This is a genomic window from Algiphilus sp. (genome assembly GCF_023145115.1).
GTDB lineage: Bacteria > Pseudomonadota > Gammaproteobacteria > Nevskiales > Nevskiaceae > Algiphilus.
The window spans coordinates 1-174,227 of sequence record NZ_JAGLEJ010000010.1; the positions used below are offsets into that span (position 1 = coordinate 1).

The following is a 174,227-nucleotide window of genomic DNA, read 5'->3' on the forward strand; positions in this document are numbered from 1 at the left end:
TTGCACTTGATTCTTGAGACCAGCTGGCCAAGCGGAGCTGAAGTTCGACGAATGCGACATCGATGTTGCCAAGCTGGAAACGAAGCAAATCTGGGAGCGACTACGATCTTACCTGCCTCTATATACGTTGTTCCGATCGGATCGAGAAAATACCGAGAGCGATAGCGAAGTGCAGGATCCAATGCGGCTCGCGGTCCGTCAGATAATGGAGGATCCAGAGATCCAGAGAGATCTGGATGGAATTGCAGGACGCGTGCGGGATCGACTCTCCGAGGTCGCAGATGGGACCTTAGAAAAACTCAATGAGATGAATCCGGAACTTGCCAAGTCCCTCAGCCCGCGGATTCCGCCTACGGAAGAGCTAAAGTGGGCCGACGTATTCAAAAACGTTTCGGTAACCGGTGATGAAGAGATTCCGCTAAACAAGCGCGGTAGCGGAGTAAAGCGATTGGTTCTCCTCAACTTCTTCAGAGCCGAAGCAGACCGCCGCCAGCGTGAGGCTGGCGGGCAATATGTCGTCTATGCAATCGAAGAGCCGGAGACGTCCCAGCATCCCGACCACCAACGACTTCTTACGAATGCGCTGGCCAAAGTGGCGGAATCTGAGGGCAGCCAGGTAATACTCACAACTCATAGCCCGGAAATCGTGAAGCAACTCCGTTTCGACGATCTGCTTTTAATATCTGGGCAAGAGCAGCGGTGCGTGAATCCTGTCAAGGAAAAGGATCTTCCGTACCCAAGCTTGAACGAAGTTAATTATGTGGCGTTCGGGGAAGCTTCGGCCGAGTATCACAATGAGCTGTACGGGCATATCGAAGAATGTGGGCGGCTGACTGAGTATAACCGAGACAAGCCAACGATCACTTACCGGCGAGAGCGGAGAGGCGCGGTAGTCGAAGAGCAGAAGACGCTGACGGAGTATATTCGGCATCAGATACACCATCCAGAAAACACGCACAACGACCGCTACTCGAGTGAGGCTCTCGAGGAATCTATCGGCACGATGCGGGAGTTTATTCGAACGCAAGTTGGTGCTGGTGCGGAGATATAACTAGCGGCTTCAGCCGACCGCTCAACCGCTATGCGGTTTCGCAGAGACTGAGCCATGTCGTTGGATTGTTTTTCGGGGCAGTAGGGAGTCGCGCAGATGAATAAAATAACGGAAGGAAGGATTGACACATATCCAGGCCCAGTGCCTACACGAGATATATCCTACTTTTTGTACTTGTTCCGTGCGGTTTATGTCGCTGGAGTAGAGGCTGGTTACGATAGGATTCCCGATGAGCAATTGACTGACGATCTTATCAAGAGTGCTGTTTCGAAAATCGCCGCATCGATCAAGAACATACCAAGGGAAGAACTTTCGCGCCTCGCCACTAGGCGCCTGCCAGATGAACTCGAACTCGCGCTCGATGATATTGTTCGGGAGAACCCGATCCGAGTGACTTTCTGTGCAGCCACACTGGCGCTTACTGCCGCCGTGATATTGTCTGGTGGGAGTTTCGAATTCGGGCCATTGAAGGTTGAACTTCCCCCGCTTGGCGAAGGTGTCCAAGAGCTCCGGCAGGCTTTTGGGCGACCAGAAAACGACCCGAAACCCCGAGGTAATGATGATGGCCCTCCCTCATTGGGAATGTAAAATCCAATAACGCACGTCATCCGACGCCGTGACCGCCACGCGGTTCCGGCGCGGCTGAGCGCCACGTTAAACAGAAGTCCGCTATTGGCACAAAGCGGACATCACCGCGAGCAACGCGTCGGGGGCCTCCTCTACCCGTGAAGGCAACAGGCCACTTTCGCGGCCCTCGCGCACCCGTGTCGCGCCAACCGCCCGCTACTCGAGTGACGCCCTGACCTCTTCTGCAGCGCGAATGCCGGACTGCAGCGCGCCGTCGAGGTAGCCGGTCCATTCCGTGGCGGTTTCGGTGCCGGCCCAGTGAATCAGGCCGCAGGGTTCGCGGATGGCGCTGCCGTAGAGGGTCATGACGCCGGGCGGGGTGTGGGCCACGTAGCCACCCAGGCTCCAGGGTTCCTGGATCCAGTCCTGGTCGATGTAGCCGATGGGGTTGGCGGCGTCGGGGCCGAAGTAGGCTTCGAGGTCGGCCACGGCCTGGCGGCGGCGCGCGGCCTCGCCTTCCGCGCTCATCGCCACGGCGTGGGCGCCGTCCATGAAGCCGACAAGCATGCCGATGCTTTCGTCGGGCGGGGTCTGGTCGAAGACGACGTTGAAGTGGTGCCGGTTGCTGACGGCGGTGCCGTTGAAGCCCTGGCCGCGCCAGAACGGGGTTTCGTAGGCCACGTGCACCTTGATGACCGCGCCCATCGGCATGCGCTGCAGCAGGCCCAGCCGGCGCGCGGGCAGCGGCACGGCGTAGTCCACGCCGGCGGCCAGCGCGGGCGGGACGGCCATGATCAGGCGCCGGCCGACGAAGGTGCCCCGGGGCGTGGTCACGCGGACGCGGTCCTGCTCCTGCTGCACCGCCTGCACGGGGGCTTCGAGGACGAGCCGGTCGCCGAGGCGCTCGGCCATGATGCGCGGGATCTGCCACGCGCCGCCCACGAACTTGTCCTGCTGGGCGCCGCCCTCGATGCCGATCAGCGCTTCGAGACCATGGCCCTGCCGCATGTATTCCAGGAGGCAGAGATAGGACACCTGCCCGGGCTCGGCGCAGAGCAGCGCACGGGTGACGATGCGCAGGAACTCGCGGGCGGCGTGTGTGCGCACGTGCTTGCAGATCCAGCTCTCGACGGATTCGGCGTCCCACGCGGCGGCTCGGTCGGCGGACCAGGGCGCGCCGGGCGGCAGGGTGCGGACTTCGCGCTGCCAGCGGCGCTCCAGCAGCCCGAGCTCGAGCAGCGAGCGCCAGGGCAGCTTCGGGATGTCCGACGCGTAGGCCTGTCGCTTGCCGTCGAACCACAGGATGCTGCGGCCTTCCTGGTACTGCGGATACGTGCGGACGCCGAGCGCTTCGGCTTCCTTCAACAGCAGCTTCTGATCCGGGCCGACCCACTGCCCGCCCAGATCGATGGTCTGGCCGCAGAGAGTGCCGGGCTTCGAGCGACCGCCGACGCGGTCGCGCGCTTCCAGCAGCACGACGTCGCGGCCGGCAGCAGTGAGCTCGCCGGCGGCCTTCAGGCCGGCGAAGCCGGCGCCCACCACGATGGCGTCCCGGGTGATGTCGGTGTCCTGCATGGCGTTACCTGCTCTGCGCGATCGCGGTTTGAGTTTATTGAACGCGTTTATTAAAATCAACGCGATGAGCACGGGGCGCAGCCAACCATCGCGGCGGGGCCGGCCGGCGCGCAGCACCGAGCAGGCGGAAGCCGACCGCAGCCGCATCATCGCCTCGGCACGGGCGCTGTTCGCCGCCGAGGGCTACGCCGGGGTGTCGGTGCGCAAGATCGCCGCCGGCGCCGGCTGCTCGCCGGCCGCGGTCTACACGGTGTTCCCGAGCAAGCGCCGGATCCTGCACTCGATCTGGGAGCAGATATTCGCGTCCCTGATGACGGCGCTCGAACGCACGCACGCGCAGACGACCGGTCCGGACCGGCTGGAAGCGCTGTGCCTGAGCTTCATCGATTTCTGGCTGCAGCGCCCGGACGACTACCGCGCCATCTTCCTCATCGAGGACCGGCCGCAGGGGACGCAGGACGGCTTCTTCGTGGACAGCTCCGCCGCCCTGCCGCGCATGGCCATCCTGCGGCAGAGCATCGAGGACGCGCAGCGCCGCGGCGAGATCCGGGCGGATGACCCGGACCACATCGGCAATGTCCTGCTCTGCGGGCTGCAGGGCATCGCCCTCAACCTCATCACGATTCCGGAGTACCCCTGGGGCGATCCGGAGCGGCTCAAGCGCGACACCATCCGCACGCTGCTCGCCGGCCTGCGCTGACGGCGGACCGGCCGCGGGGGCCGGCCCGCCCTCGCCCTACCAGCCATATTCGGCCAGCTTCATCTTCACCATCAGCCGCAGGAAGTCCCAAACGGCCGCCACCTGATCCCACGCCGAGGGCTCGGCCTCGGCGCGCTGGCGGATGTAGTGCCGCAGGGCGGCGGTCTCCGCGTCGCTCAGCTCCGGGAAGTCGGGCATGCCGCGGCCGAGCAGCGCGCCGTCGCGGACGATGGCATCGAAGCTTTCGGCGGACAGCGGGACCGCGGAGGCGCGCAGGTCGGGCGCGTAGCCGCCGGCGATGGCGGCGGTGCCGTGGCAGATGACGCACAGGCGCCCGAACACCTTCTTGCCCTGCTCGGCCTTGGCGGCGTCGACCACGAAGTCGCTGCCCGGCAGCGGCTCGGGCCGCCCCGGCGCGGGGGACTCGGGCAGCTCGGCGTCGCCGTCCAGCGCGAACACCAGCAGGCGCCGCGGATGCTCGCGCCCGACCCAGCCGTGCTGCGCGCCGAGCGAGCCCAGCAGCATCTGGCTGCCGCCCCAGCCGGCGAGGATGGCAACGTACTGGCGGCCGTCGACGCTGAAGGTCATGGGCGCGGCCTGGGTGCCCACGCCCATGTCGTAGGCCCACAGCGCCTCGCCTGTGCCGGCGTCGTGCGCCTGGAGCTGGCCGTCGGCGCGGCCCTGGAACACCAGGCCGCCGGCCGTGACGATGACGCCGCCGTTGACCACGCCGGGGGTCTCGACCTCCCAGGTTCGGGTCTGGGTCACCGGATTCCACGCTTCCAGCTTGCTGCTGCCGGCGCTGGCCGGGATGTCGTCGTAGAACCCCTTGAGACCCATGGGATCCTTGCTGGTCAGCTTCCAGGTCTTGGGCTCGCGTCCCTCGTCGTTGTAGTAGCCCGGCATCTCGCGGGTGGGGATGTAGGTCAGCCCGGTGTCGGGGCTGAAGGCCATCGGGTGCCAGTTGTGCACGCCGCCGGAGCCGGGCCAGATCAGCGCCTCGCCGTCCTCGTAGCGCGCGCCCGGCACCTCGACGGGACGGCCGGTATCGGGGTCGATGCCCTCGGCCCAGGTGACCTTGCCGAGCTTCTCGGCGGAGATGAGCGCGCCGTCCTCGCGGTCCAGCACATAGAAGAAGCCGTTCTTGGGCGCGTGCAGCAGGGCCTTGCGCGGCTCGCCGTCGATGGTCAGATCGGCCAGCACCATGTCCATGGCGGAGTTGAAGTCCCAGCTCTCGCCGGGCGTGGTCTGGTAGTGCCAGACGTATTCGCCGGTGTCGGCGTCCAGCGCCACCACCGAGCACAGGAAGAGGTTGTCGCCGCCGTCGGGCGAGCGCAGCTTGTGGTTCCAGGGCGAGCCGTTGCCGGTGCCGATGTAGATGCGGTTGAACTCGGGGTCGTAGGTCATGGCGTTCCAGACCGTGCCGCCGCCGCCGAATTGCCACCACTCGCCGGTCCAGGTCTCGGCCGCCATGGCCATGGCTTCGTTCTCGAAGCCGTCCGCGGGGTTGCCGGGCACGGTGTGCCAGCGCCAGCGCTGCTCGCCGGTCTCGGTGTCGTAGGCGGTGACGTAGCCGCGCACGTGGCCGAAGTCGGCGCCGCCGTGGCCGATGATGACGGTGTCGTTGAAGACCCGGGGCGCGCCGGTGATGTAGCGATTGTCGCCGGGCTCGGTGGTCAGCACCGACCACTCCGGCTTCCCGGTTTCGGCGTCGATGGCGATGAGGCGGCCGTCCTGCACGCCGACGTAGACGCGCCCCTTCCAGAAGGCCAGCCCGCGGATGCCCCACGCCATGCGCATCTTCTTCGGGTCGACCTCGGGGTCGTAGGTCCAGAGCAGCTCGCCGCTGACGGCGTCGAGGGCGTAGACCTCGCTGTAGCCGACGGCGGCGTAGATCACCCCGTCCACGGCCAGCGGCTGCGAGGACATGTTCCAGACATCGTTCAGCTCGCGGCTCCAGGCCAGCCCGAGGCGGCCGACCGAGTCGCGGTCGATCTGGTCGAGCGGGCTGTAGCGCTGCTCGTCGAAGGTGCGGCCCCAGGCCGCCCAGTTGCTGCCGTCGGCGGTATCGGCCAGCGCCGCCTGGTCCACCGCGGCCTGCGCCGCGCCGCAGCACAGCATGGCCGCGCCCATCATCAGCCGGATGCTCATGGTCGTCTCCCCTTGTCGTTGTCCGCCAACCTAGCCGCGAAGCAGCGGCGCGGCCTCCTGCAAAAGCGGTAGCCCGTCGTCGGGGCGCTAATCCACCGGTACCGCGCCCGCGCGCCGTCGCCGTTGCTGCGGGGCCTCGCCCGCCCAGCGCTTGTAGGCGTGCGAGAACGCCACCGCATCGCCGAACCCGAGCTCGGCGGCGATGCTGTCCATGCCGCGCGTGGTCTCGGTGAGCAGCTGTTCGGCGCGCTGCTCGCGGACCCGCCTGAGCAGGTCGGTGAAGGACACGCCCTCCGCCGCCAGCCGCCGCTGCAAGGTGCGGGGCGTCATGTAGAAGGCGGCGGCGAGCGCGCCCAGATCCGGCACGACGGCGCTGCGCTCCAGACGGGAGCGCACCGCGTCAGCGAAGCGGAAGGGCTGTTCGAGATCGCGCGACATGCGCGCGCACTGGGCCTCGTAGAAGGTGCGCAGCGCAGTGTTGGCATGCGGCATCGGCTGGTTCAGCACTTCGGCCGGGATCACCACGCGGTTGCACTCGGCGCCGAAGCTCACGGCGCAGCCGAAGAAGGCATCGTAGGTGTCGGGGTCCCCGCGGCAGTCGTGCCGGAACTGCACGTGGCGCACGCGCAGCGGGGCGGTCTGCACTTCCTCGATGATGACGAAGGCGCAGGCGAGGTCGCGCTCGGCGAGGAAGGGCTCCGCCGCGCCCACCCGCGGCGGCGCACGCAGGTCGATCTCGATGTCGCCGCGTCGCTGGCGGATCTCGCAGTCGACGACGCCCCAGGCCAGGCGCGGATAGCGCAGCATGAGACGCAGGATCTGCAGCGGGGTGTCGCAGGCGAGCATGGCCAGACCCAGAACCGAGAACCCGGTGACGCGGTACTCGCGCGCGAGATCGAGGCTCGCTTCCGGATCGCCCAGTGCCCGGATGACGCCGTGCATCAGGTCGAGCTCGCGATCGATGGCAATGGTGTAGGACGGATCCATCAGGCCGAAGCGGTCTATGCCGGCCGCCGCCAGCAGCGGCGCCACCTCGATGCCGCGCCTTTCGAGCAGGGTGACCACCGGCAGCAGTCCGTACGCGAGGCGGATGTCGGACCAGAAGGACCCGCTCAGCGGGAGTGTCCCGGGTGGTGCCGATGCCATGAGCGCCTCCGATCGTGTGTCGCGAAATATCAAGCATATGACTTGATGCATCATTCCGGAAGGCGGCCGGCACGGGCAGCATGGCTACCGTCGCGAAATAATCAGACAGCGAGGAGCACGCAATGACCGGAAACCCGCCCATCGGATCGCACTGGGCCCGCAACGGCGGCCAGCCGCGCATCGCCGTGATCGGCGCCGGCATGTCCGGCATCGGCGCGGTGATCAAGCTGGAGAAGGCCGGCTACACCGATGTCACGGTCTTCGAGAAGACCGGCGAGATCGGCGGCACCTGGCGCGAGAACCGCTATCCCGGCCTGTCGTGCGACGTGCCGTCGTACTTCTATCAGTACACCTTCGCCCCCAACCCGGACTGGTCGCACCGCTTCTCGTACGGCCCGGAGATCCAGGCGTACCTGAAGCGCACGGCCGAGCGGTTCGGCGTGATGCCGCGCATCCGCTTCAACGCACCGGTGACCGAGCTGCGCTACGAGGCGCCGCGCTGGCACCTGCGCGCCGGAGACGGCGAGGCCGAGGTCTTCGACATCGTCATTGCCGCCACCGGCGTGCTGCATCACCCGTCGGTGCCGGACTTCCCGGGGCTGGACGATTTCCGGGGAACGGCATTCCACACCGCACGCTGGCCCGAGAACCTCGACCTCACCGGCAAGAAGGTCGGCATCATCGGCACCGGCTCGACCTCGGCACAGATCGTCGGCGCCATCACCGACCAGGTGGCGCGCGTGAGCCTGTTCCAGCGCACCGCGCAGTGGATCCATCCGCTGCCGCAGAAGCGCTACGGGGAACGCTGGAAGGGGCTGCTCAGGCGCATTCCGGCGCTCAACAGGGCGGCCTATCGCGGCGTGTCCTTCACCATCGACCAGACCTTCGTGCGCGCCACGCTGGGCAGCCCGGTGATGCTGCGCTACCTGGCATGGATGTGCCGGCGCAACCTGCGCAGGAACGTGCCGGACCCCGAGCTGCGCGCGAAGCTGACCCCCGACTACCGGGCCGGCTGCAAGCGCATGATCTTCTGCTCGACCTTCTATCCGGCGATATCGAAGGACAACGCCGAGCTGGTGACCGCCGGCATCGACCGCATCGAGGCCGACGGCGTGCGCACCGCCGACGGCACGCTGCACGAGCTGGACGTGCTGGTGCTCGCCACCGGCTTCAAGGCCAGCAACTTCATCCTGCCGACGCGCGTGATCGGCGAGAACGGCGTCGAGCTGGGCAGCCAGTGGGACGGCATCCCGCGCGCCCACCGCGCCACCACCATGCCCGGCTTCCCCAACTTCTGGATGCTGGAGGGACCGACCGGCCCGGTGGGCAACATCTCGCTGTTCATGATCAGCGAGCAGCAGATCGACAACCTCATCCTGAGCCTGGACGAGATGCGCGCCCGGGAAGCGGTGGCAATGGCACCGCGACAGGATGCCTTCGAGCGCTACAACGCCGATATGGCCCGAGCCGTGCGCGGCACCATCTGGTTCACCGGCGGCTGCAACAGCTGGTACCTCGATCGCAACGGCGTGCCCAACATCTATCCCTGGGCGCCGCGCCGCTTCCGCCGCGAAATGCAGAACCCCGACTTCAGCGAGTTCCGCTTCATGCGCGACGAGGCCGAGGCGATCGCCGCCGATCGCGCCGCCGCCGTCACGGCCTGACGCAGGCTTCCGCCGCCGGCCGCCCGATGCGGCCGCGGCGCGGCATCAGCGCGCGTCGGCCGTTGCCGACGCGGTCTCGGGCCGCGCCTCGGCCAGTACGGCACCGAGGCGCTCGACCTCGTCCGAGATGATGCCGTCCACGCCGAAGCCGACCAGCTCGCGCATGCGGTCGGCGTCGTTGACGGTGTAGACACTGATGTCGAAGCCGCGGTCGTGGATCTCCTCGACCACCGCGGCATCGACGCGCGCGTGACCCGGATTCACCGAATCGGTGAAGGACGCGAGGAAGCGCCATTCATCCTCGTTGCCGGGCGGGCCGCCGAGCACCGCGTTGGGGACATCCGGATGCAGATTGGCGTACTCGGCCATGAAGTCCCAATCGAAGGACTGCACGATCAGCGGCTGCACCGCCCGGCCGTCCACCACCCAGCCGGCGTCGCTCAGCGTGTCGGCCACGGCCGGCGCCATGCCCGGATACAGCGACGGACTCTTGACCTCCAGCAGCAGACCGGCGCGCCCGTCGAGCGCGGCGAGCACTTCGGCCAGCGTCGGCACCGGCTCGCCGCGATAGTCCGGGCCACCCGGATGGCGCCGCGTGAACCAGGTACCGGCGTCCAGCGCGGTGATCGCCCCGGCGGTGAAGGCCCCCACGCGCCAGGGCGGGCGCAGCGGATGCTGCACCTCGACGTTGGTCGTGCGGGCCAGGGAGGTGTCGTGCATGACGACGATCACGCCGTCCGAGGCCATCTGCACGTCGACCTCGATGTAGTCCGCGCCGGCGGCAATGGCGCGCTCGACCGCGATCAGCGTGTTCTCGGGCGCCACCGCCGAGTAGCCGCGGTGGGCGATGTTGAGCACGCCGGACGGATTGTCCCCCGGCGCCGGCTCGGGTCCGGGTGCATGCATGACCGGCGCCGAGTCGCCGCACGCGGCAAGGCACGCCGTCACCCCCAGCATCACGAATGCCCGCATCGATGCGGCCTCCCCCTCGTTCTTCTGGCGCCAGCCTAGCCGGAATCGGTGACAGGGTGGTGATGGAAGGGCAGGCGCGCCGCCACCTGCCGGTTCCGGCGACGACCGGCCGTCGCGCCGCCGTGGCAAGGGAACTGCAACGCGGGTGCCGTATTCTGTTCATGTTCCGCGCGGTGCCGCGCATCCCAGGGAGTCCGCCGCATGGCGCCGCCACTGACCCGACGCCACTTCGTCCATTCCGTGGGCGCGCTCGCCGCCGTGCCCCTGCTGCCCGGCTGCGACGATTCCGCAGCGCCGGGCGGGCAGCCCGGCACCCCGCAGGCGCGGCCCGAGACCGCCGCCTTCGCGCACGGCGTCGCCTCCGGCGACCCGCTTCCGGACGCGGTGATCCTGTGGACGCGCGTGACCGTGCCCGAGGCCACCGCGCCCTTCGCGGTGCGGTGGACGGTGGCGCACGACGAGGGACTGGTCGATGTCGTCGCCGAGGGCGAGGCCGCCACCGCCGCCGGGCGCGACTACACGATGAAGGTGGATGCGGGCGGCCTCGCGCCCGACCGCTTCTACTGGTACGGATTCACGGTCGAGACCGCGTCCGGCCGCGTGCACTCGCCGGTGGGCCGCACGCGCACCGCGCCGGCGGCGGATGCCGACCCGGATGCGCTGCGCTTCGCGGTGGTCACCTGCGCCGACTACACGCGCGGGTTGTACAACGCCTATGCCCGGGTCGCGGAGCTGGACGACATCGCCGCGGTCATCCACCTCGGCGACTACATCTACGAGAACGACCGCAAGAACGCGGTACGCCGGCACGAGCCGCCGGTGGAGCTGGTCGCCCTGCCCGAGTACCGGCGCCGATACGCCTGCTACCGCGAGACCGCCGAGCTGCAGGCGGTGCACGCGCGCCACCCGATGATCTGGGTGTGGGACGACCACGAGACCTGCGACGGCACCTGGCGCGAAGGCGCCGATCCGTCGAACCACGACGACGCCGAGCACGGCCCCTTCGCGGACCGCAAGGCCGCCGCGCTGCAGGCCGCGCTGGAGTGGATGCCCATCCGCAGCCCGGACCCCGCGGTTCCGGAGCGCATATACCGCTCCTTCCGCTTCGGCAATCTCGCCGACCTGGCGATGCTGGATACCCGTCGCATCGGTCGCGACCGGCAGGGCGAGCCCAACGCCGGCCCGCTGTTCACGCAGAGCGGCGATTTCGCCGACCCCGAGCGCCACATCCTGGGCGCCGAGCAGGAAGCGTGGCTGTCCGATCACTTCGCGAACGGCAGCAGCGCCTGGCGGTTGATCGGCAACCAGGTGGTGTTCGCGCCGCTGCTGGCGGTGGGCACGCCGGATGCGCTGGGTCTGAGCCTCTACGCCAACCCGGACCAGTGGGACGGCTACGCACCGGCCCGCGAGCGCGTGCTGGCGATGATGGAGGGGCTGGACAACGTCGTCTTCCTGACCGGCGACGTGCACGCCAGCATGGCCTTCGACATCGCCGCGGACCCGGCCAATCCGCTGGTCTACGACGGCCTGAGCGGGCGCGGCAGCCACGGGGTCGAGTTCGTGACGCCGAGCATCTCCTCCGGCGGCGAGGCCGAGGCCCGCCCGGACGACCTCGAGGAATGGCTGGAACAGCTGCTGCTGCGCGGCGCCGGCGTGCTGCGCCTGACCAACCCGCACCTCAAGCTGTTCGAGGCCACGCGCTGCGGCTACATCACGCTGGACGTGCGCCGCGAGGCGCTGCGCGCGGAGTACTGGCTGATCCCGACCGTCATGGAGGAAACCACCGAGCAGACCCTGCGCTTCGCCTTCGACGTGGCCGCCGGCGTGCCGCGGGCGGTGGAGGATCTGTCAGTGCGGCTGGGCGGCGGGTAGCCGCCGTCAGGCCGCCATGCCCTCCACCGTCAGGCGGTGCACATCGGTGCGCTGGCTGGCGTGCTCGACCGTGATCGCGCAGACATTTCCGCGGCCATCGAGATCCAGAAGCGTATCCTCATCAAGGTCCCGCGTATCGACAATTGCGCCGGTACGGAACTCGATGTAGAGGGTGTCCGTGTCTTCGAAGTACTGGACCTTCATGGCGTAAATCCGCGGTCGAAGAATGCATTGTGGACGGTCTCGCCATCTGCCAGCAATACCACCCGCAGGTATCGCCCCTCCATTTCGGGAATCGCGGCCCAGCGTCGAATGCGGCCGTCGCCCTGTACCTGCTCGCGCTGCGGTGACGCCACGACGCGGCGAATCCATTCGTCGCGAATCACCAGGCGGTCCGGCCGCAGGCGCACTGACTCGAAGTAGCGCGTGCACTTGAGCACCACGGCAAAGCTCGGGACCGCCTAGTGCAGACCGGCCGGCGGCGGCGGCTGGTCGTCGGCGCTGGCGTTCTCGGCCGCGAACAGCGCCTGCACCTGCGCGGCATCGTAGTGATAGCCGGCGCCGCAGAAGTCGCAGTGCACGGTGACGCTGCCCTGCTCGGCGACGATGTCGCGCACTTCCTTTTCGCCCAGGGACAGCAGCATGCGCGAGATGCGCGCCTGCGAGCAGGAGCAGGCCACTTCCATGGGGAGCGGCCCGTAGAGCTGCAGCGCCTCGGCATGGAAGAGCCGGTGCAGCATGGTGGCGGGGCTCTGCGCGAGGATCTCGGTGTCCTCGACCGTATCGATCAGCGCGCCGACATGCTCCCAGCCGGCGTCGGCCTGCGTCTCCGGCAGGCGCTGCAGCAGCAGCCCGGCGATGGTGTCGCCCTCGCAGGCCAGCACGAAGCGCGTCGGCAGCTGCTCGCTTTGCGCGAAGTACCCTTCCAGCGCCTCGGCGGCGCGGTGCGCCTCCAGCGGCACCAGGGCCTGATAGCTGCGTCCCGAGCGCGGCTCGATGGTGACGGCGAACACGCCGCCCCGGGTCAGCTCGGCGAAGTCGCCGCTCGCCTCGCCGCGGGTCCGGGCCATGCCGCGGGTGCGCAGGGTGTCCTCGGTCTGCACGACCATCAGCGCCAGCTGATCGCTGCTCTGGATCTGCAGGCTCATGCGCCCCTCGAACTTCAGATGCGCGGCCATCAACGGTGCCGCCGCGCAGAGCTGCCCGAGCAGACGGCGCACGTCCGGCGGCTGCCCCTGGCTGTCGAGCATCGATGCCACGCCGGCGGATACGCGCAGGATGGCGCCGCGCACGCCGTGTTCCGGCAGCAGGAACGGCGTCACGTGCTCGTCGGGGGCCTGTTCGGGAGAGATGGGCATGGCGTGATCATCGACAACGAAATGGCGCTGCGCCGCGACCGAGGGCGGTACAGCCGTGGCTCCCTTCTCCCCGGCGGGGAGAAGGGCCGGGGATGAGGGGGCCACACGCGACGCGATGCCGCAAGCGACCGGCCGGCTCGCGCCGGCACCCCCTCCCCCAATCCTCTCCCCCGACGTCGGGGGAGAGGGCAACGTGGTGTCAGCCCGCCGGCCCCAGCTTCTCCTTGAGCAGCCGATTCACCGCATCCGGATTCGCCTTGCCGCCGGTGGCCTTCATGACCTGACCGACGAAGAAGCCCAGCAGCTTCTCCTTGCCGCCCTTGTACTGCGCGTACTGGTTGGGATTGTCGGCGATGACCTGGTCGATGATCCCGGCGATGGCGCCGTCGTCGGTGATCTGGCGAAGGCCCTTGGCCTCGATGATGGCGTCGGCATCGCCCTCGCCGGCCATCATGGCCTCGAAGACCTCCTTGGCGATCTTGCCGGAGATGGTCTCGTCGGTGATGCGCGCCACCAGCCCGGCCATCTGCGGCGCCGACACCGGCGACTCGGTGATGCCGAGGCCGGCCTTGTTGAGCGCGCCCAGCAGGTCGGTGATGACCCAGTTGGCGCACAGCTTGGCCTCGCCGCCGGCGGCATCGACCATGGCTTCGTAGAAGTCGGCCAGCGGCTTCTCGCCGGTGAGCACGGTGGCGTCGTACTTCGACAGGCCGTACTGCTCCTGGAAGCGGGCGCGCTTGTCGACTGGCAGCTCGGGCAGCGATGCGCGCGCCTCGTCGATGAAGGCGGCGTCACAGTGCACCGGCAGCAGGTCGGGATCCGGGAAGTAGCGGTAGTCGTGCGCGTCCTCCTTGCTCCGCATGGCGCGCGTGGTGCCGCTGCCGGGATCGAAGAGGCGGGTCTCCTGCTGGATGCTGCCGCCGCCCTCGAGCACGTCGACCTGGCGGTTGATCTCGTGGGCGATGGCCTTCTCGACGTAGCGGAAGGAATTGACGTTCTTGGTCTCGGTCCGCGTGCCGAACTGCTCCGTGCCGACCCGGCGCACCGAGACGTTGGCGTCGCAGCGGAAGGAGCCTTCCTGCATGTTGCCGTCGCAGATGCCCAGGTAGACCACGATCTGGTGCAGCTTCTTGAGGTAGGCGACGGCCTCGGCGGGCGTGCGGATGTCCGGCTCGGAGACGATCTCGATGAGCGGCGTGCCGGCACGGTTGAGGTCGATGCCGGAGGCGCCCACGAAGCCCTCGTGCAGAGACTTGCCGGCATCCTCCTCCATGTGCGCGCGGGTGATGCCGATGCGCTTGGTGGCCTCGCCCAGCTCGACATCGAGGTGGCCGTTGGCGACCACCGGCAGCTCGTACTGCGAGATCTGGTAGCCCTTGGGGAGGTCCGGGTAGAAGTAGTGCTTGCGCGCGAACACGCACACCGGCGCGATGTCGGCATCGACCGACAGGCCGAACATCACGGCCATGCGCAGCGCCTCGCGGTTGAGCACCGGCAGCACGCCCGGCATGCCGAGGTCGATGGCCGAGGCCTGGGCATTGGGCGACGCGCCGTAGGCGGTCGAGGCGCCCGAGAAGATCTTGGATCGGGTGGAGAGCTGACAGTGGACTTCGAGGCCGATGACGGCCTCCCAGCCCTCCGGCATCGCAAAGGCGGTGTCGTTCATGCGAAAGCCCCGGGGAAACGCGTGTGCCAGTCCGTCGCCTGCTGGTAGGCGTGTGCCGAGGCCAGCAGACGCCCCTCGTCGAAGTGCTTGCCGATGAGCTGCGCGCCCACCGGCAGTCCGTCGAGCATGCCGCACGGCATCGACAGCGCCGGCAGGCCGGCCAGATTCGCGGCGATGGTGTAGATGTCGTTGAGGTACATGGTCACCGGATCATCGGTCTGCTCGCCGATGCCGAAGGCGGTGCCCTGCGTGGTCGGCCCGAGGATGACGTCGACCTGCTCGAAGGCCTTGCGGAAGTCGTCGGCGATCAGCTGCCGCACCTTCTGCGCCTGCAGGTAGTAGGCATCGTAGTAGCCGTGCGACAGCACGTAGGTGCCGATCATGATGCGGCGCTGCACCTCGTCGCCGAAGCCCTCGCCGCGCGAGCGCTTGTAGAGGTCCTCGAGATTGGCCGGGTCCGCGCAGCGATAGCCGTAGCGCACGCCGTCGTAGCGCGACAGGTTGCTGGAGGCCTCGGCGGGCGCGACCACGTAGTAGGTCGGCACCGACAGCGGCGAATTGGGCAGCTGGATGGGCACCAGCGTGGCGCCGAGCTTCTCCAGCTCGGCGGCGGCGGCCTCCACGGCCGCGCGCACGGCCGGGTCGAGGCCCTCCGCGAAGTACTCCGCTGGCAGGCCCACGCGCAGCCCCGCCACCGGCTGGTCCAGCGCGCCGGCGTAGTCGTCCACCGGCCGCTCGACGCAGGTCGAGTCGCGCGGGTCGAAGCCGGACATGGCCTGCAGCACCAGCGCCGCATCGGCGGCCGAATGCGCCACCACGCCGGCCTGGTCCAGTGAGGACGCGAACGCCACCATGCCGTAGCGCGAGACGCGGCCGTAGGTCGGCTTGATGCCGGTCAGGCCGGTGAGCGCGGCGGGCTGGCGGATGGAACCGCCGGTGTCGGTGGCGGTGGCCACCGGCGCCAGACCGGCCGCCACTGCGGCCACGCTGCCGCCCGAGGAGCCGCCGGGCACGCGCGCGGTGTCCCACGGGTTCTTAGTGGGGCCGTAGAAGCTGGTCTCGGTGGACGAGCCCATGGCGAACTCGTCCATGTTCACCTTGCCCAGCGTCACCATGCCGGCGGCATCGAGCAGCTCGACGATGTGGGCGTCGTAGGGCGCGATGAAGTTGTCGAGCATCCTCGAGCCGCAGGCGGTGCGCACGCCCTGGGTGCAGAACAGGTCCTTGTGGGCCAGCGGGATGCCGGTCAGCGGCCCGCCCTCGCCCTTGTCCAGGCGCGCATCGGCGGCCGCGGCCTGCTCGAGGGCGCGCTCGGCGGTGACGGTGACGTAGCTGTTGAGCTCGCCGTCGAGCTTGTCGATGCGGCCGAGGAAGTGCTCGGTCAGCTCGCGGCTGGAAAAGTCGCGGCGGCGCAGGCCTTCGGCGAGCGCGGCCAGGGATTGCGTATGCATGGGGACCCCGGGGTTTATTCGATGACGCGCGGCACGCGGTAGAGGCCGTCGACGGCCTCGGGAGCGATCGCCTGATAGCGCTCGCGCTGGTCGCTCTCGGTGACCGCGTCCTCGCGGCCGCGCTGGGGCATGTCGACGGGATGCGCCATGGGCGTCACGCCGTCGGTGTCGGCGGCGCGCAGCGCGTCCACCATGCCGATGATGGCGTCGAGCTCGGTGCCCAGCCCCTCCAGGCGCGATTCGTCGATGCCCAGGCGCGCGAGATGCGCGACGTGGCGGATCTGATCGGTGGTCAGACTCATGCTGCCTCGTATGCGTGCAGGCCCGTGCACCGGCAGGGTGCCGGGATGGCGCCGGCGCAGCGGGCGGAAGCGGGAAAATACATTATGATGATCGGCATATCTTAGCTCTTGTGCAGGCGGACCGCCGCCCGGGGGACGGCCCGGGGAACGGCTCGAGATGGCCGTCGCGGCCTACCTGTCCACCACCATTCCTCATTCGTGCCACGTAACTGATGCTCGACGCATTTCGCCGCCTCTTCATCAACGACCTGTCCATCGACCTGGGCACGGCAAATACGCTGGTCTATGCCCGGGATGAGGGCATTGTCCTCAACGAGCCCTCGGTGGTGGCCATCCGCACCGAGGCCGGCGGGCGCAAGCGCGTCGAGGCCGTCGGCACGGACGCCAAGGAAATGCTCGGCCGCACGCCCGGGAACATCTCCACCGTGCGCCCGCTGCGCGACGGCGTCATCGCCGACTTCACCGTCACGGAGAAGATGCTGCAGCACTTCATCCGCAAGGTGCAGCGCGGCCGCATGCTGCGGCCGATGACGCGCGTCGTGGTGTGCGTGCCGCACGGCTCGACGCAGGTCGAGCGCCGCGCCATCCGCGAGTCGGTGGAGAATGCCGGCGCGCGCAAGGTGTTCGTCATCGAGGAACCGGTGGCGGCGGCGCTGGGCGCCGGCATCCCCATCGGCGAGGCACGCGGCTCGATGGTGCTGGACATCGGCGGCGGCACCTCCGAGGTCGGCATCATCAGCCTCAACGGCATCGTCTTCGCCGAAAGCGTGCGCATCGGCGGCGACAAGTTCGACGAGGCGATCATGAATTACGTCCGGCGGCAGTACAACATGCACGTCGCCGAGCCCACCGCCGAGCGCATCAAGATCAAGATCGGCACCGCCTTCCCGGGCCACGAGGTGCAGGAGATCGAGATCGTCGGCCGCCACGCCGCCGCCGGCGTGCCGCGCACCTTCACGATGAACTCCAACGAGGTCCTCGACGCGCTGCAGGAGCCGCTCACCGGCATCGTCGCGGCGGTCAAGAAGGCGCTGGAGAAGACGCCGCCCGAGCTGGGCGCCGACATCGCCGAGCGCGGCATCGTCCTGACCGGCGGCGGCGCGCTGCTGCGCGATCTGGACAAGCTGCTCTCCGAGGAAACCGGCCTGCCGGTGATCGTCGCCGACGATCCGCTCACCTGCGTGGCGCGCGGCGGCGGCCTGCTGCTCGACATGCTCGACCGTCAGGGCGAATTCCTGACGCCCGAGTAACTGCATCCGGCTCGCTGCGGCGGCCGTGTTGACGACCGGCGCTGCCGCCGTATGCTCGTGGCACCCGGCGGCCCGCCGCCCGCTGTAGCCCACTCGATGCCTTGAACACGCTCAGTCGACCGCGACGCCCGCTCTTTCAACGCAACGGAACGGGGAGCCGACGCGCTCTCGCGTTGCTGATGCTGAGCGCGGCCATGCTCGCCTTCGACGCCCGCACCGACCGCCTCGCGCCGCTGCGCAGCGCGGCCATGACCGCCGCGGAACCGCTGCTGTGGGCAGCCGAGCAGCCCGCCCGCCTGCACCGCTTCGTGACCTTCCTGAACCTGCGCGCCGAGGAGATGGGCGCCCTCGAGCAGCTCCAGCGCACCCACCTGCGCCTGCTGGCGCGGGTTCAGCGCATCGAGGCCCTGGAGGCCGAGAACCGCCGCCTGCGCGCGCTGCTGTCGTCCACCGAGGTGCTGGAAGCGCGCGCGCTGGTCGCCGAGGTCCTGGCCGCCAGCCAGGACCCGTACCAGCAGCGCCTGACGCTCAATCGCGGCAGCGAGCACGGCGTCTACCGCGGTCAGGCGGTGATCGACGCCAACGGCGTGCTCGGCCAGATCATGCGCGTGCACCCGCGCTCGGCGAGCGCGCTGCTGGTGACCGACCCCGACCACGGCATTCCGGTGGAGGTCAACCGCACCGGTCTGCAGACCATCGCGGTGGGACGCGGCGACGGCCAGTCGCTGTCGCTGCCGTATCTGCCGGGCAACGCCGACATCCGCGTCGACGATCTGCTGGTCTCGTCCTCGCTGGGCGGGCGCTTCCCGTCCGGCTACCCGGTGGCGCGCGTCAAGGAAGTGCGCTACGAGCCGGGCGACAGCTTCATGGAGGCCATCGCGCTGCCCGAGGCGCGCGTCAACCAGAGCCGGCAGGTGCTGCTGCTGTGGAACGAGCAGGCAGCCGCCGATGCCGCCGCGGATGCGGCGCCGGCGACCGCCGGTGCCGACGGCGCGGCGTCGCCGGACGACGGCGACCCCGATGGCGGCACCGCTGCCGATGCCGCGACCGGCACGGATGACACGGCGGCCGAATCGGCGGAGGCCACCGAATGACGCTCCTGCGCGACAGCCTGCTGATGCTCGGCCTGATGGCCGCCGCGCTGCTGCTCATGCTGCTGCCACTGCCCGAGCCGCTGCTGCCGTTCCGTCCGGCCTGGCTGCTGCTGGTGCTGTCGGCATGGACCCTGCAGCGTGGCCACGAAGTGGCACTGCCGGGGGCGTTCCTCGCCGCCCTGCTGCTGGACGCCGCGCGCGGCGTGACCCTGGGGCTGCACGGCGTCGCGCTGCTGATCCCGCTGGCCATCGTCGTCCAGTGGCGCGCGCCGCTGCGCGCCCTGCCGCTGTGGCAGTCGGCCCTGGCGGCGATCGGCCTGTTCGTGCTCCACGCGGCGCTGCTGACGCTGCTCGACGGCATCACCGGCGAGCACAGCGACGCATCGGCGCACTGGTGGCCGATCCTGCTTTCGACCCTGCTCTGGCCGCTGGCGGTGCTGCTGCTGCAGCCGCGCCCGGACAGCAACCGACCGGGCTGACGTGGGGAATTTCGATCGCATTCGCGATCTCTACGCGGAACGGCGCACCTTCTTCGCGCGCGTCTTCGTCGCGATCCTGGGCTGCACCGCGCTGAGTCTGCTCCTGATATGGCGCGCCTTCGATCTGCAGGTGCTGCAGCACGAGCAGCTATCGACCCGCTCCAACGACAACCGCATGCGGCTGGTCACGGTACCGCCGGTGCGCGGCCTCATCTTCGACCGCAACGGCGTGGTGCTGGCGCAGAACAGTCCGGCCTACGTGCTCGAACTGGTTCCCGAGCAGGTCCGGGACATCGACGCCACCCTCGACCGCCTCGGCGAGATCGTGAGCATCTCGCAGGCCGACATCGACCGCTTCCGCGAGCGCCTGGCACGCACGCCGCGCTACCGCGGCGTGCCCATCCGGACCCGGCTGAGCTTCGAGGAGGTGGCACGCTTCCAGGTCAACCGGCACGAGTTCCCGGGCGTGGACGTACGCGCCGGCCTCACCCGCGAGTACCCGCTGGGCGCGTCCATGGCCCATCTCGTGGGCTACGTCGGCGGCGTCACCGAGCGCGACCTGCAGACCTTCAATGCCGCCGACTATCGCGGCACCACGCACATCGGCAAGACCGGCGTCGAGCGCGAATACGAGGAACTGCTGCACGGCAGCACCGGCGCCAAGATCGTCGAGACCAACGCCACCGGGCGGCCGCTGCGCGATCTCGAGTACCGCCCCGGCGAACCCGGCGCCAACCTGCATCTGACCGTGGACGCGCGCCTGCAGAAGGTCGCCGAGGCGGCGCTGGAAGGGCTCGAGGGTGCGATCGTGGCCATGGATCCGCGCAACGGCGAGGTGCTGGCGCTGGTCTCGCGCCCGGCCTTCGAGCCGCGCTACTTCGTGGACGGCATCTCGCACGAACGCTACAACGCGCTCAACAGCGACCCGCGGCGTCCGCTGTTCAACCGCGCGCTCGCCGGCACCTACCCACCGGGCTCGACCATCAAGCCCATGATGGGCCTGATCGGCCTGGAGGAGCACGTCGTGGGGGCGCATCAGCGGGTCTACTGTCCCGGCCACTACGAGCTGCCCAACGTCACCCGCCGCTTCCGCGACTGGAAGCGCCAGGGCCACGGCTGGGTGGACCTCGAACGCGCCATCGCGGAATCCTGCGACGTGTACTACTACCATCTGGCGCACGAGCTCGGCATCGACCGCATCGAGCGCATGCTGGGCTGGTTCGGGCTCGGGCAGGACACCGGCATCGATCTGCCCGGAGAGCGCGCGGGCATCGCGCCGTCGCGGGCGTGGAAGCGCGCCGCGCGGGGCGAGGTCTGGTTCCCGGGCGAAACGCTCAACATCGGCATCGGTCAGGGCTACATGACGATGACCCCGCTGCAGATCGCGGCCATGACCGCGCGCGTCGCCACCCGCGGCGGCGGCATGCGGCCGCACGTGCTGAAGGCGGTGGAACGCGTCGCCGAGGGCCGCACGGTGGCGCAGCCGCAGGAAGCGCTCCCCGAGGTGCCGGTGGCGGACGAGGGGCACTGGCAGGCGGTGGAGGACGGCATGGTGGCGACCATGCACAGCGTCGGCGGTACCGCCCACCGCAGCGGCCGCGACGCCGCCTACACCATCGCCGGCAAGACCGGCACGTCGCAGGTCGCCGGCCTGGCGCAGGAGGAGGCCGCACCCGACGCCGAGGATGTGCCGAAGCGCCTGCGCGACCACGCGCTGTTCACGGCCTACGCGCCGGCGGACGATCCGCGCATCGTCATCGCGGTGCTGGTCGAGCACGGCGGCAGCGGCAGCTCGGCGGCAGCCCCCATCGGCCGGGAGGTGCTCGATGCCTGGCTCATCGACCAGGCGGCAGTGGTGGCCCCCGAGCTGCCCCCGCAGGAGACGACGCCATGAACCCGCTGAGCGCCGAGAGCGGCCGCGAGGGCAGTTCGGTACCGGGCTTCTTCCCGCGCCAGCATCTCGACGGCCCGCTGCTGGGCCTGATCCTGCTGCTCATGGCGGTCAGTCTGGCGACGCTGTACAGCGCCACCGGCCAGGATGCCGGTGCAGTCTGGAGCCAGACCAAGCGCCTGGGACTGGGCCTGGTGGTGCTGGTGGTGTGCGCCCGCATCCCGCCCGACGGCTATCGCGCCGCTGCACCTGCGTTCTATACGGTGACCGTCCTGCTGCTCGCGCTGGTGCTGCTGCTCGGCGATGCCTCGAAGGGGGCCCAGCGCTGGCTGGATCTCGGCGTGGTGCGCTTCCAGCCATCCGAGCTCATGAAGCTCGCCATGCCGATGGCGGTGGCCACCTACCTGCACACCACCGGCGTGGCGCCGGGCGTGCGCCGGTTGCCGGTGGTGCTGCTCATCATCGCGCTGCCGGTGGGCATGGTGATGGTGCAGCCCGACCTGGGCACCTCGCTGATGATCGGCATGACCGGCCTCATCACGCTCTATCTGGGCGGTCTGCGCTGGCGCTGGATCGGCGGCTTCGCGGCGACGGTGGCCGCGGCGCTGCCGATCCTGTGGTTCAACATGCACGACTACCAGCGCTCGCGCGTCCTCACCTTCCTCAGTCCGGAACGCGACCCGCTGGGTGCCGGCTATCACATCACCCAGTCGAAGATCGCCATCGGCTCGGGCGGCGTGGTCGGCAAGGGCTGGGGCGAAGGCACCCAGGCCAGCCTGGATTTCCTGCCCGAATCGCATACCGACTTCATCTTCGCGGCCTTCGCGGAGGAGACCGGGCTGCTCGGCGCCATGCTGCTGATCCTGCTGTATCTGGCCGTGACAAGCCGCTGCCTGGTGATCGCGCTGCGCGGCCAGGAGACCTTCCAGCGCCTGCTCGGCGGCAGCCTCGGCATCATCTTCTTCCTCTATGTCTTCATCAACGTCGGCATGGTGTGCGGTCTGCTGCCGGTGGTGGGTGTGCCGCTGCCGTTGATGAGCTTCGGTGGCACCTCGGTGGTCAGTCTGCTCGCCGGCTTCGGCATACTCATGTCCATCCAGACGCACCGCAAGCTCGTCCCCAGCTGATCGCATGATCCGAATCGCCCGCGTTCTCGTCGCCCTCGCCGTGGCCGGTTGCACGGTCGGCGCCGCCGCACCCGCCGGAAGCGGCTACGCCGAGCACGCCCGACTGCCAGCGCTGCTGGAGACCCTGCGCGACGACTACGGCTTCGACGCCACCGATCTGGCCGTGGTGCGCCGGACGCTCGCCGATGCCGAGCGCCTGCCGGAACTGATCCGCCAGGAGCGCAACGCGCCCGAGCGCACCCGCACCTGGAGCGAGTACCGCGGCCTGCACGTGACCGACAGCATGGTCGCGCGCGGCGTCGCCTTCATGCGCGATCACGCCGGGACGCTGGCGCGCGCCGAGGCCGAGTACGGCGTACCGCCCGAGCTGATCACCGCGATCCTGGGCGTGGAGACCCGCTACGGCGGCTTCGTCGGCACCACGCGCGTGCTCGATGCCCTCGCCACGCAGGGCTTCGATCACCCCACCCGATCGCGCTTCTTCCTCTCCGAGCTGGCCGCCTTCTTCGCGCTGACGCGCGAGACCGGCATGGACCCCACCGAGCCGGTAGGCTCCTATGCCGGCGCCATGGGCTGGGCCCAGTTCATGCCCAGCAACTATCGCCGTCTGGCGGTCGACTTCGACGGCGACGGCGACACCGACCTCTGGTCCGCGGCCGATGCCATCGGCTCGGTGGCGCGCTATCTGGTGGCCTACGACCCGGATACCGCCTGGCGCCGCGGCGAACCCATGGTGCTGGCGCCGCGCGAGTTCCGCGTGCGCGCGGACGCCACCGACTTCAACACGCGCAGCCCGAACAGCTCGATCGGCGCGCTCGCCGCTCTCGGCGCGAAACCCACGGCGAGTGTCGCCGACACGACACCGGCCGGTCTGCTCGCGCTCCAGCTCGACGCCGGTCGCGCCTTCCGCATCGCGCTGACCAACTTCTACGCCGTGATGCGCTACAACCCGCGCGTCTACTACGCGATGGCGGTCGGCGAGCTGGCCGAGGGCATCTCGCGCGCCACCGATCATGCCGCCGGGCGGTTCACGCCATGAGCGCACGCCTCTCCGCCGCCATCGCCGCCGCGCTGCTCGCCGCCGGGTGCGCCACCACCGCGCCCACGCCCGAGGACCGCTACGGCACGCCGGCACCGGCCCACGAGCAGGATCGCGCGCCATCCGCCGGCGAGATCCCGCCCGATGTCGCCAGCACCCCCGACGCCCGCGTTCGCGACGAGCCGCGCAGCCGCTACGGCAATCCCGACAGCTACGAGGTGCGCGGCAAGCGCTACTACGTGCTCGAGACCGCCGCGGGCTACCGCGAGCGCGGCCGCGCATCCTGGTACGGCAAGAAGTTCCACGGGCGGCGCACCTCCAGCGGCGAGGCCTACGACATGTTCGCCATGACCGCCGCGCACAAGACCCTGCCGCTGCCCAGCTTCGCGCGCGTGACCAACCTGGAGAACGGGCGCTCGGCGGTAGTGCGGGTCAACGATCGCGGCCCCTTCCACGACCACCGCATCATCGACCTCTCCTACGCCGCCGCGGCGCGCCTCGGCGTGATCCAGCACGGCAGCGCGGAAGTCGAGGTCGAGGCGCTCGTTCCGGACGGAACGACGCCCGGCGCGCCCGGCGGCGCGGGGCCCTTCGTCGCGGCGTGGTCGCCCACCGGCGACCCGGTGCACGCAGTGGAGCGGCGCGAACGGCTGCTCGAGATGGGGCTCAACGACGTCTCCATCCATCTGCTCTCCGACGGTCCCGAAACCCGGCACGAGGTCCGCGTCGGCCCGCTGCAGGACGCGGCGGCAGCCGAGGCCGTGCGCCAGTGGCTGCTGGCGCGCGACATCCCGGCCCGCCACCTGGACCGCTGAGCCGAGACCGCTGCCCTGTTCCGGGGCGCGGAATCGCTATCATGGTTCACTGATCCGACCACGACGATTCGATGCATTCAATCCGCCTGCTGCTCGTTCTCCTGATCGCCCTGCCCGCGATCGGCAATGCCCGCTCGGTGCCCGAGGCGCCGCCGCTGGAGGCGGACGCCTACATTCTCATGGATGCCGCAACCGGCCAGGTGATCGCGGAGCACGACGCCGACCAGCGCCGCAGCCCGGCCTCCATCACCAAGGTGATGACCAGCTACGTGGCCTTCGAGGAGATCGCCGCCGGCCGCGCCGCCATGGACGACGAGGTCCTGATCTCGGAGAAGGCCTGGCGCCAGGGCATCGATTCGAGCCAGTCGCGGATGTTCATCGAGGTGGGTTCCAGGGTGCCGCTGGAGGCGCTGCTGCACGGCATGATCGTGCAGTCGGGCAACGACGCCAGCGTGGCCATCGCCGAGCATCTGGCGGGCAGCGAGGCCGGCTTCGCGAGCATGATGAACGCCACCGCCAAGCGCCTCGGGATGACCAACTCGCGCTTCCAGAACGCCTCGGGCATGCCGGTGGAGCAGCACTACAGCACCGCCCGCGACATCGCCAAGCTGATCCACGCCCACATCAAGGACTTTCCGGACGGCTACGCGATCTACTCCGAGAAGGAATTCACCTACAACGAGATCCGGCAGTTCAACCGCAACCGCCTGCTCTGGCGCGACGATACCGTCGACGGCGTGAAGACCGGCTACACCAGCGAGAGCGGCTACTGCCTGGCATCGAGCGCGGTGCGCGACGGCCGCCGCCTGATCTCGGTGGTGCTGGGCACACCGAGCCCCTCGCAGCGCACCCAGGACAGCCTCGCGCTGCTCAACTACGGCTATCGGTTCTTCGACACGGTGACGCTCTTCGGCGCCGGTGAGGAGGTCCAGAAGCGGCCCATCTATGGCGGTGCCCAGCCGGAGATCGCCATCGGTGTCGCCGAAGCGCTCAGCGTGACGGTGCCCCGCGATGCCGCCGACGCCATCAAGCTGGATGCCGAGATCCGCTCGCCGCTGCGCGCGCCGATCGCCGCCGGCGAGCGCCTGGGCACGCTCACGGTCACGCTCGACGACGAGACCCTGCTGGTGGAGCCGCTGGTGGCCACCGGCGACGTGCCCGAGGGCGGCATCTTCAAGCGACTCTTCGACGCGGTGCGGCTCCGTCTTGGCGTCTGATCACGACAGGAAGCGCAGCGACCTGCAGCGCGAGGTCGCCGACGAGGAGGTCTACGAGCTGCCCTGCAGCGTGCCCTTCAAGGTGTTCCTGCGCCCCGATCCGGACGCCGAGCAGCGCGTCATCGACGCCTGCAGTCGCGCCGCCGGCGTGCACCTCGACACCGAGCGGCAGCCATCCAGCAAGGGCAACTTCGTGTGCCTGCGACTGACCCTGCACGCGAGCCGCATGGCGCAGATCAGCGCCGTACGTGACGCGATCAATGCTGATTCCGCAGTGATCATGGCGCTATGAACGAGTCCGCGGAGGCGCCGGCGCCGATCGTGCGCCGCTTCGGCTTCGTCACCTACGAGGCCAGCTTCGCGGCCATGCGCGACTTCACCGATGCACGCGACGCGACCACCGCGGACGAGATCTGGCTGCTGCAGCATCCGCCGGTGTTCACCCAGGGCCAGGCCGGCCGCCCCGAGCATCTGCTCGATCTCGGCGACATCCCGCTGGTGCAGAGCGACCGTGGCGGTCAGGTCACCTACCACGGCCCCGGCCAGATCGTCGGCTACCTGATGGTCGACCTGCCGCGGCTGGGCATCGGCATCCGCACGCTGGTGCGCGCCATCGAGGCCGCCATCGTCGACACGCTGGCGACGCACGGCGTGCCCGGCGCGCGACCGCGCGAGGACGCCCCCGGAGTGTACTGCGCCGACGGCGCCAAGATCGCGTCGCTGGGACTGCGCGTGCGGCGCGGCTGCACCTTCCACGGCCTGGCGCTGAACGTCGACATGGACCTCTCGCCCTTCGCGCGCATCAATCCCTGCGGCATGCAGGGACAGGCCATGACCGCGATGCGCGCCCGGGGCGGCGCCACCGACCTGGACGCCATCGGGGCGACGCTGGCCGGACGCCTGCTGGCGCGCTGCCTTGGCCGCGACGCGGCCGGCGGCAGGGTTTCACCCCCGGTTCAGCCCGCCACGGCAGACTCTGCGTGACTCCGGAGCCCGCCCGATGACCGCAACCGACGACAGCCTCGTCCGCATCCGCGGCCTGCGCCACGCGCAGCCGGGGCGCGTGCTGTTCGACGATGTCGACATCGACATCCCGCGCGGCAAGGTCACCGCGGTCATGGGACCGTCGGGAACCGGCAAGACCACCCTGCTGCGCATCATCGGCGGCCAGATCCGCGCCCAGGGCGGCAGCGTCACCTTCGACGGCACCGACGTCGGACGCGCCGGCCGGCGCAGCCTGTACGCGATGCGCAAGCGCATGGGCATGCTGTTCCAGCACGGCGCGCTGCTCACCGACCTCAGCGTGTTCGAGAATGTCGCCTTCCCGCTGCGCGAGCACACGCGCCTGCCCGAGCGACTGATCCGCGATCAGGTGCTGCTCAAGCTCGAGGCGGTGGGGCTGCGTGGCGCGGCGGGGCTGTTCCCGGCCGAGCTGTCCGGCGGCATGGCGCGGCGCGTGGCACTGGCCCGCGCCATCGCGCTGGACCCGGAGCTGGTGCTCTACGACGAGCCCTTCACAGGCCAGGACCCCATCTCCATGGGCGTGCTGCTGCGGCTGATCCGCCGTCTCAACGACGCCCTCGGCACCACCTCGGTGGTGGTGTCGCACGATGTCGGCGAGACGCTGTCCATTGCCGATCATGCCTATGTCATCTCCGACGGCCGGCTGCGCGCGGCGGGCAGCGCGGAAACCCTCCGTGACAGCACCGACCCGCGAGTGCGCCAGTTCCTCGACGGCCAGCCGGACGGTCCCGAGCCCTTCCACTACCCGGCGCCGACGCTGGCCGAGGCGCTACTGGGAGCGGAGCGGTGAACGCGCTGCTGCGCTGGCCGCTGGATCTGCTCGCCGGACAGGGCCGGGCCGTGCTGTTCCTGCTGCGCACGCTGGTGGCCGTGCCCGGCACGCTGCTCCGGCCGCGACAGCTGGCGCTGCAGCTGCACAGCAGCGGCGTGATGTCATTGGCCATCGTGGTCATCGCCGGCGCCTTCGTGGGCATGGTGCTCGCGCTGCAGGGCTACCGGCTGCTGGTGCAGTTCTCGGCCGAGAGCGCGCTCGGCGTGTCGGTGGCGCTGGTCATCATCCGCGAGCTCGGGCCGGTGCTCACCGCGCTGCTGCTGGCCGGCCGCGCCGGCTCGGCGGTGACCGCCGAGCTCGGGCTGATGCGCGCAACCGATCAGCTCCCGGGCATGGAGATGATGGCGGTCGACCCGGTGAAGCGGGTGGTGGCGCCGCGCTTCCTGTCGCTGCTGCTGGCGGTGCCGATGCTCAACGTCATCTTCATCGTCATGGCGCTGGGCGTGGCCGGCGGTCATCTGGTCGGCGTCGAGGTGCTGGGCGTGGACGCCGGCAGCTACTGGAGCCAGATCCGCTCCAGCGTCGACGCCGCCGACCTGATCGACAGCACCATCAAGGCGGTGGTGTTCGGCGCCGTCATCGCCTGGATCGCCGTGCATCAGGGCTACCATGCCCACGCCACCGCCGAGGGCGTGTCGCGCGCGACCACCACCACGGTGGTGCTGTCCTCGCTGGCCGTTCTCGGCCTCGACTTCATCCTGACCGCGGTCATGTTCGCCGCCTGAGGTAGACGCAATGCCATCCCGCGCAATCGAGATCATGGTCGGACTCTTCTTCGTGCTCGCCGTGGCGGCCGTGTTCCTGCTGACCTTCCGCGTGGCGGGTCTTGACGGCGGCGACCCCGAGGGCGGCTACGAGATCACCGCGGACTTCGACAACATCGGCGGGCTCCGGACGGGCTCGGCGGTCACCCTGTCGGGCGTGCGCATCGGCCGCGTCAGCGCCATCCGCATCGACCCGCAGACCTTCCGGGCACGCGTGCACATGAACATTTCGCCCGACTACGACAACCTGCCCGCCGACAGCGGTGCCAGCATCCTGACCAGCGGCCTGCTCGGCGAGCAGTACGTCGGCATCGAACCCGGCGGCGCGATGGAATCGCTCGCCGACGGCGACCGACTGCCGCTGACCCAGGATGCCCTGGTGCTGGAGAATCTGGTCGGCCGGGTCCTCGAATCCATGACCCAGAAGGATTGATCATCATGTTCCGGAACAACCCGCTTTCCATCCGTGCGCTGGCGCTGCTGCTCGCCGCCGCCGTACCGTTCGGCATGAGCACCGGGGCCGCCGCGCAGGACGCCGATGCGGCCGGCGACCAGAGCGCGACCAAGGCGCCCGATGTCGTCATCAAGGACGCGGTCTCCACGGTGCGCTCGCTGATCAGCGAGAACGCCGAGACCTACCGCTCCGACAGCGAAGCGTTCTACGCCATGATCGAGCGCGAGATCGTCCCGCACTTCGACATGCCGTACATCGCGCGGCTGACGCTGGGCCGGCACGCCCGCGGGGCGAGCCCGGACCAGCGCCGCCGTTTCGCGACCGCGTTCAAGGACACGCTCATGCGCACCTACGCGGACGCGATGCTGGAGTACAACAGTGCCGTCGAGACCGAGTTCCTGCCGCTGCGGGCGGCCGACGACGCCGAGCGCGTCACCGTCGAGACCCGGCTCGTGGTCGAGGAAGGCGACCCCATCCCGGTGGGCTTCGTCATGCACCAGGTGGACAGCGACTGGCTGATCTACGACATCAGCGTCGAGGGCATCAGCCTGATCACCAACTTCCGCGCGCAGTTCAATCAGCGCATCCGCGAGAACGGGCTCGACAAGCTGATCGAGCGGCTCGAAGCCGGCCAGATCAGCACCGATGCGCCCGGCGCATCCGGCGGCGACTGACCGGCGATGGCGGAGCTCTCCGGCGCGCTGACGCACGACACGGTACCCGACCTGGCGACACGCGCCGAGGCGCTCGGCGCCGACGATGTGCTGGATCTGTCCGGCGTCGAGCGCGTCGACAGCTCGGCAGTGGCACTATTGCTGGAGATCCGCCGCCGGAAGGGTCAGCCGCTGCGCCTGCAGGGTGTGCCCGCGCACCTGCAGAGCCTGATCGCGTGCTTCGGCGTCGGCGAGCTCCTCACCGCCACTTCCGAGACATGATCGCTGCTCTCAGTCGCACGCTTGCCGCATCGTTGCTGGTCGCGCTGGTCGGCGGCTGCGCGCACACGCCCGCCTACGAGCCGGCCGACCCGCTGGAGCCGCTCAACCGCGGCATCTACAGCTTCAACCGCACCGCCGACCGCTACGTGCTGCGCCCCGTCGCGAAGGGCTATGACACGGTCACGCCGGCTCCGGTGCAGGCCGGCATCGGCAACTTCCTCTCCAACCTCGGCTATCCGGTCACCATCGTCAACGCGCTGCTGCAGGGCAAGTTCCTGCAGGCGGGGCGCGACACCGGCCGTTTCCTGATCAACACCACGGCCGGGCTGGTGGGCTTCATCGACGTCGCCACGCCGGTGGGCCTGCGGCAGAACGACGAGGACTTCGGCCAGACGCTGGGCTACTGGGGCGTCGGTCAGGGCTGGTACATCATGCTGCCGCTGCTCGGGCCGAGCACCAACCGCGACCTGCTGGGGCGCGGCGCCGACAGCTTCAGCACGCCGGAACGCCTGCTGGACACCGATGCACAGCTGGTCATCACAGGCGTCGGCGCCGTACACACCCGCGCGCGGCTGCTCTCCGCCGACCGTCTGCTGGAGCAGCAGGTCGACGAGTACGTGGCGCTGCGAACGATCTATCTCGAGCGACGGCTCAACAAGGTCTACGACGGCGTGCCGCCGCTGGACTACGGCGAGCAGGCCTACGACGAAGCCGACGACGGCGGCGGCGACGACAGCTGGCGGGACGACTACGAGACCGGCGGCGACGACGACAGCTGGCGCGACGACTACGAGACCGGCGGCGACGGCGACAGCTGGCGCGATGACTACGAGACCGGCGACGACGACGACAGCTGGCGCGACGATTACACCGGCGAGAGCTGACCGCTTGCCGCCCGGCGGATGACGCCGCCGCGGCGCGCACATCGTTACACTTGCGCGTCTTCAAGAGCCCGCGACCGGACCCGATGAGCCAGTACGTCTACACCATGAACCGGGTTGGCAAGACCATCCCGCCGCGCAAGGAGATCCTGCGCGACATCTCGCTGTCCTTCTTCCCCGGCGCCAAGATCGGCGTGCTGGGCTACAACGGCGCCGGCAAGTCGACCCTGCTGCGCATCATGGCCGGCATCGACAAGGAGTACCACGGCGAAGCGCGGCCGCAGCCCGGCATCAAGATCGGCTATCTGCCGCAGGAGCCGCAGCTCGACGCCGACAAGGACGTGCGCGGCAATGTCATGGACGGCGTCGGCGAGCTGGCGCAGTGGCTGGCCGAGTTCGATGCCGTCACGAAGGAGTTCGAGAACCCGGACGCCGACTTCGACGCGCTGCTCGAGAAGCAGTCCGCGCTGCAGGAGAAGATCGACGCGGCCAACGGATGGGAGCTCAACGTCATCCTCGACAAGGCTGCCGAAGCGCTCAACCTGCCGCCTTGGGACGCCACCGTCGACACGCTGTCCGGCGGCGAGCGCCGCCGTGTCGCGCTCTGCCGCCTGCTGCTGTCGAAGCCGGACATGCTGCTGCTGGACGAGCCCACCAACCATCTCGATGCCGAGTCGGTGGCGTGGCTGGAGAAGTTCCTGCACGACTTCGACGGCACCGTGGTGGCGGTCACCCACGACCGCTACTTCCTCGACAATGTCGCCGGCTGGATCCTGGAGCTGGACCGCGGCCACGGCATTCCCTGGCAGGGCAACTACTCGAGCTGGCTGGAGCAGAAGGAGAAGCGCCTGGCCAACGAGGAGAAACAGGCCGATGCGCGCCGCAAGGCGATGGCGCAGGAGCTCGAATGGGTGCGCTCCAACGCCAAGGGCCGGCAGAGCAAGTCGAAGGCGCGCCTCAAGGCCTTCGAGGAGATGCAGAGCCAGGAATTCCAGAAGCGCGCCGAAACCCAGGAGATCTACATCCCGCCGGGCCCGCGCCTGGGCGATGTCGTGGTCGAGGCCACCGACGTGGCCAAGCGCTACGGCGATCGCACGCTCTACGAGGGGCTCTCCTTCCGCGTGCCCCCCGGCGGCATCGTCGGCATCATCGGTGCCAACGGACGCGGCAAGACCACGCTGTTCCGCATGATCACCGGCGAGGAGCAGCCGGACGGCGGCACCGTCCGGGTCGGCGAGACCGTGCGGCTGGCCTACGTCAACCAGTCGCGCGACACGCTGGACGGCGACAAGACCGTGTTCGAGGAGATCTCGGGCGGCAACGACATCATCAAGGCCGGCACCTTCGAGATGCCCGCGCGCGCCTATCTCGGCCGCTTCAACTTCAAGGGCGGCGACCAGCAGAAGCGGGTCAAGGACCTCTCCGGCGGCGAGCGCAACCGCGTGCACCTCGCCAAGCTGCTGCTCGCCGGCGGCAACCTCCTGATGCTCGACGAGCCCACCAACGACCTCGACGTGGAGACGCTGCGCGCGCTGGAGGAGGCCGTGCTCGCCTTCCCGGGCAGCGTCATGGTGATCTCGCACGATCGCTGGTTCCTGGACCGCGTCAGCACGCACATCCTGGCCTTCGAGGACTCCGGCGAGATCGTCTTCCACGAGGGCAACTATCAGGACTACGAGGCCGACTTCCGGCGCCGCAACGGCAGCGAGCCCGGCGTCAACCGGCGCGCACAGCACCGCAAGCTGGCCTGAAGCCGTGGTGCCGCGCGCTCGACCGCGCGGCAAGCGTTGCAGCCGGCCCGATGCGGGCTAGTATCACGGTGGGCAACGGGAGTAACACGCCATGAGCTGGATGCAGGCCGAGACGCCGGAGTGCGCGCGGCGCGACGACGCGGTCGAGCTGGTCATTGCCGCGCGGCAGCGCGACCTCGGCGGATTCTGCGTGCGGCGCGTGCTGCCGTCGCCGCAGCGCCGCATGGTCGGACCGTTCATCTTCTTCGACGAGATGGGCCCGGCCGACTTCGCCGCCGGCACCGGCCTCGATGTGCGGCCGCATCCGCACATCGGCCTGTCGACCGTGACCTGGCTGTTCGAGGGCGAGATCCTGCACCGCGACTCGCTGGGCGTCGTGCAGCCCGTCCAGCCCGGCGCGATGAACCTGATGACGGCCGGGCGCGGCATCGTGCACTCCGAGCGTTCACCTGACGCCGCACGGGCGGCGGGCAGCCGCCTGCACGGCATCCAGACCTGGATGGCACTGCCCGACGGCCTGCAGGAATGCGAGCCGGCCTTCCAGCACGTCGCCGCCACGGAGCTGCCCGACTTCGCGGCCGACGGCATCACCGGCACCGTGCTCATGGGCGCGGCCTACGGCCGGCACAGCCCGGTCGAGACGCCCATCGCCACGCTCTACGTCGCCGCGCGCATGGCCGCCGGGGCGCGCGCCGAGCTGCCGCCGGCGGACGAAGTCGCGGTCTTCGTCGTCGACGGCGAGGCCCGCATCGGCGGCTGCACGCTGGCGGCCGGCAGCATGGGGGTCCTGCGCACCGGAGCGCACGCGACCATCGAGGCCGTCGCCGCGACACGTCTCATGATCATCGGCGGTGCTAGCCCGGGCCAACGCGAGGTCTGGTGGAACTTCGTCGCCAGCGACGCCGCGCGCATCGAGCGCGCCCGGGCCGACTGGACCGCGGACCGCTTCCCGCGGGTGCCGGGCGAGCACGAGCGCATTCCGCTGCCCGGAGCGTAGGCGCTTCGTGAGCATCCTGACCGCCGCTCTCGTGTTCCTCGCCGCTGCGGTGGTCGTGGTGCCGCTGTGCAAGCGGCTCGGCATGAGCTCGGTGCTGGGCTATCTGGTCGCGGGGCTGCTGCTCGGCCAGCTCGAGCCACTGGCGCGCTGGGACGCCGAGGGCGTGCTGCACTTCGCCGAGATCGGCGTCGTCCTGCTGCTCTTCATCATCGGTCTGGAGCTGCAGCCGCGCCGCCTCTGGGTCATGCGCCGGCTGGTGTTCGGCCTGGGCTCGCTGCAGGTCGTGCTGACGACACTGGTGATCGCCGGGGGCCTGATGCTGGCGGGCATCGAAGGCGGCAGCGCACTGCTGCTGGGCTTTGCGCTGGCGCTGTCGAGTACCGCCTTCGTGCTGCAGCTGCTGGGCGAGAACCGGCGCCTGCACCATCCGCACGGCCGCGCCGCGTTCGGGACGCTGCTGCTGCAGGACATCGCGGTCATTCCCGGCCTGGTGCTGATCTCGCTGCTCGGCAACGGTGCCGGTGCCACGCCGCAGTGGGAGTGGCTGCTCGCGGTGGTGATCGGCGCGACCGCGGCGCGCTTCCTGCTGCGGCCGCTGCTGCGCTTCATCGCCGGCACCGGCATCCACGAGCTGTTCACGGCGGCGGCTCTGACGCTGGTGATGGGCGCCGCGGTGGCATTCGACCGGGCCGGCCTCTCGATGGGCCTGGGCGCCTTCGTGGCCGGCATGATGGTCGCCGACTCGGAGTACCGGCACCAGCTCGAGGCCGACGTCAACCCCTTCAAGGGGCTGCTGCTGGGTCTGTTCTTCATGGCCGTTGGCATGACCGTGAACCTGCCGCTGCTGGCCGCGGAACCACTCGTGATCGTGGCCCTGACACTGGCGCTGGTGGCGGTCAAGGCATTGATCCTGCTGCCCCTCTCGCGGCTGCACGGCCTCTCGGGCCGGGAGGCCGTGCGCACGGCGCTGGTGCTGTCACAGGGCGGCGAGTTCGCCTTCGTGCTGCTCACCGCGGGAGTGGCCGGCGGCATCACCGACGCCGCGCTCGCCGAGCGCGCCGTGCTGGTGGTCAGCCTGTCGATGGCGCTGACCCCGCTGCTGGTGGCGCTGGGCGAGCGGCTGATCCACGACGAGCCCGGCGGCCGGCCCTTTGACCCCATCGACCAGGAAGACCCGCCCGTCATCGTTGCCGGCTTCGGGCGGGTCGGCCAGATCATCGCGCGCGTGCTCGCCATGCGCCGGATCCCCTTCACGGCGCTGGAGATCAACCCCGACCACGTCGACTTCGTGCGCCAGTTCGGCAATCGCATCTACTACGGCGACGCCTCCCGCCCCGAGGTGCTGCGCGCGGCCGGCGTCGCCAAGGCGCGCGCCATCGTGGTCGCCACCGGCGATGTCGAGACCTCGCTCCGGATCGTCGAGCAGGTGCGCGCGATGGCGCCCGACCTGCCCATCATCGCGCGCGCCACCAATCGCCATCACGAACTCTGGCTGCGCGAGCGCGGTGTCACCTTCGTGCTGCGCGACACCCTCTACTCGAGCCTGCGCATGGCGCGTGCGCTGCTGCGCGAGCTCGGTCTCGACGAGGAAGAGGCGGCCCGCTCGGTGACGCGCTTCCGCGAGCACGACGCCCACACGCTTCAGCGCCAGGCCGCGGTATGGCGCGACGCCGAGGCCTACCGCCGCACCACCATCGATGCCGCCGAGGAACTGCAACGCCTGTTCGCCGAGGACGTGCGCAGCAGCCACGACGCCGCCCAGCGGCACACCGATCGCCCCGAGGACGCCGAGGCCTGAGCCGAGACGCATCGCCCGGCAGCGCGCGATAATCGTGGGCTCACCATCCGCGAAGCCGCCCGATGCTTGAAGACAGCGCCCCGCAGGCCATGCCCGACACTCCTGCCTACCGCTGGCGCGGTGGGCGACTCGAGCCGGTCACCGACGTCCACGACGTGCAGCTGGACGGCCTGCTGGGCATCGACCGCCAGAAGGCCGCGCTGACGCAGAACACGCGCCAGTTCGTCGAGGGCCGTCCGGCCAATCACGCCCTGCTCACCGGCGCCCGCGGCACCGGCAAGTCCTCGCTGGTGAAGGCGCTGCTGCCCGCATTCGGCGAGCAGGGCCTGCGGCTGGTGGCGGTGTCGCCGCACGACCTCGTGGAACTGCCGGACATCGTGACGCCGCTGCGTGGCAGGCCCCAGCGCTTCCTGATCTACGTCGACGACTTCTCGGTAACGCCGGGCGACCGCGCGCTGACCGCGCTCAAGACGGCGCTGGACGGCGGCATCGAGGCGCCGCCCGACAACGTGCTGATCGTCGCCACCTCCAACCGCCGGCACCTGATGCCCGAGTTCCAGTCCGAGAACGCGGAGTATCACTGGGAGGACGGCGAGCTGCATCCCGGCGAGACGGTCGAGGAGAAGATCTCGCTGTCGGAGCGCTTCGGGCTGTGGCTGTCCTTCCCGCCCTTCGACCAGCGGCGCTACCTGGAGCTGGTCGGCCACCACCTGGAAGCGCTGGGGAGCGCCATGAGCGCCGACGCCGAAGCCGCCGCGCTTCGCTGGGCGCTGCAGCGCGCCTCGCGCTCGGGCCGCGTCGCCGCCCAGTTCGCGCGCGACTGGGTCGGGCGCCAGGCCACTGCCGGTTAGGAGGGGGCGTCCGCCGCCGGACGCAGACGGCGCGCGACCTCCCGGGAATCGGGACGGCGTCGCGAACGATGACGCGCTCATCGGGCGACGCTCAAGCCGCTCCGGAAAGGAGGCGCCACCCCACCCGGAAAAGGGGACAGTATACTTATTTCCGCGATGCGGAGAAGTGATCGGGTGCGTAACGCCGGAAATAAGTATACTGTCCCCTATCACCCAGCAGAGCCGCGACTGCCGGGGAGAGTTGCGATGCGGGTCAGCGTCCGAGCAGCTCGTTCACCTTGGCGATGTACTTCTGCATGGCGTCCTCGGAACTCATGCCCTTGAGGCCGGCCCAGGCGTCGTACTTGGCGCGGCCGACCATGTCCAGCATGCCGGGGCGCTTGCCGGAAACGTCGCCATCGGTGCCCTGCTTGAAGTGCGCGTACAGCGTCAGCAGGTCATCGTTGCTCGGACGCTCGGTCAGCGTCTTGACGTCTTTCTGGGCCTGCTCGAAGGCGGTCTTCGTATCGCTCATGAAGGCTGGGTCCGTATGATTGAGAAGCTCGCAGTTGTACCACGGGGACGCACCGGCGGGTGAGGCGGACGCATCCGCGCTAGCTGCTGCCGCCGAAGAAGCCGCGCGCGCCGTCTCCGTCGAGCAGCGGATAGGCCACCCCGATCTCGACCTCGGCGTCGACGAACCAGGTGAGGCGCATGCGGAGGCCGACGCCGAGGCTCAGCATGAGGTCCTTCTCGCGCTCCGGAAAGTTGGCACGATGCACCTGACCGGCCTCGAGTACCACGAGACCGCGCAGCCAGTCCCAGTACAGCGGGCGCAGATACTCGGCGGCTGCATACCAGTAGGTGTCGCCCTCGGCGAACTCGTCCTCGTAGCCACGCAGATTGCCGGCCCCTCCCAGTTCGTAGGCGTCGCTGCGCCGCCCCTGCGGACCGCCGTGATAGGTAGCGCCCTGTGCGTGGAGGTGCACACTCTGATGCGCACGCTCTCCGACCGGCAGATAGCGCGCGATGCGCCCGCTCAGCGCCGACTGGTTGTAGTCCGATACGCCGGGCACCTGGGCGCTGACCGCCACGCTGGCGGAGATGCCGCGCTCGCTGTAGACCGACGAGTGCACGTCGCGATAGCCCAGGCCGACGCTGGCCAGTGTGAGCACGCCCTCGTCGGGTGGTGCCTCGACGCCCTCGTTGCGACCGTGCTGCCAGTAGAGCGAGGTGCTCAGCGACCACCCCTGCCCGGTCTGACGGCGGGTGAGCTGGCGTGACAATCCGATGCCGAGCGATGTCGAGAGATCCTCGTAGCGGCGCTCGCCGGCGACCGCGGCCTCGTTGCTGTTTCGGGCGGTCAGGCTCAGGTTGTTGCGGCTGCCCAGGAAGCGGCGCCAGTCGTAGCGCGCGTCGATGATGGTCTCGTTGTCGAGCGTGCGCTCCTCCAGCTCGCGCCGCACACCGCTGACGCTGAGGCGGTGATTGAGTCCGCCGATGTTGTTCCAGAACAGGCTGACGCCGTAGCCGAAGTCGGCATCGCTGCTGGCGTCGACCCGCGGGATGGGAAGCAGGTACCAGCGCTCGCGCACGGTGTAGGTCACGACGATGCTGCCGGAGGGCAGCGTGGCAACGTCGCTGGTCACGGAGCGGAACAGCCGCAGGTCGAGGATGGCCTGGCGCGCCAGTTCGATGTCCCGCGGGCACACCAGGTCCCCCTCGCCGAACTCGAGCTCGCGCAGGAAGGTGATGCGCTGCGTGACCTCGTTGCCCTCGAACGCGATGCGCTCGATGCGGACCGGTTCGCCGTCCCCGTCGCATGCCGCTGTCGCGCCCGCCGGCGGCCAGCCCAGCCCGAACAGCAGCAGCCAGCAGGGCAGGCGCCGGATCACCGGCGCACCAGACTCATGAAGGTATAGGGATGGCGGTGGCGCTCGTCCGGCTGATGCGGCGCCATGGTCACCGCCTGCCAGTCGGCCAGCTCCGGGTCGGGGAAGCGGGTATCGCCGTCGAGCCGCGCATGCACGCGCGTCAGCTCGATCCGTGTGGCGTGCGGGAGGAACTGCTCGTAGACGCGCGCGCCGCCGATGACGGCGAGGCCCGTGTCCGGCGCTGCCGCGCGCAAGGCATCGAAGTTGTCGAACACCCGCGCACCGTCGGGAGCGAAGGCCGGATCGCGGCTCAGCACCCAGTTGTCGCGCCCGTCGAGCGGTCGCCCGATCGAATCCCAGGTGGTTCGGCCCATGACGATGGTGCGCCCCATCGTCAGTCCGCGGAAGTGCTTCAGGTCGGCCGGAAGTCGCCAGGGGAGACCACCGTTCGCGCCGATGAGCCCGCCTTCATCCATGGCCAGCACGAGTGTGATTTCCATGGACCCAGTGTAAAAGACGGCGGCGCCCCGAGGGGCACCGCCAACGGGAGAACCACGCTTGCAGTCGTGTCAGGCGCCGAGAATGCCGAGGAGCGGTGCGAGCAGCGCCGCGAGACCGCCGCCACCGCCCGTGAGGGCCGCGAAGAGCTGCTCCAGCGCGGTTGCCAGCGCGTTGTCGCCGGCCAGGCTCTCGAGCAGCGTCGCCAATCCGGCGGCGTCCGTGGGGAAGGCCACATCGCCGGAGCCGGCGGCGCCCTCCAGCTGCGCGGCGGCGAGCTGCAGCGCCTCCAGCAGGCTCGGCAGGCCGCCCTCGCCACCCGCCAGCAGCTCGGCGATCAGCGGCGCGCCCTCGAGCCCGCCGGTATCGAAACCGCCGCCGCCCAGCACCTGGGCGAGCACGTCGCCGAGCACCGGAATGCCGGACAGCAGGGTCTCGAGCGACGGGCGATCCGCGCCGTCGGGGCTGGCTGCCCCGCCCGCGATGATGCCCTGCAGGAAGCCGGTGTCGGCGCCGGTGAAGCCGCCGGCGATGAAGTCGGAGAAGCTCGATGCCGGCATGCCGCCCGCCGCGAACTGGCCCGATATGGCGTCGAACAGCGGCACCAGCAGCTGCGCGAGGCCCTCGCTGATGGCGGCCTCGGCCTGTGCCAGCGGCGCGACCGCAGCGTCTCCGGGCGCCAGCGACGCGATGCCGCCCAGGACACCGGTAATGGCCGCGGACAGGTTGTCGGCGGAGGCCTGACCGTCGAGCTGGCCAACCGAGATCAGCGCGGCTGCGATGTCGTCGAGCAGTACGGCGGGCACCATGACCAGCGCCTGTAGTTCCTCCGGAACGCCGTACTGCGGATTGGCCGCGGCCGTCGCGATCATGTCCGACAGGGTCGTCCCGAGCCCGGCGAGCTGGGCGGTGAGCGCCTCGAGCCCTTCGGTGCCGACGAAGCCCGGATCCTGCGGGTCGAAGCTCAGTGCCAGGTCGGCGAGCTGCTCGAGCAGCACGTCGACGCCGGGAACCTGCGCCAGCGGACTGGCCTGCGCGGCATCGGCGAGCGCCACCAGCGCGCACTGCACGGCGTCGCTGGCACCGGCCAGATCCGCCGCGGCCGCCTCCGGATCCTGCTCGGCGGCGAGCGTGCTGCCGCTGGCGGCGAGCGCATCGACGAGGTCGAGCAGCCGCGACACCGCAACGACGAAGGCCTCGCCGGACGCGCCGATCTGGGCGTTGCTGCCCAGATTCTCCGCGGTCTGGGCGACGAGCGCGGCCTGCGCCTGATCGAGCGGACCCGCCACCGGGCCTTCGGCCGCGGCGTTGCAGTTGATGCGGCTGAGAATCTGAACCGGGGTCTCGTCGGCCGGATCGGGCGTGCCGCCGCCGTCGGGCGGCGATGCCGAACCTCCGCCACCGCCGCCGCCGCAGGCGGAAAGCAGCAGGACGAACGGGGCGAGATAACGTATGGGAGATGTCAGGGGCATGGTCTCACTCCTTTGTGTGATCCTTTGCCCTCCTCCCGAATTCGCACCCTACGCGGTACGCATCCCCCGCGCTGCCGGTATCGGACGACCGGTGCTGTCCGACTGAGGGACAGCACTCGTAGGTCGAGTGCCGACACGCGCAGGAAGCGCCCGATTCTGCTCCAATCGGGTCTCGTGCCGAACGTTCCTCCTGCCGGTCCCTGCATGCGACAAGCGCTATCGCCCATCACCACTGGCATCGCCCTCTGCGCGTGGCTGTGCGCGCACGCCCAGCCCGCCGCGGCGGAGACGCGCTACGTCATGCCGCCGGACGGCGACGATCTCGTCGGCGCCATCGAGACGGTTCCGGCCAGCGCCGAGGAGACCCTGCTCGACGTCGCCCGCCGCCACGATCTCGGCCAGACCGAGATCGTCCTCGCCAATCCCGATGTCGACCGCTGGCTGCCCGCCGAGAGCGCGCCGATCCTGCTGCCGTCGCGCTACATCCTGCCCGCCGCGGAGCGCCGCGGGGTCGTGCTCAACCTCCCGGAGTTCCGGCTCTACCACTTCGTGCCTGCACAGGACGGGCAGCCGGCAATGGTCGAGACCTATCCGGTCAGCGTCGGTCGCATGGACTGGAAGACGCCGCTGGGAACCACCGAGATCATCCGCAAGCAGGAGGACCCCGCCTGGCACCCGCCGGCATCGATCCGCGAGGAAGCGGCGGCGCGCGGCGAATCGCTGCCCGCCTACGTGCCGCCGGGTCCGGACAACCCGCTCGGGCGTCACGCGCTGCGTCTCGGCATTCCCGGCTACCTGCTGCACGGAACCAACAAGCCCTGGGGCGTGGGCATGCAGGTGACGCACGGCTGCGTCCGACTCTACCCGGAGCACATCGCGCGCCTGTTCGGCTCGGTGGCGGTCGGAACGCCGGTGCAGATCGTCGACCAGCCGCTGAAGGCGGGCTGGTGGTCGGGGGAACTCTATCTGGAAGTGCATCCGCCGCTGGGCGACGCGCCGACACCGGATGCCGTGCTCATGGAGCGGGCGCTCGACGCGGTCGAAGCCGCGGTGGCAGGACGTGACATCCGCATCAGCGGCCGTGCCCTGCGCGACGCGGTGCGCCGACGGGCCGGCTATCCGGTCCAAATATCCCGGACCGACAGCGCCGGCGCGTAGTCGACGGCGCGGCCGCCCGGTCGAGCGGCCGCGCCGATCGCCACTACTTGTACATCGACTTCTTGAACATGCGGTCGATCTTGGCGTCGGTGTCCTCCGACTTCTTCATCGCCTTGTCGGCGGTGGCGTTGGCCTGCTCGGCCGTGCTCATCGCGCGGTCGGCGGTCTGCTCCGCGCTGTCGGCCTTGGCTCGGGCGGCTTCGGCCGTCTGCTGCGCGGTATCGGCCCTGGACGCCGCGCTGTCGGCCGTCGACTGCGCCTGACGCACCTCTTCGCGGAGGGCGTCGAGATCACCGGTGCTGGCACAGCCGGCCACGAGCAGGACGGAGGTAACGGCGAAAAGCGGTAGAACGCGTTGCATGACGAACTTCTCCCTGTCTATGGACAACACGCGGCAGCGTGCACCGCATGCGCTGAAAGCACGGTGAACGCGGCCGCGCGGTCACCACCGGGTCCAGCGTGCCCCGCGCCGGGTGCCGTTGCATTGACGTGGATCAGTCCCCTTCAGCGGATCTCGACCGCGGTCCCGACCGTGATGTGACGCAGCAGGGCATCGATCTGGGCGTCGGTGAGCGCGACGCAGCCCTCGGTCCAGTTGAAGTCCTCGTGCACGGCCGGATCACCCGCTCCGACACCGTGGATGCCGATGTATCCGCCCAGCGCGGTGTCCTGCGGCGGCGGCCTGCCGCCGTCATCGGCATGCTCGATGGCCCGTCGCGCCGCGACCGGCAGGTCGCCGCGGGCATGCGCGCGCCGCGCCTCAACGGCCGTCGGGTAGCTCAGCCAGACGAAGCGGTGGAAGCGGGTCGACTCGCGAATCGCCAGTACCCGGTACTGCCCGATCGGCGTCCGCCCGTCGCCGGCACGCTTGTCTGCGGTCGTGCCGTTGCGCCCGATGGCGATGTCGTCGAAGGTCCGCAGACGCTCCGCGCCGCGCAGGACGTGGAGCACCTGTGCCGAGGTATCGACCACCACCCGCACCGGCTCCGCGCCGCGGAGGTGGGACGGCAGGGCGAGACCAATCGCCAGCGCGATCGCGGCGATGCAGCGGGGCACGGCGTCACCGCGGGAGCGGAAGCGGATCCGGGTTCCGGTCAGACCGCCACCGCCGCCGGAATATGGGGGTGCGGGTCGTACCCCTCCAGCCGGAAATCGTCGTAGCCGAAGGCGAAGAGGTCGCGAACCCCGGCGTTCAGGTGCATGACGGGCAGCGGCCGCGGATCGCGGTCGAGCTGGGTGCGCGCCTGCTCCAGATGGTTGTGGTAGAGGTGGCAGTCGCCGCCGGTCCAGACGAAATCGCCCGGCGCCAGATCGCTGACCTGCGCCACCATCATGGTCAGCAGCGCGTAGCTCGCGATGTTGAAGGGCACGCCCAGGAAGATGTCGGCGCTGCGCTGGTAGAGCTGGCAGGACAGGCGACCGTCGGCAACGTAGAACTGGAACAGCAGGTGGCACGGCGGCAGCGCCATCTCGGGCAGCGCCGCCACGTTCCAGGCCGAGACGATGATGCGGCGTGAATCGGGTGTCTCGCGCAGCTGGCGCAGGACTTCCGCCATCTGGTCGATGTGGCCGCCGTCCGGTGTCGGCCAGCTGCGCCACTGCGCTCCGTAGACCGGGCCGAGCTCGCCGTCGGGACCCGCCCATTCGTTCCAGATGCGCACGCCGTTGTCCTGCAGGAAGCGGGCATTGGTATCACCGCGCAGGAACCAGAGCAGCTCGTAGATGATGCTCTTGAGGTGCAGCTTCTTGGTGGTGAGCAGCGGGAATCCCGCCGCCAGGTCGAAGCGCATCTGGTGACCGAACACGGAGCGCGTGCCGGTACCGGTGCGATCCGCCTTGTCGGTGCCCTCGTCCAGGGCACGGCGCATCAGGTCGAGATAGGGCGTCATCGGGTCGGTCGGACGGGCGGCGGACGGACGCCGGTCACGCGCTAGTCGGCGGCGTGAACGACGGCCGCCATGATAGCGCCTCCGTCCAGCCGACCGCCCTGGCACCACCAGGAGCGCCCGTCGGCGCCGCGAATACCCCCAGATAGAGGGAGTTGTAACGCAAATGCGGTACGCGTCACATCCGGCGCTTCCGCGTCCGGGGGTTAGTTGCTAGTCTGCTTCGCACCGCCATCGCGGCGATCAGCACCATCTTGGGGGCGTTTCCATGAACACTTTTCGTATCCTCGGCCTGACTCTCGGCATCTTCATGCTGCACGCCTGCGGCGGTGGTGGTGGCGGCGGCGGTGGCGGCGGCGGCGCGCCCGATCCGGACAACCCGAATTCCGTCATGCAGGCGATCGGCGCCAAGGTCGGCAACGCCACCGGCAATCTCGTGGAAGGCAACCTGCCCGACGCGACGCCGGAAGCGGAGAACCCGCCCACGGTTGCCACTACACGAACGACCCAGACCGCGTCGAACGGGTCGGCTGCCCAGCTCCCACTGAACTTCAGTTCCAGCTCGGCGATCGCGCGCATCTTCGCCAAGGTGACCGGATCGGACAGCTATCTGGATATCGACGTCAGCGGCAGCGAAACGCAGAGCATCATGGCCGAGCAGGCCGGCACGCGCTTCGACTCATCGACCGGTCTGAAGCTCGATCCGGGTGACGGTGCCAATCTCGAGATCAATCTGCCGCCGGATATCCTCGAGGGCACCTTCGAGCTCCAGTTCTCGGTCGAGAACGAGGATGGGCAGGTTTCCCAGCCCGGAACCGCGTCCATCACCATTGCGCGCCTCGGAACCGGCGACCTGCAGTTCTCGCTGACCTGGGATACCAACGCCGACCTCGATCTGCGTGTCATAGAGCCCAACGGCAACGAGATATTCTTTGGTGCGGACAGCTCGGAGAGCGGTGGTGAACTCGACAACGACGACATCAACGGCATTGACCCGGATGGTGACCCCGGTCCCGAAGCCGTCGAGAACATCTTCTGGGCAACCAACCCGCCGCTGGGTCTCTACACAGTGAGTGTCGATTACTTCGCCGGTAGCCCGGCGACGAACTTCACCGTGACGATCTCCGCGAACGGCCAGATCGTCGACACCATCTCGCGCTCGAACTTCGTGCAAGGCAGCGGCATCGAGGCCGAGAACCTCGCCACCTACGAGGTCACGGAGTAGCGCTGCACGGGTCGGCCCGGCCGACCGCCGGCAGATGCGAAAGCGCCGCCCCCGGGCGGCGCTTTCATTTGGGCGGCGTACTAGCGCAACCGCAGCGCCGCCACCGGCTCGCTGGCCGGCAGGATTTCGCCCTCGGCGTAGGGATCACCCGCATTGCCACCGGGCTGACCGCTGGTCGACAGGCGCGCGCCGACGGTGAGGCGCTGGTAGCTGCGCAGCGACTCGCCGCCCATCAGCCGGTCGTCATCGGTCAGGCGCACCTCGACCGGGAAGGTCGGATTCACCATGCGCTTCGCTGCAATCGGCATGGGCGGACCGTCCGGGCGACGCACGAAGACGAAGAGCAGCCCCGAGATGTCGCGGGCCTCGGCACCGGCATCGACGGTGATCACCAGCGCGCCGTCATCGGCCACCGGCTGGCTGCCGGCTTCCGGCGGGCTGCCGCCCCACTCGACGATGCGCTGACGCAGCAGTTCCGCGGCATCGGGCTCGAGGATCCCCGAGGCCAGCACGATCTCGAAATGCGGAATGGCGCGCTCGAACTCACCCGCCTGTACGGCCATGGCACCGGTGTAGTAGTTGGCACCGGGATGCTGGGGCTCGGCGGCAAGCGCCTGTTCGAGGCGCTCGCTGGCGGTCTCGACGCCGCTGCCGCCGGCGTGCGGCGCGTTCAGCCGCGCCTCGGCCTCGGCCACCAGCAGGTCTGCATGGCCGTAGTCGGTCTTCGCGTTGGCCCGCGCATAGGCCTCGGCGGCCTTGCCGTAATCGCGCGCGGCCTCGTGGGTACGGCCGAGCAGCACGAGCTGGTCGACGGTGACATCGTCCCCCGCCTCGGCCAGACGCGCCTCGTAGCTGGCGGCAAGGTCATTCATGCCCGCGCCGGGATTCTCGGCATGCTGCGCAAGACGATCCGCCGAGGCGGCGTTGTCGCTGGTGCCGTACTGCCACCAGCTCCACGCCCCGACCACCGCCACCACGGCCACCAGGGCGACGACCGGTACGCGCAGGCCCGGTCGCTGGCGAAGCAGCACGAAGGCGACCGGGATCGCGGCGAAGAGCCCGATGCCGAGCGCGATGAGGAAAGTGGTCATGTCGATGCCCTCAGTTGAGACGGGAGCGGAACGAATGGTCGGCGACGCGTCGCGGACGGCCTGACCGGATCATGTCGGTGCATCGGTCATGCACGCACAAACAGTACACGTGGCACGCCTCCCGCACGGCCCTGTCCCCCGCACTCCGGGGGGGGGGAGCGTTGGGTGAGGGGGAGCCGGCGCCGGTCGGCCCGTTGCACGAAGCGTCGCGCGCTGCGTGCGCCCCCTCAACCCCGGTCCGTCTCCCCGAAGGGGAGAAGGGAGACAACGGGACTGCCCGGACGCGCAGCCCGATACGCAAGCCGTGTGCCTCAAGCCGTGCCCTCCACCCCGTCCCGCGCGCGCTGCCGGTAACGCCGGTCGCTGGCAGCGAGCAGACCACCCAGCACCATCAGCGCGGGGCCGATCCACACCAGTCGCATCATGGGCTTGTACTGGATGCGCAGCGACCAGGCGCCGTCGCCCGCAGTGGTGGGCTCGCCGAGCGACACGTAGAGGTCGCGCAGCGGATTGTGCTGCACCGCCGCCTGGGTCATGACATCGCGCTGCACGCGGTAGAGCCGCTTCTCCGGACGCAGGTCGGCGAGGTGCCTGCCATTGCGGCTGACGATCACGTGTCCCTGATCGGCGTCGTAGTTGGGACCGCGCACCGGACGCGTGCCCTCGAAGACGAAGCGGTATCCGGCCACTTCGGCGGCTTCCCCCGGCGCGAGCCGGACATCGCGCTCGACGTCGAAGGTCGACACCACGGTCACGCCGAGCACGAAGATGCCCAGTCCGAGGTGTGCCAGTGTCATGCCCCACAGCGACGACGGGATGCTGCCCACCGTCCGTCCGCCGCGCACGCGCAGCAGCAGGTCGCGCAGCGACGCGACGATGGCCCACGACCCGAGCACGATGCCGATCAGCGCCATGGCGCTGCGCGCCGAATAGAGCCCGAGCCAGAGCGCGATGCCCGCGACCAGCGCGATGGCTGCCGGCAGCGCCATGCTGCGGAGCGCTTCCGCGGGATGTGCGCGCTTCCACCCCACCACCCCGGCAAAGCCGACCAGCAGCACCAGCGGCAGACCGAGCGGCGCGAACAGCGCTTCGAAATAGGGCGGCCCCACCGAGATCTTGCCCATCCCGAAACTGTCCACCACCAGCGGATAGAGCGTGCCGATGAAGACCACGGCCGCGAGCACGGTCAGGAACACGTTGTTGAGCAGCAGCGCGCTTTCCCGCGAGAAGGTGGCCATGCGCGCCTCGGCGCCCAGCATGCGGGCCCGCCATGCGAACAGCGCCAGCGCGCCGCCCGCCACCAGCGACAGGAAGGCGAGCACGAAGACACCGCGCTCGGGGTCGCTCGCGAAGGCGTGGACCGAGATCAGGATGCCGGACCGCACCAGGAAGGTCCCCAGCAGCGACAGCGCGAAGGCGACGATCGCCAGCAGCGCGGTCCACGACTTGAGCACGCCGCGCTTGTCGGTGACGGCCAGCGAATGGACCAGGGCGGTACCGACCAGCCACGGCATGAAGGAAGCGTTCTCGACCGGGTCCCAGAACCACCAGCCGCCCCAGCCGAGCTCGTGGTAGGCCCACCACGAGCCCAGCGCGATGCCGGCGGTGAGAAAGGCCCACGCCGATGTGGTCCACGGCCGCGTCCAGCGTGCCCACTGGCTGTCGAGCCGCCCCTCGATGAGCGCGGCTACCGCGAAGGCAAAGGCCACCGCGAAGCCGACGTAGCCCATGTAGAGCAGCGGCGGGTGGATGATCATGCCCGGGTCCTGCAGCAGCGGATTGAGATCGCTGCCGTTCGCCGGAACCGGGAAGTGGAGATCGAAGGGGTTCGACGTCCAGAGCGTGAAGGCGAAGAAGCCCGATGCCACGAAGCCCAGGGTGCCGAGCACGAGCGCCGTCGTCCGCGGCGGAAGATTGCGGCTCAGCAGGCTCACGGCAACGGTCCAGCCCGACAGCATCAACAGCCACAGCAGCATGCTGCCCTCGTGGCCGCCCCAGACCGCGGTCATCTTGTAGATCACCGGCAGTTCGCGATGACTGTTGCCGGCGACGTAGATCACGCTGAAATCGTCGACCAGGAACAGGCGCGTGAGGCAGATGTAGGCCAGCAGCGCCAGCAGGGACTGCGAGATCACGGCGCCGCGCAGGGCGCTGAAGACCAGCGTCTCGTCGGGGCGCAGCGCCGAGCGCCCGGCGAGCACCACCATGAGCACGCTGACCATGAGCGCTGCCGCCAGCGCCATGTCGCCCGCAGTCGCGATCATTCCGCCATGCCCTGCCGCGGTTGCGTCCCTTCACCCTGCACGCTGCGAGATCCCCGCACGGAATACCCCCGAATCCTGCCCTCGTCATGATACGCGGTGCGGGGCGGCGCCGAGCCCGTTCGTGACACGGCGCACGCGATGGTGGCAACGGTCTGCAGCGCGGAGGCACTGCAGCCGCGTCGGGCCGACGTGGCGATCGCCCGCGGCGGACCGTGACGCCGCTAGCCGGGCAGCCGGAGCGCGAATCCGGGGCGGTAGAGGTGATCGTCCGGAAGGCCGACACGACGGCACGCCTGCACCGCCGGGCTGCCCCGCGCGATCAGGCGGTCGGCCGCCTTCCCCATGGCGGTGGCGATACCGCGCTCGAACCGCCCGATGCGCCATTCCGGGCCGATGCCCAGATCGGAGAACGCCCACTCCGGGAGGAGGTCGACGGCGGCGCGCGTAAGGACGCGCTGCAGCGGGCGCATGGGTCCGGGCAGGATCGGGGTCCGCTGCATCAACTCCAGGAACTCGAAGATGATGCCGGTGGGCTTCAGCGACGGGCGCATGGCAGCGAACTGCTCGCGCATGCCGGCGAGCGACTTGGGGGCGCCGGTCGCGCCGTAGAGCCCGGCCGGAACCGCGCTCTCCGCGTAGAAGGCGTCCCGGTCAGCATCGGACAGGGCGCGCACATGGGCCGCGTAGGCCTCGACGAAACCGTAGCTGGCGGTGGCCTGGACCCAGTCGAGCAGCTCGGTGTCGTTGGCGTTGTAGGCGCGCCCGTCGGCGGCCACACCCTCCACGCGTCCGTGCATGCGCCGCACGCCGGCGATCATGCGCTCGGCCGTGCTGCGCGGCCCGTACACCGTGACCATGGCGGCCAGGCCGGTGCGGCGCAGGCGCTTGAGGGGCTCGGTGCGGAAGGTGGTGTGATCCCAGACGCCCGCGCACACGCGCGGTTCGGCCAGCTCGAGGATCACGGCGGTGATGCCCCCGATGTAGGTGGCGATGGGGTTCTTGAATACCCGCCAGCTCACCGAATCGGGAGCGATCAGCGCCGCCTCGCCCTCCGGCCGGGTGAAATCGACGCGGCGATCGGCCGGCGCCTGCGTCGATGCCGGCGTCCGGTCGTTGGCACTCTCGGCGTGGGCCATGCCCATTCCTCTTTATGACATATGTCAAAACAGAGGATACCACCGCCCCGCCGCGCGGGCGCGGACGCCTCAGTTCGGGTGGTCGCGCAGGAAGTCGAACATGGTTCCGGTGTAGCCCACCGGCCAGCGCAGGTGATTCGCCACCCCCAGCGAGTATCCCGGCAGGTTGCCCAGCGTGGCCGCGAGATCGACGGTGCCCTCGTATGCCGCCGTGGGGTCGGTGCCGCAGATGTCCAGGCAACCCTCGGTCTCGTTCACGGCCGTGTTCAGCAGGATGCTGTCGAAGCCGCCGATGCCCTGCGTGTCCAGAGTCTGCTCCAGCAGGACACCGTTGGGGCAGATGCCGCCGATGTCGCAGTCGTTGTGCACGTGGAGCACCGGCAGATCGGGGTTGAAGACCTGCACCTCGGTGTCGTCGGCGGGAGGACGCCGCACCGGCGTCTGGGTGCAGGGATCGTTGAAGGCCTCGAAGGGGCTCGGTGACGAATAGATCGCGGCGGCCGCGATCTCCGGACGGTTGAGCGCATAGAGCAGCCCCATGGCCGAGCCGTTCGACCAGCCCATCAGATAGATGCGGTCGGTGTCGACCTTGCCGCTGGCCAGTACGGCGTCGAGGTAGTGATCGATGGTTGCGGCGTCCACGTTCTGCGGCATCGACTCGCCGTTGACCGTGCGTGCGCCGCCGTCCGGCGCGAGCTGGCGGTACCAGTTGTCCCAGCCGGGCACGAAGTTGTTGTCGGGGAAGGGGTAGTAGCGGCTGGTCACGCGGCCGTACGGCGCCACCATGATGAAGCCCGGTCGATCCGGGTCGCCGCTGAGGTCCGCGGTCTCGAGCCCTGCGCGCACGTTGGAGGCCGCCAGCGAGATATCGGTACCGACCGCGGACGGATGGATCCACACCACGAGGGGCAGCGGATTGTCCGTGGAGGCGTGATCCGGCTCGTAGAGGCAGGCATCGCGGACCGTGCCTTCGGCATCGGTGTGGCGCGCCATGCGCTCGCCGTTCGGGAGACAGGTCGGGTTGAAGAGACTGTCGTTGAGCGCCAGCAGCTCGCGCGGCGGATTGCCGAAGGCATTGCAGCCCTCGCGCGTGACCGGAATGGTGGCGGTGGCCGGTGCGCTGGCGCCGCCCGAGTCGTCACCGGCGGAGTCGCCGTCGGAGCAGGCGACCAGTGACAGCGCGACGAACATTGCGAGCATGGCACTGCCGCAACGTGGAAACGGGTGCATGGCGGTCTCCTCATGCGTTGTTATGCCCATCAGACTACGCGCCTCGCCGACGCGGCGACAGGCGCGTCGAAACCGCTGCGCCAACGGCCGAAGACACCGCTGCCGCGTCCGCCACGCGCTTCGGCACCGGCCCCGCCCGTATCGAGCGGGGCCGCGGATGCGTGCGGCGGCAGCGCCATGCAGCGCCGCCGTCGCACACCCGGCGGACGTCGTCCCGTGGCTCTACGGCCTCAGGTAGGGCGGCCCCGGAAAGCCGCTCGGCCGTGCGCCGGGCGAGCCGCCCTCATCGCCGACATTGAGTTGCAGCTCGTCCGGCCCCGCGGAGACCCGCACGATGCCGAAGAATTGCAGCCCGACATCCTGCGGGTTATCGGCGGACGTGATCTCCGCATCGAAGGGGTTGATCAGATCCCCGTCCTCGTCCTCGAAGCTGGGGCCGATCTCATAGGAGAGGGTGTCGTTGGTGACGCGAACGATGTCCCCCGAGCAACCGCTTCCGGTGTACTCGGTCTCCTCGAAGAAGAGGACATTGCCATCGAAGGTCGCGCGTTCCAGGAACCGGTCGTCGACGCACAGCTCCCAGGCGCCCTGCAGACGGCTGCGCACCGCAGCCGGGCTGAATTCGTCGACCGGGTCGGGCGGAGCAACCTCTTCCGAACGGACATAGGGGCTGTCCAGATCCAGCGCTGTGGGCCGATTCTCCGGCGAGCTGGCCTCCCCCTCGCCCGCGAAGAACTGGTCGCCCGCCACCCGGATGATGTCGTACTCGACCAGCCCGATGTCGTCCGGATCGGGCGAATCGATGATCTCGACATCAAGCTCGTTGGCCGTCAAGCCGCTGTCGGTGGTCAGCTGCGGGCCGACCGTGAGACGCAGCGTGTCGCTGAAGGTGCCGACCACTTCGCCGGTGCAGTTGGCATTGGCATAGCTGGTTTCCGAGAAATCGGCGACATCGCCATCGATAATCACAAGCTCGCTGCGCCCATCGACGCAGCGGGCCCACCTGCCCTGAAGCCCGTCCAGTGTGGCCGCGGCGCTGCCGTCTTCCGGCGTGCTGGTGAAGCAGAATGCCTCGACGTTGGAGACCCGCGACTCGGAATCGCCGATGGACAGCTCGACGCAGAACTCACCCGATCCCAGGTTCTGCGGAATGTCGAAGGTGACGACCGTGGTCCCGTCCTGCTTGGTCCGCAGCGACTGGGTCTGCGCGGCCTGTGCCTCGAAGTAGCTGTCGGCGCCGGCAACCTTCGCGTACAGGACGGAGAGCAGCGAATCGCCACTGGTGCTGGTGTCGACGCTGATGTCCTTGCTTTCCCCCGGCGTCACCGCCGTGTCCTGCCCATCGGACACGTCGACAACGGGGTTGCCTGCGGCTTGCGGGTCCTGCTGCGGCGGATCTCCGGACACCTGGCTGGCGTCGACATCGCCCAGCTTCACCCGGAGCTCATCGGCGACGCTGTTGCTGTCTGACGGATCGATGACGCCGCCCCCGCTGCCACCGCTTCCCCCGCCGCACGCGCTCAGCAGTCCCAGCGCGACGATACCCGTGAAAACACTCCCCCACCCCGCATTGCCCCGAATCTTCATGGTTTACTCCCCGTAAGTTACGAGGGCCACCATACCCGTCTGAGCCCGGGACGCAAGGCGCATTCGGTGCGTGTAGAGCGAACCGGACATCCGCGCGAGAACCACGTCACGGAACCGCGCCGCAGGCCGAGGACGCGGCACTCCGGACGGAGTGCCGCGCAACCGGTCAGTCCTTCACGAACCAGGGCTCGCCGTCGTCGTTCAGGTACATCGCCTGCTGTTCCTCGAGCGTGAACGGACGCGATCCGATGCGTCCGAACACCGCCATCTGGCCGCCGGTCTCGTCGACCGCGCGGTCGCGGTGCAGGCCCTCGGACAGCGCGCGTGCCGGCTTGTCGGTCTGGTACCAGGCGATGAGCTCGGGCTTCGGTGCCGGCGAGAAGCCGTAGAAGTTGGGCTGGCTCTCCGGACTCATGAGCTGGATCACCTTGATGCCGGCCTCGCCGTCGGCGACGTAGCCGAACAGCGATGCATAGGCACCACCCACCTGCACGTCCCAGGCATCCTTGATGCGGCCGTCACCGGTGAACTTCTCCACCAGTTCCGGCGCTTCCGGATTCTTGATGTCCACGATGCCGAGGCCCTCGCTGCCCGCCGCCACGTAGGCGTAGGTGCGCACCAGGTAGAGATTGCGGGCATCGGCGAAGGGCACCAGCGCATCGGTCAGGCGCGGCTCGTCGGGGTGCGTGACGTCGAGCACGCGCATGCCTTCGTCGGTGGTGGCGAACAGGTAGCGGAACTGCACGGCGGTCGCCCGCAGCCCCTGCATCGGCACCTCGGCCGCCACCTTCGGCTGCATAGGATCGTCCAGGTTCAGCACCACCAGGCCGTCGTCGGTCGCCACGTAGACGTAGTAGCCGGCGATGGTCAGGTGCCGCGCGCCATCGAGCACGCCACCCTCGTTCCAGGTCAGCGCGCGCTCCAGGAAGTTGTTGCGCGGCTCGCCGTCGGCCATGGTGTTGATGTCGACCAGGATCAGGCCCTCTTCCGAGTCGGTGACCAGCGCGTAGTCGTAGATCGGATGGAAGGGCTGCTCCTGGTTCACCGTCTGCATGTACTCGGTGTTGCGCTCCGGTGCGATCGGCTGCGTGGTGGGCAGCGCGACGCAGGTGGCATTGGTCGTGCCGACCTGCGTGTCGTGGCCCAGCGGCGAGAACGGCGCGCTGATCAGGCGCTGCGAAACGCCCTTGTTGCCGATCGACGCGGCGTCGTAGACCTCGAAGCCCTTGCGGCCCTGCGCCACGTAGAGGTACTCGCCGCGCAGCTGCAGGCAGTTGACGGCATCACCGGTGTCGTGGCTGAACGCGATGGGCTCCTCGCGGCCCTCGAGGCGGCGATCGCGCGCGACGTGCGCGTCGTACCAGTCGGGATAGGCGTAGCGGTGCAGGTAGCTGCCGATGATCGCCTGCGGCTCCTCCCACTCGGTGACCTGCACCGAGCCCACGGCGCCGTCCATGCCCACCCAGGTGTTGTACCCGATCAGGTTCATGAAGTTGGTGCCGTGCAGCAGCAGCTGCGCCATCCAGGCGTTGTTGTCGTTGTCCTGCGACAGATGGCAGTCGGTGCAGCCCTTGGTCTCGGTCTTGCGCTCGGTATGCGGATAGTGCGGCGCGAAGGCCTGCGACGAGTAGCCGCTGGCCGAGATCGGCGGCTGCTGGACGTAGATCTTCTCGCGGTTGGCGTTGGTCGAGCTCAGCACCAGCGCGCTGGACGAGCGCACCGGCGCGATGCGGTTGCCCTTGGCGGGCCCGTGGCGGCCGAGCTGGTAGACGTCGTTGCGCGTGATCTGCGGGTTGTAGGTCGCGAAGTTGCGCCGCTCCTCACCCTCGTAGTGCTGGCGCTCGGTCTTCCAGTTGGCCTCGATGGGGAGATGGCAGCCCGCGCAGCTCGTGGTCCACGAGGTGTGGCAGGTGATGCACATCATCTCCTCGGGATTGTGGGCGCGGTCTTCCTGCGCGACATCGGTGCCCCAGTTCTGGGTCTCGGTGTCGGCGCTCATCAGCTTGGCGCGAGCGGCCTTCTCGTTGTACTGGCCGTGGCCCGGCGTGACCGCATCCTTGACCAGGCTCATCTCCCACTCCAGATCCTCCTCGAGGTTGGAGCGCTGGATGAGCTTGCCCTCGCGCCACTCGAAGCGCAGCTCGCCGAAGGGCGTGCGCATTGTCGACAGGTCGGTGCCGCCGGCCGGCGCCGCCGGCCCGGAGGTGAGCAGCGACGGGTAGGAATCGGCGGTGCCGTGGCAGTCGGCGCACTGGATCTCGATGGCCTGCGCGACCTCGCCGTACATGTGCCCGTCGCCGTGGACGTCCTGCGAGAAGTGGCAGTCGACGCAGTGCATGCCGACATCGACATGGATCGACGACATGTGCACGGCCTTCTCGAACTTGTCGGGGTCGTCGTTGGAGACGATGTCGCCCTCCTCGTCCAGCAGGTTGCCTTCGCGGTCGCGCTTGAAGATGGCGCGGAAGTTCCAGCCGTGACCGTGGTAGTCCGCGAACTGGGTGTCCTCGAGCTCGGGATTCATCTCCGAGACCTGCTTGAGGAAATCGACATCGGCCCACTTGCCGCGCACCGCCGCGCCTTCCGGATTGCGCCGGTTGATCTCGCGGATCTCCTCGGGCGTCGGGTGCTGCTGCTCCTCCGGCCACATGAAGGGCGCGTCGGATTCGTAGTCCCACATGGTGTAGCCGAGCATCGAGTTGAGGAAGATGTTCGGCTGGTGCATGTGGCAGCTCATGCACTGGCTGGTCGGGATCGCGCTGGTGAAGGCGTGCTTCAGCGGGTGCCCGGACTCGTCCTTGGGAATGGTCGGGTCGACGGTCTGCGACATGCCGCTGTGCCCGAACTGGGCGTACTGGGCCGAGTGCCTCGGATCGCGGTCGTTGGCGTAGACGACGTGGCAGGCCGCGCAGCCCGAGCTGCGATAGTCGCCGGGCTGGTCCTGCGTGCCCAGGAACCACATCAGCGGATCGTTGAGGCGCGTCTTGTGCAGGTTGAGGACCGGAATGGCGATGCGGTTGCCGGTACCGGGCCCGCGGTTCGACTGGCGGATGTCGGGCCGGCCCGGCTCCTCGAGGATCTGGATGGTGCCCAGGTTGGGCCCGACCGCGTTGACCTGCGCGGTCTCGGGGAACAGGTTGACGATGATGCGGCCGCCGCGCTCGAAGACGCGGAAGACGTCGGCGGGCGGCACGGTCTCGTAGGCCGGCATCGGGTACAGGGTTTCGACGATGCCCTTCTCGACCATGTTCTCGTCGGGCGTCATCGGCCCCTTGATGATGGCGGCCTCGCCCTCGCGGGTGTAGGCCTCGCCGAGCACGGCGCGCTTGTACGGCAGGATGCCATTGTTGTAGGCGGCGCCCTGCCAGAACATCGCGGTGGTCGCCATCAGGCTGCGCTCGGCGGCCTCGATCACCGGCATGTGGCAGGCGCCGCAGGCCTCGCGCGCCACCCGGTAGTCGGACGGATTGATGAAGCGGATGTACTCCGGGCTCTCCTTGTTGAGCAGCGTGTAGCTGTGCTCGGGCGTCTCGGAGTCCGGCCAGTGCCAGGTCTTCGGATAGCGCGGCAGCACGTGCGCGTCCTCGAGCGCGGCCAGATAGCTCTTGTCCAGGATGCTGTTGGCACCGCCCGGCTTGCGCACGGTGGCGTCACCGCCGTGGCAGTCGGTGCACCCGATGGTCACGGCCGGATTCTCGTGCATCGTCATCTGGTCGGTATCGGTGTGGCACGTCATGCAACCGAGCGACTTGTCGACCGCCTCCTGCTGCGACTGCTGGCGGGGCGCGGGCGGCGCCGGATCGTAGTCGCGGTCGACGGGCTTCTCGCCGCCGGCGGCGGTCGCGACACCGGCGGGCGCGAGCGCTCCGCATCCCAGGATCAGTGCGGCGAGCGCGAGGTGACGAAGCTTCGAGGCAGTCATGTCAAATCATCCGATCGGACCGGGGCATTGCGCAGCACCGGCATCACCACAGCAGGGTGAGGTTGAACAGCATCGAATAGGCGACCTCGTCGCCGTACAGCTCCTCGTAGCCCTTCCCGGGCACGAGCGCTGCAGCCGAAGCACGGAAAACGATGTTCTGCGTGAAGAACGGGCGCCAGATCGCCGAGACCGAGGCATCGGTCCCGATCATCGCGTCGATGCCCGACTGCTGACGCGCGGCCTCCAGCACCGCCGTGTCCGCGAAGGCCAGCTGGTTGATGTTGGTCGATATGCGCCACTGCGGCGAGATGTCGAGATCGGCGCCGAGGCCGAGCAGGATCAGGCCCGGATTGGTGAAGTTCGACTGGCCCTGCGCCTTGGAGCTGCGCAGCGAGTTGAGGATGCCGTTGCGGCCGGACAGGGTCACCACGCCGCCGCCGATGAGCGGGACATTCTGGCGCACCCAGAAACTGGTGTCGGCGCCGGCGAAGAGCGGGTTCTCGAAGATGGCGTCGAAGCCGGTCTCGGCGTCGTCGTAGGGATCGTCGTCGCCGGACGCGTAGAGCGCCGACAGGCGGACCCGGCGCCAGTCGAAGTCGATCGAGAACTCGTAGGCGGCGAAGAAGGCGCTGATGTCGGTGCCGCGATCGACGAAGACGCCGCGGTCGGCGCTGCCGACGGCCAGATAGTTGGTCGCCGACACGTTCAGCCGCCCGAAGTGCCCCTCGCCGTTCAGGCCGAGGTAGACGACGTCGTAGCTCCGCGCCTTCTCGAGGCCGATCGACGCCGGTCGCTCGATGAAGTCGTTGTTGTTGAAGTAGGGCGCATCCTCGCCCTCGGTGTTGCGGTTGTAGAGGAGCACCGCCTCGGAGGTGAAGCCGCGCCGCGGGAAGTCCTGCCAGTACAGGTTGGCGACGAAGATGTCGTCCCGGCGCAGCGACTGCCCGATGTCGTTCAGCTCGCTGTTGGTGTCCTTCTCCAGACGCCGGAACCAGGCGAGGTTGTACAGGAAGATGTTGTTGTTGCGGTTGCCGAACAGGCGGACGCCGAGCTGCTGGTCACGGAACAGGAAGCCGCGGAAATCCACGTTGAAGGGCTGGATGCCGACGCGGACGCTCTCGAAGTCGTACTGCGGCGAAACGTCCCGGATGTGGTAGTCGACGAACAGTTCCTGGATCGCGAAGAAGTCGTCGTTGCGCGTACGGCCCTCGGCCGGGTTGATGCGCACCGCGCGGTTCTGCTCCACCTCGGCCCGGTTGAAGTTGTAGACGGGCGTGAAGCGGAACTCCCAGTCCGGCGGCATGAAGGTGGTGTCGCCGCGGTACAGCACGAACGATGCCGCCAGCGTCTGCGCGAACAGCGTCTGGTCGGGATCGCCGATCAGATCCGCATTGCCCGGATCATCCTCGCCCTGCGGCGCCACCGGCGTCGGCAGCGAGCGCGGCTCGTAGACGGTGTCCGACACCAGCAGCGTGTTGAAGAACCAGTCGCCGAACACCGGGCGGTCGGCCTTGAGCGTGTTCTGGTTGTAGGGGTCCCACCACGGGTAGTCGGTGATGCCCAGGCGCTGGGTCAGGAACCAGCGATCATTGCGCACGGTTTCCTTGCCGTACTCGGCATCGCGACCGGGCTTGGGCACCGGCTTGAGCGCGGTGGCGCGGTTGAAGTCGTAGGGCTGCCGGTCGCGGACCGGCGACTGCGGATCGGTGCGCTCGCCGCCGCGGGTCGGCGTGTTGGCCTCCGACTGCCCGGGCCGCCGGCGCTCGACGGCCGGCGTGGCGCGCGGCGTCCCGGGCTCGAGCACCGGGGTGGCATCCTCGCCCGACGGGCGTCGCCGTTCCACGGCCGGCGTGGTCTGCGGCTGCTGCTCGGGCTCGCTGCCCGGACGACGCCGGTCGACCGCGGGCTGCAGCGCCTCGTCGCGCGCCGGCTCGGCCGCGGGCTGCTGCTGGCGCTGCGTGGATCGCTCGGACGGTGTCGCCGGTGCCTCGACGGCGGAATCGCGGTCGGCGCGCTCGCCCGGCCGGCGGCGCTCGTCCTGCGCCTGCACCAGGGCGGGCACGACGGCCAGCGCCAGAGTGGCGGCGATCAGTCCGCTGCGAAGCGCGCGACGCGGGAGCATGGCTGAGCGCCTAGAGGCCATCACAGACATTCTGTTCTCCCGGGTCGTCGAGGAATGGGGACTGCGGACAGATCACCCAGCGGAGATTCAGATCGCGCGTGCCGTCGGGCAGGTCCGGGCGCTGCGCACGGAGCTGGTCCGCCCGGATGGCGGGGGGCGCATTGCTGATCGTGCCGAGCTCCTTGCCGATCTCGTCGATGGCGACGAAGGGCAGGAAGTCGTCCTGCTCGAGGCCGTCGCCGGACAGGCCGATGGCACCGATGAGCTGGCCGTTGCGGTAGATCGGGAAGCCGCCCGCGAACAGGGTCAGGCCGTTGCGCAGCTCGTCGAAGGCGTCGGTCTGGGCCAGCACGCCGTCGGGGATCGAGGTGTAGCCGGTGCAGTTCTGCGCGACGTCGGTATCGAACAGCGGCTGGGTCGGATCGCCGGGGTTCGGTACCTGAAGGACGTAGGCGAGGTGCCGCACCACCGCGTTGTAGACCAGATCGAGCTCGAGGCCGGTGGAGAAGATGCTCCACTCGCCCGGCGGCTTGCTGAACGGGCCGTGCGGCTCGGGATCGAGGCCGCCCGGGCCGTTCTGGCCGTCGGGGTAGAACGGACGCGCGATCAGTCCGAGCGCGCGCGTCGAATAGGCGATGTCGCCGTCGGCGAGCCCCTGGGGCAGATCGAAGAACGCGCGGTAGTCCTGGACATAGGGCGGAATCGGCGATTCCCGCTGGTTGTCCCCGAGCGCCCGGGTCAGCACAGTGTCGAGATCACCGCCGCCGAGATAGCCGGCCGGCGGCAGCGCGTTCAGGCGGTCGGCCGCGACGTCCGCTGACAGGAGCAGCGCCGAGCGCGCCTTCTGCGTGGTGACGTCGACGGCGTCGATCAACGCGTCGCGGGTTCGCGCCACACCCAGGACGTCGCCGTTGACGTCCACGATGGTGACGTGGATGCCGGCACTGGAGCCCAGCGGCTTGCGCACCTGACTGCGCGAGCGGTTGGCCAGCTCGATGGACTTCTCGAGCAGGCGCTTGACCTCGTTGGCCGCGAGGCCGCCGACACCGGCAGTCGGCGGGAAGCGGTTGTCGTTGTTCTCGTCGACCAGCACGAAGGCGTCGAGCGACGGGTCGAGCTCGCCGGGCTGGGCCGGACGCACGCCCGACTCCGGCTGGCCGAAGGCGGTACCGGCGCGCAGCGGCGGCGGCGGGTCGGCCGGGTCATCGACGGTGTAGCCGAGCACGGCCTGCAGGCCCGGCGGCAGCGAGCCGAACGACGGCGCCTGCGTCGGATCGCTCTGCAGGTCGCCGAAGTCGACATCGGCGAAGCGCAGCGTCTTGCCCTCCACCGTGATGACATCGGCGCGGCGATTGCGTGGCGCGCCGTAGCCGAAGGTGGCGGCGGTGGCGATGAGCTCGTCGAGATCGGCGTCATCGTCGGTGATGGTCTTGTCCAGCGAATAGACGCCGTCCGCGATCGCGGCCACGGCCCCGACCAGCGTGCCGTTCTTGTAGAGCGGCAGACCGCCCGGATCGGCGGCGAAGCCGATGGGCGCCCGGTGCGGGCCCGGGTCCGGCCCCACGCCGTTGAAGCGTCGGGAGATGTCCGAGCACGGCAGCTGGCTGATCTGCACACCGAACAGCGGACCGCCCGGCGTGTTGAACTCGCCGGGATTGAAGTTCTCCTGGATGATCTGGTTCGCGGTGCGCGTCGTGAAGGCATTGCCCTCCGACGAGAAGTAGGCCGCGGTCAGCGCCTTGGAGATGACGCCCAGCTCGGGCGTGACGATCTCGACACCGTCGAGGCCGGCATCGATCGCGTTGCCGGTGCTGCGCTCCGGCCCGGACGTGATGCGGATGGTGTCGGGAGCACCGGCCATGCGGTAGATGGCGAGCACGTTGCCGACGCGGTCGACGACGCCGATCACGGCGGCCTCGCCGCGCGCGTCCGCTTCCTGCACGCCCTGCGCGATGATGGTCCCGACATCGTCGGTCGTGAGCCGCGTGGGCACATCCTGGCAGGAGCCATCGCACGGCACCGGGCCGACGCCGATACCGCGCGTCGCGTCGTTGCGGTCCCCCGAGCAGGCGACCATCGCGGCCGATACGACCAGCGCGACGGCGACGCCCCTAACGCCCCTCTTCTGACGGAGTTGCATCTCCGATTCCCCCTGTGACCCGACCCATGATCGATTCTGTCGCCACGTGGAAGCCGTGGCAGTCGATGCAGGTCGAGCGAACGCCCTGCTTCGATGCTACTCCCCCGTGGCAGGTGCGACAAGTTTCAATTCCCGGTAACAGAAGCTCATCGGCATCGGCCGATGACTCGGCCGCATGACAGTCGCCGCAGTCCACCCAGCCGTGATCCGCATGGGTGAATCGTGCGTGCACGAACCAGCTCTGCCGCAGCGACACCGCCTGGATCTCGGCCTCGTCGTCGGCACCGGGCGCGACCAGATGGCACTTCGCGCACACCCGTGTCGAGAACACCTCGTCGATGAGCTCCGCCGCCGTGGGTGGTCCGCCGCGCTCCGCATCGGGCCCGGCGCGGCGCCGTCCCGAGCGCCCGATGTCGGGCGCGAACGTGCCGGCGGGAATGGCCTCGACCGCGGCAGCCACCTGCTTCCGCGCCACCTCCGGCTCGGCGTGCGGCAGTCGCAGCACCTCGTCGCCCACGCTGACGTCGAGCTGATGACAGCTCTGGCAATCGCGCTCGAAGTTCACCGCCTTGAACCCGACTTCGCCGGCGTCGGCGCGATGGCAGTCCCGGCACGCCATCACCTCGACGCCGTCCGGCCCCAGCACGCCGTCCTCGACGAGGTGCAGGTCGTGCGGAAAGACGAAACCGGTCTCGTCGCGCGTGTCCGGGCCGATGACGGTCCGCACGGTCGATGCGCCGGCATCGTCGCGGCGGGTCACGGTGGCGCGGAATTCCGGGTGTGCCGCCGCGAAGTCGCGCACCGGGTTCATGTCCGAACGCGACGCGAACTGTCCCGGCTCGGCATGGCAGTCGACGCAGATTCCGGGATGATCGGGCAGCGCCGCATGCGGATTGCCATGCTCGCGGTGACAGCTCGCGCAGCGCTGCTCGTCGAGCGACGCCAGCCCGGCCGTGACCGGATGCTCGGAATGATGGGCGATGCCCGCATGGCAGGTCAGGCAGGATTCGTCGCGCACCCGCGTGAACAGGCGTTCGTGGCACGCGCCGCAGTCGTCGGCGAAGTGCTGGTGGGCGTTGCTGATGCGCCCGGAGCTCCACCAGACATCGGTCGGCAGCACGGTCGCCACCGCCGGCGGCACCGGCACCACCCGCAGCAGCAGCGGCACGAGCAGGGTCAGCAGCAGCACCGCCATGGCGGCGATGGCGGCCGGCCGGCGCATGCGCATGCCGGCGCCGCGCAGATCCAGCTTGCGCTCCGAAGCCGTGACGGGGGCGTCGGCCTCGCCGATCTTGATGCGCAGCAGGAGCCCGCTCGATTCGCCGTCCGTGGTCACGTGCCCGCGATGCGGACCGATGCGGAAGCGATCGCCGGCGTAGAGATCGCATTCCTCCTTGATGATCCTGCCGTTGACCTCGACGCCGAGCGGCGACTTGGCGCGCAGCTTCAGCGCCAGGTCCGACTGCAGGGCGATCTCGGCGTGCCGGCGGGCGATCGCGATGCCGGGCAGCATGACGGTGGCCTGATCGCTGCGCCCGAGCGAGATGGTCTGGTCGACCTCCAGGTGCCGGGTGTCGCCGCCGCGGATGATCTCGATGCGCAGGCTCATGCCGTCACCAGTAGAGGAACACGGAGACGACGTGCACGAGCAGCGAGGCGATCAGCGCGATGGTGATCGGCACGTGCAGGTACAGCCAGACGTTCAGCCGCGCACGCAGGGTCACGTCGCGGTTGATGCGCTCGACCAGCGCCTTGCGCTCGGAAGTCACCTGCAGCAGCTTCTGCAGCTTCTCGCCCTTGGGCTCGCGCCCGGAGTCGAAGAGCTGGTCCGCGAAGAAGGCGATGGTGGCCTGGCGGCCACCCGCGCCCTGCTGGGCGTCGGCCTGCGCTTCGGTCCCCTTGAGCTTGAGGAACTGCTCCAGGGTGCCACTGTCGGCGCGCATGTAGCGTCCGCTGAGCTGCTCCCGCATGCTGCCGCCGAGCTTGGCATTGGCCACCGAGCGTGCCACCACCGCGTGGGTCTCCGGGTCGATCTGATCGGCGAGCTTCAGGGCCTGCTCGCCCAGACGATCGACATTGGCCACCATCTCGCGGAACTCGAGCCCCTCGCGCGCGCTGGTGATGCGGGCAGGCAGGATGGCGTACGCCACGATGCCGTAGATGCCGCTGACGATGACCAGCACCATCAGGGCATAGGCCAGCGTATGGACGTTGAACCCGAACTGGAATCCGGTGTGCAGCGTGCCGACGACGAGCAGCGAAAGCCCGAGATAGACGTGCGCGCTCACCCATCCCTGGAGGCGGCCCATGCCCTTGCGGAAGTTGCGCTTGCGCACGCCCAGCCAGGCCAGCCAGACGATGAGCAGCGCACCGATGGTGCCGAGCGTATAGCCCAGCCAGGTATTGCCGCTGGGCGGATGATGCGGGTCGTGCCAGGCATAGAGCGCGATGCTCAGCGCGCACAGCGCCACCGCCACCTTGAGATAGCGGAAGCCCTCGTAGACGAAGATCGAGCGATGCTCGGCGCCGCGCCTGGCGTCGCGCTCGACGCGCGGACGCCAGCGCGCCAGCAGACGCCTAGCGGCCTCCACGCGACAGCACCTTGAAGAAGGATTCGGGGCCGACGCGGATAGCGGCGCCGGTGGGACACGCCTGCACGCAGGCGGGCCCCTCGTCGCGGTCGCCGCACATGTCGCACTTGACCGCCTTCTTGATGGCGCTGCCGCCCCCCTTGGCCTTGATCTCGCTGCCCGGCTCGGGGCCGAGCCCCATCAGCAGCCACTTGAGCAGGCTCGGCTTCTCGTCGCTGGCCACGCCCATCTGGATGACGCCGTAGGGGCAGTTGCGCTCGCAGTTGCCGCACCCGATGCAGGTGTCCTCGATGTAGACCTCGCCGTTGGGCGAGCGGTGGATCGCATCCGGCGGGCAGTCCTTCATGCAGTGCGGATGCTCGCAGTGGCGGCACGACGTCGGCACGTGCAGATTGTTGAAGGTCGCACCGGCCTCGCGGTTGAGCCGCGAGACATTGCCGTGGGTCGCCGCGCACGCCTTCTCGCAGTAGTCGCAGCGCACGCACAGCGTCTCGTCGATGAGCAGGGCGTCGGTGGCCTCGCCCATGCCCTCCTGCAGCAGGAAGTGCATGAGTGCCCCGCGCTCGGGAGTGCGCTCCAGCTCCAGGCGCTGCTGGATCTGCTCGTTGAAGCGCGCGCGCACGCTCTTCTTGATGTCGGGATAGCGGTCGAGCAGCTCCAGGAAGGGCTGCGCCGGCACGCTGATGGTCTGCGTCTTGATGGCGGCGCGCGCAGTCTGCTGGCGCGGCGTGCCGGCGATGACGTCGAGCTCGCCGAAGTAGTTGCCGCCGGGCACGTAGTTGAGGATCACGTCCTCCTCCGCGCCCGGCACCGACAGCGTCACCGAGCCGGAACGGATCAGATGGATGTGCTCGGCCTCGGTGCCGATCTCGTAGATCGCCTCGCCGGCGCGGAAATCGCGCAGCTCGGCCTCGGCCACCACGTTGGCGAGCTCGCCCTCGTCGACACCCGGTGCCAGATAGCGCTCCAGCGCCCGCATGGTGAAGGTGCGGTCGACGTAGCGCTGCACCTTCTCGTTGCTGGCAATGAGCTTGAGCATGGCGCGGCGCGGCACCTCGACCACCACCAGATCCTTGCCGGCACGGACGGTGGCGCTGCGCGGGCGGCCGGATATCAGCGCCATTTCGCCGAATATGCGGCCGGTCTTGATCTTCGCGCGCTTGCTGAACTCGCCGGTGCCGAACTCGACCCAGGCCTCGCCGGACACGATGACGAAGACCGACGCGCCGTAGTCGCCCTGCTCGTAGACCGTGGCGCCCTCGTCGATATCCCGGATGGTGCTTTCCAGCAGGAACTCGCGCAGCTGCAACCGGTTCTGCGCCGAGAACACCGGCGAGCGCGCCGACAGCACGTCGAGCACGACATCGACGTCCTCGACCCACGGAAAGACCTTGAAGCGCTCCTTGAGGATGGGCTCGTCGGCGGGCCGCACCGGCCGGCCGGCGACGGTCTCGACGACCTCGTAGCCCTGGTTCATCGCCTGCTTGATCAGCGGATAGCCTGCCAGGGCGCCGACGATGTACATGCCCGGCACGTTCGACTCGTAGGTCGGCGACACCGCCGGGATGGCGGACGGGTCGGCGTTGGGGAACTCGACCCCGCAGGCCTCCACGAAGCCGCGCGGCGGGATGGCGCCGAGACGCGCGATGATGCGATCGCAGAGGACCACGACCTGGTCCTCCTTCGAATTCAGCGTCAGCCGCATCGACCGGCCGCTGGGATCGTCGGCCGGCAGCTCCTCGATGGAGTCGACCGTGGTGTTGTAGTGGCAGGTCAGCGCGCCATCGTCTATGGCCTGCAGGATCAGGCTGTTGTTGCCGTCCTTGGCGCGCGAGAACTCGTCCTTGCGGTTGACGATGTGGACGTCGTTCTGCTTCGAGAGCGCGACCGCATTCTCGATGGCGGCATCGCCGGCGCCGACGACGACGATGACCTCGTCGCGATACTCGTCGGGATCGTCGAGGGTGTACTGGATGCCGGGCAGATCGTCGCCGGGCGCGCCCAGCTTGCGCGGGTTGCCCTGCACGCCGATGCCCAGCACGACCGCTTCGGCGGTGAAGGAGGCACCGTTGCCGCAGGTGATGCTGAAGCCGCTGTCATCGCGGCTGATGCCGGTGACCTCGTGCTGGTACAGCACGTTCACGCCCTGCTTCGCCACGTCCTCGTCCCAGGCCGTGAGGATGGCCTCGCGCGTGCCGGCCTCGAAGCGCGCCGCGGCACGCAGCGGCAGCAGCCCCGGCTCGGCCATGACGTGCTTGCCCTTCTGGTACCGGAAGATGGTGTTCGACAGGTGCGGCTTCGCCTCGAGCAGCACGTGCGAATCCCCCATCTCCGCTGCACGGCATGCAGCGGAAAGCCCCCCCGGGCCGGATCCTACGACGGCGATTCGATAATGCGTGCCCGGATCGGACATTGTTGCGGCCCCACGCCCCAAGCTCGGCGGAGTGTAGTGGAGTACCCGACCAATGCAAACGCGACGCCGCGGCCCGAACGTGACCCACTGCACGCTCGAAGCCGCACGGCACGCGCCGGCGTTTGCGCGAAGCGTCATGATTGGCGCATCTTTAGGCGCAGCGCGAACCATAATCATGGGGCACCCCTGGGGGCGGGATTGATGCTGACTCTTCACCGACTGCTTGGCGGCCTGCTGGCCGTCGCGCTGCTGCATGCGCCGCCGGGACTCGCGGCGGAACCCGAGATGCCCTGGAATGCCAAGGAGCAGCACATCGGCGTGGCCACCTGCGCCGGCAGCAACTGCCACGGCTCGCAGCAGGCCTTCGACGACTCGCCGGTGCTGCAGAACGAATACTTCACCTGGCAGCGCAAGGATGCGCATTCCAACGCCTACAACCTGCTGCTCACCGATGCCTCCAAGCGCATCGCCGCCAACCTCGGCATCGGCAAGGCCGAGGAAGCCGAGGCGTGCCTCACCTGTCATTCCGACTACGTGCCGGAGGCCAAGCGCGGCCGGCGCTACTCGCTGTCCGAGGGCGTGGGCTGCGAGGCCTGTCACGGCGGCGCCGAGAACTGGCTCGGCCCGCACGTCACCGGCAACACCCACGCCGAGAACGTGGCCGACGGCCTCTATCCGCTCGCCGACCCGGTCAACCGCGCGCGGCTATGCCTGAACTGCCACATGGGCAGCGACGACAAGCCCATCGATCACCGCATCATGGGCGCGGGGCATCCGCCGCTCGAGTTCGAGCTCGACACCTTCACCAACATCCAGCCGCCGCATTTCCGCGTCGACGCCGACTACCGCGAGCGGAAGCCCTACGAGGACAACGCGGTGACCTGGGCGATCGGCCAGCTGATCGCCACCGAGCAGCTCATCCGGGGCATCCGCAGCGACCGCTTCAAGGCCGGCGGCATGTTCCCCGAGCTGGTCTTCTTCGACTGCAACGCCTGCCACCATCCCATGCGCCCGCCGCGCTGGAATGCCGGTGCGGGCGGTCCGCTGGGTCCCGGCGAGGTGCGGCTGGCCGACGCCTACATGGTGATGTCGGGCCACGTCATCGATGCGCTGGTCCCCGACCTCTCGGAGCAATGGGACAGCGCGCTGGCCTCGCTGCACCTGGCATCGCGCAGGTCGGTGCCCGAGGTGCAGCAGCGTGCGCAGGCCCTGGCCGGCCTGGTCGATACCGCCCTGGACCGCATGCGCGACGCCGGCATCTCGCGGCAGCAGGCCCTGGCGCTGATGGATGCGCTGGCGCGCTCGGGCATCGAGCGCGACGCGGCCGACTTCACTGCCGCCAAGCAGATCTTCTACGGGCTCGAGGCGCTGCTCGCCTTCCTGCGCCAGCAGGACGCCGCACTCGGCAAGGCGCTCAACGCCCCCATGGACGGGCTTTTCTCGGCGGTCGACGCACAGGTCGACTACAACCCGGATGCCATGCGCGACGGCCTGCGCCGCATGCGCAGGGTGATCGCCGACGTGCGGGCCGGGTAAGCGCCGGTGCTAGGCTTGCGCAGGATGTTCGGGGGCGGGAGACGCAATCGCATGAATCTGGACATGGCCGGCGCCACGCACGCGGGCAATATCCGCGACCACAACGAGGACGCCTTCGGCGTCGACGAGGTGCTGCCGGCCGCGGTCCTGGCCGACGGCATGGGCGGCCTGTCGCACGGCGAGGTCGCCAGCGAGACCGTCGTGACCCGCGTGATGGAGGGCCTGCGCAACGGCGACAGCGCCAGCGCGGCGCTGCGCGCGGCGCACGAGGAGATCCTGCGCGTCAGCGTCGGCGCCGCCCAGCGCATGGGCTCCACCGCCGTCATCGTCACGCGTTCCGAGGGCAGGCTGACCATCCACTGGGTCGGCGACAGCCGCGCCTATCTGCTCCGCGGCGGCGAGCTGCGCCTGCTCACGCGCGACCATTCCCTGGTGCAGGGGCTGATCGATGCCGGCGCCATCACCGAGACCGAAGCCGAGAGCCATCCCAACCGGAACGTGGTCACCCGTGCGGTCGGCATCCAGGACGGCGAGCAGCTCGAGATCGACCACGTCGATCTCGATGCGCGCTCCGGCGATCGACTGATGATCTGCTCCGACGGTCTGCACGGCTTCCTTCCGCACGCGCGCATCACCGCGCTGCTGCAGGAACACGACGACAATCAGAAGGCGGCAAGCGCCCTCGTCGAAGCCACGCTGCAAGAGACGGAAGCCGGAGACAACGTCAGCGTCATCTGCGTGACCGTCGCCTGATCCGGTGTTGAACGCAGGCGACATCGTCGGCAAGTACAAGATCGTCCGATCCCTGGGGTCGGGCGGCATGGCCGACGTGTACGAGGCCGAGGATCCGAGCCTCGGCCGGCGCGTCGCCCTCAAGGTGCTGCCGCCCGAGCTGACCCGCAACAAGCAGCTCATCCAGCGCTTCGAGAAGGAAGTGCGTGCCGCGGCGTCGCTCAACCATCACGGCATCGTGACGGTCTTCGAGGTCGGTGAGCACGACGGCCTGCACTACTACTCGATGCGGCTGCTCACCGGCGGCGACCTGCGCGACCGCATCGACGCCGGCCTCAGCGAGATCGAGGCCCTGGCGACCCTGCGCGAGATCGCCGATGCCTTCTCGCACGCGCACCAGCGCGGCTTCGTCCATCGCGACGTCAAGCCCGAGAACATCATCTTCGACGAGCAGGGCTATCCGGTCCTCACCGACTTCGGCATCGCCAAGGCCGTCGACTCCGGCACGCGCGTCACCGCCACCGGCGTCTCGGTGGGGACTCCGCGCTACATCAGCCCGGAGCAGGCACGCGGCCAGCCCGTCGACGCCCGGGCCGACATCTACAGCATGGGCGTCATCCTGTACGAGATGCTCGTCGGCAAACCGCCGTACGACGGCGAGGAATCGCTGGCGGTCATCTTCCAGCACGTCACCGAGCCCATCCCGCGTCTGCCAGAGGAAAAGGCCCGATTCCAGCCGCTGATCGACACGCTGATGGCCAAGAAGCCGGACGAGCGTCCGGAATCGGCCGATGCGCTGGTCAAGCTCATCGATCAGTACCTGCCCACGCAGAATACCCAGGAGTTCCGCAGCGGGGCCGGCGCCACGCAGAGCAACCCGCTGGTGGCGCGTCTGCGCACACCGTCGTCGCTGCGCACGTCCGGCGCCTCCCAGCCCGCAGCGGAGCCGCCGCCCGCGCCGGAGCCACCCGCCGAGACCGCGGCCGAGCGCGAGCAGCGTGAAGCCGAGGCCGCCCGGCGCGCGGAGGCGGAGCAGGAGCGCGAAGCGGCCGAACGCAGGAAGCGCGAGGAAGAGGAGCGTCAGGAAGCCGAGCGCCGCGAGGCCGAAGAGAACGCCCGCCAGGAGGCGGAGCGCCAGGAAGCCGAACGCCGCAAGCGCGAGGAGGCCGAGAAGCGCGAGGCCGAGGAGCAGCAGCGCAAGGAAGCCGAGCGTCAGGAAGCCGAGCGCCGCAAGCGCGAGGAAGCCGAGAAGCGCGAGGCCGAGGAGCAGCGCCGCAAGGAAGCCGAGCGCCAGGAGGCCGAACGCCGCAAGCGCGAGGAAGAGGAGAAGCGCAAGGCCGAGGAACAGCGCCGCCAGGAGGCCGAGCGTCAGGAAGCCGAGCGCCAGAAACGCGAGGAAGAGGAGAAGCGCAAGGCCGAGGAAGCCCGGCGCCGCAAGGAAGAAGCCGAGCGCAAGCGGCGCGAGGACGAAGCACGCAAGGCGGCCGAGGAAAAGCGGCGCAAGGAGGAAGCCGAAGCCAAGGCCGCCCGCAAGCGCGAAGCCGAGGAGAAGGCCCGCCAGGAGCGCGAGGAGAAGGCGCGCCAGCGTCAGGAAGAACAGGCCCGCAAGCGCGCCGAGACCGCCCGGCAGCAGGAGGAGCGGCGCCAGCGCAAGGCCGCCAGGGCGGCCGCCGGGCCGGAAGCCTCCACGGCATCCGGCAGGCCCCTCATCATCGGCGGCGCTGCCGCCGCGATCCTGATCGCGGGCGCGCTGTGGTTCCTCGTGCGCCCCGGCGAGGACGCTCCCTCACCTCCCGCCGAGCCGGCACCGGTCGAGACGCCCGCCGTCGACACGCCGGCGACCACGACCGATGAACCGGCAGCGCCCGAAGCAGCCGCGCCGGACGCACCCGACACCGACACCATGCCGGCCGTACCGCAGCGCGCGCCCCGGCTCGACGGCACGGTCACGACCGAAGTGCCTGCCGTCGATGTGCCGCCGGCAGGCCCCACGCCCGAGGAGCGCGAGGTCGAGCGCCGGGCCGAGCAGGAGCGCCGCGATGCGGAAGCGGCCGCGCAGGCCGAGCGCGAGCAGCGCGAAGCCGAAGCGGCTGCCCGCCGCGAGCGCGAGCAGCGTGAAGCCGAGGAGGCTGCCCGTCGCGAGCGCGAGCAGCGCGAAGCCGAGGAGGCCCGCGAGGCCGAAGCGCGTCGCGCGCAGGAGGAAGCAGCCGAGCCCGAGCAGGCCGAAGAGGAGAGCTCGCTGATGCAGGAACTGCAGCGCCAGCGCGAGCTCGAGCGTCAGCAGCGCGAGCAGGCCGAGGCCGAGCGCCGGGCCGCACGGGAAGAGGCCGAGCAGCGGGCGCGGGAACAGGCCGAGAGCGCGCCCGAGGCCGAGCCGGATCAGGAAGAAGACGCTCGCGAGCGGCTGCGCCGCATTCCGGGCTTCTGACCAAGCGCCCGCCCGCAGCGGCGGCCTAACGCGTCAGCGGGCTCACTCGGTCTCGAACGAGACCGGCTCCGACCCAGCCTCCTCGGGGAGCGCCCCGAGCCAGAAGCGACCGGTCGCGAAGAGCGCGAAGGGCTCATTGCGCACGTAGGCCAGCTTCTCCTCGCCCTCGCCATGCGCGACATAGGTGCCGTTGGTGCTCTCGTCCACCAGCACGAACTTGCCGCGCCGGTATTCGATGCGCAGGTGGCGGCGCGATGCGAACGGGGCGTCGACGACCAGGTCGCAGTCCTGCTGCCGGCCGATGACGAAGGGGAGCTTGAGCGGCGTCAGCACCGCCTCGACGTCGCGATGGCGCAGCACGAGCTTCAGGGCGCCGACGATATCGCTGGCCGAGAAGACCTCGGTGTGACTGCGCCGGTCCCAGACCACCTGGCTCACCAGGATCGATTCGGTGATGCCCTTGACCGGCGTGTTGTCGAAGACCCTGACGGATGCGCCGATCTCCTCCGGGAGCTCGCTGCCGGTGGATTCGGTGGTGAGGATCTGACCGGACTTCGCCATGTCCGAGACGCGGGCGGCGATGTTGACGACATCGCCGAAATAGTCGCCGTCGCGCTCGACGGCCTCGCCGGACGCAAAGCCGACCCGCAGTTCCAGCGTGAGATCCTCCCCGGGCAGCGGCACGCGCGCCTCGCGCTGCATGTCCATGGCCGCGCGCGCCGCCGATTCCGCATCCGGGAACACGCACATCAGCGCATCGCCGATGGACTTGATGCGCCTGCCCCGGTAGCGCTCGGCGGCATCACAGCAACGCTGCAGCGCCGCGCCCACCAGCGCCTCGGCGCGCTCGTCGCCGTGACTCCGGTACAGACGGGTACTGCCGACGATGTCGACGAACAGGACCCCGATCGCCGCCTTGGACACCGCCATCGCCGTTGCTCCCCGCCGGGCATGCGGAGGCAGAGCCTCCGCACGCGGTCGCGGCTGCTAGCCGCCCATGCCCAGGAAGGAGAACTGGTAGAAGAGGTGGGCGTAGGTCTCGGTGAGATCGAAGCCCTGCTCGTCGTCGGAGAACCGCTGGATGCGCAGGCCGAAGGAGTGCGGGCTTCCCTTCATGGACATCGCGGCGCGACCGCTGAAGCCGATGAAGTCGGCCTTGGCGCCACCACCGAGATCCAGCTCGGTGAAGTTCACCGCGGCGGACGTGTTCACGGTCCAGTTGCTGCCCAGCCCGAAGGACGGGAAGCCGATGCCCACGAAGGGACCGGTCTCCTGGTAGAAGCCGTCGTCGAAGGCGCCGTCGCCCTGGTACCCGAAGCGATAGCCCACCGATGCGTTGAAGTCCCGCGGCAGGAACGCGCCAACCGAGACCAGCACGTCGGTGCGGTCGAAATCGGCGCTGTTGTCACCGTCGCCGGTGATCGTCTGGTATTCGAGGCCGATGTCCGCGAAGAACGACTCGAACGCCACCGTGTAGCCGGCGAGCACGCCGAAGGTCGGCTCGGTCGAACCTTCGCTGCCAAACCCCGGAACGTCGAGCTCGGAATCGTAGACGCCGCCCAGCACGCCCACGCGCCCGATGCCCGCCATCTGACCGCTGGCGGCCCCCGCGAAGACCGTGATCGCCAAGCCCATCGCTACCCTGTTCATCATTGCGCTAATCCCCCGCTGAAATTTGATCGTGACGAGCCGTTCGAAACGGCTCTCCATGGGACCCTGAACACACCCACTCCCGCGCGATACGGTAGCAGGGAAGCGGCTCCCGCACTACTTCCGCGCGCTCAGGCGCTCCCCGGCGCCATCCGGCCGCGCAGCGACCACGCGATCAAGCCGGCGCCGCCGACGAGCATCGGAATGCACAGCAGCATCCCCATCGTGAACCAGCCGGTGCCGGCCAGATAGCCGATGTGCGCGTCGGGCACGCGCACGAACTCGACGGCCCACCGGAAGCAGCCGTAGAGCACCAGGAAGAGACCGCTGATCATGCCACGCGGCCGCGGCTTCGCCGAGAACCACCACAGGATGCCGAGCAGTACGGGTCCTTCCAGGATGGCCTCGTAGAGCATGCTGGGATGGCGTGCCAGCTGGTCGACGTGCGGGAACACCATGCCCCACGGCAGGTCGGTCGGACCGCCCCACAGCTCGCCGTTGATGAAGTTGCCGATGCGCCCGGTGAACAGCCCGAAGGGCACCAGAACGCACACGAAATCGGCCACCGTCAGGAAGGTGCTACCGATCGAGCGCGCGAACAGCCAGAGCGCCGCCATGACACCGAGCAGACCGCCGTGGAAGGACATGCCGCCCTCCCAGATGCGGACCAGCCGCAGCGGATCGTCGATGAAGCTGGCGAAGTCGTAGAACAGGATGTAGCCGATGCGCCCGCCGAGGATGACGCCGAGCGCGACGTAGAACAGCAGATCGCCGATGCGCTCGCGTGGCCACTGCCAGTGCGCGCGCCGCCCCTGCACGACGCCGAGCCACCAGCATCCCGCGAAGCCGAGCAGATACATCAGCCCGTACCAGTGGATGGAGAGCGGGCCGATGGAGAGGGCTACGGGATCGAATCCGGGATGGGTCAGCATGGGGCGGAGTTTAGCAGCGCCTCCCTGCACTTCCGTTGCACGGCGTCACAGACGCGAACGGCCGCCCGGAGGCGGCCGTTCGGTCGCAACGCGCGTTGAACCTACTTGAGCTCGTAGCCGAACTCGCGCTTGAAGCGGGCGCCGAATTCCTCGGGCGTGAACTTGTGGTTCTGCGTGCCGGGACGCTCGATCTTGATGGCGCCCATCAGACCGGCGATGCGGCCGATCGTCTCCCAGTCCATGTCGTTGAGCAGGCCGTAGAGCAGACCGCCGCGATAGGCGTCGCCGCAACCCGTCGGGTCGGCCAGCGACTCCGGCTTGGCGGTCGGAATCTCCAGCTTCTTGCCACCGGTGTAGATGTGCGAGCCCTCGCCGCCCAGCGTCACCACCAGCGCCTTCACGCGCTCGGCGATCTGTTCCAGCGTCATGCCGGTACGGTCGGTGATGACCTGCGCCTCGTAGGAATTCACCGCGACGTAGCTGGCCTGGTCGATGAAGGTCGACAGCGCGTCGCCGTCGAACATGGGCAGACCCTGGCCGGGATCGAAGATGAAGGGAATGCCGGCCTCGGCGAACTGCTCGGCGTGCTGGATCATGGCATCGCGCCCGTCCGGCGAGACCGTGCCGAGGGTGACGCCGTCGGTCACGATCTTCTGCTCGTGCGCGACGTTCATCGCACCCGGGTGGAAGGCCGTGATCTGGTTGTCGTCCATGTCGGTGACGATGTAGGCCTGCGCGGTGTAGTGATCCGCGTTGATGTTGACCAGGTCACGCGACACGCCCTGCTTGTCCATCCAGGCGGCGTAGTCGTCGAAGTCCGAGCCGGCCGTGCCCATCGGACGCCCGTCGCCGCCGAGCAGCTTGAGGTTGTAGGCGATGTTGCCGGCGCAGCCGCCGAACTCGCGGCGCATCTCGGGCACCAGGAAGGCCACGTTCAGGATGTGCACCTGATCGGGCAGGATCTCGTTCTTGAACTGGCCGGGGAAAACCATGATCGTGTCGTAGGCGAACGACCCGGTGATAAGCGCAGACATGGGTACTCCTTCTAGGTGAATTCAGGGGTTTTCGGGTGACCAGGCTCCCCCGTCCGGGGCTCGCCAGGTCGCCCGGCGCGGGCCGATCCGGCCCGCGCTTCGGTGTCGAAGATCAGGCGGCGGCGCTGTCGCCGAAGTCGTAGCGCACGTCGAGCTGGCGCGCGGCGCGGGTCTCGTCGAGGCGACGCACCGGCAGCTCCCAGGGCGCACCCTTGACGTGCTCGATGTCCTGCTTCGCCTCGTCCCAGATCGCGGCCATGGCCTCGACGAAGGCGTCGAGCGCTTCGCGGTCCTCGGTCTCGGTGGGCTCGATGAGCAGGCACTCCGGCACCAGCAGCGGGAAGTAGACCGTGGGCGCGTGGAAGCCGTAGTCCAGCAGGCGCTTGGCGACATCGCCGGCGGTGAGCTGCAGCTCCTGCTTCTGGCGCTTGAGCGTGACGATGAACTCGTGGCTCGCGCGCCGGCCGTCGAAGGCGATGTCGAAGCCCTTCTCCTTCAGCCGCGCCATCAGATAGTTGGCGTTGAGGGTGGCGAACTCGGCGACGCGGCGCATGCCGTCGCGTCCCAGCAGGCGCGCGTAGACATAGGCACGCAGCAGCACGCCGGTATTGCCCATGAAGGTGGACAGCCGGCCGATGGAGTGCGGCAGGTCGTTCTCGTCGAGCCAGCGGTAGCTGCCGTCGTCGTTCTGCCCGACCACCGGGATCGGCATGAAGGGCGCCAGTCGCTTCGACACCCCCACGGCACCGGCACCGGGACCGCCACCGCCGTGCGGCGTCGAGAAGGTCTTGTGCAGGTTCATGTGGATGACGTCGAAGCCCATGTCGCCGGGCCGCGTCTTCCCGAGGATGGCGTTGAGGTTGGCGCCGTCGTAGTAGAGCAGGCCGCCGGCCTCGTGCACGAGATCGGCGATCTCCTTGATGCGGCGCTCGAACACGCCCACGGTCGACGGGTTGGTCAGCATGATGCCGGCCGTCTGCGGACCCACCGCTTCCTGCAGCGCCTCGAAGTCGACGTCGCCGTCCGGCTTGGTCGGAATCTCGCGTACCTTGAAGCCGAGCATGGTGGCGGTGGCCGGATTGGTGCCGTGGGCGGCATCCGGCACGATGATCTCGGTGCGCGCATCATCGCCGCGCGAGCGATGATAGGCGCGGATCATGGCCACGCCAGTGAACTCGCCCTGCGCGCCCGCCATCGGCGTCAGCGAGACACGGTCCATGCCGGTGACGTTGCGCAGCATGTCCTGCAGCTCGTACAGGCAGGCCAGCACGCCCTGCCCGCGGCTGACCGGCGCCAGCGGATGGCGGCCCAGAAAGCCCGGCAGCATCGCCAGCGTGTTGCAGGCGCGCGGGTTGTATTTCATCGTGCACGACCCGAGCGGGTAGAAGTGCGTGTCGATGGAGAAGTTGAGCTGCGACAGCCGCGTGAAGTGGCGCACCGTCTGCAGCTCGCCGGTCTCGGGCAGCCGCGGCGCGCGCTTGCGCGCCAGCGTTTCCGGCAGCCCGGACCCGGTGACCGCGGCCGGCCACTGCGCAGTGGCGCCGCGACCGGCGCGGGTGTTCTCGAAGATGAGTGCTTCGGTCATCGTGAAGTCCCTCCGGGGACGCGGATTCGGTTGCGACGGCTCAGGCGGCGCGCGCCTGCTTCAGCACCTCGCCGAGGGCGTCGCGGTAGCGCGCGATGTCGGCGGCGGTGCGCGTCTCGGTGGCGCAGACCAGCAGCGCGTTGCCGAGCTCGGGATACGCCGCCGAGACGTCGAAGCCACCGATGATGTCCTGCTCGGCCAGCCGCTCCAGCACCGGCCCCACCGGGCGATCGAGCTTGAGCAGCGCCTCGTGGAAGACCGGCGCCTCGAAGACACGCTCCACGCCCGGCAGTCCGGTGAGACCGTCGACCAGGCTGGCGGTGTTGGCCATCGACGCCTGCGCGACGCGCGCCAGGCCCTCGGGCCCCAGCAGCGACATGTAGATGGTCGCCGCGGTGACCAGCAGACCCTGGTTGGTGCAGATGTTCGACGTCGCCTTGGAGCGGCGGATGTGCTGCTCGCGCGCCTGCAGGGTCAGCGTGTAGCCGGGCTTACCGTCCATGTCGACGGTGCGGCCGACGATGCGACCCGGAATCTGGCGGGCGTACTGCTTGCGCGTGCACAGATAGCCGAAGTACGGGCCGCCCGACGAGAGCGGCGCGCCCAGCGGCTGCCCCTCGCCCACGACGATGTCGACGCCCTTCTCGCCCCACTCCGACGGCGGACGATGAATGGCGAGCAGGGTCGGATTGACCACCGCCACCACCAGCGCGCCGCGTGCATGCGCCCAGTCGGTGAGCGCATCGACATCCTCGAGCCCGCCGAAGAAGTTGGGCTGGTTGATGACCACCGCGGTGGGGGCCTCGACACCGGCACGCTCGGCGGCGTCGACCGGCGTCAGGCCGGTGCGCTCGTCGAAGGCCACTTCGTGCAGGGTCACGCCCTGCGCGTGAGTCAGGTTGTGGGCGACCTGCCGGTAGTACGGATGCAGCGCGCGCGGCACGAGAATCTCGCCGGTGGCGTTGCGGCCGGCGCTGCGCACCGCCATGAGCAGCGCCTCGGCCAGCGCCGATGCGCCGTCGTAGAGCGAGGCGTTGGAGATCTCCATCCCCGTCAGCTCGCACATCATGGTCTGGAACTCGTACAGCAGCTGCAGCGTGCCCTGACTGGCCTCCGCCTGATACGGCGTGTAGGCCGAGTAGAACTCGCCGCGCGTGGTGATCTCCCAGACCGCCGCCGGGATGTGGTGCTCATAGGCGCCGGCACCGATGAAGTTCAGTGCCGTGCCGTCGGCCGCGGCACGCGCCTGCATGAGGCGCGTGAGCGCCATCTCGGGCGTGGACTCGGGAATGGCGTCGAGCTCGCCGCAGCGGAGATGCTCGGGAATCTCGTCGAACAGCGCGTCGGTCGACGGCGCGCCGATGACGGCCAGCATCTCCTTGATGTCCTTCTCGGTATGGGGGACGAAGGGCATATCCAGCCTCCGGTCATGCGAATGGAAAGCCGGGCCGAGCGGCCCGGCGGAGCGCAGCGGGCGCGATTCAGCCCGCCTCGGCGCCGTAGGCGTCGGCGTCGAGCAGCGCCTCGGCCTGGGCGGTGTCGCCGCTCAGGCGGAACAGCCACCCTTCGCCGTAGGGATCGTCGTTGAGGGTCTCGGGCGCGTCGGCCAGCTTGTCGTTGACCGCCACCACGGTGCCGGCGATGGGCGCATAGACATCCGAGGCGGCCTTGACCGACTCGACCACCGCGCAGGCCTCGCCCGCCTCGAGCTCGCGATCGACGTCGGGCACTTCGACGAACACCAGATCGCCGAGCTCGGCCTGGGCGTGGTCGGTAATGCCGATGGTCATGGTGCCGTCGGACTCGACGCGCACCCACTCATGGGATTTGGTGTAGCGGAGGTCGGCGGGAACATTGCTCATGGGAGACTCCGGGGTCAGGCAGTACGGGATCGGGAACGGAAAAGACGGCCGGTGCCGCGTCGCTCAGACGCGGACCTGACCATTGCGCACGAAGGGCGGCTTGACCACGCGCGCCGGCAGCCAGCGGTCGCGGATGCAGACCTCGGCGTCGCCCTCGGCATGCCCCTCGACGCGCGCGAGCGCGATCGACGCGCCCATGGTCGGCGAATGGCTGCCCGAGGTGGTCTCGCCGGTGGCGCCGTTGGCGAAGCGCACGGCCATGTGGCCGCGCATGACGCCGCGCCCCTCGAGCACGAGCCCGATCAGGCGGCGCTGGGGGTCGGCGGCCTCGAGCGCCGCGCGCCCGACGAAGTCGCGATCACCGGGCTCCAGGGCGACGGTCCAGGACAGGCCGGCTTCCGCCGGGAAGGTGTCCTCGTCCATGTCCTGACCGTAGAGGTTCATGCCGGCCTCGAGACGCAGTGTGTCGCGCGCGCCGAGGCCGCAGGGCTCGGCGCCGGCATCGACCGCCGCGCGCCAGAAGTCGGCTGCGGCATCGACCGGCAGCACGACCTCGAAGCCGTCCTCGCCGGTGTAGCCGGTGCGGCCGATGAATACATCGCCCGCTTCGGTGCAGCGGAACGGCTTCAGCGCAACGGCGGCATCGGCGAGCGCGGCATCGACCAGCTTGGGCAGCAGCTCGGTCGCCTTGGGCCCCTGCAGCGCGACGATGGTGCGGTCGTCGCGCAGATTGATCCGGCAGTCGCCGCTGATGTGCTCGGCCATCCAGTCGATGTCGGCCATCGCGGTCGCGGCGTTGAGCACGGCGCGATAGCGGCCGGCACCGCGGCGGTAGATGATGAGATCGTCCTTCACGCCGCCGCGCGCGTTGAGCATGCAGCTGTACAGCGCGCGACCGTCGTCCAGCTTGGCGACGTCGTTGGCGAGCAGCCCGCGCAGGAAGGCTTCGGCATCGTCGCCCTCGACGTCGACCGCACGCATGTGGCCGACGTCGAAGATGCCGGCGGTGCGGCGCACGGCGTGATGCTCCTCCACCTGGGAGCGGTACTGCACGGGCATCTCCCAGCCGCCGAAGTCGATCAGGCGGGCGCCGGCCTCGGCGTGGAGGGGATGCAATGTGGTCTTCTGGAGCTGGGTCATGGTCCAACCGGCGCTGACGTGGATGAAGAAGCAGCCTTTCGACCGATTCTCGACACGCCCCTCTGTCCGGTTACCTGAGAGTTTGGGTCGTTCCTCGCGGGGACCCTTCCCCTTCGGTGGGCGCGCCGAGCGCCGCTCTCCAGAGTGAATTGCGCCCCTGAGGGCCATTCCGCGCTCCCTGATACCTGAGCGATTGCGGGCAGCTTGCGCCTTCGGTGACCGGCCTCGCTGGACCGATTCTCTCGCGCGGAATTGTCAATTCAGGGGATACCATAGCGCATTCGCCGCCCGATTTCGACCTCGGGCTCGACATTGGCGCGCGTTCAGGCCGCATTCGCGCCGCGCGCACCCCGCAACCGACGCGAGGATCCCATGGAGGCATCGGCCAACGGCATCACCCTGCACTACGACACCTTCGGCGACCCGGCGCATCCGGCCATCGTCCTCATCATGGGGCTCGGCGCCCAGATGATCCTCTGGCCCGAGGCGCTGTGCCGCGACCTCGCCGCACGCGGGCACTACGTCGTGCGCTTCGACAACCGCGACTGCGGCCTTTCGGCACGCATCGGCGACGCGCCGGTGCCCGACATCACCCGCGGCTGGCTGCGTGCCCGCGTCGGGCTGCCGCTGCGTCCCGCCTACGGGCTCAACGACATGGCACGCGACGTCGTCGGCCTGCTCGATGCGCTCGGCATCGCCAGCGCGCACATCGTGGGGGCCTCGATGGGCGGCATGATCGCGCAGATCCTCGCCGCCCGGCACGCCGCGCGCGTGGCCAGCGCCACGCTGATCATGACCACCAGCGGCCACCCGCGCTTGCCGGGCCCGAGCCTGCGACTGCAACTGCGCATGTCCCGCGGCCCGCGCGACCGCAGCCGCGAGGGCCGCATCCGCTACGGCATGGAGACCTGGCGCGTGATCGGCAGCCCGGGCTATCCGCTGAGCGAGGCCGAGCTGCGCGAGAAGGTCGAGACCAGCTTCGACCGCGGCTTCTACCCGGCCGGCATGCTGCGGCAGATGCACGCCATCCTTGCCTCCGGCAGCCGCACGCGCCTGGTCGCAGGCATCCACCAGCCGGTGACCGTCATCCACGGCGACGCCGATCCGCTGGTCCCGACACCGGCCGCGCACGATCTCGCCCGCCGCCTGCCCCAGGCCGATCTGCAGATCGTCGAGGGCATGGGCCACGACTTCCCGCCCGCGCTGCTGCCGCGCATCGCCGGCCACATCGCGGACTGCGTCGCGCGCGGCGAGCAGCGGCCCGCGCGGGCGGCCTGAGCCCTGGCATCCGCAGGATCGCGGTCGCGCGGGTGCTTCGACCGGCTGCCGGAGGGAGGCATCCTTGCACGAGACACGGCACATCAGCGTCTTCATCGCGCGCCCGCCCGAAGCGGTCTACGCCTTCGCCGCCGACCCGCGGAACCTGCCGCGCTGGGCCGCCGGCCTGGCGCGCTCCGAGGTCGTCCGCGACGGAGACGACTGGATCGTGACCGCGCCCTTCGGCACCGCCCGGATCCGCTTCGCGCCACGCAATGATCTCGGCGTCATGGATCACGACGTGACCCTGGCGTCGGGCATCACCGTGCACAACCCCATGCGCGTCATGCCGCACGGCGACGGCGCCGAGATGCTGTTCACGCTGTTCCGGCAGCCCGGCATGTCCGACGAGCAGTTCGCCGCCGATCAGGCTGCGGTCGAGGCGGATCTGCAGGCACTGAAGACGCTGCTCGAAGCATAGCCGGCGCCGGCGCGCGCGGCCCGGTGCGGGGCGTGCGCTACGACACCTGCGCGTCGCGCGTGTCCAGCGCCCGCTCCACCAGCATCCGGCGCAGCGGCGTCAGCCGATTGACCATGGCCATGCCGGCCTCGCGCAGCTCGGCGAAGTCGGGCCCGGCCGGCCCGAACAGCCGATGCAGGCCATCGGTGATCATGATCATGTCGGCGGTGGCCGTGCGCCGGCGACGGCTGTAGCCGCGCAGCGCGCGCGCGAGCTCGCCCGGATGCCGCGACAGCGCAGCGGCCAGTTCCCCGGCATCGGCGAGACCGAGATTGAGTCCCTGCCCGGCCAGCGGATGGATCACGTGCGCGGCATCGCCGAGCAGCGCCAGCCGGGGCGCCCAGTAGCGCTCGGCATGGGCCGCACCGAGCGGAAAATCCGCACGCCGGCTCAGCACGCGCACGCCACCGAGATGCTGCTGCAGCGCCGCGGCCAGCACCTCGCCGAAGGCGCCGTCGTCCAGCCCCATCAGGTGATCGGCGGTGGCGTCGTCCGCCGACCACACGATCGAGGCGCGCTCGGCGTCGAGCGGCAGCAGCGCCAGCACGCCGTCGGGCAGGAAGCGCTGCCAGGCCGTCGCCTGCAGGCCGGCGTCGCACGCGATGTTGGCGACGATGCCGCGCTGCTCGTACTGCCACGCATTCACGGGGATGCCGGCGGCCTCGCGCAGCGCCGAGTGCGCCCCGTCGGCCGCCACCACCAGATCGGCGGTGACCAGATCGCCGTCGGAGCAGTCGATGTCGACACGTTCGGGCAGCGTCTCGGTGGTCCGCGCATCGACCGCCATGACCGTCAGCGCACTGTCGGCCCGCGTGCGCAGTGCACGCAGCAGCGCGCCGTGGCCGACGATCCGGCCGAGCGCCGCGGCGCCGAGGGGCGCTTCGGCCATGCTGAAGTGCAGCCCGTCGCGCAGTGCGCCGCCCCAGACCCGCATGTCGGTATAGGGACATGCGCCCAGCCCGCCGACATCGATCCCGAGCCGCTCGAGCATCGCGATGGACGCAGGCGACAGCGCGTAGTAGCGGATCTCGTCGGCATCGTCGGCGGGCAGCGGCGCGCTGCCGGCCAGCAGGCGCACGCGGTGACCGGCAGCGGCCAGCCGGAGCGCGCACGCGGTACCCGCGATGCCGCCACCCACCACGCAGATGGCGCGTCCCTGTGCGCGCGCCTCGCGGCTCATGCCGCCACCGCCCGCAGTCGCGCCAGCGCCGGGAGGCCGAGGTTCTGCAGCATGACCTCGCGATGGGCCGCCGGCGTGGCGGCCAGCCCGGTCAGCCCCAGATGCCGCAGCCCGGCAAGGCCGGGCGCGCGACTCGCGAACAGACGCACCAGACGGTCGGTGAAGGCGCTCACGGCCCGGCGGTCGTCCGCGCGCAGCGCCGCATAGCGCGCCAGCGCCGGCTCGCTGCCCGGGTCGGCATGCGCGCCGGCCACCGCCGCGGCGGCCGCGCAGTCGCGCAGGCCCAGATTGAATCCCTGCGCCGCCACCGGATGCAGGGTCTGCGCGGCGTTGCCGGCGAAGAGAAGGCGCGGCGCCGTCACGCGCGTGGCCACCACCTGCCGCAGCGGCCAGCACATGCGCCTGCCGCCTGCGCCGAAGGCGCCCAGGCGCGCTCCGAACGCCTCGTGCAGCCGTGCCGCGAAGGCGTCGTCGTCGAGCGCCGCCAGCGCCCCGGTGTCGGCGGGCGGCTGCGACCACACCACCGTGCAGCGGCCGGGCGCGCGCGGCAGCACGGCCAGCGGGCCGCTGGGCGTGAAGCGTTCCCAGGCACAGCCATCGTGGTCGCGCGCGATCGCGATGGTGCTCACCAGCGCGGTCTGACCGTAGTCGCGGCTCTCCACGGTGATGCCGGCCCGGGCGCGCAGCGGCGAATCGGTGCCGTCGCAGGCCATCACCAGGCGCGCATCGATGGTGCTGCCGTCGTCCAGTCGAAGCTGTGCCTGGTCGTCGCCGATCTGCATGCCGGTGACGGCACGTCCCTCGAGCAGACGCACGCCGGCATCCGGCAGCGCCGCCAGGAGTGCGCCGTGAATCGCGCGCAGCGGAGTGTTGCAACCCAGTGCGTCGAGTCCGGCGTCGGCTGCCGTGAAGCGCACGCTGCCCGGCCGCCCCGCCTCGCAGATGACGGTGCTCCGGATGGGCGCGGCCTCGCCGGCGATGCCGTCCCAGACGCCGAGCTCGCGCAGGATCTCGATGCTGGCCGCGTTGAGCCCGATGCAGCGCTCGTCCCAGGCCGGCGCCGGCGCTTCCGCCCGGTTCGGCTCGACCAGCGCCACGGAACGACCGGCGCGTGCCATCGCGAGCGCGGCGGAGGCGCCCACCAGCCCGCCGCCGACCACCGCGACGTCGATGCGCTCGCTCATCCGCGCGCCGACGCGATCAGTGCCTCGACGGCCTCGCGCGTCTTGGGCACGTCCCCGGTGAGCACGTCGGGCTCGCCGTCGGTGACCAGCACGTCGTCCTCGATGCGGATGCCGATGCCGCGCCAGCGGGCGTCGACGCGCTCGTCGTCGGGCGGAACATAGAGCCCCGGCTCGACGGTGGTGACCATGCCGGCCGCGAAGGGCCGCGAATCACCGTCGACGCGGTAGCGGCCGACATCGTGGACATCCATGCCCAGCCAGTGGCCGGTACCGTGCATGAAGTAGCGGCGCTGTTCGCCCTGCTCGATGAGGCCGTCGACATCGCCGGACAGCCAGCCCAGATCGACCATGCCCTGCGTCAGCACGCGCGTGGCGGCTTCGTGCATGTCCGCGACCGGTGTTCCCGCGCGCACGGTATCGATGGCCGCCTGCTGCGCAGCCAGCACGATGTCGTAGACCGCCGCCTGCTCGGCGCCGTAACGCCCGCCGGCGGGGAAGGTGCGCGTGATGTCGGCGGTATAGCCATGGTACTCGCCGCCGGCGTCGATCAGCACCAGATCGTCGGTGCCGACCTCCGCGCGATTCTCGACGTAGTGCAGCACGCAGGCGTTGGCGCCGGCCGCCACGATGCTGCCGTAGCCGGGCTCCATGTCATGGCGCGCGAGCACGGCGTGGATCTCGGCGGCGAGCTGCCATTCCTGCACGCCCGGCGCCACCGCGCGCATGGCGGCGATATGGGCCGCCGCCGATACGCGCGCCGCGAAGCGCATGTGGGCAACCTCGGCCGCGCTCTTGATCAGGCGCAGCTCGTGCAGGCTGGCGTCGAGCCCCAGCAGGGCCTCGGGCGCGGCCGGGCCCCGGCGCGACATCTCGCGCATGCGCTGCACGCAGGCCGTGATGCGCGCGTCCAGCTCCGGACGGTCGCCGAGCTGCACGTGCACGTTGCGACGCCCGGCGAGCAGCCCGGGAAGCTGCGCGTCGAAGGCGTCGAGGGTATGCGCCTCGTCGGCGCCGAAATGCTCGCGCGCCCCCTCGGTGCCGTGGCGACGGCCGTCCCAGATCTCGCGCTCGGGATCGCGCGGACGCACGAAGAGCACCAGCTCGCCGGCCTCGCGGCCGGGCAGGAAGACGGCGATGGCATCCGGCTCCGGGAAGCCGGTGAGATACCAGAAGTCGCTGTCCTGCCGGAACGGGAAGTGCACGTCGCGATTGCGCGGCTGCTCGCGGTTGGCGGGCACGATGACCGCACCCTCGGTGCCGACGATGTCCGCCAGCGCGCGGCGACGTGCGGCGAAGACGGCACGGTCGAGCGCGGCGGGGGGAGCGAAGAGGCGTTCGGGCGCGTTCATCGCAGGCACCCTCAGTGCATCGGCGCGCCAGGCTCGCCCGGCGCACCACGACACTCGAGATGGATGAGCTGGACCACCACGCGCAGATACTCGACCAGCTCGGCGTAGGCGCCTTCCTCGGTCTCGATGTCGTCGCCGCCCTCGATGGTCGCGCGCGTGAACTGGGTGATGTCGCTGACCGCCTCGCGCACCTCCTCGGAGGCGCCGTCGAGATCGAGCTTGCCGGTGCTGGCCAGCCCGTAGATGAAGCCGTCGCACCAGGCGGCGAGCGCGCGCGTGCGCTGCTCCAGCGTGACGCCCTCGTCCGGCGGCAGGATCAGGGTCAGCCCGCTGCCGCCGCTGAGCTCGTCGGCGACCTCGCCGCGCAGGCTGCGCAGGGTGGCCTCGGCCGCGGGGCCGCTGTCGGCGTCGACCGGGCCACGCTCCTCGGCGAGCAGTGCCAGCGGGTCGATGTCGTCGGCGCCGCGCATGCACAGCGCGCCGCACAGCGCACCGTGGAACTGCGCCGGATCGGCGGTCAGCCCCGCGCTCTTCAGCGCGGCGGAGAGGTTGTCGTAGCCCACTTTGAGCGCCATACGGAACCGGTTTCGGGAAGCAGGGCCCGACCGTGGCCGGGCATCCCCCAGTATACGTTCCGTGCCGACGCGACCGGGCCCCGTCGCCGCGCCGCCCGGCCGGGCGCCGGGCATCGCGTCGTGGACGGCATCGCGACACCGGCTGCACGCCGGCTTCACACAGCGGCAATCCCGCCGCCACCGGATCGCAAAGGTCGCGCCATAGAGTCGCCGCGCACTGAACGAACGGGGGCGCGCAGGTGGCGAATCCGAAACAGCGGGTGATGCGGGCGGCGGGGGTCGTGCTGCTGGTCGCGGGCGGCGCGGCCGTCCAGGCGAGCGAACCGCCGACGCTGCAGGGCGAGGAAGTGCGCCGATTCGAGGCCGCCGAGGCGCGCCAGGGCGTGGCGGTGGACGCGGATCACTTCTACGTCATCGACAACGCCGCCATCGGCAAGTACGACAAGACCACCGGCGAGCGCGTGAATGGCTGGCGCGGCGCGGACGACGGCGCCATCACGCATCTCAACAGTTGCACCGTGCAGGCGGCGCAGCTGGTGTGCGCGCACTCGAACTATCCGGGCGTGCCGATGACCAGCTCGGTGGAGCGCTTCGACACCGCCACCATGAGGCACGCCGGCAGCTGGAGCCTGGGCATCCGCGACGGCTCGCTGACCTGGGCCGACCGCTTCGACGGCGCCTGGTGGCTCACCTTTGCCAACTACGGCGGCGACCGCGGTCACCCGCTGCACGACTGGCGGTGGACCCGCCTCGAACGCTTCGACGAGGCGCACCACTCCACTGCCGGCTGGGTGTTCCCGGCATCGGTGCTGGAACGCTTCGCCCCCATGTCCAGCTCGGGGGGCACCTGGGGCGCGGACGGCCTGCTCTACGTCTCCGGCCACGATCACCGCGAGCTCTACGTGCTCACGCTGCCCGATGCCGGTTCGGTGCTGGAGCACATCGCGACCATTGCGATACCGACCGCGGGCCAGGCCTTCGATCTCGATCCGGACGAGGCCCGGCTTCTCTATTCCATCAACCGCGGCACGCGCGAGGTCGTCGTCACGCGCCTGCCGCCGGTACGCACCGGGCACTGACCCGCGCGCCGGTCCGGTGCCACGCATTCCATCGACAGCAGGGAGCAACACCATGAACAACCACGACTTGCACCGCCGACTGCACATTGCGGGCCTCGCCGCGCTGACCGTGGCGGGCGGCCTTGCCGCCGCCGCTCCGGTCGCCGCGCAGGAAAGCGCCGACCCCGAGGTCGAAGTGGTGACGGTCACCGGACAGCGCCTGGCGCAGAAGCGCGCGCTGGAGCGCAAGCGGCTGTCCGATGCCATTCTCGACGCGGTGTCGTCCGACGAGATCGGCCGCCTGCCCAACCGCAACTCGGCCGAGGCCATCGAGTCTCTGCCGGGCGTGTCGCTGAGCTACGACCAGGGCGAGGGCCGCTTCGTCAGCATCCGCGGCGCCAGCCCCAACCTCAACAACGTCACCATCAACGGCATCACCGCCGGCACGCCCGAGGGCGACGGCCGCACGGTGCCGCTGGACGTCATCGGGGGCGAGCTGCTGTCATCGATCGAGGTCATCAAGGCAGTGACTCCGGACATGGACGCACAGTCGGTCGGCGGCACCGTCAACGTCATCCCGCCCAGCCCCTTCGACTACGACGGCGCCTTCGCCGCCGGCTCGGCGCGCGTCGGCTACGAGGAGAAGGGCGGCAACACCCCGTACGCGGCCAACATCACGGCCGGCAACCGCTTCGGTGCCAACGACGAGTGGGGCTACCTGATCGGCGGCAGCTACTCGCTGCGCGACTTCGAGTCCAACGGCATCTTCCCGGATGACTGGATCATCAACGACGCCGGCGGCGCCCAGCCGGAAGGCTTCAAGCACAACCTCTACGAGATCGAGCGCACCCGCATCGGCTTCACCGGCGCGCTGGAGTACCAGCCCGACGTCGACCAGCACTACTTCCTGCGCGCGCTCTACAGCGACTTCCAGGAGGACGAGTACCGCCAGCGCATCGAGTACGGCAACCTGGCCGAGGGCGCGGTCTTCGACGCGCCGCAGCGCGGAGCGACCTCGAACGCGGAAGGCGAGTCGGAGCTGCGCTACGAGGAGAAGGACAAGCTCTTCCTCAACGTATCGGCGGGCGGCGAGAACCGTATCGATCTGTGGACCATCGAGCACAGCCTGACCTACATCAACACCGAGACCGAGGAGCCCAACGAGAACTGGGAGTTCCGCGGCGACGGGCTCGACGTGAGCTTCGACACCGAACCCTTCCTGCTCGACGTCGTGCCGGGAGACAACGCCGCCGACCCGGACAGCTACGCCTTCGCGCGCTACCGCGAGCAGCTCGACCTGATCGAGGAGGACAGCTGGGTGGCGGCCCTCGACTTCCGGCGCGACGACCTCTTCGGCGCGCTGCCCGGCTTCCTGAAGTTCGGCGCCAAGTTCCGCACCACCGACAAGAAGCAGGACATCGAGACCCCGCGCTGGGAGGGCAACGAGGACTCGCCCTTCACGCTGGCCAGTGCCGATGTCACCGGCACCACCATCCGGAACAACGTCGACGGCAAGACCTATCCGCTGGGTCCGATCATGGACATGGGCCGCATCCGCGAATTCACGGCCGCCAACATCGACGACCCCGCCTTCTTCGTCTTCGACGAGGGCGCGACGCTGGAGGACGCGGTGCTGGCCGACTACGACCTCACCGAGGAAGTGCTGGCGGGCTACGTCATGGCCAGCGTCGACATCGACCGCTTCACGGTCCTCGGCGGCGTGCGCGTCGAGCGCACCGAGACCGACGCCGACGGCTTCGAGCTCACCAACGGCACGGAAGTGTCGTCGGTCTCGAACTCGGGCAGCTACACCAATGTGCTGCCGGGCCTGCACCTGCACTACCGCGCCTCGGATGACGTGCTGCTGCGCGCGGCCTGGACCAACACCATCGGCCGGCCGTCCTACGGGCAGATCTCGCCGACGCGCGAGTTCGAGATCGAGGAGCCGTCACCCGGCGTCTTCGAGGGCGGGCTCTCCGAGGGCAATCCTGACCTCGATCCCTTCGAGTCGATGAATCTCGACCTGTCGGCCGAGTACTACTTCTCGGAGTTCGGCATCGTCTCGGCGGCGGTGTTCTACAAGGACATCGAGAACCCGATCTTCGGCGACAGCGTGACGCTCGAGAACATCACCTTCGAGGGTCAGGACTTCCGCGAGCTGGAGATCAGCCGCCCGGCCAACGCCGACAGCGGCGAGATCCTGGGCATCGAGTTCGCGTACCAGCAGGAGTTCACCTTCCTGCCGGCGCCCTTCGACGGCCTCGGCTTCAGCGGCTCGCTCACGCTGGTGGACTCCGAGCTCAACGTGCCGGGTCGCGAGGACGAGGATCTGCCCTTCCTGGGTCAGGCCGACACGCTGTACAGCATCGCGCTGTCCTACCAGAAGGGCCGCTTCGACGCGGTGCTGGCCTACGACTTCGCCAGCTCCTACCTCGACGGCCTCGAGGGCGAGCCCACCAGGGATATCTTCTACAACGACTTCGGGCGCCTGGATGCGCGCGTGAGCTACCAGCTCAACGACAATCTGGGCCTCTTCGCGGAGTTCGAGAACCTCAACGACGAGCCGGGCCACGAGTACCAGGGCGGCAACACCGACTGGGTGACCGGCTACGAGCTCTACGACTACACCGCCTACATCGGCATCACGGGCCGCTGGTAGCCCGCCGTGGCAATCGCCAAACGCCGACTGCTGAAGGGCATGGCGGGTATCGCGTCGCTCGGCGCGATGCCCGCCCCGCTGCTCGCGCGCAGCGAAGCCGGCTACCCGCGGCTCATGCAGGGCCCGATGCTGGGCGCCGTGTCGGAGCGCGACGCGCTGGTCTGGGCGCGCGCCAGCGGGCGCTTCGAGATCGCGCTGGTGCTGGCCGAGGACCCCGGATTCGCCAATGCGCGCACGGTGGCCACCGCCGCGGCCACGCCGGAGAACGACTACGTCGTGCAGCTGCGCGCCAGCGGCCTGGCGCCGGGGCGCCGCTACTACTACCGGGTGCGGGTCGACGGCCGTCCGGGGCGCTATCACGACGGCCTGCCGCCCTTCTCGCTGACCACCGCACCTGCCGGGCCGGCGCGTTTCCGTGTCGCCTTCGGCTCCTGCGCGCGCTTCCAGGAGTACCCCGACCAGCCCATCTGGGGCGCGCTCGGCGACTGGCGGCCGGACCTCTTCTTCTGGCTCGGCGACAACATCTACGCCGACAGCCTCGAGCCGCGCATCATCGCCGAGTGCTACCGCCAGCAACGCAGCGTCGCGGCCTTCCAGTCCTTCGGCCGGCACGTGCCGCAGCTGGCGACCTGGGACGATCACGATTACGGCCTCAACAACCATGACCGCGAGCTGGCCATCAAGGACGACAGCCTCGCCATCTTCCGGCGCTACTGGGCGAACCCCGGCGCCGGTACCGCCGACACGCCGGGCGTGTTCTTCGCCTATCGCTACGGCGGGGTCGACTTCTTCTTCCTCGACAACCGCTACCACCGCAGCCCCAACGCCGATCCCGACTGGCCCGCCAAGACCCAGCTGGGCGCGGCGCAGAAGGCCTGGCTGAAGGCCGGCCTCGAAGCCAGCGACGCCCCCTTCAAGATCGTCATGGCGGGCGGCGAATGGACCCGCGGCAAGGGCGAGCACGGCGATTCCTGGGCCGGCTACCTGCACGAGCGCGACGAGCTGCTCGACTTCATCCGCGACCGCCGCATCGGCGGGGTCGTGCTGCTGTCCGGCAACGTGCACCGCGCCGAGCTCAACGTCATTCCGCGCGCCGATGCCGGCGGCTACGACGTCTACGATCTGTGCAGCTCGCCGCTGGCGCAGGACGGCAGCATCCCCGACCCGCGCGAAGCGCCCGAGCAGCGCGTCCGCGTGCCCTATTCGGGCGGCCCCAACGCCGGCATGATCGACTTCGACATGCGCGGCGAGCGACCCAGCCTGCGCTTCAATGTCATCGACGCGCGCGGCCGTGCGGTGTGGGAGCCCTTCGTCCTGCATGCCGACGAGCTGGCCAACGGTCGCCGCAGCTGGCCGGACAAGACCGACGCCGACCTGCTGCCCGCCTGACCACACGCTGCAGACGCGGCGCGCTTCCGCGAAGATAGGCGGATGACCGCCCTTCCACCGTTGAACCAGCTGCTTCGCGAGCTCGTCGCCGCCCCCTCGGTATCGAGCGAGCACCCGGCGCACGACATGGGCAACCTGCCCGTCGTGCACCTGCTCGCCGAATGGCTGGAGAGCCTCGGCTTCGCGGTCGAGATCCTGCCCCTGCCCGGACGGAGCGACAAGGCCAACCTCATCGCCACGCTGGGGCGCGGCCCCGGCGGCCTGGTCCTGGCCGGACACACCGACACCGTGCCCTTCGACGACAGCGGCTGGGACAGCGAGCCCTTCGCGCTCACCGAGCGCGACGATCGCCTCCACGGGCTCGGCATCTGCGACATGAAGGGCTTCCTGGGCCTGGCCGTCGAGGCCGCCGCCGCTGCGGCCGGGCAGACGCTGCACCAGCCGCTGATCCTGCTCGCCACCGCCGACGAGGAATCGGGCATGGACGGTGCCCGTGCGCTGGCCGCGGCCGGCAGACCGAAGGCACGGCACGCGGTCATCGGCGAGCCCACCAACCTGCGCCCGGTGCGCCTGCACAAGGGCATCCTCATGGACTCGCTGCACGTGCACGGCCGCGCCGGGCATTCGTCGCGCCCGGATCTGGGCGCCAACGCCATCCGCGGCATGCATCAGGTGCTGGGCGCGGTCATGGCGCACGGCGACGCCCTCGCCCGTCACAGCTGCGGCCGCGGCTTCGCCATCGACCACCCCACCATCAACACCGGCTGCATCGAGGGCGGCGATTCGGCCAACCGCATTCCGGCGCACTGCCGGCTCGACGTCGATCTGCGCTTTGGCCCGGACGACCGCATCGACGCACTGCGCAGCGACCTGCGCGAAGCCGCCGCCGCCGGCCTCACCGAGCCCGGCTGCCGCTTCGAGGCGAGCACGCTCTTCGACGGCATCCCGGCCTTCGAGACCGCCGCCGGCACCGACATCGTGCGCGCCTGCGAGGCGCTGACCGGCCACGCGGCAGAGGCCGTCGACTTCGCCACCGAGGGCCCCTTCCTCAATCAGCTCGGCATGGAGACGGTGATCCTGGGCCCGGGCGACATCGCGGTCGCGCACCAGCCCAACGAGTCGCTGCCGCTCGACCGCATCGCCCCCACGCAGAAGCTGTTGCGCGACCTGATCGCACGCTTCTGCCTGGAAAGCTGAGGCGCCACAGATTGGCGCAGATAGAAGAAGAACCACAGATTTCAACTGAGCAGCTGGTGCTCCCTTCTCCCCGGCGGGGAGAAGGGCCGGGGTTGAGGGGGCCGCGCGCAGCGCGGTGCGTGTAGGGCAATCCGCCGGCTGGCGCCGGCACCCCCTCACCCTTCCCTCTCCCCCGAGGGCGGGGGAGAGGGCACCGATATTGTGGCTAAGCATTCGACAGAATCAGCTTCCTGAAGCTGCGCCAATCTGTGTAATCTGCGGTTCCCGGGAACCCGGCGGCAAAGCGCCCGATTCCTCAGGCCGCCGGCCGCGAAGCTAGAATGCCGCGATGGACGCCGAGGCCCCACCCCACAGTTTCGTCACCGCACTGCGCGCGGCAGCGCCGTACGTGCATGCGCACCACGGGCGGGTGTTCGTGCTCTGCTTCGGCGGCGAGGCGGCTGCGGCCAGCGACTTCGACGCGCTGATCTACGACATCGCGCTGCTGCACAGCCTCGGCGTCAAGCTGGTGCTGGTGCACGGCGCGCGCCCGCAGATCAGCGACGAGATCACGCGCGCCGGCCTGGAAGCGCGCTATCACGGCAACCTGCGCATCACCGACCGGCCGACGCTGGACTGCGTCACGCGCGCGGTCGGCGCCCTGCGCACCGACATCGAGGCGCGGCTGTCGACCAGCCTGGCGAGCACGCCCATGGGTGGCGCGCGCCTGCGCACCGCCGGCGGCAACTGGGTGACCGCGCGGCCGGTGGGCGTGCGCGACGGCGTCGATCTCGAGCACACCGGCGAGGTGCGGCGGGTCGACGCCGCCACCATCTACGAGGCGCTGTCCGCGCGGCACGTGGTGCTGCTGTCGCCGATCGGCTACTCGCCCACCGGCGAGGTCTTCAACCTGCGCGCCGAGGATGTCGCCACCGCCACCGCCTGCGCGCTGGGTGCGGACAAGCTGGTCTTCGTCACCCCCGGCGAACCGCGCGCCTGGCCGCTGGCGGAGATCGCCGGCGACGCCGGCCAGATTCCGGCCAGCGAGGCCTCGGCCCTGCTCGCCGACAACTCGCGCCGGCTGGCGCCGCTGGATGCCGACTACATCCGCTCGGCCGTGACGGCCTGCGCGGCCGGCGTGGCGCGCGTCCATCTCATCGGCCACGCCGAGGACGGCGCCGTGCTGCGCGAGCTGTACACCCGCGACGGCGCCGGCCTGTTCGTGCACGCCGACGACGCCTACGAGACCACGCGCTCGGCCGGCATCGACGACATCGGCGGCATCCTCGGCCTGATCGCGCCGCTGGAGGCAGCCGGCGCACTGGTGCCGCGGTCGCGCGAGCAGCTGGAGCTGGAGATCGAGCACTTCGTCGTCACCACGCGCGACGGGCTGGTCATCGCCTGCGCGGCGCTGCTGCCGCTGGCCGGCGCGAAGGCCGCCGAGCTGGCCTGCGTGGCGGTGCATCCGGACTACCGCGGCGGCAAGCGCGCCGAGAGCCTGCTCGGCCATCTGGAGATGCGCGCCCGCCGCCAGGGCATCGCCGAGATCTTCGCCCTCACCACGCACACGCCGCACTGGTTCATCGAGCACGGCTTCCGCAAGACCACGCGCGACGAGCTGCCGGTGGCCCGGCGTGATCTCTACAACTACCAGCGCAATTCCCTGGTACTGGTCAAGACGCTTTCCTCATGAGTCATTCCGCGGACGATCTGGTACGCCGCTCGCTGGCGCACGTCTGGCATCCCTGCACGCAGATGAAGGATCACGAGTGGCTGCCGCTCGTGCCGGTGGAGCGCGGCGAGGGCGCCTGGCTCATCGGCCCCGACGGCAAGCGCTACCTCGACGCGGTGAGCTCGTGGTGGACCAACCTGTTCGGGCACCGCCACCCGCACATCGTGGCGCGCATGAAGGAACAGCTCGACACGCTGGACCACGCCATGCTCGCCGGCTTCACGCATCCGCCGGTGGTGGAGCTGTCCGAACGGCTGGCCGCGATCACGCCCGGCGACCTGTCGCGCTGCATGTATACCGACAACGGATCGAGCGCGGTCGAGGTCGCGCTCAAGATGTCGCATCACTACTGGGCGCTCAACGGCCAGCCGGAACGCACGCGCTTCGTCGCGCTGTCCGGCGGCTATCACGGCGAGACCCTGGGCGCGCTGGCGGTGAGCAGCACCGGCCTGTACCGCGATGCCTACCGCCCGCTGCTGCTGGAGCCGCTGGTGGTGCGCGCCCCCGACTGCGGCGTCATGGAGCCCGGCGGCCGCGCCCCCGGCGTGTCCTGGGAGGACCACGCCCGCCGCGTATTCCGCGAGATGGAAGCCACGCTGGAGCGCCACCACAAGGAGATCGCGGCGGTCATCGTCGAGCCGCTGATCCAGTGCGCCGGCGGCATGCGCATGTGGCCGCCGATCTATCTCAAGCTGCTGCGCGAAGCCTGCGACCGCTACGGCGTCCACCTGATCGCCGACGAGATCGCGGTGGGCTTCTGCCGCACCGGCAAGCTCTTCGCGTGCGAATGGGCCGATATCGTGCCCGACTTCCTGTGCCTGTCGAAGGGCCTCACCGGCGGCACCCTGCCGCTGGCGGTGTGCATGACCAGCGAGCGCATCTACGAGGCCTTCTACGACGATTACAGCACCGGCAAGGCCTTCCTGCATTCACACAGCTACACCGGCAACCCGCTGACCTGCACGGCCGCGCTGGCCACCCTCGACATCCTCGAGCAGCAGGACTGGCCCGCGCACGTCCGCGGACTCGGACAACACCTCTACGGCGCCGTCTCCGAGCTGTCGCGCCACCCCCACGTCGCCGAGATCCGCCAGCAGGGCTTCGTGCTGGCCATCGACCTCGCCGCCGACGGCCCCGGCCGCAAGCCCTACCCCGCCGGCGAGCGCCGCGGCCTGCGCGTCTACCAGCACGGCCTCGAGCACGGCGCGCTGCTGCGGCCGCTGGGCAACACCGTCTACTTCATGCCGCCGTATGTCGTGACCGAGGAAGAGATCGACTGGCTGGCGGGCGTGGCGATCGAGGGGATCGAGCGGGCTACGGCTGATTAGGCTCGCCGCGTGTAGTGCAACCAGCCCGGTTCGCGCCCTCCCCTGCGCGTTGATGCGTTGACTGCACCCCGCGCTGCGCAAGCCCGGCCTCGCTCTCGGATCCTGTCTCTCGTTGACCCGGTTGTGCTCCCGGGTTCCGCGCTTCGGAACCTCGGCGCTGCCGAGTGATGCCGCTCGACCGGCGCGGGTTCCTTTGGTTACGGCCAAAGGAACCAAAACCATGGGTGAACCCGACCGAAGCGCCGGTGGCGCTTCGCAGCGGGTGAACGCCGGGGCCAGGAAGGCCCCGGCAGGGTCACTTAGCGAGGCAGGAGCCGAGCTTAGTGACGGCGATGATCCTTGCAGTAGCGTGCGGTTGGCGCCTGCCATCCGTGGCGGTACCGTTTCGCTCCTGACGTGCCCCGGCCCGGACATCCATGTCCGGGCGTTCGCCTCGCTGCGAATGCCCCACTGGGCATTCGGTCGGGCTCACCCTTGCTCGACGTCCTGTCTCGCAGCCCCACTGCGCGCGCCTCCCGGTCCGGCCACCCGTGAAGGCACCCCCTAAACGGCTCGTCGCTTCGCGACATCGCGGCAATGGAGTGGTGCTCTTCTTGGCTTTGGCGATGTTGCGAAGCAACGAGCCGACCATGTCCCCCTTCAGGAGGCGCGGCGACTGGTGGTGCGCGCAGGGAGTCGGCCGGCCACGGATGGCCGGCCGAGCCGCGGAGGACAGGATGTCCGTCCGCGGCGACCCCGGAGCGCGCCGCCAGTCGCCGGGACTCCGGCCCGCCCCGCGGGCGGGCCGGAGCGCCTTCTGCGGGGCGCGCTCTTTTGGCTACTTTTCTGTCGCGCAACAGAAAAGTAGCCCGCGCCGGTCGAGTGCCAACACTCGGTAGCGCCGAGGTTCCGAAGCGCGGAATCCGAGAGCACGAACGGGACCAACGAGGAAGACTCAGGCGCCGAGGTCCCGAGGCGCGGAAGCCGAGAGCACGAATGGGTCAACGAGGAAGGCTCTAGCGCCAAGACTTCAAGAAGGACGCCACAGCGCCCCTAATCAGCAGCCACCGCCTCGGTCCCCACCCCGGACTCGGCCGCATCCCCGACCTCGCTCACGGCCAGGGTCACCATCTCGAGGATCGCCGCGTGCAGCGGTGTCTTGTTGAGATAGCTCAGCACGCCCGGCAGCGCCAGGTAGCTGCCGCCGAGCTCGATGAAGGCGTCGACATCCACCGAGAAGCGGCTGGCCTTGCCGCGCACGGCGTTGGCGTGGACCACTCGACCGGTGGCGACGTCGAGCACGCGCAGGTCCATCGACAGCGACGAGGTGCCGCGGCGCAGCCATATCAGCGTGAAGCTGTCGTCGCCCACCGGCACCGGGACCGGTAGCGCGGCGCCGCCTGCGGGCTCGAAGGACGAGATCGCGGCCGCGATCACGAGATCGGCGCCCTCGAGGCTGTTCTCCGCGGTCACCGCCTCGCCCTGCTCGGCGCGCAGGATGCGCTCGCGGGTCAGCTCGTCCAGATCGTCGCGCGCCAGCACCGTGAACGCGCCGGTGTTGAGCAGGCCGGTGACCAGCAGATCGTGCACGCCGGCCAGGAAGTCGGCACTGGTGGCCTGATGCTCACCGGTGACGAGACCGGCTTCCAGCGCCGAGAACTGGCCGGTACGGGTGTTGTCGCGCAGCGGCGCCACCACGACGCGCGGGCGCGCTTCCGATGGCAGCGCGCGCAGCGTGGCGATGGCCTCGCGACCGGTCTGGGTGAGCTCGATGGTCTGCGTCGCGCAGCCCGAGACCGCGATGGCGGCTGCCAGCAGCGGCGCGAACGCGATCCGGCTAGACCTTGGTCTCGACAATGTGGCGCACGGCCGCGTCGATGGCATTGCGCAGCGCCGTCTCCATCGGCGTCTTGTTGTAGGTGCCGAGGCCGATGGGGAGGTCGCCGCGCGCGAAGAAGATGCCGAGCTGATTGGAACGCGAGGTTGCCTCCACCGTGGTGGCGTTGACGATGCGGCCACTGGTGACGTCGATGATGCGCAGATTCATGGTGATGCACGCCGTGCCCGATCCCGCCAGCAGCACCGACACGCCCTTGCAGTCGGGCTCGAAGGCGACCACCGCACCGCGGATGAGCAGCTCGGCGCCCTCGAACTGCCCCACCGGCGCGGCGGTGTCGGCGCGGAACTCGGCGGAGGACTGCAGCGCCTGCTCGGCCCGCACCTCGTCGAGCCGTGCACGCTCCAGCACGATGAAGCGGCCGCTGTTGAACAGCGCGTCGGTCAGGAAATCGGCCAGCGCCAGGCCGACATCGGGGCCGGTGCGCATGTCGAAGCGGCTGACCGCGATGCGGCGCTTCTCGCCGTCGACCGGCTCCTGCTGGGCCTGGCTGATGGTCGGCGCAGTCCCCGAGCTGCTGACGACCTTGGCGGAGGAACCGGCGCAGCCGGCGACAAGCGCGGCAGCGAGAACAATCGGGAACAGGGTCAGTCGTTGCATCATGGTGCTCGTCCCCGCGGCGCCAGCCGCGACTTCATCGTGGAATGTGTGCAGCATATACGCCGCATCGATGAACCGAAAATGAAGTCGAACCCGTCCGGCCGATCAAACGTGACGCACCGCATATTCCTGCCCGAAGCGCTCGCCGAGGCGTGCACCGTCGCCCTGCGCGGCAGCGCCTTCACGCATGCCGTGCGCGTGCTGCGACTGCGCGAGGGCGATCCGCTCTGCGTGTTCAACGGCGACGGCAGCGAGTACGCGGCACGCATCACGGCGGCGACACGCGATCAGGCCGAGATCCTGCTGGAGAGCCGGCACCACCCCGCCACCGAATCGCCACTGCCGACCACGCTGCTGCAGGCCGTGGGCAAGGGCGAACGCATGGACTGGGCCCTGCAGAAGGCGACCGAGCTGGGGGTGACCCGCATCCGACCGGTGACGACGCGACGCTGCAACGTGCGCATCGACGACCGGCGCTGGCAGAAGAAGGTCAATCACTGGCGCGGCGTCATCGTGTCCGCGTGCGAGCAATCGGGCCGCGTGGTGGTGCCGGAGCTGCTGCCGGTGTGCGACCTCGGTGCCGCGCTCGCCGAATGCGACGCGGCGCTGCGTCTGATGCTGGCCTTCGACGGTGATGGCGACGGCGCGCTGCCGGCCGCGGCGCCGGACGGCGTGGCGCTGCTGGTCGGCCCGGAGGGCGGCCTTGACGAGGCGGAGATCGCGAGCGCACGCCGCGCCGGATTCACCGGCTGGCGCCTGGGCCAACGCGTGCTGCGCACCGAGACCGCGCCGGTGGCGGCGCTGGCGCTGCTGCAGCAACGCTACGGCGACCTGGGATAGGCTGCCTGCTGCCCGGGCTCCGCGACGTGGCGCCAGAGGAAGCGCGCCCCGGCCTGGAGCGCTCCGCTGACGGTGAGATAGGTGGTGGTGTGCCCGCGCAGCGACATCCGGTAGAGCTGCACCGGTACGCCGTGCCGCTCCAGCCGCGTCACCATCGCCTCGGCCTGTGCCACCGGCACGTAGCCGTCGGTGGTGCCGTGGAACAGGAAGAACGGTGGCGCCTGCGCATGCACGCGGTGCAGCGGTGACGCACGGCGCAGCGCCTCGGCGTCGGCGGCACCCATCAACCGGGACACATCGGCACCGTCGGCCATGGCCGCGAGATCCATCGGCGCCCCGCCCGCGACGACCGCGCGAACGGACGGCAGCGCCGGATCGCGCGCGAGCCCGGGCAGCGGCAGCGCCGAGCTCTGCGACAGCGCCAGCAGAGTGGCGAGATGCCCGCCGGACTCGAAGCCCAAGAGGCCGACGCGCTGCATGTCGAGGCGGTGCGCGCGTGCGTGGCGGTTGATCCAGCGCAGCGCGCCGAGCAGATCCCCGAGCTGCGCTTCGAGCCCCCCGCGCGATGCCGGCCGGTGCTCGACCGCCACCGCGGCGAAGCCCCGCTGGGCGAGGAACTCGGCGACGAAGCGCATGTCGCGCGCGCGACCGGTCTCCCAGCGGCCGGCCGGGACGATCACGATGGTCGGGTACGGCCCCAGCGTCACGGGCGTGTAGATGTCGGCGAACAATGCCGGCTCGGCGCCGTCGGGCGTGACGCGCACGCCGTTCTCGACGCGGAAGCGCGTCTCCGGCATCGGCATGGTCTCGGCCGGCGCGTTGACGTGCCGGGCACAGCCCGCGGCGAGCAGGGCGGCCAGCGCCATCGCGAGCAGCCGGGAAGCGCGCATCAGCGCGTGAACAGCGCGTAGTCGGCGACGATGCCGAGCAGCACCAGGAACCCGAACCAGTGGCTTTCGAGGAAGGCCTGCAGGCAGCGACCGGGGTCGCGCCGGTGGATCATCCGCTGGTGGCGGACGGCGAGCAGCATCGCTGCTGCCAGACCGGCGTAGTACGGCCAGTGCAGACCGGCACGCAGACCGGCCGCGATCAGCAGCGCCAGCAGGACGGCACGCAGCAGCGCGGTGATGCGCCGGTCGGCGCGACCGAAGAGAATGGCGCTCGACCGCACGCCGATCTGCAGATCCTCCTCGCGATCCGACATCGCGTAGTAGGTGTCGTAGATCAGCGCCCACACGATGGTGGCGGCGGTGAGCAGGCCGCACAGCGTCCAGTCCACGGGACCGGCGACGGCGGTCTGCGCCATCGGCACGCCGAAGGCGAAGGCGACGCCGAGATGCGCCTGCGGCAGATGGTGGAAGCGCTTGGCGAAGGGATAGCTCGCCGCCACCACGACCGCCGGCACCGCCAGCAGCACCGTCGGCACGTTGGTCTGCAGCACCAGCAGGAAGGCGACCAGGCACAGCCCGGCGAACAGCGCCAGCGCCTCGGTCACGCTCACCCGGCCGGCCGCCAGCGGCCGCGATGCGGTCCGCGCCACGTAGGGATCGATGCGGCGGTCGGCGAAGTCGTTGATGACACAGCCGGCGGAACGCATGAGCACCGTTCCGGCGGCGAAGATGACCAGCAGATCCAGCGGTGGCACGCCGCCGGCCGCGATCCACAGCGACCAGCCCACCGGCCACATCAGCAGCCAGATGCCGACCGGCTTGTGCAGGCGCGTCAGCTCGACGTAGGCGCGCAGACGCGCACCCGGGGCTCCGGAATCAGACATGGCCGTAGCGTTGCACGTCACCCACCCAGCGCGCCACGAGCGCATGGACGCGCTCGCGTTCGGCGGAGTCGTCGAGCAGACGCTCGGCGATGTCGGCCAGCTCGGGCAGTTCCTCGGCATCGCGCACCGGGTCGGCGATCTTGAGCGCGACCACGCCGGTCTGGCGCCGCCCCAGCAGCTCCCCCGGGCCGCGCAGCGCCAGATCCTTCTCGGCGATCTCGAAACCCGAGTGGGTGCGCCGCATGACATCGAGGCGCTCGCCCGCGGACTCGCCCAGCGGCGGCTGGTACATCAGCAGGCACTGGCTCTCGGTATGGCCGCGGCCGACCCGGCCGCGCAACTGGTGGAGCTGCGACAGGCCGAGTCGTTCGGCGTTCTCGATGACCATGATCGAGGCATTGGGCACGTCGACGCCGACCTCGATGACGGTGGTCGCGACCAGCACCTGCAGCTGGCTCTCCTTGAACTCGCGCATGACGCGCTGCTTGTCGGCGGCGCTCAGGCGACCATGGGCGAGGCCGATGCGCACGCCGGGCAGCGCCGCCTCGAGCAGCCCGGCGGCCTCCTCGGCCGCCTGCGCGGCGAGCTGCTCGCTGTCCTCGATGAGCGTGCAAACCCAGTAGGCCTGACGACCGGCCGCGACGGCGGTGCGCAGGCGCTCGATGACCTCGTCGCGGCGCCCGTTGGCCACGGCCGCGGTGACCACCGGCGTGCGGCCGGGCGGCAGCTCGTCGATCACCGACAGGTCGAGATCGGCATAGGCGGTCTGCGCCAGCGTGCGCGGGATCGGTGTGGCGGTCATCACCAGCTGGTGCGGACGCAGGCCGTCCGGGCCCTTGTCGCGCAGCGCCAGTCGCTGGCGGACACCGAAGCGATGCTGCTCGTCGACGATCACCAGGCCGAGCCGTGCGAAGCGCGTGTCATCCTGGAATACCGCGTGCGTGCCGACCGCGATCTGTACCTCGTGCCCGGCTATCGCGCGACGGCGCTCCTCGCGCTCGCGCTTGCGCAGACGGCCGGTCAGCAGCACCACGGAGACGCCCAGCGGCGCCAGCCAGTCGCCCAGCGTGCGCGCGTGCTGCTCGGCGAGCAGCTCGGTGGGCGCCATCATCGCCGCCTGCCAGCCCGCGCGCACCGCCGCCAGCATGGCGCTGGCCGCGACCACGGTCTTGCCCGACCCGACGTCGCCCTGCAGCAGGCGCAGCATGGGCCGGGTGCGCGCCATGTCGGCACCGATCTCGCCGATGACGCGCCGCTGCGCACCGGTCATGGCGAAGCCGAGCTGCCCCTCCAGGGCATCGCGGGCGTCATCGATGCCGTCGAGGGCGGGGGCGTCGAGACTGCGCATGCGGCGCTTGACGATGCGCTGACTGAGCTGATGGGCGAGCAGCTCCTCGCGGATCAGGCGCCGGCGCGCCGGGTGGGACTCCGCCATCAACGCGGCGGCGCTGTCGGCATCGGGCGGCTGGTGCACGATGCGCAGCGCGTCGAGCGCGGTCGGCGGGGACAGCGCGGCAACCTCGCCCGCACCGAGCGCCGGATCCCCGCCGGCACGGGACAGCGCATCGGTGACCAGACCGCGCAGGCGCGCCTGGGTCAGCCCGGCCGCCAGCGGATAGACCGGCCGGACGCCGCCCTCGGGCCGGACCTGCGCGATGTCCGGAAAGGCGCGGTACTCGGGGTGCACCATCTCCCAGCCGCCGGGCCCCATGCGCGCCACGCCCCAGACCCTGATGCCCGCGCCCGCGACGAAGCCCTGCGCCTGGGCGTTGCGGAAGTGGAAGAAGCGCAGCAGGAAGGGCGCGCCGTCGGCGTCCTCGCAGAACACGCGGAGCTGGCGGCGCGGCGCGTTGCGGGTGTCGGTCTCGAGCACGCGCAGCGCCATCTGTGCCGACTCGTTGTGGCGCAGCGTGGCTACCCGCTGGCAACGGCTGCGATCCTCGTAGCGCAGCGGCAGGTGCAGCAGCAGATCCAGCACCCGCTCGATGCCGAGCCCCGCGAGCTTGCCCGCCAGCGCGGCGCCCACGCCGCGCAGCGCCGCGACGGGCTGGTCGAGCCGGACCTCCGCCACCGTCGGCGGTTCAGTCGTCCAGCACCAGAACGCCCTCGGCCTCGAAGCGCGCCCCCTTGGGCAGCGCCGCCACGCCGACCGCCGCGCGTGCCGGATAGGGCTCGGCAAAGAACTCGGCCATGATCTCGTTGACCCGCTGGAAGTGCCCGAGATCGGTGAGGTAGAGATTGAGCTTGGCGACCTGGGCCGCCGACCCGCCGGCTGCGGCAACCACCGCCAGCAGGTTGCGGAAGACGCGGCGGATCTCGTCGTCGATGCCGGCGTTGTCCAGTTCCATGGTCGCCGGGTCGAGCGGGATCTGCCCGGACAGGTAGACCGTCGAGCCGCAGCGCACGGCCTGCGAGTAGCTGCCGATTGCCTGCGGCGCGTTGTCGGTATGGATGGTCTCGCGCTTGCCCTGGGCGCTCATGCCTGCTCCCGGTGATTCTGGTTGGGCCGCGAATATAGCGCGCCAGGCGCGCCGGAGCGCGCGCGGTCAGGTGCGCTGGGCGCGCGCCACCACCGAGATGCGACGGACACGGCGCAGCACGCGCGCCAGATGCGTGCGGTTGCGGACGCCGATGACGAAGCGGATGTCGGCCGATTCGTCGTCGTGCCGCTCGCTCATCTGGACGTTCTCGATGCTCGACTCCGCATTGGCGATCTCGGTCGCGATGTCGGCGAGCGCGCCGCGCTCGTTCAGCGCCTTGACGCGGAGCTCGGCCGAGAACGACCCCGCCACCTCCTCGGACCACGCCAGCGGTATCCAGTCCTGCGGTGCCGCGCGCACGCCGCTCGCGGCCTGCTTGCAGACCGCGCGATGGATGATGAGACCGCGGCCGGCGCTGACGTGACCGCGGATCTCGTCGCCGGGCAGCGGATGGCAGCACTTGCCGTAGTCGAGCACCAGCCCCTCGGTACCCTCCACCGCCAGCGCCGGCCCCTCGCCCGCGGTGCGCCCGGACTCCGACTCCGGCAGGAAGTGGCGCGCCACCAGGGGCGCCAGTCGGCGGCCGAGCCCGATGTCGGCATAGAGCGTCTCGAGATCGTCGAGCTTGTACAGCGTCAGCACGCGCTCCACGGCCTCGCCGCGCAGCACGTTGGCGGACAGCTCCAGGCCGCGGAGCGCACGCTCCAGCAGCCGCTTGCCCAGCCGGATGGCCTCGTCCTCGCGCAGGTTGCGCAGATAGTGGCGGATGCAGGAACGCGCCTTGGCGGTCTTGACGAAGTTCAGCCACGCGGCGTTGGGCTGGGCGTGACGCGCGGTGATGATCTCCACCGTCTGGCCGTTCTGCAGCGTCGCCGACAACGGCTCCAGCTGCTGGTCGATGCGCGCCGCCACGCAGCGATCACCGAGCTCGGAATGCACCGCGTAGGCGAAGTCCACCGCAGTCGCGCCGCGCGGCATGCGCAGGATCTTGCCCTTGGGCGTGAAGACGTAGACCTCGTCAGGGAACAGGTCGATCTTGACGGTCTCGAAGAAGTCCACTGCCGCGGCCGAGTCCTGCAGCTCGAAGAGCGAGGACAGCCATTCGCGCGCGCGCGTCTCGGGCGCGGTGTGCTGCATGCCGCTGCCGCCGAGCTTGTACTGCCAGTGCGCCGCGATGCCGCTCTCGGCGATGTGATGCATCTCGCGGGTGCGGATCTGGACCTCGATCTTGCGCCCGTGCGGCCCCATGCAGGTGGTGTGCAGGCTCTGGTAACCGTTCGACTTGGGGTTGGCGATGTAGTCGTTGAACAGTTCCGAGATGGGGCGATAGCAATGGTGGACCATGCCCAGCGCGCGGTAGCACTCGTCGACCTTCGACACCACGATGCGGAAGCCCAGCACATCCATCACCGCCGGAAGCTTCAGCTTCTTGCGGCGCATCTTCTCGTAGATGCTGTAGAGGTTCTTCTGCCGTCCGACGACGGTGGCGCCGATGCCCTCGTCGCGCAGCGATCGCGACAGCCGCGACTCGATCTCCGAGATGTTCTTGCGGGTATTGCCGATCTGCTGGCGCACCGCATGCTCGATGACGCGGTAGCGCTGCGGATAGAGATTGGCGAAGGCCAGATCCTCCAGCTCCACCCGCAGGAAGTGGATGCCCAGGCGGTGCGCCATCGGCGCGTAGACCTGCAGGGTCTCCAGCGCCTTCTCGCGGCGCTTGCCGGCCTCCATGACACCGAGCGTGCGCATGTTGTGCAGGCGGTCGGCCAGCTTGATGAGGATGACCCGGAGGTCCTTGGTCATCGCCAGCAGCAGCTTGCGCACCGACTCGGCCTGCGCCTGCGCGCGCGACACGCCCTCGGCACGATCGAACTTCGAGACACCGTCGACCAGCTCCGCGACGTCGTCACCGAAGTCGCGCGCGATCTCCGCCTTGGTGACCGCGGTGTCCTCGATGACGTCGTGCAGAATGGCGGCGATGATGGTGACGTGATCCAGCCGCATCTCGGCCAGGATCCGGGCCACCGCCAGCGGGTGATAGATGTAGGGCTCGCCGCTGGTCCGCGTCTGGCCGGCGTGCAGCTGCTGGCCCAGGGCGTGCGCGCGACGCACCTCGTCGATCTGGTCGCCGGTGAGATAGGCCTCGAGCACGCGCGCCAGCGCATCGATGCCGAAGGTGCGCGCCACGCGCTGCGCGCGCAGCGCATTGCCGATACGGCCGATGACGGGGAGCTGCTGGCGGGTCATGGCCCCAGTATAGGGGCGCGCCGGTGGGTCACGACAGCCGCACCGGATCCGGGGGGGCGCCCGGAAGCGTCACGGGCGCCACCGGCTGCCCGCGGGCGCCGGTGCGGAACACGCACCGGCGGGCGGAACTAGATGTCGAGCGCGTCCAGCGGATCGAGCGCTTCGAGCTCGACCTTCGGCGCCGACACGGCAGGCAGGTCCTGCTCCTCGAGCACCGCCTTGTCGACGTGGCCGTCGGCGATCTCGCGCAGGGCCACCACGGTGGACTTGTCGTTGCCCCAGGTGATGTGGGCCTCGGCCCCGCGCGTGAGCTGACGCGCGCGCTTGGCCGCCACCAGGGTCAGGTCGAACTGGTTGGAAATGTGCTCGCGGCAGTCTTCAACGGTTACGCGTGCCATGAACGTCCTGGGAAGCTGGTCTAGGGAAGCCGCACAGTCTACCCGCTAGCCCCGTAGTCCGCCAGCAGGTCGTCGATGCGCCCGGCCTGGTGCCGGCGCACCACGGCGTTGCGCGAGCGCGCCGCCCGCACGACCGCGGCGAAATCGGCGTGCGCCGCCGCGAGGTCGTCGTTGATGATGAGGTAGTCGTACTCGTGGCAGTGCTGCATCTCGCTGGTGGCCTCGGCCATGCGCAGCGCAATCGTGTCCTCGTCATCCTGGGCACGGGCGCGGAGTCGCGCCTCGAGCTCGTCGCGCGACGGCGGCAGGATGAACACGCCCACGGCCTCGGGCACCGCCTGCCGGACCTGACGGGCGCCCTGCCAGTCGATGTCCAGAATGACGTCGCGACCGGCGGCGAGCTCGGCCTCGGTCACGTCGCGCCCGGTCCCGTAGAAGCGGCCGAAGACCTCGGCGTACTCGAGAAAGGCTCCGTCATCGATCATGGCGCGGAACCGCGCATCGTCGACGAAGTGATAGTGCACGCCATCCACTTCGCCCGGCCGCGGCGCTCGCGTGGTGTACGAGATCGACAGCTCGGCGGGGTGCGGACCGCCGCGACTGGCCTCGACGTAGGTACGGGTCAGCGTGCTCTTGCCGCCCCCGCTCGGCGCGGAGACGATCACCAGCACGCCCGGTTGGCGGTTACTCAATATTCTGCACCTGCTCGCGCATCTGCTCGATGACGACCTTCATCTCGACCGCGGCGCGGGTGAGCTCGGCATCCTGCGACTTGGACGACAGGGTGTTGGCTTCGCGGTTGAGCTCCTGCATCAGGAAATCGAGGCGCCGGCCCACGGCGTCGTCACGGCCGAGCACCGCCCGGACTTCCTCGATATGCCCCTCCAGCCGGACCATCTCCTCGTCGACGTCGGCGCGCTGGGCCACCATCGCCAGTTCCTGCTCGAGCCGGCCGGCGTCGACCTCCACGCCCAGATCACGGCAGCGAGTGCGCAGACGTTCCAGCCACTCCTCGCGCACGACGGGCAGACGCTCGCGCACGACAGTGACCTGTCCCGTGAGTGCATCGCAGCGCTCGGCAAGCACCTGGGCAAGTCGCTCGCCTTCGCGTGCCCGTGCCGCGCGCAGATCCTCGAGCGCGGCCTCGAATGCGCGGGTCGCGGCCTCGTGAAGAGCGCTGAGATCATGCTGGCGCTCGCGCACGATGCCGGGGAACTGCAGAACGCGCAGTGGGTCGGGGGTGTTCAGCGAACCCCATGCGCGCTCGGTGCGATCGATCGCCTGGCGGAGCTGTTCCAGTCGCGTCTCGTCGATCTCGATCTCGGAAGCGGCGCTATCGGTGACGTAGCGCATCTGCGCATCCACCTTGCCCCGCGACAATGCGCGCCCCGCACTCTGCCGCAACGCACCTTCGAGCGATCGGAAATCCTCGGGCACGCGGAAGCTGATGTCGAGAAAGCGATGGTTCACCGAGCGAAGCTCCCAGCGAACGATACCGCCCGGCGCTTCGGCCTCGCCCTGGGCGAAGCCCGTCATGCTCTGCGTCATGTCAGTGCCCGGAAATGGGTATGGGCGCGCATTGTAGCGGCGACTGCGATCGCGCCGGCCGGAGCAGCTCCGGCCGGCGCGAATCCCATCCGGTGCGGATCAGGGACGACGGGCCCGTTTCACCCGTCGCCGCCGCGTACGGCTACTTCTTCTTGCGAATCGACTTCACGCGCTTCCCGACCTTTGCGGCGGTCTTGCGCGCGCTGGTCATGGCGCTGTCGGCTGCCGACTTCAGGGCCTTGGTGCCCTTGGTGACGGCCTTCTTCGCGGCGGCCTTCTTGGCGGTCGCCTTCTTGGCCACCGACTTCTTGGCGGCGGCCTTCTTCACCGCGGTCTTCTTGGCCGCCGACTTCTTGGCGGCAGTCTTCTTCACGGCCGACTTCTTGGCAGTGGCCTTCTTGGCAGCCGACTTCTTGACGGCGGCCTTCTTCACGGCCGACTTCTTCGCCGCCGCCTTCTTGACCGCGCTCTTCTTGCCAGCCGCCTTCTTGGCCGCTGACTTCTTCGCGGTCGCCTTCTTGGCTGCCGTCTTCTTGGATGCACTCTTGGTTACTGCCATGGTGGCTTGCTCCTTGATTCGCACCTGCTAACGTGCGGCCTGCAGCCGCTCCCCGGACACGACGCTGCTTGACTTTTTTTCACCGATGTGAAGGTCAGCAACGTCGGCGATGACTCTGACGCATGACGGCAATAAAAGCAAACATTCGGTCACTTGCGTGCACATGGCGAAGCTTGCTGATAGCACTGCTTCTGTTCGGTTGCGCCATCGCGAGTCCGGATACGGCATCTTCCGACAAGGCACCGATCATCGAGTGGGAATTGGTCGCCACCCACGTCCATGATCCGGACCGCTTCACCCAGGGACTCGATCTCGAGGACGGCATCTGGCTCGAATCCTCCGGCGGGTTCAACGACTCCTTCGTCGTCACCGAGAACGCCGAGCGAAGCATTGCCGGACGCCGTCTCCCCGCGGGCGAGTTTGCGGAGGGCGCGACCTTTGCCGGCGAGCACATCTGGCTGCTGACCTGGCGCAACGGGATCGCGCGCCGTCTCGACCGGCGCCTCGGCAACGCGCATCGGTTCCACTACGAGGGTGAGGGCTGGGGCCTCACATGGGACGGCGACGCGCTCATCATGAGCGACGGATCGGAACGACTGACATTCCGGGATCCCGCAACCTTCGATGTCCTGCGCAGCGTGATCGTGCGCGACGGCATTCGCGCCATCGGCAGGCTCAACGAGCTCGAGCACGACGGCACGCTGGTGTGGGCCAACATCTTCGGCAGCGATCGCGTTGCCGCCATCAACCCGCACACCGGATCGGTCTGCGGCTGGCTCGATCTGGCTCCGCTCGGCGAGCGATTCGACCGCCCGATGTTCTGGGATTCGGTGAACAACGTGCTCAACGGCATCGCCCACGATGCGCGCACCGATCATCTGCATGTCACCGGCAAGCGCTGGCCCGAACGCTACGAGATCGCCCCCCGGATCCCCCCGATCACGCACGCCTGTGCGGCAGAGCGCGCGACCAGAAGGAAATGATGATTACGCCCCGGCGCTCTGCTTGCCCGCTGCGCAGCGACGGTGGTACAACCTGCGGCACACCTGCATCGGCCTTCGGACCGGGACCTAATCGGTAATGGAATTTACCCACGAACACGACGCGCTCTACAACACCACCAGGAAGTTCGTCGAGGACGAGATCAATCCCAACATTCCGCAGTGGGAGGCCGACGGCATCTGGCCGGCGCACGAGATCCTCAAGCGCATGGGACAGCTCGGCCTGCTCGGCATCAACAAGCCCGAGGCCGATGGCGGTCTGGGGCTCGACTATTCCTACGAGCTGCGCTTCGCCGAGGCCCTCGGCAACTGCAGCAGCGGCAGCATCCCGATGGCCGTCGGCGTGGTCACCGACATGGCGACACCGGCGCTGGCACGCTTCGGTTCCGCCGAGCTGCGCCGCGAGTATCTGGCTCCGGTGATCGCCGGAGAGCAGTGCTGCTCGATCGCGGTCTCGGAGGCCGGCGCCGGATCGGATGTCGCCTCGATCAAGACCACCGCGCGCGTCGATGGCGACGACTACGTCATCAACGGCTCGAAGATGTGGATCACCAACGGCACCCAGTCCGACTGGGCCTGTCTGCTGGCCAACACCAGCGACGGCAAGCCGCACCAGAACAAGTCGCTGATCATCGTGCCGCTCGATGCCAAGGGCGTGCAGCGCGAGACCAAGCTGGACAAGCTGGGCATGCGCGCATCGGACACCGCGATGATCTTCCTCGACGATGTGCGCGTGCCGCGCCGCAACCTTGTCGGTCAGGAAGGCATGGGCTTCACCTACCAGATGATGCAGTTCCAGGAAGAGCGCCTGTTCGGCGCCGCCTCGATGATCGAGGCCCTGGACCACATCATCAGCGAGACCATCGAATATGCGCGCGGCCGCAAGGCCTTCGACCAGAGCGTGCTCGACAACCAGTACGTGCACTTCCGCCTGGCCGAGCTGCAGACCGAGGTGGAATGCCTGCGCGCAATGGTCTACCGCACCACCGAGCTCTATGTCGGCGGCAAGGCCGGCATGGAAGAGGTCGCCAAGCTGGCGTCGATGTGCAAGCTGAAGGCCGGCCGCGTCGCGCGCGAGGTCACCGATGGCTGCCTGCAGTTCTGGGGCGGACAGGGCTTCATGTGGGAGTCCGAGGTGGCGCGCTCGTTCCGCGATTCGCGTCTGGTATCGATCGGCGGTGGCGCCGACGAGATCATGCTGGGCATCATCTGCAAGCTGATGGGCACGCTGCCCAGGAAGAAGAAGACCACCGAAACGACCGGTGACCGGAGCAGGGCCACCGAAGCCGCCTGAGCGGAGCAACCGATACGGACCGGAGAGACGACCGGAACAAGAGGGGGAGACGACGCGTATGGGCGGCCCGGTGCCGCCCGTTTTTTTTGCGGCCAGCAAGACGGCGTTCATGCCACATTCGCTAGACTCCGGCGTTCAAATCGAACGCGGAAGCGGGCATGGCCAAGTTCCTCAAGATCGCTGCGATCGTCATCGCCGTCATCATTCTCCTGCTGATCGGCGCGCTCGCCACCGCAGCCGCACTGTTCGATCCCAACGACTACCGCGACGAGATCGCCGGCGCGGTCGAGCAGCAGACCGGTCGCAGCTTCGCCATCGAGGGCGACCTCTCGCTGAGCATCTTCCCCTGGCTCGCGGTCGGCGCCGAGGGCATGACCCTGGGCAATGCGGAGGGCTTCGGTGACGAGGCCTTCGCCGAGGTCGCCGAAGTCTCGGCCGGCATCGAGCTGCTGCCGGTGCTGCTGCGTCGCGAGATCGTGCTCGACGAGATCACGCTGAAGGGCCTGCGGCTCAATCTGGCGGTCGATGCGCAGGGACGCTCCAACTGGGCCGACCTTGCCGAGCGCTCGAGCGAGCAGGCGGAGCAGCCGCCCGCCGAATCCGAGGAACCGATCGCCGAGAAGGGCGGCACCAGCATCCGCAGCCTGGATGTCTCGGGCATCAGCATCGAGGACGCGGCGCTCAGCTATCGCGATGCCGCCGCCGGCACCGAGCACCGCATCAGCGATCTCGATCTGTCGACCGGCCGGATCCAGCCCGGCAAGCCGGTGATGGTGAACTTCAAGGCGCGCTACGACGGAACGCAGCCCGCCGTCGGCGCCGAGATGCAGCTCTCCGGCGTGGTCGATGCCGACATCGCGACCATGAGCGCGGAGATCACCCAGATCGCGCTCAACATCGTCGCCGAGGGCGACGCCATCCCGAACGGCAAGCAGGTCGTCGAGTTCACCGGCAGCGCCGACTACAACGGCGAGGAAGGCCGGCTGTCGCTGCCCGACGGCCGGGTGCAGGCGGCCGGACTGACCGCCGATCTGGTCCTCGACGGCACGGGGCTGGCGGGCGGTACGCCCAGCTTCACCGGCACCTTCGCCACCCGCGAGTTCTCGCCGCGCGCGGTTGCCGAGGTGCTGGCCATCGAGCTGCCCGAAACGCGCGACAGCGGCGTGCTCGACAAGGCCAAGCTCGACCTGCGCTTCAACGCCGGCACCTCCAGTGCCGAGATCCCCGAGCTCACCCTGCGCTTCGACGACACCGAAGTCACCGGCAATGCCGCCGTGCGCGACTTCGCCACCCAGCGCATCGGCTTCCAGGTGGACGTCGACCGGATCGATGTCGACCGCTACATGCCACCGGAGGCGCAGGTCTCCGAGCAGACCGGCGAGGACAGCGAACCATCCGGCGATATCAATGACATCCGCATCCCGGTCGAGCTGCTGGAGCAGATCAATGCCGAAGGCAGCATCCGGATCGGCGAGCTGATCGCGCAGGGCATGACCATGCGCGATGTCACCCTCCGGGTCGACGCTCCGCGCGGCAAGACCAAGACCCAGCGCCTGACCGCGCAGCTCTACGGCGGCAACATCGATCTCACCAGTTCGGTCACGCCCGGCAGGACGCCGCGCTACACCACCCGCTTCGATCTCGCCTCGGTGGCGGGCGGCAACCTGCTGTCCGACTTCCTGGGCCGCGATCTGGTCGAGGGGCTGGCCAACATGCAGGTCGATATCGCCACCAGCGGCGAGACCGTCGGCGATCTGCGCAGCGCGCTCAACGGCACCCTCAGCGTGCGACTGACCGACGGCGCGGTGAAGGGCTTCGACATCGCGCGGACCATCCGCAACGCACGCGCGCGGCTGAGCGGCGAAGCCGTCAAGGCCACCGACGAGAAGCTCAAGACCGATTTCGCCTCTCTGGTGGCGGGCGCGCGCATCGAGAACGGCGTGCTGCGGATCAGCGAGCTGGACGGCCGCAATCCGCTGTTCCGGCTGCTCGGTGACGGCACGGTCGACCTGTCCGCGGAGAAGCTCGACGTACTGGCCCGTCCCAGCATCGTCAGGACACTGAAGGGCCAGGAAGGCGCCGACCTCGCGGAGCTCGCCGGCATCGAGATCCCCATCCGCATCACCGGCAGCTGGGCCGATCCCAAGATCGGCATCGATCTCAAGGCCGCATTGCAGCAGCAGGCCACCGGCAAGCTGCGCGAAGCGGCCGACGAGCGCAAGGACGAGCTGCGCGGGAAGGTCGAGGCCGAGGAGCGCCGACTGCAGGAGAAGATCGACAAGGAGCTGGGCGAGGCCGCCGGCGATGCCCTGCGCAACCTCTTCGGCCGGCCCGAGCGCAATCCGAAGAAGGAAGAGCCGAAGCAGCAGCAACCCGAGGCGGGCAGTGGCAGCGAGCAGCAGCCCGCCGCCGGCTCGGATGCCGATGCCGATGCGGATACCGAAGGCACCACCGAGCCCGGCGCGGCCGATTCGCCCTAGGTGACGGCAAGCGCTTCGCCCGCGGCGCGCGAGAAGCCCTTCGCCGAGCGCCTGCTCGCCTGGCACGCACACCACGGTCGGCACGATCTGCCGTGGCAGCACCCGCGCACGGCCTGGCGGGTATGGGTCTCCGAGATCATGCTGCAGCAGACGCAGGTCGCCACCGCGGCGCCCTACTTCCTGCGCTTCATGGCGTCCTTCCCGACGCCTGCGGCGCTCGCGTGTGCACACGCCGACGATGTGCTCGCGATGTGGTCGGGGCTCGGCTACTACTCGCGCGCCCGCAACCTGCACGCCGCCGCGCAGCGCGTGATGACGGAGCACGACGGCGAGGTCCCCGACGACTACGACGCCCTCGTGGCCCTTCCGGGCATAGGACCGAGCACGGCGGCCGCCATCTGCGCACAGGCCTTCGGGCAACGCCGCGCCATCCTCGACGCCAACGTGAAGCGGGTGCTCGCCCGCCATGCGGGGGTGTCGGGATGGCCGGGCAGCCCGGCGGTGGCGCGCACGCTGCAGGCCGAAGCCGACGCGCGCCTGCCGGACACGCGCATGGCCGACTACACGCAGGCCATCATGGACCTCGGCGCCAGCGTCTGTTCGGCACGGCGCCCGGGCTGCGCGCAGTGCCCGGTCGGCGACGACTGCCGGGCACGCATCGAGGAACGCGTCGCCGAGCTGCCCACGCCGCGTCCCCGCCGCGACCGACCCGAGCGGCACGCCCATCTGCTGCTCATCCAGCGGGGCGACGGTCGCATCTGGCTGCAGCGCCGGCCGCCCGCGGGGATCTGGGGCGGTCTGTGGGCACCGCCCATCGTCGAACGGGCCGACGAGGCCGCACTGCACGACCTCGGCGTGACAGCGGACACCGATACCCCTCCGGCTGCCGTCACGCACGGCTTCACGCACTTCATCTGGCACCTGCAGCCGCTGTGGTGCACACCGGTTGCGCACGCCACGCCATTGCTGCGCGAACCCGAAGGCGCCTGGCATACAATGGGGTCCGCAAGAGCGCTGGGTCTCCCCGCCCCGATCCGGCGCCTGCTGCACAGCCTCGAGGAGCCACCGGAATGACCCGTACCGTCCATTGCGTCCGACTGCAACGCGAGGCCGAGGGACTCGACGCGCCGCCCTACCCGGGCGATCTCGGACAGCGCATCTTCGACAACGTCTCGAAGGAAGCGTGGGAGGAGTGGAAGGCGCACCAGACCCGCGTCATCAACGAGTACCGGCTCTCCCTCGCCGACAAGCAGGCGCGCACCTTCCTCAGCCAGGAAATGGAGAAGTTCCTGTTCGGCGGCGGCGAGCTCGCCGAGACCGGCTACGTGCCGCCGCCCAAGGACGCCGCGAAGGACACCTAGTGACGCGCCGGCTGAGCGGTCTCGACCACCTGCTCGCGCGCGCCGGCGATGTCATTGCCGGTCGCGAAGCCGACGCGCCCGCACCGCGTCCGCGGCCTCGCCCCGACCACGATGAGGCGCGCACGCTGACGCCGCCGCAGCGCCACCACGCAGCCGGCCTCATGCGCGTCAACCATGCCGGCGAGGTCGCGGCACAGGCGCTCTACCACGGGCAGTCGCTGCTCGCGCGCGACCCCGTCGTCCGCGCCCACCTCCGCAGCGCCGCCGCCGAGGAGCGCGATCATCTCGACTGGTGCACCGAGCGCCTTCACGAGCTCGGTGAGGGCCCCAGCCGCCTCCAGCCGTTCTGGTACGGCGCCTCCTTCACGATGGGCGCCTTCGCGGCCGCCGCCGGAGACAAGTGGAGCCTCGGATTCGTCGAGGAGACCGAGAAGCAGGTGGTGCAGCATCTGCAGGGCCACCTGACGCGGCTGCCGGCGGCCGACACCGGCTCGCGCGCCATCCTCGAGCAGATGCGCGTCGACGAGGAGCGGCACGGCGCCGAGGCACGCGCCGCCGGCGGCACCGATCTGCCCTTTCCGGTGCGCATGGCGATGCGCGCGGTGGCGCGCGTGATGACGCGCACCGCCTACTGGTTCTGACCGGATCGCTCGGCGTCGGCCACGTACCAGCCGTCCGCTCCCGCCACCAGCCGCATCGCCGTGACGGTGCTGCTCCGACTGCCGAACTGTTCGGTGACGAGCCGCACATCGCAGTCATAGCCGCGCCCGGTCGCGGATGTCGCGCAGGCCAGCTTCTCGGCCGTGACCAGGCTCGGCAGCAGCCCGTCCATGCCCACACCCGCAAGGACCTCGCGCTCGCTGCGCAGATCCTCGTCGTAGAGTCGTGCCACCGCGCTCGCGACATCCGCCTGATCGGGGGCGCCCGAGCAGGCCGCGATCAGCAGCGCGAGACTCGGCAGCAGTACGGCATTGCGGAACATGGCGATCGTGCGGTTGCGGTTCAGGCCTGCCACGCTAGCCTGAGCCGATGAACGATGCCAGTCTGCGCCTGATCGCCGCCGGCGGTCTCCTTGTCGCGCTCGGTGCGTGCACGCCCGACCCGGACTCGCCTTCCGCGAGTGCGGCGTCCGCCCTGCCCGCGGGCGCCGAGCGCTGGCAATGCGGCCCGTGGGCCGCGCGCAGCCACCATCGCGCCGCGTCCGGAGATCTGCTCCTCATGCTGCCGGGCGGCGAGTACCTGCTCGACCGGACCGTATCGGCGTCGGGCGCTCGCTACGCCGGCGCCGATGGAATCGTGTTCTGGAGCAAGGGTGACGAGGCCGTGCTGACGCCACCCGGCACGGACGCAACGGTCGACTGCCGGCCCACCGACACGTCCTCGCCCTGGCTCGACGTCCCCGATGATCTGGCGCTGCGCGCCGCCGGCAACGAGCCCGGCTGGATGCTGGAAATCGAGCGCGGCGAGGCCCCGACGGCGCGCCTGGTGACGCAGTACGGCGACGCGACCGTGCAGTTCGCGTCGGTCACGCCCACGGATGATGGCTACATTGCATCCTCGGGCACCCACAGCCTGCGCGTCACGACCGAGCGCACGGACTGCCGCGATGGCATGAGCGGTGTCGGATTCCCGCTGCGCGTGCGCGTGGTCGTCGACGGTCAGCGCATGGACGGCTGCGGGCGGCGCTACGACTGAACGCTAGCGCGAGATGTTGCGCCCGTAGAAGATCTCCATGATCTCGTGGTTGACGCGCCCGCGGATGCGCTTCGCCTCGCGCGGCGGCAACTCGCGCACGCCCTCGCCGAACAGGTAGGTCTCGAGGTCGAGATCCTTGAGGCGCATCTTGGTGTGGAACATGTACTCCTGATAGACGTTGACGTCGACCATGTCGTACCGGTCCTTGATGTCCTTCGAGATGAAGTTCTGGATCGAGTCGATGTTGTGATCGATGAAGTGCTTGGAGCCGCGGACGTTGCGGGTGAAGCCGCGCACGCGGTAGTCCATGATCACGATGTCGGAGTCGAAGCTGTTGATCAGGAAGTTGAGCGCCTTCAGCGGCGAGATCTTCCCGCAGGTCGAGACGTCGATATCGGCGCGGAAGGTGGAGATGCCGTTGTCCGGGTGCATCTCCGGATAGGTGTGCACGGTGATGTGGGACTTGTCGAGATGCCCGACCACGGACTCCTTCTCGACCTTGTCCTTGTGCTTGCCGTGCGACCCGCTGTCGATGTGCCCCTCGGAGATCAGCATGGTGACCGAGGCGCCCTGCGGCTCGTAGTTCTCGCGCGCGATGTTGAGGATCTGCGCGCCGATCATGTTCGACACCTGACTGAGGATGTCGGTCAGCCGCTCGGCGTTGTAGGCCTCGTCGATGTACTCGATGTATTCCTGCTGGTGCTCGGCCGAGCGCGCGTAGCAGATGTCGTAGATATTGAAGCTCAGCGACTTCGTGAGATTGTTGAAGCCGTGGAGCTTGAGCCGGGGGTTGCGGACCGTCTTCTTGGGCAACTTCTGCGTCTCCGTGTCGAGTCAAGGAGCGGTCGCGCGCGATCGGTCGCGCGGGCCGCACATTATGAATGAGACGTGGTTGGAGGGTGTTACAGGATGTCGGGGGCAATGCGGTCAGTCGACCGCCTCGACACTGAAGCTGTGCGTGATGCGGGCCGAAGCCCCCAGCATGATCGATGCGGAGCAGTACTTTTCGGCAGACAGATGCACCGCGCGTTCCACCTGATTCTCCCTGAGCGCATGGCCGACGACCGTGAAGTGCAGCGCGATGTCGGTGAACACCCTGGGTTCGGTGTCGGCGCGCGTACCGCGCACCTGCACGCGGCAGTCGCGCACGTCGGCCCGCCCCTTGCGCAGGATGTGCAGCACGTCGACCGCCGAGCAGGCCCCCACCGACAGGAGCATCAGCTCCATCGGACGCGCGCCGGTGTTGCGGCCGCCGATGTCCTCCGGCCCGTCGATGACGATGGCGTGCCCGCTGCCGGTCTCGCCGACGAACTGCGCGCCGCTGGTATGTCGTACCGTGACTTCCATCGCGGATTTCCTCGGTTCAGTCGATCAGTCGCGCCAGCGCGTCGCCCGGATCGGACTGGCGCATCAGCGACTCGCCGATCAGGAAGCGCTCGACGCCGGCGCGGCACATGCGCTCGACATCGTCGCGCGTGTGGATGCCGCTCTCGGTGACCACGGGCAGCTCGGGAGACAGATGCGGCAGCAGATCGAGCGTGGTTTCCAGCCGCGTCTCGAAGCTCCGCAGATCGCGATTGTTGATGCCCAGCAGATAGCCGGCCGGCAAACCGGCGCCCAGAACGGCATCGAGCTCGTCGCGACTGTGCACCTCGACCAGCACGTCCATGTCCAGATCGCGCGCCAGCACGTCGAGCTCGCGCATCTGCGCGGTGGAGAGCGCGGCGGCGATCAGCAGGATGCAGTCGGCGCCCATGGCGCGGGCCTCCAGAACCTGCATCGGGTCCACCAGGAAGTCCTTGCGCAGCACCGGCAGCTCGCAGGCGGCGCGCGCGGCGATCAGGATCTCCTCGCCACCGCCGAAGAAGTCGCGGTCGGTCAGCACCGACAGGGCGGCGGCGCCGCCCTCGGCGTAGCGCCCGGCGATCCAGGCACCGTCGAAGTCCTCGCGGATCAGGCCCTTGCTGGGACTGGCACGCTTGATCTCCGCGATCACCGCGGCGCGCATCTTGGCGGTGGCGGCGAGCGCATCGGCGAATCCGCGCGTGTCGCCCGCCTCGCCCGCGCGCTCCTCGAGGTCGCGCAGGCTGTAGCGCTTGCGCAGCGCGCGCAGCTCGTCCTGCTTGCGCTCCAGGATGGTGTCCAGGATGTCGCTCATGCCGCGGCGCGCCCGTTGGTGGCGCGCACGAAGGCCTCGAGCTTCGCGCGAGCGGCGCCGGACGCGATGCTGTCGCGCGCCCGCTCCACACCCTCGTCGATGGAATCCGCGATCGCGGCCGCATAGAGCGCCGCCCCGGCATTGAGCAGCACGATGTCGCGCGCCGGACCCGGCGTGTCGGCCAGCACCGCCTCGACCAGCGCCCGGGACGCCTCCGGCCCGTCCACCGCGAGCTGACGACTGGACGCCATGGGCAGTCCGAAGTCCTCGGGATGGATGTCGTACTCGTGGACCTCGCCGTCGGAGAGTTCGGCGACGTAGGTCGACCCGCCCAGCGTGATCTCGTCGAGACCGTCACGCCCCCAGACCACCAGCGCGCGGGTGAGCCCCAGCTCGCGCAACACGCGCGCCTGGATGCCGACCAGATCGGGGTGGAACACGCCCATCAGGCAGTGCCGCGCATCGGCCGGGTTGGTCAGCGGCCCGAGGATGTTGAAGATGGTGCGCACGCCCATCTCCTTGCGCACCGGTCCGACTTCCTTCATCGCCGGATGGTGGATGGGCGCGAACATGAAACCGATGCCGCATTCCTCGATGCACGCCGCCACGTCCTCGGGCTGCAGCTCGATGGTCGCGCCCAGCGCGCCGAGCACGTCCGCCGCGCCGGAGGCGCTCGATACCGAGCGGTTGCCGTGCTTGGCCACCCGGGCACCGGCGCCCGCGGCCACGAACATGCTGGCGGTGGAGATGTTGAAGGTGTGCGCGCCGTCACCACCGGTGCCGACGATATCCAGGAAGTGCTCCCGGTCGGCCAGCGGCACGGCACGCGCGAATTCGCGCATGACACGCGCGGCGGCCGCGATCTCGCCGACGGTCTCCTTCTTGACGCGCAGCCCCGCGAGGATCGACGCCGTCAGCACCGGCGACACCTCGCCGCGCATGATGGCGCGCATCAGCGCGATCATCTCGTCGTGGAAGATCTCGCGATGATCGATGACCCGGGCGAGGGCCTGCTGGGCGGTGAAGTTCATGCCGCCTCCGGAATGCGGTAGCCGAGGAAGGTGCGGAGCATGGCGTGCCCGTGCTCCGAGAGGATCGACTCGGGATGGAACTGCACGCCCTCGATGGGCAGCTCGCGATGGCGGAAGCCCATGATCTCGTCGACCGCGCCGTCGGCATCGGTGGTCCAGGCGGTCAGCTCCAGGCAGTCCGGAAGACCGTCCCGGGCCACGATCAGCGAGTGGTAGCGCGTCGCGGTCAGCGGACTGTCGAGGCCGGAGAAGACCCCGGCGCCGGTGTGATGGATCTCGGAAGTCTTGCCGTGCATGACCTCGCGCGCCCGCACCACGCTGCCGCCGAAGGCCTGACCGATGGCCTGGTGGCCCAGGCAGACGCCGAAGATCGGGATGCGACCGGCGGCGCGCTCGATGAGCTCCAGGCACACGCCCGCCTCGTTGGGCGTGCACGGCCCGGGGGAAAGCAGGATGTGATCGGGCGCCCGCGCCAGCATGTCGTCGACGCTCATGGCGTCGTTGCGCACCACATCGACCTGCGCGCCGATCTCGCCCAGATACTGCACCAGGTTGTAGGTGAAGGAATCGTAGTTGTCGACGACCAGAACCATGCCCGAGACCCGCGGAGAATGAGCGCCCAGGCGCCCGCTGCGCGGAATGGTAGCAAGCGCCGGGCGCGCCGGCCTTGCAACGCGTGCGCAAGCGGCGCATGTTGCGGACAACACCGGCTGCCGGAAGGAGACTGCTTTGCCGAAGCTGCCGCGCGCCAACCGCAGCGCCTGGGACGCGCCCTACCGCGCCACGCGCTACCGGGTCTATCTCCCGACCACGACCGAGGACATCCGCATCGGCCATCCGGCACCGGCGGTGGACGCCTGGATGGACGAGCACGCATCCGGGACCGCCACCGTCATCACGGCGTGCAACCCGCACAGCCGGCAGCACTCGCGCGCCGCGAACCGGCGCGCGCAGTGCGCGCTGCTGCATCTGCTGCACGCCATGCCGCACCCCATGCTGCCCGGCCGCAATCTTGCCGACGCCGGTGACTGGCCACCGGAGCACAGCCTGATCGTCGCCGGCCTGTCGCGCGGCGAGGCACGGCGGCTGGCGGCGCGCTTCCGGCAGAACGCGGTGGTCTGGCTGTCGCGCGGCTCGCGCGCGCGCCTGCTGTGGGTGCGCCGATAGCGCCGCGTCGCTTCAGGCCGGCAGCAGCAGACTGGCCCCGACCGTCCTGCGGTCTTCCAGATCGTGGTGCGCGCGGGCGGCATCGGTGAGCGCGTAGGTCTGCCCGATGTGCGGTCGCAGCACGCCGGCGGCGACGGCCTCGAACACCGCCGCGGCACCGGTCTCCAGGTCGGCGCGCGAACGCGTGTAGTCGACCACGCTGGGCCGGGTCAGGAACAGCGAGCCGCGGCGCGCGAGCTCGCCGGGCGCGAAGGCGGGCACCGCGCCGGAGGCATTGCCGAAGCTGACCATCATGCCGAGCGGCGCCAGCGCATCGAGCGAGGCCTCGAAGGTCGCCGCCCCGACGCCGTCATAGACGACATCGACACCGCGTCCGTCGGTCAGTCCGCGCACCGTCTCGGCCACCGGCTCGCGGTCGTAGCGGACGACCGCATCGCAGCCCGTCGCCAGGGCCCGCTCGGCCTTGGCGGCCGAACCCACCGTACCGATCACACGGGCACCCAGATGATGCGCCCACGCGCACAGCAGGCTGCCGGCGCCTCCCGCCGCGGCATGAACCAGCACGTGGTGCCCGGCCCGTACCGGGAAGACGCGGAACAACAGCGCGTGCGCGGTGAGGCCCTTGAGCATGATTGCGGCCGCAGTGCGGTCATCCAGGGCATCCGGCACGCGCACCACCCGGTCGGCCGGCATCGCGCGCGCCTCGGCGTAGGCACCGAGCGGCGCGCTGGCGTAGGCGACCCGATCACCGGGCGCCAAGCCCGCAACCCCCGCACCGACCGCGGTCACGGTACCGACGGCTTCCATGCCCAGCCCGCTCGGAAGCGGCACCGGATACAGCCCGCTGCGGTGATAGACGTCGATGTAATTGACGCCGACCGCGGTATGCGCGATCGCCACCTCGCCCTCGCCGGGTACCGGCTCCGGCGCATCGGACCACCGGATGACCTCCGGACCGCCTGGACCATCGAACTGACACTGCTTCGGCACGAATGCGCTCCTGAGCCGGATCGGCCGCATGGTCGGGCACTCGCGGCCCGGGGGCAAGCGCGTCGGCGGGGTGCGGCGTGTTCAGCAATGGCTCACGCCCCGATGGGCAGCATGCATCCCGTGGTACCGGAACCCGCCGCAAAGGAGAAGCACCATGAAACATGTCTTCGGAACGATGCTGATCGCCACCACACTGGCCCTCCCCGCATGGGCGGACGATTCGGTGGATGCGGCCATCGGAGGCGGCATCGGCGGCGCCATCGGCGCAGCGATCGGGAACGAGGTGGGTGGCAGCGACGGTGCCATCCTGGGTGGCGCGCTGGGCGGTGCCGGCGGCGCCGCGATCGCCACCGACGACGACCGTGACTACCGGCGGGACGACTACCGCTATGGCGACCATCATCGCGCGCATGACGGCCACCGCGGCCAGGGCCGCTTCTGCCCGCCGGGCCAGGCGAAGAAGGGACGCTGCTGACACCGGCTTCGCCGCAGCCGTGACGCGGCCGCCCTGCTGCTGAATCGCCACCGGCTTGGCGTTACGCTGTGCGGCGTTCGCATTCCGACCGCACAAGGAGCACACCCATGCCAACGAATCACGAGTTCACCCGCCCGGACGGCAAGACGGCGCCGGCCTACTACATCGAGCCCGCCGCCGGCGCGGACGCGCCGGGTGTGGTGGTGATCCAGGAGTGGTGGGGCATCAACGACCAGATCGAGCGCGTCGCCAATCGCCTCGCCGAGGCCGGCTTCCGCGCGCTGGTCCCCGACCTGTACCGCGGCGACAAGGCGCTGGATGCCGCCGAGGCCGAGCACAAGATGACCGGCCTCGACTTCGGCGACGCCGCCACGCAGGACGTGCGCGGCGCCGTCCAGCACCTCAAGTCCGCCGGCGGCAGGGTGGGCACCATGGGCTTCTGCATGGGTGGCGTGCTGTCCTTCCTGGGCGCCATGCACGCTCCCGAGCTCGATGCCGCGGTGGCCTGGTACGGCATGCCGCCGGAGGAAGCCGGTGACCCGGGCACCATCCGGATTCCGGTACAGGGCCATTTCGGCACCCAGGACCAGATGTTCCCCACCGACGCCGTCAATGCCTTCGAGGCCAAACTCGAGGCGGCCGGCGTGACCCACGAGTTCCACCACTACGACGCACCGCACGCCTTCGGCAACGAGGACTGGGACTACTACGACGCCGACTGCGCGAAGCTGGCCTGGGAACGCAGCCTGGCCTTCCTCGACAAGCACCTGCGCTAGCCGCGTGGCACGCGCCCCGCGCGGCGGGTGGCGGCTCCGGCTGGCGGGCTTTGTGCTCGCGGCCGCCACCGCCGGCCCGCTCGTCGCGGGCGAGCAGCCGGCACGGCTCCCGGATGAGCAGGTGGTCATCGCCCATCGCGGCGCCAGCGGCCACCTGCCCGAGCACACGCTGGCCGGCTACGCGCTGGCCCACGCCATGGGTGCCGACTACATCGAGCCGGATCTGGTGATGACCGGCGACGGCGTGCTGATTGCGCTGCACGATATCCATCTCGAAGCCACCACCGATGTCGAGGAGCGGTTCCCGGACCGCGCCCGCGACGACGGCCGCTGGTACGCGGCGGACTTCACGCTGGCGGAGATCGGGACCCTCTCGGTCCACGAGCGCACCGGCGCCGACGGCACGCCGGTGTACCCGGAGCGATTCCGCGGCGGGACCGACGGTTTCCGCGTGCCGACCTTCGAGGCCGTGCTCGCGCTGGTCGCGAGCCTGAACCGCACCACCGGCTGTGCGGTCGGCGTCTACCCCGAGCTCAAGCGCCCCGACTTCCACGCCGCCGAGGGCCTGCCCCTGGAGGCGCCCTTCCTGGCCGTGCTGGATGCTTACGGCTACCGCGGCCGCGATGCCCCGATCATCGTGCAGAGCTTCCATCCGGACAGCCTCGAGCGCCTGCGCTTCGAGCACGAGACCGGGCTGCGGCTGGTCCAGCTCATCGCCGATGCGCCCGTCCACGCGCCCCTGCGTACCCCGCGGGGACTCGACGCCATCGCCACCTATGCCGACGGCATCGGCCCCGCCAAGACGCTGATCACGGCATCGGACGGCAGCCTGGTACGGCAGGCGCGGGAACGCGGCCTGAGCGTGCACCCGTATACCTTCCGCGCCGACGACGTCGGCGACGGCTTTGACAGCCTGGAGGCCGAACTCGCGCGCTTCCTGTTCGACTACGGGGTCGACGGCATTTTCACGGACCACCCGGAGGTGGCGGCGAGGCTACTCGGAACGCGGGCGCGTGCCGACCGCGCCCCCGCGTGCCGGCAGGCGCGCCCCGGCTGACCGCTACAGCAGCGAGCGCGCGACGATCTCCTTCATGATCTCGGAGGTACCGCCGTAGATGCGCTGCACGCGCGCGTCCACGTAGTGCCGGGCGATCGGGTATTCGCGCATGTAGCCGTAGCCGCCGAACAGCTGCAGGCAGCCATCGGCCACGCGACACTGCATCTCGGTGGTGGTGTACTTCGCCATGGCGGCCCCGGCGACATCGAAGTCGCCGTCGGCGAAGCGCTGCTTGCACTGTTCGAGATAGGCGCGGTGGACCTCGACGTCGGTCTTCATGCGCGCGATCTCGAAGCGCGTGTTCTGCTGCGCGGAGAGCGGCTTTCCAAAGGCCTTGCGCTCGCGGACGTAGTCGATGGTGAGATCGAGCATGCCCTCAGCCGCCGCCACCGCCGATACCGCGAGGACGAGCCGCTCGCGCGGCAGCTCGTCCATCAGATGCCCGAAGCCGTTGCCGACGCGACCCAGCACGGCGTCGGCCGGCACCGCAACGTCGGCGAAGAAGAGCTCGGAGGTATCGGCGGCGTGCTGCCCGATCTTCTCCAGGTTGCGACCGCGGGAGAAGCCGGGCATCTCCGAGTCGACCAGGAACAGCGTCGTGCCGCGCGAGCCCGCATCGGGGTCCGTCTTGGTGAAGGTGACAATGACGTTGGCGTGCTGGCCATTGGTGATGAAGGTCTTCTGGCCGTTGATGCGATAGCCGTCGCCGTCGGTCTGCGCGCGGGTCCGCGCGCCCTGCAGGTCCGAGCCGGCGCCGGGCTCGGTCATGGCGATGGCGCCCACGCACTGCCCGGCCGCCATCCTCGGGAGATAGTGGGCCTTCTGGGCGTCACTTCCGAGATGCAGGATGTACGGCGCCGCGATGTCCGAATGCACCGACAGATTCGACGCCAGCGCGCCGTAGCCGGCGCGCGCCACCTCCTCAATGACCGCGCAGGTGAATGCGAAGGGCGCCCCGGCCCCGCCGTACTCCTCGGGCATGTCGACGCACAGCAGCCCGGCATCGCCCATGCGCTCCCAGAGCGAGCGCGGCAGGATCTCCTCACGCTCCCACTGATCGTAGTTCGGGGCCACCTCCTCCTCCAGGAAGCGGCGCACGTTGTCGCGGAACAGTTCCAGCTCGTTGTCCATTGTCGATTTCGGCATTCAGGTGGGACGGGAACGGGGACGATAGCAGGCACACGCATTGCGTCACCCCCACCAAAGACCGGCATGCGCCGACGTCACTGTCACATCGGCGTGATTCCTGCACTGTTATCGTGAACCCGACAATCGTCGAATCTTCAAGGGGTATTCCCGGATGTGGGACGAGCTCGCCCTCGTCGCGGCCGCCAGCTTCGCGCTCGGCTCGATGGCGTATGTATACACGCTGCGCGGCAATGTGCAGTACGACACGCTCCGGCAATACCTGCGCAAGGGCTGGCCGATCTTCGCGCCGATCAACTGCCTGCTCTACCTCGCCTCCCGACCGCGGGCGCGCGGCGCGATCCTCGACCCGGACCGCTACCCCGAGCTCGACGCGCTGCGCGACAACTGGGAAGTGATCCGCGACGAGGCGGTCGCGCTCCATCGCGCACGACACCTGGAGGCGACCTGCCAGCCGGACTCGAACGCCTACTACGACATCGGCTTCCGCACCTTCTACAAGTACGGCTGGCGCAAGTTCTACCTCAACTGGTACGGCACGACGCAGCCCTCCGCGCTGGAGCACTGCCCGCGCACGGTGGCGCTGCTCGAGGGCATGCGCTCGGTCAACGGCGCCATGTTCTCGATGCTCCCGTCCGGCGGTCAGCTCACCCGCCATTCCGATCCGGCCGCGTGCTCGCTGCGTTATCACCTCGGTCTCGCCACCCCGAACGACAACGGCTGCTTCATCAACATCGACGGGCACGATCGCAGCTGGCGCGACGGCGAGGTGCTGATCTTCGACGAGACCTACCTGCACTACGCGCGCAACGACTGCGGCGGCGACCGCCTGATCCTGATGTGCGACATCGACCGCCCGGTGTCCTTCGTCGGCTGGCCGATCAACGCCTTCTACAAGTGGCTGATGCGCCAGACGCTGGTGCCGAACATGGCCGGTGACCGGCGCGGTCTCGCCAACCGGATATTTGCCGGCATCGCGCCGCAGCTCAAGCGCTCCAAGCAGCTCAAGGCGTCGAACTACCGCGCCTATCTGGCGCTCAAGTACAGCGTCAACATGCTCCTGCTGCTGCTCGCCGCCGCGCTGGCCTGGGGCGCGATCAAGCTCGTGCTGGCATTCACCGGGCTCGGCTGATGTCTAGAGCGGGCTGTCGGCGGGCATCTCGCCGTGCACCTCGGGCGTGGCGCCCGCGGCACCGGCACCCGGCTCCCGATTGAGCGCACTGCCCTCGCGCCCCAGCGACACCACCGGCGCATCGTCCCCCAGCGCCGGGCGCTCGGTGATCACGCGCTGCTGCCAGCGGGTATCGCTGCGCATGGTCGCGGCCGCGATCTCCTGGAGCTGCTGCGCCTCCACGGTGTCGGCCGCGAGCGCGTACATGCGCCCCTGCTCGCGCCAGTAGACGACGTTGCGTCCGCCCGAGCGCAGGCGATGCACGACGCCCTCGTCCTGCTGCGCCTCGCCCGACACGAACAGGCGCAGGGCGTGGCCGCGGCCGTCCTCGTAGACGGCCTCGATGGCCTCGAAGCCCTGCGATTGCACGCGCCGCTGCTCGCTGAGCGCAAAGCCCGCCAGGCCGAGATCGGGCAGCGCGTCGCCGACGTCGTCCGGCCCGCCCGCCGCCGCCGAGCGGCCCGCCTGGGAGACCACCGGCACGCGCGATACCGCCTCGGCGAAGGCATCGAGATCGTCATCCTGCTGCCCGCCGGGCACCAGCGTGAACGCCAGCAGCGCGGCCAGGGCAACCGCGGGCACCGCCGCCGCCACCGCCACGCGCCCCTGCCGCCGGCGCCGTGCCCGCAGCCGCGCACGCACGGCGCCGGGCTGCAGCCGCTCGGGAACGGCCTCCGACAGCACCGCATCGTAGTGTCCGCGGATGGCGGTGTCCTGCTGCGTCCACGCCGCCACGCGGCCGGCATCGGTCGTTCCCGCGATGCGGGCACGCAGCTCGCGTGCCCGCGCGCTGTCGGGATGAATGCGGCCGTCCGCCAGCGCGAGCAGATCGCGCTCGTCGATGCGGTCGGGCCGATCGGCCGCGGTATCGTGATGACGCGTCATTTCACCCTCCTCAGCGGCGCATTGCCCGCTGCCGGCGCTTCCTGCGAATGGTGCGCGCGGAGCTGCTCGCGCCCCCGCGCCACGCGCGAGCGCAGCGTGCCGATGGGCACGCCGAGCACCCAGGCTGCGTCCTCGTAACTGAGATCCTCCACCGCCAGCAGGACGATGGCATCGCGCTGCGCGGTCGGCAGCGCCTGCAACCCCCGCAGCAGGTCGCGCATCTCGACCTCCCGGAGACCCGGGCTGGTCTCGCCGGCGGGCTCCGCTACACCGTCCAGCGACACCGCGCGATCGCGATGACGACCATCCCGGCGGCGGTTCAGATGCAGCCGGTAGAGCATGCGGAAGAGCCAGCTGCGCAGGCGGGCGGTGCCCTTCCACAGCCGCCACTTGCGCATGGCACGCTCCAGGGTGTCCTGCACGAGATCGTCGGCTTCGGCAGGGTGCGCCGCCAGCGTGCGCGCGTAGCGCCGCAGGTGCGGAATCTCCTCCTGCAGCATCCAGTCGAACTCGCCGCGTGAGCGCAAATGCCTTCTCCCTGAATGACTTGGCCGGTTGCCTTTAGAAGAACACGTCAGATCGCTGATGGTTCCATGGAACCGGCAGGGGTCGGGGCGTGTGTTTGGGTCGTGACCGGATCACGAGCGGTCACGGAACCAATCTAGAGCGTCAAGGAGTGATCATGTATCAGCGCACTACCAGCCGTTTCCTCGCCCCGATCGCCGTCGCCGTCGCGATGGGCGCCAGCGGCGCCGCACTCGCGCAGGGCGGTGCCGGGGCAGGAGGCGGCGCCGCCGGCGCCGCACCGCAGCAGCAGGCGGCACCGGATATCGACGTCAGCGACGAGCAGGTCTCCGCCTTTGCCGAAGCCCAGACCCGGGTCGCCGAGATCGGCCAGAAGTGGACCCCGCGCATGCAGGAGGCGGAGTCGAAGGAAGCGGTCCAGAAGGCGCGTCAGAGCGCCCAGCAGGAGATGGTGATCGCGGTCGAGAACGCCGGCCTCTCGGTGCAGGAGTACAACAAGATCGCACGTGCCGCCCAGGCGGACGAGGAACTGCGCGGCCGCATCCAGTCGGAGCAGTAGCAGCCCGCGCACCGGTTCGCGCCCCCCGCCGAGGGGGGCGCGTTCCGGGCTGGCGCGCTCAGCGCGCCTCGCCGACCGCGCGCAGCATCGCGCGCGCCTTGTTCATGGTCTCCACCCATTCCGCGTCGGGGTCCGAGTCGGCCACCACGCCGGCGCCGGACTGGACGTGCACGCGCCCGTCGTGGATGACGGCGGTGCGAATGGCGATGGCCATGTCGAGATTGCCGCCACCGCCGATGTAGCCGACGGCGCCGCCGTAGATGCCGCGCCGGACCGGCTCGAGCTCCTCGATGATCTCCATCGCGCGCACCTTGGGCGCACCCGACAGCGTCCCGGTCGGGAACGCCGCCATCAGCGCATCGAGGGCATGCGTGCCGGCAGGCAGGCGGCCGACGACATTCGAGACGATGTGCATGACGTGGCTGTAGCGCTCGATCAGCATGCGCTCGGTCAGGCGCACGCTGCCGGTCTCGCAGACGCGACCGACATCGTTGCGACCGAGATCGATGAGCATCAGATGCTCGGCGAGCTCCTTCGGATCGGCCAGCAGCTCCTCGGCCAGCCGCACGTCCTCCTCGTCGGTGGCGCCGCGCGGGCGCGTTCCGGCGATGGGGCGGACATGCATCTCGCCATCCTCCACGCGCACCAGGATCTCGGGGCTGCTGCCCACCACATGGTGGTCGTCCAGATTCAGGCAGTACAGATACGGCGACGGATTGAGCCGCCGGATGGCACGGTAGAGCGCCAGCGGCTCGGCCTCGAAGGGGGCGGACAGGCGCTGCGACGGCACCACCTGCATGACATCGCCGGCGCGGATGTACTCGCGGATGCGCTCGACCACGCCGCAGAACGCGTCGCGGCTCATGCCGGAGACGAAATCCGGCTCCGGCGCGCCGTCGTCGGGCATGCGGTAGTCGGCCGCCACCGGCTCCGCCAGCGTCTGCTGCCACGCGTCCAGGCGCGCCTCGGCCGCCGCTGCCGCTTCGCCGTCGTCCGCGGCGTGGTGCGTGACCAGGTACATCAGGCCGCGCTGGTTGTCGAAGATCACCAGATCCTCGCTCTTCATCAGCAGCGCTTCGGGCAGGCCCAGCGGATCGTCGTTGGCACAGGCCACGCGCGGCTCGACGTAGCGCACGCAGTCGTAGCCGATGTAGCCCACCCAGCCGCCGTCGAAGCGCGGCAGGCGCGGATCGGGCGGCATCGGATCGCGGGCCACCGCATCGCGCAGCCAGGCCATGGGGGCATCCGGACGCACCTCCTCGACGACCTCGCCATCGACGCTGCGCGTGATCACGCCCTCACGCAGACGCAGGATCTCGCGCGCGGGCAGGCCGATGAAGGAATAGCGCCCCCAGCGCTCTCCGCCCTGCATCGACTCGAAGAGGTAGCAGAACGAGCGGTTGCCGAGCTTGCGGTACACGCCGACCGGCGTGTCCAGGTCCGCGGGCAGCGTGCGCACGGCAGCGGAACGCCTCGCTGTGCCCATCACGCGCCTCCCGTGCGTCGCCGGTGAGTGGCAGCCGTCATCACGCGCTGTGCGCGCGCTCTATGGCGGCGCGCATGTCGGCGATGACGGCACCGTAATCGTCGGCGCCGAAGATGGCGGAGCCCGCGACGAAGGTATCGGCGCCGGCGGCGGCGATCTCGCCGATGTTGCCCGCCTTGACGCCGCCGTCGATCTCCAGCCGGATGTCGCGGCCGGAATCGTCGATCCTGCGCCGTGCGGCGCGCAGCTTGTCGAGCGTCGACGGGATGAAGGACTGCCCGCCGAAGCCGGGGTTGACCGACATCAGCAGCACCATGTCGAGCTTGTCCATCACCCAGTCGAGCACCGACAGCGGCGTGGCCGGGTTGAGGACCAGACCGGCCCTGCAGCCGGCGTCGCGGATGGCGCCCAGGCTGCGGTCGATGTGCCGGGTCGCCTCCGGATGGAAGGTGATGATGCTGGCACCGGCGCGCGCGAAGGCCTGCGCCAGCTCGTCGACCGGCTCCACCATCAGGTGGACGTCGATGGGCGCGGTGATGCCGTAGTCGCGCAGCGCCTGGCAGATCACGGGCCCGAAGGTCAGGTTGGGCACGTAATGGTTGTCCATCACGTCGAAATGCACGATGTCGGCTCCCGCGGCGAGGACGTCGCGCACCTCGTCGCCGAGGCGCGCCATGTCCGCCGAGAGGATGCTGGGCGCGATCAGCGCCGGACGGGGGGATGCGTTCATGGGCGCGGATTGTGCCTGCAGGCGCGATCCGGGGCCACCGGGGGCACCGTTGCGGGCACAATGCCGCCTGCGAGTTCCACCGAGGTAGCCGCATGACCGAAACCCCCGAGGCGCTGTCCGCCGCCCGCATCGAGAGCCTGCCGATGATCCATCAGGGCAAGGTGCGCGATATCTACGCCTGGGACGACGCGCATCTCCTGATCGTGACCACCGACCGCATCTCCGCCTTCGACGTGGTGCTGCCGCAGGCGATCCCGGGCAAGGGCGCGGTGCTCAACCGCATGAGCCTGTTCTGGATGCACCGCTTCGCCGAGGCCGTGCCCAACCACCTCACCGATATCGATCCCGCCGACAAGCTGACGGCCGACGAGGCGGCGCGCGTGGCCGGTCGCGCGCTGGTGGTACGCAGGCTGCGCGCCCTGCCGGTGGAAGCGGTGGTACGCGGCTTCCTGGCGGGCAGCGGCTGGCAGGAGTACCAGCAGAGCGGCAGCGTCTGCGGCATCGCGCTCCCCGCCTCGCTGCGGCAGGCCGAGAAGCTCGCGGAGCCGATCTTCACGCCGGCGTCCAAGGCAGCCGTCGGCGAGCACGACGAGAACATCGACTACGAGGCCATGGTGAGCCGCGTGGGCGCCGATCATGCGCGGCGCATCCGCGACCTCAGCATCTGGCTCTACAAGCAGGCGCAGGGCTACGCGGCCGCCCGCGGCATCATCATCGCCGATACCAAGTTCGAGTTCGGCCTCGACGAGCAGGACCGCATCGTGCTCATCGACGAGGTGCTGACGCCGGACTCGTCACGCTTCTGGCCCGAAACCGAATACCGCATCGGCGGGAGCCCGCCGTCCTTCGACAAGCAGTACGTGCGGGACTATCTCGCCGGACTCGACTGGAATCGCACGGCGCCGGGCCCGGACCTGCCCGACGATGTCGTGCGCAACACGGCGGCGCGCTACCGCGAGGCCGCCCACCGCCTGACCGGCGAGAAGCCCTGACACGCGCCCGCCTCCGGAGCCGCGCTATGCTGCCCGGCAGGCGGCCGCCCCACCGCCGCCTCGGTCCGGAACTGGGAGACCCGCATGCAGATCCGCATAGAAATCGACGTCAAACCCGAGGAGCTCCGGCGCTTCCTGGGGCTGCCCGATGTCGCCGGCCTGCAGGAGGACATCATCGCCTTCCTGCGCGACAAGGTCGGTGACGCCAACGATTCCTTCCGGCCGGGGGACTTCATCCGCCACAACTTCGACACGCTCCGCGGCAGCAAGGCCTGGCGCCGCCTGATGGACGGCATCGAGGCGGTCGAAGCGGAGGAGCGCGAGCAGGCACGCAAGGCGGCGGGGGCCAGGAAGACCAGCGCCAAGAAGAGCGCGCGCAAGCGCGGCAGCGGCTCCGGGACGGCGTCGCGAGCCGGGCGACAGAGCGGCAGCGGTGACGACTGAGGCGCGCCCGCTGGCGGTGCGGCCGATGCAACAAAAAAGGGCGCGCCGAGTGGCGCGCCCTTCTCTGCTCTAGCAGGTGTGCACTATCCCTGTGCAACCGGCTCCGCTCAGGAAGCCGCCTTCTTGGCCGCTGCCTTCTTGGCGGCGGTCTTGGTCGCGGTCTTCTTGGCGGTTGCCTTGCGAGCCGCCTTCTTGGCGGCGGCCTTCTTGGCCGGCTTGCCATTGATGCGCGCCAGGGCGTCCTCGTAGGCCTTGCGCAGCACCTCGGCGAGCTCGGTGCCGGCCTTCGCGGTCAGATCGACCGAAGCGCTGAAGGCGTCGACGACGACCGTGCGGCCGGCCGGCAGGTACTCGATCGGGTTCGCGGCCACGGCCTTCAGACCGTCATTGCGCACGCGGGTCACGCTGGTCTTGCCGCTCTCGAAGAGCTCGCGCGCCGCGCCGCTCTGCTTGTCGAAGATGTTCTGGAAGGTCGGCACGACAATGTCGTTGGCCTTGCGGACCGTGTCCAGAGACAGTTCCGCAACGCCCTGCGCGCGGTTGCTAACATCCTCAACACGGGTCTTGACGTCGTTGACTACGGTTTCAAAGTTCATCAGTGCTACTCCTGCAGTGTCGCGAATGACAAAGAACGATCGGTGCTTGGCAAAATGCCGCTGTTAGGGTGTTGCGGTGCAGCATTTTGTGCGATGCACAATAAGGGCGCACCGCGCAACTGTCAATCCCCGGTAAGAAAGGGTCCCTGATGCGTGCACGACTCGCGGTGGTGCAGCAATGGCTCTGGAGTCGCGACCAGCAGGACCGCCTGTCGCGGGCGGCGGCGGTCGCGGCGCGCTACTGCGTCATGCTGGTGCGGGATTTCGCGAGCGGCCACCTGTCGCTGCGGGCCATGAGCCTGGTGTACACCACCCTGCTGTCGCTCGTGCCGATGCTCGCGTTGGGCTTCTCGACCTTCAAGGCCCTCGGTGTCCACAACGCCCTCCGTCCGGCCCTGCAGCGATTCCTGGCGCCGCTCGGCGAGCGCGCCGCCGAGCTGACCGACAACATCATCGGCTTCGTCGAGAACATCCAGGTGGGCGTGCTGGGCTCGCTGGGCGTGGGCCTGCTGCTCTACGCCGCGGTGTCGCTGATCCAGAAGGTCGAGACCAGCTTCAACTGGATCTGGCGCATCAAACGGCCGCGGTCGCTGGGCGCCCGCTTCTCGGAGTATCTGTCGGTACTGATCGTCGGCCCGTTCGCGGTCTTCCTGTCGGTGGGCATCACGGCTTCGGCCCTGAACAGCGAACTGGTGCAGTCGCTGGCCGCGGTCGAGCCGTTCGGGGCGCTGGTCTACGGCATTGCCAAGCTGCTGCCCTACTTCATCATCGTGGGCGTGTTCAGCTTTCTCTACGCCTTCATTCCGAACACCCGCGTACCGCTGCACGCCGCCTTCGGAGGCGGCATCTTCGCGGGCGTCCTGTGGCAGTCCGCGAGCATGGGCTTCGCGACCTTCGTGGCGTCGTCGGGCAACTACAACGCCATCTACTCGAGCTTCGCGATCCTCATCTTCCTGCTCATCTGGCTCTACGTCGGCTGGGTGATCCTGCTGCTCGGCTGCCAGCTGAGCTTCTACATCGCCCATCCCGAGAGCGTGCAGCGCAATCCGCGCAGCACGCGTACGCCGCCGCGCACCGTGGAGCTGCTGGGGCTGGCCCTGGTCGGCGAGATCGCGCGCCGCCATCAGGCGGCGCAACGGCACGCCACCCGTCCCGAGCTGGCGCGGGCGCTGATGGCGCCGGCCGAGACCATCGAGCCCATCGTCGACGACCTGATCGCCGCCGGCGTGCTCGCCGAGACCGCGGCGAATCCGCCCCTGATCCTGCCCGCCCGCGACCTCGACAGCCTGCGCGTCGGCGAGCTCTGGCAGATCCTGCGCGACGGCGGCCGCAGGCGCGAACGGTTGCCCGGCAGCGCGGTGCTGGCCACGGCCGAGAGCGCGCTGAGCAGCGCAGAGGCCGCCTTCGATGCGGAAAAGGGCCGCCTGAGCATCCGCGAGTGGCTGCAATCGGAGCCCGACACCCGGTAGGCTGCACCGGTTGCCGCAGCGCAACACGACCCGCCCCGAATCGAAGGACTCCGTGCCCCGTGGAACCGATCTGGCTCCATCACTACCCCGAAGGCGTTCCCCAGCGCATCGAATCCGACCGCTACGCATCGCTGGTCGACGTGCTCGAGCGCAGCATGGTGGCGCATCGCGACAACGTGGCCTTCGAGAGTCTCGGCGGCCGCCTCCACTATGGCGACGTCGACCGCCTGAGCCAGCACTTCGCCTCGTATCTGCAGAACATCCTCGGCCTGGCGAAGGGCGACCGGCTGGCGCTGATGATGCCCAACCTGCTGACCTATCCGGTGGCGATCATCGGGGCCCTGCGCGCCGGCATGGTGGTGGTGAACATCAATCCGCAGTCGGCGCAGCGCGAGATCGCCGAGCAACTGCGCGATTCGGGCTCGCGCGCGATCCTGGTCGCCGAACCGTATGCGCACAAGCTCGCCCAGGTGCTGCCGGAAACGGCGGTCGAGCGCACCATCGTGTCCACGGTCGGCGATCTGCAGCCGACGGCGCGCAGGCTCGCGCTCAATGCCCGTGCCCGGCACCTGCGCCGCGCCATTCCGAGCTGGAAGATCCCGGGGCATCTCGCCTTCGCCGACGCGCTCGCGCGCGGCGAGCGGCAGCCGGCCAACCGCTGCGTCCTGACCCAGCGCGACCTCGCCTTCCTGCAGTACACCGGGGGCACGACCGGCGAGCCGCGCGGCGTCATGCTGTCGCACGGGAACATGGTGGCGAACGTGCTGCAGTGCCGCGCCTGGATCATGCCGTGGATCGAGGAGGGCCGCGAACGCATCATCACCGCGCTGCCGATCCACCACGCCTTCGCGCTGACCGCGAACTTCCTGGTCTTTTTCGCCATCGGCGGCACCAATCTGCTGATCGCGAACCCGCGCGACTTCACCGGACTGGTGCGCGCGATGGCGCGTACCTCGTTCACCGCGTTCACCGGCGTGAACACGCTCTTCAACCGTCTGCTCAACACGCCCGGCTTCGGCGAGATCGATTTCTCGGCGCTGAAGGTCACGCTGGGTGGCGGATCGGCGGTGCAGGCCGCCGTCGCCGAGCGCTGGCGGGCGGTGACCGGCAAGCCGCTCACCGAAGCCTATGGCCTCACCGAGGCAGCGCCGGCCGTGAGCATGAACCCGCTCTCCGACCCCGAGTACAACGGCACTGTCGGCATGCCGCTGCCGGCCACCGAGATATCGGTGCGCGACGAGAGCGGCGCCGAAGTCCCCACCGGAACCGCCGGCGAGCTCTGCGTGCGTGGCCCGCAGGTCACGCCCGGCTACTGGCGACAGGAAGCGGCCACGCGCGCCGCCTTCACGCGCGACGGCTTCCTCCGCACCGGGGATATCGCCCGCCTCGACGAGCGCGGCTGCATCACGCTGCTGGAGCGACGGCAGGACGTCATCATCGTGTCGGGCTTCAACGTCTACCCGAGCGAGGTGGAAGCCGTGGTCGCCGGCTGCGATGGCGTTCTCGAATGCGCCTGCATGGGCGTGCCCGATTCCGATACCGGCGAGGCGGTGAAGCTCTTCGTGGTGCGCACCGACGAGAGCCTCGATGAACCCAGACTGCGCGCCTACTGCGCCGAGCGCCTGAGCCGCTACAAGCTGCCGCGCGACATCGTCTTCGTGGAAGAGATGCCGAAGAGCCACGTCGGCAAGATCCTGCGCCGGGCGCTGCCCGCGCGATAGTCCGTTGATGGCGGGCGCGGATCCCGGCCCGTTCCGGATCGGCACCAACCGTGTTATCTTATATCATCCATTCCGCAGCACCGACGTCATGTCCCTTCGTACGCAATCCGCCACGGCCTCGCCGCTGGACCGCTTCGCGATCGCCTTCTCCGGCGTCTGCGCGGTGCATTGCGTGCTGATCGTGCTGGCGATCACCAGCATCCCGATCTGGGGCCTCGGCTGGCTGACCGCGCCGCACTTCCACGAGTGGTTCCTGGCGCTGGCGCTGGCGCCCAGTGCCGTGGCGCTGTGGAGCGGCTACCGCCGGCACCGTCGCACGACGGTCATCGGCGGCGGCATCGCGGCGCTGACGCTGATGGCGCTCGCGATCGTGCTGCGCGAGCAGGCCCTCATCTCCGAGCACGGCGAAAGCGTGCTGACGCTCTCCGGCGCCGGCCTGCTGGCAGCGACCCACTGGCGCAACCTGCGCCTGCACGGCAACGAAGACTGCTGCGCGTCCGGCGCCTGAAGACGCCGGACCGGGGCGCGATCAGTTGCGCCCGGCGCTCTCCTCCTCGGACAGCGCGATGTTCATTTCCAGCAGATCGACGCCCTGCTCGCGCTGCACGCGCACGTTGACCGCGTCGTCCGCGACCTGGGTATAGCGGCGCACCACCTCGAGCAGGTCCTCGCGCAGGCGGGGCAGCCAGTCCGGACCGCCGCCGCGGCCCTCGCGCTGATGCATGACCACCAGCTTGAGACGGTCACGCGCCACCGTCGCGGAGTTCTTGCGCTCGCTGCGGAACATTTTCAGCCAGTCCATGACGCGCTCCTAGCCGCCGAACAGCCGGCCGAGAAAGCCCTTCTTCTCGACGTTCATGAAGCGGTGCGCCCGTTCCTCGCCGAGGAAGCGCCCGACCAGATCGTCATAGGCGCCGCCGGCGTCGGTGGCGACATCGGCAACCACCGGCACGCCCTGATTCGACGAGTTGAGCACGGCCTGCGATTCCGGGATCACGCCCAGCAGCGGGATGGCGAGGATGTCGCAGACATCCTCCACCGCCAGCATCTCGCCGCGGTCGACGCGACCGGCGTTGTAGCGGGTGAGGACGAGATGCTCGCGCACCTTGCCGTTGCCCTGCTCGACGCGCCGCGTCTTCGACGCCAGCAGACCGAGCACGCGGTCGGAGTCGCGCACCGACGAGACCTCGGGATTGGTCACGATCAGCGCCTCGTCCGCGAAGTACATCGCCATGTGCGCGCCGCGCTCGATGCCGGCGGGCGAGTCGCAGACGACATAGTCGAACTCCTTCGACAGCTCGTCGAGCACCTTCTCGACGCCCTCGGTGGTCAGCGCATCCTTGTCGCGGGTCTGGCTGGCCGCGAGGATGGCGAGATTCTCGTAGCGCTTGTCGCGGATCAGGGCCTGGCGCAGCGTCGCCTCGCCCTGGATGACGTTGACGAAGTCGAAGACCACCCGCCGCTCGACCCCCATGATGAGATCGAGGTTGCGCAAGCCGACATCGAAGTCGACCACGGCCGTCTTGTGGCCGCGCGCAGCGAGACCGGCGGCGAAGGAGGCGCTCGTGGTGGTCTTGCCGACGCCACCCTTGCCGGAGGTAACGACGATGATCTGTGCCAAGTTCGGGACTCCGCGGATTGTGAATAGCCTGTGACGCGCCATGATAGCGGCGCGATGGGTGCCATGCGCTGAACCGGCGGCGGCCGCTCAGTCGATCGCCGCGAACTGCAGATCCTCGCCGTCCAGCCACACCTGAACGGCCTTGCCGCGCAGCTCGGGGCGCAGCTTCTCGGCAACGTCGTAGACCCCGGCACACGCCACCAGCTCGGGCTCGAAGCGTCGGCAGAAGATGCGGGCGCGCGTGTCGCCGCGGGCGCCGGCGATGGCGCGCCCCCGGAGCGACCCGTAGATGTGGATGTGGCCGTCGGCGATGACCTCGGCGCCCGGACTCACCGTACCGAGCACCACCAGGTCGGCACCGTCGGCATAGACCTGCTGGCCGGAACGGACCTGCGCGTGCACCACGCGCGCCGCGCTGCCGCCGGTCGCCGGCGGATGCTCGGGCGCCGGAACCGCCTCTGCCGGGGCGGGGGCCGCCTCGGGCTCCGGCGCGGGGCGACGGGCGCCGCCGGCGCGCCCGGCCATCAGCATTTCCTCGGACAGCACCGCCAGCCCCGCCGCGGAGGCGGTCGGCGCCAGCTTGCCGTCGGCCACGCCGAGCACCGACAGACCGTGCTCGCGCGCCACCTCGAGCAGGCTGCTGCAGGCGGTGTGGTGCGCGGCGTCGAGCACGATCGGCATGGCGCGCATCATCTCGGGAAGCGACTCGGCCCAGGCGCGGAAATCGGCGACCGTGTCGGACGCGCCGCGCGCCGTCATGCGCACCCGCGTCACCGGCAGCATCATGCCCTTGACCTCGGTTGCGGTACTGTTATCGACGTCGTTCACTGCGATGGCGACCGGAATCTGCGAGGCGCGCATTATTGCGCATCGCCGCCGGGGCATGATTCTGGCGCGCATCGTGCTTGGAGCGATGACATGCCTTCAGGAGCCCGCCCCGTCGACAACGCAACCGCCAGCACCGAGCCACCGCCGCCCGGCACCGGGCATCAGCACGGCCATGCCGGGCGGTCGGCGACCGGGTACTGTAGAACCCGTTCCCAACCGGAGCCCCCCCGTGACACTGCCTGCTGACAAAGGCCAGGATGCAATCAGCTGGCGCGGCTACCGCTCGGATACCTTCGACGAGCTCATCGATGCGAAGGGCCACCCGCGTGACGCGGCACGGGCGCTGACCGACTATCTCTCGCGGCTGACGCCGGCCGACCTCGCCGACCGCCGGCAGGCGGCGGAGCTGGCCATCAAGGCGCTGGGCGTGACCTTCACGGTCTACAGCGACAGCGACGGCCGCAATGTCGACCGGGCCTTCCCATTCGACATCATCCCGCGCACCATCGCGCGCCGCGAGTGGGACCGCACCGAGGCCGGCCTCAAGCAGCGCGTGACTGCGCTCAACCAGTTCATTGCCGACATCTACGGTCCGCGTCACATCATCCGCGACCGGGTCTTCCCGGAGGAGCTCCTCGCCGAGTCGGTCAACTTCCGACCGCAGTGCATGGGCGTGCGGCCCGCCGGCGATGTCTGGGCGCACATCTGCGGTTCCGACCTGGTGCGCGATGCCGACGGCACCATCTACGTGCTCGAGGACAACCTGCGCGTGCCCAGCGGCGTCTCCTACATGCTGGAGAACCGCATGGTCATCAAGCGGGTCTTCCCCGAGGTGTTCGAGACCAGCACCATCCTGCCGGTGGACGACTATCCGGCCCAGCTCTACGACACGCTGGCGGCGCTGTCACCGCGGCCCGCGGACCAGCCGGTCATCGGCCTGCTCACGCCGGGCATGTTCAACAGCGCCTACTTCGAGCACTGCTACCTGGCGCTCCAGATGGGCATCGAGCTGGTCGAGGGCGGCGATCTCTTCGTCGCCGACGACGACTGCTGCTACATGCGCACCATCCACGGTCCGCAGCGCGTCGATGTCCTGTACCGCCGCATCGATGACCTGTTCATGGATCCGGAAGCGTTCCATCCCGATTCCCTGCTGGGCGTGCCGGGCCTGATGCGCGCCTGGCGCGCGGGCAACCTGGCACTGGCCAATGCCCCCGGTGCCGGCGTCGCCGACGACAAGGTGGTCTACGCCTTCGTGCCGGAGATGATCCGCTACTACCTGGATCAGGACCCCATCCTGCCCAACGTGCCGAGCTGGCTGTGCATGCGCAGCGTCGACCGCGACCACGTGCTGGCCAACCTCGACAAGCTGGTGGTCAAGCCGGCCAACGAATCGGGCGGCTACGGCATGCTCATCGGCCCGCGCGCCAGCAAGGCGGAGCGCGAGGCCTTCGCCGACCGCATCCGTGCCAACCCGCGCAACTACATGGCGCAGCCGACGCTGTCGATCTCCACCGCGCCGACGCTCACCGACGACGGCATCGAACCGCGCCACCTCGACCTGCGGCCCTTCATCCTGTCGCGCGAGAATCCCTACGTGACCACCGGCGGCCTGACCCGGGTGGCGATGAACCGGGGCTCGCTTGTGGTCAATTCCTCGCAGGGCGGCGGCGCCAAGGACACCTGGGTGGTGGAAACCGACGAGGAGCCGCGCTGATGCTGTCGCGTACCGCCGAGAACATCTACTGGTTCGGCCGCTACCTCCAGCGCGCCGAGAACACCGCGCGGCTGGTCAACGTCCAGGCCTATCTGTCGCTCGACCTGCCGCGGCGCGTACCGCTGTCCTGGGGCTCGCTGGTGGACATCCTGGGCGCCGGCGAGCTCTTCGCGGGCCGCTACGACAGCCCCGGCGAGGCCGAGGTGGCGCACTTCATCATCGCCGACGAGCGCTTCACCGGCTCGCTGCGCAGCACGCTCGACGCGGCGCGGGAGAACCTGCGCGCGACCCGCGAGACGCTGCCCAGCGACATCTGGGAGAAGCTCAACGAGCTGCACGCCATGGTGATCGCGCGCGGCAACTCGGTGGCCTACCGCCGGGTGCGCACCGACCTGCTGCGCGAGGTCATCGAGGGCTGCCTGACCATCATGGGCATGCTGGTCAACAACATGAGCCGGGGCACCGGCTTCCAGTTCCTGCGCCTGGGCATGGCGCTGGAGCAGGCCGACATGACCACGCGCATCGTCGACGCGCGCTCGGGTGGCATGGTGCCCGACGGCGAGACCGACGAGCTCGCGCCCATCCGCGCCACCCAGTGGATGAGCGTGCTGAAGAGCCTGCACGCCTACCAGATGTACCGGCGGCAGCAGCGCACTCGCGTCACCGGACCGCGCGCGCTCGCCTTCCTGCTCCACGACCCCACCTTCCCGCGCAGCGTCGCGTTCTCGCTGTGGTCGATGCAGCAGACGCTGCCGCGCCTGCCCGAGCACCCCGAGCTGCGCCAGGCGCTCGATGCCGCTGTACAGCTGGTGGCCGGCGCCGACGTGCGCGCACTGCTCGCCGATGATGACGACAGCGCGCTGGGGCGCATGCTGGACGACATCCAGCTCGCGCTCGGGCGCGTGCACGAACGCGTCGACGCGTGCTTCTTCCAGCGACAGACGCAGCAGCAGGCGCTCGAGAACGCCGAAGCGACGGACGCGTAGCGCCGACCGCGCGCGGGGCGGCGGTCGCGATCAGCGCAGACGCAGGACCGATGCGCTGGCGCCGCCGGCTTCGGCGCCGTCGTCGGGATGACCGGTACCGGGCGCACGACCGGCCTCCCAGTCGAAGCGCGGCAGCTTCGAGAAGATCGACTCCAGGTTGCGCGCCCAGCTCTCCTTGAGCTCCGCGTAGTACGGCGTGTCCGTGTCGAGCCGCATGCGGTGCGTGATGTCGAGCGCATCGGTCGGCACCACTGCGAGATCGAGCGGCGGCCCCACCGACAGGTTCGACCGCATGGTCGAGTCCAGCGATACCAGCGCGCAGCGGGCGGCATCCTCCAGCGTCGTCTGCTGACGGATGATGCGATCGAGGATGGGCTTGCCGTACTTGTGCTCGCCGATCTGCAGGAACGGCGACTCCGGCGATACCGTGATGTAGTTGCCCAGCGGGTAGATCAGGTAGACCTGCGGTTCCTCGCCGGCGATCTGCCCGCCGAGGATGAGGGTGGTCTCGACCGTTGCACCGCCTTCGCTGGCGTCGACCTGCTTCTGCGCGCGCTTGGACAGCGTGCCGACGTATTCCGCGACCTCGTACATGCTGGACAGCGTGCGGATCGAGGGCCCGTCGTTCTCGGCCTGAAGGTCCCGCTTGATGGCGGCGAGCACGGCCTGCGTGGTGGCGAGATTGCCCGCCGACATCAGCACGAAGACGCGCTCCCCCGGAAACTGGAAGCTGTGCAGCTTGTTGTAGGTGCGCACGTCGTCGACACCGGCGCTGGTGCGCGTATCCGCCGCGAAGACGAGGCCGCGGTCGACCTTGATGGCGATACAGTAGGTCATGGTGGGCACGAACGGCCGCAGGGAGAGAATGTCGCATTGTAAGCAGCTTCCGGGCCGCGGCGTGATGCGCCTGTCGTGTCATGATGGATCGCTGTCGGCCCGCCGCCGCCGTCCGTCCGGAATTGCCAGGAGACCGCCATGAGCACAATCGATTTCTACTACGACGCTGCCAGTCCCTACACCTACCTCGCCGCCACCCAGATCGACGACATCGCGTCGCGGCACGGCCGCAGCGTGGTCTACAAGCCGATGCTGCTGGGCAAGGTGTTCGAGGCCACCGGCAACCGCATGCCGGCGGCGGTGCCCGCCAAGGGCAAGTACATGATGGGCGACCTGCAGCGCTGGGCGGCCTACTACGGTGTGCCCTTCGCCTTCCCCAAGGTGTTCCCGGTCAACAGCAAGCTGGCGCAGCGCATCGGCTGCGTGCTGCCCGGCGAGCAGGTCGGCCAGTGGGCGCGCGAGATCATGCACAGCTACTGGGTCGAGGGGCACGACATCGGCACCGCCGAGGGCATCCGCACCGCCACCGAGCGCATGGGCCTCGACGGCGATGCCCTCATCGCGGAAGCCGAGGCCGAGCCCGCCAGGACCCGGCTGCGCACGCTCACCGAGGAAGCGGTCGAACGCGGCGTCTTCGGTGCACCGACCTTCTTCGTCGACGACGCCATGTTCTGGGGCTGCGACCGGCTCGGCCTGCTCGAGCACCATCTCGGCCACGCGCGGGCCGCGTGAGCGGCCGCAGCGAGCATCTGGAGGCACGCGGGCTCGTCTTCCACGTCAACCGCTGGGGCGCCGACGGCGCACCGGCCATCGTGGTGCTGCACGGCTGGGGCGACTGCGGCGCGACCTTCGCGCCGCTGGCCGAGTGCTGGGCGGAACACGGCCCGGTCGCCGCACCGGACATGCGCGGGTTCGGCGGCACGCAGCACGCCGGCGGCACCGACTACCTCTTCCCGGAGTACATCCCGGATCTCGACGCGATCCTCGACCGGCTCGCACCGAACGGCCCGATCGTGCTGGTCGGCCACAGCATGGGCGCGCAGATCGCCAGCCTCTATGCCGGCATCCGGCCCGAGCGCGTATCGCATCTGGTGCTGCTCGACGGCCTTCACCTGCCCGACAGCGATCCCGACCGTGCGCCGAAGCGCTATCGGCAATGGCTCCACCAGCTCGCGCAGCCGCCCGAGATCAAGCGCTACGGCGACTTCGACGAGCTGGCGGCGCGCATCCGGCGACAGCATCCGAAGCTCGACGCGCAGCGCGCCGACGCCATCGCACGCGCCTGGGGCGAGGCCGACGGCGACGGCGTGCGCCTGCGCATGGATCCGGTCCACCGGCGGCGCGGCCCGCTGCTCTACCGCGCGGCCGAGTCGATGGCGATATGGCGCGAGATCACGGCCCCGGTGCTGTTCGTCGACGGCGGCGCCTCGCCGTTTCCCGACGCCATCGATGCCGCCGAGCGGACCCGGCGCCGGGAGTGCTTCGCCGACCACTCGGTCGTCACCATCCCGGACACCGGCCACATGCTCCACTTCGAGGCCCCGGACGCCACCGCAGCGGCCGTCACCCGATGGCTGCACGCGCAGGGGGCTCCGGCCGCCGCCGCGCACGGCACCGACGCGGCATGAGCCCTCCGCAGCGCCGCGCAGGGGCCTCCACGGAACAGTAAGCTTGCCCACCCGCACAACCATCGCAATCTTCATGAAAGTCCTCGTCATCGGCGGCGGCGGCCGCGAACATGCTCTCGCCTGGAAGCTCGCGCAGTCACCGCGCGTCGACGAGGTGCTGGTCGCCCCCGGCAACGCCGGCACCGCGCGCGAGAGCGGCTGCCGCAACATCGCCGTGAGCGCCGAGGACATCGACGCATTGCTGGCGCTGGCGCGCGAGGAGGGTGTCGGCTTCACCGTGGTCGGGCCCGAAGCGCCGCTCGCTGCAGGCGTCGTGGACGCCTTCGCCGAGGCCGGACTGCGCTGCTTCGGCCCGCGCCGGGCGGCCGCACAGCTGGAAGCCTCCAAGGCCTTCACCAAGGCTTTCCTGGCCCGCCACGGCATCCCCACCGCCGACTACGCCACCTTCACCGAGGCCGATGCCGCCTGCGCCTGGATCGACGAGCGCGGCGCCCCCATCGTGGTCAAGGCCGACGGCCTGGCCGCCGGCAAGGGCGTGGTGGTGGCACCGGACGTGGCCACCGCGAAGCAGGCCGTGCACGACATGCTGGGCCTGGACGGCGCGCGCGTGGTCATCGAGGAATGCCTGCTCGGCGAGGAAGCCAGCTTCATCGTCGTCGCCGACGGCACCGACTACGTCGCCTTCCCGAGCTCGCAGGACCACAAGCGCATCGGCGACGGCGACACCGGCCCCAACACCGGCGGCATGGGCGCCTACTCGCCGGCCCCGGTGGTCACCGAAACCGTCGAGCAGCGCATCCGCGACACCGTCATCGCGCCGACCCTGGCCGGCCTGGCGGCCGACGGCATCGCCTTCACCGGCTTCCTGTACGCCGGCGTCATGATCGACGCCGACGGCAACCCGCGCGTGCTCGAGTTCAATGTCCGCATGGGCGATCCGGAGACCCAGCCGCTGCTCATGCGCCTGCGCTCGGACCTGCTCGATCTGCTCGAGGCCGCGGTCGACCACCGCCTGGACGCGGTAACGCCGGACTGGGACGAGCGCGCCGCGCTCGGCGTCGTCCTCGCCGCCGAGGGCTACCCGGCGTCGGCGCGCAAGGGCGACGCCATCGGCGGTCTCGACGGCGACACCCCGCCCGCCACCAAGGTCTTCCACGCCGGCACCCGCGTCGGCGACGACGGCAGCGCCATCACCGACGGCGGCCGCGTCCTCTGCGCCTGCGCCCTCGGCGCCGACATCGCCGAAGCCAAGGCGCGCGCCTACGACGTCGTCAACATCATCGACTGGCCGGGGATGCAGTATCGGCGCGATATCGGGTGGCGGGCGTTGCGGTAGAGAACTGGGTCAGTCTCCCGGAAGCAACGATGTAGCAGCTCTCGTCGCCCTCTTGTGCGCTCCGATTCCGCGCCAGGGAACCCGCGAGCGCCTTCAGCCCGCGGCCCCCAGCACTGCCGCCGCGATCGAGAAATAGATCACCACCCCGGTGACGTCGGCGATGGACGCCACCAGCGGCGCGCTGGCGGTCGCCGGGTCGACTTTCAGGCGCGACATCATGAAGGGCAGCGACATGCCGATGAGACTGCCGACCACGACCACGATGATCATGGTCAGCGCCACCACGCCGGCGATGTCGGGTCCGCCGCGCCAGGCGCCGATGCCCGATATGGCCACCGCCATGGTGGCGCCGAGCAGGCTGGCGACGAGAAACTCGCGGCCCAGCATGCGGCCCCAGTCGCGCATCTGGACGTCGCCGGTGGCGAGGGCGCGCACCATCAGCGTGGAGGCCTGCGAGCCGGCGTTTCCGGCGCTGGCGATGAGCAGCGGCAGGAAGAACAGCAGCGCCAGGTGGGCGGCGATGGTGTCCTCGAAGTGGGCGATGCCAGCGCCCGAGAAGATGTTGCCGAAGACCAGCACCACCAGCCAGAACACGCGGCTGCGGTAGAGGCTGGTGATGCTGGCATCGCGGATGCTGCCGACCAGCGCTGCCGAGCCGCCGGCCTTGTGGAAGCCCGCAGTGGCGGCTTCCTCGGCGACGTCCATGGCGTCGTCGTAGGTCACGATGCCGATGAGCCGCGCGTCGGGATCGGTCACCGGCAGCGCGATCAGGTCGTACTTGGCGATCATCTTGGCGGCTTCGTCGCGCGCCTCGTCGGCGTCGCAGTGGATGGGCTCGCGCTTCATGAACTGCTCGACGCGCGCGTGCGGCGGCGCGACGATGAGATCGCGCAGCGAGACGGTGCCCATGAGGTGGCGCAGCTCGTCGACCACGTAGGCCTGGTAGATGGTCTCCTTGTCGGGCGCCACGCGCCGCAGCTGCTCGACCGCCTGACGCGCGGTCAGCTCGGGGGTGAGGGTGGCGTAGTCGGAGGTCATCACCGAGCCCACCGTGCCCTCCTCGTAGGCCGCCAGTCGGCGGATGTCCTCGCGCTCGACCTGGGCCAGCGCCGGCAGCAGGGTTTCCTGCGCCTCGCCGGGCAGCGCGTTGTAGAGGTCGGCACGCTCGTCGGCCGACATCTCGACGAAGAGCGCCACCAGCTCCCGGCGCGCCATCAGCTGCACGATGGCGAGCTGGAACTCGGGCGGCAGGTAGCCGAAGATCTCGGCGCGGGCATCGGACGGAACCTGTGTCAGCAGGCGCCGGACATCGGTCGGCTCGAGCTCGGCAAGCGTGGCCGCCACGTCCGCCGGATGGGTCTGGCGCACGATGAGCGGGAAAATGCTGTCGTCGCCGTTGATCGCGGCGCGGAGAGAGAACAGCACTTCTTCGCGTTCCATGGGCCACCTCGATGCGTCCCGAGACGGCCCGGACGACGGTGCCCGCGGGCACTGCCGCCTGTCGCGCCTCGCTACGCGGACTGGTTGACGGAGCGGGAACCGGGACTCGGATCGTCCATGCGCTCGGTGAGGAATCAGGGGAGTGCGCCGCGGCCGGTGCCGCGGCACGCGCGCATCATAGACGCGCGCCGGGTCTTGTCAACCGCATCGCGGATCAGGCCGCATCGTCTCCCGCGGGCAGGTGCGTGCAGCCGTCGCGCCACGCCAGCAGAGCCGACAGCGCGTGCTGCGTGTAGTCCACCCGGAGCTCGGCCGCGCGCGGATCGCCGCTGCCGGCCGGGGCGCGGGGGAAGGCCCCGGCGTGGCGACCGCTGCGCAGCTGGCCCGCGAGCAGGTAGGCCACCGCGCGCGGCACGATGCTGGCCAGCGCCGCGGTGGTGGGGTGCCCCGGCGGCAGCAGATCGCGCACCGCCAGGATGCCCTCCAGGCGGATCGCGGTCGGCGTCAGGCGCCCGCAGGCGGTGAGCGCGCCGGAGCCCTGCACGTGGGTCAGCATGGCGTCGATGATCCCGAGTGCGTGCGCGACCAGACGCTCGCGCTCCATGGCGTAGGGCCACAGCGCCTCGGTGGCGAGCAGCGCCCAGTGATCGGGTTCGTGCCTGTCGTCGCGGGCGCGTGTATCGGCCAGATGCAGCAGCGCGGATTCGGCGCGGTCGAGCCATTCGGGTTCATCGTCGACGCCGTAGAGCCGCACCAGTCCGAGCGCCGCTTCCCCCGGGTAGTAGAGCGACTGCCAGCCGGTCTGCGGGCCGTCCTTGGCGCTGTACTTGGAGACGAAGCGGCCGTCCGGCGCCTGCATCGCGGCGATGAAGCCCCCCACCCCGCTGAGGATATCGATGGGCGGGCGCCACTGGGCGTCGTCGCGCGCGCCGCACCATGCCGCCAGCGCCAGCCCGGCGGCACCGAGCTTGGCCTCGTCGGGCTTGCCCTCGACGTCGCCCCAGAGTGCGTACTGGTCCTCGGTGCCGGGCACCAGCCGTACGCAGGCAGTGGCAAGGTAGCGCGACACCTCGCTGTAGAGCGCCGCCGCGCGCGCATCCGGCACCCGCTCGTAGTGCTGGGCGAGCGCGTACAGCGTGCCGGCGTGGCGCGCGATGTTGTAGCGCTGCATGGGCCGGCCGCGCCGGTTGTAGCCGTACTCCAGCCGCCCGGCGAAGCGCACCTGCGCGTGCAGCGAGGCCACCGCGTCCGCGATGGCCCGGTCAAGCTGCTCGCCGCCGACCGGCGCAGAATCCCCCATGCCGCCCTCCTCCTTGTGCCGGAGCCGTCGTGTTCCAGGAAAGGACCGGACGCTGTCGTGAACCGGTCTGGCCGCGATTGTAGTGGCCCTCACGCCTGGAGCACGACCCGGCACCGAGCCGAAGCCAATGCGCCTGATGATCGGCACCACTGCCGCCACCCGCATGGCGCTTCATCGTGTTGCCGCCTCCCCGCCCCCACCCAACCCGGCTTTCGAGCGCGCACGGCCTTTTGCGCGGACCTGCGCGGCCTCGTTCGGAACTTCGACAGAACACGAGGATCGTGTACACTATGTACACGAGGAACATGGGTCGCCACATGCGCAATATCACCTTCAGCGCCGACGAGCATCTCATCGAAGCCGCCCGCGCCCAGGCACGCACGCGCAACACCACGCTGAACGAGGAGTTCCGGCGCTGGCTGGAGAATTACACGCAGCGGGAGGAACGCATGCGGCGCTACGAGGAGACGACGAAGGCGCTCAGAGGCAAGCTCGTGGTCGGAACGCGTTTGACCCGCGAAGAGCGCAATGAGCGCTGACGCATTTCTGGATACCAACGTCTTCGTCTACGAGCTGGACAGGACGGAACCGTACAAATCCGACACCGCCTCCAGACTCATCGCCTCGGCACTTGCCGAGGACAGCGGCTGCATCAGCTACCAGATCATCCAGGAGTGCCTGAGCACATTCATGCGGAAAGCGCGGATCCCGATTTCGGTGGCCGACATGCGCAGCTACATGCACAACGTGCTGATCCCGATGTACCGCATCCCGGCGACGGTCGCGCTCTACGAACGCGGACTTGCGCTGCATGAACGCTATGGATTCGCGATCTACGACTGCCTCGTCGTCGCGGCCGCGCTGGAGGCTGGCTGTCGCACGCTGTACACGGAGGATCTGCAGCACGGCCAGCAGATCGAACAGCTGCGCATCGTCAACCCCTTTCTCGTGGACTGATCAGAGCACGATGCGGCGCATGTCCTCGAGCAGGTTCTTGACGTGCACGATGAAGCGCGCGGCTGCCGCACCGTCGATGACGCGGTGGTCGTAGGACAGCGATAGCGGGCACATCAGGCGCGGCCGGAACTGCTCGCCGTCCCACACCGGCTGCATGCTGGCCTTCGATACGCCGAGGATGGCGACCTCGGGCGCGTTGACGATGGGCGTGAAGTGACTGCCGCCGATGCCGCCCAGGCTGGAGATCGAGAAGCAGCCGCCCTGCATCTCGTCGGGCTTGAGCTTGCCGTCGCGCGCCTTCGCCGCCAGCGCACCGCACTCGGCCGCGAGCACGCTGACCGGCTTGCTCCAGACGTCGCGCACCACCGGCACCAGGAGGCCGTTGGGCGTATCCGCCGCGAAGCCGACATGGCAGTACTGCTTGCGGATCAGGCGCTGGCCGTCGGCGGACAGCGAGCTGTTGAAATCCGGGAACTCGGCCAGTGCCGCGCCCACCGCCTTGATGACGAAGGGCAGCAGGGTGAGCTTGCGCTCGGCCGTGCTCTCGGCCTTGCGGAAGGCTTCCAGATCGGTGATGTCGGCGTCGTCGGTCTGCGTGACGTGCGGCACCAGCAGCCAGTTGCGGTGCAGGTTCTGCGCCGAGATGCGCCGGATGCGCGGCAGCTCGTGCTCCTCGACCGGGCCGAAGCGGCTGAAGTCGACCTCGGGCTGCGCCGGCAGACCGCCCCCACCCGCCGGCGCGGTGGCCTGCGGCGCCTGCGAGAGCGCCTGCTTGACGCGCTTCTGCACGTCCTCGCGCACGATGCGTCCCTTGGCGCCACTGCCGGTCACGGTCGCCAGATCGACGCCGAGCTCGCGCGCGAAGCGGCGCACGGCCGGGCTGGCGTGCGGAATCAGCTGGCCGTCGGACTGCGGCTGCATGCGCGGGCCCTGGGCGGCGCTGCCGGTGTCACCGGTCTGCGCAGCGGGTGCCTCATCCTGCGCCGCTTGCGGTCCGGGTTGTGGTTCGGACTGCGGCTGCGGTTCGGGGGCCTGCGCGGGCGCCGGCGCCGGTTGCGCGGCACCCGCCACGGTGAGCTCGCAGATGACATCGCCCTGGCTGACCTTGTCGCCCTGCTTCAGGGCCACGCTTCCGACGGTGCCGGCCTGCGGTGCGGGCACCTCCATGGTCGACTTGTCGGACTCCAGCACGATGATGGGCTGGTCCGCCTCGACCGTGTCGCCGTCGGCGATCAGCACCTCGATCACCGGCACGTCGGTGAAGTCGCCGATATCGGGCACGCGCACGGTCTCGGTCGACTGCGCCGGCGCCGGTGACGATGCGCTCGCCGGCTCCGGCTCCGGCTCCGCTTCGGGCTCGGGCTCGGGCTCCGGCTGGGGGGCCGGCTCGGGTTCGGCTGCCGGCGCCTCGGATGCCGGTGCCGGGGCATCGCCGGCATCCGGCACCAGCGTGCAGATCGGACTGCCCTCCGAGACCGTATCGCCGACCTTGCACTGCAGGGCCTCGATGGTGCCGGCCTCGGGCGCCGGGATCTCCATCGTGGACTTGTCGGACTCCAGCACGATCAGCGGCTGCTCGGCCTCGACGCGGTCGCCGGCGGCGACCAGCACCTCGATGACCGGCACGCCCTCGAAGCCGCCGATGTCCGGTACCGCGATCGTCTTGCCCGCCATCAGGAAAGCCTCGGATTGGCCTTGGCGGCCTTGATGCCGAAGATGCGCATGGCCTGGCCGACCTTGGTCTTGGGAATGACGCCCTCGTCCGCCAGCGCCTTGAGCGCGCGCACGGTGATCCAGCGCCGGTCGACCTCGAAGAAGTCGCGCAGGCGGTTGCGCGTATCCGAGCGACCATAGCCGTCGGTGCCCAGCGCCGAGAGATTGCGGTCCAGGAAGGGCCGGATCTGCTCGACGTAGGCCCGCACGTGATCGGTGGCCGCCACCACCGGCCCGGGATGCTTGTCCAGCACCTGCTGGATGTAGCTCTGCTTCGGCTTGCGGTTGGGGTGCAGCAGATTGTCGCGGTCGGTGTCCTGGCCGTCGCGCGCCAGCTCGGTGAAGCTGGTGACGCTCCAGACATCGGCGGTGACGCCGAACTCCTCGGCGAGCAGCTCGGCGGCGGCCTCGACCTCGCGCAGGATGGTGCCGCTGCCGAGCAGCTGCACGTGCTGCCTGGAGGGCTTCTTCGGTCCGCGGAGACGATAGATGCCGCGGATGATGCCGTCCTCGACGCCCTCGGGCATGGGCGGGTGGGCGTAGTTCTCGTTGTAGAGCGTCAGGTAGTAGTAGACGTCGCGCCCCTCGCCATACATCTCCTGCAGGCCGTGGCGCATGATGACGGCGAGCTCGTAGGCGTAGGCGGGGTCGTAGCTGCGGCAGTTGGGCACCACGCCGAAGAGCACGTGGCTGTGACCGTCCTCGTGCTGCAGACCCTCGCCGTTGAGCGTGGTGCGGCCGGCGGTCGCGCCGAGCAGGAAGCCGCGTGCACGCGCGTCACCGGCCGCCCAGCACAGATCGCCGACGCGCTGGAAGCCGAACATCGAGTAGAAGATGTAGAACGGCAGCATGGGCACGCCGTGATTGGCGTAGCTGGTGGCCGCCGCCAGCCACGACGAGATCGAGCCGGCCTCGGTGATGCCCTCCTCGAGGATCTGGCCCTTGACGTCCTCCTTGTAGAAGGCCAGCGAGTCGGCGTCCTCGGGACGGTACTTCTGGCCGACCACCGAGTAAATGCCGAGGCTGCGGAACATGCCCTCCATGCCGAAGGTGCGCGCCTCGTCCGGAATGATCGGCACCACGCGATCGCCGACCTTCTTGTCGCGGATCAGCGCCTGCAGGAACTGCACGAAGGCCATGGTGGTGGAGACCTCGCGCTCACCGCTGCCGTCGAGCTGGCGCTGGAAGGCGCTCAGCGGCGGAATCTCCAGCGCCGGCGCGGTGACCTGACGCTGGGGCAGATAGCCGCCGAGCGCCTCGCGCCGCGCCTTGAGGTACTTGATCTCCTCGGAATCCTCGCCCGGGTGATAGAAGGGCGTGTCCTTGATCTGCTCGTCGCTGATCGGGATCTGGAAGCGGTCGCGGAAGGCCTTGAGCGCCTCCTCTCCCATCTTCTTCTGCTGATGGGTGATGTTCTGGCCCTCGCCGGCCTCGCCCATGCCGTAGCCCTTGACGGTCTTGGCGAGGATGACGGTGGGCCGGCCGTCGGCATGGTTGACGGCGCGGTGATAGGCCGCGAACAGCTTGTGCGGGTCGTGACCGCCGCGGTTGAGGCGGGCGATGTCCTCGTCCGACATGGCTTCGACCAGCTTCGCGGTCTCCGGATACTTGCCGAAGAAGTGCTCGCGCGTGAACTTGCCGCCGCGCGCCTTGAAGGACTGGTACTCGCCGTCGACGGTCTCGTTCATCAGCTCCAGCAGCTTGCCGCTGGCATCGCGCGCCAGCAGCGCGTCCCAGGCCGAGCCCCAGATCACCTTGATGACGTTCCAGCCGGCGCCGCGGAAGACGCCCTCCAGCTCCTGGATGATCTTGCCGTTGCCGCGCACCGGGCCGTCAAGCCGCTGCAGGTTGCAGTTGACCACGAAGACCAGGTTGTCCAGCTTCTCGCGCGCGGCGATGTCGATGGCGCCGAGCGATTCGGGCTCGTCCATCTCGCCGTCGCCGCAGAAGCACCACACCTTGCGGCCGTTGGTGGTCGCCAGACCGCGGTTCTCCAGGTACTTCATGAAGCGCGCCTGGTAGATCGAGGTGATCGGTCCCAGGCCCATGGATACGGTCGGGAACTGCCAGAAGTCCGGCATCAGCCACGGGTGCGGGTAGGACGACACGCCCTTGCCCTCGGACTCGTAGCGGAAGTTGAAGATCTGCTCCTCGGTCAGCCGCCCTTCCAGGAAGGCGCGCGCGTAGATGCCGGGCGTGACGTGGCCCTGGATGTAGAGCAGGTCGGCGCCATCGGGGTGGTCCGGCCCCTTGAAGAAGTGGTTGAAGCCGACGTCGTAGATGGTGGCGGCCGACGCGAAGCTGGCGATGTGACCACCGACGCCGGCGTGCTCGCGGTTGGAGTTCACCACCATCGCGATGGCGTTCCAGCGGATCAGCGAGCGGATCTTCCACTCCAGCGCGTGATCGCCTTCGGAGCGCGCCTCGGCGTCGGGCGGAATGGTGTTGATGTAGGCGGTGTTGGGCGAGAACGGGATGAAGGCACCCGAACGCCGCGCGCGCTCGATCAGCGTCTCGAGCAGGAAGTGGGCGCGCTCGGGGCCCTCGCGCTGCAGAACCGAATCGAGCGACTCGATCCACTCGCCGGTCTCGATCGCGTCGCTGTCCTTGAACTGGGTCACATTGTCTCCTCTGGCCGTAACCGTCCGGCCGATGCGCAGCACTCTAGACGCAGCCCTTGCGATATGTCCAATATATGATTGGATCACTTCTCATATGTTTTCGATATGGAATTGCGGCACCTGCGCTACTTTCTCGCGGTCGCCGAGGCCCGCCACTTCACGCGCGCCGCCGAGCGGCTGGGCATCGGCCAGCCGCCGCTGTCGCAGCAGATCCGCGCGCTGGAAAACGAGCTCGGCACGCCCCTGTTCCGGCGACTGCCGCGCGGCGTGGAACTGACCGAAGCCGGCAACTCCTTCTTCGAGGACGCCCGCCACATCGTGGCCGCGGCCGATGCGGCGGTGGAACGCGCCCAGCGCGTGGCGCGCGGGGACGTCGGACGCCTGCGCATCGGCATGATCAACTCGGCCCCATTCCACCCCTTCGTCCCGCGCACCATCCGCGAGTTCGGCCGCCGCTATCCGGAGATCCACCTGTCACTGGAGGAGAACAGCACGCCGGTGCTGGCCGAGGCGGTGCTCAAGGAGGAGAGCGACATCGCCTTCGTGCGGCCGCTGCTGGGCGAGACCGCCGAGCTGGTCTCCGAGGCGCTGTTCGACGAGGACATGCTGGTGGCGCTGCCGCTGGGTCACGCGCTGGCGCACTTCCAGAGCCTGTCGCTGTGGGCGCTCGCCGGGGAGGCCTTCGTGCTGTTCCCGCGCATCGTCGGTGCCGGGCTCTACGACGAGATCATCAGCGCCTGCCGGCGCAACGGCTTCAGCCCCAAGGTGGCGCAGGAGACCTCGCAGGTGACCTCGATCGTCAACCTGGTGGCCGCCGGCCTCGGCGTGTCGCTGGTGCCGGCCTCGATGCAGCAGATCCATTCCGAGGGGGTCACCTACCGCCCCATCGCCGGCGACGCGCCGCGCGCGCGCATGGACCTCATCCACCGCCGCGACGACGCATCTGCGGCCACCGCCAACATGATCGCGCTGGCGCGCGAGCTGGAGAAGGGCTGAACGAAGGCTGGGCATGAGAGGCGCTCCGGAGCCCGGCAGCATTGCACCGAACGCTTCATGAATGTACAGTATAAGTGTGCATATTGTGAGGCGCGCTCATGGAAGCCTCCTTCGTCGACCTGCGCAAGAAGTCCGCGGAGATCATCAGGGCCCTGAAGCGGAAGGAGCGCATCACTCTGCTCTACAGAGGCAAGCCGGCGGCCATCATGGAACCGATCGACGCGCATGCCGAAGGCCGTTCCGCCGCAGCTTCGCAGCACGCGGCGTTCGGGATCTGGAGCGACCAGGACGGGCGCCTCCCCGTTGACGAGCACGTCCGGAAGCTACGCCGCCGCCGCTACGATGCTCTTTGATACCGACGTCCTGATCTGGTTCCTGCGGGGCAACCCCAAGGCTGCCAGAGCGATCGATGCGGCCGACCGGCGCAGCATCTCGATCGTGACCTACATGGAGCTGTTGCAGGGTGCCCGGGACAAGCGGGAGACCCACCACATCCGTTCCTTCCTCAACGACTTCGGCTTCACCACCGTGCCGCTGTCGGGCAACACCGGCCACCGCGCCTCCATCTACATCGAGGAGTACGCGCTGGCCAGCGCCATCGGCGTGGCCGACGCCCTGATCGCGGCCACCGCCGTGGAAGCGAACGAGGTCCTGCTCACCGGCAACGCCAAGCACTACAAACCGATTCAGGACCTGCAGATGACGCGGTTCCGGCCCTCCTGACCACGGCCGCCCCCTGGCCGGGATCCGCGCTCAGCCCTGCCGCAACCGCGCGCTGGCGGCGTGGGCGGCGAGGCCCTCGGCATCGGCGATGGCCGCCGCCACCGGCGCGAGCTTCGCGGCGCCGGGTTCGGAGCAGGCGATGATGCTGCTGCGCTTCTGGAACTCGTAGGTACCCAGCGGGCTGGCGTAGCGCGCCGCGCGCGAGGTGGGCAGCACGTGGTTGGGACCGGCGCAGTAGTCGCCCAGCGCCTCCGGCGAATGCACGCCCACGAAGATGGCGCCGGCGTGGCGCACGGCGGGCATGAGCGCGTCCGGATCCGCCACCGCAAGTTCGAGGTGCTCGGGAGCGATGACATTGGCCACGTCCACGGCCTGCGCCAGATCGCGCACCTTGATCAGTGCGCCGCGGTCGGCCAGCGCCGTGCGCACGATGGCGCCGCGCGGGGTGGCGGCGATGGCATCGGGCAGTGCCCGCTCGACGCGCGCGAGATAGTCGGCGTCCGGGCACACCAGGATGGACTGCGCCTCCTCGTCGTGCTCGGCCTGCGCGAACAGGTCCTGGATGACCCACTCCACCGGCGCGCTGCCGTCGGTGATGATGCACACCTCGCTGGGCCCGGCCACCGAGTCGATGCCGACGCGCCCGAAGACCTGGCGCTTGGCCTCGGCCACGTAGGCGTTGCCGGGGCCGACGATCTTGTCCACCGCCGGCACGGTATCGGTGCCGTAGGCCATGGCCGCCACCGCCTGCGCACCGCCGATGGCGAACACGCGGTCGACGCCCGCCAGCGCGGCCGCCGCCAGCACGGTGTCGTTGCGCAGACCGTCCGGCGTCGGCACGCACATGACGATCTCGCCGACGCCGGCGGCGCGCGCCGGCACCGCGTTCATCAGCACCGAGCTGGGATAGGCCGCGCGCCCGCCCGGCACGTAGATGCCGGCCCGGTCGATGGCGGTGATGCGCACACCCAGCCGGTTGCCGTCGGCGTCGGCGTATTCGAATCCGCGCAGCGACTGCTGCTCGGCGTGGTCGAAGATGCGGTCGCGCGCGGTTTCCAGCGCGGTGCGCAGCGCCGGGTCGAGCCGGTCGAGCGCGGCCTGCAGCTCGGCGGCGGTGACTTCCGGCACGCGCCCGTCGTCGCAGGGCATGCGGTCGAGCCTGCGGGTGTAGTCCACGACCGCGGCATCGCCGCGCGCGCGCACCTCGCCGACGATGCCGGCGACGATGCCGCGTACTTCCTCGTCGCGCTCGGGCAGCCGGTCGAGCAGCCGCGACAGCGCGGCGTCGAAGCCCTCGGCTCCGGCGTCGAGCCACTGCATGGGTCGCTCGCTCACGCCGCGGCTCCGGCTTCCGCGACCAGCTCGCGGAAACGCGCGATCCAGTGCGTGACGGCGGCGTGCTTGGTCTTCATGGCGGCCTTGTTGACCACCAGCCGCGAGGTCACCGGCACGATGGTCTCGTACTCGACCAGCCCGTTGGCGCGCAGGGTGCTGCCGGTGGCGACCAGATCGACGATGGCATCGGCCAGGCCCACCAGCGGCGCCAGCTCCATCGAGCCGTAGAGCTTGATGATCTCGACCTGGCGGCCACTGCGCCCGAAGTGCTGGCGCGCGATCGCCGGGTACTTGGTGGCGATTCGCGGCCGGCGGCGCAGCGCGTCGAGGTCCTGGCCGGGCAGGCCCGCGACCACCAGCCGGCAGGCGGCGATCTGCAGATCCAGCGGCTCGAACAGCCCGTTGCCGCCGTGCTCCATCAGCACGTCCTTGCCGACGATGCCGATGTCGGCGGCGCCGTGCTCGACGTAGGGTGGCACGTCGGCGGCGCGGATGACCAGCAGATCGACACCGTCGGCCCGCGCCGGCAGGCGCAGCAGACGGTCGTCGAGGCCGTCGCGCGGCCGCAGATCGAGTTGGTCGAGCAGCGGCTGACTTTCCTCGAGAATGCGGCCCTTGGACAGGGCCAGCGTGATGCCGGACGGGTTGCTCATGCCGCCTCCTGCGGAATCCGGGTGACGCGCTGCACATGCGCGCCGAGATCGCGGAACTTCTCTTCCAGGCGCTCGTAGCCGCGATCGAGATGGTAGATACGGTCGATCAGCGTGTGCCGGTCGGCCACCAGTCCGGCCAGCACCAGGCCGGCCGAGGCGCGGAGATCGGTCGCCATCACCGGCGCACCCTGCAGCTGCTCGCGGCCGCGCACGATGGCGGTATTGCCTTCCACGCGGATGTCGGCACCCAGTCGCTGCAGTTCCAGCGCGTGCATGTAACGGTTCTCGAACACGTTCTCGACGATGGTGCCGACGCCGTCGGCCACCGCGTCCATCGCCATGAACTGTGCCTGCATGTCGGTCGGGAAGCCCGGGAACGGCGCAGTGTGGATATCCACCGACTTCGGCCGCGCCCCGTCCATGTCGAGCGCGATGTGGTCATCGCCGCAGGTGATGCGGGCACCGGCACGCTCCAGCTTGCGCAGCACCGCGTCGAGCAGACCGTTGCCGGTGGCGTGGATGGTGATGCTGCCGCGCGTCATCGCCGCCGCCACCAGGAAGGTGCCGATCTCGATGCGGTCCGGCAGCACGCGGTGCTCGGCGCCGTGCAGCGCCGGCACACCCTCGACGGTCACGGTGGCGGTACCGGCGCCGCTGATGCGCGCACCCATCGCGTTCAGACACCGGGCCAGATCGGCGACCTCGGGCTCGCGCGCGGCGTTCTCCAGCACCGTGGTGCCCTCGGCCAGCGTGGCGGCCATCATCAGGTTCTCGGTGCCGGTGACGGTCACCGTGTCCATGACGAAGCGCGTGCCGCACAGGCGCAACGCGCGCGCATGGATGAAGCCGCCTTCGACGGTGACCTCGGCGCCCATCGCGCGCAGGCCCTCCAGGTGGATGTCCACCGGTCGCGCGCCGATGGCGCAGCCGCCCGGCAGCGATACCCGCGCCTCGCCCGAGCGCGCCAGCAGCGGACCGAGCACCAGGATCGACGCGCGCATGGTCTTGACCAGCTCGTAGGGCGCGGTGTGCGTGGTCAGCGTCGACGCGCACACCGTCGCCGTCGCGGCATCGGGGTCGGCGTCGACCTGCGCGCCGAGCTCGCGCAGCAGGCGCTGGGTGGTGCGCACGTCCTGCAGCTGCGGCAGATTGGTCAGCCGCAGCGGCTCGCCCGACAGCAGCGCGCAGCAGAGGATGGGCAGCGCCGCGTTCTTGGCACCGGACGCGGTGATCTCGCCGGACAGACGTGCCCCGCCCTCGATGAGCAGCTTGTCCATGCGCGCTACTCGGGCCGGGTACGCAGCGCCAGCGCGTGGATCTCGCCGCCCATGCGCTCGCCGAGCGCGGCGTAGACCATGCGATGCTGCGCCAGCACCGAATGACCGGCGAAGCCCGAATAGACGATCTCGGCCTCGAAATGCTGACCGTCGTCGCCGCGCACGGTCACCTGCGCGCCGGGGAGGCCCGATTCGATGAGCTGCTGAATCTCTTGCGCCTGCATGATCTGCCGGTAACTGGCTGAACCCGCAATTGTACTCCGAGCCGGCGTCAACGCGGTGGCGATAGCCCGTCAGCCCCGAGCTTGCCGCCAGGGGTGCAGGGGAAGCGCTCCGCCGCCCCGCACTTGCACGGCCCGCGAGTGCCACTCTAGTATCACTGGATGCGCACCGAGCTCGTCACCACGCTGAAGCGGAAAGCCACCGACCTGCTGAAGGACCTGGCCCGCGACAGGGAGCCGATCCTGATCACCCAGCACGGCCTCCCTTCCGCCTATCTGGTCGATGTCGACAGCTACGACAGGCTTCAGGCGAAGATGCAGCTGCTCGAGGGCATCGCCCGCGGGGAGAAGGCCCTGGATGAAGGCCGCACGCTCTCCCACGAGCAGGCCAGGTCCAAGATGGCTCGATGGCTGCGGTAGTCTGGACGGAGCCTGCCCTCGCCGACCTCGACGCGATTGCCGACTACAACGCGCTGGACAACGCTCCTGCCACTCGCGCGTTGGTCCGGAAGGTCTTCGCGCACATCGACCATCTCGAGTCGCATCCGGACAGCGGATCGTTTCCGCCGGAACTCGATGGCAAGCGGTACCGGCAGATCGTGGAGCCGCCCTGTCGTGTCATCTACCGGCACGAGAAGCAGGAAGGCACCGTCTACGTTCTGCACGTCGTGCGCAGCGAGCGGCAGCTTCGTCCGAGCTCGCTGCACGGAGGCTGAGCGAGCCGGGACTCACTCCGCCCAGGTCGCCCCCTGCCAGAAGGCCTCGGCCGGCCCGAGCAGCTCCAGCCGGGCGTCCAGATGCGTCCAGTACCAGCGCCCGTCGGTGCGGCGATAGCGCTCGTCGTAGCGCCCCACGATGATGATCGGGCCGGGCCCGGTGGGCGCGGCGTCGGTGGCGATGGCCGGGCAGAACACGGTCCACTGCCCGCGCGCGGTGTCGCCGTCGACGTCGATGATCGGGTTGCCGACGCGGTGCTGGCACCAGCTCAGCATGCTGCCGACACCGTCGATGAAGAACGGCGCCGCCGCCTCCTTGCCGCTGAAGCGACCGAAGCCCGTGAAGCTGACCTCGATGTCGGGCGCCAGCCGCTCGACGAGGGCGTCGTATTCGGCGCGATCGCTGCGGCACACGGCGCGATCGACCGCCAGGCAGTAATGCTCGTGCTTGAGGCGGCGCAGCGCCTCGATGGCTTCCATGCGGTCGAGGCGTTCCTCGGTTGTCGACATCGCGTGATCTCCCCTTTGATTGCGGTGTGCGCTAAGACACCGTGTACTCCTGCCACTGCGGCCGGCGCATCTCGCGCCGGAAGCGCTCGAAGCTCCACGGCCACATCGAGATGCGGCCGCGCTCGTCGAGATACCAGCTCTGGCACCCGCCGGTGCGCCAGATGGTGCGCTCGGAGCCGGCATCCATGTCCCGGACGAAACGCTCCAGCGCCTCCGGGCGCGCTTCGAAGCGACTGGCCTCGCCGTTCCGGAAGCGCTCGACGAAGGCCATGATGTAGTCGGCCTGGATCTCGGAGGTCTGGATCAGCGGGTAGTTCCCCACCGGCGTGTACGGCCCGGCCACCATGAAGAAGTTGGCGAAGCCCGGCACCGCCACCGAGCGCAGCGCGCGGGCGCCGCCGGACCAGGCCTCTTCCAGGGTCTCGTCACGCTCGTTGATCAGCTGCAGCGGTCGCACGTAGCGCTGCGCCTCGAAGCCGGTGGCCAGCACCAGCACGTCGAGCGCGTGCAGCCGGCCGTCGGTGGTGCGCACCCCCTCGGTCTCGACACGCTCGATGGGGGCGGTCACCAGCTCGGCGTTGGGCTGCTGGATCTTGTCGTAGAAGTCCGGCGAGATGATCAGGCGCTTGCAGAACGGTTCGTAGTCGGGCCGCAGGCGTTCGCGGAGCGCCGGATCGCGCACGCTGCGCTCGAGATTGCGACGCGCGATGCCGGCCAGCATCCGATGCGCCAGGTTGTGGCCGAGCACGGCGCGCGAGAAGGTCCACTGGAACAGCAGACGCGTCAGGTGGTACCAGGCCCGGCCCGCGCCGGGCAGCCGGCGGAAGCACCACCTGGCGAAGCGCGAGTGCTCGGGGTTCGGCAGCGGGAACACCCACTGCGCGGTGCGCTGGAACAGGGAGAGCTGCCCCGCGCGCGGCACCAGCGCGGCGGTGATCTGCGTGGCGGTGGAGCCGGTCCCGATGACGCCGATGCGGCGCCCGTCGAGCGGCTCGTCGTGCCGCCACTGCGCGGAGTGGAAGCAGGCGCCGCGGAAATCGGACAGGCCCGGGATGTCGGGCATGCGGGGATGGTGCAGAACGCCGGTGGCGGCCACCACCATGTCGGCTTCCATCTCGGTGCCGTCGGTGCAGCGGATGCGCCACGTGCCGTCGCTGCGCCGCGCCTCGGCGACCTCGCTGTTGTAGCGGATGCGCGCCGGCAGGCCGTGCGCCTGCGCCACGCTCGCGAAGTAGTCCTTGATCTCGCCGCCCGGCGCGAACCAGTGGCTCCAGCCCGGGTTGGGCGCGAAGGAATAGCTGTAGAAGTGCGACGGGATGTCGCAGGCGATGCCCGGATAGGTGTTCTCGCGCCAGGTGCCGCCCAGATCGGCGGCCTTCTCGAGAATGACGAAATCGTCGATGCCCGCCTGCTTCAGGCGGATGCCCATCAGCAGACCGGACATGCCGGCCCCGATGATCACGACGCGCGGGTCGCGCGCGGAACCCCGTGCTTGTGCTGCCGCCATGGCGTCTCCTCCTGTGGCGGTCTTGTATCCGGCCATGGTGACAGCGCCGCGCACGCGGCGCCCTACCCGTTCCGGCAGTTTCGCGCCGGTAACGTCAGCCGCGCAGGCGGTAGCCGCTGCCCAGCCAGGCGATGGCCGTGGTCGCGGTGGCGGCGAAGAAGCCCAGGCTCCACGCCAGACTGCGCCAGATCGAGACGTCAGCGGTACCGAAGAAGCCGTAGCGGAAGCCGTCGATCATGTAGAAGAAGGGATTGAACAGGCTGATCTCGTACCAGAGCTCGGGCAGCCCGTGCACCGAGTAGAACACGCCGGACAGGAAGGTCAGCGGCATGATCAGGAAGTTCTGGAAGGCCGCGATGTGATCGAACTTGGTCGCCACGATGCCCGCGATGATGCCCAGCGAGCCCATGGTGCCGGCGGCCAGCAGCATGATGGCAAGCAGCGCGAAGGGGTGCGCGATGGGCAGATGCACGAAGGGCCAGGTGAACACGAAGATGGCCAGCGCCACCAGGGTCGAGCGCAGCAACGCCGCGCTGATGTAGCCGATGTACAGGTCGCGGGCCGACAGCGGCGCCATCAGCAGGAACACGATGTTGCCCATGATCTTGCTCTGCGCCAGCGACGACGAGGTGTTGGCGAAGGCGTTCTGCAGCACCTGCATCATCATCAGGCCCGGCACCAGGAACTGCGTGTAGGCCACGCCCGGATAGCCGGACTCGCGCCCCTCCAGCACGTGCGAGAACACCAGCAGGAAGAGCAGCGCGGTGACCACCGGTGCGGTCACGGTCTGGCCGAGCACGCTCCAGAAGCGGCGCACCTCCTTGGTGACGATGGCGCGCAGGCTCATGACCTCAGGCTGCACGGGCGTTCCCCTCGGTGAGCGCGACGAAGACATCCTCGAGGCTGGGTTCGCGCGTGGCGATGTCCTCGACCCGGCAGCCGGCCTCCCGCAGATCCTCGAGCACGGTGCCGATGGGCTGCGACCTGCGGTCGAGCTTGAGTTCCCACTCGCCCTCGGCCACCGACTCCGCCTGCTCGCGATAGCGATCCGGCAGCGGCGCACCCGAAAGCGACACGCGCAGGAAGCGGAACTGGTGGCAGGCCAGCAGATCGCGCGTGCTCGACACCACCTTGACCGCGCCGCGATCGACGATGGCCACCCGCGAGCACAGGTCCTCGGCCTCCTCCAGATAATGCGTGGTCAGCACGATGGTGTGGCCGGCGGCGTGCAGCTCGCGCGCGAAGGTCCACAGCGTGCGGCGCAGCTCGACATCGACGCCCGCGGTGGGCTCGTCCAGCACCACCACCGGCGGCCGGTGCACCAGCGCCTGCGCGATCAGCACGCGCCGCTTCATGCCGCCGGAAAGCGCGCGCATGGTGGCGTTGCGCTTGTCGCTCAGTTCCAGGCGCTCGAGCAGCTCGTCGATCCACGGCCAGGACTCGCGCCCGCAGCCGTAGTAACCGGCCTGCAGGCGCAAGGTATCGATGACCTTGAAGAAGGGATCGAACACCAGCTCCTGCGGCACCACGCCCAGGCTCCGGCGCGCGGCGCGGAAATCGCGCACCACGTCGTGGCCGAGCACCGAGACATCCCCGCCGGTGGCGCGCACCAGACCGGAGATGATGCCGATGAGCGTCGACTTGCCGGCGCCGTTGCGCCCCAGCAGACCGAAGAACTCGCCGCGCTGCACCTGCAGGTCGACCGAATTCAGCGCGGTCAGCGCGCCGAAGCGCTTGGTGACGCCGCGCACATCGATGGCGGTTTCCGCGCTCATGCCGGACGCGATCCTCGACAACGCTCGGAACGGGACCGAGGCCGGTTCTGGGAGGCGGTTAGCATCAGCCCATTGTATACCGCCGAGCCACTGCGACCCGCGATGTCGACCGCGATCGTCCTCTTCCGACGCGACCTCCGCGTCAGCGACCAGCCCGCGCTGCACGCGGCGCTGGACACCGCCGACCACGTGCTGCCGGTCTACGTGCACGCGCCCCACGAGGATGGCGACTGGCCCCCGGGCGGCGCCTCGCGATGGTGGCTGCACCACAGCCTGGTGGCGCTCGACGAGGCGCTGCGCGCGCGCGGCGCCGGGCTGGTGGTCGTGGCCGGCGACACCCTGGCCGAGCTGCGCCGGTTGATCGGTGCCATCGGCGCCGATGCCGTGCACTGGTGCCGCTGCTACGAGCCCGATGCCATCGTGCGCGACACCGCGCTCAAGAGTGCACTGCGCGACGACGGCATCACCGTGGAGAGCCACAACGGCAGCCTCATGGTCGAACCCTGGGCGCTCGCCACCGGTAACGGCGATCCCTACCGCGTCTACTCGCCATTCGGCCGCGCCTTCGCCAAGTTCGGCGACATCGCCGCTCCGCTTCCCGCGCCCGACGCCGTCCCCTCCCCGGCGGGCACAGCCGACCTGCCCACCGGCAGGGACGCCATCGAGGCGCTCCGGCTGCTGCCGCGCATCGACTGGGATGCCGGCTTCTACCGGCACTGGAGACCGGGCTGCGACGGCGCCCGCGAGCGCCTCGCACGCTTCTTCGAGGGCAGCGCCGCCGGTGCCTATCACGACGAGCGCGACTTCCCCGGCATCGACGGCACGTCGGGCCTGTCACCGCACCTGCACCACGGCGACCTCTCGCCGCGCGAAGCGTGGCAATGCGCGGTCTCGGCGCCCGAATCGAAGGGCGTGGACCACTTCCGGCGCGAGCTGATCTGGCGCGAATTCGCGTATCACCTCATCTACCACTATCCGGAGACGCCGCACACGCCGCTCAACCGGCGCTTCGACGCCTTCCCGTGGCGGAGCCCGGACGACTATGCGGACGACCTCGCAGCCTGGCAGGCCGGCCGCACCGGCGTTCCCATCGTCGACGCCGGCATGCGCCAGCTGTGGCACACCGGCTGGATGCACAACCGGGTACGGATGATCGTCGCGTCCTTCCTCACCAAGAACCTGCTGATCCCGTGGCAGGAAGGCGCGCGCTGGTTCTGGGACACGCTGGTCGATGCCGACCTCGCCAGCAACACCCTGGGCTGGCAGTGGGCCGGCGGCTGCGGCGCCGACGCCGCACCCTACTTCCGCATCTTCAACCCGGTGCTGCAGGGCGGAAAGTTCGATGGCGACGGCGCCTACGTGCGTCACTGGGTGCCGGAGATCGCCACCCTGCCCGACGACGCGCTGCACGCGCCCTGGGACGCGAAGCCGCAGACGCTGCAGCAGGCGGGCATCGTGCTCGGCCGCGACTACCCCGGGCCGATGGTCGACCTCAAGGCCACGCGCCGGCGTGCGCTCGACGCCTACGAGCGCATCAAGGGCTGATCCCGCTCAAGGCCGCACGCGCACGCGCGGAGACCGATACCGCCACCGGTTACACTGCGCGCGGCGACATCGCCGCCCGCTGCCACCCGAACGCGTGCATGGACAAGGACGCACTCAAAGCCCTCGGAACCCGCGTCATCGAGATCGAGCGCGCCGCTCTGGATGCGCTGCACGCGCGCGTGGACGACACCTTCGCCCGGGCCTGCGAGCTCTTCCTGGGGTGTCGCGGGCGCGTGGTGGTGACCGGCATGGGCAAGTCGGGGCACATCGCCGGCAAGATCGCGGCAACGCTGGCCTCGACCGGAACGCCGGCCTTCTTCGTGCATCCCGGCGAGGCCAGCCACGGCGACCTCGGCATGATCACGCGCGAGGACGTCGTGCTGGCGATCTCGAGCTCCGGCGAGACGCACGAGGTGGTCACCATCCTGCCGCTCATCAAGCGGCTCGGCGTGCCGCTGGTCAGCATGACCGGCAAGCCGGAATCGACCATGGCGCGCATGGCCGACGTGCATCTGGACATATCGGTGGCACAGGAAGCCTGCCCGCTCAATCTGGCGCCCACCGCCAGCACCACGGTCACGCTGGTGCTCGGCGACGCGCTGGCGGTGGCGCTGCTCGAGGCGCGCGGCTTCACGCAGGAGGATTTCGCGCGCAGTCATCCCGGCGGCGCGCTCGGGCGGCGCCTGCTGCTCAAGGTGGCGGATCTCATGCACACCGGCGACGACGTACCCAGCGTGACGGCGGAGACGCCGCTCGCCGAGGCGCTGCTCGAGGTCACGCGCAAGCGCATGGGCATGACCGTGATCACCGGCACCGACGAGCAGGTGGTGGGCATATTCACCGACGGTGATCTCCGCCGCGTGCTCGAGGCCGGCACCGACATCCACGCGGTCCCGGTCCGCCGGGTCATGACCGAGGGCGGGCGCCGCATCGCGAGCTCCGCGCTGGCGGCGGAGGCCGTGCACCGCATGGAGGAACACGCCATCACCAGCCTGCTGGTGGAGGACGAGGAAGGCCGCATCTGCGGCGTGGTCCATCTTCACGATCTGCTGCGCGCCGGAGCCGCATGAACCGGACATTCCCGAATACCGAGACGGTGGCGACGCGCGCGGCGCGCATCCGCTGTCTGTTCCTCGACGTCGACGGCGTGCTCACCGACTGCCGGCTGTGGCTGGCACCGGACGGCACCGAGCTCAAGACGGTCCATGTCCGAGACGGTCTCGGCATCAAGCTGCTGCTCGAGGCCGGTATCGCCGTCGCCGTCATCTCCGGCCGGCCGTCACAGGCCATCCAGCGCCGCCTGGAGAGGCTGGGGGTGCAGCACATCGCGCTGCAGGTCGCCGACAAGCTGCCCGAGTACGAGCGCGTGCGCGACGCCCTGGGCCTGACCGACGCCGAGTGCGCGGCCATGGGGGACGACACGCCCGACCTGCCGCTCATGGAACGGGTCGGGCTGGCATTGACGGTGGCCGATGCTCATCCTCGTGCCCGCGCGGTCGCGCACTGGGCGAGCCAGCACGATGGCGGCTTCGGCGCCGTGCGCGAGGCCGCCGACCTGGTGCTCGCGGCCCGGGGGCGCGAGGCGTGAGGCGCCCGGCGCGCGACTGGTGGCTGGCACTGCTGCTGGGTGCCGCGGCGGTGCTGTGGCTGGGCAGCATGCTGAGCGACGGCGGCGGCCCGACCGGCGACACCGCGGTGGCCGTCGCCGATCCGCCGCGCTACACGGTGCGCGGCGCCCGGTGGACCCGCAGCGACGAGACCGGCGCACCGCTGTTCAGCGTTCGCGCCGAAGCGCTCACCGTGTTCGCGAGCGAGCGCGTCGCCATCGAGGCACCGCGCGTCATCGGTCTGGGCAACCACGACGTGTGGTCGCTGCAGGCGCCGCGCGGCGAAGTCCCCGCCGGAACGCGCGCGCTGGAGCTGACCGGCGGCGTGACGATCGCCGGCCAGTGGCCGGACGGCGCCGCGCTGGATGGCGAGCTGGCGCGACTGACGGCCGACGCCGGGAGCCGGGAACTGCGCAGCGACGCCGATGTGCGGCTCGACGGCCCCGGCCGCAGCATGCGCGGCACCGGGCTGCGCGCCGACTGGGATGGGGGCCGGCTGCGGGTCCTCGAGAACGTACGGATGCAATACGATGACCCGGCCTGACAGGCGCACCTGCGGCGCGGCCGTGCTGCTGGCGGCGATGACGCTGGGCGGCAACGCCGGCGCACAGGACGCGGTGCCGGATCGCCTCGCCGGCCAGGCCCCCATGGAGATATCGGCATCGTCCGCGGAGCTGACCCGCGACGGCAACATGCGCTACAGCGGGGATGTCGTCTTCACCAGCCGGAACCTGGAAGTCCGCGGCGACACGCTGGTGCTGGAGCGCAACACCGACGACGGCGTGCACGTGCGCATCAGCGGCCAGCCCGCCGAGCTCACGCACACGCCGCCCGAGAGCGAGTCCGACCGGCGCCCCATCGAGGCACGGGCGCAGCGCATCGCCTATCACCGCGGCAGCGGCGTGGTCGAGCTCGAGGGCGCGGTGGCACTGACCCGCGGCACCGACCGCCTGCGCGGCGAGCAGCTCCGCTACGAGATCGCCAGCCAGCGCATCACCGCGAACGGCGGCAGCGGTGGGCGCGTCCGCATCACCATCGACCCCGAGACCGTCGAGGATCTGCGCGAATGAATCCGGACGACGACGCAGCGCCGCGCAGCGATGGCCCGGGCGTCTTCAGCGCGCGCAACCTGCACAAGCGCTTCAAGAAGACCACGGTGGTCCACGATGTCTCGCTGACCGTGCGCGCCGGCGAGGTCGTCGGCCTGCTCGGCCCCAACGGCGCCGGAAAGACCACCTCCTTCTACATGATGGTCGGGCTGATCGCGGCCGACGGCGGCACCATCACGCTCGACGGGCACGACGTCACGCGCACGCCCATGCACGTGCGCGCCCGGCGCGGAGTCGGCTATCTGCCGCAGGAAGCCAGCGTCTTCCGCAAGCTGACCACGGCCGAGAACATCCTCGCCATCCTGGAGACGCGCAGGGATCTCTCGCGCGCCCGGCGCAACGAGGAGATGGAACGCCTGCTCGAGGAGTTCCACATCGGCCGCGTGCGCGACAACCTCGGCATGGCGCTGTCCGGCGGCGAGCGCCGGCGCGTGGAGATCGCGCGCGCGCTGGCCGCCAATCCGCGCTTCGTGCTGCTCGATGAGCCCTTCGCGGGCGTCGACCCGATCGCGGTCAAGGACATCCAGAGCATCGTGCAGCACCTGCGCGCCCGCGACATCGGCGTGCTGGTCACCGACCACAACGTGCGCGAGATGCTGGGCATCTGCTCGCACGCCTACATCCTGGCCGAGGGCCGCGTCATCGCCGAGGGCCGGCCCGACGAGATCGAGCAGAACCAGCAGGTGCGCGAGGTCTACCTGGGACACGACTTCCGGCGCTGACAGGCGGCACGCGCCGCGATCGCCCCGGTGCAGGCCTTAAGATTCCGGGCCGAGCCTCATCCGGAACCGCACCGCGACCGCCACGCCATGTTCTCCGTCCCCCTGTTCAGCGCGCTCCGCGCCAGCCTGCGCGACCACTATGACCTCTCCGACGTCCGCCGGGATGCGCTGGCCGGCATCACGGTCGGCATGGTGGCGGTCCCGCTGTCGATGGCGCTGGCGATCGCCACTGGTGTGCCACCGCAGCACGGCCTCTACACGGCCATCGTCGCAGGAGCAGTGGCAGCGCTGGCCGGTGGCTCGCGCTTCAACGTCACCGGGCCGACCGCCGCCTTCGTGGTCATCCTGTTCCCCATCGTCGCCGAGCACGGTCTCGGCGGCCTCCTGATCGCCACGCTGATGGCCGGCTGCATCCTCGTCGCCCTGGGCCTCGGCGGCATGGGACGCCTCATCCAGTTCGTTCCCTATCCGGTGGTGCTCGGTTTCACCAGCGGCATCGCGCTGGTGATCGCCGCGCTGCAGATCCCGCAGTTCATCGGCCTCGACGGAGCGGGAGCGGGCCATCTGCTGGCGAGCCTCGCCGACACCGTCGCGCATCTGGCCGAACTGCACCCGAGCACGCTCGCCGTCGGCGTCCTTTCCCTCGCGGCACTGCTGCTCTGGCCGCGCCTGAAGACCCCGGTACCGGCGCCCCTGATCGGGCTCGCGGCCGGCGCGGCGGCCGCATGGGTCGCCAATCACGTCATGCCCGGAGACGGCGCCCCGGTGGCCACCATCGCGTCCGAGTTCGAATGGCGGATCGGCGAGCAGAGCGGCAGCGGCGTACCCCCGGCGCCGCCGACGGCCGTCCTCCCCTGGCGCCTTCCCGGTGCCGACGGCGAAACCCTGCGCGTGGATCTCGCACTGATCCGCGACCTCGCTGGTCCGGCCTTTGCCATCGCGATGCTGGCCGCCATCGAGTCGCTGCTCTGCTCCGTGGTCGCGGACGGCATGACGCGAACCCGCCACGACGCCAACGGCGAGCTCGTCGGCCAGGGCCTCGCCAACCTGGTCGCCCCGTTCTTCGGCGGCATCACCGCCACCGCCGCGCTCGCACGCACGGCGACCAACATCCGCAGCGGCGGGCGCTCGCCGATCGCCGCGGTGACGCACGCGCTGGTGGTGCTGCTGGCCATGGTCGCGCTGGCACCCCTGCTCGGCCTGGTGCCGATGAGCGCGCTGGCCGCGCTGCTGTTCGTGGTGGCGTGGAACATGAGCGAAGCCCGGCACTTCGTACGCACGCTGCGCTCGGCACCGCCCGGCGATGTCGCCGTGCTCGTGGCCTGCTTCGGGCTCACCGTGTTCGTCGACATGGTGGTGGCGGTGGCCGTGGGCACCGGCCTCGCCGGTGCGCTGTTCATCCGTCGCATGGCGCTGCTGACGCACGCCGACCGTGTCGACGCGCCCCGCGGGGACAGCGGCACGCCGCTGCCCGCCTCGACCGCGGTCTACGACGTCAACGGCCCGCTCTTCTTCGCGGCGGCGGAAAAGGCACTCGCCACGCTGCACCGGATCGATCCCGACGTGCGGACCGTCATCATCGACATGCACGACGTGCCCAGCATGGACGCGACCGCCATCGTGACCCTGCGCGGCGTGATCGATGACATGCAGCAACGCGGCGTGGCGCTGATCCTGGTCGGACTCCCGGCCCGCATCATCCTCAAGCTGCGCCGCGCCGGCATCCGCCGGTCTCCGGGCGTGCTGACCTACTGCAGCGGGCTCGACCGCGCGGCCGGAACCGCGCGGCGCTGGGAGGGCGCCGACACGGAACCGGATGCGGCAACCGCGCACGGGAGCGCGAAGCCGCTCTAGCAGCGGCCCCGCGCTCACCGTCGCGGTCGGAAGCGGCGCCCCGCCATCGCCGGCGAGGGCGACGCGATCAACCTCCGGCCAGGCCGTCCTCGCGCGCGTCCAGGTTCTGGATGCGCGCGTCGTCGGCCGGCGCCTGCTCGGCGGCGTCGAAGGCGCTGCCGGCATCGGCGTGGAACGCGGCGAGGTACTCGGCCAGCGCGTCCTGCTCGCCACCCGACGGCGAAAAGTCGAAGGCGCCCGCATCGTATTCGGCGGCATCGAAATCGGCGTCGAGATCCGCGCGCTGCGGGTTGCTCAGCCCCTTGAACGGATAGCCATCGCCGCAGTCGTCGCTGGCTTCCCCGCCACTGTCGGGCACGCAGCCGACCAGGAAGTTGAGCACCGCCATGCGGAAGGTGCGGCTCGGGTTGCCCTGCAGTGCGCCACCGGCCACGACGGTGTCGGTACCGCCGCCGGGCTGCGTCACGACCAGGGTCCGGATGCGCTCGCCGGTGGTGGCTGCGCCCTGGTTGGTATCGCCGCCGCTGCGCGCGGTGGCGCCGGGATCGAAGGAGAAGGCCATGCCACCGATCTGCGGGAACTGGCCGGCAGTGACGCCGGGCGCGAATGCGGAGACGGCATGCTCCATGACGTCCCGGAGTTCCGCCGCGGTGAGCGTCACCATGGCGACGCCGTTGTTGAAGGCCAGCGCCGTCTCGATGTCGAGCTGCGAGACACCACCCGCGGGCTTGCCGAAGTCGTTGGCATCGGGCGGGCCGAGCACGACATCGTCCGGATCGTTCGAGCCGGCCGGCTGGGTGACGGTGCCGATGGCCGCGCGGATGCCGCCGCCGTTCTTCAGCGAGATGACCACGTCCTCGTCGGCGCGGCGCGCGTACCAGAGGTTGGCGTCGGCGGTGAGATTGCCGAGGTTGGTCTCCTCGGTGCGGACGCTGCCGCGGCGGCCATCCAGGAAGACCTCGGTGATGCCGGTGGCGACGCCGTCCTTGTCGCCGAGCACGCCGCGCAGCGCGTCGGCCACATCCACGACATCGCCGATGGGCGCACCCTGCACGCTGTCGACCACGCTGTCGATGGCGGCCCAGGCGCCGTTGTCGGCCGGATCGAGGGTATCCTCGAGAATGACGCCGCTCTCGTCGAAGCCGACGATCAGCCGGCCGAGGTACTTGTAGTCGCCATCGACATTGACCAGCAGCACGGGCTCGTCGCTCGGCGACCGGTAGACGAGCGGATAGTCGTCGGCAGCACTGTCGCCGGGCCGCAGGTCGTCGTTGGCGTCGGCGAGCAGCGTGTTGGAGCCGCCGGCAACGATGATGTCGACGTTCTCCAGACGCGTGGCCAGTGCCTGCTCGACGGCGATCTGCTGCATGTGGGCCAGCACGATGATCTTGTCGATGCCATCGCCGGACAGGGCGTCGACCGCCGGCTGGATGGCCGCGGCGAGCGCGTCGATGGCTTCCAGCGCATCGCTGACGTCGTCGGGCGCGACACCGATGCTGCCGGTGCTGGTGATCGACGGCAGCGTCGGCGTCACCGCGCCGACCACGCCGATGCGCTCGCCGCCGACGGTCAGCACTGCGCTGGGCGCGAGCTCACCGGCGATGTCAGCGGCGTCACTGCCGCCGGGGTTCGCCAGGTCGCTGGTGCTGTCATCGGCGCCGAAGTCGAGATTGCTCGACAGATACGGGAAAGCGGCACCGGACCAGGCGTCGTCGGCGCCGATGATGCCGGCGAACTCGCCGGGACCGCCGTCCAGATCGTGATTGCCCACCGCGGAGGCCTGCAGACCGAGCGCGTTGAGGATGGCCACCTCGCCGCGCCCGACACCGGGCACGCCCACGGCGTTGGCAAGCGCATCCTCGGCGCTGGCCTGGTAGATCGGGCCGGGGATGTAGTTGTCGCCGGAGGACAGCAGCACCGTGCTGTCCGGCCGCTGCGCGCGGAAGGCGTCGACCAGCGCCGAGAAGGCGTCGACGTTGGCGAGCGCGGCGGTGCCGCCGCCGTCGACATCGGCGAAGTGCAGCAGCTGCAGCTCGAAGTCCGGCTCGATGACCGGGTTCCCGCCACCGTCGTCGCCGGGCAGCGTGTTGTTGAGGCCGTCGCAGGCGGCGGTGGCCGTCGCGAGCGCGACGATGGGAAACAGCGACAGGAATCGACGGTCTGCGCGCATGGGAATCGTTCGGGTAGTGGAAAGCCTCGCGGAGGCTAAGCACCGCCCGTGACCGTGCCGTTAAGGGGGCATTGCGGCGTCGTGACAGGCGCGCCACTTGTGATGACGGCGGCGGCGGCGTAGCGTGAATCGCCCACTGCCCCGGAGGAGACCGGCGCATGAGCCAGGCACGCGACAACACCCCGGTCGAGACCGAAGCCACCATCCGCCGCGATCTCGCGGCGGCCTACCGGCTGGTGGCGCTGTTCGGCTGGGACGACCTCGTCTTCACGCATCTCACGGCGAAGGTGCCGGGGCCCGAGCACCACTTCCTGATCAACCCCTACGGGATGATGTTCGAGGAGATCACCGCCTCGAGCCTGGTCAAGATCGACGCCGCCGGCAACAAGGTCGAGGACAGCCCGTGGCCGGTGAATCCGGCCGGCTTCCTGATCCACAGCACGATCCACGGCGCCCGCGACGATGCGGCCTGCGTCATGCACACCCATTCGCTCAACGGGGTCGCCGTGTCGGCGCAGAAGGACAGCGTGCAGCCGCTGTCGCAGCAGTCGCTGTTCGTGCTCGCCAGCCTCGCCTATCACGACTACGAGGGGGTGGCGCTGGAGGAGGACGAGCGCGCGCGGCTGGTGGCCGACATCGGTGACGCCCGCTTCCTCATGCTCCGCAATCACGGGCTGCTGACGGTCGGCGCCAGCGTCGCCGAGGCCTTCCTCGAGATGTACCTCTTCGAGGCCGCGTGCACGATCCAGGTGCGCGCGCTCTCGGGCGGCGGCGAACAGACGCGCATCGGCCCGGATATCCTTGCCGGCGCCGAGCGCATGCAGCGGCAGGTCACCCACAACCAGGGTGCGGCACTGGTATGGCCGGGCCTGCTGCGCCGGCTCGACCGGGTCAATCCCGGCTATGAGGCCTGAACGCCGCGCAGCGCCCGGACGTGCACGCGGCGACCGACGTACGGCGCGCACGCGACCGTCGGGCGGTGGGCGCAACGGCGACATCCGTCGCTCGCGGGCGCTACAATCAGCGCTATGCAAGATTCGTGCAAGCTGCGGTCATGAAGCAGTCGCTTTCGCTCAAGCTCGGCCAGAGCCTGGCGATGACGCCGGCGCTGCAGCAGGCCATCCGCATGCTGCAGCTGTCCAGTCTGGAGCTGCAGGCCGAAGTCACCGAGATGCTCGACCAGAACTTCATGCTGGAGACGGTCGAGAACAGCGAGGACCGTGCCGGAAGCGACGGCGAGGTGCTGCTCAACCCGTCCGAGCGCGGCCCCGACGCCGAGCAGCCGGCAACCGCCGAAGCGCCCGAGCTGGACGCACCGGCGAGCACCGCCGACGACTGGTCGATGGAGGACTCGGGCTGGCGTGACAGCAGCGGCGACACCGAGCGCTACGAGTACCAGCAGGCCAATCTTCACGAGGCCGGCGACCTGCGCGAGCATCTCGCGTGGCAGGCCAACCTCTGCACGCTCGAGGGCGTCGCGCGGGAACTGCTCGCGCATCTCATCGACGCGATCAACGACGACGGCTATCTCGACGACTGGGACGGCATCGCGCAGCGACTGGCCGGCGACGACGAGACGCGCGCCGAGGCGCTGCACGAGGCCCTGGCCATGCTGCAGAGCCTGGACCCCACCGGCGTCGGCGCGCGCGACGTGCCGGAGTGCCTCCTGCTGCAGCTGCGCCACCCCGAGCACGAAGTCGACGACGACGTGCTGGACACTGCGCGGCGCATCGTGCGCGACCATCTCGACCTGCTCGCGCGCCACGATCACGACCGTCTGGCGCGCGCCGTCGGCTGCGACACCGATACCGTCAACGCCGCCATCCAGTGCATCCGCGGCCTGTCGCCGCACCCCGGCCGCGCCTTCCAGGGCGCGCCGCCGGACTACGTGGTGCCGGACGTGCTGGTCGCCAAGCGCAACGGCATCTGGCAGGTCCATCTCAACCCCGAGGCCGTGCCGCGCGTGCGCATCAACCGCCAGTACGCGGCGCTGGTCCGGCGTGCCGAGCGCTCCGACGAGCAGCAGACGCTGCGCCGCCACCTGCAGGAGGCCAAGCAGCTGGTCTCGGCGCTGCGCGCCCGTCATGACACCCTGCTGCGGGTGGCGCACTGCATCGTTGAACAGCAGGCCGCTTTCATGGAACATGGCGTCGAGCACATGCGGCCACTCGTGCTCCGCGAGATCGCCGAGCGGCTCGGCATCCACGAGTCGACGGTGTCGCGCGCCACGGCCAACAAGTACATGCTGACGCCGCTGGGCGTCTTCGAACTGAAGTACTTCTTTTCCAGTTCCATCCGCACAACGAAAGGAGGCTCCGCGTCCGCTACCGCTATCCAGGCCAAGCTCAAGCGGCTCATCCAGGCGGAGCCCACCGGCAAACCCCTGTCGGATGCGCGCCTGTCCGAGCTGCTGCGGGACGAGGGCATGGAGGTCGCCCGTCGCACCGTCGCCAAGTACCGGGAAGGCATGGGCATCCCCCCCGCTCACGAACGTCGCCGCATGGCCTGAGCATTCATCCCCCTCTGTTCGGGAGTACCGCATGAATCTCGATATCACCGGTCACCACATCGATCTCACCGACGCCCTGCGCGACTACGTCACCGAAAAGCTCAAGCGCGTCGAGCGTCACTTCGACCACCTGATAGACGCCCACGTCATCCTCACGGTGGAGAAGCTCGAACAGAAGGCGGAGGCAGTGCTGCGCGCCAGTGGCGCCGAACTGCACGCTTCCGCGGTGCACACGGACATGTACGCCGCCATCGACCAGCTCGCGGACCGGCTGGACCGGCAGACCAAGAAGCACAAGGAGCAGAGCCGCGATCACCACGCGCGCGAGGCACAGAAGGGCGCGCTGGCGGATTCGCTGGCCAAGTAGCCAACCGGCGCGGGGCCGCCCCTGCGGTCCCGCGCCCTTCACCAGAAGGATCGCACCACATGAAGCTCGCCGAGGTACTCGACGCCAGCCGCGTCCGCACCGACCTATCGCTGACCAGCAAGAAGCGCGCACTGGAGGAGATCAGCGGCCTGCTCGCCGGCCGCGACGGCCTGTCACAGGCGGACATCTTCAACGCGCTGATGGCACGCGAGAAGCTCGGCAGCACGGGTCTCGGGCACGGCGTTGCCATCCCGCACGGCCGCATGGCCGACTCGCGCACCACCGTCGGCGCCTTCATCCGCCTCAACCACGGTGTCGACTACGACGCCCACGACGGCGAGGCGGTTGATCTCGTGTTCGGGCTCATCGTGCCCCAGAACGCGACCGAGGATCACCTCAAGCTGCTCGCCGCGGTGGCCGAGAAGTTCTCCGACGAGGATTTCTGCGCGCAGCTGCGCGCTGCCGAGTCGCCGGAAGCCGCCGCCGAGCTGCTCAACGGATAGCGCCGGTGTCGGCCTCGACGCCGGCAGGAAGCAGCTACACCATCGACGACGGCGACGCCCGCGCCCCGGCGCCGGCGTTGACCGGCATCCTGGATGCCGCCGGCACCGCCGTCTCCTGGCAGCGACCACCGCCACCCGACACCACCATGGCCGGCGCCGGATGGCTGCAGCCGCACGCCTGCGCACCGCTCGCCGTGGCGGGCAGCGCCGCGGTCGACTGGCTGGAGCGGGCACCACCCGGGGCCCTGGAAGCGCTGGCCGCGGACGGGCCGCTGGCCGTGCTGGCCATGCGCGAGCATGTCGAGCGCATCGCGGCGCTGCTGCCCGCCACCATCGCGCTCGGGACCATCGCGGCCGATCCGGCGGACACGCTGCATGCGCTGCGCGAGGCACTGCTGCTCGGCAGCGCGCCGAGCCAGACGGTCTACGGCGTGCTCGCCGAGGTCTTCGCGCTCGGCGTGCTCATCGTGGGTCCGGCCGGCGTGGGCAAGAGCGAGCTGGCGCTGGAGCTGCTCGCGCGCGGACACCGGCTGGTCGCCGACGATGCCGTCGACCTGCACGGCCTGCCCGGCGCCCTGCTGAGCGGCAGCGCACCGCCGCTGCTGCACGGTTTCCTCGAGGTCCGCGGCCTGGGCGTGCTGGACGTCCGGCGCATGTTCGGCGAGGCCGCGCTGGTCACGCGCCGCCGTGTCGACTTCCTGCTCGAGCTGCTGCCGGTGCGCGACGCCCCCACCGACTACCGCGCCCGGCTCGCGGGGCTGCGCGGCGAAGCCCGTTTCCTGGGTCGCACGCTGCCCACCATCTGTCTGCCCATCCGCGTCGGGCATAATCTCGCCACCCTGGTCGAAGCCGCCTGTCGCGATCAGTGGCTGCGCCTGGAGGGCTATCGCGCCGACGACGCCTTCGCCGAGCGCCAGCAGCGCGCGATCGACGCGCAGGTGGACGAGCCATGACACGGAGCGCGGGATGGAATTGATCGTCGTCAGCGGATTGTCCGGGGCCGGCAAGTCGGTGGCGCTGCGCCAGCTGGAGGATCTCGGCTACTACTGCATCGACAACCTGCCGCTGGAGATGCTCGGGCCGATCGCCAAGCGCGCGCTGCGCATCGCCGAACAGCGCTTCTCGCGGATCGCGCTGGGCATCGACGCGCGCGACAGCCGCGACGCCATCCGCGGGCTGCCCCAGTACATGGACCGCCTGCGCAGCCGTGGCCTCAGCGCGCGCGTGCTGTTCCTGACCGCCGACGAGGAAACCCTGCTCAAGCGCTTCGCCGAGACGCGGCGGCGCCATCCGCTTTCGGGATCGGATCGCCCGCTGCTGGAAGCCGTCAAAGCCGAGCGCGAGCTGCTCGAGCCGATCGGCGCCTACGCCGACGAGGTCATCGACACCAGTCGCATGAACCTGCACGAGCTGCGCGAGCGCATCCGGCTGTCGGCGCGCGGCAGCGAGGCCGGCATGCTGATCGCCATCGAGTCCTTCGGTTACAAGAACGGCGTGCCGGACGGCGTCGACTTCGTCTTCGACGTGCGCTGCCTCCCCAATCCGCACTGGAAGGAACAACTGCGGGCGCACAGCGGCCAGGACCGCGAGGTCATCGACTGGCTCTCCGAGCACGACAGCGTGGGAACGATGATCGACGACATCAGCGGCTTCCTCGAGCGCTGGCTGCCGTCCTTCGCACGCCAGAACCGGCCCTACGTGTCCATCGGGATCGGCTGCACGGGCGGCCAGCACCGCAGCGTCTACGTCGCGGAGTGCGTGGCACGGCGACTCAAGGCGGTCTACCCTGAACTGCAGCTTCGGCACAAGGAGCTATCCGCATGAGCAGCCGCGACGCGCCGGTGGGCGTGCTGCTGGTCACCCACGGCCGCCTCGGCCGCTTCTTCCTCGACACGCTGCGCGACATGCTCGGCGAGCTCAGCCTGCCCGTGGAAGTGCTGGAGGTCCGCCGCGTGCTCGACACCGAGCTGCTCACGCGCGACGGCCAGCGGATGATCGAGCGCCTGGACGCCGGCCGCGGCGTGCTCGTGCTCACCGATGCCTTCGGCTCGACTCCCAGCAACATCGCCAGCCGCCTGCTCGCCAGGGGCCGCACGCGCGTGCTCGCGGGGCTGAACCTGCCCATGCTGGTGCGCGTCTTCAACTACCCCGCGCTCGACCTCGACGCACTCGCCGAGGCCGCCGTTGAAGGCGGCCGCCGCGGCATCATCTTCTGTCCGGAGGAAGCAGGCAGTGCCTGAAAAGACCGTCACCATCGTCAATCGTCTCGGCCTGCACGCGCGTGCGGCGGCCAAGCTCGTGACCGAGGCCAACCGCCACCAGTCCGACGTGCGCGTGCGCAAGGACGGCCGGGAGGTCAGCGGCAAGTCGATCATGGGCGTGATGATGCTGGCCGCGGCCAAGGGCAGCCAGATCACGCTGATCACCGAGGGCGACGACGCCGACCACGCGCTCGCCTGTCTGGCCGATCTGGTCGCCGACCGCTTCGGCGAGGACGCCTGAGACCGCCATGAGCCTCTGGCTGCACGGCATCGGGGTTGCGCGCGGCATCGCCATCGGGCGGGTCGTCAAGATCTCGGGCACCGACATCGAGATCCGCGAGTACACCGTCGGCGCGGACGAGATCGACGCCGAGATCGCGCGCTACGAGACCGCCCACGAACGCGCCAAGCAGCAGCTGCGCGACGTCCGCGCGCAGATCCCCGCCGGCACGCCGCAGGACATCGCCGCCTTCATCGATACCCACCTGCTGATGCTCGACGACAGCTCGCTGAGCGAGGCGGTGATAGGCCGCATCCGCGACGAGCGCCTCAACGCCGAGGGCGCGCTGCGGCGCGCGCGGGACGCACTCATCGCGGTGTTCGAGCAGATGGACGACCCCTACCTGCGCACGCGGCAGAACGACGTCGAGCATGTCGTCGCCCGGGTCCTGCGCAACCTCGTGCAGTCGGAGCGTGCCGCGCCCGAGAACGCGCCCGAGGTCGATGCCGAGGAAGCGCGCATCGTGGTCGCCGACGACATCACGCCGGCGGACATCATCCTGCTG

The 174,227-nt window shown here is 69.7% G+C and carries 166 protein-coding genes and 2 riboswitches; of the genes, 85 read left to right on the forward strand and 81 right to left on the reverse strand.

Going from position 1 to position 174,227, the window contains the following annotated elements; genetic code table 11:
* Positions 1 to 13: 13 nt before the first annotated feature.
* Positions 14 to 1,051, forward strand: coding sequence for an ATP-binding protein (locus tag KAH28_RS02695; RefSeq protein WP_290574265.1), 1,038 nt, complete (start codon positions 14 to 16; stop codon positions 1,049 to 1,051).
* Between the two features lie 96 nt (positions 1,052 to 1,147).
* A complete protein-coding gene (locus KAH28_RS02700; protein ID WP_290574266.1) occupies positions 1,148 to 1,639 on the forward strand; it encodes a hypothetical protein in 492 nt (163 codons plus the stop codon).
* A 195-nt stretch (positions 1,640 to 1,834) separates the two neighbouring features.
* Here KAH28_RS02700 and KAH28_RS02705 read toward each other — a convergent pair whose 3' ends face one another.
* Positions 1,835 to 3,193, reverse strand: coding sequence for an FAD-dependent oxidoreductase (locus KAH28_RS02705; protein ID WP_290574267.1), 1,359 nt, complete (start codon positions 3,191 to 3,193; stop codon positions 1,835 to 1,837).
* A 64-nt stretch (positions 3,194 to 3,257) separates the two neighbouring features.
* On the opposite strand from KAH28_RS02705, the gene KAH28_RS02710 reads away from it, so the two are divergent.
* Complete coding sequence (locus tag KAH28_RS02710) at positions 3,258 to 3,893, forward strand: TetR/AcrR family transcriptional regulator (RefSeq protein ID WP_290574268.1); 636 nt, start codon at positions 3,258 to 3,260, stop codon at positions 3,891 to 3,893.
* A 36-nt stretch (positions 3,894 to 3,929) separates the two neighbouring features.
* Here KAH28_RS02710 and KAH28_RS02715 read toward each other — a convergent pair whose 3' ends face one another.
* Together KAH28_RS02715 and KAH28_RS02720 are read right to left on the reverse strand one after the other, a co-directional pair.
* A complete protein-coding gene (locus tag KAH28_RS02715) occupies positions 3,930 to 6,044 on the reverse strand; it encodes a PQQ-dependent dehydrogenase, methanol/ethanol family (protein ID WP_290574269.1) in 2,115 nt (704 codons plus the stop codon).
* Positions 6,045 to 6,131: 87 nt separating this feature from the next.
* Positions 6,132 to 7,190: an AraC family transcriptional regulator gene (locus tag KAH28_RS02720; protein WP_290574270.1), complete on the reverse strand. Its 1,059-nt coding sequence runs from the start codon at positions 7,188 to 7,190 to the stop codon at positions 6,132 to 6,134.
* A 122-nt stretch (positions 7,191 to 7,312) separates the two neighbouring features.
* Between KAH28_RS02720 and KAH28_RS02725 the strand changes: the two genes are divergently transcribed.
* On the forward strand, positions 7,313 to 8,854 hold the full coding sequence (locus tag KAH28_RS02725) for an NAD(P)/FAD-dependent oxidoreductase (protein ID WP_290574271.1): 1,542 nt from the start codon (positions 7,313 to 7,315) through the stop codon (positions 8,852 to 8,854).
* Positions 8,855 to 8,899: 45 nt separating this feature from the next.
* On the opposite strand, the gene KAH28_RS02730 is transcribed toward KAH28_RS02725, so the two are convergent.
* Complete coding sequence (locus tag KAH28_RS02730; protein WP_290574272.1) at positions 8,900 to 9,826, reverse strand: glycerophosphodiester phosphodiesterase family protein; 927 nt, start codon at positions 9,824 to 9,826, stop codon at positions 8,900 to 8,902.
* A gap of 201 nt (positions 9,827 to 10,027) precedes the next feature.
* On the opposite strand from KAH28_RS02730, the gene KAH28_RS02735 reads away from it, so the two are divergent.
* Positions 10,028 to 11,698, forward strand: coding sequence for an alkaline phosphatase D family protein (locus KAH28_RS02735; RefSeq protein ID WP_290574273.1), 1,671 nt, complete (start codon positions 10,028 to 10,030; stop codon positions 11,696 to 11,698).
* A gap of 6 nt (positions 11,699 to 11,704) precedes the next feature.
* On the opposite strand, the gene KAH28_RS02740 is transcribed toward KAH28_RS02735, so the two are convergent.
* From KAH28_RS02740 to gatC, 6 genes are all read right to left on the reverse strand, one after another.
* A complete protein-coding gene (locus tag KAH28_RS02740; RefSeq protein WP_290574274.1) occupies positions 11,705 to 11,902 on the reverse strand; it encodes a DUF2283 domain-containing protein in 198 nt (65 codons plus the stop codon).
* Complete coding sequence (locus KAH28_RS02745) at positions 11,899 to 12,141, reverse strand: hypothetical protein (protein ID WP_290574275.1); 243 nt, start codon at positions 12,139 to 12,141, stop codon at positions 11,899 to 11,901. Before KAH28_RS02745 ends, KAH28_RS02740 begins: the two co-directional genes overlap by 4 nt.
* A gap of 18 nt (positions 12,142 to 12,159) precedes the next feature.
* Positions 12,160 to 13,056: an Hsp33 family molecular chaperone HslO gene (locus tag KAH28_RS02750; protein WP_290574276.1), complete on the reverse strand. Its 897-nt coding sequence runs from the start codon at positions 13,054 to 13,056 to the stop codon at positions 12,160 to 12,162.
* A gap of 199 nt (positions 13,057 to 13,255) precedes the next feature.
* On the reverse strand, positions 13,256 to 14,701 hold the full coding sequence (gatB, locus tag KAH28_RS02755; RefSeq protein WP_366918113.1) for an Asp-tRNA(Asn)/Glu-tRNA(Gln) amidotransferase subunit GatB: 1,446 nt from the start codon (positions 14,699 to 14,701) through the stop codon (positions 13,256 to 13,258).
* A 17-nt stretch (positions 14,702 to 14,718) separates the two neighbouring features.
* On the reverse strand, positions 14,719 to 16,173 hold the full coding sequence (gene gatA, locus KAH28_RS02760) for an Asp-tRNA(Asn)/Glu-tRNA(Gln) amidotransferase subunit GatA (protein ID WP_290574278.1): 1,455 nt from the start codon (positions 16,171 to 16,173) through the stop codon (positions 14,719 to 14,721).
* Between the two features lie 14 nt (positions 16,174 to 16,187).
* Positions 16,188 to 16,475: an Asp-tRNA(Asn)/Glu-tRNA(Gln) amidotransferase subunit GatC gene (gene gatC, locus KAH28_RS02765; protein ID WP_290574279.1), complete on the reverse strand. Its 288-nt coding sequence runs from the start codon at positions 16,473 to 16,475 to the stop codon at positions 16,188 to 16,190.
* Positions 16,476 to 16,687: 212 nt separating this feature from the next.
* Between gatC and KAH28_RS02770 the strand changes: the two genes are divergently transcribed.
* The 20 genes from KAH28_RS02770 to KAH28_RS02865 all read left to right on the forward strand — a co-directional run bounded on the left by KAH28_RS02770 (position 16,688) and on the right by KAH28_RS02865 (position 35,673).
* Positions 16,688 to 17,725 carry a rod shape-determining protein gene (locus KAH28_RS02770; RefSeq protein ID WP_290574280.1) on the forward strand — a complete coding sequence of 346 codons (1,038 nt, stop codon included), beginning with the start codon at positions 16,688 to 16,690 and terminating at the stop codon, positions 17,723 to 17,725.
* Between the two features lie 179 nt (positions 17,726 to 17,904).
* A complete protein-coding gene (gene mreC / locus KAH28_RS02775) occupies positions 17,905 to 18,819 on the forward strand; it encodes a rod shape-determining protein MreC (protein WP_290574281.1) in 915 nt (304 codons plus the stop codon).
* Positions 18,816 to 19,298 carry a rod shape-determining protein MreD gene (mreD, locus tag KAH28_RS02780; RefSeq protein ID WP_290574282.1) on the forward strand — a complete coding sequence of 161 codons (483 nt, stop codon included), beginning with the start codon at positions 18,816 to 18,818 and terminating at the stop codon, positions 19,296 to 19,298. Before mreC ends, mreD begins: the two co-directional genes overlap by 4 nt.
* Before the next feature lies 1 nt (position 19,299).
* A complete protein-coding gene (gene mrdA, locus KAH28_RS02785) occupies positions 19,300 to 21,192 on the forward strand; it encodes a penicillin-binding protein 2 (RefSeq protein ID WP_290574283.1) in 1,893 nt (630 codons plus the stop codon).
* Positions 21,189 to 22,316: a rod shape-determining protein RodA gene (rodA, locus tag KAH28_RS02790; protein WP_290574284.1), complete on the forward strand. Its 1,128-nt coding sequence runs from the start codon at positions 21,189 to 21,191 to the stop codon at positions 22,314 to 22,316. The genes mrdA and rodA overlap by 4 nt, the downstream gene beginning before the upstream one ends.
* Before the next feature lie 4 nt (positions 22,317 to 22,320).
* Entirely contained in the window at positions 22,321 to 23,355 is a 1,035-nt protein-coding gene (gene mltB / locus KAH28_RS02795) for a lytic murein transglycosylase B (protein WP_290574285.1), read from the forward strand.
* Complete coding sequence (locus KAH28_RS02800; RefSeq protein ID WP_290574286.1) at positions 23,352 to 24,170, forward strand: septal ring lytic transglycosylase RlpA family protein; 819 nt, start codon at positions 23,352 to 23,354, stop codon at positions 24,168 to 24,170. The genes mltB and KAH28_RS02800 overlap by 4 nt, the downstream gene beginning before the upstream one ends.
* Before the next feature lie 71 nt (positions 24,171 to 24,241).
* The gene (locus KAH28_RS02805) at positions 24,242 to 25,387 is read left to right on the forward strand and encodes a D-alanyl-D-alanine carboxypeptidase family protein (RefSeq protein ID WP_290574287.1); all 1,146 of its coding nucleotides are present in this window, start codon (positions 24,242 to 24,244) and stop codon (positions 25,385 to 25,387) included.
* Positions 25,377 to 25,679: a DUF493 domain-containing protein gene (locus KAH28_RS02810; protein ID WP_290574288.1), complete on the forward strand. Its 303-nt coding sequence runs from the start codon at positions 25,377 to 25,379 to the stop codon at positions 25,677 to 25,679. Before KAH28_RS02805 ends, KAH28_RS02810 begins: the two co-directional genes overlap by 11 nt.
* Positions 25,676 to 26,371 carry a lipoyl(octanoyl) transferase LipB gene (lipB, locus tag KAH28_RS02815; protein WP_290574289.1) on the forward strand — a complete coding sequence of 232 codons (696 nt, stop codon included), beginning with the start codon at positions 25,676 to 25,678 and terminating at the stop codon, positions 26,369 to 26,371. The genes KAH28_RS02810 and lipB overlap by 4 nt, the downstream gene beginning before the upstream one ends.
* A gap of 16 nt (positions 26,372 to 26,387) precedes the next feature.
* Positions 26,388 to 27,200, forward strand: coding sequence for an ATP-binding cassette domain-containing protein (locus KAH28_RS02820; RefSeq protein WP_290574290.1), 813 nt, complete (start codon positions 26,388 to 26,390; stop codon positions 27,198 to 27,200).
* Positions 27,197 to 27,967 (forward strand): lipid asymmetry maintenance ABC transporter permease subunit MlaE, encoded by a 771-nt coding sequence (gene mlaE / locus KAH28_RS02825; RefSeq protein ID WP_290574291.1) that lies wholly within the window; start codon positions 27,197 to 27,199, stop codon positions 27,965 to 27,967. The genes KAH28_RS02820 and mlaE overlap by 4 nt, the downstream gene beginning before the upstream one ends.
* A gap of 10 nt (positions 27,968 to 27,977) precedes the next feature.
* Positions 27,978 to 28,439 carry an outer membrane lipid asymmetry maintenance protein MlaD gene (gene mlaD, locus KAH28_RS02830; protein ID WP_290574292.1) on the forward strand — a complete coding sequence of 154 codons (462 nt, stop codon included), beginning with the start codon at positions 27,978 to 27,980 and terminating at the stop codon, positions 28,437 to 28,439.
* Between the two features lie 5 nt (positions 28,440 to 28,444).
* Complete coding sequence (locus KAH28_RS02835; RefSeq protein ID WP_290574293.1) at positions 28,445 to 29,134, forward strand: phospholipid-binding protein MlaC; 690 nt, start codon at positions 28,445 to 28,447, stop codon at positions 29,132 to 29,134.
* 6 nt (positions 29,135 to 29,140) lie between these two features.
* Positions 29,141 to 29,395: an STAS domain-containing protein gene (locus tag KAH28_RS02840; protein WP_290574294.1), complete on the forward strand. Its 255-nt coding sequence runs from the start codon at positions 29,141 to 29,143 to the stop codon at positions 29,393 to 29,395.
* Positions 29,392 to 30,279: a VacJ family lipoprotein gene (locus KAH28_RS02845; RefSeq protein ID WP_290574295.1), complete on the forward strand. Its 888-nt coding sequence runs from the start codon at positions 29,392 to 29,394 to the stop codon at positions 30,277 to 30,279. Before KAH28_RS02840 ends, KAH28_RS02845 begins: the two co-directional genes overlap by 4 nt.
* Positions 30,280 to 30,362: 83 nt before the next feature.
* Positions 30,363 to 32,027, forward strand: a complete 1,665-nt coding sequence (ettA, locus tag KAH28_RS02850) for an energy-dependent translational throttle protein EttA (protein WP_290574296.1) — start codon at positions 30,363 to 30,365, stop codon at positions 32,025 to 32,027.
* Between the two features lie 91 nt (positions 32,028 to 32,118).
* The gene (locus KAH28_RS02855) at positions 32,119 to 33,024 is read left to right on the forward strand and encodes a pirin family protein (protein WP_290574297.1); all 906 of its coding nucleotides are present in this window, start codon (positions 32,119 to 32,121) and stop codon (positions 33,022 to 33,024) included.
* A 7-nt stretch (positions 33,025 to 33,031) separates the two neighbouring features.
* Positions 33,032 to 34,822 (forward strand): cation:proton antiporter, encoded by a 1,791-nt coding sequence (locus tag KAH28_RS02860; protein ID WP_290574298.1) that lies wholly within the window; start codon positions 33,032 to 33,034, stop codon positions 34,820 to 34,822.
* Positions 34,823 to 34,884: 62 nt separating this feature from the next.
* Positions 34,885 to 35,673, forward strand: coding sequence for an ATP-binding protein (locus KAH28_RS02865; protein ID WP_290574299.1), 789 nt, complete (start codon positions 34,885 to 34,887; stop codon positions 35,671 to 35,673).
* 253 nt (positions 35,674 to 35,926) lie between these two features.
* Here the strand turns inward: KAH28_RS02865 and KAH28_RS02870 are convergent, their stop codons facing one another.
* From KAH28_RS02870 to KAH28_RS02885, 4 genes are all read right to left on the reverse strand, one after another.
* On the reverse strand, positions 35,927 to 36,187 hold the full coding sequence (locus tag KAH28_RS02870; RefSeq protein ID WP_290574300.1) for an acyl-CoA-binding protein: 261 nt from the start codon (positions 36,185 to 36,187) through the stop codon (positions 35,927 to 35,929).
* A 79-nt stretch (positions 36,188 to 36,266) separates the two neighbouring features.
* Positions 36,267 to 37,547 (reverse strand): BamA/TamA family outer membrane protein, encoded by a 1,281-nt coding sequence (locus KAH28_RS02875; protein WP_290574301.1) that lies wholly within the window; start codon positions 37,545 to 37,547, stop codon positions 36,267 to 36,269.
* Positions 37,544 to 38,026 carry a dihydrofolate reductase gene (locus KAH28_RS02880; RefSeq protein WP_290574302.1) on the reverse strand — a complete coding sequence of 161 codons (483 nt, stop codon included), beginning with the start codon at positions 38,024 to 38,026 and terminating at the stop codon, positions 37,544 to 37,546. The genes KAH28_RS02875 and KAH28_RS02880 overlap by 4 nt, the downstream gene beginning before the upstream one ends.
* 69 nt (positions 38,027 to 38,095) lie before the next feature.
* Positions 38,096 to 39,496, reverse strand: a complete 1,401-nt coding sequence (locus KAH28_RS02885; RefSeq protein ID WP_290574303.1) for a hypothetical protein — start codon at positions 39,494 to 39,496, stop codon at positions 38,096 to 38,098.
* Between the two features lie 204 nt (positions 39,497 to 39,700).
* On the opposite strand from KAH28_RS02885, the gene KAH28_RS02890 reads away from it, so the two are divergent.
* The gene (locus KAH28_RS02890; protein ID WP_290574304.1) at positions 39,701 to 40,654 is read left to right on the forward strand and encodes a L,D-transpeptidase family protein; all 954 of its coding nucleotides are present in this window, start codon (positions 39,701 to 39,703) and stop codon (positions 40,652 to 40,654) included.
* A 43-nt stretch (positions 40,655 to 40,697) separates the two neighbouring features.
* Here the strand turns inward: KAH28_RS02890 and KAH28_RS02895 are convergent, their stop codons facing one another.
* The 3 genes from KAH28_RS02895 to KAH28_RS02905 all read right to left on the reverse strand — a co-directional run bounded on the left by KAH28_RS02895 (position 40,698) and on the right by KAH28_RS02905 (position 42,543).
* Positions 40,698 to 41,015: an Lpp/OprI family alanine-zipper lipoprotein gene (locus tag KAH28_RS02895; RefSeq protein ID WP_290574305.1), complete on the reverse strand. Its 318-nt coding sequence runs from the start codon at positions 41,013 to 41,015 to the stop codon at positions 40,698 to 40,700.
* A gap of 143 nt (positions 41,016 to 41,158) precedes the next feature.
* A complete protein-coding gene (locus KAH28_RS02900; RefSeq protein ID WP_290574306.1) occupies positions 41,159 to 41,710 on the reverse strand; it encodes a L,D-transpeptidase in 552 nt (183 codons plus the stop codon).
* 38 nt (positions 41,711 to 41,748) lie between these two features.
* Positions 41,749 to 42,543, reverse strand: coding sequence for a thymidylate synthase (locus KAH28_RS02905; RefSeq protein WP_290574307.1), 795 nt, complete (start codon positions 42,541 to 42,543; stop codon positions 41,749 to 41,751).
* 265 nt (positions 42,544 to 42,808) lie between these two features.
* Between KAH28_RS02905 and KAH28_RS02910 the strand changes: the two genes are divergently transcribed.
* Positions 42,809 to 43,765: a hypothetical protein gene (locus KAH28_RS02910; RefSeq protein ID WP_290574308.1), complete on the forward strand. Its 957-nt coding sequence runs from the start codon at positions 42,809 to 42,811 to the stop codon at positions 43,763 to 43,765.
* A gap of 80 nt (positions 43,766 to 43,845) precedes the next feature.
* Here KAH28_RS02910 and KAH28_RS02915 read toward each other — a convergent pair whose 3' ends face one another.
* The 11 genes from KAH28_RS02915 to KAH28_RS02965 form a co-directional block, all read right to left on the reverse strand.
* Positions 43,846 to 44,856: a hypothetical protein gene (locus KAH28_RS02915; protein ID WP_290574309.1), complete on the reverse strand. Its 1,011-nt coding sequence runs from the start codon at positions 44,854 to 44,856 to the stop codon at positions 43,846 to 43,848.
* 311 nt (positions 44,857 to 45,167) lie between these two features.
* On the reverse strand, positions 45,168 to 47,120 hold the full coding sequence (locus KAH28_RS02920; RefSeq protein WP_290574310.1) for a heme lyase CcmF/NrfE family subunit: 1,953 nt from the start codon (positions 47,118 to 47,120) through the stop codon (positions 45,168 to 45,170).
* Between the two features lie 221 nt (positions 47,121 to 47,341).
* A complete protein-coding gene (locus KAH28_RS02925) occupies positions 47,342 to 48,256 on the reverse strand; it encodes an oxygenase MpaB family protein (protein ID WP_290574311.1) in 915 nt (304 codons plus the stop codon).
* A 69-nt stretch (positions 48,257 to 48,325) separates the two neighbouring features.
* Positions 48,326 to 49,486: a hypothetical protein gene (locus tag KAH28_RS02930; protein ID WP_290574312.1), complete on the reverse strand. Its 1,161-nt coding sequence runs from the start codon at positions 49,484 to 49,486 to the stop codon at positions 48,326 to 48,328.
* Between the two features lie 222 nt (positions 49,487 to 49,708).
* Positions 49,709 to 51,073: a hypothetical protein gene (locus KAH28_RS02935; protein WP_290574313.1), complete on the reverse strand. Its 1,365-nt coding sequence runs from the start codon at positions 51,071 to 51,073 to the stop codon at positions 49,709 to 49,711.
* Between the two features lie 166 nt (positions 51,074 to 51,239).
* Positions 51,240 to 54,995 carry a hypothetical protein gene (locus tag KAH28_RS02940; RefSeq protein ID WP_290574314.1) on the reverse strand — a complete coding sequence of 1,252 codons (3,756 nt, stop codon included), beginning with the start codon at positions 54,993 to 54,995 and terminating at the stop codon, positions 51,240 to 51,242.
* Between the two features lie 43 nt (positions 54,996 to 55,038).
* Positions 55,039 to 57,117: a hypothetical protein gene (locus KAH28_RS02945; RefSeq protein WP_290574315.1), complete on the reverse strand. Its 2,079-nt coding sequence runs from the start codon at positions 57,115 to 57,117 to the stop codon at positions 55,039 to 55,041.
* Between the two features lie 10 nt (positions 57,118 to 57,127).
* A complete protein-coding gene (locus KAH28_RS02950) occupies positions 57,128 to 59,257 on the reverse strand; it encodes a heme-binding protein (protein WP_290574316.1) in 2,130 nt (709 codons plus the stop codon).
* The gene (locus tag KAH28_RS02955) at positions 59,229 to 60,866 is read right to left on the reverse strand and encodes an FHA domain-containing protein (protein ID WP_290574317.1); all 1,638 of its coding nucleotides are present in this window, start codon (positions 60,864 to 60,866) and stop codon (positions 59,229 to 59,231) included. Before KAH28_RS02955 ends, KAH28_RS02950 begins: the two co-directional genes overlap by 29 nt.
* 4 nt (positions 60,867 to 60,870) lie before the next feature.
* Positions 60,871 to 61,848: a hypothetical protein gene (locus KAH28_RS02960; RefSeq protein ID WP_290574318.1), complete on the reverse strand. Its 978-nt coding sequence runs from the start codon at positions 61,846 to 61,848 to the stop codon at positions 60,871 to 60,873.
* Positions 61,835 to 64,261 carry a cyclic nucleotide-binding domain-containing protein gene (locus KAH28_RS02965; RefSeq protein ID WP_290574319.1) on the reverse strand — a complete coding sequence of 809 codons (2,427 nt, stop codon included), beginning with the start codon at positions 64,259 to 64,261 and terminating at the stop codon, positions 61,835 to 61,837. Before KAH28_RS02965 ends, KAH28_RS02960 begins: the two co-directional genes overlap by 14 nt.
* Positions 64,262 to 64,462: 201 nt before the next feature.
* On the opposite strand from KAH28_RS02965, the gene KAH28_RS02970 reads away from it, so the two are divergent.
* Genes KAH28_RS02970 through KAH28_RS02980 form a run of 3 tightly spaced genes read left to right on the forward strand, consistent with a single transcriptional unit; the run spans position 64,463 to position 68,957 of the window.
* A complete protein-coding gene (locus KAH28_RS02970) occupies positions 64,463 to 65,797 on the forward strand; it encodes a multiheme c-type cytochrome (protein WP_290574320.1) in 1,335 nt (444 codons plus the stop codon).
* 51 nt (positions 65,798 to 65,848) lie between these two features.
* On the forward strand, positions 65,849 to 66,550 hold the full coding sequence (locus KAH28_RS02975) for a protein phosphatase 2C domain-containing protein (protein WP_290574321.1): 702 nt from the start codon (positions 65,849 to 65,851) through the stop codon (positions 66,548 to 66,550).
* Positions 66,551 to 66,557: 7 nt separating this feature from the next.
* On the forward strand, positions 66,558 to 68,957 hold the full coding sequence (locus KAH28_RS02980; RefSeq protein ID WP_290574322.1) for a serine/threonine-protein kinase: 2,400 nt from the start codon (positions 66,558 to 66,560) through the stop codon (positions 68,955 to 68,957).
* A 42-nt stretch (positions 68,958 to 68,999) separates the two neighbouring features.
* On the opposite strand, the gene KAH28_RS02985 is transcribed toward KAH28_RS02980, so the two are convergent.
* The 8 genes from KAH28_RS02985 to gcvT form a co-directional block, all read right to left on the reverse strand.
* Complete coding sequence (locus KAH28_RS02985) at positions 69,000 to 69,887, reverse strand: adenylate/guanylate cyclase domain-containing protein (RefSeq protein ID WP_290574323.1); 888 nt, start codon at positions 69,885 to 69,887, stop codon at positions 69,000 to 69,002.
* A 57-nt stretch (positions 69,888 to 69,944) separates the two neighbouring features.
* Complete coding sequence (locus KAH28_RS02990) at positions 69,945 to 70,610, reverse strand: hypothetical protein (RefSeq protein ID WP_290574324.1); 666 nt, start codon at positions 70,608 to 70,610, stop codon at positions 69,945 to 69,947.
* Positions 70,611 to 70,738: 128 nt separating this feature from the next.
* Positions 70,739 to 71,539, reverse strand: a complete 801-nt coding sequence (gene lgt / locus KAH28_RS02995) for a prolipoprotein diacylglyceryl transferase (protein ID WP_290574325.1) — start codon at positions 71,537 to 71,539, stop codon at positions 70,739 to 70,741.
* A gap of 101 nt (positions 71,540 to 71,640) precedes the next feature.
* The gene (locus KAH28_RS03000) at positions 71,641 to 72,573 is read right to left on the reverse strand and encodes a carbohydrate kinase family protein (RefSeq protein WP_290574326.1); all 933 of its coding nucleotides are present in this window, start codon (positions 72,571 to 72,573) and stop codon (positions 71,641 to 71,643) included.
* 112 nt (positions 72,574 to 72,685) lie between these two features.
* The gene (gene gcvPB / locus KAH28_RS03005; protein WP_290574327.1) at positions 72,686 to 74,158 is read right to left on the reverse strand and encodes an aminomethyl-transferring glycine dehydrogenase subunit GcvPB; all 1,473 of its coding nucleotides are present in this window, start codon (positions 74,156 to 74,158) and stop codon (positions 72,686 to 72,688) included.
* Between the two features lie 40 nt (positions 74,159 to 74,198).
* Entirely contained in the window at positions 74,199 to 75,572 is a 1,374-nt protein-coding gene (gene gcvPA, locus KAH28_RS03010; protein ID WP_290574328.1) for an aminomethyl-transferring glycine dehydrogenase subunit GcvPA, read from the reverse strand.
* Positions 75,573 to 75,639: 67 nt separating this feature from the next.
* Positions 75,640 to 76,020 (reverse strand): glycine cleavage system protein GcvH, encoded by a 381-nt coding sequence (gene gcvH / locus KAH28_RS03015; RefSeq protein ID WP_290574329.1) that lies wholly within the window; start codon positions 76,018 to 76,020, stop codon positions 75,640 to 75,642.
* 63 nt (positions 76,021 to 76,083) lie between these two features.
* On the reverse strand, positions 76,084 to 77,160 hold the full coding sequence (gcvT, locus tag KAH28_RS03020; RefSeq protein WP_290574330.1) for a glycine cleavage system aminomethyltransferase GcvT: 1,077 nt from the start codon (positions 77,158 to 77,160) through the stop codon (positions 76,084 to 76,086).
* Positions 77,161 to 77,212: 52 nt separating this feature from the next.
* Positions 77,213 to 77,313, reverse strand: a riboswitch (glycine riboswitch).
* A gap of 9 nt (positions 77,314 to 77,322) precedes the next feature.
* Positions 77,323 to 77,417: riboswitch (glycine riboswitch) on the reverse strand.
* A gap of 115 nt (positions 77,418 to 77,532) precedes the next feature.
* Between gcvT and KAH28_RS03025 the strand changes: the two genes are divergently transcribed.
* The gene (locus KAH28_RS03025; protein WP_290574331.1) at positions 77,533 to 78,438 is read left to right on the forward strand and encodes an alpha/beta hydrolase; all 906 of its coding nucleotides are present in this window, start codon (positions 77,533 to 77,535) and stop codon (positions 78,436 to 78,438) included.
* A 64-nt stretch (positions 78,439 to 78,502) separates the two neighbouring features.
* Positions 78,503 to 78,898: an SRPBCC family protein gene (locus KAH28_RS03030; protein ID WP_290574332.1), complete on the forward strand. Its 396-nt coding sequence runs from the start codon at positions 78,503 to 78,505 to the stop codon at positions 78,896 to 78,898.
* A 37-nt stretch (positions 78,899 to 78,935) separates the two neighbouring features.
* On the opposite strand, the gene KAH28_RS03035 is transcribed toward KAH28_RS03030, so the two are convergent.
* From KAH28_RS03035 to KAH28_RS03050, 4 genes are read right to left on the reverse strand one after another with little or no spacing between them, the layout of a single operon-like run.
* Entirely contained in the window at positions 78,936 to 80,117 is a 1,182-nt protein-coding gene (locus KAH28_RS03035; RefSeq protein ID WP_290574333.1) for an FAD-dependent monooxygenase, read from the reverse strand.
* Entirely contained in the window at positions 80,114 to 81,301 is a 1,188-nt protein-coding gene (locus KAH28_RS03040; protein ID WP_290574334.1) for an FAD-dependent oxidoreductase, read from the reverse strand. Before KAH28_RS03040 ends, KAH28_RS03035 begins: the two co-directional genes overlap by 4 nt.
* Entirely contained in the window at positions 81,298 to 82,650 is a 1,353-nt protein-coding gene (locus KAH28_RS03045; RefSeq protein WP_290574335.1) for an aminopeptidase P N-terminal domain-containing protein, read from the reverse strand. Before KAH28_RS03045 ends, KAH28_RS03040 begins: the two co-directional genes overlap by 4 nt.
* 11 nt (positions 82,651 to 82,661) lie before the next feature.
* A complete protein-coding gene (locus KAH28_RS03050; protein ID WP_290574336.1) occupies positions 82,662 to 83,225 on the reverse strand; it encodes a YecA family protein in 564 nt (187 codons plus the stop codon).
* Between the two features lie 239 nt (positions 83,226 to 83,464).
* On the opposite strand from KAH28_RS03050, the gene KAH28_RS03055 reads away from it, so the two are divergent.
* The 6 genes from KAH28_RS03055 (at position 83,465) to bioA (ending at position 92,567) form a co-directional block, all read left to right on the forward strand.
* Positions 83,465 to 84,304, forward strand: coding sequence for a hypothetical protein (locus tag KAH28_RS03055; RefSeq protein ID WP_290574337.1), 840 nt, complete (start codon positions 83,465 to 83,467; stop codon positions 84,302 to 84,304).
* 52 nt (positions 84,305 to 84,356) lie between these two features.
* Entirely contained in the window at positions 84,357 to 86,942 is a 2,586-nt protein-coding gene (locus tag KAH28_RS03060; protein WP_290574338.1) for a TonB-dependent receptor, read from the forward strand.
* Positions 86,943 to 86,948: 6 nt separating this feature from the next.
* The gene (locus KAH28_RS03065; RefSeq protein ID WP_290574339.1) at positions 86,949 to 88,331 is read left to right on the forward strand and encodes an alkaline phosphatase D family protein; all 1,383 of its coding nucleotides are present in this window, start codon (positions 86,949 to 86,951) and stop codon (positions 88,329 to 88,331) included.
* 42 nt (positions 88,332 to 88,373) lie between these two features.
* Positions 88,374 to 89,528, forward strand: a complete 1,155-nt coding sequence (gene argE, locus KAH28_RS03070) for an acetylornithine deacetylase (protein WP_290574340.1) — start codon at positions 88,374 to 88,376, stop codon at positions 89,526 to 89,528.
* A gap of 328 nt (positions 89,529 to 89,856) precedes the next feature.
* A complete protein-coding gene (gene argA, locus KAH28_RS03075; protein ID WP_290574341.1) occupies positions 89,857 to 91,200 on the forward strand; it encodes an amino-acid N-acetyltransferase in 1,344 nt (447 codons plus the stop codon).
* A complete protein-coding gene (gene bioA, locus KAH28_RS03080; protein ID WP_290574342.1) occupies positions 91,197 to 92,567 on the forward strand; it encodes an adenosylmethionine--8-amino-7-oxononanoate transaminase in 1,371 nt (456 codons plus the stop codon). The genes argA and bioA overlap by 4 nt, the downstream gene beginning before the upstream one ends.
* Positions 92,568 to 93,599: 1,032 nt before the next feature.
* On the opposite strand, the gene KAH28_RS03085 is transcribed toward bioA, so the two are convergent.
* Together KAH28_RS03085 and KAH28_RS03090 are read right to left on the reverse strand one after the other, a co-directional pair.
* Entirely contained in the window at positions 93,600 to 94,403 is an 804-nt protein-coding gene (locus KAH28_RS03085) for a CsgG/HfaB family protein (RefSeq protein ID WP_290574343.1), read from the reverse strand.
* The gene (locus KAH28_RS03090) at positions 94,384 to 95,046 is read right to left on the reverse strand and encodes a CsgG/HfaB family protein (RefSeq protein ID WP_290574344.1); all 663 of its coding nucleotides are present in this window, start codon (positions 95,044 to 95,046) and stop codon (positions 94,384 to 94,386) included. The genes KAH28_RS03085 and KAH28_RS03090 overlap by 20 nt, the downstream gene beginning before the upstream one ends.
* Before the next feature lie 108 nt (positions 95,047 to 95,154).
* Between KAH28_RS03090 and KAH28_RS03095 the strand changes: the two genes are divergently transcribed.
* Positions 95,155 to 95,883, forward strand: coding sequence for a 16S rRNA (uracil(1498)-N(3))-methyltransferase (locus KAH28_RS03095; protein WP_290574345.1), 729 nt, complete (start codon positions 95,155 to 95,157; stop codon positions 95,881 to 95,883).
* Here the strand turns inward: KAH28_RS03095 and KAH28_RS03100 are convergent.
* From KAH28_RS03100 to KAH28_RS03140, 9 genes are all read right to left on the reverse strand, one after another.
* Positions 95,865 to 96,773 (reverse strand): alpha/beta hydrolase, encoded by a 909-nt coding sequence (locus tag KAH28_RS03100; RefSeq protein WP_290574346.1) that lies wholly within the window; start codon positions 96,771 to 96,773, stop codon positions 95,865 to 95,867. The two genes, KAH28_RS03095 and KAH28_RS03100, sit on opposite strands and share 19 nt — an antisense overlap.
* Positions 96,773 to 97,657 (reverse strand): 4-hydroxybenzoate octaprenyltransferase, encoded by an 885-nt coding sequence (gene ubiA, locus KAH28_RS03105; protein WP_290574347.1) that lies wholly within the window; start codon positions 97,655 to 97,657, stop codon positions 96,773 to 96,775. The genes KAH28_RS03100 and ubiA overlap by 1 nt, the downstream gene beginning before the upstream one ends.
* Positions 97,650 to 99,728, reverse strand: a complete 2,079-nt coding sequence (recG, locus tag KAH28_RS03110; protein WP_290574348.1) for an ATP-dependent DNA helicase RecG — start codon at positions 99,726 to 99,728, stop codon at positions 97,650 to 97,652. The genes ubiA and recG overlap by 8 nt, the downstream gene beginning before the upstream one ends.
* 10 nt (positions 99,729 to 99,738) lie before the next feature.
* A complete protein-coding gene (locus tag KAH28_RS03115; RefSeq protein WP_290574349.1) occupies positions 99,739 to 100,137 on the reverse strand; it encodes a Rid family detoxifying hydrolase in 399 nt (132 codons plus the stop codon).
* Positions 100,138 to 100,203: 66 nt separating this feature from the next.
* On the reverse strand, positions 100,204 to 102,384 hold the full coding sequence (locus KAH28_RS03120; RefSeq protein ID WP_290574350.1) for a bifunctional (p)ppGpp synthetase/guanosine-3',5'-bis(diphosphate) 3'-pyrophosphohydrolase: 2,181 nt from the start codon (positions 102,382 to 102,384) through the stop codon (positions 100,204 to 100,206).
* 128 nt (positions 102,385 to 102,512) lie between these two features.
* Positions 102,513 to 102,782 carry a DNA-directed RNA polymerase subunit omega gene (rpoZ, locus tag KAH28_RS03125; RefSeq protein WP_290574351.1) on the reverse strand — a complete coding sequence of 90 codons (270 nt, stop codon included), beginning with the start codon at positions 102,780 to 102,782 and terminating at the stop codon, positions 102,513 to 102,515.
* 38 nt (positions 102,783 to 102,820) lie between these two features.
* Complete coding sequence (gene gmk / locus KAH28_RS03130; RefSeq protein WP_290574352.1) at positions 102,821 to 103,474, reverse strand: guanylate kinase; 654 nt, start codon at positions 103,472 to 103,474, stop codon at positions 102,821 to 102,823.
* Positions 103,467 to 104,318 carry a YicC/YloC family endoribonuclease gene (locus KAH28_RS03135; RefSeq protein ID WP_290574353.1) on the reverse strand — a complete coding sequence of 284 codons (852 nt, stop codon included), beginning with the start codon at positions 104,316 to 104,318 and terminating at the stop codon, positions 103,467 to 103,469. The genes gmk and KAH28_RS03135 overlap by 8 nt, the downstream gene beginning before the upstream one ends.
* 154 nt (positions 104,319 to 104,472) lie before the next feature.
* Positions 104,473 to 104,913 carry a histone H1-like repetitive region-containing protein gene (locus KAH28_RS03140; protein ID WP_290574354.1) on the reverse strand — a complete coding sequence of 147 codons (441 nt, stop codon included), beginning with the start codon at positions 104,911 to 104,913 and terminating at the stop codon, positions 104,473 to 104,475.
* A 149-nt stretch (positions 104,914 to 105,062) separates the two neighbouring features.
* Here KAH28_RS03140 and KAH28_RS03145 point away from each other — a divergent pair, with 149 nt between their 5' ends.
* The 6 genes from KAH28_RS03145 (at position 105,063) to coq7 (ending at position 111,666) form a co-directional block, all read left to right on the forward strand.
* Positions 105,063 to 105,872: a glutaminyl-peptide cyclotransferase gene (locus KAH28_RS03145; RefSeq protein ID WP_290574355.1), complete on the forward strand. Its 810-nt coding sequence runs from the start codon at positions 105,063 to 105,065 to the stop codon at positions 105,870 to 105,872.
* A gap of 97 nt (positions 105,873 to 105,969) precedes the next feature.
* Complete coding sequence (locus KAH28_RS03150; protein WP_290574356.1) at positions 105,970 to 107,184, forward strand: acyl-CoA dehydrogenase family protein; 1,215 nt, start codon at positions 105,970 to 105,972, stop codon at positions 107,182 to 107,184.
* A 158-nt stretch (positions 107,185 to 107,342) separates the two neighbouring features.
* Positions 107,343 to 109,664: an AsmA family protein gene (locus KAH28_RS03155; protein WP_290574357.1), complete on the forward strand. Its 2,322-nt coding sequence runs from the start codon at positions 107,343 to 107,345 to the stop codon at positions 109,662 to 109,664.
* Positions 109,665 to 110,738, forward strand: a complete 1,074-nt coding sequence (mutY, locus tag KAH28_RS03160; protein ID WP_290574358.1) for an A/G-specific adenine glycosylase — start codon at positions 109,665 to 109,667, stop codon at positions 110,736 to 110,738.
* Entirely contained in the window at positions 110,735 to 111,025 is a 291-nt protein-coding gene (locus tag KAH28_RS03165) for an oxidative damage protection protein (protein WP_290574359.1), read from the forward strand. Before mutY ends, KAH28_RS03165 begins: the two co-directional genes overlap by 4 nt.
* A 53-nt stretch (positions 111,026 to 111,078) precedes the next feature.
* Complete coding sequence (gene coq7 / locus KAH28_RS03170) at positions 111,079 to 111,666, forward strand: 2-polyprenyl-3-methyl-6-methoxy-1,4-benzoquinone monooxygenase (RefSeq protein WP_366918114.1); 588 nt, start codon at positions 111,079 to 111,081, stop codon at positions 111,664 to 111,666.
* Here coq7 and KAH28_RS03175 read toward each other — a convergent pair.
* A complete protein-coding gene (locus tag KAH28_RS03175; RefSeq protein WP_290574361.1) occupies positions 111,654 to 112,040 on the reverse strand; it encodes a hypothetical protein in 387 nt (128 codons plus the stop codon). The genes coq7 and KAH28_RS03175 overlap by 13 nt on opposite strands.
* A 14-nt stretch (positions 112,041 to 112,054) precedes the next feature.
* On the opposite strand from KAH28_RS03175, the gene KAH28_RS03180 reads away from it, so the two are divergent.
* Positions 112,055 to 112,720, forward strand: coding sequence for an MliC family protein (locus tag KAH28_RS03180; protein ID WP_290574362.1), 666 nt, complete (start codon positions 112,055 to 112,057; stop codon positions 112,718 to 112,720).
* Between the two features lie 3 nt (positions 112,721 to 112,723).
* On the opposite strand, the gene speD is transcribed toward KAH28_RS03180, so the two are convergent.
* The 5 genes from speD to KAH28_RS03205 form a co-directional block, all read right to left on the reverse strand.
* Positions 112,724 to 113,533, reverse strand: coding sequence for an adenosylmethionine decarboxylase (speD, locus tag KAH28_RS03185; protein ID WP_290574363.1), 810 nt, complete (start codon positions 113,531 to 113,533; stop codon positions 112,724 to 112,726).
* Positions 113,534 to 113,647: 114 nt separating this feature from the next.
* Positions 113,648 to 114,067, reverse strand: coding sequence for an OsmC family protein (locus KAH28_RS03190; protein WP_290574364.1), 420 nt, complete (start codon positions 114,065 to 114,067; stop codon positions 113,648 to 113,650).
* A gap of 16 nt (positions 114,068 to 114,083) precedes the next feature.
* Positions 114,084 to 114,878, reverse strand: a complete 795-nt coding sequence (gene trpC / locus KAH28_RS03195; RefSeq protein ID WP_290574365.1) for an indole-3-glycerol phosphate synthase TrpC — start codon at positions 114,876 to 114,878, stop codon at positions 114,084 to 114,086.
* Entirely contained in the window at positions 114,875 to 115,909 is a 1,035-nt protein-coding gene (gene trpD / locus KAH28_RS03200; protein WP_290574366.1) for an anthranilate phosphoribosyltransferase, read from the reverse strand. The genes trpC and trpD overlap by 4 nt, the downstream gene beginning before the upstream one ends.
* Positions 115,906 to 116,502 carry an aminodeoxychorismate/anthranilate synthase component II gene (locus KAH28_RS03205; RefSeq protein WP_290574367.1) on the reverse strand — a complete coding sequence of 199 codons (597 nt, stop codon included), beginning with the start codon at positions 116,500 to 116,502 and terminating at the stop codon, positions 115,906 to 115,908. Before KAH28_RS03205 ends, trpD begins: the two co-directional genes overlap by 4 nt.
* A 136-nt stretch (positions 116,503 to 116,638) precedes the next feature.
* Between KAH28_RS03205 and KAH28_RS03210 the strand changes: the two genes are divergently transcribed.
* Complete coding sequence (locus KAH28_RS03210) at positions 116,639 to 117,076, forward strand: DUF3293 domain-containing protein (RefSeq protein WP_290574368.1); 438 nt, start codon at positions 116,639 to 116,641, stop codon at positions 117,074 to 117,076.
* Positions 117,077 to 117,088: 12 nt separating this feature from the next.
* Here the strand turns inward: KAH28_RS03210 and KAH28_RS03215 are convergent, their stop codons facing one another.
* Positions 117,089 to 118,066 (reverse strand): quinone oxidoreductase, encoded by a 978-nt coding sequence (locus tag KAH28_RS03215; RefSeq protein ID WP_290574369.1) that lies wholly within the window; start codon positions 118,064 to 118,066, stop codon positions 117,089 to 117,091.
* Between the two features lie 154 nt (positions 118,067 to 118,220).
* Between KAH28_RS03215 and KAH28_RS03220 the strand changes: the two genes are divergently transcribed.
* The 3 genes from KAH28_RS03220 to glpQ all read left to right on the forward strand — a co-directional run bounded on the left by KAH28_RS03220 (position 118,221) and on the right by glpQ (position 120,374).
* A complete protein-coding gene (locus tag KAH28_RS03220) occupies positions 118,221 to 118,541 on the forward strand; it encodes a glycine zipper domain-containing protein (RefSeq protein ID WP_290574370.1) in 321 nt (106 codons plus the stop codon).
* Between the two features lie 107 nt (positions 118,542 to 118,648).
* A complete protein-coding gene (locus tag KAH28_RS03225) occupies positions 118,649 to 119,317 on the forward strand; it encodes a dienelactone hydrolase family protein (RefSeq protein ID WP_290574371.1) in 669 nt (222 codons plus the stop codon).
* 4 nt (positions 119,318 to 119,321) lie between these two features.
* Positions 119,322 to 120,374 (forward strand): glycerophosphodiester phosphodiesterase, encoded by a 1,053-nt coding sequence (gene glpQ, locus KAH28_RS03230; RefSeq protein ID WP_290574372.1) that lies wholly within the window; start codon positions 119,322 to 119,324, stop codon positions 120,372 to 120,374.
* Between the two features lie 3 nt (positions 120,375 to 120,377).
* Here the strand turns inward: glpQ and KAH28_RS03235 are convergent, their stop codons facing one another.
* Positions 120,378 to 121,505: an acyl-CoA dehydrogenase family protein gene (locus KAH28_RS03235; RefSeq protein ID WP_290574373.1), complete on the reverse strand. Its 1,128-nt coding sequence runs from the start codon at positions 121,503 to 121,505 to the stop codon at positions 120,378 to 120,380.
* A gap of 169 nt (positions 121,506 to 121,674) precedes the next feature.
* On the opposite strand from KAH28_RS03235, the gene KAH28_RS03240 reads away from it, so the two are divergent.
* Positions 121,675 to 122,652, forward strand: a complete 978-nt coding sequence (locus KAH28_RS03240) for an aspartyl/asparaginyl beta-hydroxylase domain-containing protein (protein ID WP_290574374.1) — start codon at positions 121,675 to 121,677, stop codon at positions 122,650 to 122,652.
* Positions 122,653 to 122,655: 3 nt separating this feature from the next.
* Here KAH28_RS03240 and KAH28_RS03245 read toward each other — a convergent pair whose 3' ends face one another.
* Together KAH28_RS03245 and KAH28_RS03250 are read right to left on the reverse strand one after the other, a co-directional pair.
* Complete coding sequence (locus KAH28_RS03245) at positions 122,656 to 123,576, reverse strand: hypothetical protein (protein ID WP_290574375.1); 921 nt, start codon at positions 123,574 to 123,576, stop codon at positions 122,656 to 122,658.
* Entirely contained in the window at positions 123,573 to 124,103 is a 531-nt protein-coding gene (locus KAH28_RS03250) for a sigma-70 family RNA polymerase sigma factor (RefSeq protein ID WP_290574376.1), read from the reverse strand. Before KAH28_RS03250 ends, KAH28_RS03245 begins: the two co-directional genes overlap by 4 nt.
* A 155-nt stretch (positions 124,104 to 124,258) precedes the next feature.
* Here KAH28_RS03250 and KAH28_RS03255 point away from each other — a divergent pair, with 155 nt between their 5' ends.
* Positions 124,259 to 124,660, forward strand: a complete 402-nt coding sequence (locus tag KAH28_RS03255) for a DUF4168 domain-containing protein (protein WP_290574377.1) — start codon at positions 124,259 to 124,261, stop codon at positions 124,658 to 124,660.
* Positions 124,661 to 124,718: 58 nt separating this feature from the next.
* Here KAH28_RS03255 and trpE read toward each other — a convergent pair whose 3' ends face one another.
* Both trpE and rpe read right to left on the reverse strand, forming a co-directional pair.
* Positions 124,719 to 126,146 (reverse strand): anthranilate synthase component I, encoded by a 1,428-nt coding sequence (gene trpE, locus KAH28_RS03260; protein WP_290574378.1) that lies wholly within the window; start codon positions 126,144 to 126,146, stop codon positions 124,719 to 124,721.
* Positions 126,147 to 126,186: 40 nt separating this feature from the next.
* Positions 126,187 to 126,876 (reverse strand): ribulose-phosphate 3-epimerase, encoded by a 690-nt coding sequence (gene rpe, locus KAH28_RS03265; protein ID WP_290574379.1) that lies wholly within the window; start codon positions 126,874 to 126,876, stop codon positions 126,187 to 126,189.
* A 92-nt stretch (positions 126,877 to 126,968) separates the two neighbouring features.
* Here rpe and KAH28_RS03270 point away from each other — a divergent pair, with 92 nt between their 5' ends.
* Positions 126,969 to 127,868: a phosphoribosylaminoimidazolesuccinocarboxamide synthase gene (locus KAH28_RS03270; protein ID WP_290574380.1), complete on the forward strand. Its 900-nt coding sequence runs from the start codon at positions 126,969 to 126,971 to the stop codon at positions 127,866 to 127,868.
* Positions 127,869 to 127,952: 84 nt separating this feature from the next.
* A complete protein-coding gene (locus tag KAH28_RS03275) occupies positions 127,953 to 128,312 on the forward strand; it encodes a DUF6489 family protein (protein WP_290574381.1) in 360 nt (119 codons plus the stop codon).
* Between the two features lie 107 nt (positions 128,313 to 128,419).
* Here KAH28_RS03275 and KAH28_RS03280 read toward each other — a convergent pair whose 3' ends face one another.
* Positions 128,420 to 128,908, reverse strand: coding sequence for a hypothetical protein (locus tag KAH28_RS03280; RefSeq protein ID WP_290574382.1), 489 nt, complete (start codon positions 128,906 to 128,908; stop codon positions 128,420 to 128,422).
* A gap of 149 nt (positions 128,909 to 129,057) precedes the next feature.
* On the opposite strand from KAH28_RS03280, the gene KAH28_RS03285 reads away from it, so the two are divergent.
* From KAH28_RS03285 to KAH28_RS03295, 3 genes are all read left to right on the forward strand, one after another.
* Positions 129,058 to 130,377 (forward strand): YihY/virulence factor BrkB family protein, encoded by a 1,320-nt coding sequence (locus KAH28_RS03285; RefSeq protein WP_290574383.1) that lies wholly within the window; start codon positions 129,058 to 129,060, stop codon positions 130,375 to 130,377.
* Between the two features lie 59 nt (positions 130,378 to 130,436).
* A complete protein-coding gene (locus tag KAH28_RS03290; RefSeq protein WP_290574384.1) occupies positions 130,437 to 132,098 on the forward strand; it encodes an AMP-binding protein in 1,662 nt (553 codons plus the stop codon).
* 88 nt (positions 132,099 to 132,186) lie between these two features.
* Positions 132,187 to 132,606, forward strand: coding sequence for a MerC domain-containing protein (locus KAH28_RS03295; protein ID WP_290574385.1), 420 nt, complete (start codon positions 132,187 to 132,189; stop codon positions 132,604 to 132,606).
* Between the two features lie 21 nt (positions 132,607 to 132,627).
* Here KAH28_RS03295 and minE read toward each other — a convergent pair whose 3' ends face one another.
* The 3 genes from minE to minC form a co-directional block, all read right to left on the reverse strand.
* Positions 132,628 to 132,900, reverse strand: a complete 273-nt coding sequence (minE, locus tag KAH28_RS03300) for a cell division topological specificity factor MinE (RefSeq protein ID WP_290574386.1) — start codon at positions 132,898 to 132,900, stop codon at positions 132,628 to 132,630.
* A gap of 9 nt (positions 132,901 to 132,909) precedes the next feature.
* Complete coding sequence (minD, locus tag KAH28_RS03305) at positions 132,910 to 133,719, reverse strand: septum site-determining protein MinD (RefSeq protein WP_290574387.1); 810 nt, start codon at positions 133,717 to 133,719, stop codon at positions 132,910 to 132,912.
* Positions 133,720 to 133,806: 87 nt separating this feature from the next.
* Positions 133,807 to 134,580, reverse strand: coding sequence for a septum site-determining protein MinC (gene minC / locus KAH28_RS03310; RefSeq protein WP_290574388.1), 774 nt, complete (start codon positions 134,578 to 134,580; stop codon positions 133,807 to 133,809).
* 229 nt (positions 134,581 to 134,809) lie between these two features.
* Here minC and KAH28_RS03315 point away from each other — a divergent pair, with 229 nt between their 5' ends.
* Together KAH28_RS03315 and KAH28_RS03320 are read left to right on the forward strand one after the other, a co-directional pair.
* Positions 134,810 to 136,264 carry a circularly permuted type 2 ATP-grasp protein gene (locus tag KAH28_RS03315; protein WP_366918115.1) on the forward strand — a complete coding sequence of 485 codons (1,455 nt, stop codon included), beginning with the start codon at positions 134,810 to 134,812 and terminating at the stop codon, positions 136,262 to 136,264.
* Entirely contained in the window at positions 136,264 to 137,250 is a 987-nt protein-coding gene (locus tag KAH28_RS03320; RefSeq protein ID WP_290574390.1) for an alpha-E domain-containing protein, read from the forward strand. Before KAH28_RS03315 ends, KAH28_RS03320 begins: the two co-directional genes overlap by 1 nt.
* 30 nt (positions 137,251 to 137,280) lie before the next feature.
* On the opposite strand, the gene KAH28_RS03325 is transcribed toward KAH28_RS03320, so the two are convergent.
* Positions 137,281 to 138,087, reverse strand: coding sequence for a peptidase (locus KAH28_RS03325; protein ID WP_290574391.1), 807 nt, complete (start codon positions 138,085 to 138,087; stop codon positions 137,281 to 137,283).
* Between the two features lie 138 nt (positions 138,088 to 138,225).
* Here KAH28_RS03325 and KAH28_RS03330 point away from each other — a divergent pair, with 138 nt between their 5' ends.
* The 3 genes from KAH28_RS03330 (at position 138,226) to purD (ending at position 141,051) form a co-directional block, all read left to right on the forward strand.
* Entirely contained in the window at positions 138,226 to 138,819 is a 594-nt protein-coding gene (locus tag KAH28_RS03330; RefSeq protein WP_290574392.1) for a 2-hydroxychromene-2-carboxylate isomerase, read from the forward strand.
* The gene (locus KAH28_RS03335) at positions 138,816 to 139,715 is read left to right on the forward strand and encodes an alpha/beta hydrolase (RefSeq protein ID WP_290574393.1); all 900 of its coding nucleotides are present in this window, start codon (positions 138,816 to 138,818) and stop codon (positions 139,713 to 139,715) included. The genes KAH28_RS03330 and KAH28_RS03335 overlap by 4 nt, the downstream gene beginning before the upstream one ends.
* Positions 139,716 to 139,788: 73 nt before the next feature.
* A complete protein-coding gene (gene purD, locus KAH28_RS03340; protein ID WP_290574394.1) occupies positions 139,789 to 141,051 on the forward strand; it encodes a phosphoribosylamine--glycine ligase in 1,263 nt (420 codons plus the stop codon).
* A gap of 93 nt (positions 141,052 to 141,144) precedes the next feature.
* Here the strand turns inward: purD and mgtE are convergent, their stop codons facing one another.
* Positions 141,145 to 142,491 carry a magnesium transporter gene (mgtE, locus tag KAH28_RS03345; protein ID WP_290574395.1) on the reverse strand — a complete coding sequence of 449 codons (1,347 nt, stop codon included), beginning with the start codon at positions 142,489 to 142,491 and terminating at the stop codon, positions 141,145 to 141,147.
* A gap of 214 nt (positions 142,492 to 142,705) precedes the next feature.
* Entirely contained in the window at positions 142,706 to 143,791 is a 1,086-nt protein-coding gene (locus KAH28_RS03350; protein ID WP_290574396.1) for a hypothetical protein, read from the reverse strand.
* 317 nt (positions 143,792 to 144,108) lie between these two features.
* Here KAH28_RS03350 and KAH28_RS03355 point away from each other — a divergent pair, with 317 nt between their 5' ends.
* Entirely contained in the window at positions 144,109 to 144,330 is a 222-nt protein-coding gene (locus KAH28_RS03355; protein ID WP_290574397.1) for a hypothetical protein, read from the forward strand.
* On the forward strand, positions 144,320 to 144,748 hold the full coding sequence (locus tag KAH28_RS03360; RefSeq protein ID WP_290574398.1) for a PIN domain-containing protein: 429 nt from the start codon (positions 144,320 to 144,322) through the stop codon (positions 144,746 to 144,748). The genes KAH28_RS03355 and KAH28_RS03360 overlap by 11 nt, the downstream gene beginning before the upstream one ends.
* On the opposite strand, the gene aceF is transcribed toward KAH28_RS03360, so the two are convergent.
* Both aceF and aceE read right to left on the reverse strand, forming a co-directional pair.
* A complete protein-coding gene (aceF, locus tag KAH28_RS03365) occupies positions 144,749 to 146,422 on the reverse strand; it encodes a dihydrolipoyllysine-residue acetyltransferase (RefSeq protein ID WP_290574399.1) in 1,674 nt (557 codons plus the stop codon).
* Positions 146,422 to 149,082: a pyruvate dehydrogenase (acetyl-transferring), homodimeric type gene (gene aceE, locus KAH28_RS03370; protein WP_290574400.1), complete on the reverse strand. Its 2,661-nt coding sequence runs from the start codon at positions 149,080 to 149,082 to the stop codon at positions 146,422 to 146,424. The genes aceF and aceE overlap by 1 nt, the downstream gene beginning before the upstream one ends.
* A 105-nt stretch (positions 149,083 to 149,187) precedes the next feature.
* Here aceE and KAH28_RS03375 point away from each other — a divergent pair, with 105 nt between their 5' ends.
* The 3 genes from KAH28_RS03375 (at position 149,188) to KAH28_RS03385 (ending at position 150,801) form a co-directional block, all read left to right on the forward strand.
* Positions 149,188 to 150,078, forward strand: a complete 891-nt coding sequence (locus KAH28_RS03375; protein ID WP_290574401.1) for a LysR family transcriptional regulator — start codon at positions 149,188 to 149,190, stop codon at positions 150,076 to 150,078.
* A gap of 98 nt (positions 150,079 to 150,176) precedes the next feature.
* Positions 150,177 to 150,431, forward strand: a complete 255-nt coding sequence (locus KAH28_RS03380) for a hypothetical protein (protein WP_290574402.1) — start codon at positions 150,177 to 150,179, stop codon at positions 150,429 to 150,431.
* Positions 150,421 to 150,801 carry a type II toxin-antitoxin system VapC family toxin gene (locus KAH28_RS03385; RefSeq protein ID WP_290574403.1) on the forward strand — a complete coding sequence of 127 codons (381 nt, stop codon included), beginning with the start codon at positions 150,421 to 150,423 and terminating at the stop codon, positions 150,799 to 150,801. Before KAH28_RS03380 ends, KAH28_RS03385 begins: the two co-directional genes overlap by 11 nt.
* Positions 150,802 to 150,831: 30 nt before the next feature.
* Here the strand turns inward: KAH28_RS03385 and hisD are convergent, their stop codons facing one another.
* From hisD to KAH28_RS03405, 4 genes are read right to left on the reverse strand one after another with little or no spacing between them, the layout of a single operon-like run.
* Positions 150,832 to 152,121: a histidinol dehydrogenase gene (gene hisD, locus KAH28_RS03390; RefSeq protein ID WP_366918116.1), complete on the reverse strand. Its 1,290-nt coding sequence runs from the start codon at positions 152,119 to 152,121 to the stop codon at positions 150,832 to 150,834.
* A gap of 11 nt (positions 152,122 to 152,132) precedes the next feature.
* Complete coding sequence (gene hisG / locus KAH28_RS03395; protein WP_290574405.1) at positions 152,133 to 152,789, reverse strand: ATP phosphoribosyltransferase; 657 nt, start codon at positions 152,787 to 152,789, stop codon at positions 152,133 to 152,135.
* Positions 152,786 to 154,066 carry a UDP-N-acetylglucosamine 1-carboxyvinyltransferase gene (gene murA / locus KAH28_RS03400; protein ID WP_290574406.1) on the reverse strand — a complete coding sequence of 427 codons (1,281 nt, stop codon included), beginning with the start codon at positions 154,064 to 154,066 and terminating at the stop codon, positions 152,786 to 152,788. The genes hisG and murA overlap by 4 nt, the downstream gene beginning before the upstream one ends.
* A 5-nt stretch (positions 154,067 to 154,071) precedes the next feature.
* The gene (locus KAH28_RS03405) at positions 154,072 to 154,290 is read right to left on the reverse strand and encodes a BolA/IbaG family iron-sulfur metabolism protein (RefSeq protein ID WP_290574407.1); all 219 of its coding nucleotides are present in this window, start codon (positions 154,288 to 154,290) and stop codon (positions 154,072 to 154,074) included.
* Between the two features lie 159 nt (positions 154,291 to 154,449).
* On the opposite strand from KAH28_RS03405, the gene KAH28_RS03410 reads away from it, so the two are divergent.
* The gene (locus KAH28_RS03410; protein WP_290574408.1) at positions 154,450 to 154,707 is read left to right on the forward strand and encodes a type II toxin-antitoxin system Phd/YefM family antitoxin; all 258 of its coding nucleotides are present in this window, start codon (positions 154,450 to 154,452) and stop codon (positions 154,705 to 154,707) included.
* Positions 154,695 to 155,003 (forward strand): type II toxin-antitoxin system RelE/ParE family toxin, encoded by a 309-nt coding sequence (locus KAH28_RS03415; RefSeq protein ID WP_290574409.1) that lies wholly within the window; start codon positions 154,695 to 154,697, stop codon positions 155,001 to 155,003. Before KAH28_RS03410 ends, KAH28_RS03415 begins: the two co-directional genes overlap by 13 nt.
* 12 nt (positions 155,004 to 155,015) lie before the next feature.
* Here KAH28_RS03415 and KAH28_RS03420 read toward each other — a convergent pair whose 3' ends face one another.
* The 4 genes from KAH28_RS03420 to KAH28_RS03435 form a co-directional block, all read right to left on the reverse strand.
* The gene (locus KAH28_RS03420) at positions 155,016 to 155,513 is read right to left on the reverse strand and encodes a nuclear transport factor 2 family protein (RefSeq protein WP_290574410.1); all 498 of its coding nucleotides are present in this window, start codon (positions 155,511 to 155,513) and stop codon (positions 155,016 to 155,018) included.
* Between the two features lie 31 nt (positions 155,514 to 155,544).
* A complete protein-coding gene (locus tag KAH28_RS03425) occupies positions 155,545 to 157,020 on the reverse strand; it encodes an NAD(P)/FAD-dependent oxidoreductase (RefSeq protein ID WP_290574411.1) in 1,476 nt (491 codons plus the stop codon).
* 94 nt (positions 157,021 to 157,114) lie between these two features.
* Entirely contained in the window at positions 157,115 to 157,867 is a 753-nt protein-coding gene (locus tag KAH28_RS03430) for an ABC transporter permease (protein WP_366918117.1), read from the reverse strand.
* A 4-nt stretch (positions 157,868 to 157,871) separates the two neighbouring features.
* Entirely contained in the window at positions 157,872 to 158,795 is a 924-nt protein-coding gene (locus KAH28_RS03435; RefSeq protein WP_290574413.1) for an ABC transporter ATP-binding protein, read from the reverse strand.
* Between the two features lie 102 nt (positions 158,796 to 158,897).
* Between KAH28_RS03435 and KAH28_RS03440 the strand changes: the two genes are divergently transcribed.
* The 7 genes from KAH28_RS03440 (at position 158,898) to dauA (ending at position 165,632) form a co-directional block, all read left to right on the forward strand.
* The gene (locus KAH28_RS03440) at positions 158,898 to 160,340 is read left to right on the forward strand and encodes a deoxyribodipyrimidine photo-lyase (RefSeq protein WP_290574414.1); all 1,443 of its coding nucleotides are present in this window, start codon (positions 158,898 to 158,900) and stop codon (positions 160,338 to 160,340) included.
* Between the two features lie 98 nt (positions 160,341 to 160,438).
* Positions 160,439 to 161,410: a KpsF/GutQ family sugar-phosphate isomerase gene (locus KAH28_RS03445; protein ID WP_290574415.1), complete on the forward strand. Its 972-nt coding sequence runs from the start codon at positions 160,439 to 160,441 to the stop codon at positions 161,408 to 161,410.
* Entirely contained in the window at positions 161,407 to 161,928 is a 522-nt protein-coding gene (locus KAH28_RS03450; RefSeq protein ID WP_290574416.1) for an HAD hydrolase family protein, read from the forward strand. The genes KAH28_RS03445 and KAH28_RS03450 overlap by 4 nt, the downstream gene beginning before the upstream one ends.
* Positions 161,925 to 162,491, forward strand: a complete 567-nt coding sequence (gene lptC, locus KAH28_RS03455; RefSeq protein ID WP_290574417.1) for an LPS export ABC transporter periplasmic protein LptC — start codon at positions 161,925 to 161,927, stop codon at positions 162,489 to 162,491. Before KAH28_RS03450 ends, lptC begins: the two co-directional genes overlap by 4 nt.
* Positions 162,478 to 163,017, forward strand: a complete 540-nt coding sequence (gene lptA / locus KAH28_RS03460; RefSeq protein ID WP_290574418.1) for a lipopolysaccharide transport periplasmic protein LptA — start codon at positions 162,478 to 162,480, stop codon at positions 163,015 to 163,017. Before lptC ends, lptA begins: the two co-directional genes overlap by 14 nt.
* The gene (gene lptB / locus KAH28_RS03465; RefSeq protein WP_290574419.1) at positions 163,014 to 163,778 is read left to right on the forward strand and encodes an LPS export ABC transporter ATP-binding protein; all 765 of its coding nucleotides are present in this window, start codon (positions 163,014 to 163,016) and stop codon (positions 163,776 to 163,778) included. The genes lptA and lptB overlap by 4 nt, the downstream gene beginning before the upstream one ends.
* An 87-nt stretch (positions 163,779 to 163,865) precedes the next feature.
* The gene (gene dauA / locus KAH28_RS03470; RefSeq protein ID WP_290574420.1) at positions 163,866 to 165,632 is read left to right on the forward strand and encodes a C4-dicarboxylic acid transporter DauA; all 1,767 of its coding nucleotides are present in this window, start codon (positions 163,866 to 163,868) and stop codon (positions 165,630 to 165,632) included.
* A gap of 67 nt (positions 165,633 to 165,699) precedes the next feature.
* On the opposite strand, the gene KAH28_RS03475 is transcribed toward dauA, so the two are convergent.
* A complete protein-coding gene (locus KAH28_RS03475; protein ID WP_290574421.1) occupies positions 165,700 to 167,802 on the reverse strand; it encodes a 5'-nucleotidase C-terminal domain-containing protein in 2,103 nt (700 codons plus the stop codon).
* A 158-nt stretch (positions 167,803 to 167,960) separates the two neighbouring features.
* On the opposite strand from KAH28_RS03475, the gene KAH28_RS03480 reads away from it, so the two are divergent.
* The 9 genes from KAH28_RS03480 to KAH28_RS03520 all read left to right on the forward strand — a co-directional run.
* On the forward strand, positions 167,961 to 168,716 hold the full coding sequence (locus KAH28_RS03480; protein ID WP_290574422.1) for a class II aldolase/adducin family protein: 756 nt from the start codon (positions 167,961 to 167,963) through the stop codon (positions 168,714 to 168,716).
* 140 nt (positions 168,717 to 168,856) lie between these two features.
* Positions 168,857 to 170,311, forward strand: coding sequence for an RNA polymerase factor sigma-54 (locus KAH28_RS03485; RefSeq protein ID WP_290574423.1), 1,455 nt, complete (start codon positions 168,857 to 168,859; stop codon positions 170,309 to 170,311).
* A 31-nt stretch (positions 170,312 to 170,342) separates the two neighbouring features.
* Positions 170,343 to 170,678 carry a ribosome-associated translation inhibitor RaiA gene (raiA, locus tag KAH28_RS03490; RefSeq protein WP_290574424.1) on the forward strand — a complete coding sequence of 112 codons (336 nt, stop codon included), beginning with the start codon at positions 170,343 to 170,345 and terminating at the stop codon, positions 170,676 to 170,678.
* Between the two features lie 59 nt (positions 170,679 to 170,737).
* Entirely contained in the window at positions 170,738 to 171,181 is a 444-nt protein-coding gene (gene ptsN / locus KAH28_RS03495) for a PTS IIA-like nitrogen regulatory protein PtsN (RefSeq protein WP_290574425.1), read from the forward strand.
* A gap of 5 nt (positions 171,182 to 171,186) precedes the next feature.
* Positions 171,187 to 172,134, forward strand: coding sequence for a hypothetical protein (locus KAH28_RS03500; protein ID WP_290574426.1), 948 nt, complete (start codon positions 171,187 to 171,189; stop codon positions 172,132 to 172,134).
* Positions 172,135 to 172,147: 13 nt separating this feature from the next.
* Positions 172,148 to 173,005, forward strand: a complete 858-nt coding sequence (gene rapZ / locus KAH28_RS03505; RefSeq protein WP_290574427.1) for an RNase adapter RapZ — start codon at positions 172,148 to 172,150, stop codon at positions 173,003 to 173,005.
* Positions 173,002 to 173,421: a PTS fructose transporter subunit IIA gene (locus KAH28_RS03510; RefSeq protein WP_290574428.1), complete on the forward strand. Its 420-nt coding sequence runs from the start codon at positions 173,002 to 173,004 to the stop codon at positions 173,419 to 173,421. The genes rapZ and KAH28_RS03510 overlap by 4 nt, the downstream gene beginning before the upstream one ends.
* A complete protein-coding gene (locus tag KAH28_RS03515) occupies positions 173,414 to 173,683 on the forward strand; it encodes an HPr family phosphocarrier protein (protein ID WP_290574429.1) in 270 nt (89 codons plus the stop codon). Before KAH28_RS03510 ends, KAH28_RS03515 begins: the two co-directional genes overlap by 8 nt.
* A gap of 7 nt (positions 173,684 to 173,690) precedes the next feature.
* A partial coding sequence (locus tag KAH28_RS03520) for a phosphoenolpyruvate-utilizing N-terminal domain-containing protein (RefSeq protein WP_290574430.1) occupies positions 173,691 to 174,227 on the forward strand: 537 nt, incomplete at its 3' end.

What these genes read in the sequence shown, in the direction of transcription:
- rpe (WP_290574379.1), bottom strand. Translation starts at nt 126,876, where the DNA reads ATGAACGCATCCCCCCGTCCGGCGCTGATCGCGCCCAGCATCCTCTCG.
- KAH28_RS03040 (WP_290574334.1), bottom strand. Translation starts at nt 81,301, where the DNA reads ATGAGCGAGCGCATCGACGTCGCGGTGGTCGGCGGCGGGCTGGTGGGC.
- KAH28_RS02725 (WP_290574271.1), top strand. Translation starts at nt 7,313, where the DNA reads ATGACCGGAAACCCGCCCATCGGATCGCACTGGGCCCGCAACGGCGGC.
- ptsN (WP_290574425.1), top strand. Translation starts at nt 170,738, where the DNA reads ATGAAGCTCGCCGAGGTACTCGACGCCAGCCGCGTCCGCACCGACCTA.
- mlaD (WP_290574292.1), top strand. Translation starts at nt 27,978, where the DNA reads ATGCCATCCCGCGCAATCGAGATCATGGTCGGACTCTTCTTCGTGCTC.
- raiA (WP_290574424.1), top strand. Translation starts at nt 170,343, where the DNA reads ATGAATCTCGATATCACCGGTCACCACATCGATCTCACCGACGCCCTG.
- mreD (WP_290574282.1), top strand. Translation starts at nt 18,816, where the DNA reads ATGACGCTCCTGCGCGACAGCCTGCTGATGCTCGGCCTGATGGCCGCC.
- KAH28_RS02895 (WP_290574305.1), bottom strand. Translation starts at nt 41,015, where the DNA reads ATGCAACGCGTTCTACCGCTTTTCGCCGTTACCTCCGTCCTGCTCGTG.
- KAH28_RS03380 (WP_290574402.1), top strand. Translation starts at nt 150,177, where the DNA reads ATGGAAGCCTCCTTCGTCGACCTGCGCAAGAAGTCCGCGGAGATCATC.
- KAH28_RS03425 (WP_290574411.1), bottom strand. Translation starts at nt 157,020, where the DNA reads ATGGCGGCAGCACAAGCACGGGGTTCCGCGCGCGACCCGCGCGTCGTG.
- KAH28_RS03155 (WP_290574357.1), top strand. Translation starts at nt 107,343, where the DNA reads ATGGCCAAGTTCCTCAAGATCGCTGCGATCGTCATCGCCGTCATCATT.
- bioA (WP_290574342.1), top strand. Translation starts at nt 91,197, where the DNA reads ATGAGTCATTCCGCGGACGATCTGGTACGCCGCTCGCTGGCGCACGTC.
- mgtE (WP_290574395.1), bottom strand. Translation starts at nt 142,491, where the DNA reads ATGGAACGCGAAGAAGTGCTGTTCTCTCTCCGCGCCGCGATCAACGGC.
- KAH28_RS03050 (WP_290574336.1), bottom strand. Translation starts at nt 83,225, where the DNA reads ATGGCGCTCAAAGTGGGCTACGACAACCTCTCCGCCGCGCTGAAGAGC.
- KAH28_RS03205 (WP_290574367.1), bottom strand. Translation starts at nt 116,502, where the DNA reads ATGGTTCTGGTCGTCGACAACTACGATTCCTTCACCTACAACCTGGTG.
- KAH28_RS02740 (WP_290574274.1), bottom strand. Translation starts at nt 11,902, where the DNA reads ATGAAGGTCCAGTACTTCGAAGACACGGACACCCTCTACATCGAGTTC.
- KAH28_RS02905 (WP_290574307.1), bottom strand. Translation starts at nt 42,543, where the DNA reads ATGACGCCCTATCTCGACCTGATGCGCCGTGCCCTGGACGAGGGCACC.
- gcvT (WP_290574330.1), bottom strand. Translation starts at nt 77,160, where the DNA reads ATGACCCAGCTCCAGAAGACCACATTGCATCCCCTCCACGCCGAGGCC.
- dauA (WP_290574420.1), top strand. Translation starts at nt 163,866, where the DNA reads ATGTTCTCCGTCCCCCTGTTCAGCGCGCTCCGCGCCAGCCTGCGCGAC.
- KAH28_RS03510 (WP_290574428.1), top strand. Translation starts at nt 173,002, where the DNA reads ATGAGCAGCCGCGACGCGCCGGTGGGCGTGCTGCTGGTCACCCACGGC.
- KAH28_RS02735 (WP_290574273.1), top strand. Translation starts at nt 10,028, where the DNA reads ATGGCGCCGCCACTGACCCGACGCCACTTCGTCCATTCCGTGGGCGCG.
- KAH28_RS03295 (WP_290574385.1), top strand. Translation starts at nt 132,187, where the DNA reads ATGTCCCTTCGTACGCAATCCGCCACGGCCTCGCCGCTGGACCGCTTC.
- KAH28_RS03025 (WP_290574331.1), top strand. Translation starts at nt 77,533, where the DNA reads ATGGAGGCATCGGCCAACGGCATCACCCTGCACTACGACACCTTCGGC.
- KAH28_RS02890 (WP_290574304.1), top strand. Translation starts at nt 39,701, where the DNA reads ATGCGACAAGCGCTATCGCCCATCACCACTGGCATCGCCCTCTGCGCG.
- KAH28_RS03035 (WP_290574333.1), bottom strand. Translation starts at nt 80,117, where the DNA reads ATGAGCCGCGAGGCGCGCGCACAGGGACGCGCCATCTGCGTGGTGGGT.
- KAH28_RS02705 (WP_290574267.1), bottom strand. Translation starts at nt 3,193, where the DNA reads ATGCAGGACACCGACATCACCCGGGACGCCATCGTGGTGGGCGCCGGC.
- KAH28_RS02870 (WP_290574300.1), bottom strand. Translation starts at nt 36,187, where the DNA reads ATGAGCGATACGAAGACCGCCTTCGAGCAGGCCCAGAAAGACGTCAAG.
- KAH28_RS03270 (WP_290574380.1), top strand. Translation starts at nt 126,969, where the DNA reads ATGACCGAAACCCCCGAGGCGCTGTCCGCCGCCCGCATCGAGAGCCTG.
- purD (WP_290574394.1), top strand. Translation starts at nt 139,789, where the DNA reads ATGAAAGTCCTCGTCATCGGCGGCGGCGGCCGCGAACATGCTCTCGCC.
- KAH28_RS03090 (WP_290574344.1), bottom strand. Translation starts at nt 95,046, where the DNA reads ATGATGCAACGACTGACCCTGTTCCCGATTGTTCTCGCTGCCGCGCTT.
- KAH28_RS03280 (WP_290574382.1), bottom strand. Translation starts at nt 128,908, where the DNA reads ATGAACTTTGAAACCGTAGTCAACGACGTCAAGACCCGTGTTGAGGAT.
- KAH28_RS03415 (WP_290574409.1), top strand. Translation starts at nt 154,695, where the DNA reads ATGGCTGCGGTAGTCTGGACGGAGCCTGCCCTCGCCGACCTCGACGCG.
- KAH28_RS02940 (WP_290574314.1), bottom strand. Translation starts at nt 54,995, where the DNA reads ATGACTGCCTCGAAGCTTCGTCACCTCGCGCTCGCCGCACTGATCCTG.
- KAH28_RS03410 (WP_290574408.1), top strand. Translation starts at nt 154,450, where the DNA reads ATGCGCACCGAGCTCGTCACCACGCTGAAGCGGAAAGCCACCGACCTG.
- KAH28_RS03180 (WP_290574362.1), top strand. Translation starts at nt 112,055, where the DNA reads ATGAACGATGCCAGTCTGCGCCTGATCGCCGCCGGCGGTCTCCTTGTC.
- KAH28_RS03235 (WP_290574373.1), bottom strand. Translation starts at nt 121,505, where the DNA reads ATGGACAACGAGCTGGAACTGTTCCGCGACAACGTGCGCCGCTTCCTG.
- KAH28_RS03100 (WP_290574346.1), bottom strand. Translation starts at nt 96,773, where the DNA reads ATGCGCGCTTCCCGGCTGCTCGCGATGGCGCTGGCCGCCCTGCTCGCC.
- mreC (WP_290574281.1), top strand. Translation starts at nt 17,905, where the DNA reads ATGCTGAGCGCGGCCATGCTCGCCTTCGACGCCCGCACCGACCGCCTC.
- aceF (WP_290574399.1), bottom strand. Translation starts at nt 146,422, where the DNA reads ATGGCGGGCAAGACGATCGCGGTACCGGACATCGGCGGCTTCGAGGGC.
- KAH28_RS03325 (WP_290574391.1), bottom strand. Translation starts at nt 138,087, where the DNA reads ATGACCTACTGTATCGCCATCAAGGTCGACCGCGGCCTCGTCTTCGCG.
- KAH28_RS03485 (WP_290574423.1), top strand. Translation starts at nt 168,857, where the DNA reads ATGAAGCAGTCGCTTTCGCTCAAGCTCGGCCAGAGCCTGGCGATGACG.
- KAH28_RS02700 (WP_290574266.1), top strand. Translation starts at nt 1,148, where the DNA reads ATGAATAAAATAACGGAAGGAAGGATTGACACATATCCAGGCCCAGTG.
- lipB (WP_290574289.1), top strand. Translation starts at nt 25,676, where the DNA reads ATGAACGAGTCCGCGGAGGCGCCGGCGCCGATCGTGCGCCGCTTCGGC.
- KAH28_RS02925 (WP_290574311.1), bottom strand. Translation starts at nt 48,256, where the DNA reads ATGGCCCACGCCGAGAGTGCCAACGACCGGACGCCGGCATCGACGCAG.
- KAH28_RS03350 (WP_290574396.1), bottom strand. Translation starts at nt 143,791, where the DNA reads ATGGGGGATTCTGCGCCGGTCGGCGGCGAGCAGCTTGACCGGGCCATC.
- ettA (WP_290574296.1), top strand. Translation starts at nt 30,363, where the DNA reads ATGAGCCAGTACGTCTACACCATGAACCGGGTTGGCAAGACCATCCCG.
- KAH28_RS03450 (WP_290574416.1), top strand. Translation starts at nt 161,407, where the DNA reads ATGAACCGGACATTCCCGAATACCGAGACGGTGGCGACGCGCGCGGCG.
- KAH28_RS03330 (WP_290574392.1), top strand. Translation starts at nt 138,226, where the DNA reads ATGAGCACAATCGATTTCTACTACGACGCTGCCAGTCCCTACACCTAC.
- argA (WP_290574341.1), top strand. Translation starts at nt 89,857, where the DNA reads ATGGACGCCGAGGCCCCACCCCACAGTTTCGTCACCGCACTGCGCGCG.
- KAH28_RS03445 (WP_290574415.1), top strand. Translation starts at nt 160,439, where the DNA reads ATGGACAAGGACGCACTCAAAGCCCTCGGAACCCGCGTCATCGAGATC.
- KAH28_RS03165 (WP_290574359.1), top strand. Translation starts at nt 110,735, where the DNA reads ATGACCCGTACCGTCCATTGCGTCCGACTGCAACGCGAGGCCGAGGGA.
- KAH28_RS02715 (WP_290574269.1), bottom strand. Translation starts at nt 6,044, where the DNA reads ATGAGCATCCGGCTGATGATGGGCGCGGCCATGCTGTGCTGCGGCGCG.
- KAH28_RS03475 (WP_290574421.1), bottom strand. Translation starts at nt 167,802, where the DNA reads ATGCGCGCAGACCGTCGATTCCTGTCGCTGTTTCCCATCGTCGCGCTC.
- lptA (WP_290574418.1), top strand. Translation starts at nt 162,478, where the DNA reads ATGACCCGGCCTGACAGGCGCACCTGCGGCGCGGCCGTGCTGCTGGCG.
- trpC (WP_290574365.1), bottom strand. Translation starts at nt 114,878, where the DNA reads ATGAGCGACATCCTGGACACCATCCTGGAGCGCAAGCAGGACGAGCTG.
- KAH28_RS03320 (WP_290574390.1), top strand. Translation starts at nt 136,264, where the DNA reads ATGCTGTCGCGTACCGCCGAGAACATCTACTGGTTCGGCCGCTACCTC.
- KAH28_RS03120 (WP_290574350.1), bottom strand. Translation starts at nt 102,384, where the DNA reads ATGACCCGCCAGCAGCTCCCCGTCATCGGCCGTATCGGCAATGCGCTG.
- KAH28_RS03245 (WP_290574375.1), bottom strand. Translation starts at nt 123,576, where the DNA reads ATGACGCGTCATCACGATACCGCGGCCGATCGGCCCGACCGCATCGAC.
- KAH28_RS03150 (WP_290574356.1), top strand. Translation starts at nt 105,970, where the DNA reads ATGGAATTTACCCACGAACACGACGCGCTCTACAACACCACCAGGAAG.
- mltB (WP_290574285.1), top strand. Translation starts at nt 22,321, where the DNA reads ATGATCCGAATCGCCCGCGTTCTCGTCGCCCTCGCCGTGGCCGGTTGC.
- KAH28_RS03275 (WP_290574381.1), top strand. Translation starts at nt 127,953, where the DNA reads ATGCAGATCCGCATAGAAATCGACGTCAAACCCGAGGAGCTCCGGCGC.
- KAH28_RS02880 (WP_290574302.1), bottom strand. Translation starts at nt 38,026, where the DNA reads ATGGAAATCACACTCGTGCTGGCCATGGATGAAGGCGGGCTCATCGGC.
- KAH28_RS02855 (WP_290574297.1), top strand. Translation starts at nt 32,119, where the DNA reads ATGAGCTGGATGCAGGCCGAGACGCCGGAGTGCGCGCGGCGCGACGAC.
- gcvPA (WP_290574328.1), bottom strand. Translation starts at nt 75,572, where the DNA reads ATGCCCTTCGTCCCCCATACCGAGAAGGACATCAAGGAGATGCTGGCC.
- KAH28_RS02920 (WP_290574310.1), bottom strand. Translation starts at nt 47,120, where the DNA reads ATGATCGCGACTGCGGGCGACATGGCGCTGGCGGCAGCGCTCATGGTC.
- KAH28_RS02915 (WP_290574309.1), bottom strand. Translation starts at nt 44,856, where the DNA reads ATGACCACTTTCCTCATCGCGCTCGGCATCGGGCTCTTCGCCGCGATC.
- KAH28_RS02805 (WP_290574287.1), top strand. Translation starts at nt 24,242, where the DNA reads ATGCATTCAATCCGCCTGCTGCTCGTTCTCCTGATCGCCCTGCCCGCG.
- KAH28_RS03375 (WP_290574401.1), top strand. Translation starts at nt 149,188, where the DNA reads ATGGAATTGCGGCACCTGCGCTACTTTCTCGCGGTCGCCGAGGCCCGC.
- gatC (WP_290574279.1), bottom strand. Translation starts at nt 16,475, where the DNA reads ATGAGTCTGACCACCGATCAGATCCGCCACGTCGCGCATCTCGCGCGC.
- KAH28_RS02910 (WP_290574308.1), top strand. Translation starts at nt 42,809, where the DNA reads ATGAACACTTTTCGTATCCTCGGCCTGACTCTCGGCATCTTCATGCTG.
- gatB (WP_366918113.1), bottom strand. Translation starts at nt 14,701, where the DNA reads ATGCCGGAGGGCTGGGAGGCCGTCATCGGCCTCGAAGTCCACTGTCAG.
- gcvH (WP_290574329.1), bottom strand. Translation starts at nt 76,020, where the DNA reads ATGAGCAATGTTCCCGCCGACCTCCGCTACACCAAATCCCATGAGTGG.
- KAH28_RS02720 (WP_290574270.1), bottom strand. Translation starts at nt 7,190, where the DNA reads ATGGCATCGGCACCACCCGGGACACTCCCGCTGAGCGGGTCCTTCTGG.
- murA (WP_290574406.1), bottom strand. Translation starts at nt 154,066, where the DNA reads ATGGACAAGCTGCTCATCGAGGGCGGGGCACGTCTGTCCGGCGAGATC.
- KAH28_RS02885 (WP_290574303.1), bottom strand. Translation starts at nt 39,496, where the DNA reads ATGCCCCTGACATCTCCCATACGTTATCTCGCCCCGTTCGTCCTGCTG.
- KAH28_RS02845 (WP_290574295.1), top strand. Translation starts at nt 29,392, where the DNA reads ATGATCGCTGCTCTCAGTCGCACGCTTGCCGCATCGTTGCTGGTCGCG.
- KAH28_RS03480 (WP_290574422.1), top strand. Translation starts at nt 167,961, where the DNA reads ATGAGCCAGGCACGCGACAACACCCCGGTCGAGACCGAAGCCACCATC.
- lptB (WP_290574419.1), top strand. Translation starts at nt 163,014, where the DNA reads ATGAATCCGGACGACGACGCAGCGCCGCGCAGCGATGGCCCGGGCGTC.
- KAH28_RS02985 (WP_290574323.1), bottom strand. Translation starts at nt 69,887, where the DNA reads ATGGCGGTGTCCAAGGCGGCGATCGGGGTCCTGTTCGTCGACATCGTC.
- KAH28_RS03360 (WP_290574398.1), top strand. Translation starts at nt 144,320, where the DNA reads ATGAGCGCTGACGCATTTCTGGATACCAACGTCTTCGTCTACGAGCTG.
- KAH28_RS03000 (WP_290574326.1), bottom strand. Translation starts at nt 72,573, where the DNA reads ATGTCTGCGCTTATCACCGGGTCGTTCGCCTACGACACGATCATGGTT.
- KAH28_RS02935 (WP_290574313.1), bottom strand. Translation starts at nt 51,073, where the DNA reads ATGAAGATTCGGGGCAATGCGGGGTGGGGGAGTGTTTTCACGGGTATC.
- KAH28_RS03060 (WP_290574338.1), top strand. Translation starts at nt 84,357, where the DNA reads ATGAACAACCACGACTTGCACCGCCGACTGCACATTGCGGGCCTCGCC.
- KAH28_RS03420 (WP_290574410.1), bottom strand. Translation starts at nt 155,513, where the DNA reads ATGTCGACAACCGAGGAACGCCTCGACCGCATGGAAGCCATCGAGGCG.
- KAH28_RS02950 (WP_290574316.1), bottom strand. Translation starts at nt 59,257, where the DNA reads ATGCAACTCCGTCAGAAGAGGGGCGTTAGGGGCGTCGCCGTCGCGCTG.
- minE (WP_290574386.1), bottom strand. Translation starts at nt 132,900, where the DNA reads ATGGACTGGCTGAAAATGTTCCGCAGCGAGCGCAAGAACTCCGCGACG.
- KAH28_RS02840 (WP_290574294.1), top strand. Translation starts at nt 29,141, where the DNA reads ATGGCGGAGCTCTCCGGCGCGCTGACGCACGACACGGTACCCGACCTG.
- KAH28_RS02865 (WP_290574299.1), top strand. Translation starts at nt 34,885, where the DNA reads ATGCTTGAAGACAGCGCCCCGCAGGCCATGCCCGACACTCCTGCCTAC.
- trpE (WP_290574378.1), bottom strand. Translation starts at nt 126,146, where the DNA reads ATGGGCACAGCGAGGCGTTCCGCTGCCGTGCGCACGCTGCCCGCGGAC.
- rpoZ (WP_290574351.1), bottom strand. Translation starts at nt 102,782, where the DNA reads ATGGCACGCGTAACCGTTGAAGACTGCCGCGAGCACATTTCCAACCAG.
- KAH28_RS03440 (WP_290574414.1), top strand. Translation starts at nt 158,898, where the DNA reads ATGTCGACCGCGATCGTCCTCTTCCGACGCGACCTCCGCGTCAGCGAC.
- KAH28_RS03355 (WP_290574397.1), top strand. Translation starts at nt 144,109, where the DNA reads ATGCGCAATATCACCTTCAGCGCCGACGAGCATCTCATCGAAGCCGCC.
- KAH28_RS03225 (WP_290574371.1), top strand. Translation starts at nt 118,649, where the DNA reads ATGCCAACGAATCACGAGTTCACCCGCCCGGACGGCAAGACGGCGCCG.
- argE (WP_290574340.1), top strand. Translation starts at nt 88,374, where the DNA reads ATGACCGCCCTTCCACCGTTGAACCAGCTGCTTCGCGAGCTCGTCGCC.
- KAH28_RS03220 (WP_290574370.1), top strand. Translation starts at nt 118,221, where the DNA reads ATGAAACATGTCTTCGGAACGATGCTGATCGCCACCACACTGGCCCTC.
- gatA (WP_290574278.1), bottom strand. Translation starts at nt 16,173, where the DNA reads ATGCATACGCAATCCCTGGCCGCGCTCGCCGAAGGCCTGCGCCGCCGC.
- KAH28_RS02970 (WP_290574320.1), top strand. Translation starts at nt 64,463, where the DNA reads ATGCTGACTCTTCACCGACTGCTTGGCGGCCTGCTGGCCGTCGCGCTG.
- KAH28_RS03405 (WP_290574407.1), bottom strand. Translation starts at nt 154,290, where the DNA reads ATGCAGGCGCAAGAGATTCAGCAGCTCATCGAATCGGGCCTCCCCGGC.
- KAH28_RS03240 (WP_290574374.1), top strand. Translation starts at nt 121,675, where the DNA reads ATGTGGGACGAGCTCGCCCTCGTCGCGGCCGCCAGCTTCGCGCTCGGC.
- KAH28_RS02750 (WP_290574276.1), bottom strand. Translation starts at nt 13,056, where the DNA reads ATGCCCATCTCTCCCGAACAGGCCCCCGACGAGCACGTGACGCCGTTC.
- KAH28_RS03385 (WP_290574403.1), top strand. Translation starts at nt 150,421, where the DNA reads ATGCTCTTTGATACCGACGTCCTGATCTGGTTCCTGCGGGGCAACCCC.
- gcvPB (WP_290574327.1), bottom strand. Translation starts at nt 74,158, where the DNA reads ATGACCGAAGCACTCATCTTCGAGAACACCCGCGCCGGTCGCGGCGCC.
- KAH28_RS02945 (WP_290574315.1), bottom strand. Translation starts at nt 57,117, where the DNA reads ATGCTCCCGCGTCGCGCGCTTCGCAGCGGACTGATCGCCGCCACTCTG.
- KAH28_RS03190 (WP_290574364.1), bottom strand. Translation starts at nt 114,067, where the DNA reads ATGGAAGTCACGGTACGACATACCAGCGGCGCGCAGTTCGTCGGCGAG.
- ubiA (WP_290574347.1), bottom strand. Translation starts at nt 97,657, where the DNA reads ATGTCTGATTCCGGAGCCCCGGGTGCGCGTCTGCGCGCCTACGTCGAG.
- KAH28_RS02820 (WP_290574290.1), top strand. Translation starts at nt 26,388, where the DNA reads ATGACCGCAACCGACGACAGCCTCGTCCGCATCCGCGGCCTGCGCCAC.
- KAH28_RS02990 (WP_290574324.1), bottom strand. Translation starts at nt 70,610, where the DNA reads ATGATGAACAGGGTAGCGATGGGCTTGGCGATCACGGTCTTCGCGGGG.
- KAH28_RS03435 (WP_290574413.1), bottom strand. Translation starts at nt 158,795, where the DNA reads ATGAGCGCGGAAACCGCCATCGATGTGCGCGGCGTCACCAAGCGCTTC.
- minC (WP_290574388.1), bottom strand. Translation starts at nt 134,580, where the DNA reads ATGCGCGCCTCGCAGATTCCGGTCGCCATCGCAGTGAACGACGTCGAT.
- rapZ (WP_290574427.1), top strand. Translation starts at nt 172,148, where the DNA reads ATGGAATTGATCGTCGTCAGCGGATTGTCCGGGGCCGGCAAGTCGGTG.
- KAH28_RS02710 (WP_290574268.1), top strand. Translation starts at nt 3,258, where the DNA reads ATGAGCACGGGGCGCAGCCAACCATCGCGGCGGGGCCGGCCGGCGCGC.
- KAH28_RS02930 (WP_290574312.1), bottom strand. Translation starts at nt 49,486, where the DNA reads ATGCACCCGTTTCCACGTTGCGGCAGTGCCATGCTCGCAATGTTCGTC.
- hisD (WP_366918116.1), bottom strand. Translation starts at nt 152,121, where the DNA reads ATGCAGTGGCTCGACGCCGGAGCCGAGGGCTTCGACGCCGCGCTGTCG.
- KAH28_RS03430 (WP_366918117.1), bottom strand. Translation starts at nt 157,867, where the DNA reads ATGAGCCTGCGCGCCATCGTCACCAAGGAGGTGCGCCGCTTCTGGAGC.
- KAH28_RS03285 (WP_290574383.1), top strand. Translation starts at nt 129,058, where the DNA reads ATGCGTGCACGACTCGCGGTGGTGCAGCAATGGCTCTGGAGTCGCGAC.
- rodA (WP_290574284.1), top strand. Translation starts at nt 21,189, where the DNA reads ATGAACCCGCTGAGCGCCGAGAGCGGCCGCGAGGGCAGTTCGGTACCG.
- lgt (WP_290574325.1), bottom strand. Translation starts at nt 71,539, where the DNA reads ATGCTGACCCATCCCGGATTCGATCCCGTAGCCCTCTCCATCGGCCCG.
- KAH28_RS02730 (WP_290574272.1), bottom strand. Translation starts at nt 9,826, where the DNA reads ATGCGGGCATTCGTGATGCTGGGGGTGACGGCGTGCCTTGCCGCGTGC.
- KAH28_RS03115 (WP_290574349.1), bottom strand. Translation starts at nt 100,137, where the DNA reads ATGAGCGCCCAGGGCAAGCGCGAGACCATCCATACCGACAACGCGCCG.
- KAH28_RS02835 (WP_290574293.1), top strand. Translation starts at nt 28,445, where the DNA reads ATGTTCCGGAACAACCCGCTTTCCATCCGTGCGCTGGCGCTGCTGCTC.
- KAH28_RS02955 (WP_290574317.1), bottom strand. Translation starts at nt 60,866, where the DNA reads ATGAGCCTGCGCATCGAGATCATCCGCGGCGGCGACACCCGGCACCTG.
- KAH28_RS03135 (WP_290574353.1), bottom strand. Translation starts at nt 104,318, where the DNA reads ATGACGGGCTTCGCCCAGGGCGAGGCCGAAGCGCCGGGCGGTATCGTT.
- trpD (WP_290574366.1), bottom strand. Translation starts at nt 115,909, where the DNA reads ATGAACTTCACCGCCCAGCAGGCCCTCGCCCGGGTCATCGATCATCGC.
- KAH28_RS02800 (WP_290574286.1), top strand. Translation starts at nt 23,352, where the DNA reads ATGAGCGCACGCCTCTCCGCCGCCATCGCCGCCGCGCTGCTCGCCGCC.
- KAH28_RS02770 (WP_290574280.1), top strand. Translation starts at nt 16,688, where the DNA reads ATGCTCGACGCATTTCGCCGCCTCTTCATCAACGACCTGTCCATCGAC.
- hisG (WP_290574405.1), bottom strand. Translation starts at nt 152,789, where the DNA reads ATGAGCAACCCGTCCGGCATCACGCTGGCCCTGTCCAAGGGCCGCATT.
- KAH28_RS03255 (WP_290574377.1), top strand. Translation starts at nt 124,259, where the DNA reads ATGTATCAGCGCACTACCAGCCGTTTCCTCGCCCCGATCGCCGTCGCC.
- KAH28_RS02975 (WP_290574321.1), top strand. Translation starts at nt 65,849, where the DNA reads ATGAATCTGGACATGGCCGGCGCCACGCACGCGGGCAATATCCGCGAC.
- KAH28_RS03045 (WP_290574335.1), bottom strand. Translation starts at nt 82,650, where the DNA reads ATGAACGCGCCCGAACGCCTCTTCGCTCCCCCCGCCGCGCTCGACCGT.
- KAH28_RS02965 (WP_290574319.1), bottom strand. Translation starts at nt 64,261, where the DNA reads ATGTCCGATCCGGGCACGCATTATCGAATCGCCGTCGTAGGATCCGGC.